Origin of the sequence: Kribbella flavida DSM 17836, assembly GCF_000024345.1 — a bacterium.
Lineage (GTDB): Bacteria > Actinomycetota > Actinomycetes > Propionibacteriales > Kribbellaceae > Kribbella > Kribbella flavida.
Genome location: NC_013729.1, coordinates 2752649 through 2982739, shown reverse-complemented (window position 1 = coordinate 2982739; position 230091 = coordinate 2752649). Strand labels below are relative to the sequence as shown.

The 230091-nt window shown below is 71.1% G+C and carries 199 protein-coding genes and 1 riboswitch (2 of these 200 only partly in view); of the genes, 94 read left to right on the top strand and 105 right to left on the bottom strand.

From position 1 onward, the window contains the following. Both KFLA_RS13925 and KFLA_RS13920 read right to left on the bottom strand, forming a co-directional pair. Positions 1–118, bottom strand: the start of a protein-coding gene (locus KFLA_RS13925) for a DEAD/DEAH box helicase family protein (protein ID WP_012920434.1). It extends 464 nt beyond the left edge of the window; only the first 118 of its 582 coding nucleotides appear in the window; it begins with the start codon at positions 116–118; its stop codon lies beyond the left edge, outside the window. A gap of 25 nt (positions 119–143) precedes the next feature. Then, positions 144–1166, bottom strand: coding sequence for an RNA polymerase subunit sigma-70 (locus tag KFLA_RS13920; protein WP_012920433.1), 1023 nt, complete (start codon positions 1164–1166; stop codon positions 144–146). 153 nt (positions 1167–1319) lie between these two features. Between KFLA_RS13920 and KFLA_RS13915 the strand changes: the two genes are divergently transcribed. From KFLA_RS13915 to KFLA_RS13905, 3 genes are all read left to right on the top strand, one after another. Then, positions 1320–1703, top strand: coding sequence for a nuclear transport factor 2 family protein (locus tag KFLA_RS13915; protein WP_012920432.1), 384 nt, complete (start codon positions 1320–1322; stop codon positions 1701–1703). Between the two features lie 65 nt (positions 1704–1768). Further along, entirely contained in the window at positions 1769–2167 is a 399-nt protein-coding gene (locus KFLA_RS35580; protein WP_012920431.1) for a luciferase domain-containing protein, read from the top strand. Positions 2168–2238: 71 nt separating this feature from the next. Further along, on the top strand, positions 2239–2901 hold the full coding sequence (locus KFLA_RS13905; RefSeq protein WP_012920430.1) for a hypothetical protein: 663 nt from the start codon (positions 2239–2241) through the stop codon (positions 2899–2901). 63 nt (positions 2902–2964) lie between these two features. Here KFLA_RS13905 and KFLA_RS13900 read toward each other — a convergent pair whose 3' ends face one another. Together KFLA_RS13900 and KFLA_RS13895 are read right to left on the bottom strand one after the other, a co-directional pair. Next, entirely contained in the window at positions 2965–3543 is a 579-nt protein-coding gene (locus tag KFLA_RS13900; RefSeq protein ID WP_012920429.1) for an isochorismatase family protein, read from the bottom strand. 77 nt (positions 3544–3620) lie between these two features. After that, entirely contained in the window at positions 3621–4883 is a 1263-nt protein-coding gene (locus KFLA_RS13895; protein WP_237706801.1) for an MFS transporter, read from the bottom strand. Positions 4884–4950: 67 nt separating this feature from the next. Here KFLA_RS13895 and KFLA_RS13890 point away from each other — a divergent pair, with 67 nt between their 5' ends. Continuing rightward, positions 4951–5928, top strand: coding sequence for an ArsR/SmtB family transcription factor (locus KFLA_RS13890; RefSeq protein WP_012920427.1), 978 nt, complete (start codon positions 4951–4953; stop codon positions 5926–5928). 140 nt (positions 5929–6068) lie between these two features. After that, entirely contained in the window at positions 6069–7085 is a 1017-nt protein-coding gene (locus KFLA_RS13885; protein ID WP_012920426.1) for an EamA family transporter, read from the top strand. 174 nt (positions 7086–7259) lie between these two features. Here KFLA_RS13885 and KFLA_RS13880 read toward each other — a convergent pair whose 3' ends face one another. The 7 genes from KFLA_RS13880 to KFLA_RS13850 all read right to left on the bottom strand — a co-directional run bounded on the left by KFLA_RS13880 (position 7260) and on the right by KFLA_RS13850 (position 16414). Further along, complete coding sequence (locus KFLA_RS13880; RefSeq protein ID WP_012920425.1) at positions 7260–8423, bottom strand: alanine--tRNA ligase-related protein; 1164 nt, start codon at positions 8421–8423, stop codon at positions 7260–7262. Between the two features lie 193 nt (positions 8424–8616). Further along, complete coding sequence (locus KFLA_RS13875) at positions 8617–9729, bottom strand: glycosyltransferase family 4 protein (protein WP_012920424.1); 1113 nt, start codon at positions 9727–9729, stop codon at positions 8617–8619. Between the two features lie 25 nt (positions 9730–9754). After that, positions 9755–10999 carry a M48 family metallopeptidase gene (locus tag KFLA_RS13870; protein ID WP_012920423.1) on the bottom strand — a complete coding sequence of 415 codons (1245 nt, stop codon included), beginning with the start codon at positions 10997–10999 and terminating at the stop codon, positions 9755–9757. Then, the gene (locus KFLA_RS38310; protein WP_202797121.1) at positions 10992–13322 is read right to left on the bottom strand and encodes a hypothetical protein; all 2331 of its coding nucleotides are present in this window, start codon (positions 13320–13322) and stop codon (positions 10992–10994) included. Before KFLA_RS38310 ends, KFLA_RS13870 begins: the two co-directional genes overlap by 8 nt. Positions 13323–13466: 144 nt before the next feature. Next, positions 13467–14531 carry a C40 family peptidase gene (locus KFLA_RS13860; protein WP_012920421.1) on the bottom strand — a complete coding sequence of 355 codons (1065 nt, stop codon included), beginning with the start codon at positions 14529–14531 and terminating at the stop codon, positions 13467–13469. A 251-nt stretch (positions 14532–14782) separates the two neighbouring features. Continuing rightward, positions 14783–15025 carry a hypothetical protein gene (locus tag KFLA_RS13855; protein ID WP_012920420.1) on the bottom strand — a complete coding sequence of 81 codons (243 nt, stop codon included), beginning with the start codon at positions 15023–15025 and terminating at the stop codon, positions 14783–14785. Positions 15026–15106: 81 nt separating this feature from the next. Next, complete coding sequence (locus KFLA_RS13850) at positions 15107–16414, bottom strand: NYN domain-containing protein (RefSeq protein ID WP_012920419.1); 1308 nt, start codon at positions 16412–16414, stop codon at positions 15107–15109. A gap of 174 nt (positions 16415–16588) precedes the next feature. On the opposite strand from KFLA_RS13850, the gene KFLA_RS13845 reads away from it, so the two are divergent. The 4 genes from KFLA_RS13845 to KFLA_RS13825 all read left to right on the top strand — a co-directional run bounded on the left by KFLA_RS13845 (position 16589) and on the right by KFLA_RS13825 (position 23447). Beyond that, positions 16589–18397: a DEDD exonuclease domain-containing protein gene (locus KFLA_RS13845; protein WP_012920418.1), complete on the top strand. Its 1809-nt coding sequence runs from the start codon at positions 16589–16591 to the stop codon at positions 18395–18397. A 136-nt stretch (positions 18398–18533) separates the two neighbouring features. Continuing rightward, entirely contained in the window at positions 18534–18821 is a 288-nt protein-coding gene (locus KFLA_RS13840; RefSeq protein ID WP_012920417.1) for an Lrp/AsnC family transcriptional regulator, read from the top strand. Between the two features lie 50 nt (positions 18822–18871). Further along, positions 18872–20875, top strand: a complete 2004-nt coding sequence (locus KFLA_RS13835; protein WP_012920416.1) for a DUF2510 domain-containing protein — start codon at positions 18872–18874, stop codon at positions 20873–20875. Between the two features lie 1828 nt (positions 20876–22703). Then, entirely contained in the window at positions 22704–23447 is a 744-nt protein-coding gene (locus KFLA_RS13825; protein ID WP_237706800.1) for a hypothetical protein, read from the top strand. 106 nt (positions 23448–23553) lie between these two features. Here KFLA_RS13825 and trpD read toward each other — a convergent pair whose 3' ends face one another. From trpD to KFLA_RS13810, 3 genes are read right to left on the bottom strand one after another with little or no spacing between them, the layout of a single operon-like run. Continuing rightward, positions 23554–24606 (bottom strand): anthranilate phosphoribosyltransferase, encoded by a 1053-nt coding sequence (trpD, locus tag KFLA_RS13820; RefSeq protein ID WP_012920413.1) that lies wholly within the window; start codon positions 24604–24606, stop codon positions 23554–23556. A gap of 7 nt (positions 24607–24613) precedes the next feature. Further along, positions 24614–25030 carry an Rv3143 family two-component system response regulator gene (locus tag KFLA_RS13815; RefSeq protein ID WP_012920412.1) on the bottom strand — a complete coding sequence of 139 codons (417 nt, stop codon included), beginning with the start codon at positions 25028–25030 and terminating at the stop codon, positions 24614–24616. Positions 25031–25088: 58 nt separating this feature from the next. Then, positions 25089–26006, bottom strand: a complete 918-nt coding sequence (locus KFLA_RS13810; protein WP_012920411.1) for a cytochrome c oxidase assembly protein — start codon at positions 26004–26006, stop codon at positions 25089–25091. A gap of 31 nt (positions 26007–26037) precedes the next feature. On the opposite strand from KFLA_RS13810, the gene ctaE reads away from it, so the two are divergent. The 6 genes from ctaE to KFLA_RS13780 all read left to right on the top strand — a co-directional run bounded on the left by ctaE (position 26038) and on the right by KFLA_RS13780 (position 32120). After that, complete coding sequence (gene ctaE, locus KFLA_RS13805; RefSeq protein WP_049797334.1) at positions 26038–26751, top strand: aa3-type cytochrome oxidase subunit III; 714 nt, start codon at positions 26038–26040, stop codon at positions 26749–26751. Further along, a complete protein-coding gene (gene qcrC / locus KFLA_RS13800; protein ID WP_012920409.1) occupies positions 26748–27611 on the top strand; it encodes a cytochrome bc1 complex diheme cytochrome c subunit in 864 nt (287 codons plus the stop codon). Before ctaE ends, qcrC begins: the two co-directional genes overlap by 4 nt. Beyond that, on the top strand, positions 27611–28672 hold the full coding sequence (qcrA, locus tag KFLA_RS13795; RefSeq protein WP_012920408.1) for a cytochrome bc1 complex Rieske iron-sulfur subunit: 1062 nt from the start codon (positions 27611–27613) through the stop codon (positions 28670–28672). The genes qcrC and qcrA overlap by 1 nt, the downstream gene beginning before the upstream one ends. Before the next feature lie 5 nt (positions 28673–28677). Continuing rightward, positions 28678–30369, top strand: coding sequence for a cytochrome bc1 complex cytochrome b subunit (gene qcrB, locus KFLA_RS13790; protein ID WP_012920407.1), 1692 nt, complete (start codon positions 28678–28680; stop codon positions 30367–30369). Between the two features lie 198 nt (positions 30370–30567). Then, on the top strand, positions 30568–30891 hold the full coding sequence (locus tag KFLA_RS13785) for a YciI family protein (protein ID WP_012920406.1): 324 nt from the start codon (positions 30568–30570) through the stop codon (positions 30889–30891). 2 nt (positions 30892–30893) lie between these two features. Beyond that, entirely contained in the window at positions 30894–32120 is a 1227-nt protein-coding gene (locus KFLA_RS13780) for an RNA polymerase sigma factor (RefSeq protein ID WP_041289317.1), read from the top strand. Positions 32121–32168: 48 nt separating this feature from the next. Here KFLA_RS13780 and KFLA_RS13775 read toward each other — a convergent pair whose 3' ends face one another. The 4 genes from KFLA_RS13775 to ctaC all read right to left on the bottom strand — a co-directional run bounded on the left by KFLA_RS13775 (position 32169) and on the right by ctaC (position 36666). Further along, positions 32169–33422 carry a L,D-transpeptidase gene (locus KFLA_RS13775; RefSeq protein ID WP_012920404.1) on the bottom strand — a complete coding sequence of 418 codons (1254 nt, stop codon included), beginning with the start codon at positions 33420–33422 and terminating at the stop codon, positions 32169–32171. 165 nt (positions 33423–33587) lie between these two features. After that, on the bottom strand, positions 33588–33983 hold the full coding sequence (locus tag KFLA_RS13770) for a cytochrome c oxidase subunit 4 (RefSeq protein ID WP_012920403.1): 396 nt from the start codon (positions 33981–33983) through the stop codon (positions 33588–33590). Further along, the gene (gene ctaD, locus KFLA_RS13765) at positions 33980–35770 is read right to left on the bottom strand and encodes an aa3-type cytochrome oxidase subunit I (RefSeq protein ID WP_012920402.1); all 1791 of its coding nucleotides are present in this window, start codon (positions 35768–35770) and stop codon (positions 33980–33982) included. Before ctaD ends, KFLA_RS13770 begins: the two co-directional genes overlap by 4 nt. After that, on the bottom strand, positions 35767–36666 hold the full coding sequence (gene ctaC, locus KFLA_RS13760; protein ID WP_012920401.1) for an aa3-type cytochrome oxidase subunit II: 900 nt from the start codon (positions 36664–36666) through the stop codon (positions 35767–35769). The genes ctaD and ctaC overlap by 4 nt, the downstream gene beginning before the upstream one ends. A 94-nt stretch (positions 36667–36760) precedes the next feature. Between ctaC and KFLA_RS13755 the strand changes: the two genes are divergently transcribed. From KFLA_RS13755 to pulA, 5 genes are all read left to right on the top strand, one after another. After that, on the top strand, positions 36761–37888 hold the full coding sequence (locus KFLA_RS13755; RefSeq protein WP_012920400.1) for a cysteine desulfurase family protein: 1128 nt from the start codon (positions 36761–36763) through the stop codon (positions 37886–37888). Next, positions 37888–38094, top strand: coding sequence for a sulfurtransferase TusA family protein (locus KFLA_RS13750; RefSeq protein ID WP_012920399.1), 207 nt, complete (start codon positions 37888–37890; stop codon positions 38092–38094). Before KFLA_RS13755 ends, KFLA_RS13750 begins: the two co-directional genes overlap by 1 nt. Before the next feature lie 43 nt (positions 38095–38137). Beyond that, positions 38138–38695 (top strand): GNAT family N-acetyltransferase, encoded by a 558-nt coding sequence (locus KFLA_RS13745; RefSeq protein ID WP_012920398.1) that lies wholly within the window; start codon positions 38138–38140, stop codon positions 38693–38695. After that, a complete protein-coding gene (locus KFLA_RS13740; protein WP_012920397.1) occupies positions 38692–39399 on the top strand; it encodes an SIR2 family NAD-dependent protein deacylase in 708 nt (235 codons plus the stop codon). The genes KFLA_RS13745 and KFLA_RS13740 overlap by 4 nt, the downstream gene beginning before the upstream one ends. A gap of 84 nt (positions 39400–39483) precedes the next feature. Further along, positions 39484–45204 carry a pullulanase-type alpha-1,6-glucosidase gene (pulA, locus tag KFLA_RS13735; RefSeq protein WP_012920396.1) on the top strand — a complete coding sequence of 1907 codons (5721 nt, stop codon included), beginning with the start codon at positions 39484–39486 and terminating at the stop codon, positions 45202–45204. A 16-nt stretch (positions 45205–45220) separates the two neighbouring features. Here pulA and KFLA_RS13730 read toward each other — a convergent pair whose 3' ends face one another. After that, positions 45221–45592 (bottom strand): DoxX family protein, encoded by a 372-nt coding sequence (locus KFLA_RS13730; protein ID WP_012920395.1) that lies wholly within the window; start codon positions 45590–45592, stop codon positions 45221–45223. A 98-nt stretch (positions 45593–45690) separates the two neighbouring features. Here KFLA_RS13730 and KFLA_RS13725 point away from each other — a divergent pair, with 98 nt between their 5' ends. Further along, positions 45691–46662, top strand: a complete 972-nt coding sequence (locus KFLA_RS13725; RefSeq protein ID WP_012920394.1) for an RNA polymerase sigma-70 factor — start codon at positions 45691–45693, stop codon at positions 46660–46662. Here the strand turns inward: KFLA_RS13725 and KFLA_RS13720 are convergent. Together KFLA_RS13720 and KFLA_RS13715 are read right to left on the bottom strand one after the other, a co-directional pair. Then, positions 46616–47560, bottom strand: coding sequence for a diacylglycerol/lipid kinase family protein (locus KFLA_RS13720; RefSeq protein WP_012920393.1), 945 nt, complete (start codon positions 47558–47560; stop codon positions 46616–46618). The genes KFLA_RS13725 and KFLA_RS13720 overlap by 47 nt on opposite strands. Before the next feature lie 95 nt (positions 47561–47655). Continuing rightward, positions 47656–48198: a dihydrofolate reductase family protein gene (locus tag KFLA_RS13715; protein ID WP_012920392.1), complete on the bottom strand. Its 543-nt coding sequence runs from the start codon at positions 48196–48198 to the stop codon at positions 47656–47658. A gap of 177 nt (positions 48199–48375) precedes the next feature. Here KFLA_RS13715 and KFLA_RS13710 point away from each other — a divergent pair, with 177 nt between their 5' ends. Together KFLA_RS13710 and KFLA_RS13705 are read left to right on the top strand one after the other, a co-directional pair. After that, a complete protein-coding gene (locus KFLA_RS13710) occupies positions 48376–49893 on the top strand; it encodes a serine hydrolase domain-containing protein (protein WP_237706798.1) in 1518 nt (505 codons plus the stop codon). 44 nt (positions 49894–49937) lie between these two features. Further along, positions 49938–51128: a M20 family metallopeptidase gene (locus KFLA_RS13705; RefSeq protein ID WP_012920390.1), complete on the top strand. Its 1191-nt coding sequence runs from the start codon at positions 49938–49940 to the stop codon at positions 51126–51128. 57 nt (positions 51129–51185) lie between these two features. Here the strand turns inward: KFLA_RS13705 and erpA are convergent, their stop codons facing one another. Together erpA and KFLA_RS13695 are read right to left on the bottom strand one after the other, a co-directional pair. Further along, entirely contained in the window at positions 51186–51548 is a 363-nt protein-coding gene (gene erpA / locus KFLA_RS13700) for an iron-sulfur cluster insertion protein ErpA (RefSeq protein ID WP_012920389.1), read from the bottom strand. 199 nt (positions 51549–51747) lie between these two features. Next, positions 51748–52842, bottom strand: coding sequence for a glycerate kinase family protein (locus KFLA_RS13695; RefSeq protein ID WP_012920388.1), 1095 nt, complete (start codon positions 52840–52842; stop codon positions 51748–51750). Positions 52843–53011: 169 nt separating this feature from the next. Here KFLA_RS13695 and KFLA_RS13690 point away from each other — a divergent pair, with 169 nt between their 5' ends. Next, a complete protein-coding gene (locus KFLA_RS13690) occupies positions 53012–53683 on the top strand; it encodes an endonuclease V (protein WP_012920387.1) in 672 nt (223 codons plus the stop codon). Continuing rightward, a complete protein-coding gene (locus tag KFLA_RS13685; protein WP_012920386.1) occupies positions 53680–54204 on the top strand; it encodes an NUDIX domain-containing protein in 525 nt (174 codons plus the stop codon). The genes KFLA_RS13690 and KFLA_RS13685 overlap by 4 nt, the downstream gene beginning before the upstream one ends. A 15-nt stretch (positions 54205–54219) precedes the next feature. Here the strand turns inward: KFLA_RS13685 and KFLA_RS13680 are convergent, their stop codons facing one another. After that, entirely contained in the window at positions 54220–55536 is a 1317-nt protein-coding gene (locus KFLA_RS13680) for an NAD(P)/FAD-dependent oxidoreductase (protein WP_049797333.1), read from the bottom strand. A gap of 113 nt (positions 55537–55649) precedes the next feature. Here KFLA_RS13680 and nadA point away from each other — a divergent pair, with 113 nt between their 5' ends. Next, positions 55650–56831, top strand: coding sequence for a quinolinate synthase NadA (gene nadA, locus KFLA_RS13675; protein WP_012920384.1), 1182 nt, complete (start codon positions 55650–55652; stop codon positions 56829–56831). A 274-nt stretch (positions 56832–57105) separates the two neighbouring features. Here nadA and KFLA_RS13670 read toward each other — a convergent pair whose 3' ends face one another. From KFLA_RS13670 to KFLA_RS38820, 6 genes are all read right to left on the bottom strand, one after another. Then, positions 57106–58302: a glycosyltransferase gene (locus KFLA_RS13670; RefSeq protein WP_012920383.1), complete on the bottom strand. Its 1197-nt coding sequence runs from the start codon at positions 58300–58302 to the stop codon at positions 57106–57108. Continuing rightward, positions 58299–58715 carry an FAD synthase family protein gene (locus tag KFLA_RS13665; RefSeq protein ID WP_012920382.1) on the bottom strand — a complete coding sequence of 139 codons (417 nt, stop codon included), beginning with the start codon at positions 58713–58715 and terminating at the stop codon, positions 58299–58301. Before KFLA_RS13665 ends, KFLA_RS13670 begins: the two co-directional genes overlap by 4 nt. Then, positions 58715–59476, bottom strand: a complete 762-nt coding sequence (locus tag KFLA_RS13660) for a CDP-alcohol phosphatidyltransferase family protein (protein WP_012920381.1) — start codon at positions 59474–59476, stop codon at positions 58715–58717. Before KFLA_RS13660 ends, KFLA_RS13665 begins: the two co-directional genes overlap by 1 nt. Next, positions 59473–59901 (bottom strand): adenylyltransferase/cytidyltransferase family protein, encoded by a 429-nt coding sequence (locus KFLA_RS13655; RefSeq protein WP_012920380.1) that lies wholly within the window; start codon positions 59899–59901, stop codon positions 59473–59475. Before KFLA_RS13655 ends, KFLA_RS13660 begins: the two co-directional genes overlap by 4 nt. 150 nt (positions 59902–60051) lie before the next feature. Continuing rightward, positions 60052–61233 carry a glycosyltransferase gene (locus tag KFLA_RS13650; RefSeq protein ID WP_012920379.1) on the bottom strand — a complete coding sequence of 394 codons (1182 nt, stop codon included), beginning with the start codon at positions 61231–61233 and terminating at the stop codon, positions 60052–60054. 311 nt (positions 61234–61544) lie between these two features. Next, positions 61545–61985: a hypothetical protein gene (locus KFLA_RS38820; protein WP_237706797.1), complete on the bottom strand. Its 441-nt coding sequence runs from the start codon at positions 61983–61985 to the stop codon at positions 61545–61547. Here KFLA_RS38820 and KFLA_RS13645 point away from each other — a divergent pair. Continuing rightward, positions 61975–63540 (top strand): right-handed parallel beta-helix repeat-containing protein, encoded by a 1566-nt coding sequence (locus KFLA_RS13645; RefSeq protein WP_237706796.1) that lies wholly within the window; start codon positions 61975–61977, stop codon positions 63538–63540. The two genes, KFLA_RS38820 and KFLA_RS13645, sit on opposite strands and share 11 nt — an antisense overlap. Here the strand turns inward: KFLA_RS13645 and KFLA_RS13640 are convergent. Next, the gene (locus KFLA_RS13640; protein ID WP_012920377.1) at positions 63530–64912 is read right to left on the bottom strand and encodes a mannitol dehydrogenase family protein; all 1383 of its coding nucleotides are present in this window, start codon (positions 64910–64912) and stop codon (positions 63530–63532) included. The two genes, KFLA_RS13645 and KFLA_RS13640, sit on opposite strands and share 11 nt — an antisense overlap. A 26-nt stretch (positions 64913–64938) precedes the next feature. Next, on the bottom strand, positions 64939–65931 hold the full coding sequence (locus KFLA_RS13635) for a LacI family DNA-binding transcriptional regulator (protein ID WP_012920376.1): 993 nt from the start codon (positions 65929–65931) through the stop codon (positions 64939–64941). 132 nt (positions 65932–66063) lie between these two features. Between KFLA_RS13635 and uxaC the strand changes: the two genes are divergently transcribed. Together uxaC and KFLA_RS13625 are read left to right on the top strand one after the other, a co-directional pair. After that, positions 66064–67470 (top strand): glucuronate isomerase, encoded by a 1407-nt coding sequence (gene uxaC, locus KFLA_RS13630; RefSeq protein WP_012920375.1) that lies wholly within the window; start codon positions 66064–66066, stop codon positions 67468–67470. A 56-nt stretch (positions 67471–67526) separates the two neighbouring features. Then, the gene (locus KFLA_RS13625; protein ID WP_012920374.1) at positions 67527–69077 is read left to right on the top strand and encodes a right-handed parallel beta-helix repeat-containing protein; all 1551 of its coding nucleotides are present in this window, start codon (positions 67527–67529) and stop codon (positions 69075–69077) included. A 13-nt stretch (positions 69078–69090) separates the two neighbouring features. Here KFLA_RS13625 and KFLA_RS13620 read toward each other — a convergent pair whose 3' ends face one another. After that, on the bottom strand, positions 69091–69927 hold the full coding sequence (locus tag KFLA_RS13620; RefSeq protein ID WP_012920373.1) for a helix-turn-helix domain-containing protein: 837 nt from the start codon (positions 69925–69927) through the stop codon (positions 69091–69093). A gap of 131 nt (positions 69928–70058) precedes the next feature. On the opposite strand from KFLA_RS13620, the gene KFLA_RS13615 reads away from it, so the two are divergent. Beyond that, a complete protein-coding gene (locus tag KFLA_RS13615) occupies positions 70059–70796 on the top strand; it encodes an SDR family oxidoreductase (protein WP_012920372.1) in 738 nt (245 codons plus the stop codon). 23 nt (positions 70797–70819) lie between these two features. On the opposite strand, the gene KFLA_RS13610 is transcribed toward KFLA_RS13615, so the two are convergent. Further along, positions 70820–72169, bottom strand: coding sequence for an O-antigen ligase family protein (locus tag KFLA_RS13610; protein WP_202797120.1), 1350 nt, complete (start codon positions 72167–72169; stop codon positions 70820–70822). A 1-nt stretch (position 72170) separates the two neighbouring features. Further along, positions 72171–73793, bottom strand: coding sequence for a Wzz/FepE/Etk N-terminal domain-containing protein (locus KFLA_RS13605; RefSeq protein WP_012920370.1), 1623 nt, complete (start codon positions 73791–73793; stop codon positions 72171–72173). A 319-nt stretch (positions 73794–74112) separates the two neighbouring features. Between KFLA_RS13605 and KFLA_RS13600 the strand changes: the two genes are divergently transcribed. Together KFLA_RS13600 and KFLA_RS13595 are read left to right on the top strand one after the other, a co-directional pair. Further along, positions 74113–76311 (top strand): LamG-like jellyroll fold domain-containing protein, encoded by a 2199-nt coding sequence (locus KFLA_RS13600; protein WP_012920369.1) that lies wholly within the window; start codon positions 74113–74115, stop codon positions 76309–76311. Positions 76312–76437: 126 nt separating this feature from the next. After that, positions 76438–77988, top strand: a complete 1551-nt coding sequence (locus KFLA_RS13595; RefSeq protein WP_012920368.1) for a glycoside hydrolase family protein — start codon at positions 76438–76440, stop codon at positions 77986–77988. A gap of 78 nt (positions 77989–78066) precedes the next feature. Here KFLA_RS13595 and KFLA_RS13590 read toward each other — a convergent pair whose 3' ends face one another. Genes KFLA_RS13590 through KFLA_RS13565 form a run of 6 tightly spaced genes read right to left on the bottom strand, consistent with a single transcriptional unit; the run spans position 78067 to position 84286 of the window. After that, positions 78067–78690, bottom strand: a complete 624-nt coding sequence (locus KFLA_RS13590) for a LysE family translocator (RefSeq protein WP_012920367.1) — start codon at positions 78688–78690, stop codon at positions 78067–78069. Between the two features lie 44 nt (positions 78691–78734). Then, entirely contained in the window at positions 78735–79997 is a 1263-nt protein-coding gene (locus tag KFLA_RS13585) for an MATE family efflux transporter (protein ID WP_012920366.1), read from the bottom strand. Continuing rightward, the gene (locus tag KFLA_RS13580; RefSeq protein WP_012920365.1) at positions 79994–80803 is read right to left on the bottom strand and encodes a WecB/TagA/CpsF family glycosyltransferase; all 810 of its coding nucleotides are present in this window, start codon (positions 80801–80803) and stop codon (positions 79994–79996) included. The genes KFLA_RS13585 and KFLA_RS13580 overlap by 4 nt, the downstream gene beginning before the upstream one ends. A 3-nt stretch (positions 80804–80806) precedes the next feature. Then, the gene (gmd, locus tag KFLA_RS13575; RefSeq protein WP_012920364.1) at positions 80807–81790 is read right to left on the bottom strand and encodes a GDP-mannose 4,6-dehydratase; all 984 of its coding nucleotides are present in this window, start codon (positions 81788–81790) and stop codon (positions 80807–80809) included. After that, positions 81787–82722, bottom strand: coding sequence for a GDP-L-fucose synthase family protein (locus KFLA_RS13570; RefSeq protein WP_012920363.1), 936 nt, complete (start codon positions 82720–82722; stop codon positions 81787–81789). The genes gmd and KFLA_RS13570 overlap by 4 nt, the downstream gene beginning before the upstream one ends. 1 nt (position 82723) lies before the next feature. After that, the gene (locus KFLA_RS13565) at positions 82724–84286 is read right to left on the bottom strand and encodes a sugar transferase (RefSeq protein ID WP_237706795.1); all 1563 of its coding nucleotides are present in this window, start codon (positions 84284–84286) and stop codon (positions 82724–82726) included. A gap of 697 nt (positions 84287–84983) precedes the next feature. Between KFLA_RS13565 and cysC the strand changes: the two genes are divergently transcribed. Genes cysC through KFLA_RS13550 form a run of 3 tightly spaced genes read left to right on the top strand, consistent with a single transcriptional unit; the run spans position 84984 to position 88520 of the window. Then, on the top strand, positions 84984–86444 hold the full coding sequence (gene cysC, locus KFLA_RS38815) for an adenylyl-sulfate kinase (protein WP_237706794.1): 1461 nt from the start codon (positions 84984–84986) through the stop codon (positions 86442–86444). A gap of 1 nt (position 86445) precedes the next feature. Continuing rightward, positions 86446–87420 carry a sulfite exporter TauE/SafE family protein gene (locus KFLA_RS13555; protein ID WP_012920360.1) on the top strand — a complete coding sequence of 325 codons (975 nt, stop codon included), beginning with the start codon at positions 86446–86448 and terminating at the stop codon, positions 87418–87420. Beyond that, positions 87417–88520 carry a CDP-glycerol glycerophosphotransferase family protein gene (locus KFLA_RS13550; protein WP_012920359.1) on the top strand — a complete coding sequence of 368 codons (1104 nt, stop codon included), beginning with the start codon at positions 87417–87419 and terminating at the stop codon, positions 88518–88520. Before KFLA_RS13555 ends, KFLA_RS13550 begins: the two co-directional genes overlap by 4 nt. Here KFLA_RS13550 and KFLA_RS13545 read toward each other — a convergent pair. The 4 genes from KFLA_RS13545 to KFLA_RS13530 form a co-directional block, all read right to left on the bottom strand. After that, positions 88490–89326 carry a LamG domain-containing protein gene (locus KFLA_RS13545; RefSeq protein WP_148256632.1) on the bottom strand — a complete coding sequence of 279 codons (837 nt, stop codon included), beginning with the start codon at positions 89324–89326 and terminating at the stop codon, positions 88490–88492. The genes KFLA_RS13550 and KFLA_RS13545 overlap by 31 nt on opposite strands. A 29-nt stretch (positions 89327–89355) precedes the next feature. Continuing rightward, positions 89356–92169 carry a PKD domain-containing protein gene (locus KFLA_RS13540; protein WP_012920357.1) on the bottom strand — a complete coding sequence of 938 codons (2814 nt, stop codon included), beginning with the start codon at positions 92167–92169 and terminating at the stop codon, positions 89356–89358. Positions 92170–92308: 139 nt separating this feature from the next. Continuing rightward, the gene (locus KFLA_RS13535; protein ID WP_237706793.1) at positions 92309–95143 is read right to left on the bottom strand and encodes a PKD domain-containing protein; all 2835 of its coding nucleotides are present in this window, start codon (positions 95141–95143) and stop codon (positions 92309–92311) included. A gap of 113 nt (positions 95144–95256) precedes the next feature. Next, positions 95257–98361: a PKD domain-containing protein gene (locus tag KFLA_RS13530; protein WP_012920355.1), complete on the bottom strand. Its 3105-nt coding sequence runs from the start codon at positions 98359–98361 to the stop codon at positions 95257–95259. 369 nt (positions 98362–98730) lie between these two features. Here KFLA_RS13530 and KFLA_RS13525 point away from each other — a divergent pair, with 369 nt between their 5' ends. Genes KFLA_RS13525 through KFLA_RS13490 form a run of 8 tightly spaced genes read left to right on the top strand, consistent with a single transcriptional unit; the run spans position 98731 to position 109187 of the window. After that, positions 98731–100137 carry a hypothetical protein gene (locus KFLA_RS13525; RefSeq protein ID WP_202797119.1) on the top strand — a complete coding sequence of 469 codons (1407 nt, stop codon included), beginning with the start codon at positions 98731–98733 and terminating at the stop codon, positions 100135–100137. Further along, positions 100134–101369, top strand: a complete 1236-nt coding sequence (locus KFLA_RS13520; RefSeq protein ID WP_012920353.1) for a hypothetical protein — start codon at positions 100134–100136, stop codon at positions 101367–101369. The genes KFLA_RS13525 and KFLA_RS13520 overlap by 4 nt, the downstream gene beginning before the upstream one ends. After that, complete coding sequence (locus KFLA_RS13515) at positions 101366–102280, top strand: sulfotransferase family protein (protein WP_012920352.1); 915 nt, start codon at positions 101366–101368, stop codon at positions 102278–102280. Before KFLA_RS13520 ends, KFLA_RS13515 begins: the two co-directional genes overlap by 4 nt. Then, positions 102277–103572 (top strand): GumC domain-containing protein, encoded by a 1296-nt coding sequence (locus KFLA_RS13510; RefSeq protein WP_012920351.1) that lies wholly within the window; start codon positions 102277–102279, stop codon positions 103570–103572. The genes KFLA_RS13515 and KFLA_RS13510 overlap by 4 nt, the downstream gene beginning before the upstream one ends. Continuing rightward, the gene (locus KFLA_RS13505; RefSeq protein ID WP_012920350.1) at positions 103572–104525 is read left to right on the top strand and encodes a glycosyltransferase family 2 protein; all 954 of its coding nucleotides are present in this window, start codon (positions 103572–103574) and stop codon (positions 104523–104525) included. Before KFLA_RS13510 ends, KFLA_RS13505 begins: the two co-directional genes overlap by 1 nt. Beyond that, a complete protein-coding gene (locus KFLA_RS13500; protein WP_012920349.1) occupies positions 104522–106252 on the top strand; it encodes an LPS biosynthesis protein in 1731 nt (576 codons plus the stop codon). Before KFLA_RS13505 ends, KFLA_RS13500 begins: the two co-directional genes overlap by 4 nt. Then, on the top strand, positions 106252–107856 hold the full coding sequence (locus KFLA_RS13495) for a lipopolysaccharide biosynthesis protein (RefSeq protein WP_012920348.1): 1605 nt from the start codon (positions 106252–106254) through the stop codon (positions 107854–107856). The genes KFLA_RS13500 and KFLA_RS13495 overlap by 1 nt, the downstream gene beginning before the upstream one ends. Beyond that, positions 107853–109187 (top strand): RCC1 domain-containing protein, encoded by a 1335-nt coding sequence (locus tag KFLA_RS13490; RefSeq protein WP_012920347.1) that lies wholly within the window; start codon positions 107853–107855, stop codon positions 109185–109187. Before KFLA_RS13495 ends, KFLA_RS13490 begins: the two co-directional genes overlap by 4 nt. Positions 109188–109199: 12 nt before the next feature. Here the strand turns inward: KFLA_RS13490 and KFLA_RS13485 are convergent, their stop codons facing one another. Continuing rightward, a complete protein-coding gene (locus KFLA_RS13485) occupies positions 109200–110321 on the bottom strand; it encodes a glycoside hydrolase family 26 protein (RefSeq protein WP_012920346.1) in 1122 nt (373 codons plus the stop codon). Positions 110322–110444: 123 nt separating this feature from the next. Between KFLA_RS13485 and KFLA_RS13480 the strand changes: the two genes are divergently transcribed. Continuing rightward, on the top strand, positions 110445–111170 hold the full coding sequence (locus KFLA_RS13480; RefSeq protein WP_012920345.1) for a class I SAM-dependent methyltransferase: 726 nt from the start codon (positions 110445–110447) through the stop codon (positions 111168–111170). A gap of 109 nt (positions 111171–111279) precedes the next feature. Here the strand turns inward: KFLA_RS13480 and KFLA_RS37935 are convergent, their stop codons facing one another. The 9 genes from KFLA_RS37935 to KFLA_RS13435 form a co-directional block, all read right to left on the bottom strand. Further along, positions 111280–113088 carry a CBM96 family carbohydrate-binding protein gene (locus KFLA_RS37935; RefSeq protein WP_012920344.1) on the bottom strand — a complete coding sequence of 603 codons (1809 nt, stop codon included), beginning with the start codon at positions 113086–113088 and terminating at the stop codon, positions 111280–111282. Between the two features lie 6 nt (positions 113089–113094). Further along, positions 113095–113261: riboswitch (cyclic di-AMP (ydaO/yuaA leader) on the bottom strand. A 345-nt stretch (positions 113262–113606) separates the two neighbouring features. Beyond that, positions 113607–114167: a glycosyltransferase gene (locus tag KFLA_RS13470; RefSeq protein ID WP_012920343.1), complete on the bottom strand. Its 561-nt coding sequence runs from the start codon at positions 114165–114167 to the stop codon at positions 113607–113609. Then, the gene (gene pssD / locus KFLA_RS13465; protein WP_012920342.1) at positions 114164–114661 is read right to left on the bottom strand and encodes a PssD/Cps14F family polysaccharide biosynthesis glycosyltransferase; all 498 of its coding nucleotides are present in this window, start codon (positions 114659–114661) and stop codon (positions 114164–114166) included. Before pssD ends, KFLA_RS13470 begins: the two co-directional genes overlap by 4 nt. Further along, complete coding sequence (gene cysN, locus KFLA_RS13460; RefSeq protein WP_012920341.1) at positions 114658–115902, bottom strand: sulfate adenylyltransferase subunit CysN; 1245 nt, start codon at positions 115900–115902, stop codon at positions 114658–114660. The genes pssD and cysN overlap by 4 nt, the downstream gene beginning before the upstream one ends. Positions 115903–115910: 8 nt before the next feature. After that, entirely contained in the window at positions 115911–116816 is a 906-nt protein-coding gene (gene cysD, locus KFLA_RS13455) for a sulfate adenylyltransferase subunit CysD (protein ID WP_012920340.1), read from the bottom strand. After that, positions 116813–117574, bottom strand: a complete 762-nt coding sequence (locus KFLA_RS13450; RefSeq protein WP_012920339.1) for a 3'(2'),5'-bisphosphate nucleotidase CysQ — start codon at positions 117572–117574, stop codon at positions 116813–116815. Before KFLA_RS13450 ends, cysD begins: the two co-directional genes overlap by 4 nt. A gap of 77 nt (positions 117575–117651) precedes the next feature. After that, complete coding sequence (locus tag KFLA_RS13445) at positions 117652–119181, bottom strand: sugar transferase (RefSeq protein WP_012920338.1); 1530 nt, start codon at positions 119179–119181, stop codon at positions 117652–117654. 258 nt (positions 119182–119439) lie between these two features. Further along, positions 119440–119715, bottom strand: coding sequence for a PspA-associated protein PspAA (gene pspAA / locus KFLA_RS13440; protein ID WP_012920337.1), 276 nt, complete (start codon positions 119713–119715; stop codon positions 119440–119442). After that, a complete protein-coding gene (locus KFLA_RS13435; RefSeq protein WP_012920336.1) occupies positions 119712–120521 on the bottom strand; it encodes a PspA/IM30 family protein in 810 nt (269 codons plus the stop codon). The genes pspAA and KFLA_RS13435 overlap by 4 nt, the downstream gene beginning before the upstream one ends. Positions 120522–120717: 196 nt before the next feature. On the opposite strand from KFLA_RS13435, the gene KFLA_RS13430 reads away from it, so the two are divergent. The 16 genes from KFLA_RS13430 to dnaN all read left to right on the top strand — a co-directional run bounded on the left by KFLA_RS13430 (position 120718) and on the right by dnaN (position 136226). Next, a complete protein-coding gene (locus KFLA_RS13430; RefSeq protein ID WP_012920335.1) occupies positions 120718–121308 on the top strand; it encodes a DUF3043 domain-containing protein in 591 nt (196 codons plus the stop codon). Between the two features lie 79 nt (positions 121309–121387). Beyond that, entirely contained in the window at positions 121388–122401 is a 1014-nt protein-coding gene (locus KFLA_RS13425; RefSeq protein WP_012920334.1) for an aldo/keto reductase family protein, read from the top strand. Then, on the top strand, positions 122398–122607 hold the full coding sequence (locus tag KFLA_RS13420; RefSeq protein WP_012920333.1) for a hypothetical protein: 210 nt from the start codon (positions 122398–122400) through the stop codon (positions 122605–122607). Before KFLA_RS13425 ends, KFLA_RS13420 begins: the two co-directional genes overlap by 4 nt. A 311-nt stretch (positions 122608–122918) precedes the next feature. Further along, positions 122919–123659 carry an SCO2322 family protein gene (locus tag KFLA_RS13415; RefSeq protein ID WP_012920332.1) on the top strand — a complete coding sequence of 247 codons (741 nt, stop codon included), beginning with the start codon at positions 122919–122921 and terminating at the stop codon, positions 123657–123659. 45 nt (positions 123660–123704) lie between these two features. Beyond that, on the top strand, positions 123705–124802 hold the full coding sequence (locus KFLA_RS13410; protein WP_012920331.1) for a CbiQ family ECF transporter T component: 1098 nt from the start codon (positions 123705–123707) through the stop codon (positions 124800–124802). Beyond that, the gene (locus tag KFLA_RS13405; RefSeq protein ID WP_012920330.1) at positions 124799–126409 is read left to right on the top strand and encodes an ABC transporter ATP-binding protein; all 1611 of its coding nucleotides are present in this window, start codon (positions 124799–124801) and stop codon (positions 126407–126409) included. The genes KFLA_RS13410 and KFLA_RS13405 overlap by 4 nt, the downstream gene beginning before the upstream one ends. After that, on the top strand, positions 126406–127293 hold the full coding sequence (locus KFLA_RS13400; protein WP_012920329.1) for an ECF transporter S component: 888 nt from the start codon (positions 126406–126408) through the stop codon (positions 127291–127293). Before KFLA_RS13405 ends, KFLA_RS13400 begins: the two co-directional genes overlap by 4 nt. Next, positions 127286–127984 (top strand): bifunctional adenosylcobinamide kinase/adenosylcobinamide-phosphate guanylyltransferase, encoded by a 699-nt coding sequence (locus KFLA_RS13395; RefSeq protein ID WP_012920328.1) that lies wholly within the window; start codon positions 127286–127288, stop codon positions 127982–127984. The genes KFLA_RS13400 and KFLA_RS13395 overlap by 8 nt, the downstream gene beginning before the upstream one ends. 172 nt (positions 127985–128156) lie before the next feature. Further along, positions 128157–129026 (top strand): adenosylcobinamide-GDP ribazoletransferase, encoded by an 870-nt coding sequence (locus KFLA_RS13390; protein ID WP_012920327.1) that lies wholly within the window; start codon positions 128157–128159, stop codon positions 129024–129026. 223 nt (positions 129027–129249) lie between these two features. Next, on the top strand, positions 129250–130440 hold the full coding sequence (locus tag KFLA_RS13385; protein ID WP_012920326.1) for an ROK family transcriptional regulator: 1191 nt from the start codon (positions 129250–129252) through the stop codon (positions 130438–130440). A gap of 103 nt (positions 130441–130543) precedes the next feature. Further along, on the top strand, positions 130544–131632 hold the full coding sequence (locus KFLA_RS13380; RefSeq protein ID WP_012920325.1) for an ABC transporter substrate-binding protein: 1089 nt from the start codon (positions 130544–130546) through the stop codon (positions 131630–131632). Positions 131633–131724: 92 nt separating this feature from the next. Continuing rightward, positions 131725–132534, top strand: coding sequence for an ATP-binding cassette domain-containing protein (locus KFLA_RS13375; RefSeq protein ID WP_012920324.1), 810 nt, complete (start codon positions 131725–131727; stop codon positions 132532–132534). Next, positions 132531–133829 (top strand): sugar ABC transporter permease, encoded by a 1299-nt coding sequence (locus KFLA_RS13370; protein ID WP_012920323.1) that lies wholly within the window; start codon positions 132531–132533, stop codon positions 133827–133829. Before KFLA_RS13375 ends, KFLA_RS13370 begins: the two co-directional genes overlap by 4 nt. A 144-nt stretch (positions 133830–133973) precedes the next feature. Next, positions 133974–134372, top strand: a complete 399-nt coding sequence (locus tag KFLA_RS38305; RefSeq protein ID WP_049797329.1) for a low temperature requirement protein A — start codon at positions 133974–133976, stop codon at positions 134370–134372. 135 nt (positions 134373–134507) lie between these two features. Beyond that, positions 134508–135035 (top strand): low temperature requirement protein A, encoded by a 528-nt coding sequence (locus tag KFLA_RS38300; RefSeq protein WP_202797206.1) that lies wholly within the window; start codon positions 134508–134510, stop codon positions 135033–135035. 42 nt (positions 135036–135077) lie between these two features. Continuing rightward, positions 135078–136226, top strand: a complete 1149-nt coding sequence (gene dnaN / locus KFLA_RS13360) for a DNA polymerase III subunit beta (RefSeq protein ID WP_012920322.1) — start codon at positions 135078–135080, stop codon at positions 136224–136226. A gap of 170 nt (positions 136227–136396) precedes the next feature. On the opposite strand, the gene KFLA_RS13355 is transcribed toward dnaN, so the two are convergent. The 7 genes from KFLA_RS13355 to gcvT all read right to left on the bottom strand — a co-directional run bounded on the left by KFLA_RS13355 (position 136397) and on the right by gcvT (position 147129). Continuing rightward, the gene (locus tag KFLA_RS13355; protein ID WP_012920321.1) at positions 136397–137452 is read right to left on the bottom strand and encodes an ABC transporter ATP-binding protein; all 1056 of its coding nucleotides are present in this window, start codon (positions 137450–137452) and stop codon (positions 136397–136399) included. Between the two features lie 8 nt (positions 137453–137460). Next, positions 137461–138645, bottom strand: a complete 1185-nt coding sequence (locus KFLA_RS13350; protein ID WP_012920320.1) for an ABC transporter ATP-binding protein — start codon at positions 138643–138645, stop codon at positions 137461–137463. Further along, the gene (locus KFLA_RS13345; protein ID WP_012920319.1) at positions 138642–139634 is read right to left on the bottom strand and encodes an ABC transporter permease; all 993 of its coding nucleotides are present in this window, start codon (positions 139632–139634) and stop codon (positions 138642–138644) included. The genes KFLA_RS13350 and KFLA_RS13345 overlap by 4 nt, the downstream gene beginning before the upstream one ends. 97 nt (positions 139635–139731) lie before the next feature. After that, positions 139732–141492: an ABC transporter substrate-binding protein gene (locus KFLA_RS13340; RefSeq protein WP_012920318.1), complete on the bottom strand. Its 1761-nt coding sequence runs from the start codon at positions 141490–141492 to the stop codon at positions 139732–139734. A 40-nt stretch (positions 141493–141532) separates the two neighbouring features. Further along, entirely contained in the window at positions 141533–142540 is a 1008-nt protein-coding gene (locus KFLA_RS13335; RefSeq protein ID WP_012920317.1) for an ABC transporter permease, read from the bottom strand. A gap of 350 nt (positions 142541–142890) precedes the next feature. Then, on the bottom strand, positions 142891–145764 hold the full coding sequence (locus KFLA_RS35560) for an AfsR/SARP family transcriptional regulator (protein ID WP_158307281.1): 2874 nt from the start codon (positions 145762–145764) through the stop codon (positions 142891–142893). A 273-nt stretch (positions 145765–146037) separates the two neighbouring features. Beyond that, positions 146038–147129 (bottom strand): glycine cleavage system aminomethyltransferase GcvT, encoded by a 1092-nt coding sequence (gene gcvT / locus KFLA_RS13325; RefSeq protein ID WP_012920315.1) that lies wholly within the window; start codon positions 147127–147129, stop codon positions 146038–146040. Positions 147130–147299: 170 nt separating this feature from the next. On the opposite strand from gcvT, the gene KFLA_RS13320 reads away from it, so the two are divergent. Further along, a complete protein-coding gene (locus KFLA_RS13320; protein ID WP_012920314.1) occupies positions 147300–148793 on the top strand; it encodes a leucyl aminopeptidase in 1494 nt (497 codons plus the stop codon). Between the two features lie 104 nt (positions 148794–148897). Here the strand turns inward: KFLA_RS13320 and KFLA_RS13315 are convergent, their stop codons facing one another. Beyond that, positions 148898–149215, bottom strand: a complete 318-nt coding sequence (locus KFLA_RS13315; RefSeq protein WP_041289312.1) for a hypothetical protein — start codon at positions 149213–149215, stop codon at positions 148898–148900. 334 nt (positions 149216–149549) lie between these two features. On the opposite strand from KFLA_RS13315, the gene lpdA reads away from it, so the two are divergent. From lpdA to KFLA_RS13300, 3 genes are all read left to right on the top strand, one after another. Continuing rightward, positions 149550–150935 (top strand): dihydrolipoyl dehydrogenase, encoded by a 1386-nt coding sequence (lpdA, locus tag KFLA_RS13310; protein ID WP_012920312.1) that lies wholly within the window; start codon positions 149550–149552, stop codon positions 150933–150935. A gap of 172 nt (positions 150936–151107) precedes the next feature. Further along, positions 151108–153210: a 2-oxoglutarate dehydrogenase, E2 component, dihydrolipoamide succinyltransferase gene (gene sucB, locus KFLA_RS13305; RefSeq protein ID WP_012920311.1), complete on the top strand. Its 2103-nt coding sequence runs from the start codon at positions 151108–151110 to the stop codon at positions 153208–153210. A 189-nt stretch (positions 153211–153399) separates the two neighbouring features. Then, positions 153400–154302 (top strand): TIGR01777 family oxidoreductase, encoded by a 903-nt coding sequence (locus tag KFLA_RS13300; RefSeq protein WP_012920310.1) that lies wholly within the window; start codon positions 153400–153402, stop codon positions 154300–154302. Positions 154303–155439: 1137 nt separating this feature from the next. Here KFLA_RS13300 and KFLA_RS36640 read toward each other — a convergent pair. Next, on the bottom strand, positions 155440–157254 hold the full coding sequence (locus KFLA_RS36640; protein WP_237706792.1) for a DUF222 domain-containing protein: 1815 nt from the start codon (positions 157252–157254) through the stop codon (positions 155440–155442). A gap of 564 nt (positions 157255–157818) precedes the next feature. Continuing rightward, a complete protein-coding gene (locus KFLA_RS36635; RefSeq protein WP_012920308.1) occupies positions 157819–160236 on the bottom strand; it encodes a protein kinase domain-containing protein in 2418 nt (805 codons plus the stop codon). A 119-nt stretch (positions 160237–160355) separates the two neighbouring features. Between KFLA_RS36635 and lipB the strand changes: the two genes are divergently transcribed. After that, entirely contained in the window at positions 160356–161078 is a 723-nt protein-coding gene (gene lipB, locus KFLA_RS13275) for a lipoyl(octanoyl) transferase LipB (protein ID WP_012920307.1), read from the top strand. Between the two features lie 1116 nt (positions 161079–162194). After that, on the top strand, positions 162195–164159 hold the full coding sequence (locus KFLA_RS13270) for a hypothetical protein (RefSeq protein ID WP_148256628.1): 1965 nt from the start codon (positions 162195–162197) through the stop codon (positions 164157–164159). A gap of 456 nt (positions 164160–164615) precedes the next feature. On the opposite strand, the gene KFLA_RS13265 is transcribed toward KFLA_RS13270, so the two are convergent. The 6 genes from KFLA_RS13265 to KFLA_RS13240 all read right to left on the bottom strand — a co-directional run bounded on the left by KFLA_RS13265 (position 164616) and on the right by KFLA_RS13240 (position 171080). Further along, positions 164616–165581 (bottom strand): LysR family transcriptional regulator, encoded by a 966-nt coding sequence (locus KFLA_RS13265; RefSeq protein WP_012920304.1) that lies wholly within the window; start codon positions 165579–165581, stop codon positions 164616–164618. A 120-nt stretch (positions 165582–165701) separates the two neighbouring features. Continuing rightward, positions 165702–166886, bottom strand: a complete 1185-nt coding sequence (locus KFLA_RS13260) for an ABC transporter permease (RefSeq protein ID WP_012920303.1) — start codon at positions 166884–166886, stop codon at positions 165702–165704. Continuing rightward, complete coding sequence (locus KFLA_RS13255) at positions 166883–167764, bottom strand: ABC transporter ATP-binding protein (RefSeq protein ID WP_041289307.1); 882 nt, start codon at positions 167762–167764, stop codon at positions 166883–166885. Before KFLA_RS13255 ends, KFLA_RS13260 begins: the two co-directional genes overlap by 4 nt. A 166-nt stretch (positions 167765–167930) precedes the next feature. Then, the gene (locus KFLA_RS13250) at positions 167931–168845 is read right to left on the bottom strand and encodes an RNA polymerase sigma-70 factor (protein WP_012920301.1); all 915 of its coding nucleotides are present in this window, start codon (positions 168843–168845) and stop codon (positions 167931–167933) included. Between the two features lie 4 nt (positions 168846–168849). After that, positions 168850–169509, bottom strand: a complete 660-nt coding sequence (locus KFLA_RS13245; protein ID WP_049797568.1) for a response regulator — start codon at positions 169507–169509, stop codon at positions 168850–168852. 20 nt (positions 169510–169529) lie between these two features. Further along, on the bottom strand, positions 169530–171080 hold the full coding sequence (locus KFLA_RS13240) for a sensor histidine kinase (protein WP_012920299.1): 1551 nt from the start codon (positions 171078–171080) through the stop codon (positions 169530–169532). Positions 171081–171194: 114 nt separating this feature from the next. Between KFLA_RS13240 and lipA the strand changes: the two genes are divergently transcribed. The 4 genes from lipA to KFLA_RS13220 all read left to right on the top strand — a co-directional run bounded on the left by lipA (position 171195) and on the right by KFLA_RS13220 (position 174700). Continuing rightward, on the top strand, positions 171195–172160 hold the full coding sequence (gene lipA, locus KFLA_RS13235) for a lipoyl synthase (RefSeq protein WP_012920298.1): 966 nt from the start codon (positions 171195–171197) through the stop codon (positions 172158–172160). Between the two features lie 31 nt (positions 172161–172191). Further along, entirely contained in the window at positions 172192–172887 is a 696-nt protein-coding gene (locus tag KFLA_RS13230) for a DUF4191 domain-containing protein (RefSeq protein WP_012920297.1), read from the top strand. Positions 172888–172961: 74 nt separating this feature from the next. Continuing rightward, on the top strand, positions 172962–173333 hold the full coding sequence (locus KFLA_RS13225; RefSeq protein WP_012920296.1) for a VOC family protein: 372 nt from the start codon (positions 172962–172964) through the stop codon (positions 173331–173333). A gap of 89 nt (positions 173334–173422) precedes the next feature. Continuing rightward, complete coding sequence (locus KFLA_RS13220; protein WP_012920295.1) at positions 173423–174700, top strand: SAM-dependent methyltransferase; 1278 nt, start codon at positions 173423–173425, stop codon at positions 174698–174700. A 146-nt stretch (positions 174701–174846) separates the two neighbouring features. Here the strand turns inward: KFLA_RS13220 and KFLA_RS37435 are convergent, their stop codons facing one another. Continuing rightward, positions 174847–175395, bottom strand: a complete 549-nt coding sequence (locus KFLA_RS37435; protein WP_148256627.1) for a hypothetical protein — start codon at positions 175393–175395, stop codon at positions 174847–174849. A 54-nt stretch (positions 175396–175449) separates the two neighbouring features. Continuing rightward, positions 175450–175914, bottom strand: coding sequence for an RDD family protein (locus KFLA_RS13205; protein ID WP_012920293.1), 465 nt, complete (start codon positions 175912–175914; stop codon positions 175450–175452). 168 nt (positions 175915–176082) lie between these two features. On the opposite strand from KFLA_RS13205, the gene glnA (KFLA_RS13200) reads away from it, so the two are divergent. After that, entirely contained in the window at positions 176083–177507 is a 1425-nt protein-coding gene (gene glnA, locus KFLA_RS13200; protein ID WP_012920292.1) for a type I glutamate--ammonia ligase, read from the top strand. Between the two features lie 143 nt (positions 177508–177650). Here glnA (KFLA_RS13200) and KFLA_RS13195 read toward each other — a convergent pair whose 3' ends face one another. The 4 genes from KFLA_RS13195 to KFLA_RS13180 are packed head-to-tail and all read right to left on the bottom strand — an operon-like array spanning position 177651 to position 179617. Continuing rightward, the gene (locus KFLA_RS13195; RefSeq protein ID WP_012920291.1) at positions 177651–177965 is read right to left on the bottom strand and encodes a hypothetical protein; all 315 of its coding nucleotides are present in this window, start codon (positions 177963–177965) and stop codon (positions 177651–177653) included. Positions 177966–178025: 60 nt separating this feature from the next. Then, on the bottom strand, positions 178026–178880 hold the full coding sequence (locus KFLA_RS13190; protein ID WP_012920290.1) for a helix-turn-helix domain-containing protein: 855 nt from the start codon (positions 178878–178880) through the stop codon (positions 178026–178028). 10 nt (positions 178881–178890) lie between these two features. Beyond that, positions 178891–179403, bottom strand: a complete 513-nt coding sequence (locus KFLA_RS13185; protein WP_012920289.1) for a DUF6879 family protein — start codon at positions 179401–179403, stop codon at positions 178891–178893. After that, positions 179393–179617, bottom strand: coding sequence for a hypothetical protein (locus tag KFLA_RS13180; RefSeq protein ID WP_012920288.1), 225 nt, complete (start codon positions 179615–179617; stop codon positions 179393–179395). The genes KFLA_RS13185 and KFLA_RS13180 overlap by 11 nt, the downstream gene beginning before the upstream one ends. On the opposite strand from KFLA_RS13180, the gene KFLA_RS39660 reads away from it, so the two are divergent. Next, positions 179526–180239, top strand: coding sequence for an NUDIX domain-containing protein (locus tag KFLA_RS39660; RefSeq protein ID WP_083792975.1), 714 nt, complete (start codon positions 179526–179528; stop codon positions 180237–180239). The two genes, KFLA_RS13180 and KFLA_RS39660, sit on opposite strands and share 92 nt — an antisense overlap. 96 nt (positions 180240–180335) lie before the next feature. On the opposite strand, the gene KFLA_RS13170 is transcribed toward KFLA_RS39660, so the two are convergent. Beyond that, on the bottom strand, positions 180336–182243 hold the full coding sequence (locus KFLA_RS13170; protein WP_012920287.1) for a glycoside hydrolase family 76 protein: 1908 nt from the start codon (positions 182241–182243) through the stop codon (positions 180336–180338). Positions 182244–182430: 187 nt separating this feature from the next. On the opposite strand from KFLA_RS13170, the gene KFLA_RS13165 reads away from it, so the two are divergent. The 5 genes from KFLA_RS13165 (at position 182431) to KFLA_RS13145 (ending at position 187875) form a co-directional block, all read left to right on the top strand. Continuing rightward, on the top strand, positions 182431–183525 hold the full coding sequence (locus tag KFLA_RS13165) for an LLM class flavin-dependent oxidoreductase (protein ID WP_012920286.1): 1095 nt from the start codon (positions 182431–182433) through the stop codon (positions 183523–183525). A 90-nt stretch (positions 183526–183615) separates the two neighbouring features. After that, a complete protein-coding gene (locus KFLA_RS35550; RefSeq protein WP_012920285.1) occupies positions 183616–184572 on the top strand; it encodes a peptidoglycan recognition protein family protein in 957 nt (318 codons plus the stop codon). A 125-nt stretch (positions 184573–184697) separates the two neighbouring features. Further along, the gene (locus tag KFLA_RS13155) at positions 184698–186236 is read left to right on the top strand and encodes an alkaline phosphatase D family protein (RefSeq protein ID WP_012920284.1); all 1539 of its coding nucleotides are present in this window, start codon (positions 184698–184700) and stop codon (positions 186234–186236) included. 11 nt (positions 186237–186247) lie between these two features. Beyond that, the gene (locus tag KFLA_RS13150) at positions 186248–187510 is read left to right on the top strand and encodes a hypothetical protein (protein ID WP_012920283.1); all 1263 of its coding nucleotides are present in this window, start codon (positions 186248–186250) and stop codon (positions 187508–187510) included. 32 nt (positions 187511–187542) lie between these two features. Continuing rightward, complete coding sequence (locus KFLA_RS13145) at positions 187543–187875, top strand: nucleoside triphosphate pyrophosphohydrolase family protein (RefSeq protein WP_012920282.1); 333 nt, start codon at positions 187543–187545, stop codon at positions 187873–187875. On the opposite strand, the gene KFLA_RS35545 is transcribed toward KFLA_RS13145, so the two are convergent. From KFLA_RS35545 to KFLA_RS13120, 5 genes are read right to left on the bottom strand one after another with little or no spacing between them, the layout of a single operon-like run. Then, the gene (locus tag KFLA_RS35545; protein ID WP_012920281.1) at positions 187832–188443 is read right to left on the bottom strand and encodes an HAAS signaling domain-containing protein; all 612 of its coding nucleotides are present in this window, start codon (positions 188441–188443) and stop codon (positions 187832–187834) included. The genes KFLA_RS13145 and KFLA_RS35545 overlap by 44 nt on opposite strands. Continuing rightward, positions 188440–188781 (bottom strand): PadR family transcriptional regulator, encoded by a 342-nt coding sequence (locus KFLA_RS13135; RefSeq protein ID WP_012920280.1) that lies wholly within the window; start codon positions 188779–188781, stop codon positions 188440–188442. Before KFLA_RS13135 ends, KFLA_RS35545 begins: the two co-directional genes overlap by 4 nt. 51 nt (positions 188782–188832) lie before the next feature. Then, the gene (locus KFLA_RS13130; RefSeq protein WP_148256626.1) at positions 188833–190389 is read right to left on the bottom strand and encodes a DUF6297 family protein; all 1557 of its coding nucleotides are present in this window, start codon (positions 190387–190389) and stop codon (positions 188833–188835) included. After that, positions 190386–191051, bottom strand: a complete 666-nt coding sequence (locus KFLA_RS13125) for an ABC transporter ATP-binding protein (RefSeq protein ID WP_012920278.1) — start codon at positions 191049–191051, stop codon at positions 190386–190388. The genes KFLA_RS13130 and KFLA_RS13125 overlap by 4 nt, the downstream gene beginning before the upstream one ends. Next, the gene (locus KFLA_RS13120; protein ID WP_012920277.1) at positions 191048–191689 is read right to left on the bottom strand and encodes an O-methyltransferase; all 642 of its coding nucleotides are present in this window, start codon (positions 191687–191689) and stop codon (positions 191048–191050) included. The genes KFLA_RS13125 and KFLA_RS13120 overlap by 4 nt, the downstream gene beginning before the upstream one ends. Positions 191690–191783: 94 nt before the next feature. On the opposite strand from KFLA_RS13120, the gene KFLA_RS13115 reads away from it, so the two are divergent. Genes KFLA_RS13115 through KFLA_RS13105 form a run of 3 tightly spaced genes read left to right on the top strand, consistent with a single transcriptional unit; the run spans position 191784 to position 193521 of the window. After that, the gene (locus KFLA_RS13115) at positions 191784–192764 is read left to right on the top strand and encodes a carbohydrate kinase family protein (protein ID WP_012920276.1); all 981 of its coding nucleotides are present in this window, start codon (positions 191784–191786) and stop codon (positions 192762–192764) included. Positions 192765–192817: 53 nt separating this feature from the next. After that, complete coding sequence (locus KFLA_RS13110) at positions 192818–193225, top strand: MerR family transcriptional regulator (protein WP_012920275.1); 408 nt, start codon at positions 192818–192820, stop codon at positions 193223–193225. Next, the gene (locus tag KFLA_RS13105) at positions 193222–193521 is read left to right on the top strand and encodes a hypothetical protein (RefSeq protein ID WP_012920274.1); all 300 of its coding nucleotides are present in this window, start codon (positions 193222–193224) and stop codon (positions 193519–193521) included. Before KFLA_RS13110 ends, KFLA_RS13105 begins: the two co-directional genes overlap by 4 nt. A 54-nt stretch (positions 193522–193575) precedes the next feature. Here KFLA_RS13105 and KFLA_RS13100 read toward each other — a convergent pair whose 3' ends face one another. Both KFLA_RS13100 and KFLA_RS13095 read right to left on the bottom strand, forming a co-directional pair. Then, positions 193576–196107, bottom strand: coding sequence for a polynucleotide kinase-phosphatase (locus KFLA_RS13100; protein ID WP_012920273.1), 2532 nt, complete (start codon positions 196105–196107; stop codon positions 193576–193578). After that, a complete protein-coding gene (locus tag KFLA_RS13095; protein WP_012920272.1) occupies positions 196104–197540 on the bottom strand; it encodes a 3' terminal RNA ribose 2'-O-methyltransferase Hen1 in 1437 nt (478 codons plus the stop codon). The genes KFLA_RS13100 and KFLA_RS13095 overlap by 4 nt, the downstream gene beginning before the upstream one ends. A gap of 368 nt (positions 197541–197908) precedes the next feature. Here KFLA_RS13095 and KFLA_RS13090 point away from each other — a divergent pair, with 368 nt between their 5' ends. After that, positions 197909–198226, top strand: a complete 318-nt coding sequence (locus KFLA_RS13090; protein WP_012920271.1) for a hypothetical protein — start codon at positions 197909–197911, stop codon at positions 198224–198226. Positions 198227–198247: 21 nt separating this feature from the next. On the opposite strand, the gene folE is transcribed toward KFLA_RS13090, so the two are convergent. Then, positions 198248–198874 (bottom strand): GTP cyclohydrolase I FolE, encoded by a 627-nt coding sequence (gene folE / locus KFLA_RS13085; protein ID WP_012920270.1) that lies wholly within the window; start codon positions 198872–198874, stop codon positions 198248–198250. 71 nt (positions 198875–198945) lie between these two features. Here folE and KFLA_RS13080 point away from each other — a divergent pair, with 71 nt between their 5' ends. The 3 genes from KFLA_RS13080 to KFLA_RS13070 are packed head-to-tail and all read left to right on the top strand — an operon-like array spanning position 198946 to position 200411. Further along, on the top strand, positions 198946–199626 hold the full coding sequence (locus KFLA_RS13080) for a helix-turn-helix transcriptional regulator (protein ID WP_012920269.1): 681 nt from the start codon (positions 198946–198948) through the stop codon (positions 199624–199626). A 10-nt stretch (positions 199627–199636) separates the two neighbouring features. After that, positions 199637–200128 carry a Cys-tRNA(Pro) deacylase gene (gene ybaK, locus KFLA_RS13075; RefSeq protein WP_012920268.1) on the top strand — a complete coding sequence of 164 codons (492 nt, stop codon included), beginning with the start codon at positions 199637–199639 and terminating at the stop codon, positions 200126–200128. 28 nt (positions 200129–200156) lie between these two features. Further along, positions 200157–200411: a hypothetical protein gene (locus tag KFLA_RS13070; protein ID WP_012920267.1), complete on the top strand. Its 255-nt coding sequence runs from the start codon at positions 200157–200159 to the stop codon at positions 200409–200411. Positions 200412–200595: 184 nt separating this feature from the next. On the opposite strand, the gene KFLA_RS13065 is transcribed toward KFLA_RS13070, so the two are convergent. From KFLA_RS13065 to KFLA_RS13055, 3 genes are all read right to left on the bottom strand, one after another. Further along, positions 200596–202671, bottom strand: a complete 2076-nt coding sequence (locus tag KFLA_RS13065; RefSeq protein WP_012920266.1) for a phosphocholine-specific phospholipase C — start codon at positions 202669–202671, stop codon at positions 200596–200598. A gap of 195 nt (positions 202672–202866) precedes the next feature. Continuing rightward, a complete protein-coding gene (locus KFLA_RS13060) occupies positions 202867–203511 on the bottom strand; it encodes a hypothetical protein (protein ID WP_012920265.1) in 645 nt (214 codons plus the stop codon). 225 nt (positions 203512–203736) lie between these two features. Continuing rightward, positions 203737–204831 (bottom strand): 3-deoxy-7-phosphoheptulonate synthase, encoded by a 1095-nt coding sequence (locus tag KFLA_RS13055; protein WP_012920264.1) that lies wholly within the window; start codon positions 204829–204831, stop codon positions 203737–203739. A 308-nt stretch (positions 204832–205139) separates the two neighbouring features. Here KFLA_RS13055 and KFLA_RS37930 point away from each other — a divergent pair, with 308 nt between their 5' ends. From KFLA_RS37930 to crcB (KFLA_RS13030), 5 genes are all read left to right on the top strand, one after another. Continuing rightward, positions 205140–205292 (top strand): hypothetical protein, encoded by a 153-nt coding sequence (locus KFLA_RS37930; protein ID WP_158307279.1) that lies wholly within the window; start codon positions 205140–205142, stop codon positions 205290–205292. A gap of 139 nt (positions 205293–205431) precedes the next feature. Beyond that, positions 205432–205821: a hypothetical protein gene (locus KFLA_RS35540; RefSeq protein WP_237706791.1), complete on the top strand. Its 390-nt coding sequence runs from the start codon at positions 205432–205434 to the stop codon at positions 205819–205821. 96 nt (positions 205822–205917) lie between these two features. Continuing rightward, positions 205918–206466: a histidine phosphatase family protein gene (locus KFLA_RS13040; protein WP_012920262.1), complete on the top strand. Its 549-nt coding sequence runs from the start codon at positions 205918–205920 to the stop codon at positions 206464–206466. A 43-nt stretch (positions 206467–206509) separates the two neighbouring features. Further along, positions 206510–206890 carry a fluoride efflux transporter CrcB gene (crcB, locus tag KFLA_RS13035; RefSeq protein WP_012920261.1) on the top strand — a complete coding sequence of 127 codons (381 nt, stop codon included), beginning with the start codon at positions 206510–206512 and terminating at the stop codon, positions 206888–206890. Then, positions 206887–207240, top strand: coding sequence for a fluoride efflux transporter CrcB (gene crcB, locus KFLA_RS13030; RefSeq protein ID WP_012920260.1), 354 nt, complete (start codon positions 206887–206889; stop codon positions 207238–207240). The genes crcB (KFLA_RS13035) and crcB (KFLA_RS13030) overlap by 4 nt, the downstream gene beginning before the upstream one ends. A gap of 42 nt (positions 207241–207282) precedes the next feature. Here the strand turns inward: crcB (KFLA_RS13030) and KFLA_RS13025 are convergent, their stop codons facing one another. Beyond that, positions 207283–208245 (bottom strand): MerR family transcriptional regulator, encoded by a 963-nt coding sequence (locus KFLA_RS13025; protein ID WP_158307278.1) that lies wholly within the window; start codon positions 208243–208245, stop codon positions 207283–207285. A 198-nt stretch (positions 208246–208443) separates the two neighbouring features. Here KFLA_RS13025 and KFLA_RS13020 point away from each other — a divergent pair, with 198 nt between their 5' ends. After that, positions 208444–208701 (top strand): WhiB family transcriptional regulator, encoded by a 258-nt coding sequence (locus KFLA_RS13020; RefSeq protein WP_112247655.1) that lies wholly within the window; start codon positions 208444–208446, stop codon positions 208699–208701. Positions 208702–208867: 166 nt separating this feature from the next. Here the strand turns inward: KFLA_RS13020 and KFLA_RS13015 are convergent, their stop codons facing one another. From KFLA_RS13015 to KFLA_RS39655, 5 genes are all read right to left on the bottom strand, one after another. Continuing rightward, positions 208868–209305, bottom strand: a complete 438-nt coding sequence (locus tag KFLA_RS13015) for a PLD nuclease N-terminal domain-containing protein (RefSeq protein ID WP_012920257.1) — start codon at positions 209303–209305, stop codon at positions 208868–208870. Positions 209306–209393: 88 nt separating this feature from the next. Then, on the bottom strand, positions 209394–210296 hold the full coding sequence (locus tag KFLA_RS13010; RefSeq protein WP_012920256.1) for an ABC transporter permease: 903 nt from the start codon (positions 210294–210296) through the stop codon (positions 209394–209396). Beyond that, positions 210283–211086 carry an ABC transporter ATP-binding protein gene (locus KFLA_RS13005; protein WP_012920255.1) on the bottom strand — a complete coding sequence of 268 codons (804 nt, stop codon included), beginning with the start codon at positions 211084–211086 and terminating at the stop codon, positions 210283–210285. Before KFLA_RS13005 ends, KFLA_RS13010 begins: the two co-directional genes overlap by 14 nt. 147 nt (positions 211087–211233) lie before the next feature. Continuing rightward, complete coding sequence (locus tag KFLA_RS13000; protein ID WP_012920254.1) at positions 211234–212319, bottom strand: ABC transporter substrate-binding protein; 1086 nt, start codon at positions 212317–212319, stop codon at positions 211234–211236. 93 nt (positions 212320–212412) lie between these two features. Continuing rightward, the gene (locus KFLA_RS39655) at positions 212413–212499 is read right to left on the bottom strand and encodes a putative leader peptide (protein WP_363818422.1); all 87 of its coding nucleotides are present in this window, start codon (positions 212497–212499) and stop codon (positions 212413–212415) included. A 369-nt stretch (positions 212500–212868) separates the two neighbouring features. Here KFLA_RS39655 and KFLA_RS12995 point away from each other — a divergent pair, with 369 nt between their 5' ends. Beyond that, positions 212869–215514 carry a family 78 glycoside hydrolase catalytic domain gene (locus KFLA_RS12995; RefSeq protein ID WP_012920252.1) on the top strand — a complete coding sequence of 882 codons (2646 nt, stop codon included), beginning with the start codon at positions 212869–212871 and terminating at the stop codon, positions 215512–215514. Positions 215515–215517: 3 nt separating this feature from the next. Here KFLA_RS12995 and trmB read toward each other — a convergent pair whose 3' ends face one another. The 3 genes from trmB to KFLA_RS12980 all read right to left on the bottom strand — a co-directional run bounded on the left by trmB (position 215518) and on the right by KFLA_RS12980 (position 219866). Next, a complete protein-coding gene (gene trmB / locus KFLA_RS12990) occupies positions 215518–216213 on the bottom strand; it encodes a tRNA (guanosine(46)-N7)-methyltransferase TrmB (RefSeq protein WP_012920251.1) in 696 nt (231 codons plus the stop codon). Between the two features lie 64 nt (positions 216214–216277). Further along, positions 216278–216796 carry a SigE family RNA polymerase sigma factor gene (locus tag KFLA_RS12985; protein ID WP_012920250.1) on the bottom strand — a complete coding sequence of 173 codons (519 nt, stop codon included), beginning with the start codon at positions 216794–216796 and terminating at the stop codon, positions 216278–216280. An 85-nt stretch (positions 216797–216881) separates the two neighbouring features. Next, positions 216882–219866 carry a bifunctional [glutamine synthetase] adenylyltransferase/[glutamine synthetase]-adenylyl-L-tyrosine phosphorylase gene (locus tag KFLA_RS12980; protein ID WP_041289304.1) on the bottom strand — a complete coding sequence of 995 codons (2985 nt, stop codon included), beginning with the start codon at positions 219864–219866 and terminating at the stop codon, positions 216882–216884. 130 nt (positions 219867–219996) lie between these two features. Between KFLA_RS12980 and KFLA_RS12975 the strand changes: the two genes are divergently transcribed. Continuing rightward, entirely contained in the window at positions 219997–220461 is a 465-nt protein-coding gene (locus tag KFLA_RS12975; RefSeq protein ID WP_012920248.1) for a hypothetical protein, read from the top strand. A 55-nt stretch (positions 220462–220516) separates the two neighbouring features. Here KFLA_RS12975 and KFLA_RS12970 read toward each other — a convergent pair whose 3' ends face one another. From KFLA_RS12970 to glnA (KFLA_RS12960), 3 genes are all read right to left on the bottom strand, one after another. Continuing rightward, positions 220517–224158, bottom strand: coding sequence for an outer membrane protein assembly factor BamB family protein (locus KFLA_RS12970; RefSeq protein ID WP_012920247.1), 3642 nt, complete (start codon positions 224156–224158; stop codon positions 220517–220519). Further along, a complete protein-coding gene (locus KFLA_RS12965) occupies positions 224155–225234 on the bottom strand; it encodes a HupE/UreJ family protein (protein WP_012920246.1) in 1080 nt (359 codons plus the stop codon). The genes KFLA_RS12970 and KFLA_RS12965 overlap by 4 nt, the downstream gene beginning before the upstream one ends. A gap of 124 nt (positions 225235–225358) precedes the next feature. Further along, on the bottom strand, positions 225359–226699 hold the full coding sequence (glnA, locus tag KFLA_RS12960; protein WP_012920245.1) for a type I glutamate--ammonia ligase: 1341 nt from the start codon (positions 226697–226699) through the stop codon (positions 225359–225361). A 124-nt stretch (positions 226700–226823) separates the two neighbouring features. Between glnA (KFLA_RS12960) and KFLA_RS12955 the strand changes: the two genes are divergently transcribed. Beyond that, complete coding sequence (locus tag KFLA_RS12955; RefSeq protein ID WP_012920244.1) at positions 226824–227228, top strand: hypothetical protein; 405 nt, start codon at positions 226824–226826, stop codon at positions 227226–227228. Here the strand turns inward: KFLA_RS12955 and KFLA_RS12950 are convergent. Beyond that, positions 227154–228155 (bottom strand): HTTM domain-containing protein, encoded by a 1002-nt coding sequence (locus tag KFLA_RS12950; RefSeq protein WP_012920243.1) that lies wholly within the window; start codon positions 228153–228155, stop codon positions 227154–227156. The two genes, KFLA_RS12955 and KFLA_RS12950, sit on opposite strands and share 75 nt — an antisense overlap. Continuing rightward, positions 228152–228619: a hypothetical protein gene (locus KFLA_RS12945; protein WP_012920242.1), complete on the bottom strand. Its 468-nt coding sequence runs from the start codon at positions 228617–228619 to the stop codon at positions 228152–228154. The genes KFLA_RS12950 and KFLA_RS12945 overlap by 4 nt, the downstream gene beginning before the upstream one ends. A gap of 56 nt (positions 228620–228675) precedes the next feature. On the opposite strand from KFLA_RS12945, the gene KFLA_RS12940 reads away from it, so the two are divergent. Then, the gene (locus KFLA_RS12940; protein WP_012920241.1) at positions 228676–229038 is read left to right on the top strand and encodes a nuclear transport factor 2 family protein; all 363 of its coding nucleotides are present in this window, start codon (positions 228676–228678) and stop codon (positions 229036–229038) included. 3 nt (positions 229039–229041) lie between these two features. On the opposite strand, the gene KFLA_RS12935 is transcribed toward KFLA_RS12940, so the two are convergent. Next, positions 229042–229419 (bottom strand): hypothetical protein, encoded by a 378-nt coding sequence (locus tag KFLA_RS12935; protein ID WP_012920240.1) that lies wholly within the window; start codon positions 229417–229419, stop codon positions 229042–229044. Positions 229420–229463: 44 nt separating this feature from the next. Next, positions 229464–230091, bottom strand: partial view of a DUF418 domain-containing protein gene (locus KFLA_RS12930; RefSeq protein ID WP_237706790.1) — the 3' portion only. The gene runs 557 nt beyond the window's last position; only the last 628 of its 1185 coding nucleotides appear in the window; the start codon falls outside the window, past its right edge; its stop codon occupies positions 229464–229466.

Sequence of the window (230091 nt, the reverse complement as noted above, 5' to 3'; positions counted from 1 at the left end):
GCACCGGCTCGATCGCCGCGTGGTTGTGGAACAGCTTGAACCCGGTGAGCTTGCACAGCTCGTGCCCGACCGTCATCTTGCCGACGGCGGGCGGTCCGAAGATGAGCACGAGTTCCATCCACCCATGGTGCCAGGGGGCGTTCTCACCTTCGACCGGTTTTCCCTCCGGGCGCTCTGCCGGTCCAGGATGAAGTAGGTGCTAGGAGCACCTTTTCCAGTGTCGGCTCCAAGAAGCGGGTGATGCCGGTGATGCGGTCGCCCTGGATCGTGAGCACCAGCTGGCCGGCGTACCAGCTGTCCTGATGGTCGACGAAGGAGCAGGTGTACGCCGGCTGGCGGTTGCTGCGGGTCGGCTCCAGCCGGAGCGCCATGGTCCGTCGGCCGTCGGCGCTGGCCCGCAGGAACGCGGCGATCGCCTCCGGCCCGTGGTACTCGTGCGGCGCGGGCGGCATCGCCAGCCAGGCGCCGTCGGTCAGCAGGCGCTTGACCGCTTCGATGTCGTCGGCAACAAACGCCTCGGCGAACCGTCTCGCCACCTCCCGCTCCCCCGGGTCGCCCAGCCCGCGACCGGAGTCGGACGGCGTGCCACGCTTGCCGACCGCCGCGCGGGCCCGCTGAAGCGCGCCTTTGACCGCGGTCGGCGTGGTCTCCAGCAGATCGGCAACCTCAGCGACCGCATACCCGAGCACGTCGACCAGCACCAACGTCGCGGTCTGCCGCGGAGGCAGCCGTTGCAACGCCACGACGAACGCGAGCTCGACATCCTCCCGCCGCACCGCGCGCACCTCCGGACTGGCACTCAGCTCGTCCAGCCAGGCATCCGGATACGGCTGCAGCCAGGTCACGTCACCCCGTCGCGAAGGCTCCGGCGGCTCGAACGGCGGCACCGGCTCGATCCGGGGCCGCCGCTTGGTGGCGCGAATGGCGTTCAGGCACCGGTTCGTGGCGATCCGGTACAGCCAGGTCCGCACCGACGCCCGCCCCGCGAACCCCGGCAGCCCGTTCCACGCCGCCAGCAGGATCTCCTGCATCAGGTCGTCCGCGTCGACCACCGATCCCAGCATCCGGTAGCAGTGCAGATGCAACTCCCGGTAGTACGGCGTCGTCAGCTCGCGAAACGCGTCCGCATCCCCGCTCCGCGCCCGCTCCAGCACCCCGGCAGTCATCTGCCCATGGTGTCAGCCCGTCCCGACAACCTCCGCTGGGACGACGAACTCGTACGGCGATCCGCCCGGGTCGGCGGGCAACCGTTCCGATTGAGTCCGGTGTGGTGTCCGTACCAGAACGGAGCGACACCCACCACGGAAGGACCTCGCCTGATGCACCAGCACTCCACCGCCGCACTCGACACCGCTCTCGCCTACCACCGAGCCTGGACCGGTCGGGACTTCGACACGGCGATGCGGCACGTGGCCGGCGGCATCGTCTGCCACGCACCGGCCGGCCGGATCGACGGGGCCGACGCGTTCCGCGCGTTCATGGAGCCGTTCTCGCGCATTCTCGTCGGTTCCGCCGTGCTGTCCGCATTCGGCGACGCGACGACGGCTCTGCTGATGTACGACACCGAGACCGTCCCGGTCCCGCACGCACCCGCCGCCGAGCACCTGACCGTGCACGACGGCCGCATCACCCAGCTGCGAATCATCTTCGACCGCACCCCGTTCGAGCAGGCCCGCACAGCCCGGGACGAAGGCAAGTTGTAGGGCAGCGGTCGGATTGCGAGATTGTTGTTGAGGGACTTCCGACGGCGTGGGCAGGACGGAACGAGGTGGCTGACGTGGACGCGGTGGAGCGGAAGAGGCGGCGGGAGCGGGGCCAGCGCCTGCTGGATGAGCCGGCGGGGGCGTACGACGGCGTGCCGGGGGTGGATCGGTCGAGGATGTTCGGCAGTGAGGCGTTGCGGACCGAGGGGAAGATCTTCGGGTTCGTCGGGAGTGACGGGGAGTTGATCGTGAAGGTGCCGGCGGAGCGTGCGGCTGCTGTGGTCGCCGACGGGGGCGCGGAGCGGGTGCGCATCGGGCGGAACCCGGCGCGGGAGTGGATCGGCCTTGCCTATCCGCGGACTCCGGATGAGCGCGAGCGCTGGCGGGAACTGCTCGGGGTCGCGCACGAGTACGTTGCATCACAGGGCGATGGCGGGAGCAGGCGAAGCTGGGCGGTGGAGTGACTGCTGGCTGACATGGTTCAGAACGGGCGACGGGGGCGCCCGGCGGGAAGGACGCTTGATACGGTCCGGCCATGGTGGATGCTCGTGGGTCTTTGCAGGTGCGGGTGACCGGCGCCGACGTTGAGCTGGCCGTACGTCTGGCGGTGAGCGCGTTGCGGGAGGCGCAGGAGGCCGACTGGGACGTCAAGGCCGGCTCGCTCGAGTGGGATTGCTGGGAGACCGTCGAGCATCTGGCCGACGACCTGTTCTCGTACGCCGTGCAGCTGAGTCCCGCGAGTCCGCCGCTGGAGTCGCATGTGCCGTTCGCGTGGAGCCGGAAGCGGCCGGGCGGTCCGGCGAACGCCGTCTTTGCAGATCGCGAGGCCGGCCCGGCTGGATTGCTGCAGGTGCTGGACGCCAGTGGCGGGCTGCTGGCGGCGATCGTCCGGACCACGCCGGAGACTGTGCGCGCGCATCACATCTTCGGTGCCGCGGATCCTGAAGGGTTCGCTGCGATGGGCGTCGTGGAGACGCTGGTGCACACCCACGATGTTGCCGAAGGCCTCGGTATCACGTGGGCACCGCCGGCCGAGCTCTGCGACCGGGTGCTGAAGCGGCTGTTCCCCGACGCGCCTGCTGACACCGACAGCTGGCTAACGTTGCTCTGGGCAACCGGACGCGCCGAGCTTCCAGGCCGGCCGCGGCTCACCCAGTGGCGTTGGTACGGCGAACCCCGCGCCACAGCCGGCGACTGATGGCAACAAGCACGAGCCCAGCGGATGGTTTCCTGAGTCGCCGCGAGGTACCGCCGGCGCCGACTACCCGCGGTTCGTGAAGGTGACGGCCTTGGCGTGCGGGACGAGCTCGATCTCGTCGCCCAGGGCCCACTCGGCGACGCGGGACACGACTTCGGGCGCGACCGCTTCGGCGATCCCAGGAGTGGCCGGGATGCCGGTGGTGGTGTGCGCGTCGTGCGGCAGAACGACGCGGTAGTCCCGAGCCAAGGCGGTGCGGGCGGTCGCGCTCACACACATCTCGGACATCAACCCGCAGATGGCGAGCGAGGTCACCCCGTGCTCGGCGAGCAGCTCGGCGAGCCCCGTGTCCCGGAAGGCGTCGTCGTACGTCTTGCGGATGACCACCTCGGTGGAGCCGCCGTTGCCGAGCGGCGGGAAATGGAGCTCCCAGCCGGGTGTGCCGGGCGCGTCGACCTGACCGGTTTCGCCGTCGTTCTGGACGTGCACGACGAGAGCGCCGCTGTCCCGGGCCGCGGTGAGCAGCTGTTCGGCCTGGGCGACCAGGTCGTCCGCAGCTGGCACTGCGTGCTCGCCCGCGACATGGCCGGCCTGGATGTCGATGATCAGCAGGGCGTCGACGGGTTCCACGGTGGCCGGCATGCGGCGATCTTCGGCGATGCCGCAGGGCGGGTCAACTGGATATCCACAAGCACCCGTCGTCGACCTGCGAGCGTCGTCTAGCGAAGTGCCTTCCGCGCCAGAACCAGCGTGACGGCCAGACCGAGGAGACCGGCCAAGGCGATGGCGAGGTCGGGCCGAAGGACAGTACCGACGACCCCGGCGAGCGCGATCGCCAGGCCTTGCACCGTCATCAGTCCGCTGGTCTGCACGGTGAACAAGCGCCCCCGGTACGCCGGGGCTGCGGCGTCGAGGATCAAGGGGTCGATACCCTGGTTGAACGCGTGGCCGCTGCCCGCGACAACCAGCAGCACCGCTGCCCACGGGACGGACGGGGTCAGCACGAAGGCGATGGCCGGGAGCTGGGTCGCCAGCAGGAGCGGGACGACCAAGCGACGACGGGTCGCCGGCGACAGGCGGGCGACGACGAGCTCGCCGATGACGGTACCGGCGGCGTACCCGGTGAAGAGGGCTCCGGCGGTGGTCGCGGGCGCACCGGAGCGGACGACGTACGCGACGGCCAGTCCGTCGGGGACGGCGGAGAAGGCGGGCGCGGCCCAGGTCAGCAGGATCAAGCGTCGGAGTCGCTGCGTCCTGAACAGGTGGCGAAGGCCTTCGAGCGACGCTTGCAGGGTGTTCTGGGTGGTTCCGGTTGCCGGGGTCCACGGCGTGCCGAAGCGGATCAGCGCGGCGGAGAGGACGAAGGTCACCACGTCCAGGGCGAGCAGCCAGTGGGCGCCGACTGCGGCGACGGCGACGGCGCCCAGCGCGAAGCCGGTGAGCACCGTCACCTGACTGATTGCCCTCAGCAACGAGCGGCCGGCGGGGAACAGCTCCGCCGGCAGGAGGTGCGCCAGGCTGGCCGAACGGGCTCCGGCGAAGATCGGCGCGACCAGGCCGGCGATCAGCAGCAGACCGAGCAGGGCCGCGACGGGAAGGCCGGGCACGAGCATCGCAGCGATGCAGGCGGCGCTGACGAGGTCGCAGCCGACCAGGACCGAGCGGGCCGGGAACCGGTCGGCGACCGAGGAGAAGACCGTGCCGCCGAGAGCGAACGGGAGGAACGAGCAGACCAGGACGAGGGCCGACAGCAGCGGGGATCCGGTGCGCTCGAAGACGAGGATGGAGAGCGCGACCTGCGCTGCGACGGTGCCGGCCATCGACACCGCGTGCGCGGCGAACACCGCCCGGAGTCCCGGAACCCGCAGCACCGCCCCGTAGCCGGTCGCAGCCGGACCGACGGGCGGAGGCACGGCGGTCGGGGGCGCGGCGGGTCGGCGCGGCGAGCTGTGCGAAGCGTTGGAGTCGGGCGGAGTGGTCACGGGGTGAGGCTGGCCCGCGCAGGGTCGCAGGGACTATACATTCGGGTGTGACCGAAAGTTCGTGGGCATGACCGTGCTGCGCTTCACCCGGGCCGACGCCCTGCGGTGCCGGTTCGGGATGTCGCCGGTGTGGGAGACGATGTCGGCGGTGCGAGTGCTGCACGGGCACCAGCATCGACCGCTGTACGCGCCGTGGGTCGCGGCCAGGACGGAGACGGCCGCGCGCCTCGATCTGAGCCTGCTGCGAGCGGTGCAGCCGCGAACCGGGTTCACGCCGGACTTCCTCACTCCGCCGCCGACCGCGTCCCGGGCCAGGTTCGGCACCGAGATCGCCAGGGTCCGCAGTACGCCGCTGGAGCTGGTCAGGGCCGAGCTGGTCCGGTCCCGGGACGAGTCGAACAACCCGGCCGCGGCCGAGATCGACCGGATGCTGACCGACGTCGCCGGGGCGCGGGAGCGACTCGCCGATCAGCTGGAAACCGCCTGGACCGCGCTGATCGAGCCCGACTGGCCGCTGATCAGCCGGGTCCTCGACGACGACATCGCCCACCGCGGACGGCAGCTCACGACGGGCGGACTGGCCCAGCTGTTCGACGACCTGCATCCCACACTGTCGTGGGAAGGCGACCGGCTGATCGCGTCGCGCTACCGGGAGCCCGACCGCGAGCTCGCCGGCGAGGGCCTGTTGCTGGTGCCCGGCGCCTTCGCCTGGCCGCACCTCGTGGCGGTCGTCGCTCCCACCTACCAGCCGACTCTGGTCTATCCCGCGCGAGGCGCCGCGCGATTGTGGTCCGACGTTCCGCCGCCGCCCGATCCGTTGGCCAAGTTGCTCGGGCGGACCCGAGCGACCCTGCTGGCCGCGCTGGACCCGCCGGCAACCACCAGCGCGCTGGCAGCGCAGTACGGGCTGGCGCTGGCGACGGTGGCCGAGCACCTGGCCGCGCTGTACGGCGCTGGGCTGGTGACGCGTCGCAGAACGGGGCACCAGGTGCACTACTGGCGTACTGATGTCGGACAGGCAGTGCTCGACGCCTCCGTCGGCTGAGGCGCGGCGCTACCGGCCAGAGCGGTCAGGCATCCGAGCGGTGAGAAAGGTCTCGACGTCCTGTAATGAGTGTGGCAGCGTGACACCCATGTACAAGGCCCGGCCGTGACCCGGCCGGACGGAGCAGGTGGGAGTCGAGGATGCCGGCAGTGCACGACGCGGCCAGGACGAAGTCGATCGGGCTGACCTTCGCGGTCTTCTCGGCGATCACTTTCGGCGGGTCCGGCCCGTTCGCGAAGGCACTGATCGGTGCCGGGATCTCCCCGCAGCAGGCCGCCTGGCTGCGGATCCTCGGCGCCGCCGCGCTGCTCGTCCCCCTGGTCCTGATCTTCCGCGGCACCACCGGCCTGCGTGCTGTCCGGACGTCGTGGCGACCGCTCGTGCTGTACGGCGTGACCGGGATCGCCGGCTGCCAGACGCTGTTCTTCGTCGCCGCCAGCCGGCTGCCGGTCGGTGTCGCGATTCTGCTCGAGTTCACCGGTCCGGTGCTGGTGGTCGGCTGGCTCAAGTTCGGCCGCAAGGTGGCGGTGCCGAAGGCGGCCGTGCTCGGGGTGGTGATCGCGCTGGTCGGGCTCGCGACCGTCGTGGAGATCTGGTCCGGGGTCCAGCTCGACCTGATCGGCCTGCTCGCGGGCCTCGGCGCCGCCGCCTGCCAGGCGACGTACTTCATCCTCATCGACCAGCTGGCCGGCGTCGCCGACCCGCTGGTGATGACCGCGGCCGGCAGTGTCGTCGGCGCGGTCGTGCTCACGGCTGTCTCGGCGCCGTGGGGCATCCCGTGGCACGCGTTGACCGATACGATCGCGATCGGTGAGCGGTCGGCGCCGGGCTGGGTGTTCGCCGCCTGGCTGATCGTGGTCAGCACGGTCGTCGCGTACCTGGCCGGCGCGGCCGCGGTGCAACGCCTGTCCGCCGCGATCGGCGGAGCAGTCGCGTACGTCGAGGTGGTCGCCGCGAGCCTGTTCGCCTGGATCCTGCTGAACGAGACGCTGCGCACGAACCAGGTGATCGGCGGCGCGATCGTGCTGCTCGGCGCGTTCGTCGCCCAGTCCTCGGTCGGCAAGGTCGCACCCCCGGAGGTCCCCGACACCGACGACCCCGCCACCTCGATCGCCCCCGACACCCCGCAGCCCGCTCCCCCGCTGACCACCCGCTGACCACCCACTGACCTTGAGCACGCACCAGCCGTGCCCGGGCGATCCGCTTGGCCGGCCGGTGCTCAAAGTGGGGCGAGGTGAGGCCGCAGGGCGAGGTGGCCGCCGGGGCGAGGTGAGGCCGCGGGGCCCGGGCCGGTCGCCGTACGACGCGACTGGCCGGGCCGTCCAGGGGTGCTAGAGCGAGGGCTCCAGCAACGACACGACGAGTTCCTGCGGCAGCCCGTGGGTCTCGTGCAGGTAGTCGAAGTCGTTCTGGTCGAGCGTCTTGCGGAACCGGTCGTGGCTGAGCACCTTGCGGCCCCGCTCCAGCAGGTTGGTGAACCGGATCTCCTCGTCGATCAGGATCCGGCGCACCAAGGTGACCAGCTCGCCCTGGTGGAAGTGGTCGAGCGTCTGCTGGAACAGCTCGATCGGCAGCTCGGACAGGCTGCGGGACTCGTCCTCGCGCCACAGGATGGTCAGCGCCCGGCGGATCAGCCGGCGCAGCACGTAGCCGCGGCCGGTGTTCGACGGGTGCACCCCGTCGCCGACGATCACGATGCTCGACCGGAGGTGGTCGATCACGATCCGCTCGGACTGCTCGTCCAGTGTCCACAGCCGCGGCACGGTCGTCATCCACGGCTCGAACAGACTGGTTTCGTAAACCGACTGCTTGCCTTCCAACACCATCGTCAGCCGCTCCAGCCCGAGCCCGGTGTCGATGTTGCGCTGCCGCAGCGGCTCCAGCGAACCGTCGTCGAGCCGGCGGTAGCGCATCATCACGTGGTTCCAGACCTCGACCCAGCGCTTGTCGGTGGTCGGAGTGCCCTCGGGTGAGCCGCCCCCGGTCCAGACGAAGATCTCCGAGTCCGGACCGCACGGCCCGGTCGGGCCGTTCGACCACCAGTTGTCGTCGGTGGTCAGCTCGATCGGCAGCCCGAGCGACTGCCAGGTCCGCAGCGACTCCTGGTCCAGCTCGACCTGGCCGTCGCCGCCGAACACGGTGACGTAGAGCTGCCCCGGGTCGATACCGAACCGCTCGGTCAGCAGCTGATAGCCCCAGCGCAGCGTCTGCTCGCTGCCGTAGTCGCCGAGCGACCAGGAACCGAGCATCTCGAACACGGTCAGGTGGGTCGGGTCCCCCACCTCGTCGAGATCGGTGGTACGCAGGCATCGCTGCACCCCCACCAGCCGTCTGCCCAGTGGATGCGGTTCGCCCTCCAGGTACGGCGTGAGTGGGTGCATGCCGGAGGTCGTGAAGAGCACCGGATCACCGGGGCGCGGGATGAGCGAGGACCCGGTGGTCGGGACGTGGCCGTGCCGGGTGAAGAAGTCGACGAAGGTTTTGGTCAGGTTCATGGCAGGTGGTCCTTGTCTGTTGCGGACCGGAAACAGAGCACCTGGCCTCGGAAACGAGAAAACCGGCGGACCGTTTCCGGTCGCCGGTTTCTGGAAGCAGATGTCAGGCAGCGGCAGCCGGAGAGCGGAAAGCTCGTACGGCTGCGGCGAGGCGGGACATCTGATGCATGTCCCCAAGAGTACAGGTTTCGGCTCAGACGTCGAGCAGGTTCCGCAGCTCGGCGCCCGACCGGGCCCAGCTCCACTCGGCCGCGACCCACTGCCGGCCGGCCTCGCCCAGCATCTTCGCGCGGACCGGGTCGGTCAGCAGCTCCACCAGCCGGACGGCCGTCGCCACCGGGTTGTACGGGTCGACCAGATAGCCGGTCCGGCCATGGCGGACGGTGTCGCCGGTGCCGCCGGAGTCACCGATCACCACCGGCTTGCCGGTCGCGGCGGCTTCCAGCGTCACGATGCCGAGCGCCTCCGGCTCGAGCCCGAATCGCCTTGTCCTGCAGGGCATTGCGAACACATCGCCCGCATCGACATACGGCGGGATGTCCTGCCACGGCACCGCCCCAGCGAAGCGAACGCTCTCCCCCAACGGCTCGGCGAGCAGCTCCAGCCGCGCGCGTACCGGGCCGTCGCCGACGAGCAGCAGCACCGCATCCGGTACGTCGGCCAAGACCCGCGGCCAGGCCCGGATCAGGGTGTCCTGCCCCTTCCGCGCGATCACTCGGGACACGCAGACGACGACCGGGCGATCGCCGAGGCCGAGACGCCTCCGCACCGCGTCTCCCCCACAGCCTGGGAAGAACCGTGCCGTGTCGACCCCCGGCGTCAACCGCTCGATGCGCGTACCCGGCGACAGAGCCGGGGCGATCCGCTGCTCGCACCACGACGAGACGGTGGTCACCACGTCGGCCGCGGCACCGATTCGCCGCAGCGCCTGCCGCGATCCGGGAAGTCCCGCCCACCAGGTCTCGTGGCCGTGGGTCAAGGCAACGATCCGCCGCGCCCCGGCCCGGCGAAGGGCCGGCCCCATCAGGCCGAGCGGAGCCGCGGCGCCGAAGACCACCCGGTCGGCGCCGTACTCGCGCAGCACCTGGACGGCGTACCGGGTGATGCGGGGTGTCGGCAGCAGCATCGTGCTGCGGTCGCGGACCACGCGGAACGGCAGGCTCGCGTCGTACTGCGTGTCGCCGGGCTCGTGGGAGGTCAGGACGACGAGCTCGTCCGCGGGCAGCTCGTCGCACAGCGAGCGCACGAACGTCTCGATCCCGCCCTGGCGGGGCGGGAAGTCGTTCGTGATGACGAGAACGGTCATCGCCGCACGGTGTCCGCGCTGCCGGTCATCGGCGGACCAGCGGGGGCACCGGGTCGCCCTGCTCGCTGCCCCAGGCGCGGCCCATCGCGATCCGCTCCGGCGGAGTTGGATGACTGGCGAACATCCAGTACCGCCAGCGGCTCGGCTCCAGGCCGGAGATGTTGCGCACCGACAGCGCCCGCTGCATCTCGACGAAGGTCTTCGCGTCGTTCGTCAGCCGCAGCGAGTGGTGGTCGGCGCGGGCCTCGATCCGCCGGCTGACCAGGTTCTGCACCGGGGACGACAGCGTGGTGCCGACCACGACCAGGGCCAGCAGCAACGCCGTCCGGCGCGGATCGGCCATCCGGGCACCGAGCACCAACTTGAGCAGCACCACCGCGAACGCGGCGCCGAGCGTGCCGATCAGGGTGCCGTGCAGCACGTCGTCCTCAGCGGCATGGCCGAGCTCGTGCGCGACGACCAGCCGGACCTGGGCGGGTGACGCGTCCTTCAGCAGCGTGTCGTAGACCACCAGCCGGCGGGTCGAGCCGAACCCCGACACGTAGGCGTTCAGCGCGGTCGTCCGCTTCGACGCGTCGGCGACCAGCACGTCCTTCACCGGTACGCCGTCCTCCCGGGCCAGCTGCAGGAACTCGTCGCGCTGCGGCCCGGGCGCCATCGAAGCGAACTCGTTGAACCGTGGCTCCACCAGCACCGGGTAGGCGAAGGAGACACCCAGCACGAGCACCGCACCGGCGATCGCCGCGGGCGCCCACCACCAGGTCCGCCACTTCCTCGCGAGCGCGATCAGGCCGAGCGCGATCGCGATCAGCGCCGCCGACATCAGCAGCCAGTTCACCGCGCGGTCGCGCAGCCACAACCCCCAGCTCTCGGTGGACAGGCCGTAGTCCCGGGTCACCTGCTCGGCGAACGCGTCGGTCGGCAGCGTCACCAGGCTGGTCAGCAGACCGAGGCCGGCCACCAGCACCGGAACCGCGAGGTACCAGCGACCGATCCGGAGTACGTCGTACAGGCGGCGGCCGAGCGGGCTGAACCCGATCGCGAGCGGGACCAGCACCGACAGCACCCAGGATGTCGTTGACCAAGGCAACAGCTCCTGCCGGAACCGTTGCTGGCGGTCGATCTCGGCACTGGTGAAGTCCGCCGCGGCGTCCGGCTTCGGCACGTCGATCAGGTGCCACGGTGTGGTCGTGACGATCACCACGACCAGCGCGGCGGCGACCAGCGCACCGGCCACCCAGGGCGCCCGGCGGGCGGCCGCCTCAGACACCGGCGAGCCTCTTGATGTAGTTCTGCCAGTCGGCGACGAACTGCTGCTCGGTCGTCCCCAGCACCGTGCGGAAGGCGTCGGCGAGCCCGTTCGGGCTCTTCGACGCGTGCACCGTCCGGTAGAACTTCACCAACTTGCTCTGCCCTTCCCGCTCGGCGATCAGGCGGCAGGCCAGCCAGCCCGACTCGTAGGCCTGCGGAAGCTCCGTCGACGACGCGGCGAACGCCTCGGGACGGGGCAGCTCCTTGGGAACCTTGCCCGCCCGGACCGCCTTGAACAGTTCCTTCGCCGCCGACTCGTCCTGGACGGAGACGGCGTTGAACGCGACGTAGTCGGCGAACCCCTCGGCCAGCCACAACGGTACCGGCGAGGCGGTCGCGGTCGAGGCGACGTGCGTCGTCTCGTGGGTCAGCACGATCCGCCGGCCCTGCTTGCCCAGCTCGTCGAACAGCTTCGGGTTCGCCACGATCCGGACCGGGGCACCCGACTGCGGCGTGTCCAGCTCAGCCATCGTGACCGCGGCGATCTGGGTGTAGGCGCCCTGCTGGGCGCCGAGCACGTTCTCCATCTGCGACTGCTTGGCGGGCAGGTAGATGACCGCCTTCTTCCGCCAGTTGTCGCCCCACACGTCGCTGACCGCGTCGATCGCCCGATCGGTGACGGCGGCGTAGTCGTCGGCGTCGGCCTGCGAGTTCAGGCTGATCACCAGGGTGTTGGCGCTCTTCGCGACGTCGATGCCGCCCAGCGCCCAGATCGGCCGCCGCTGCCCGACGACGAACCGCTCGGAGAACGACGCGGCGTACGTCGTACCGTCGCGGGTGACGAACGTCACCGGCAGGGTCTCCCGGGCCGGCTTCGCGTCGAAGCCGGTCAGCTGCCAGGAGACCTCGACCTGAGCCAGCCAGGACTCGGTGCCGCCGAGCTCGCGCTGGCGGTCCGGCTCGAGCGCGCCGGGGTCGTCGCTGACGTAGCGGAGCTGGAAGGTGGCGAGCGGGAGCTTGCCGAGGTTGGCGTAGATCGTGCGGGCCTGCTGGTCGAAGGACTTCGCCTCCGGGTCGATGGTGCGCAGGAAGTCGCTGCGGCGCTCGGCGCGGATCGCGGTGACCATCTTCTGCAGGACCGCTTCGCCGGCGACAGCGCGGCGTACTCCCTCGGAGGCCTCGTCCTCGGGGGTGGACGAGGTCTGGACCGGGTTCGTGGTACCGGATTGGCCGGCCGAGTTGGTGGGCGCGTCGTCGAGCTGCCGCACTCCGGCGAAGACCGCGACGCCGACGAGCCCGATCGCGGTGCCGAGCGCGATCCGCTGCAGCAACGGACGCGGCAGCGGCCAGCCAACGCTCTTCCAGGCCCTTTCCCCCGGCTTCCCGCCGCCGCTGCCACCCGTACGCCGCGCGTCGTCGCCCGGCGCGGCCTGCTCGGCGCGGCGCCCCGACGCCTGGCCGGCACTGCGGTCCGACGCACGCTCTGCGCGCCGCTCCGATACCTGACCGGCGCTGGACTCCGACACACGCTCTGCGCGCCGCTCCGGTACCTGGCCGGCGCTGGGCTCCGACGCGGATTCTGTGCGGCGCGCTGATGCAGCCTCGGCGGACGGTGCATGGGCGGCACGGTCCGCACGGCTTGGCGGCTCCGACTTCGTCGGGCGGCTCGGCTGGGCGGCGTGCTCCGTGCGGCTGCTGCCGGCCGTCTGCTCCGGGCGGGAGTCTTGGTCCCGAGTCGGTTGCTTCGTCGTCTGCTGTCCGGTTGACGGCTGCTGAGCCGACTGGCGCTCGGCTGACCGCCGCTCAGCCGGCCGCTGTCCTGCTGACTGTTCCTGAGCCGACTGGCGCTCGGCTGACCGCCGCTGGGCCGCCTGCTCGGCGGGTGGCTGCTCGTCCCACCAGCCGCCGGTGGCCGGCGGCTGGGCGGCCGGCTTGGGCCGAGACTCCGCGTCGTGGGAACTGCTGGACCGGCGCGACTCGGCGTCGCGGGAACTACTGGACCGGCGGGACTCGGCGTCGCGGGAACTGCTGGAGCGGCGGGACTCGGCGTCGCGGGAACTGCTGGGGCGACGGGCGGCGTGCTGGGCGGGGATGACGATGGTGGTCTGGTCCGCCGGGGACTTGCCCGAGGAGCCCTTCGGCCGGCGGCTCGACTCGCGGTCGGCGGTCGACCTCGCCGTGGACGACCTCGAGTCGGTGGACGAGCCGGACGTGGCGGGCTTCGGGTCGGCGGGCGCGTCGTCCGGCTGGGACGGCAGGACGACCGTCGGCTGCTCGGCGGCGGACGGCGTACCGGGCGGAACGGCAGGCAGCGGCGTGGTGTCGCGCTGGTCGTCGTTCACCTCGGCCCCTTGCTGCTCACCCTGCCCCAGTCAGGAGGGTCACTCTAGGCGTCTCCCCGGACAGGAAAACACACTGGTGGTGAAACGACACGGCCCCGGGGGGCGTGCCCCGGAGCCGCGATCACACCTCGTTACCGGGCGAACTCAGCCCGGGCGGACCGCACCGCTGTACGGCATGGAATCGATCGAGTCGGTCTTCACCGGCTTGCCCGGACGGCTGGCGTGCACCATCCGGCCGTTGCCGATGTACATGCCGACGTGGCTGATCGGGCTGTAGAAGAAGACCAGGTCACCCGGCTGCAGCTGGCCGCGGCTGACCCGCCGGCCCTCGTTGATCTGCGCCCGGGAGGAGTGCGACAGCGAGACGCCGGCGCGCGCCCAGGCCGCCTTCGTCAGACCGGAGCAGTCGAACGAGCTCGGGCCCTCGGCGCCCCAGACGTAGGAGTCGCCGAGCTGGGCCATCGCGTACTGCACCGCGACGCCCGCACGCCCGCTCGCCGGTACGACGGTCTTGTCCTCGTCGTCCTCGTCGTCCATCCGGCCGCTGCGGGTGGGCCGCTGCTCCCGGGCCTCCTCGGCCTCCTGCTCGTTCTCGGCCTGGATCCGGGCCCGCTCCTCGTCGCTCAGCTTGCTGAGCACCTTCTCGGCGGCGTCGAGGTTGGTCTGGATCTGCTTCTTCAGCGCGTCCTGCTTCGCCTGGACGGCCTGCAGTGCGGCCAGCTCGGCCTGCTCGCTGGCCTGCAGATCGGTCAGCTTGCCCTGGGCCGCCTGGAACCGGCGGAGCGCCGAGTTCTGCTGACCGGCGTACGCCTGAGCGGTGGAGGCCTGGCTCAGGAACTGGTCCGGGTTCGTCGACAGCAGCAACTGGGCCGTGGTCGTCATCCCGGAGGTCTGGTACCCGGCGACCGCGAGCGAGCCGATCTGCCGCTTCACCGCGTCGACCTGGGTCTGCTGCTTCTTGATCCCGGTCTGCAGCGCCTTCACCCGGTCGGTCGACGCCTTGATCTGACCGCGCAGGTCGTTGGCGGACTCACCGGCTTGCTCGGCCTTGTGCTGCAGGGCCGCCACCTGGGCCTTCGCCTGCGTCAGTGTGGGCTTCGGGTCGGCGTCGGCCGCTCCCTGGACGAACAGCACGCTCGCCACGACGGCGGTGCTGGTGATGGCGGCGAGGGCGATACCTCTGGTGCGGTTGATGCGTCCGATGGACACAGCCCGGTCGGTCCCTTCCTCTGCTCGACGCCGTCCCCGTGGACCGCGCACGCGAGGTGCCGAACCTACCGCAGTGGCTCGGACACCATCCGGCGGGTCACCCCTCGGCTGGTGCTGCCCCGCCGGTCGGGTCGACCGGCACGCTCAGGCAACGAGAGGTAACAGTAGTAACCGATTCGTGACCGGTGCAATTCGCCCCTCGGGTTTGATCCAAAATTAACGTCGGGCACAGCCGCCTTGCCGGGCACAGCTCAGACCGCGTCGGCGGCCGGATCGCCTTCTGCAGCAGTGTTCGGCTCGACACTGCTGACGGCGTGCACCAGCCGCAGCGGTGGCACCAGCCCGGACCGGGCCAGCGCGTCCAGCGCCGCTCGCTCCTCGTCGTCGATCCGCAGCTCGCCGGTCCGCTCGGCGGTCAGCCCCAGCACCACGGTGACCACGCAGTCCTGACACCCCGGACCCTTCATCACGCACGCGTCGCAGTCGATCAGCACAACGTCCTCCAAAGTGGGGAAGCACCCGGACTTGCATCCGGCTGAGAAGGACGCTAGAGGCCCCCACCGACAGTTTTCGGATCAGCCGCGGGCGATCCGGGCGATCAGGCTGACCGCGGACAGCGCCCGGGCGCCGAGCTGGATGATGCTGTCGGCAACCTCACGGTCGGACGAGACGACCACGATCGGGCGGCCCGGCGGCTCGGCGCGGACCAGTTGCCGGATCACCTCGTCGGCGATCACCCCGGCCGGGCTGAACCTGACCCGCACCCCGCGGGGCGGCGTCAGCTGCACCGGCCCGGACAGCTCCGCGCCGTCGAAGACCACGGTGATCTCGACCCGGCGCTGCGCCACCAGCGCGCCCAGGGCCGTGACGAGGCGCTGGCGCTGGGAGTGCAGCGGGGAGTTCGGCCAGGCGGTCTTGGTGACGTTGTAGCCGTCGACAACCAGATGAACCTGCGGCAGCGCGAGCAGCTCGTCGAACAGAGCCGGGTCGTCATCCGGTGCGGACCGGCCGACGGGCGCGGCGGACGGCTCCACTCCGGCGACGGTGTCGGCCGGGCGGAGCTCTCCCCCAGGCGGAAGCGCCAGTTCACGCCGAAGCCCCGCAGCGGCCTCGACGAGCGTGTCGAGCAGCAGCCGGGTCCTGGTCGAGGCCATCTCCCGCTCCTGGCCGGCCGTACGCCGTGCAGCGTGCTCGACGGCTTCCAGCTCGGTGATCCGGGCCCGGAGCTTGCGCACTTCCCGCTCGACCTCGGAGCGGGCGGCCGCGACCCGCTCGTCCGCCGACGTCGCCTCCGTCGTACGCAGCTCCAGGTCGCTCTGCAGGCCGCTGATGCGCTGACGTGCCTCGTTGAGCTTGCGGCGCAGGGTGGTGTTCTCGGTCTTGAGCTCGGCGACCTGTTCGCGCAGACGCTCGCGCACCTGACGGGTCTCCGTCCGCGCCTGCTCGAGCTGCTCGCTGAGCCGGTTGAGTGCCTGGTCGTCCACGGCCGGCTGCTCCGGCTTCACCTGCGCCGCCGCGGCGACACGGTCCTCCCAGTCGTCAGGGCGCAGCAGATAGGCCAGCGCCGCCACCTCGACCGGCTCGGCCGCGGGCACCGGAATCCCCTCGGCGACGGCGTCGCCCAGCTCGGGGTGCTCACGGCGTACCTCGAACGCGACCAGGCGGCGGAAGTGCTCGTCGGTGGCCAGGATCGGACCGAGCACGGACGCCGACAGCTTCGCGCGCTTGCCGGGCGCGAAGCTGGCGAACCGCCGCAGCGGCGGTGGGATGTCGGTCGCGGGCAGCTGGCCGAGCGCCTGCGCGGCGAAAGCGAGAACCCGTTGCCGTACCGGTTCGGGCAAGGCGGTGGCAGCAGAGCCGGCGGCGGTGCCTGCCTCAGTCACCGGTCCGCAGTCCGGCCCGGACGGAGGTCTGGCTCAGCCAGTGATGCAGACCACAACGGCCGGGCTCACGGCCCGAGATCGCGGTGATCGCCTGAGTGCGCATACCGCCAGCGTAGTCGGTCCCGCTGCGTGTCAGCGCAGGAATTGTCGGCGGCTGCTTCTAGCGTCGTCGCCATGAGCAGCCCCCTGCCGGACTCCGCCGCCGCCCCGGCGCCCGGACCGGTCGCGCCGATCCGAGGCGTGCAGCCGAGTTTCGACGACCTCGGGACCCCCTTGCGGGACGTCACCTTCTGCGTCGTCGACCTGGAGACCACCGGCGGCGCGCCGGGCGACTCCGGCATCACCGAGATCGGCGCGGTCAAGGTCCGGGCCGGCGAGCTGGTCGGCGAGTTCCAGTCGCTGGTGAACCCGGCCGAGCCGATCCCGCCGTTCATCGCCGTGCTGACCGGGATCACCGACCTGATGGTTGCCTCCTCACCCCGGATCGGGTCGGTGCTGCCGGCCTTCCTGGAGTTCGCCCGGGGCTGCGTGCTGGTCGCGCACAACGCGCCGTTCGACGTCGGTTTCCTCAAGCACGACAGCCAGGTGCACGGCTACGACTGGCCCGACTTCCCGGTCGTCGACACCGCGTTGCTGGCCCGCCGGGTGCTCACCCCGGACGAGGTGCCGAACTGCAAGCTCGGCACGCTGGCGAAGCTGTTCCGCGCCACCACCACGCCGAACCACCGGGCCCTGTCGGACGCGCGGGCGACCGTCGACGTGCTGCACGGGCTGTTCGAGCGGGTCGGGTCGCTCGGCGTGCAGACGCTGGAGGACCTGCAGACGTTCTCGGCCCGGGTCGCCCCCGCGGTCCGCAAGAAGCGGCACCTGGCCGAGTCGTTGCCGCACGCACCGGGCGTCTACCTGTTCACCGACGACCGCGGCGAGGTGCTGTACGTCGGCAAGTCCAAGGACCTGCGGACCCGGGTCCGGTCCTACTTCACCGCCTCGGAGACCCGGACCCGGATCGGCGAGATGATCGGCATCGCGTCCGGGGTGCGCGGGATCGAGTGCGGCACCTCACTCGAGGCCGAGGTGCGCGAGCTGCGGCTGATCGCCGAGCACAAACCGCGGTACAACCGGCGCTCGAAGTTCCCCGAGCGTCAGCACTGGCTGAAGGTCACCGTCGAGCCGTTTCCGCGGTTGTCGCTGGTGAAGCAGGTGCGTGACGACGACGCGGGGTACCTGGGGCCGTTCAGCTCGCGGAAGACGGCCGAGCGGGCGATGGCCGCGCTGCACGAGGCCTTCCCGATCCGCCAGTGCACGGACCGGATGTCCCGTACGCCGCGAATGTCGCCGTGCGTGCTGGCCGAGATGGGCCGCTGCGTCGCACCGTGCGACGGGCGGATCGACATCGACGGGTACGCCGAGTTCGTGGCCGGCCTGCGGACCGCGCTGGTCGCCGATCCGGGTCCGGTGGTCGAGGCGCTGACCCGGCGGATCGACCTCCTGTCGGCGGACGAGCGGTTCGAGGACGCCGCGGTGCACCGGGACCGGCTGGGCGCGTTCGTGCGGAGCAGCGCGCGGATGCAGCGGATGGCGTCGGTCACGGGGTGCGCGGAGATCTGCGCCGCCCGGCGGACCGAGGACGGCGGCTGGGAGTTGCACGTGATTCGTCGCGGACGGCTGGCGGCGGCCGGCATCGCCCAGCGGGGGACGGATCCCCGGCAGTACCTGGAGATGCTGCGTGCGTCGGCCGAGACGGTGCTGCCCGGGATCGGGCCGGTCGCGTCGGCGTCGCCCGAGGAGATCGAGCTGGTGCTGCGGTGGCTCGACCAGCCGGGCGTGCGGCTGGTGGAGATGGACGGGACGTGGACCTGCCCGATCTCCGGCGCCGGGCGGCACCTGCGGCGGCTGGATCCCCCGCGGTCGGAGGAGCACCGCCATCCGTCGGAGCGGCGGCAGCGCCGGATGCGGCCGGTCGGGCCCGCTCGGGTCGGCTGATCCGGGTGGCTCTGTGCGCGACCCCGGCGCCGGTTGTGCGCTGGTGGACGGGCGGCGCGTCGGTCGTACGCCGTACCGAGCGCCGGCGACGCATATGCTTCAGCGCGGTAGGGGACGGTTGCGAGGAGAGGACGACATGGTCACGGCGATCGTGTTCATCAAGGCGGACGTGGCACGGATCCCGGAGGTCGCCGGGCAGGTCGCGGCGATCGACGGAGTCAGCGAGGTGTACTCCGTGACCGGCGGGCTCGACCTGATCGCGATGGTCCGGGTCGCCCACCACGAGGACCTGGCCAGCGTGATCCCGGACCAGGTGAACCGGGTGCCCGGAGTGCAGAGCACCGAGACGCACATCGCGTTCCGGACCTACTCGACGCACGACCTGGAGGCGGCGTTCAGCCTCGGCCAGGAGGACGGTGTCTGAGGGCCGGATCGACCCGCCTGACTGACACGAGCTGAAGTTACGGTGAACCCATGAGCAACCCTCCCGCCGGCTGGTATCCGGACCCCACCGGACAGCCGAACACCATTCGCTGGTGGAACGGGACGCAGTGGACCAACAAGACCGAGCTGGAGACCCCGGCGGACGACGCCACGCAGGTCCAGTCCGCTGTCTCGGAGCAGTCCACGGACACCGCCACCGAGAACGCCGCTGACGACGCCGACGCCGGCGCGGGCTGGGCCCAGGGCGTGGCCGACGCGTCCGGTGCGTGGAACCAGGGCGGCGCCGGTTCGGCCGGCTGGAGCCAGGGCGACGCGGCCGGTGCTGGTCGGGGTCAGGACGATGCGACTGGCGCCGAGGCGGCCGGTGCGGGCTCGGGCGGGTGGAGTCAGGGCGGCGCGGGTGCGGCCGGTACGAGTGGCGCAGACGGTGGCGGGTGGAGCCAGGTCGGCGCGGGTGCGGCCGGATGGGGTGAGGCCGGCGCGGGTGCGGCCGGATGGGGTGAGGCCGGCGCGGGTGCGGCCGGATGGGGTGAGGCCGGCGCCGGAGAGGCGGCCGGCGGCGTACCGCAGACGGCTGCCGAGAAGGCTGCGGCCATCAGTGCTGCGGAGAAGGCGCGCGCGACCTGGACACAGAAGCCGGCCGGCTCGACGAACGCCAGTCACTGGACCCAGCAGGCACCGCCGCAGGCGTCCGAGCAGACCACTGGCCCGGACCCCGAGACGGTCGCGGGTGACGCGGGTGAGCCCGCGCAGGGCAACTGGACGCTGAAGCTGGCGACGGACCCGAGCAGTACTTCGGCTTCCGACGCAGAGGGTGCGGACGACTCGCAGAGTGGCAGCGACCCGCAGGTCCAAGCCACTGAGGAGACGGCCCCGTTCCCGGACCACTGGCGAACGAGCAACGACTCGCAGCCCTCCACCCCGTGGGGCACGGAGCAGCAGACACCCACCGCGTGGGGCCCAACACCTGACCCGCAGGCCTCTCCGCAGTGGGGCGCGGACCAGCAGACGCCGGACCAGTGGGGACCGACAGTTGACCCGCAGGCGTCCGCGCAGTGGGGACAGGACGGCCAGCCGAGCAGTACGACGCCGTGGGCGGGCGCGATCGAGCAGCAGAGCCAGGGGCAGTGGTCCGGCACGATCACCCCGCAGACCGGCGTACAGCAGGGTGCTGGGCAGTGGGGTCCTGCTGTCGGCGGTGCCGGCGGGTGGCAGGCCGCCGGGCCGGCTGGGCCTGTCGGTGGCGGTCAGCGGCAGAAGCCCTCGGACGGCAAGTCCGGTGGGCCGCCGAAGACCCTGCTCGTCATCGCCGGTGTTGTCGGCCTCGTGCTGATCGTCGTGGCCGGCGTCTTCTTCATCGCCAACCGCGACGACAAGACCGCCGACCCAGGGCCGTCGCCGACGGTCCAGCCCACCGGCAGCCCGACGGGCGACCCGACCGGTACGCCGACGTCTTCACCGACCAGCGCGGCGACGAGCCAGCCGTCGCCAACCGGCCCCCAGCCCGGACAGTCGAAAAATCCCAAGCTGCACGAAGGGCGGATCGCGTCCACCGCGATCTCGTTCCCGCGCCAGCGTCCGCCGTGGTCGGACCGCAAACGGCTCGTGCCGCAACTGCTGAACTCCAGCGGCCAGTACGTGCTGCTGCAGGAGAACTTCGACGGCAAGAACGACTGGTACGCCGACGCGTTCGTCGGTGCCCTCGGCACGTCGGTGCTGTTCAACGGCAACGTGCAGGCGACCGCGTCCGACCTCTCCACCCAGCTGCGCACCTCGCTGTACGGCAGCATCCCGGTCAGGTTCACGCCACTGCGCGACGGAGCCGTGAAGCGGTCCGGCAAGAACGGCTGGTACTACCAACAGACCGTCACGGCGAACCACCCGAAGATCGCCGCGCGGGTGCTCACGCTGACGGTCGCCGTCTTCGACCTCGGCGACGGCACCGCGGTCGCCTACATCAGCGACATCCCCACCAACCGGCCGGACCTGAAAGCGGCCGAAGCCCAGGTCTACAAGGGAATCAACGTTGGCTGAGAACGAGACCCCGAACCCGCCCCCGCCCTCTCCGGGTCCGCCTCCCCGCCACAGCGCACCGGCCGCGGACCTGTCCGCCCCCTTGGACGCCGACGGGCGCCCCCACGCGTCTGCGGACGCTTCCCCCAGCGGCTTCCCCTCGGACGCCGAGCGGCGCCCGCACGCGCCTGCCGATGCGGCGGGGTCCTCCGCCGAGAACTGGTTCCCCGCGGACGAGAGCGTCCCGACGGACGAGTCCGGGTCCGGGAGTCGCTTGGCGGACTCCGCGGCGGCGGATTCGCTTGCGGCGACGCCGCCTCCGCCGGTCTCCCCTACGGCCGATCCTTTGCTGGCGACCATGCCTCCGCCCGCGCCGAAGTCGCAGTCCGCACCCTCGGGTCGCGGCCGGCCGGCTCAACCGCCGGCCGCGGCTCAGTCGTCGGGGACGGGCCAGTCGCCGGCGACTGCTCAATCGCCGGGGACGGCCCAGCCGTCGGGGACTGCTCAATCGCCCGGGACGGGCCAATCGTCGGCGGCTGCTCAATCGCCGGGGACGGCCCAGCCGTCGACGGCTGCTCAATCGCCGGGGACGGCCCAGTCGTCGGGGATTGCTCAGTCGGGGATTGTGTCGCCCGCCTCGTCGGTGTCGCCCGCGGGGTCCGCGACCGTGAGCCAGGGATTGCAGCCAGCTTCTTCGGCTCCGCAGTCGCCCGCGGGGTATGCGCCGTCGCCGACCCCGCGTGCGCCGGCGCCGACCCCGCGTGCGCCGGCGCCGAGTCCGTCGCAGTCCGCAGATCCCCCGCCTCCAGGTGGGGGCTCCTCGAGCGGGCCGTTGCCGGCCGGTGGAGATGCGTTGTCGTCGGACCCGTTGCTCGGGCAGTCGCGGGCGCCGGCTCCCCCGCCACCTCCTCGCCCGCGAACTGCTGACTCCTCGACGGAGCAGCCAGGGCCGCAGGCGCACGCCCCACAGGAACAGCAAGCGCAGCAGGCGCAGCAGGCGCAGCAGGCGAGCCAGCACCAAGGCCAGCCTTCGGCGCAACTGTCGCAGGCGCACGCCTCACAGGCGCAGCAGTACCAGGGCCGGCCTTCGGCGCAACCGCCGCAAGCGAGCACTCCGCGAGGCCAGCACTCTGCCGCCCCGCAGCCCGCTGCACCACAAGCCAGTACGCCGCCGGTTGGCGGACCGAAGATTGCACCTCCGACCGGTCGGCCGCAGGCGGGTGGGCCTCAAGCAGGCGCACCTGCAGCGAGTGGCCGACCGATAGGTGAGCCGTACGCCGGTGGACCGCAGGGTGCTCAGGCAGCTCAGCGGCAGGGATCGCCGGGTGCACCGCAAGGGCCTCGGCATGGTGGTCTGCCGCGGGCATACGGACACGACGTCCCCTCGTCACCCGGGCAGGGTCCGGGTGCGGGCGGTCAAGCGCGCCACGGCGGCAGGCCGGGCGCCCAAGGACCAGGCGGGCAGGCTCAAGGTGGGCCAGGACCCGCCGGACAGATGCCGGGCGGCTATGCACAAAGTGCCAGCGCTCAAGGACCAGGCGGGCAAGCTCCAGGCGTGCCAGGACCCGCCGGACAGATGCCGGGCGGCTATGCGCAAGGTGCCAGCGCCCAAGGGCCGGGCCAGCAGGCACCCGGCCTGCGCGGACCGGGCGGCCAGGTGCCGCCGGGTTATGCGCCGGGCATGCAAGGTTCAAGTGGGCAGGGGCCGTATGGACCGGGCTCCGGGGGCCGAGCGCCCCTCGGGCAGGCACCGGGCGGTCAGCCGCCGTACGGCCAGGCGGCGCGGGAGCCGGGTGGGCAGGTAGCCCGGCGGAGTGCAGCAGCCGGTGGCGGGGACGACGGGTACGGCGTGGTCCTGCGGCCTCAAGGGCCGGGGAACGTGCACCGGGCCCGGCTGGTCGGGGCGTTGGGGCTGGTGCTGGCGGCGGTCGCCACGACGGGGCTGACTGCTTCCTGGATCTGGACCAAGGCCGACGCCGTGACGCCGGTGGACCTGCCGGCGGCGCGTGGAACGGTGCCGTCGACGATCACCCCGCCGGTGCGGCCGTCGCCGACGCCGCCGCCGGTGGGCAAGGTGCTCGGGGCCAAGATGTACGCCTCGAACCAGGACGCGATGCCGGTGATGTCCGCGGCCTGGGTGGACAACGGCGACAACACCGGGCTGTACGGCGGGACCGGGATCTGGCTGATGCTGCACGAGAAGTACGACGGCAAGGACAGCTGGGGCAACTACGTCGCGTTCGGCGCGCTGAGCAAGCGGATCCCGTACACGAACACCCCAGCCGGGCTCAAGGAAGCCACCGTCAGGACCGCGACCAACGCGCTGGTCCGGCTGTACACCGACAAGGTGAAGCTGATCGGCGTGGCGACGCATCGGCCGATCACCGTGAAGGGACACCGGGGCCACGAGCTGACCATCAAGGTCGACGTGCGCAAGCCGAAGCTGCCGGAGACGTTCTCGACCGTGATGGTCGCGGTGGTCGACCGCGGCGACGGAACGGCGGTCGTCTCGGTGGCCGACATCGCCGGCTCCACCCCGCAGTGGCTGCCGGTCTGGCGCACCAAGGTGTCGCAGATCGAGTTCAGCAACTGACTCTCAGGACGCCGAAGCCGCCCGCTCCCGTCGCAGGGAGCGGGCGGCTTCGTCAGTTCGAGCGAGCTCCGGACTCGAGCCCGGCCCGGCGGAGACAGGATCCGCGTCAGCCGGCGCCGCGCACCTCGTGGCAGATCGCGATCCATCGCTCGAGCACGTCCTTGGCCGCGCCGGAGTCGATCGCCTCGGCGGCGCGGTCCATCCCGGCCCGGATCCGGTCCGGCACGGTCCCCGGCTCCGCGTCGTACGCCGCCAGCGCCGCGCCCGCGTTGAGCAGGACGACGTCCCGCACCGCCCCGGCCTCGCCGTCCAGCAGGGCCCGGACCACCTTCGCGTTGTACGGCGCGTCGCCGCCGCGCAGCGCACCGGCCGGAACCGGCTCGATCCCGAGCTCGCGCGGATCCAGCGTGACCGGGCCCTCGACCGAGCCGCCGCCGATCGACCAGACCTGCGAGGTGGTCATCGTGGTCAGCTCGTCCAAGCCGTCGTCGCCGTGGAAGACCAGCGCGTCGATCCCGCGGCGGGCCAGCACCCCGGCCATCAGTCCGGCGATCCGGCTGTCCCCGACGCCGACCGCCTGGGCCGACGGGTTGCCCGGGTTGGCCAGCGGCCCGAGGAAGTTGAACGTCGTCGGCACGCCGAGCTCCCGTCGCGGTGCGGCGGCGTGCCGCAGCGCCGGGTGGAACGCGGGCGCGAAGCAGAAGGTGATGCCGGCCCGCTCCCCCACCGCCGCGACCTGGGCCGCGGTCAGGTCCAGCGGGACGCCCAGCTCCTCCAGCACGTCGGCCGCGCCGCACGCCGACGACGCCGCCCGGTTGCCGTGCTTGAGGATCTTCGCGCCGGCGCCCGCGGCAACGATCGCCGACATGGTGGAGATGTTCACAGTGTGCGCTTGGTCACCACCGGTGCCGACGACGTCGAGCGTGCGGCCCGACACCTCCAGCCGGGTGGCGAAGTCGCGCATCGTCGCGACCAGCCCTTCGACCTCCGTGACCGTCTCGCCCTTGGAGCGCAGCGCGACCACGAAACCGGCCAGCTGCGCCGGCGAGGCCGCGCCGGACAGGATCTGCTCCATCGCCCACCCGGTGGCGGCGCTGTCCAGGTCCTCGTGCCTCAGCAGCGGGTTGAGCACCTGCGGCCAGGTCAGTGCACCGGTCATCGCCGGATCAGGTGGTGGCGGGCAGCGACTCGACCCGCTGCCTGAGCAGCCCGGCGGTCGCCTCGGCGAGCCGGATCGGGTCGATCGGGTGCGGCACCGCGGCCTCGGCACGCGACCAGGTCGCCAGCCAGGCGTCCTGCGGGCGGCCGGTCAGCACCAGCACCGGCGGGCAGCGGAAGATCTCGTCCTTGAGCTGCCGGGCGATGCCCATGCCGCCGGCCGGTACCGCCTCGCCGTCCAGGATCGCCAGGTCGACGCCGCCGGCGTCCATGGTCTTGATCACGGCCGGCTCGGTCGCGCACTCGACGTACTCGAGCTCGGGCAGGTCGGCCGCGGGCCGCTTGCCCAGCGCCAGCCGGACCGACTCCCGCGTCGTACGGTCGTCGCTGTAGACCAGCACCTTCAGCGGACGCTGTGAACTCATCGCTTCATCCCAAGCTGTGTGTCTGTGACGAGTGGACATGCAGATAACACGGCGAATGCTACCGGGGCGCCGGCCCGGCTCTGCGCGCCTGTTCCTCCAACCGGTCCAGCCGGCGGTCCTCCCGCTTGGCCTCGCGCTGCGACTGCCGCACCCACTGGACGAACAGCACGGCGAAGAACACCAGTCCGATGATGTCGCCGGAGCCCCACAGCAGCCCGCCGGCGATGTACTGGTCGCGCAGCGGCGAGGGCGGCCAGGTGCGGCCGAAGGCGGTGTACCAGTCCTCGGCGATCAGCGTGTTCGCGCCCATGATCGTGATGCCGAGAAAGGCGTGGAACGGCAGGGTGAGAAAGGTCAGCATCAGCCGGAACGGGTAGATCACCCGGCCCGGTACCGGGTCGAGGCCGAGCAACGGCCAGAAGAACAGCGCGCCGACCGCGATGAAGTGGACGTGCAGAAGATCGTGCAGAAGTGTCGAACGTAACGTCGCGTCGTACCAGCCGCTGAAGTAGAGCGCCCAGGGGCTGAGCACGAACAGCGTGAAGCCGATCATCGGGAAGCAGATGACCTTCGCGAACCGGGAGTGCAACACGGAGAGCAACCATCCGCGCGGCTGCTGCGGCAGCGTGCGCAGGGCCAGCGTGACCGGGGCGCCGAGCGCCATCGCGAGCGGCGTGAGCATCGACAGGATCATGTGCTGACCCATGTGCACGCTGAGCAGCACCGTGTCGTAGGTGCCCAGGCCGGACTGGGTGGCGATCACCGCGCTGCCCAGCCCCATCCCGACGAAGGCGAAGGTCCGGCCCCGCGACCACTTGTCGCCGCGCGCCCGCAGCCGGTGCACGCCGTACAGGTAGAGCGCGGCGACCACCAGGATCACGGTGAGTAGCACCGGTTCGAAGGTCCACGCGGTGATCAGCCGCAGCGGGGTGAACGGCTCGATCGGGTCGCCGGGCTCGGCGTGGAGGGGAAGCACTCTTCCACACTAGAAAGCGTTCGGCGCCGACATGCATGGGGGTGGGCGTGCTCCCGGACGGAGCGACCGACATAATGACCGCGTGGCCACTGCAACCGCGCTCCCAGCGTCCCGTGAACACGGACACCACGACCGTCCCAGCATGGTCAGTGTCGGCACGATCGTCTGGCTCTCGAGCGAACTGATGTTCTTCGCCGCCCTGTTCGCGGCGTACTTCACGATCCGGTCGGTGACGACCGCTGCCGCCGCTCCGGGGACGGAGACGTTGTGGCAGGCGTCGACGGAGATGCTGAACGTGCCGTTCGCCTCGGTGAACACGTTCATCCTCGTCGCGTCCTCGTTCACCTGCCAGGCGGGCGTCTTCGCCGCCGAGCACGGCAAGGTCGGCCGGTCCGGCTCGCTGGCGAACATCCGCGCCTGGGGCATGCGTGAGTGGTTCATCCTCACCTACCTGATGGGCGCGGTCTTCATCGGCGGCCAGGTGACCGAGTACGCCGCGCTGGTCCACGAGGGCATGACGATCGCGTCGTCGCCGTACGGGTCGGTGTTCTACCTGACCACCGGGTTCCACGGTCTGCACGTGACCGGCGGTCTCATCGCTTTCGTGTACGTGCTCGCGAGGACGTACATGGCCCGCAAGTTCACCCACGAACAGGCCGTCTCGGCGATCGTCGTGTCGTACTACTGGCACTTCGTCGACGTGGTCTGGATCGCCCTGTTCGCGACCATCTACCTGCTCAAATGAGTGAGAAGAGACTTTCCTTGTCACCGGCGCGCTTCCTCTCCGCGCGACGACGGCACCGGTCTGCCGGCCTCGTCGTGCTCTTGTTCGGCCTCCTGGCAGTGGGCTCGGCGTACGCCGCCTTCGCCCCTGACAACGCGGTCGCCGACACCTCGGCCCAGTCCCAGCAGATCGAGGAGGGCAAGAAGCTCTTCGCGGTCGGCTGCGCCAGCTGCCACGGCCTGAACGCCGAGGGCGGTGGCAACGGCGAGGGCAAGCTGGCCGGTCCGTCGCTGATCGGCGTCGGCGCCGCCGCGGTCGACTTCCAGGTCGGCACCGGCCGGATGCCGGCCCAGCAGCCCGGCGCCCAGATCCCGCAGAAGCCGGTCACCTACTCCGAGGCCGAGATCGAGGCCATGGCCGCGTACGTCGCGTCACTGTCGCCCGGCCCCGCGGTCCCGGCCGAGGAGTCCTACGACGTCAGCAAGGCCACCGACGAACAGGTCACCCGCGGTGGCGAGCTGTTCCGGACGAACTGCACGGCGTGCCACAACTTCGCCGGCAAGGGTGGCGCGCTGCCGAACGGCCGCTACGCCCCGTCGCTGATGGACAGCAGCGGCAAGCACATCTACGAGGCGATGCTCACCGGTCCGCAGCAGATGCCGGTCTTCTCCGACCAGGTGCTGCAGCCGGAGGACAAGCGCGACATCATCGCCTACATCACGGCCCTGCGTGAGCAGAAGGACCCGGGCGGCTTCGGTCTCGGCCGGCTCGGTCCGTTCTCCGAGGGTCTGTGGGGCTGGCTGGTCGGGATCGGCCTGCTGGTCTGCGCAGCGGTCTGGATCGGCGCCAAGGGCGTCAAGGCCAAGGGAGCGAAGGCCTGATGAGTGACGACAAGCCGAACCTGCCCGCGGTGAGCGCGGACGATGAGCACCGCCACGGCGCGGTGGAGCTGTCCGAGCCGATCGCCGACCCCGGGATCGAGCCGCACGAGCACCGCATCACCGACATCGATCCCCAGGCCGCCGACCGGGCCGAGCGCCAGGTCGCGACCATGTTCACGCTGGCGGGACTGCTCGCCCTGGGCTCCTGCGTCGCGTACTTCGCGATCCCGAAGGACTCGACGCTGGTCTTCGGCCCGCTGAGCGGCAACGCGAACAACATGACCATCGGCCTGTGCCTGGGCCTGGCGCTGTTCCTGATCGGCGCGGGCGCCATCCAGTGGGCCAAGCGGCTGATGGTCGACACCGAGATCGTCGAGCTGCGGCACCCCGCCAGCGCGACGCCGGAGCAGCGTGCCGACATCATCGAGGGCTTCCAGACCGGTGTCGCGGAGTCGGGTTTCACCCGGCGCAAGCTGATCCGCCGGTCGCTGCTCGGCGCGATGGCTCTGCTCGGCCTGCCGGCCATCGTGCTGCTGCGTGACCTCGGCCCCGCGCCGGGCCGCGCGCTGTACAACACGATCTGGGCCAAGGGCATCCGGGTCGTCAACGACGTCACGCTGCGCCCGATCAAGCCGTCCGACCTGGTCGTCGGCCAGCTGGTCAACGCCGCGCCCGCCAACCTGGCTCCGATCCAGGAGGAGAGCGCCGTCGAGTACCTGAACGAGAAGGCCAAGGCCGCGGTCATCGTGGTCCGGATCGAGCCGAGCAAGATCCGGCCGCCCGCCGGCCGGGAGAACTGGGGTGTCGACGGCATCCTGTGCTACTCCAAGATCTGCACCCACGTCGGCTGCCCGATCTCGCTGTACGAGCAGACCACCCACCACGTGCTCTGCCCGTGCCACCAGTCGACCTTCGACCTGGCCGACGGGGCCAAGGTCGTCTTCGGGCCCGCTGCCCGTCCGCTGCCCCAGCTACCCTTGGCAGTGGACGCAGAGGGATACCTTGTCGCGCAGAGCGGCTTCACCGAGCCGGTCGGCCCGAGCTTCTTCGAACGAGGGTGACACCAGTGGCTACCAAAGAACTTCCCCCGCCGGTTGCCTGGGCCGACGACCGGCTCGGCCTGGCGAAGCTCGGCAAGAAGAACCTGCGCAAGGTCTTTCCGGACCACTGGTCGTTCATGCTCGGTGAGATCGCGCTCTACAGCTTCATCATCCTGCTGCTGACCGGCGTCTTCCTCACCTTCTGGTTCAAGCCGTCGATGGCCGAGATCGAGTACCAGGGCTCGTACAGCCTGCTCAAGGGCCTGCACATGTCGGAGGCCTACGCCTCCACGCTGGACATCTCGTTCGATGTCCGCGGCGGTCTGCTGATGCGCCAGATCCACCACTGGGCGGCCGTGCTGTTCGTCGCCTCGATGATGGTCCACCTGCTGCGCATCTTCTTCACCGGCGCGTTCCGCAAGCCGCGTGAGCTGAACTGGGTGATCGGCTTCGGCATGCTGTTCCTCGGCATCGTCGAGGGCTTCATCGGCTACGGCCTTCCGGACGACCTGCTGTCCGGCACCGGTCTGCGCATCACCCAGGGCATGATCCAGGCCTCGCCCGTGGTCGGCACCTGGATGAGCTTCCTGATCTTCGGCGGCGAGTTCCCCGGCGACGACATGGTGCCGCGGTTCTTCACCGTGCACGTGCTGCTGATCCCCGGCCTGATCCTGGCGCTGGTGACGGTGCACCTGATCCTGGTCGTGTACCACAAGCACACCCAGTACCCGGGCCCCGGCCGGACCGAGAAGAACGTCGTCGGTTACCCGCTGATGCCGGTGTACATGGCCAAGGCCGGCGGCTTCTTCTTCGTCGTGTTCGGCATCACCGCCCTGATGGGCGCGCTGCTGCAGATCAACCCGGTGTGGCTGTACGGGCCGTACAACCCGGCCGAGGTGACCGCGGGCTCGCAACCGGACTGGTACATGGGCTGGCTGGAAGGCTCGGTCCGCATCATGCCGGGCTTCGAGTCGGAGTTCTGGGGCATCACGCTCAGCTGGAACCTGATCATTCCGGCGCTGATCGTGCCCCCTGCCTTCGTCACCCTGGTGGCCCTCTACCCGTTCATCGAGCAGTGGATCACCGGCGACAAGCGGGAGCACCACCTGCTGGACCGGCCGCGCAACGTGCCGACCCGGACCGGCATCGGCGTCGCGTTCATGACGTTCTACGGCCTGCTCTGGATCGGTGGCGGCAACGACCTGATCGCGACCCACTTCGGCCTGTCGCTGAACTCGGTGACCTGGTTCCTGCGGTTCGCGGTGTTCCTCGGCCCGATCTTCGCCTTCTGGGTGACCCGGCGGATCGCGATCTCGCTGCAGCGGGCCGACAACGAGCGGCTGCTGCACGGGCTGGAGTCCGGCGTCATCATGCGCTCGCCGGACGGTGAGTACACCGAGAAGCACACCCCGATCTCGACGTACGAGGCCTACGAGCTGACCGCGCGGGACCGGGTGGAGCCGCTCGAGATCGGTCCGGAGACCGACGACAACGGCGTCGCCGCCCCGCGCCGCGGCCTGACCAAGATCCGCGCCGCGCTGTCGCGCTTCTACTTCGCCGACGCGGTGCAGAAGCCGACGCGGGAGGAGATCGAGCAGGCCCACGCGCACGGTCACGACGACCACGCCGAGCTCGGCCAGTCCGGCGACGTGCACAGCGTCACCGGCACGGTCGAGGTGGACGACGAGACCGCACGCGAGCAGATCAGCAAGCGCTGACCCCGCAGCACCCCGAAAGGCCCCGGCTCACCGCGCCGGGGCCTTTCGCTTGTCCCCCGGCGCCGGCTCGGTGCGCCGGGAACCCGACGGCCACACTTGAGGGATATCCGGTCGGTGGTGTCGGATCGGGGCGATGCTGTTCGTAGCAGAGATGAGCACAGGCCCGGACGGGCTCCCCCAGCAGAGGAGAAACCGGCGATGCAGTACTTCGTATCCGTGATCGACGACAGGTCGAACTCCGGCACCCCGGACGAGATGGTCGCCATCGACGCCTTCAACGACCGGCTGCAGGCCGACGGCCACTGGGTCTTCGCTGCCGGCCTCAGCGACCCCAGCACGGCCACTGTCATCGACAACCGGGGCGGAGAGCCCCTGTTCACCGACGGGCCCTTTCTGGAGTCCAAGGAGTTCCTGGCCGGTTTCTGGATCATCGAGGCGCCCGACCTCGACGTCGCGCTGAAACTCGCCGCCGAGGGCTCGTTGCACTGCAACCGCAAGGTCGAGGTGCGGCCGTTCCTGTGAGCGTGAGCGATGTTCCGGAGGCGATCACCCAGGTCCACCACGAGCAGTGGGCCCGGGTGGTCGCCGCGCTGACCAGGCGTTTCGGTGATCTCGACATCGCCGAGGAGGCGGCCGCCGAGGCGTTCGCGACCGCCGTCGAGCGGTGGCCGGCCGACGGCGTACCGCCCAACCCCGGCGCCTGGCTGACCACCACCGCCAACCACAAGGCGATCGACCGGCTCCGGCGCGAGAGCAAGCGCGACGACAAGCACAAGGAGGCTCAGATGCTGTCCGCCGACGAGCCGCCCGAGCCGCTCGGCGTCGTCGACGACCAGCGGCTCCGGCTGATCTTCATCTGCTGCCACCCTGCGCTCGCGATGGAGACGCGGGTGGCGCTCACGCTGCGCATGGTCGGCGGGCTGACCGTGCCCGAGATCGCCCGGGCGTTTTTCGTGCAGGAGACCGCGATGGGACAGCGCATCACCCGGGCGAAGGCCAAGATCAAGGCGGCGCGCATCCCGTACCGGGTACCGTCCGCGGAGGACCTGCCGGCCCGCGTCTCCGGCGTACTGGCCGTCCTGTTCCTGGTGTTCAACGAGGGCTACCTGACGACCGGCTCCGGCTCCGACCCCGTCCGTCAGGACCTCACCGCTGAGGCGATCCGGCTCGCTCGTCTGATCCGGGCCTTGTTGCCGCAGGACGGCGAGGTGGCCGGGCTGCTCGCGTTGATGCTGCTGACCGAAGCCCGTCGTACCGCCCGGATCTCGGCGACCGGCGAACTGGTCTCCCTCGACGAGCAAGACCGGGGTGCCTGGGACGCGGCGCTGATCAGCGAGGGCCATCAGCTGGTGCGGGAGCGGCTGGCCACTGGAGTCGCGCCAGGCCGCTACCAGATCCTCGCGGCGATCAACGCCGTGCACACCTCCGCTCGCGACGTGCGCGACACCGACTGGTCGCAGATCGTCGCGCTGTACGACCAGCTCGTCCGGATCGATCCCTCGCCGATCGTCGCCATGAACCGGGCGATCGCGGTCGCCGAGCTCGACGGCCCTGAGGTCGCCCTGGCGGCGGTTGACCGGCTCGAGGGCAGTCTGGCCGGCTACCACGCCTACCACGCGACTCGGGCCGACCTGCTGCGCCGGGTGGGCCGCAGTGAGCAGTCGCGCGCGGCGTACGACAAGGCCATCGAGCTGACGGGCAACACCGCCGAGACCGCCTACCTGGCCCGCCGCCGCGACCAGCTGGGCTAAGACCTGAGCCACTCCCCCGCGCGTCGTCGCGGGGGACGCCGCTGGTGGTCAGGAGAGCGCGGAACCGGCCTTGTACTTGGCCCAGGACTCGTTCCAGTCGGTCCAGCCGTTGCCGGTCTCCATGCCCCGGCTCGTGCCGGTGACCACGACGGGGTCGCCGCGCAGGGTCTGGGCGAAGTACCAGGCGCCGTCCTTGAGGCTCATGCCGATGCAGCCGTGGCTGACGTTCTCGGTGCCCTGGCTGCCGCTGGACCACGGGGCGCCGTGAATGAACTCGCCGGAGCTGGTGACGCGCTGGGCGTACTGAACGTTGTGGATGTTGTAGTACTCCGGGTCGCCGGGCTGGATGCCGACGGTGCGGGCGTCCATCCGCTTGGTCCGGTACTTCTCCATGATCACCTTCACTCCGCTGCGGGTGGTGAAGCCGGCCTTGCCGGCGGTGATCGGAAAGGTCCGGGCGAGCTTGCCGTCGATCGTGACGGACATCCGGTGCAACTTGACGTCGACGCGACTGATCACCGACTTGCCGATGGTGAAGTCGATCTGGCGGCCGGCCGAGCCCCAGACACCCGCGCCGGCGTTCACGCCCTGGGTGGCGATGTCGACGGTCACCTTGGTGCCGGCCGGCCAGTAGTTCTTCGGGCGGTAGTTGACCTGCTTGCTGTTCATCCAGTGCCAGCTGCCCTCGACCGGGACCGACGTCTTCACCGAGAGCCGCTTCTCGACCGCGGCCCGGTCGGTGACCGCGTTGTTCCAGAAGATCTGGATCGGCATCGCCACGCCGACGGTCTCGCCGTCGAGCGGCGACACCGAGGCCTTGAGGTTGCGGCCGGCGGAGAGCGTGCGGAAGGTGGAGCTGATCTCGACCGTCTTGCCGTCGCTGCCCTGCGCCGTCCCGGAGACCGTGTACCGCGCGGCCGGCTTCAGCTTCGGCTCGGACGTCCAACTGGACTTCGCCTCGTCGAAGCTGCCGCTGACCTTGTTGCCGCTGCTGTCGGTGACGGTCACCTGCTGCAGACTGCCGGAGCTGGTGACGACCTTGACCGGCTGGTCCGGGCGGACCCCGGAGGCGCCCTTGGCGGGCGTGACGGTCACGTTCGCCGCCGACGGGTCCTGCGTCGGGCTGGTGCTCGGGCTGGGACTGGTGCCGGGAGTGGTCGAGGCTCCCGGGGTCGCGCTCGTCGGCGTGCCCGCTGGTGGTGGATCCCCGGCCTCGGAGTTGCTGCACGCCGCCGTGGCCACCAGCATCGCGCAGATCCCCACCGCGGCCAGGCCGCGCTTGCGCACCGTACTTCCCAACACCCTGAGCTCCCCACGAGATACGTCCACCGCCGGGCAGGGCGTAGCTCGCCCCACGGTGGTACCAACACGCCAGATCGTCACCAGCGCCGCGGGCGATCGGCGGGCCCGCAGTACTGGTGACGATCGGCAGGTGCGATTAGTTCGATCGTTCGATCGATGGTCCGGTCAGTGCGCGTGGTCTCCGCGGTAGTACTCGAAGATGAAGCCGGACAGCGCGATGATACCGAGCGCGCTGCCGATGATGAACAGCCACCAGCCGAAGACCAGGCCGAGCACGGCCACCGACAGCGTCGCGGCGCACCACAGCGGCCACCACGAGTGCGGCGGGAAGAAGCCCAGCTCGCCCGCGCCCTCGGCGATCTCGGCTTCCTTGCGGTCCTCCGGGCGGGGGTCCATCCGGCGGGCCGTGATGGCCAGGTAGAACGTCACCAGCAGCGCGAGGAAAAACGTCATCACCAGCGCGGTGGTACCGGTCGGGTCCTCGGACATCAACCAGTAGATCGGCGTGACGATCAGCGCGAACAGCGTCAGGATGCCGAAGATCCAGGCCTCGACCTTCATGCCTTGCCCTCTCCATCCGCGCCGGTCGTGGTGCCGGTGCCCGCGTTCAGGTTGCGCTCCAGGTTCTCCACCCGGCCCTTGTCCTCGCCGGCGTCCAGCAGGTTGTCCTGCGGCGCCCCGCTGTCCGGGTACTCCGCCAGCGCGATGTCCGGGTGGTGCAGGTCGAAGGCCGGGCTCTCGGACCGGATGCGGGGCAGCCGGACGAAGTTGTGCCGCGGCGGCGGCGAGCTGGTCGCCCACTCCAGCGACCGGCCCCAGCCCCACGGGTCGTCGACGCCGACCAGCGGCGCCTTGCGGGACTTGTAGACGTTGTAGAAGAACGGCAGCATCGACATGCCGAGCACGAAGGCGCCGATGCTGGACACCTCGTTCAGCACGGTGAAGCCCTCGTTGGCGCCGTAGTCGGCGTACCGGCGCGGCATACCCTCGACGCCCAGCCAGTGCTGCACCAGGAACGTCGTGTGGAAGCCGATGAACAGCAGCCAGAAGTGCAGCTTGCCGAGCCGCTCGTCGAGCATCCGGCCGGTCATCTTCGGCCACCAGAAGTAGAAGCCGGCGAACATCGCGAACACCACCGTGCCGAAGACGACGTAGTGGAAGTGCGCGACCACGAAGTACGAGTCGGACAGCTGGTAGTCCAGCGCCGGCGAGGCCAGGATGACGCCGGTCAGGCCGCCGAACAGGAACGTGGTGAGGAAGCCGATCGACCACAGCATCGGGGTGTCGAACGACACCGAGCCGCCCCACATCGTGCCGATCCAGTTGAAGAACTTCACCCCGGTCGGGACCGCGATGAGGAACGTCATGAACGAGAAGAACGGCAGGTTCACCGCGCCGGTGACGAACATGTGGTGCGCCCAGACCGCCACCGACAGGACGGCGATCCACAGCGTCGCGGCGACCAGGCCGATGTAGCCGAAGATCGGCTTGCGGCTGAACACCGGCAGGATCTCGGTGATGATGCCGAAGAACGGCAGCGCGATGATGTAGACCTCGGGGTGCCCGAAGAACCAGAACAGGTGCTGCCACAGCAGTGGACCACCGGTGGCCGCGTCGAAGATGTGGGCCCCCAGGGCCCGATCCGCCTCCAGCATCAGCAGCGCGCCGGCCAGGATCGGGAACGCGATCAGCACCAGGATCGAGGTGACCAGGATGTTCCAGGTGAACATCGGCATCCGGAACATCGTCATGCCGGGCGCGCGCATCGTGATGATCGTGGTGACGAAGTTCACCGCACCGAGGATCGTGCCCAGACCGGCCAGGTACAGGCCCATGATCCACAGGTCACCGCCGACGCCCGGCGAGCGGACCGCGTTCGACAGCGGGGCGTAGGCGAACCAGCCGAAGTCGGCCGCGCCGCCCGGGGTGAAGAACCCGCTCACGGTGATCGTGCCGCCGAACAGGAACAGCCAGTAGCTGAACATGTTGAGGCGGGGAAAGGCGACGTCGGGGGCGCCGATCTGGACCGGCATGATCACGTTCGCGAAGCCGACGAACAGCGGCGTCGCGAACAGCAGCAGCATGATCGTGCCGTGCATGGTGAAGAGCTGGTTGTAGACCTCTTCGTTCACGATCTGCAGGCCCGGCTTGGCCAGCTCGGCGCGGATCAGCAGCGCCATCACGCCGCCGATCAGGAAGAACACGAACGAGGTGACCAGGTACATGTGGCCGATCAGCTTGTGATCGGTGGTGGTCAGCATCCTGACCGCGAGCTGGCCCTTGCTACGCCGCCTCGGCAGCGCGTTCGCGGCCCCGATGGCGCCGCTGCGCTCGGCGAAGTCGGTCACTTCTCGCCCTCCTGCTCCCCGTGGCCGGGAATGGTGGTTGCGTCCTCGCCACCGGTGGCGGCGCCGGTCTGGCCCTTGGCCGCGAGCTCACGCAGGTGCGCCTGGTACTCCTCGGCGGTGACCACGCGGACGGTGAACACCATCCGGCTGTGGTACAGACCGCAGAGCTCGGCGCACTTGCCCGCGAAGGTACCGGTCTTGGTCGGCGTCAGCTCGAAGTTGTTCGGCCGGCCCGGGATGACGTCCAGCTTGAAGTAGAAGGCCGGCACCCAGAACGAGTGGATGACGTCCGGCGAGGTCAGCTCGAACTTCACCGACTCGTTCACCGGCAGCACCAGCTCGGCCGGCTCCTCCAGGGTGCCGGTCTCCCAGACACCCTCCTGGCCGTCGACGGTCTCCTTGTAGTTGAACGTCCACTGCCACTGCTGGCCGACCACGTTGATCGTGTGCGCCGGGCTGTCCGACATCGCCGTGACCTTGTTGCCGTTCTCGACGGTGTAGAAGAACAGCACACCGATGACGGCGAACGGGGCCAGCGTGTACAGGACCTCCAGCGGCAGGTTGTAGCGCGTCTGCCGCGGCGCGTCCTCGCTGCGCCGGCGGTACCGTACGACGGCGAACAGGATCAGGCCCCAGACCATCACACCGATGATCAGCGCGGCGATCCAGGCGCCGATCCAGAGGCTGCGGACGGCCTCGGTCCGGTCCGAGGCACCCTCCGGCAGACCAAGTCGTTTCCACTGCGCGTTGGTCTCGGCCGAGCAGCCGGTCAGCACCAACGTGCTCACCACCACTGCCGCCGCGACCAGCAGGCGTCGCTTCGCCGGACGTGCGGCGGCGCGGGTCTGCTGACCCGCCGCTCGCGCGACCACTCCGGACGTGCCGTTCGAACCCACGGGGCGCCTTTCCCTTCCCAGGTGAGACTGACGACAGAACCCTACTGGACACTGTTCTGCTCTTTGCGCACAGGTAGGGCTTAGCGTTTCCCGTGTGAGCAACCGTACGTACCTAGATGCCGCCAGCGCCGAGGACCTACACCCCGCGGCGCGCGAAGTGTTGCTCCAGGCCCTGGATTCGGGGTGGGCCGATCCGGCCCGGCTGCACCATGAGGGACGGACCGCGCGGCTGCTGCTGGACAACGCCCGTGCGGTGCTGGCGGACGCGGTGGGCGTGCGTCCTGAGGAGCTGTTCCTGACCACCTCGGGCACGGCCGCGATCCACGCCGGCCTGCCCGCGCTGGCGGCCGCCCGGCGCCGGATCGGCACAACCGTGGTGCACTCCGCGGTCGAGCACTCCGCCGTCCTGCACGCAGCCGCCACCGCCGGTACGCCGTACGAGGTGGGCGTCGACTCGTCGGGCCGGGTCGACCTGGAGGCCTTCGCCGCCCAGGTCGCCCGGCCGGGGGTGGCGGTCGCGGCGTTGCAGGCGGCCAACCACGAGGTGGGTACGCGGCAACCGATCGCCGAGGCCGCGGAGGCGTCCGGCGCGGCAGGGGTTCCACTCTTCGTTGACGCGGCAGCTTCTCTGGGCCGCGAGGAGGTCCCGGCCGGCTGGTCGGCGCTGGTCGCCAGTGCGCACAAGTGGGGCGGCCCGGCCGGGGTCGGCCTGCTCGCGGTCCGGAAGGGGACCCGGCTCGTGCCCGCCTGGCCGGTCGACGAGCGCGAGGACGGACTCTCCCCCGGCCACCCGAACGTGCCGGCCACGCTCGCCGCGGCCGCCGCACTCCAGGCCCGCCGGCAGGAAGCGGTCGCGCTGGACAAGCAGCACCGCGCCTGGATCGCCGAGCTGCGGACCCGGGTCGCCGCGGACGTCCCGGACGTCGAGGTCGTCGGCGACCCCGAGGACCGGCTGCCGCACGTCCTGACCTTCTCCTGCCTGTACGTCGACGGCGAGGCCCTGGTGACCGCCCTCGATGCGGAAGGCTTCTCGGTGTCCAGCGGTTCCGCCTGTACGGCGAGCACGCTGCGCCCGTCGCACGTCCTGGCGGCGATGGGCGTGCTCACCCACGGCAACGTCCGGGTCTCGCTGGGCCGCAACAGCACCCACGACGACATCGACCGGTTCGCGGCCGTGCTGCCCGGCCTGGTGCAGCGGATCCGCGCGGAGGTGGGGATGTGATGACGCTCGACTGCCGCGGCATGCTCTGCCCGCTCCCGGTGATCAAGCTCGCCCAGGCCTTCCCGGAGCTGGCCGTCGGCGACACGATCACCGTGCTGGCCGACGACCCGGCCGCCGCCACCGACATCCCCGCTTGGTGCCGGATGCGCGCCCAGGAGCTGGTCTCCGCCGACGGCCACGCGTACGTCGTACGCCGGCTCGGCTAAAACTGTTCGCCCCGGATCGGGCCGGTTCGTCAGACTGCGCCCTGTGACCGATTTCTCGTACAAGCCGACGCTGACCGGTGAGCTCGTCGTCCTGCGGCCGCTCGACGAAGGTGATTTCGACGCGATGACGGCCGCGATGGCCGACCCGGAGGTGACCAGGTTCACCGGCAGCCGGGGTGAGGTCGAGGAGGGGCCCTACCGCGAGTGGTTGCGGACCCGCAAGGACCAGACCGACCGGCTCGACCTGGCGATCGTGGACAAGGCGACCGGCGCGTGCGTCGGCGAGGCGGTGCTCAACGACTGGAGCCCCGAGGACGAGTCGTGCGGCTTCCGGATCCTGATCGGGCCCGCCGGGCGTGGCCGCGGGCTGGGCACCGAGGCGACCCGGCTGATCGTCGGCTACGGCATCGAGCAGCTCGGCCTGCACCGCATCGAGCTGACCGTGTTCGCCTTCAACCCGCGCGCGCGGCGGGCCTACGAGAAGGCCGGCTTCGTGCTCGAGGGACGGCTGCGGGACGCGCTGCTGTGGGACGGGGAACGGGTGGACAACCTGTACATGTCGGTCCTGGCGCCGGAGTGGGAGGTACGGTCGACGGCGTGACCGAACGCTGGACCGTACTGACCGGCGCCGGGATCTCGACCGCGTCGGGCATCCCGGACTTCCGTGGGCCGCAGGGGCTGTGGACCAAGGACCCCGCGGCCCAGGCGATGTTCGACATCGACGAGTACGTCGCCTCGGCGGCGGTCCGCGCGGCGGCGTGGCGGCACCGGATGGGGGCGGCCGCCTGGACCGCCGAGCCGAACGCGGGCCACCACGCGCTGGTGGAGCTGGAGAAGCAGGGCCGGCTGACCGGCCTGATCACCCAGAACATCGACGGCTTGCACCAGAAGGCCGGCTCCACCGGGGTGCTGGAGCTGCACGGCACGATGTGGTTCGTGGACTGCCTGAGCTGCGGCCGGCGGATCCCGATGGAAGAGGTCGTCCCCCGTCTCGAGGCCGGGGAGCAGGACCCGGCGTGCCTGGTCTGCGGCGGCATCCTGAAGTCCGCGACCGTCTCCTTCGGCCAGTCGCTGGACCAGGAGGTGCTCGACGCCGCCGTCGCCGCGACCCAGGCCTGCGACATCTTCCTGGCCGTCGGCACGTCCCTGCAGGTCTATCCCGCGGCCGGATTGTGCGATGTGGCGCTGGCCGCGGGCAAGCGCCTCGTCATCGTCAACGCCGAGCCCACGCCGTACGACGAGCAGGCCGACCAGGTGCTCCGGACGCCGATCGAGACCACGTTGCCCGGCCTCGTCGTGACCTGAGCGCGACCTCCGAGGCCTTCCCCCGGTGCGAGTCGCGGGTTAGCGTCCCCGGCAGATTGTTCCGTCTGGGAGGGGACCCCCGCGATGATCAGGTTCGTCATGCGCCGCGCCCGGTGGCTGGCCGGAGTCACCGCCGTCGCCGTGGTCGCCGTCGGTCTCGGTACGCCGTCCGCCGCGCCCGCGGGCCCGTCCGCCGAGCGGGTGATCACGCTGGCCGGGTCGCTGCAGAGCGAGCTCGGCTGCCCGGGCGACTGGGACCCGGGCTGTGCCCGGAGCACGCTCGGCACGGCAGCGCCGTACAGCAAGGTGTTCGACGTGCCGGCCGGCTCGTACGAGTACAAGGTGACCGTCAACGGCGGCTGGGACGAGAACTACGGCGCCGGCGGGGTCCTGAACGGCGCGAACATCCCGCTGCGGATCGAGGGGCCGGCCAAGCTCCGGTTCAGCTACGACGACACCAGCCACGTGGTCAGCGTGCAGCCGGTGGACGTCGCCGGCGGCCTCACCGCGGCGGACAGGGCACTGGCGAGTCCGAGCCTGCGCAAGGACCTGACCAAGGAGCGCTTCTACTTCCTGATGGCGGACCGGTTCGCGAACGGCGACAAGTCCAACGACGCCGGCGGCCTGACCGGCGACCGGCTCAGCACCGGCCTGGACCCGGCCGACAAGGGCTTCTACCACGGCGGTGACCTGGCCGGCGTGATGCAGAAGCTCGACTACATCAAGTCGCTCGGTACGACGAGCATCTGGCTGACCCCGTCGTTCAAGAACCGCCCGGTGCAGGGCGCCGGCGCGGACGTCAGCGCCGGGTACCACGGCTACTGGATCACCGACTTCACCCAGATCGACCCGCACCTGGGCAGCAACGAGGACATGCGCAAGCTGATCCAGCTCGCGCACGGCAAGGGGATGAAGGTCTTCTTCGACATCATCACCAACCACACCGCCGACGTGATCGCCTACCGGTCCGGCCAGTACGGCTACGTGCCGAAGAGCACCTCGCCGTACAAGGACGCCGCCGGGAACGTCTTCGACGACAAGCAGTACGCCGGCGGCGACACCTTCCCGCCGCTGGACCGGAACGTGAGCTTCCCCAACGTCCCGGTCTTCCGGACCCCCGCCGACGAGTCGGTCAAGGTGCCGAACTGGCTGAACGACCCGACGCTCTACCACAACCGCGGCGACTCCACCTTCGCCGGGGAGTCCGCCGAGTACGGCGACTTCGTCGGCCTGGACGACCTGTTCACCGAGCAGCCGAAGGTCCGCGACGGCATGATCGACGTCTACCGGACCTGGGCCGAGATGGGCATCGACGGCTTCCGGATCGACACCGTGAAGCACGTGAACCTGGAGTTCTGGCAGAAGTTCTCGCCGGAGATCCTGAAGGCGGCCCGGGCGAAGGGGTCGAAGGACTTCTTCATGTTCGGCGAGGTCTTCGACGCCGACCCCAAGTTCATGTCGACGTACACGACCGCCGGGGCGCTGCAGGCGACGCTCGACTTCGGCTTCCAGCAGAACGCGGTCGCGTTCGCCAAGGGCGACCCGAGCACCAGGCTGCGCGACTTCTACGCCGCCGACGACTACTACACCGACGCCGACTCCAACGCCTACCAACTGCCGACGTTCCTCGGCAACCACGACATGGGCCGCGTGGGCACGTTCCTCAAGCAGGCCGGCGCGTCCGGCCAGGAGCTGCTGCAGCGGGACAAGCTGGCGCACTCGCTGATGTTCCTGACCCGCGGCCAGCCGGTGGTCTACTACGGCGACGAGCAGGGCTTCACCGGCGCGGGCGGTGACAAGGACGCCCGGCAGGACATGTTCGCCACCAAGACCGCCGAGTACGCCGACGACGAGGTGGTCGACGGCACCGGCACCAGCACGATCGGCAGCAAGGACCGGTTCGACGTCGACGCACCGATGTACCGGCACATCGCCGGGCTGCAGAAGCTGCGAGCGAAGTACCCGGCCCTGTCCGACGGCACCCAGGTGCACCGGTACTCCTCGAACACCGGCGGCCTGTATGCCTTCAGCCGGCTCGGCGCAGACAAGACCGAGTACCTGGTTGTGTCCAACAACGCGACGACGGCCAAGACGGCGACCATCCCGACGTACGGGTCGAAGATCTTCCGGCCTGTCTACGGTGGCACGAAGAGTTTCCTGACGGACCGCGAGGGCCGGGCGCGGCTGACCCAGCCGCCGCTGTCGGTGACGGTGTACCAGGCGCTGTCGAAGGTTCCGCACCGCAGCAAGGCGCCGTCGGTGTTCATGAGCTCCCCGGAGTCCGGTGCGACGGTCGGCGGTCGCGCGGAGATCGCCGCGGCGGTGCCGGAGAACACTCCGGTGACCGTGACCTTCGGCTACCGCCCGGTCGGTACGACGGCCTGGCAGCGGCTCGGGTCGGACGACAACGCGCCGTACCGGGTGTTCCATGACGTCAGCAAGCTGGCCAAGGGAACGCTGCTGGAGTACCGGGCCGTGCTGAAGGACGCCTCCGGCAACTACTCGGTCTCCGGCTCGTACGGCGTGGTCGGCGACGCTCCGGCGCCCGGGGGCGGCGGTGGTGGCGGGACCGCACCGGTCACCCAGCCCGCCAGTGTCAGCGTGCCCGGCGACCACAACAGTGAGATGGGCTGCCCGGCCGACTGGTCGCCGGACTGCGACCAGGCCCAGCTGACGCTGGACCCCAAGGACAAGGTCTGGAAGAAGACCTCCACGCTGCCCGCGGGCGAGCACGCGTACAAGGCGGCGATCAACAAGACGTGGGACGAGAACTACGGGGCCGGCGGCAACGCCAACGGCGCCAACATCTCCTACACGGCGCCGGCCACGCCGGTGACCTTCTACTACGAGCACGGCCGGCACTTCGCCACCTCCGACGCGCAGGGGCCGATCGTCACCGTGCCCGGCTCCTTCCAGTCCGAGCTTGGCTGCCCGGGTGACTGGGCACCGGACTGCATGCGGCCCTGGTTGACCGACCAGGACGGCGACGGCACCTACACGTGGTCGACGAGCGAACTGGGAGCGGGCAGTTATGAGGCGAAGGTCGCGCACGGCCTGTCCTTCGACGAGAGCTACGGGGCGGGCGGCAGCCCGACCGGCGGCAACATCGCCGTCTCCGTGCCGGGTGACGGACTGGTCGTCACCTTCTCCTACGTGCTGGCGACCCACCTGCTGACCGTGACCACCTCCAAGCCCGGCGCGCAGCCGGACCTCGAGCAGGCCAAGGCGCACTGGCTCGGCCGCGACCTGCTCGCCGTACCTCCGGTCCCCCACCCCGAGCGCTCACGCTGGCGGCTGCACTGGTCGCCGACCGGCTCGCTGGCCATCGACGCGGACGACATCGGCGGCTCGTCGGCCGGCCTGCGGGTCGACCCGAACGGCCTCCCGGCCGCGGTGCTGGCCAAGTTCCCGGCGCTCAAGGGTTACACCGCGCTCCGGCTCGGCCGGGTGGACGCGGAAAGCATGCTCACCGGTCAGCTCGGCCTCGCCCAGTACGACGACGCGGGCCGGCTGCTGGACGCTACCGGCGTCCAGATCCCCGGCGTCCTCGACGACCTGTACGGCGCGGCGGCGACCGGCCGGTCGTACGGCGTGACGTGGCACGGCGGCGTTCCCCGGTTCACCCTGTGGGCGCCGACGGCCCAGAAGGTGGCGCTGCTGGTCGGCGCGCAGCGGATCCCGATGCGCCGCACCTCGGACGGCTCCTGGATCGCGCAGGGTCGGCGCAGCTGGCAGAACGCGCCGTACCGCTACGAGGTGACGGTCTTCGCACCGAGCACCGGCAAGGTGGAGACCAACCTGGTGACCGACCCGTACTCGGTCGCGCTCACCACCGACTCGACGCACTCGGTCGCGGTCGATCTCGACGACCCGGCCGGCAAGCCCGCGCTCTGGGCGAGAACTCCGGCGCCGAAGCTGGCGCGGCCGGTGGACTCGACGATCTACGAGTTGCACGTGCGGGACTTCTCGATCGACGACCCGACCGTGCCGGCCGCCCACCGCGGCAGCTACCTGGCGTTCGCGGACGAGGGCGCCGGCACCAAGCACCTGCGCAAGCTGGCGCAGGCCGGGCTGAACACGGTCCACCTGCTGCCGACGTTCGACATCGCCTCGATTCCCGAGGGCACGCAGGAGAAGCCGGCCTGCGACCTGAAGGCGCTGCCGCCGGATTCGGAGCAGCAGCAGGCCTGCGTCACCGCGGTCGCCGCGAAGGACGGCTTCAACTGGGGCTACGACCCGTACCACTGGCTCGCGCCGGAGGGCTCGTACGCCGTGCGCAAGGACGGGCTGAGCCGGGTCGCGGAGTTCCGCACGATGGTCGGCGGCCTGCACAGGTCGGGCCTGCGGGTCGTGCTCGACCAGGTCTTCAACCACACCCCGGCGGCCGGTCAGGCGCCGACTTCGGTGCTCGACAAGGTGGTGCCCGGCTACTACCAGCGGCTGAACGCGACCGGCGGCGTCGAGACCTCGACCTGCTGCAGCAACATCGCCACCGAGCACGCGATGGCCGAGAAGATCATGGTCGACGGCACCGTGTCGTGGGCCCGGAACTACCGGGTCGACGGGTTCCGCTTCGACCTGATGGGCCACCACAGCAAGGCGAACATGCTGAAGGTCCGGGCCGCGCTCGACCGGTTGACGCTCGCCAAGGACGGCGTCGACGGCCGCCAGGTCTTCCTGTACGGCGAGGGCTGGAACTTCGGCGAGGTCGCGAACGACGCGTTGTTCGAGCAGGCGCGGCAGGGCAATCTCGGCGGCACCGGCATCGCCACCTTCTCGGACCGGCTGCGCGACGCGGTCCGTGGCGGCGGGCCGTTCGACGAGGACCCGAGGGTGCAGGGCTTCGGCTCGGGCGCCGCGAGCGACCCGAACGGTGCCCCGGTCAACGGCTCCCCCGCGGACCGGGCCAAGCGGCTGGCGCACGACACCGACCTGACCCAGCTCGGGCTGGCGGGCAACCTACGAGCGTTCACGTTCCGGTCGGCCGAGACCGGGGCCGTCGTTCGGGGCGACGCGGTGGACTACAACGGCGCACCGGCCGGGTACGCCGACCAGCCGGGCGAGGTGATCACCTACGTCGATGCCCACGACAACGAAACCCTGTGGGACGCGCTGACGTACAAGCTGCCGACCGGGCTGCCGATGGCCGACCGGGTCCGGATGAACACGCTGTCGCTGGCGACCACCGCGCTCGCCCAGACGCCGTCGTTCTGGCACGCCGGCGCCGACCTGCTGCGCAGCAAGTCGCTCGACCGGAACTCCTACGACTCCGGCGACTGGTTCAACACGCTGGACTGGACCGGCGCCGACAACGGCTTCGGGCACGGCCTGCCACCGAAGCCGGACAACGAGGCGAAGTGGCCGTTCATGAAGCCGCTGCTCGGCAACCCGGCGCTCAAACCGTCCGCTGCCGACGTCGGCACCGCGTCGGCCGCCGCGGCCGACCTGCTGAAGCTGCGCTTCTCCACTCCGCTGTTCCGGCTCGGTTCGGCCGACCTGGTCAACCAGAAGGTCGGCTTCCCGCTCAGCGGCACGCCGGCCGCCGTCCCGGGCGTGGTCACGATGCGCATCGACGACACGGTCGGTCCGGACGTCGATCCGGCGCTGAAGGGTCTCGTGGTCGTCTTCAACAGCACCGGCTCGACGGTCAGCCAGCAGATCCCCGGCTTGACCGGCGCCACCCTGTCGCTGTCACCGGTCCAGGCCGGCGGCGCGGACCCGGTCGTCAAGCAGAGCACCTGGACGGCGGCGTCCGGCACGGTGTCCGTCCCGGCGCGAACGGTCGCGGTCCTGATCCAGCGGTGACGTCGGTGCGCCGCCCTCAGCCGAGGGCGGCGAACCGCGACGCGGCCACGAAGACGCACCCGGCGAAGAACACCACCGTGGCCGCCACCGGCCCCGGCTCCTTCAGCGAGACGTGCGCCGCGGCGGCCCCGATCATCACCACGCCGAGGCCGACGGCGGCGACCGGGGTCAGGTACCGCGCGGTGTCCGTCAGCCACGGCACGACCAGGCCGACCGCGCCGAGGATCTCGCAGCCGGCCACCACCCGGACCAGCGGCATCGGGAACACCGCGACGCCGGTCTGGCCGGTGGCGATCAGGCGGTCGCGGGACATCGTGGACTTGGCGACGCCCGAGGCGGCGAACAGGACCGCGAGCAGAGCGCTCACGATCCAGGTGGCGATGGACATGCTGTCTCCTCCAGGGATTGGGTTACCGTCGGAGACGAACGAGCCGGCCGTGCTGTGACTGTCACAGGACGAGCAAGTGGATCGTCCTGGAGTGTGTGATGGAACAGACCGGGACCGAGCTGAGGCCGTTGCTGCTGTCGATCGCGTACCGGATGCTCGGCAGCTTCGGTGACGCCGAAGACGTCGTCCAGGAGGCCTACCTGCGGCTGCACCGGGAGCCGGAGCAGGTGAGGTCGGTGAAGGCCTACCTGACCACGGTGACGACGCGGCTGGCGATCGACCAGCTGCGCTCCGCCCGGCGACAGCGCGAGCAGTACGTCGGGCCGTGGCTGCCCGAACCGGCCGTCGACGGGTACGTCGACCTCGCGGAGCGGGCGGCACTGTCGGACTCGCTGGCGACCGCGTTCCTGGTCGTGCTCGAACGGCTGTCGCCCGAGCAACGCGCGGTGTTCCTGCTGCGGGACGTGTTCGGCTACGGCTACCAGGAGGTCGCCGGCATCGTCGGCAAGACGCAGGCGGCGGTGCGGCAGACCGCCGTACGGGCCCGGCGGGAGCTGGCGCGGGAGCGGCCGCGCTTCGACTCGTCGCGGCAGGAGCGGGACGAGTTGGTCCGGCGGTTCGTCGCGGCGTCCGAGCACGGGGAGCTGGACGGGCTGCTGGAGCTGCTGGCTCCGGCTGCGACCTTCACCGGCGACGGCGGCGGCAAGGCGCTCAGCATGCCCGAGCCTGTGCTCGGCGCGGAGCAGGTCGCCCGGCTGGTGGTCATGGCGTTCGAGCGGGTGCGGACACTGGGGTTCGAAGTCCGGTTCGCCCAGGTCGGCGGGCAGCCGGCGTTGCGCATCACCGGGCCCGGCGACGCGACGGCGGCGGTGTGGTCGCTGCAGATCGCCGGCGGCCGGGTCGCGGCGATCCACAGCGTGGTGAACCCGGACAAACTGGGGCACCTGCAGACGGCCCCCACTCCTCCGGCCCAGCCCCTCAGCCCAGTCCGTCAGCCGGGTGCCCGGCCGGGCGGTGCGGCGGTCAGGGGACCCGGACCACCAGGGCTGAGGGGTCGACCTCGGCGCTGAGCGTGTGGCCGTCGGGAATGGTGTCGCCGTCGAGCTGGCGGCCGACCACCTTGCGCGACGTCACCTGGATCCGCTCGGCGGTGAAGCGCTCGATGTGGCTCTCCCGCCAGGACTTGATCAGCAGGCTGAGCGCCAGCCGCGGCCACTGCCTGACCCGGCGCGGCGCCAGCACGACCAGGTCGATCCGGCCGTCGTCGGGCTCGGCGTCCGGCAGCAGCGGGATGTTCGCCTGCAGCGTGCCGACGTTGCCGATCACCACGGTCCGGGCCCGGCGCCGCAGCGGCGGCCGGTCGTCGAGCGTGATCTCCACCCGGACGAACGGGTGGTTCAGGTTCTTCACCGCCGAGATCACGTACGCCGCCCAGCCGACCCGGGCCTTCAGCTCGGGCCGGGCGTCGGCGATGATCGCGGCGTCCAGGCCGAGCCCGGCCATCACCACGAACCGGTCGGTCTCGAACTGGTCGCCGCGGACCAGCACGCTGTCGATCCGCCGCTCGGACCCGTCCAGCAGCTCGGCCAGCGCGGCGTCGAGGTCGAGCGTGATGCCCAGGTTGCGGGCCAGCAGGTTGCCGGTGCCGGCCGGCAGCACCGCGACCGGGATGCCGGTCCGGGCGAGCTCAGCGCAGACCACCCGAACGGTGCCGTCCCCGCCGGCCACGACGACCAGGTCGACGGTCTCCTCGACCGCTCGCTGAGCCATCGTGTAGCCGGCGTCGTCGACGGTGGTCTCCAGCCACAGCGAGTCGTCGTAGCCGCGCTCGCTGAGCGCCGCGTCGACCTTCTTGCGGAACTCGTCGGCGTCCGGCACCTTGATCGGGTTCAGGATCACCGCGGCCCGGCGCAGCGCCGGAGGCTCCGGCTGGTCGTCGCGGGGGTCCGGGTGGCCTGACGAGTTCACTTGGTGTCCGATCCTGAAGGGTGAGGAGGTGCGGAGAGCAGCTTTCCACCGAGTGCCCCAGAAACCCAGTCGGCACTCGCCGCTGCGCCATCCGATCAGGCCGGGCGGTAGACCGTGTGCAGCACGCCGGTCGCGAAGGTGGTCGCGGAGACCAGCTCCAGCGGCACCGTCTCGCCCTCGTCGAACAGCCGGGCACCGTGGCCGACCGCGATCGGGTGCACCAGCAGGTGCAGCTCGTCGAGCACCTTGGCGCGCAGCAGGGACCGCACCAGGGTCGACGAACCAACCACGTTGATGTCCTTGCCGGGACCGTCCTTGAGCGCGGTCAGGGTCTTCAGCGGGTCCCCCTCGACCAGAGTGGAGTTCTGCCACTGGTCGGCGTTCGCGAGCGTGGTGGACACGACCAGCTTCGGGATCTCGTTCATGTGCGTGGCCATCTCGACCTCGTCGCAGGCGGTCGGCCAGAAGCCGGCGAACTCCTCGAACGTCTTCCGGCCGAGCAGCATGGTGTCCGCCTGCTCGCTGAGCGCGCCGACGACGGCGCCCATCTGGTCGTCGAAGTACGGGAAGTGCCAGGTGTCCGGGGCCTCGGTGACGCCGTCGAGGGAGATGAACAGGCCGGCGACGATCTTGCGCATGATGTGCTCCTTGGCAGTGGGTTCGGATGCTTGCTTGCCCCTGCGTCGACCGGGCCGGGCGCGGATCGACATCCCGGCCGGAAAATTCTTCGGCGCCGCCGAACGGCGGTTCCGCGACGTCTCACGGCGGCCCGGCGCCGCCTGCGGGTGTCGGTGGGTGCGGCTACCGTGCTGGAGGTGAGCAGCCTTCCGCGGAGTACCCCGCCAGACCAGGGACTGTCGGCCGTCGCGCTGGAGCGCTTCGTCGCCGCTCTCGACGCCTCGGACCAGGAGATGCACACGGTGATGGTGCTGCGGCACGGCCACGTCGTGCTCGAGCGCGAGTGGGCGCCGTACCGGCTGGCCGACCGGCACCTGCTGTTCTCGGTGTCGAAGAGCTTCACCTCGATGGCGATCGGCCTGGTCGTCGACGCCGGGCTGCTGTCGCTGGACGACCAGGTGATCTCGTTCTTCTCCGGCGACGACCTGCCCGGCAAGATCAGCGACAACCTGGCCGCGCTGCGCGTCGAGCACCTGCTGACGATGACGACCGGGCACGACAAGGACACTGTCGACCGGCTCGGCCGGACCGGCCGGATGGTCCAGGGCTTCTTCGCGCTGGAGGTCGAGCACCCGCCGGGAGCGCCGTTCGTCTACAACAGCGGCGCGACGTACATCCTGTCGGCGATCGTGCAGAAGGTCACCGGCGAGAAGCTGGTCGACTACTTGCGGCCGCGGCTGTTCGAGCCGCTGGGCGCGACGGAGGCCGTCTGGGACAGCTCGGACGAGGGCATCACGCTGGGCGGCTGGGGCTTGAGCCTGAGCACGGAATCGCTGGCGCACTTCGGGCAGTTCCTGCTGCAGCGCGGCGAGTGGCAAGGGCGGCAGTTGGTCCCGGCCGCCTGGATCGACGCGGCGACAGCGGGGCAGGTCGACAACAGCAACCAGGACAACCCGGACTGGCAGCAGGGGTACGGGTACCAGTTCTGGCGGTCCCGGCACAACGCCTACCGCGGCGACGGCGCGTTCGGGCAGTACTGCCTGATCCTGCCGGAGCACGACACCGCCGTGATCCTCACCAGCGCCTCCCCCGACATGCAGGCCACGATGGACATCATCTGGCAGCACCTCCTGCCGGCCCTGCAGTCCACCGACGCCCCCGGTGAGGCGGCGCCGGGCGCGGCTGTGCCTGGGCAGGCGGGGCTCGGCGCGGCTGTGCCTGGGCAGGCGGGGCTCGGCGCGGACCGAACCGCGCGGGACGGCGGGCCGGGACAGCGACTGGGCGAGCTGCGGATTCCGCCGCCCGCGGGTCCGGCGCCGGCCGGCGGCGACGGGCGCAGGTACCGGTTCGCGCGCAACCACGTCGGGCTGACCGAGGTCCGGCTCGACGAGGACGGCACCGGCACCTTCACCTTCGTCCGGCAGACGACCCTGGAGCGATCCGGCGGCGACCCGGGCCCTGCACAGTCCGGCGCGCAGCAGGTCGTCTTCGCGCCCGGCGACTGGCAGGAGCACGCGTACACGCTGGTCGATCCCGCCCAGCGAATGGTCACCTCGGCGTACGGCGACGGCGACGCCTTCGTGGCAACGCTCCGGCTGCTGGAGACCCCGTTCGCGCTGACGTTCCGCTGCCGCCCCAGCGGGGACCGGCTCGTGGTCGACCTCACCGTCAACGTCGCCTTCGGCATCACCAACGACACCTTCGAATCCCTGTAGCCGACCGGCCCGCCGCTGGGCCTGAAGGTTGCCGGAAGGACGCGATGAGCATCTCCGCCGCCGAGCAGGCTGTGCTCGATCAGCTCGACGAAGGGTGGCTCGTCGAGACCACGCAGTCGTTGCTGCGGGCACCCGGGCAGAACCCGCCGGGCGACGAGGCCGCGACGGTCGCCGTGCTCCGGGCGGCGGCGAGCGATCTCGGCCTGGAGGTCGCCGAGGCTGCCGTCGAGCCCGGGCGGAACAACCTCGTGATCACGCTGCCTGCTGCCGCGGCCGGGCCCGCACGGCCCGGGCTGCTGCTGCTCGGGCACACCGATGTCGTGCCGGTCGGCGGCGGCTGGACCAATGATCCGTTCGGTGGCGAACTGGTCGACGGACGGATCTACGGCCGCGGCGCGTCCGACATGAAGGGCGGGCTGGCCGCGTCCCTCGCCGCCATGGCCGTACTACGGGGCGCCGGCCTGACCGGTCCGGTCGAGCTGGCCGCCGTGGTGGACGAGGAAGAGACCGGCAAGGGCATCCGCGCGTACGTCGACGCGGTGGACCGCCTGTTCGCCGGCTGCATCACCACGGAGCCGACGGACCTGCAGACCATCATCGGCGCCCGTGGCGACTCCTATCTGCGGGTCGAGGTGCACGGCCGGGCCTGCCACGCCGGCAATCCCGCCGACGGCGCGAACGCGATCTACGGCGCCGCCGCGGTCGTCGCCGAGATCGAACGCCTGCACGCCGAGCTCGCCGCGGCACCGCACCACCTGCTCGGCCCGGCGACCTGGAGCGTCGGGCAGATCCAGGGCGGCACCGGCGGCTCGATCGTGCCGGCCGAGTGCGTGCTGGTCGCCGACCGGCGGCTGCTGCCCGGCGAGTCCCCGGACGCCGTCCTGGACGAGCTGCGCCGACGGGTCGCCGCGCTGCGCCTGGAGGATCGCGGTCTGACCGTCGACCTCGCGATGCCGATGGAGATGCCCGCGTTCGAGACCGCCGCCGACGACGAACTGGTCCGCACCACCGACGCGGCCCTGACCGACGCCGGCGGCCCGGGTCTGGCGCTGGGCGGCTGGACCGCCGCCTGCGACGGCGGCTACATCGCCCGCGACCTCGGCGTACCGGTCGTGGTGCTCGGTCCCGGGTCGGTCACCACCCAGGCCCACCGCGCCGACGAGTCAGTCGCGGTCGACGAACTGCTGACCGCCGCCCGCGCCTACACCCTGACCGCCCTCCGCCTGCTCGGCTGAGCCCGCCAGGGTATGACGAAGCCCCCGGCACCTGGTGCCGGGGGCTTCGTCGTGAGCTCAGTTGAACGAGTCGCCGCAGGCGCAGGAGCCGGTGGCGTTCGGGTTGTCGATCGTGAAGCCCTGCTTCTCGATGGTGTCGACGAAGTCGATCGAGGCGCCCTTCAGGTACGGCGCGCTCATCCGGTCCGTGACGACGCTCACACCGTCGAAGTCGGCCACCACGTCACCGTCGAGCTGACGCTCGTCGAAGAACAGCTGGTACCGCAGGCCGGAGCAGCCACCCGGCTGCACGGCCACGCGCAGCGCGAGGTCGTCGCGACCTTCCTGGTCCAGCAGCGCCTTCACCTTGGCCGCGGCCCCGTCCGTCAACGCGATCCCCGTGGCGGTGGTTGCAGCCTGCTCGGTCTGCGCTTCAGTCATTCCTGACTCCAGTCATCTCTTGAGCGCCCGGCCGCTGGTGGGCAGGTGGCCGCGCGCGGAAGTTCCGCTGTCAACCGGGCCAACGCTGACCGGTCCGGTTCCATTCCCATGGTCGCACACGAATTTCGGGGATCAACCACGCGCCTCACCCGGTGGACCCGGCCGCGGCGCTGCCCGGGCGGCCCGCCGGACCGCCCGGTCAGCGCGCCCAGGTCCGGGCGACGCGTTCGGCGACCGCCGCCAGCGAGCCGTGCGGGTCGGCGAACGCCCGCTCCTCGCCGACCGCGTCGACCAGCGAGTACGCCGACTCCACGCCCATCGTGCGCATCTCGCGGGCGCCGATCAGCACCTTGCCGGCCAGCACCACGCACGGCCGCATCGCGTCGTTGGCCACCTTCGCGACCCCGGCGATCACCTTGCCGTCGCGGGACTGGAAGTCGAACGCGCCCTCGCCGGACAGCACCAGGTCCACCCGGCCGGCCTTGTCCTTCAGCCCGGTCAGCTCGGCGACCAGGTCGATCCCGGACACCCGCTCGGCGCCGAGCAGCAGCAGCGCGTACCCGAGGCCGCCGGCCGCGCCCGCGCCCTTCTGGTCCGCGGTCTTGCGGCCGGCCAGCTCGGCGAACCGGGTGAGCCAGCCGTCCACCTCCGGCTTGCGCTCGTCGGTCAGGCCCTTCTGGCTGCCGAACACGTTGGTGGCGCCGCGCAGTCCGAGCATCGGGTTCTCCACGTCGCTGGCGGCGACGAACTCGATCCCGGCCATCCGGCTGCGCGCGGGCTCCAGGTCCACGGCAGTCAGCGCGGCCAGGCCGGTCGCGCCCGCGTCCAGCCGGCCGCCCTGCCCTGTCGCGCCGAGCGCCGCGAGCAGGCCCGCGCCGGCGTCGTTCGTGCCGGAGCCACCGAGCCCGAGAATGATCCGCTTCGCCCCCGCGTCCACCGCGGCCGCGATCAGCTGGCCGACGCCGTACGTCGTACCGTCCTCGGGGCGGCGGTCCCCGGGCTCGACCAGGTGCAGCCCGCACGCCTGCGCGGTCTCCACGTACGCCGTCTCGCCGGCCACCAGCACCGTCGCCGGGACCTCCCCGCCGAGCGGTCCGCGCACGGTCACCGACAACAAGGTGCCGTCGACAACGGCCGCGAGCACGTCGATGAAGCCCGGCCCGCCGTCGGCCATCGGCGCCACCAGCACCTCGGCGTCCGGATCCCGCCGCCGCCACCCCTCCTCGATCGCGGCCGCGGCCTCGACCGCCGTCAGCGTTCCAGCGAACTTGTCCGGAGCAATCAGCACGCGCATGCGCCCATCCTCGCAAACCCGGCGCCGCTTCCACCCCATCGCGGCCACCCAGCGGACGCCGTGCCTGAGGGCTCCGGCGACCGAACCCGCTTGCTCGCTCCTGCCATAGCCGGCGGCTATGACCGACCACGCCGGTGGCGCGCGTCGTCGAAGGCGTAGCGTGCGGCCGATGCACACCGGGCCGGAAACAGTCGAGCAAGCGATCGCGGTGCAGGAGAGCCTGCGGAGCCAGGTCGACACCGCGGGCCCTGGACCGCAGCAACCGCGGTACGTCGCGGGGCTGGACGTCGCGTACGCCGGCGACGAGTTCGCCGCGGCGGTGGTCGTGCTGGACGGGCTCGAGGTGGTCGACCGGGCCGTCGTGCTGGGACGGACGGCGTTCCCGTACGTGCCGGGGCTGTTCGCGTTCCGCGAGGTGCCGGGGTTGCTGACCGCGCTGGAGCGGCTGCGGACCACGCCGGAACTGCTGGTGTGTGACGGGCAGGGGCTCGCTCATCCGCGGCGCTTCGGGCTCGCCTGCCATCTGGGCGTGGTGACGGGGCTGCCGAGCGTCGGGGTGGCGAAGACGGCGTTCGTCGGGACGTGGCAGGAGCCCGGGCCCCGGCGTGGTGATGCCAGCGAGCTGCTGCTCGACGGAGAGGTCGTCGGAAAGGCTCTGCGGACCCAGAACAAAACCAAGCCGGTGTTCGTCTCAGTCGGGCATCGGGTCGACCTCGCCACCGCGGTGGCGCGAGTGCTCGACCTGACACCGCGCTACCGCCTGCCGGAGACCACCCGGGCCGCCGACCGCGTCTGCCGGCAGGCGCTCAAGGACAGCCAGGACGAGGAGACGGCCCGATGACCGACACGCCGTCAGCCCTTCGGCACCCGGGAGCTGCCGACGGCGAGAGGCCGCGGGCGAGGCACGAGTACGGCGTACGGATCGGGGCGGGCGCGGTCCTGCGTCCGGGGGCGACGGCGGCGGTGCTGGACGGTGAGCGGCTGCTGCTGACGCGGCGCAGCGACAACGGGGAATGGTGTCTGCCGGGCGGCGGGATCGACCCGGGTGAGCGACCGGCCGAGACCGCGGAGCGCGAGGTCCTGGAGGAGACCGGGCTGACCGTGCGGGCGACCGAGTTGCTCGGCGTCTACTCGGACCCGGACATCGTCGTGGTGTACCCGGACGGCAACCGCGTGCAGATTCTCGGCGTGCTGTTCCGCGCCGAGATCGTCGCCGGGACCGCCGGAGTGTCGGACGAGGTCACGGAGATCGGCTGGTTCACCGCCGCCGAAGCCGCCGAGCTGCCGGTGATCGCGAACCACGTGCCGCTGCTGCCCACGGCGTACGGGCTGGCCGGGCCGTACTTCAACCGACCGGCCTGACCTGCGAACCAGGGGTCAGCGCAGCGACCGGAGCACGGCGTTGGCGGCCCGGCGGCCGGAGACCAGGGCGCCTTGCAGCGACGCCGTGTCGCGGTGGTCGCCCGCGACGAAGACGCCGTCGCCGAGCTCGACCGGCTGCCGGTGGTTCAGCGGCGGGGGCTGGTGCGGGAGCGCGTGCGGGATGTCGTGCCGGACGACGAGCTCCCACGCCCCGGCGGAGCGGCCGTACATCCGGGTGAGCTGGATGCGGACCTCGCTCTCGCTCGCGTCGGTCGGCCACAGCGTGGTCGCCTGGATCAGGTGCCGACCCGCCGGCGCGTACGCCGGTGCCACGGTCGACATCACGGCGGTGTTGACCACCGGCCCGTTGCGGCGGCCGTCCACCACCAGCACCTTGTCGGTGCGCGGCGCCTCGTCGGTCGCGAACCAGTAAGTGCTCAGACCCTTCATCCGGGGCGCCTTCACACCGAGCAGGTCCTCCGCCGTCGACGGGTCTGTCGCCACCACCACGGCTCGGGCCCGCAGTTCGCCTGTGGTAGTGCGTACGACGGCCGGGGAGGTCAGGCCGGTCACCTGGACGTCGAGGTGGACCGGCTCGGTGAGGCGAGCGGCCAACTGCTCGGGCAACGCGCTCATCCCCTGCGCCGGGAGACTGGGCGTGCCGAGCAGGAAGCTCCGCAACAGGAGCCGCACGAAGGCGGCCGAGGTCGTCCCGTCGTCGGAGGCAAGCACGCCGGCGAGGAACGGCTCCAGGACCTCTCTGCGCAAGGGGCCGTCCACGCCGGCCGCATCCAGCGACTCCGCGAGCGAGACGTCCAAGCGGCCGCCGCTCGGGCGAGGATCAACGTTCGACGGCCGGTCGCCGGTGGGGCCGCCGCCCTGACGCCGGGCGTCGCGGTGGTCGTCACCGCACGCCGCCTGAGCCGGGAGGAGGCGGTTGACCGGGCCGAGGGCGGGCGCTGCCCAGGTGGTCAGGCGGGCGAGTTCCTTCGGGTGGAGATAGCCGCTCAGCAGAGTGCGCGGGACCAGGTGCGGCGCGCGGCGGGGATCGCCCAGGACCGTCGTACCGGCGTGGCCCGCGACGGCGACGCCGGCGGCGAACGGTTGCAGGTCGAGCGCGGCGAGGTCGACGTACCGGCGGACGGCGGGATAGGCCGGGTTCAGCAACTGGAAACCACGGTCGCAGCGGTAACCGTCGATGACGTCGGTCCGCACGCGTCCACCGACCGTGTCATGTGCTTCCAGGACGGTGACCGACACGCCCGCCTCCTGCAGCGCGAGCGCGCAGTTGAGTCCAGCCAGCCCTGCACCGACCACAACGACATCACCCATTCGCCGATGCTTGCACAAGCCACCGATCCGCCCCGGGAGCTGCAGAGGTTTCGCATTCTGGGCAGTGACGCGCACCACGCGGTCAGGGCCCGCGGACGTGGCACGATGTTGACGTGACGACAATCGCAGACAGCTCGAAGTCCCTTCCGCTGCTGTTCCTGGGCCGGGACACCGACCCGCACTCCGAGCGCGGGGTGGAGTGCCCCGGCGCCCTGCCGCCGGCGTCCGACCCGGACCTGGTCGAGCGGGCGCTGAAGGCCAAGGCGGCGCTCGGCGACCAGGTGTTCGTGCTCGGCCACCACTACCAGCGCGACGAGGTGATCCAGTTCGCGGACGTCACCGGTGACTCGTTCAAGCTGGCCCGGGACGCGGCGAACCGGCCGGACGCGCCGTACATCGTGTTCTGCGGCGTGCACTTCATGGCCGAGTCGGCCGACATCCTCACCAACGACAACCAGACGGTGATCCTGCCCGACCTGGCGGCCGGCTGCTCGATGGCCGACATGGCCCGGATCCAGCAGGTCGAGGCGGCCTGGGACGCGCTCGCCGACGCCGGCGTCGCGGACGTCACCGTGCCGGTCACCTACATGAACTCCAGCGCGGACATCAAGGCGTTCTGCGGCCGCAACGGCGGCGCGGTCTGTACGTCGAGCAACGCCGACGTCGCGCTCGACTGGGCCTTCCAGCAGGGCCAGAAGGTGCTCTTCCTGCCCGACCAGCACCTCGGCCGCAACACCGCGGTGCTGAAGCTGGGCATCGGCCTGGACGAGTGCGTCGTCTACGACCCGCACAAGCCGGGCGGCGGCCTGACCGCGGAGCAGCTCGCGAACGCGAAGATGATCCTGTGGCGCGGGCACTGCTCGGTGCACGGCCGGTTCACGCCGGAGTCGGTGGACGACGTCCGCGCCCGGGTCCCCGGGGTCAAGGTGCTCGTGCACCCCGAGTGCCGGCACGACGTGGTCACGAAGGCCGACCTGGTCGGCTCGACGGAGTACATCATCACCGTGCTCGACCAGGCCGAGCCCGGCACGTCCTGGGCGATCGGGACCGAGCTGAACCTGGTCCAGCGGCTGGCCAAGCAGCACCCCGACAAGAACATCGTCTTTCTCGACAAGACGGTCTGCTACTGCGCGACGATGAACCGGATCGACCTGCCGCACTTCGTCTGGACGCTGGAGAACCTGGTCGCCGGTCACGTCGTCAACCCGATCAAGGTCGACGCCGACACCGAGCACTACGCCAAGATCGCGCTCGACCGCATGCTCGCCCTCCCCGGCAAAACCGCCCGCGACTGAGCTCAGCTCCCCGGCTTCCCCTCCCCCGCCCACCTCGCACATCCCACCCGCGCCAGCTCCCCGCATCCCCATCCGCGCCGCATCCCATCCGCGCCCCTCGCGTCTGCTGGGTCAACCCCTGAGATGCATGGTTGGCCCACCAAAATCCGATGGGCCAACCATGCGTCCGGTGGGTCAACCCACCGGACGCGGCCAGGACGGACCGGCGGGCGGGGCGAGAGCAGGAGCCCGACCGGGGCGGGTGGAGCTGGGTGGGGTCGGGTGGGTGGCAGGGTTACTGGGGGACGCGGGTGGAGTTGTTGTACCAGGTTGCGAGCAGGGCGGGGAGGCGGTCGGGGCCCCAGCGGTCGACGGGGTGGATGCGGCCGGTGAGGGAGGCCAGGCCGCGGGCCAGTTCGCCGACGACGTCGCCGCGCCACGGTACGGCGACCCCTTCGCCCGGGCCGACGATGACCGACGGGCCGCCGCGGTCGACGCAGACCACCGGGCAGCCGCTGGCCAGCGCCTCGGTGACGGCCCACCCGGCGGCTTCGCGCAGCGAGGGGGCGAGCAACGCATCCGCGCGCAGCAGCGCGGCGAGTACCTCCTCGCGCGGCAGCTGACCGACGAACTCGACCCGGTCCCGGACGCCGAGCTGCTCGGCGTGGCGTTCGGCGCGGCGCCAGTCCGGCCCGTCGCCGATGACCCGCAGCTCCCAGTGCGCGGCTTCCGGCCGGGCCAGCGCGCTGATCGCGAGCAGCAGGCCCTTCCACGGGATCAGCCGGCCGACGAACAGCGCCGTCTTCTCGCCGGGCCCGCCGTACGGCTCGTACGGTCCGGAGGCGCTGGCGAAGCGGCGGATCGCGACGTTCGGCTGCACGACCAGCTCGCGGGCGTGCGGCGCGAACTGCTCGGCGACGTCGTTGTTCTGCGCGACGACCAGGTCCGCGGTCTGGGCCAGGTGCCGGCCGACCACCCTGCGGGCCACCCCGGTCCACGCACGCCGGACCAGCTCGCCGGCCAGCCCGCGCGGCCCCAGCCAGTGCGCCATCGGCAACGGCACCGCGGTCGACCCGCCGACCGGTCCCCAGATCACCTTCGCCGTCGACCGCCGGACCACCCCGGCCGGCATCCAGTCGACCGCGAACGTCAGGTGGTGCACGACGTCGAACCCGTGCTGCTGGTGCAGCCGCTCGGCCGTCCGGCCCGCGAGCCGCTGCCAGAGCGGGTAGTACCAGTAGACGTCCGCGTGCCGGCGCCGCAGCTTCAGCAGCCACTTCGGCAGCTCCAGCGGTACGAGGGTCAGTCCCGGCACCGGCCGGACCGCCAGCTCCTCGGCGATCTCGGGGGCGAACTTGCCCCGGGTCAGCAACCAGACGTCGTGGTCGCGCGCGGCCGCCTTCGCCCACGCCCAGCCGGCGCCCGGCTCGGAACCACCCGTCGGCCGGCACGCGTACGCGCTGATCAGCACCTTCGGGCGCGGCGCGGTCACAGCGTGCCCTCCAGCAGCCGGCGCAGATCCGTGCTCGACGTCGACGCGGTGTAGGGGAAGTAGTGCACGCGGGCACCGACCTCGCCGAGCAGCTTCTCCAGCCGGAGCCCCTTCTCGGTGCCCTTCCAGTCGTCACCCTTGAACAGCACGTCGTACCGCAGCTGCTTCCACATCTCGAACTTGTCGCTGGACCAGTCGCTGACCACCTCGTCGACCAGCCCGATCGCGCGCAGGACCTCCATTCGCTCGTCGTGCGGCACCACCGGCGGCCTGCCCTTGATCCGCTGCACCACGTCGTCCTCGACGACACCGGCGATCAGGTGGTCGCAGTGCTCGCTGGCCCGGCGCAGGATGTTGAGGTGACCGATGTGGAACATGTCGTAGACGCCTGGTGCGTAGCCGACGACACCCATCAGCCGCGCACCTCCGACGAGGCCGTCGCGACCTTGGCCGCCGGGGCCAGCGCGGCCATCTCGCGGTACCACTTCGCGGTCGCGGCCAGCAGGAACAGCAGGTTCGCCGCCAGCAGCAGCCCGTACAGCGCGGTGAACATCTCCGGCCACCCGAAGGCCAGGAAGACCAGGCACAGGACGCCGTAGTCGGTCGGTGCGATCAGCAACGACTTCAGCACCGAGTCGCCGCGCACGTTGACGGTCGAGGCGCCGTGGCGGCGGCGCAGCTGGTCGATCAGGATCAGGCCGAAGAACATCACCGCCGACACGCACAGGTAGGCCAGCGGCACCAGCAGCACAAGGTCATTGCCGAAGGCATCGAAGCGGTAGAGCGAGACCAGCACCGCCGAGTGCAGCAGCACGATCTTGACGCAGTCGATCATGTGGTCGAGCCACTCGCCCAGCGGCGAACCGCCACCGCGCAGCCGCGCCAACTGGCCGTCCGCGGAGTCCAGCGCGTAGCCGAGCACGAGCAGCGCGGTGACGCCCAGCGCCAACGGAAGGCTCGGCTCGACCGTCGCGATCAGCACGATGCCGGCCAGCGAGCAGAAGCCGCTGGTCAGGCTCACCTGGTTCGGTGTCCGGCCGGCCAGGAAGGCGCCGGCGGCCAGGTAGCGGCCGAGCTTGCGGTTCACGAACCGCGAGTACGCCGGGGTGCCGGCCGACGGCTTCTGCGCGCGGACCAGCTCGGCGACCACGTCGGCGTACGAACGGCGCGTCATGCGACCGAGCTGCGCGACTGCCGCTGGTCGATCGCGGCGCGCAGGATCTGGCTGCGGGAAGCACGGCGGGCCGCCAGCGCGCTGATCAGCGGGACGGGAATCCCGTCCAGCTCGTCAGCGCCGAGCACCCCGTCGGTCCCCTCAGCGGCGAACACGGTCCGGACGCCCAGGACGCCGGTCAGCCACCCGGCCTCGACGCCGTCCACCACGACCACCTCGTCCACGCACCGCAGCTGGTCGAGGATCTGCGCCCGTTCGACCAGCGGCACGAACGGCCGCGAACCCCAGGCGTCCACCGCCCACTCGTCGGTGAGCACCCCGACGACGAGCCGGTCGCACTGCTGCCGAGCCTGCTCCAGCAGGTCCAGGTGGCCCACGTGGAACAGGTCGAAGACCCCGGTCAGATACCCGATGCGTTGCGGCACCACGCGCTCCCCCACTGGACCCCGGTCGACGTGACCCCCCACGCCTGCGCGCACTTTACCCCGCGTGATCGTCGCCGGCCCAGCGCGCCGGCGGCCTGCCGGCCGGAGCGATGGCTGCTGCGGCAGGAAGTCCCAGGGCAGGGGGCCGGTTCAGCGTGCGGCCTCGTGCCGGGCGATCGCATCGGCGTAGATCCTCTCCGTGGCCGCCAGGTCGCGCTCCGGGGTGAAGCGGTCCAAGTACACCTGGCGGGCTCGCTCGCCGCAGGCTATCGAAGTTGCCGGCTCGGTGATCAATCGCAACGCCTTGTGCAGGCCGGCGGGATCGCCCGGGGCGGCCAGCGCACCGGTCTCGCCGTCGTCGACGAGCTCCGCGAGCGCGCCGATCCGGGACGCCACCACCGGTACGCCGTGCGCGAACGCCTCCACCACCACGAGCCCGAACGTCTCGTACGACCGGGCGGGTACGACGACGGCTCGGGCGGATCGCAGCACCTGCATGCACTCGGCCCAGGGCAACGCGCCGAGCACGGTGACCGACGGGTCGGTCGCGGCGCGTGCGTCGGCCGCCGGGCGCAACGGGCCGTCGCCGACCACGACCAGCTGACCCAGCGACGAGTCCCACGCCTCGAGCAGATCGGCGAAGCCCTTCTCCTCGGTCAGCCGGCCCAGGAACACCACGGCCTCGCCCGGCCCGGTGCGAACCTGGCCCGAGAACGGCACCGCGTGCGGCTTGACCACGATCTGGCCAGGAGCGAACCCGCCCGCGACGTACCGGGACCGGACGAACTCCGACGGCGCGATCAGCGTGGTGACGTAGCGCTGCCAGGTGTGCAGCTGCTGGTGGACGGTGATTCCGGCGACGAGCGGCAGGCTCTGCACTGTGGAGTCGCGGTAGCAGCCGTGCACAGCGCCCCGCCACGGAACCTTGCCGACGCACGACTCGCACGGACCACCGTCGCGCTGCAGCACGCCGTTCGCGCACATCAGGCGGAAGTTGTGCAGCGTCGCCACGGCCGGGAGCCCGGCGCGACGGACCGCCCGCAGCACCGACGGGCTCCACAACGGGAACGTGTTGTGCACGTGCACGACGTCCGGACGCCGCTCCTGCAAGCGGAGTGTCAGCTCGCGTTCGGCCGAGAACGACCAGACGGAGCGGAACGGCACCAGAGCACGATCACGACGGCCCATCTCGGCGATCGTGTCGCTGTGCTGGGCGTAGAGGTCGACGGTATGTCCGGACCTGCGCAGGAGATCGGCCGTCTGGTCGACGACGGTGTTCTCGCCACTGGGCTGACCCGACCGGTACCGGTTGTGCAACATGGCGACCCGCATGGCACCACCTTAGATTCCGCGGCGGTGACAACTCGCACGTGCGGCCGCACCGGCGATGATCGGCGGGGCGGTCGCTCACCCCGTCGCCTCCGATCAGAACAACGCGCCGACCGCCCAAAGGTCACGGGGCGCCGAGCAGCAGCGAGCGCCGTGGGTCCAGCACCTGCTGCTGGATGTCCGGGTCACCCGCGGCACGCCGGCGGAGTACACGCCTGGGGCAACTGTTTCAGCCAGATGTGATTTCTGTTGCCAGCGGGACCTTTCCGGACAAGTTAGGGGACAAACGCAACCATCCGTGCGTATTCTCCCGACTACGTCAAGTCCTGGCCGTCCGGAAGACCGCAGCAGGGGGTGCAGATGAAACGCCCGTCCCCTCGAGTGAAGAGCTCGGTGACCACTACCGCCGGGGTGGCAGCCGGCGCGCTCGCCGTCGCGTGCATCGCCGCGGCGGCGACGCAGATCGCGTCGGCGCGGGGCTCGGAGTCCGCACCTGGGCGTTCCGGCGACCAGACGGGGCCGCAGTCGCCGATCAGCTCGCCGTCGACCGTGCCGGTCCCGACGGTGACGATTCCGACGATCACGCCGCCGACGCTGCGGGTGCCGACCTGGCCGTCGATCGCCGCCACGCCGAGCCAGACCCCGAGCGCGTCTCCCAGCCCGACCCCCTCGCCGACGCCGACCGGTACGCCGTCGCCGGTCAGGTTCCCGGCCGGGCCTTCGCAGGCCCCGGCGTGCACCGGCGTGACGGTCAAGCCCGGCCAGAACGCGGCCGACGTCGTCGAGCAGAGCCCGTCCGGCAGCACGATCTGCTTCGCGGCCGGTCTGCACCGGATCGACCGGCCGCTGCGTCCGAAGGCCCAGCAGGTCCTCGCCAGCGACCAGGGCGCCGTTCTCACCGGCTCGATCCGGCTGACCGGCTGGACCGCGGCCGGCGACGACTGGGTGGTCAGGGGCGTGCTGCCCCCGGCGTACCGGAAGACCGGGCAGTGCGAGGACGACGTCGCGAACATCTGCTACCTGCGGGAGCAGGTCTTCGTCAACGGCAAGCACCTGAAGCGGGTCGCCGAGCGCGAGCAGGTCGTACCGGGCACCTTCTACGGCGACTACGCCGCCAACGCCGTGTTCGTCGGCGGCAACCCGGCCGGCAAGTCGGTGGAGATGTCGAAGACGGCGACCGCGATCGAGTCCAGCGAGCCCGACGTGGTCGTGCGGGGGCTGACCATCGAGCACTTCGCCTCAGCCCCGCAAGCCGGCGCTGTCGTGCTCAGCACCGGCTGGAAGGTGGTCGCGAACGACATCCGCTGGAACCACGCGGTCGGCGCGATGCTGGTCAACGCCGACGGCGCCACGCTCGAGAAGAACCTGATCCGGAACAACGGCCAGCTCGGCGTCGGCCAGTACAGCTCGGCCAACGGCACGATCACCGGCAACCAGGTGAGCGGCAACAACACCGACGGGTTCTGGATCGCCGACTGGGAGTCCGGCGGCATCAAGACCACCTGGTCGAGCGGCGGCTCGGTGTCCGGCAACCTGATCGAGGCGAACCTCGGCGTCGGCCTGTGGAGCGACGCGTACGACGAGGGGCGCACGTTCAGCGACAACCAGATCGTCGGCAACGCCGCCGACGGGATCCGGTACGAGATCGGCCGCAACGGCGTGATCAAGAACAACACCATCACCGGCAACGGCTTCGGCACCGGCCGCGGCTCCGGTACGTCGCTGTGGGACGGCGGCGGCATCAACGTCAACACTTCGTCGAACGTCGCTGTCCGCAACAACACGCTGGTCGGCAACGTGAACGGCATCTCGATCCAGTCCCGCACCCGCGGCAACGGCCCGTGGGGCCTGAACGTCCTGCGCGACGTCGTCGTCACCGGCAACCAGGTCACGATGAAAACCGGCACCCAGTCGACCGGTCTGGTGCAGAACTCCGGCGCCAGCATTCCCACCGGCGAGGTCGTGCTCAAGTCCAACCAGTACATCCTGGACAGCCTCACCGCCGACCGGTTCCAGAAGTTCGGCCAGTGGTTCACCGCGAAGGAATGGCAAGCGGCCGGCTTCGACACCGACAGCAATTTCACCGCGGACACGGCGCCCGTCATCGCCCGCCCGACCCCACCGGCAACCATCACCCCGACCCCACCGGCAACCGTCACCCCGACCCCGGTCACCCCGAGCCCAGTCACCCCGAGCCCAGTCACCCCGAGCCCAGTCACCCCGACCCCACCGGCTACCCCGAGCCCGACCCCCTCGGCAACCGCCAGCCCGACCCCGCGAGCCACCGGCACCCCCACCCCTAGCGGGTGAGCGCGGTGACGTGGTCGACCAGCAGACTGCGGAAGGTCTTGTTCTCGCGGAGGTTCGGCGCAAAGACCGTGTCGACGGCGAGCAGGGCGTCGACCAGCGCGGCCGGACCGCCCGCCGACGCGGCAGCCGATTGCAGCCGAGCGGCTTGCGGATCGTCGAGGCCGGCGGTGCGGCTGACGTAGACCATCCACGCGGCGACGGCCAGCGCGGCGGCGTACGGTTCGGCGCCGGCGGCGAGACGGTCCTGGACGGTGCCGAGAAGCCGGACGGGAAGCTTGACCGAGCCGTCCATCGCCACCTGCGCCGTGCGGTGCTTCAGCGCGGGATTGGCGAAGCGTTCGAGCACCGACTCGCCGTACGCCGTGAGGTCGAGCCCGTCCGGCGGCGTCAACGTGGGAACGACGTCCACCCTCATCAGCTCGGTGGCCGCCGTGGCGAGATCCTCGTCGCGGACCGCCTCGGCGATCGTCTCGTAGCCGCGCAGCGCCCCCAGGTACGCCAGCATCGAGTGGGTCGCGTTGAGCATCCGCAGTTTCGCCTGCTCCCAGGGCGCGACGTCCGCCGTCAGCACGGCACCGGCGGCGTCCCAGGCCGGCTGCTCCGCGGCGAAGGCGTCCTCGATCACCCACTGGATGAACGGCTCGGCCACCACCACCGCCTCGTCCCGTACGCCGAGCAGCCGCGCCGCCTCGTCCCGGTCGGCGTCGGTGGTGGCCGGCACGATCCTGTCCACCATGCTCGCCGGGAACGCGGCCGCCTCGAACTGCTCCCCCGCCAACCCGGCCGCCTCGGCGTACTCGCGCACCAGTCGCGCCAAGTACGGGCCATTGGCAACGAGGTTGTCGCAGGACAGCACAGTCAACGGCGCGCCCGACCGCCGGGCCAGCCCCGCGGCGAGCTGTCCGACGACGGTCCGCGGCGGCCGGCCGGTCAGATCCGCCTGGATCTCTGGGTCGGTCAGGTCCAGCCCGCCGCCGGATCGCGCCCGGTAACCCTTCTCCGTCACGGTCAGCGTGACCACCCCGACCCGCGGGTCAGCGATCCGTTGCACCACCGCCGCCGGGTCCTCGGACGCCGCGAGCACCTCGCGGACCGAGCCGATCACCTCGATCGACGCCGCGCCGCCGCCCCGGGTGAGCACGGAGTACAGGCCGTCCTGCGGCGCGAGCTGGTCGCGAACGGCGGCCGACCGCTGGGTCACCCCGCTGATCCCCCACCGGCTGTCGCCGGTGAGCTGCGCGGCGCGCTCGGTGAAGACGGCCTGGTGCGCGCGGTGGAAGGCGCCGATGCCGAGGTGGACGATGCCGACCGACAGTCCGCCCGGTTCGACCGCGGGCTTCGTCGGCAGGTTGGTCAGGCTCAAACGATTCATGCGCACACCTCAGCGAGATCGGGCGGTCATCGGGGCGGAACGCCGGTGGAGGCGCGGACCATCAAGTCGCCGCGCAGGACCCGGCGGACGGGCGGCTCGTCGGCGGCCGTCGCGTGGTCGAGCAGCGTGAGCAGCAGCTCGACGGCGAGCCGGCCGGCCCGTTCCTTGGGCAGCCGGATCGTGGTGAGCGCGGGACGGGCCATCGCCGCCATCGCGATGTCGTCGATGCCGACCACGCTGAGCTCGTCAGGCACGGCGATGCCACGGCCGTGCAGCCTGGCCAGCAGACCGATCGCAACGAGGTCGTTGTAGGTGATCACCGCGGTCGCGCCGGTCGCGACGACCTGGTCGGCAGCCGCCATACCGCCGTCGTAGTGCGGCGGGAAGTGACCGACCTCGACCAGCTCGACGCCTTGGTCCGCGGCGGCCTGGGCCAAGCCCTGCCCGCGCTGCTCGCTCGACCAGGACGCGGCCGGACCGCTCACCCAGGCGATCCGCCGGTGCCCGAGGGCGACCAGGTGCGCGACCGCCTGCCGCATGCCGTCCGCGTGGTCGAACACCACGGCCGGCAGGTCGTCGACCAGGCGGTTCAGCAGGACGACCGTCGTGTCCGCCGCGATCTTCGCCAGCTCGTCCGCGCCGGCCCGCGGTGAGCACAGCACCAGCCCGTCGACCTGCTGGGCGAGCGCCCGGACGAGCCCCGTCTCCGCCGCGACGTCCTCGTCGGTGTCGGCGACGAACACCGCCAGGTCGGCTGCCCGGGCCCGGGCCTGCACGCCTTTCACCACGCTGGGGAAGAACGGGTTGGCCAGGTCCGGCAGCACCAGACCCAGGTTCCCGGTGCGTCCGGTGATCAGTCCGCGGGCCGCCTTGTTCGGCGCGTAGTCGAGGCTGTCCGCCGCGGAGCGGACCTTGGCCCGGGTCGCCGGATTCACCAGGTCGGGCACCGAGAGCGCGCGGGACACGGTCGAGGTCGACACCCCGGCCAGGCGCGCGACATCGCGAATGGTCGCCGCCACATCCACCTCCCCACTCGGTGCGCCGAGTCTGCAATCGGTTGCGGCCGGCTGTCAACATCGCCAGCTCTTGTGCTCGCTCATAGTCACTGCAATCCTTTGCAGTGCCGTTGCAGTTCCAGCTCTGGAGGAAGAATGCCGAAGGCCCTGCAGCCCCACCCGGACCGCGCGCTCCCGGCCGGCGAGGCGCGGGATCTCGCGCGCCGGATCCACGCCTCGACCGCCGGGCTGCCGCTGCTGTGCCTGCACGGTCACGTCGACGCCGGCCTGTTCGCGGCCGACGAGGCGTTCGGTGACCCGGCCGAGCTGCTCGTCGTACCGGACCACTACGTCACCCGGATGCTGATCTCCCAGGGCGTCGCGCCGGCCCGGCTCGGCCTGCCCCGCCGCGACGGCACCCGGACCGCCGAGCCGCGGGAGATCTGGCGCGAGTTCTGCTCACACTGGCACCTGTTCGCCGGCACACCGAGCCGCTACTGGCTGGAGCACGAGTTCGCCGAGGTGCTCGGACTGACCGTCGCTCCGTCCGCCGAGACCGCCGACCAGCTGTACGACGAGATCTCGGCGCGGCTGGCCGAGCCGCAGTTCCGCCCGCGCGCGCTGCTCGACGCGTTCAACATCGAGCTGATCTCGACCACCGACGCCGCCACCGACGACCTGGCCCCGCACGCGAAGGTCGCCGCCGACCTGCCCGGCCGGGTGGTTCCGACCCTGCGGCCGGACGCGGTCGTGCACCTCGACCGGCCGGGCTGGCGCGATCTGGTCGAGCTGCTCGGCGAGCGGGCCGGCACCGACACCACGTCGTACGCCGGGTACCTGCGGGCCTTGCGGCAGCGACGGGAGATCTTCAAGGCGGCGGGAGCCCGGGCCACCGACCACGGGCACTTCAGCGCGGCCGCGACGCCGCTGACCGACACCGAGGCCGAGCGGATCTACGCGAGCGCCTTGCGCGGCGAGGTGACGGCCGAGGACGCGGCGGCGTTCGCGGGCAACATGCTGTTCCAGCTGGCGGCGATGTCGGCCGAGGACGGTCTGGTCATGCAGCTGCACCCCGGCGTGCTGCGGGACCACCACCCGGGGATCCACGCGACGTACGGGCCGGACCAGGGCCACGACATCCCGGTGGCGACCGAGTTCACCAAGTCGCTGCGGCCGGTGCTGGAGCGGTTCGGTCACGCCGAGGGCTTCCGGATGGTCCTGTTCACCGTCGACGAGACGACGTACTCGCGGGAGCTCGCGCCGCTGGCCGGCGTCTATCCGAGTGTGCGGCTCGGCGCGCCCTGGTGGTTCCTGGACAGCCCGGACGGGATGCGCCGGTTCCGGGAGCTGGTGACCGAGACGGCCGGGTTCTACAACACGTCGGGCTTCGTGGACGACACCCGCGCGTTCCTGTCGATTCCGGCCCGGCACGACCTGGCTCGCCGGGTTGACGCCGGCTATCTGGCCAACCTGGTCCTCCAGCACCGGCTGGACGAGGACGACGCCTTCCAGATCGCCGAGGACCTCGCCTACAACTTGGCCCGCACCACCTATCTCAACTGACCACCTGTCCCCGTACAGTTGGGCGACTTGCCCGGGGAACTGTGTGTGGGGGATGGATGAGACGCGGGAGTACGCCGGCCGCCCGGCTGCGCTGGATCGGTACCGGCATGGCTGCGCTGATGCTGCTGGCCGGGTGCACCGACGACCAGGCGAAGCCGTCGCCACTGCCGGAGCCGAACCCGTCGCTGTCCGTCCCGACCACTCCCCCACCCGCCGCCACCGCCGAACTCGGCGCCACCGGACCGGCCACTGCGCCGGCCTGCGAAGGCATCCAGATCGCATCGGGCCAGGATCCGCAGCCGGTGATCGACCAGCACCCGGCCGGAACCACCTTCTGTTTCAGCAAGGGCCTGCACCGGATCAGCCGTGCCATCCGGCCGACCGAAGGCTCCACGCTCGCCAGCGACGAGGGCGCCGTGCTGACCGGCTCGGTCACGCTGACCGGCTGGCAGCGGGACGGGCAGCACTGGGTCGTTCGCGGTGTGCTGCCCCCGGCGTACAAGCTGAAGGGCCGGTGCGAGGACGACCGGACCAACCCGTGCCAGCGTGGCGAGCAGCTGTTCGTCGACGGTGAGCACCTCACCCGGGTGATGAGCCGGACCACACTGAAGCCCGGCGCCTTCTACGGCGACTACGCGACCAACGCCGTGTACGTCGCCGACGACCCGGCCGGGCACCAGGTCGAGATGTCCCGCACCGAACGGGCGATCGAGAGCTCGGCGCCGCGCGTCACCGTGCGCGGGCTGACCGTCGAGCACTTCGCCACCCGGCCGCAGGGTGGCGCGGTCGAGGTCGGGGTGGACTGGCGGGTGGAGGCGAACGAGGTCCGCTGGAACCACGCGGTCGGCATCATGGTCAAGGAGGGCGACCGGGCCGTGCTGCGCCGCAACACCGTCGCGGACAACGGGCAGCTCGGTGTCGGCCAGTACAAGTCCGCGGACGCCCGGATCACCGAGAACCTGGTCACCCGCAACAACACCGACGGGTTCTGGATCGCCGACTGGGAGTCGGGTGGCATCAAGTCGACCCGGTCGTCCGGCGAGGTGTCCGGCAACGACCTGGTGGCCAACCGCGGGATCGGCTTCTGGAGCGACATCGCCGAGTACGACCGGCGGATCGTCGGCAACCGGATCCGCGACAACGCCGCCGACGGGATCCGCTACGAGATCAGCTACCAGGGCGTGATCGAGGGCAACGTGGTGGAGAACAACGGCTTCGGCACCGGCCGCGGCTCCGGGCCCAGCCTGTGGGACGGCGGCGGCATCAACGTCAACACCTCCTCCGACGTCCAGGTGCGCGGCAACCTGGTGCGCGGCAACCGCAACGGCATCTCGATCCAGTCCCGCACCCGTGGCGACGGCCCGCGCGGCCGGTACCTGCTGCGGAATGTGGTTGTTGAGGGCAACCAAGTGGTGATGGACCAGCAGACCGCGAGCACCGGGGTGGTGGAGAACAAGAAGTCTCCGGCACCGGACACCGTGCACTTTCGCCGTAACAGCTACCGGATCGGTGACCAGGCCGCGGAGCGGTTCGCGTACAAGGGCAGGACGATGACCTGGCAGCAGTGGCAGGCGGCCGGGTTCGACACCGACAGCATCACCGGGTAGGGCGCCGCCGCCGTCAGCTGGAGGCCTTCTCCTGGGCCTCGGTGGCGGCGAGCGTGCCCAGCAGGCGAACGGCTTCCGCACTGCTCGATCCGGGCTCGGCGTGGTACACGATCAGTTCCTGCCCGGGCGCCGAGCGGACGTCGAACGCCTGCATCCGCAGGGTGAGCTCCCCGACCGCCGGATGCACGAACCGCTTCGTGTCCAGCGTCTTGCCGCGCGCGTCCTGCCGCTGCCAGAGCTGGGCGAACTCCTCGCTCTGCTCGAGCAGCTGCTGCAGCACCGCGCGCACCCGCGGGTCGTCGGGCGCCTCGCCGTGACCAAGCCGGAATCCCGCGACCGAGTTCGCCGCGACGGCCTCCCAGTCGGCGTAGAACTGCCGGGCCCCGGCGTCGAGGAACACCAGCAGCATCAGATTGCCCGTGGTGTAGCCGCCGAAGAGCGCGTCGGCGATCGCATTGCTCGCCAGGACGTCGTACGCGCGGTTGGAGACCAGCGCCGGGTTGTCGGGCCAGGCCGCGAGCAGTTGCAGCAGGTTCGGGTCGACGCGGTCGGTGACGGTGGCTGTCCGGGGGCGCGGCGCCATCCCGGCCAGGCGGAACAGGTGCAGGCGGCCGTCGTCGTCCAGCCGAAGTGCGGCGGACAGCGCATCCAGGACCTGGACGGAGGGATTGCGCTCGCGGCCCTGCTCGAGCCGGACGTAGTAGTCGACGCTCACGCCCGCCAGCATGCTGACCTCCTCGCGCCGCAGTCCGTCCACCCGCCGCCGGCCGGTGGAGGCCAGGCCGACGCTTTTCGGTGAGACCAGCGCGCGCCGGCTGCGCAGGTAGTCGCCGAGCGGTGTCGTAGCCATGGCCAGCAGCTTAGGAGGCCGTGGAGCGTTCCGCCTGGTACCAGCACTCCCAGGAACATCGCGGTCTGCCGCGGCACCACCCGCAGCGCCGAGCATCGCTGGGACAGCACAACGAACTCAGGAGGCACCTGATGAGCACCACCCCGCAACCGAAGGTCGTTCTGGTCACCGGCGCCAGCAGCGGCATCGGCGCCGCCGTCGCCGAGCACCTCGCGGCGGCCGGTCACCACGTCGTCGCCGGCGCCCGGCGGACCGACCGGATCGAGGCTCTGGTGCAAAGGATCCGCGCGGCCGGCGGCAGCATCGAAGGCCTGGCGCTGGACGTGACCGACCGCGCCGAGGTCGAGGCGTTCGTGGCCGCCGCGGTCGCGACGCACGGCCGGGTCGACGTGATCGTGAACAACGCCGGCGTGATGCCGCTGTCCCGGCTGGACCGGTTGCTGGTCGACGAGTGGGACCGGATGATCGACGTGAACGTCCGCGGCCTGCTGCACGGCATCGCCGCCGCCCTGCCGGTCTTCCAGCGCCAGGGCAGCGGCCACTTCGTCACGGTCGCCTCGATCGGTGCCCACCAGGTCAGCGAGACCGCGGCGGTCTACTGCGGCACGAAGTACGCCGCCTGGGCGATCACCGAGGGTCTGCGGCTCGAGCTGGACCCGTCGATCCGGGTCACCACCGTCACCCCTGGCGTCGTGGAGTCGGAACTCGCGAGCACCATCTCCGACCCCGGCGCCCAGGACCTGATGGCGGCGTACCGGGCCGCGTCGATCCCGCCCGGCGCCATCGCCGAGGCCATCGGCTTCGCGATCGGCCAGCCCCCGGAGGTCGACGTCAACGAGCTCGTCATCCGCCCGGCCCGTCAGCGCTGAGGCGACACAGCCCGTACGCCGGTTCAGCGTGGCGGCGGGTTGGGCGGTTGCCTGTCCTGATGAGGGAGCAGGAGCGGCAGCGGGTCTGCGGTGCCCCCGTGGGCGGCCAAGGCTCTGGACCGCGCACGGAGCCGGTCGGCGTCGCAGACCGCCGCGGCGACCAGCAGGTGCAGGGTCATCGAGCTCAGGTCGGACAGACCGCTCTCGTTCAGCGAGGCGGCGCTGACGTAGCCGAGCAGCAGCGCGCCGCACGCCTTCACGTACGGCGTGGGCGCCCGCAGGACCGACACCCAGGCGACAATCATCGCGATGCCGACGATGGTGACCGCGAGCAGACCCGTCTCCCAGTACAGACCGAGCCAGCTGTTGTCGATCGCCATCACGTCGATGTCGCCCTCGCCGCGGCGCAGCAGCACCCGTTTGTTGCCCAGGCCGTGCCCGATGATCGCGGTCTGCAGCGAGACCTCCTCGTCCAGCACGGCCTGCCAACTCGTCGTTCGGCCGCTGAGCGAACTGATCTGCTTGGCTCCCTGACCGCGCAACAGCCAGGCGTGCAGCGACGGCACGGCCAGGAACACCAGACCGACGACCGCCGGCACCCCGAACGTGAGCAGCCGGCCGACCCAGGTCTTGCGGGTCAGCAGCAGGGCGAGAATCAGGCCGAACGCGATCGCCGCGGCCGCGGTGCGGGTGCGGCTCAGGGCGACCAGCATCAGGCCGGCACCGATCAGCGCGGTGGCCGGGATGAGGGCCAGCTTGCGGCAGACCAGGGCGATGATCGCGAGCCCGAGCAGCAGGGCGCCGACCTCACCGACCCGCGGCGGGAGCATCGGGATGATGACGCCCTGCAGCCGAAAGCCCGTCCCGAAGGAGCTCAACGGCCGCCACGCCTGCTCGGGCACGTACCACAAACTCAGCAGGACGGTGGAGGCGAGCAGGAGATGCGCCCACAGGTGGGCCCGGAGCAGCCGTTCGGGCACCTGGATCAGCGGCCGCCACAGCAGGAAGAACAGCACCAGACCTATCAGCAGCCGCGCCAGGCGCAGCAGCGGGCCGACCGGATCGGCGAGCAGGAACCCGGTGGCGGTCGCGAACAGCACGTAGATCACGTACAGGTTGGTGACCGGACTGATCCGGGTCCGGAAGCCGGGCCGGGTCGCCGCCAGCACGATCAGGAAGATCGCGCCGAGCAGCACGCCCTTCATCAGGCTGTTCGTCGAGCCGGTGGTGCCCTGCGGCGCGGCGGCCCGCGACGACCACGGCTGCACCCCGAGCACCAGCAGGCACCACAGCACCAGCCAGAAGACGGCCGGCTTCTGGATCTCCGGCGTGCTGCCCGGCACCGGCGGCGCCGCCCACGTCGTCGGGCGCACGTCAGCGCATCGGCAGGGTCGGCGCGTCGGCCGGCTTGAAGTTCACCGGGATGCCGAGCGTCTCGTCGTGCTGGGACGCGCCGATCAGGACGACGCCCAGCACCGGGGCGCCGGCGAACGCCAGGGCGGCGGTCAGCCGGCTGACGTCGGTGTCCTTGTCGTGGCCGACCTGGACCACCAGGATCGAGGCGTCCACCGCGGCGGCCAGCGGGGTGATGCCGTGCCGGCCGACCGAGGCGGGACCGTGGATGACGACGGAGTAGCCCGGCGGCAGGTCCGCCACGATGCCGGGCACCAGCGACGGGCCGATCGCGAGCGCCGACTCGTCGTCGCTCAGACCGGGCGGCAGCACGTACAGGTCGGCGACCGTGCCGGGACGGAACAGTTTGCGGGCCCGGACCGCGCGGGTCGGGGCCGGCTCGGCGACCAGGTCGGTCAGCCCCTCGTGGTCGGTGACGTGCGACAGCACCGGCGTACCGCCGAGGTCGGCGAGCACGAGCAGCGTCTCGCGGCCGTCCCGGGCACTCGCCTCGGCCATCGCCAGCGCGATGCCGGCCGAGTTGGGCGTCGGCGAGGCCGACACCACCAGCAGGGCGCCGGCGCCGCTCGCCCCGATTCCGCGGGGATTCAGCTCGCGCCGGGCCAGGGCGCCGCTCGCCTCGGCGCCGAGCGCGGTCAGCTCGGACGGCGGCAGGTGCGGGGCTGCCCGGCGCCAGAACCGGCGCCGGCCGATGGACGCGGTGATCACCGGTGCGCCGGCTGCGCGGGCCGCCTGGTCGCGGGTGAGCACGAACGGGCTGAGGTGGGTGCTGAGCAGGGCCAGACCGAAGCCGAGCACCAGCCCGAGAATGCCGCCGACGGTGATGTCGCGCAGCACCAGCGGCGACGAGGTCGCGGTCTCCTTGGTCGCCGGACTGACCAGCTCGCTGCCGGTGCCGATCCCGGACAGCGCCTTGCGCATCGCCGACGCCTCGTCGGCGGCCTGGCGCGCCTCGGTGGCCAGGCCGACCCGCTGGTCGCGCAGGGCGGCCGCCGTCTGGGTGTCGCCCCGGGCGATCGCCTCGGAGATCTGGCTGACCAGCGTGCGGGACTGGGCGGCGGCGGTCCGGGACCGGTCCTGCGCCTGGCCGGCCAGCGTGGTCAGCAACGCCTTGGCCTCGTTGTTGCGCTGGGCCAGGTAGATCCGGCCGATCGCGTTCGCCCGGCGGACCGCCTCGTCCGCGGTCGGGCCGTCGATGGTGATCAGGTACGCGTTGTCGGTGACCGCCTTGACCCGGGTGACCGAGGCCAGCGACTGGGCCGACTCGTCGCTGGTCGGCATCCCCAGCGACTTGGCCACCGAGCGCAGCAGCGCCGGGCTGGACATCACCCGGGCCTGCGTCTCGGCCGGCAGGTCCATCCCGAGCGGGCCGGTCTTGTCCGCCCCGGTCGGCAGCTTGCCGACCAGCGCGGGCGGCACGGCCGGCCCGATCACGACCTGGCTGGACGCCGTCCAGCGCTGGGTCTGCACCAGCGAGAACACGGCGGCGCCGGCGATACCGAGCAGCACGCAGCCCAGGATCAGCCACTTGTGGCGTAGCAGTGCCTGCGCGGTGTCGCGCCAGACCACTGTGCCCGGTTCCATCCGGTTCCCCATCTCCGATCGGCGCCGTCCTGACCGGCCGGGTGACCTCACCCTTGGTGACCGAGCTTGTGCCGGGCACAGGATATCGGCATCACCGGCACGGTGAAACCACCCCGGCAGCGGCCCGGCACCGGCTGCCGGCCACGCTCACGCACCGTCACCGTCGCCAGGAATTGTCCACAGGTTCGCCCGCACCGGCTGGACCGGCGTCACTTTGTGTGGCCTACTCTTCTCTCCGGGGGAACGACCAGTACGGACGAGATTTGGTTCTATCCGCGGCGCCCGGACCGGGCGCCGGTCCGAGGGGGGACACCGCAGCATGAGAAGAAGATGGCTGTTCGCGCGCCTGGGAGTCGTCGGCGTTCTGCTGACCGCGGTGCTCGCGCCGACACCGGCTCAAAGCATCAGCGCGTCGCTGTCGGCCGTCGACAGTCCGGTCTGGCAGACCAACGCGAGCGTGCAGGGCCTGGCCGTCGCGGCCGGCAAGGCCTACGCCGGTGGCCGGTTCACCAGCGTGCGCCCGCCCGGCTCGCCGCTGGGCACCAACGAGGTCGGCCAGGCCTACCTCGCCGCCTTCGACGCCGCCACCGGTGACCTGGTCACCTCGTTCACCCCGGTCCTGAACGGCCAGGTGTACGCCGTCGCGGCGTCGCCGGACGGCTCGCGGATCTTCGTCGGCGGCGACTTCACCACCGTCAACGGCGTCACCCGCAACCGGATCGCCGCCTTCGACACCGCCACCGGCGCGCTGCTGCCGGACTGGAAGCCCTCGGTCTCCTACCGGGTCAAGACCATCGCGGTGGCCGGCGGCACCGTGTACTTCGGCGGCTCGTTCGGCCTGGTCAACGGCCAGGAGCGGCTCCGGCTCGCCGCCGTCAGCGCGACCGCCGGCACGCTGTTGCCGTGGGCACCGGCCACCGACGGCGACGTGTACGCCGTGGAGGCGGCCGACGACGGGTCGAAGGTCTACGCCGGCGGCCAGTTCAGCACGGTCAACGGCACCAGCCAGAACACCGTGTCCAGCCTGGACCCGGCGACCGGCGCGGTGCTGCCGTTCCCGGCCGCCTCGGCGGTCCCGCCGCCGAACGGCACCTGCACCACCCGGGTGAAGACGATCGACGCCAGCGGCGACACGGTGTACTTCGGCAACGGTGGCGACGGCGTCGGTTGCTTCGACGGCACCTGGGCCGCGGACATCGCGACCGGTGTGCTGAAGTGGAAGAACCAGTGCCTGGGCGCCACCGAGGCGGTCAAGGTCGTCAACGGCTGGCTGTACAAGGGTTCGCACGCCCACGACTGCGCCTACAACGGCGCCGGCGGCTTCCCGCAGGGCTTCGGCTACCGCTTCCTGCTCACCGAGTCGCTGACCGACGGCTCGATCGGTCCCTGGTTCCCGAACACCAACGCCGGGGCGCCCACCGAGGTCGGCCCGCTCGCGTTCGCGTCCGGCGGCTCGGACCTGTGGGTCGGCGGCGACTTCACCACCACCAACGGCGTCGGCCAGCAGGGCCTGACCCGCTTCACCAACACCGCGCCCGGTGCGGCTCCGGCCAAGCCGGCCAAGCTGCAGCCCTACAGCGTCAAGCCGGGTGAGGTGAAGATCCACTTCCCGACCGTGGTGGACAACGACGACAGCACGCTGACCTACCGGCTGCTGAAGGGATTCAGCAACACCACGATCGCCACCTGGACCGCGACCTCCACGCCGTGGGAGCGCCCGTGGCTGCACTACACCGACACCGCCGTCACCCCGGGCGAGGTGACCAACTACCGGGTCGAGGTCACCGACGGCACGACGACGGTGCGCGGCAACTACTCCGACCCCATCACGGTCGCGGGCACCACCGCCACGGCGTACGACGAACTGCTGAAGGCCGACGGCCCGCAGGCGTTCTGGCGGCTCGGTGAGGCCTCCGGCACGACCACGTCGGTGGACGCCTCCGGCCAGAGCAACAACGGCACCTATACCGGAGTCACGCTCGGCACCGCCGGAGCGATCGCCGGCAACACCGCGGCGACCACCACCTCGTCGGGCCGGATGGTCGGCGAGAAGGGGTTCTCGATGCCGCAGCAGTTCACCGTCGAGGCGTGGGTGAAGCAGAGCTCGCTGCGCGGCGGCCGGATCATCGGCTTCGGCGGCTCCCGGACGGGCAACTCCTCCGGCGGCGGCGACCGGATGCTCTACCTGCGCAGCAACGGCGCGATCATCTTCGGCGTCAACGACGGCAGCCAGCGCACCCTGACCAGCACCTCCGGCAAGAACGACAGCCAGTGGCACCACGTCGTGGGCACCTACGACAACGGCGCCATGAAGCTGTACGTCGACGGGGTGCTGGCGGGCAGCCAGACGGTCGGAACGGCCGCCCTGTACTACGGCTGGTGGCGCGTCGGCTACGACAACATCAGCAGCTGGGCCGGCGGTGGCGCCACCCAGACCGGGATGGTGATCGACGAGGCGGCGGTCTACCCGTACGCGCTCGACGCAGGGCAGGTCCAGGCCCATTACGACGCCCGCTGAGCGGACAGTCAGCCGGATATAGCACAACGTCATAACGCTGGGGGGAGCTCGCCTTCCTGGAGAACCTCCCCCCGGCTAGATTTCGCGTGCACTGCAGGCCCGCCCGCCCAGTTTCTGAGGACATTGATGAAAAAGCTCGTTCTGGTACTACTCACCGCCGGGGCCGTCGTGGCCGTGGCGCTGATCCCGCCCGGTGCACCGGTGGTGGCCGCCGGGTCCGGCTTCGGCACCGCCGTCTCGGCGGTGCGGCAGAGCTCCTGGCAGACCAACGCGCCGGTGAACGCGATCGCCATCGCGGGCAACACCGTGTTCGTGGGCGGCCGGTTCACCCGGGTTCGGCCGCCGGGCAAGCCGGCCGGGCAGGGCGAGGCGGTCCGGACGTACCTGGCCGCGTTCAGCCGCAGCACCGGCGCCGCGTCGAGCTTCGCGCCGAAGCTGAACGGCACCGTCTGGAGCATCGCGACGTCGCTGGACCAGAAGTGGATCGTGGTCGGTGGGGACTTCACCACGGTCAACGGCCAGCCCCGCAACCGGATCGCGATGTTCAACGCCGCCACCGGCGCGCTGTCCAGCTTCCGCCCGTCGGTGAACTCGCGGGTGAAGGCGGTCGCAATCTACGGCAACAGCGTCTTCATCGGTGGCTCGTTCGGCGGGGTCGGCGGCTCCGGCCGCAAGCTGTACGAGACGCCGCGCAACCGGCTCGCCGCGCTGACGCTCAACGGCGGCCTGGTGATGCCCTGGAACCCCAACGCCAACGACGACGTGTACGCGATCGACGTCGCCGACAACGGCACCAAGGTGTACGCCGGCGGCCCGTTCACCAGCGTCCGCGGCCAGCGCCACAACACGCTGGTGGCGCTGAACAACTCCACCGGCATCCCGTTCGCGATGCCGGCCGCGGCCGCGATCCCGCAGCCGACGGCGCTGTGCACCACCCGGGTGAAGGACATCGACACCTACGGCTCGAAGGTCTTCGTCGCCAACGGCGGTGACGGCCGCGGCTGCTACGACGGCGTGCTGGCCGCGGACATCGCCACCGGCAAGCTGCTGTGGCAGAGCAAGTGCCTGGGCGCGACCGAGGCGGTCAAGGCGATCGGCAGCTGGGTCTACAAGGGCTCGCACGCGCACGACTGCAGCGCCGACGACCCGAACTACTTCACCGACGGGACCGGTACGCACTTCCTGCTGGCGCACAGCAGCGGCAACGGCCGGCTCGGTCCGTGGTTCCCGAACACCGACGCCGACCCGAACAGCACAACCAAGGTCGGACCGCTGGCGATGGCGGGCACGGCCACCGACCTGTGGGTCGGCGGCGACTTCCTCAAGGTCAACGGTTACGGCCAGCAGGGCGTCACCCGGTTCACCAACGCCGCACCCGGCGCGAAGGCCCCGGCCCCGGCCGCCCCCGCGGCGAAGAGCCCGGTGACCGGCAAGGTCGGCCTGTCGTTCCGTACCGTCGTCGACCCCGACAACATCACCCTGACGTACAAGCTGTACCAGGGCAGCCGCCTGGTCGGCATGTGGAACCGCAACACCTACAAGTGGCAGGCCTCGCAGCTGGTCACCTACACCGACACCGGCGCGAAGAGCGGCCAGACGGTCAGCTACCGCGTCGAGGTCCTCGACGGCGCCAGCGTCGTCAAGTCCGCCACCTCGGCCCCCGTCACGGTCAGGTGACCTCGCCGCACCCCCACTGATCCACCCCACGGCCCGGGGCGTCCCAGACGCCCCGGGCCGTGGTCCGTCCGTCCCCAGTCACCGCGCGTCAAGCAACAACCGCACCGCCAGACCGCCGAACACCGCACCCGCCACCCGCTTGAGCCCTCGCTCGAAGCCCGGCCGGCGAACCAGCACCGCGGACAACGCGCCGGCCGCGACCCCGACGCCGCAGTCCATCACCAGCCCGATCAGCACCAGCACCGCGCCCAGCAGCAGGATCTGCACCGGGCCGGGCCACCCGCCGGCGGTCAGGAACTGCGGCAGGAACGCGAGGTAGAACAGCACGACCTTCGGGTTCGCCAGGTTTGTCAGTACGGCGGACAGGTAGGTCCGGCGCAGCGACTTCCTCGGCGGTGCGGTGAGCGCTGCCGCCGCTCGTGCCGAACGGAACGCACTGACGGCCAGGTACAGCAGGAACACCGCTCCCCCGACGCGCACCAGTTCCAAGGCGAACGGCGCGGCCTGGAGCAGCGCACTCAGCCCGAGCGCTGCGACCACGGTGTGCACGACCGTGCCCGAGGCCATGCCGAGCGCGGCCGTCACGCCGGCTCGGCGGCCGCCGCCGAGGCCGTGCGCGACGATGAACATCATGCCGGGGCCCGGCACGAGGTTGAGCAGTACGCAGGCCAGCGCGAATCCCAGAACCGTCGTGGCACTCATGGGGGCAGCCAAGCACGGCACCGCGGTCGGTGGAACCCCGAGCGTCAGCCCGGGGTCGGTGAGTTGGTGCGGCGGTGGGTGGTGAGGGCTTGGTGGGCTTCGTACCACCACAGGAGCAGGGTGCAGAAGGCTGCGGAGGCCAGGCCCCAGGCGGCGCCCAGAGGTCCGCCGAGGGCGGCTCCGGTGATGCCGGCGGTGATCAGCACGACGGAGGAGATCAGCCGGACGCGCAGGCCGCGGCCGGCGGCGGCGAGGGCGCGCAGGATGGCGAAGGCGCCGGAGTTGGAGGCGCCGAGGGCCTGCAGCAGGATGACCGGGATCATCACGGCACTCGCCTCGGCCCAGACGGCGGGGCCGAGCAGTTCCCGGCCGACCGCCTCCGGCAGCAGCAGGAAGATCGCGCCCCAGGCCAGCGCGCCGGCGCCGACGCCGCCGGAGATCACCAGGCCGACCCGCCACAACCGCCGGTACGAGTGCTTGAGCGCCCGGGACGCCTCCGGTACGGCGATCGCGCGGATTCCCTGGTTCAGCACGTTCACCGGGCCGAGCAGGACCTGCGCACCACGGATGCCGGAGACCGCGACGATGCTCGCCACGGCGGTGATGCCGAGCATGTAGACCTGGATCGTGCCGCTCACCGCGAGCATCTCACCGACGTACTTCGGCGTGAGGTCGCGGTGCTCCTTCAGCCAGTCGCGGACCAGCTGCAACCGCGGCAGCAGCCCGGCCTGGAACCGGCCGGCGATCGCCGCGACCACCGCTCCCAGCCCCCAGCACAGCGTCAGCGAGAACGCCGACGCCGTCCCGGTCGCGTACAGCCCGGCGAACAGCACCGCCATCGCGACCAGCCAGACGAGGTCGTTGACGAATGCCCGCCGCCCGTCGCCGACCACGAAAAAGGCGAACCGCCAGGCGTCCTGCAGCAGCAGCCCCGGCATCGTCACCGCGAAGGCCACCAGCACACCGGCCGACGGAATCCCGGGAAAGGCCGCGATCAGCAGTCCGACCAGCATCGCCGCGACGCCCGCCAGGAACGCGGTCGCCGTACTGGCCCGGACCGCCTTGTGCCACTGCGGGGTGCGCTGCCCGGAGTACCGGACGCCGAGGGGTTCGGTCGCGACCGCCCGGGAGACGTTCAACGCGATCGTGTAGCCGCCGAACGCGAGCGCGTAGACACCGAAGTCGGCGACGCTGCTGCTGCGCGCGACCAGTACGCCGACCGCCAGGTTGCTGAGGCTGGACAGCCCCTGGTCCGCCAGGCTCCAGCCGGCCCGGCCGGCCGGCCCCGCGAGCCTGCGCAGCTTCAAGAAACCGGCCGGGGCGGCCGGCGCAGGATGCCGGCACCGAACCGCGGAATGCCCAGCACGTAGCGGCGCCAGAGCCGGCGCGGCTCCTTGTAGAGCCGGTAGCTCCACTCCAGCCCGGACTTCTGCATCCAGACCGGCGCCCGGTCCAGCCGGCCGGTGTGGAAGTCGAAGGCGGCGCCGACACCGATCAGGATCGCGGCGTCCAGCCGGTCCCGGTGCTCGGCCATCCAGCGCTCCTGCTTCGGAGCACCCAGGCCGACCCAGACGATGTCCGGACGGCGTGCGTTGATCTCGTCGACGATCGCCGCGTCCTCGGCGGCCGTCAGCGCCCGGTACGGCGGTGAGAACACGCCCGCCACCCGCAGGCTCGGGTGCCGGCCGACGAAGGTGTCCCGCAAGTTCTCGGCGACGCCGTCCGCACCGCCGTAGAAGTACTGCGACCAGCCGCGCGCGGCGGCCTCGGCCATCACCCGCTCGAACAGGTCGGGCCCGCAGACCCGGGCCATCCGGTCGAACCCTGCCTTGCGGCCGGCCCACACCAGCGGCATCCCGTCGGCCAGCGTCAGGCCGGACGTGTTGTACACCTCGGTCAGCTGCTCGTCGGCCCGTGCGTGCAGCACCGCGTTCATGTCGGCGACACAGACCAGCTGCCGGTCGCCGGCCGCGATCCACTTGCCGAACGTCTCGACCGTGCCGTCCATGTCGGTGACGCTGACGTGGATGCCGAGCACGTCGACGCGCTGGTCCCAGCCGGTGCCGGCGCCGGTGCCGCCGCGCGCGACCTGCCCCGTCGTCTCAGCGGTCACCTGTCAGTCCTCCTCGGTCAGCGCGGCCAGGTCGGCGTCCACCATGATCCGGACCAGGTCGGGCACGTGCACCTCCGCCTTCCAGCCGAGCTCCACCTGCGCCTTCGACGCGTCGCCGACCAGCGAGTCGACCTCGGTCGGCCGCTCGTAGCGCTGGTCGTAGTCGACGTGCTCCTCCCAGTCGAGCCCCGCGTGCTGGAAGGCCAGCGACACGAAGTCGCGCACCGAGTACGACGTCCCGGTGGCCACCACGTAGTCGTCCGGCTGGTGGTGCTGCAGCATCCGCCACATGCCCTCGACGTACTCCGGGGCGTAGCCCCAGTCGCGGCGGGCGTCCAGGTTGCCCAGGTACACCCGCTTCTCCAGGCCCAGCTTGATCCGCGCCACCGCCCGGGTGATCTTGCGGGTCACGAAGGTCTCGCCGCGGCGCGGGCTCTCGTGGTTGAACAGGATCCCGTTCACCGCGAACAGGTCGTACGCCTCGCGGTAGTTGCGGGTCATCCAGTACCCGTACACCTTGGCCGCGCCGTACGGCGAGCGCGGGTAGAACGGGGTCAACTCGTTCTGCGGCGGCGGGCTGGCGCCGAACATCTCCGAGCTGCTCGCCTGGTAGAACCGGCAGTTCAGCCCGATCATCCGGATCGCCTCGAGCAGCCGGGTGGTGCCCATCCCGGTGGTGTCACCGGTGTACTCCGGCTCGTCGAAGCTGACCCGGACGTGGCTCTGCGCGGCCAGGTGGTAGACCTCCTCGGGCTGGATCGCGGCCAGCAGCGTGACCAGGCGCGAGCCGTCGGTGAGGTCGCCGTAGTGCAGGAACAGCCGTTTGTCCGGTTCGTGCGGGTCCGTGTAGAGGTGGTCGATCCGGCGGGTGTTGAAGGTGCTCGCCCGGCGGATCAGGCCGTGCACCTCGTAGCCCTTGGCCAGCAGCAGCTCGGCCAGGTAGGACCCGTCCTGACCGGTGATCCCGGTGACGAACGCCTTCTTCATGCCTGCTGCTCCAGGTACCAGTCGTAGGTGGCGGCCACACCCTCGTCGAGACCGATGGACGGCGACCAGCCCAGCGCCGCCAGCCGGCTCACGTCGAGCAGCTTGCGCGGGGTGCCGTCCGGCTTGGACAGGTCGTTGCTGATGGCACCGGTGTAGCCGACCACCTTCGCGACCAGCTCGGCCAGCTCACGGATCGTCACGTCGGCGCCGACCCCGACGTTGATCGGCTCCGGCTCGTCGTAGTGGTCCAGCAGGTGCACGCACGCGTCGGCCAGGTCGTCGACGTGCAGGAACTCGCGCCGCGGCGTACCGCTGCCCCACAGCACCACCTCGGGCGCACCGGACACCAACGCGTCGTGGAACCGGCGGATCAGCGCGGGCAGCACGTGCGAACTGGTCAGGTCGAAGTTGTCGTTGGGGCCGTACAGGTTGGTCGGCATCGCGGAGATCCAGCGCAGCCCGTACTGGCGGCGGACGGCCTGGACGTGTTTGATGCCGGCGATCTTGGCGATCGCGTACGCGTCGTTGGTCGGCTCCAGCTCACCGGTGAGCAGGCTGGACTCGCGGATCGGCTGCTCGGCGTACTTGGGGTAGATGCACGACGAGCCGAGGAACAGCAGCCGCGGCACCCGGACCGCCAGCGCAGCGTCCATCAGGTTCACCTGGATGCGCAGGTTGTCGCTGAGGAACTCGGTCGGGTGGTCGCGGTTGGCCAGGATGCCGCCGACCCGGGCGGCGGCGTCGATCACCACGGCCGGGCGGTGCTCGGCCAGGAACGCGGTCGTCGCGGCGCGGTCGCGCAGGTCGAGCTCGGCCGACGAGGCGCCGATCAGCCGGCTGAACCCGGCCGCCTCGAGCCGGCGCCAGATGGCCGAACCGACCAGTCCGCGATGGCCCGCGACGTACACCGGCGACCGGGGGTCGATCGTCATGTCAGTAAGCTCCCGAGCCGTAGATCACCGCGCGCAGCGTCTTCCAGAGGATCAGCAGGTCGAGCGTCATCGACCAGTTGTCGACGTAGCGCAGGTCCAGCCGGACCGACTCGTCCCAGGACAGGTCACTGCGACCGCTCACCTGCCACAAGCCTGTCATGCCGGGTTTGACCAGCATCCGCCGGGAGTCGTCCGCGGCGTACAGCGCGACCTCCTCGGCGAGCGGCGGCCGCGGACCGACCAGCGACATCTCGCCGCGCAGCACGTTGAACAGCTGCGGCAGCTCGTCCAGGGAGAACCGCCGGATCCACCGGCCGAGCGGCGTCATCCGCGGGTCGTCGCGCATCTTGAACGCGACCCCGTTGCCGTCGCTCAGCGCGTAGAGGTCGCCGAGGCGCTGCTCGGCGTCGGCGTACATGCTGCGGAACTTCAGCATGGTGAACTCCGCGCCCGCGCGGCCGACGCGTTGCTGGCGGAACAGCACCGGTCCCGGACTGGACAGCTTGACGGCGAGCGTCAGACCGATGAACAGCGGTGACAGGACCATGATCAGGCCGGCGGCGAGGACCCGGTCGAAAACCGCCTTGAGCAGGTGCGGACCGCCACTGACGGCCGGGCGCTCGAGGTGCAGCAGCGACAGGCCGGCCACCGGGCGGACCGAGATCCGCGGCCCGGCCACCTCGATGATGCCCGGCGAAACGATCAGCTCGACGCCACGCTGCTCCAGGGCCCAGGACAACCGGCGCAGCGACTGACCCGCGAGCTCCGGATCGGTCGCCACCGCGACGACGTCCACCGCGTGCCGGTCCACCGCCGCGAGGATGTCCGACGCGTCGAGCTCGTCGGTGACCCCGGACCGCACGTCGCCGCGGGGGCGGCAGGTCGCCACCACGCGGAAGCCGTCCGAGCGGCGGCTCTCCAGGTGCTCACACAGCGTCGCGGCCGGTCCGGCCCGGCCGACCACCAGGACCCGGTGCATGCAGCGGCCGCGCAGCCGGTGCCGGTGCAGGTCCTTGCGCAGCGCGTACCGCAGCACGAGCGCGGCCAGCACAGTGACGGGGATCGCCAGGACGACGAAACCGCGGGCGATCTCGCTGCGGGTCGCGTACGACGCGATCGCGATCGCCGCGGTCAGCCCGACACCGGCTCGCAGCAGCGAGCGCAGTTCCTCCGGGCCGGCGGCGAAGTACCGGGCGTCGTAGCCCTTCGCCAAGGCGACGCCGATCACCCAAGCCAGCGGCAGCAGGCTGCTGATCACCAGGTAGCCGCTGCCGACGTGGTAGCCGAAGCGGGTGAGCAGGGCGACCGAGACGCCGATCACCGCGGCCAGCAGATCGCCGCCGAGCGCGGCGAAGCGGTAGACCGCGACCCAGCGCGGCTCGGTCGAGCGTGACGGCCGGGGCACGATCGCCGGCACCTCGTGCGGGACCACCCAGAGCGGTCCGAGGTCGAGGTCGCCCGCGACGGGATCGGCGGCCGGGAGCCGCAGGGCGGTCGGCGTCCGGGCGGGGGTGCCGACGGCCGGGTCCTCCGGCGGGCTGACGTCGTGGGGCGACGCGGGCACGCGCTTCGCTCCGCTCACACCGGCCCCTCATCTTTAGCTGCTGCATGGCAGCTGTGCAGCCCCACCGTCGGGCAGTTTGCAGGGCGCTCGACGAGGGTGTCAATTCGCCGCGCCCGCACAGCCGGTAATCGGTCGGAAACGGACAGTCGGGAGAAAAATAGCCGGTCGCGGCGCCGGAACGCCAGTTGCTGGCGCGCGGGCGGAGAATGGGTGAGACTGGGGCCGGGTGACCGAGCGTCACCAGGGGGATGTCACGGGGACGGCCGACCGGGCGACGATCGCCAGGGGCCGGTTTCACAGCTGGGGGGCTGTCGTGCTGGAACACCTGAAACCCACACCGCTGCCCGCGGACCGGGTACCACCCGCCGTGCCACCGAAGCCGGCGCAGCCGCTACCGCCGGCCGAGGCGGCGCGGCGAACCGAGGCGGCGCCGGTCCACTCGACCGAGCCGACCCCGGCGGCAACGCCGGTCCACGCGACCCAGCCGACCCCGGGGGCAACACCGGTCCACGCAACCCAGCCGACCCCGGCAGCAACACCGGTCCACGCAACCCAGCCGACCCCGGCGGCAACGCCGGTCCACGCGACCCCGGCGGCAACGCCGATCCGAGGGGCGCAGCCGGTCGAAGCGGCAACGCCGGTGCACGGAAGCGGGGGCGGGTTGGTTGCTGCTCCGGTGGTGTGTCCGGGTGAGCGGGTGGTCGCGGACCTGCGGCTGGTGGGTTGTGGGGTGCGGGTGCCGTTCGCCGTGCTGGGGGACGACGTTGCCGGGGAGCCGCCGGTGGCCGGGCGGGTGCGAATTCCGGCGAGCGCGGACGAGATCGGCCGCGCCGTGACCGCCGGCGCGCTGACGATCGCCGACGCCGAGTCCACCCCGGTCGCGACGCTCGTGGACCTGACCGTCGCCGAGCCGACGGCCGAAGGACCAGGATGGATCGAGGGGCGCCTGCTCATCCTCGGCCGAGCCGACGCCGGCCCTGTCGCACCACAGCGCGCGGCCCGGGTGGTTGTCGTCCCGCGGCGGCCGCTCAGTTCGGCCGACCTGCGGGAGATCGTCGCGCTCGGCATCGACGACGTCGTGCTGGTCCTGCCGAACGCCGCCGCGACCCCTGACGGCGTACCGGCGACGACGCTGCAGGAATGCCTCGATCGCGCAGCCCCCGGCAACTTCACTCGCGTCGCCCTGCCGATCAGCTGGCGCGGGAACACCTCGGACGAGGCCCTCACCACCGCCGTCGCCACCACCCTCGATGCCACCCACCTCCTCCCCCTCCGCCCCGCCTCCTCCCGCCCAACCGGCCAACTTGTGGGTTATCCCCCGGAATACCAGCGGGTGGACCCACAAGTTGGCGGGTTCTCCCCTCAGCTGGGGGTAGGGGTGGGGGTGGGGGACGGGGATGCGCGGTGGGTGGAGGTGTTGGAGAAGGTGCGGGGGGCAACTGATGCGGCTGCGGTGGTTGAGGACCCGGTGCTGGCCGGGGTGCTGCCGGTGTTGACTCGGTGGCGGCCGCCGCGGCGGGAGCGAGGGCTGGTGGTGTTCTTCACCGGGTTGTCCGGGTCGGGCAAGTCGACGCTTGCGAAGGGGCTCGCGGAGCAGCTGGCCGGTGCCGGGCGGAGCGTGACGCTGCTCGACGGGGATGTCGTCCGGCGGATGCTGTCGTCGGGGCTCGGGTTCGACCGGGCCGGCCGCGATCTCAACGTCCGCCGGATCGGCTTCGTCGCGGCCGAGGTGGCGCGGCACGGCGGGGTCGCCGTCTGCGCACCGATCGCGCCGTACGCCGAGAGCCGGGCCGCTGTCCGGGCGATGGTCGAGGCGGTCGGGGATCTGGTGCTCGTGCACGTGGCGACCCCGCTGGCCGAGTGCGAGCGGCGCGACACCAAGGGCCTGTACCGCAAGGCGCGGGCGGGCGTGGTCACCCAGTTCACCGGCATCAGCGACCCGTACGACGAACCGCTGGACGCCGAGCTGCGGGTCGACACCGCCGGCGTCTCCCCGGCCGAGTCCCTGGCCGCGATCACCGAGTACCTCGTCACCGGCGGCTGGATCCCCGCACCACCACCGGCCGATCCCACCACCGGCGCCCGGACTCCCGCATCGGCCGATCCCACCATCGGCGCCCGGACTCCCGCATCGGCCGATCCCGTGACCGGCGGCTGACATGGACTTCGCGCTCGCTGCCGCCGCCTTCGGGGTGGGAGTGGTGGTCGGGCTGACGGGGATGGGCGGCGGTGCGCTGATGACGCCCGTGCTGGTGCTGTTCTTCGGCGTACCGCCGTTGACCGCGGTCTCCAGCGACCTGGTCGCCAGTGCGGTGATGAAGCCGGTCGGCGCGGCCGTTCACCTGCGTCGCGGCACTGTCCACCTCAAGCTGGTCGGCTGGTTGTGCGTCGGCTCGATCCCCGCGGCGTTCGCCGGCGTGCTGATCGCCCGGTCGCTCGGCGACGGCGAGAACGTGCAGCAGTTCATCCAGCGTGCGCTCGGCGTCGCGCTGCTGGTCGCCGCGACCGGACTCACCGTGCGCGCCTACCTCCGGCTGGTCGAGCGCGCCCGCAAACGCGACGGTCTGCTGCCGCCCCTGCCCCAGGGCCGGCCGCGGGTCACCGCCCGCCCGCTGCCGACCGTGCTGGTCGGCGTGATCGGCGGAATCGTCGTCGGCATGACCTCGGTGGGCTCCGGCTCGCTGGTCATCATCGCGCTGATGGCGTTGTACCCCGGGCTGAAGGCGAGCGAGCTGGTCGGCACCGACCTGCTCCAGGCCGTACCGCTGGTGGCGTCGGCCGCGCTCGGGCACCTGCTGTTCGGCGACTTCCAGTTCGACCTGACCGCGGCCATGCTGGTCGGCTGCGTCCCGGGCGTCTGGATCGGCGCGCGGATCTCGTCGCGTGCCCCCGGCGGGCTGATCCGCCGGGCGCTGGCGTTCGTGCTGCTGGCCTCGGCGCTCAAGCTGCTCGGTGTACCGAACCTGGAGACCGGGGTGGCCCTGGTCGCCACGGCCCTGGTCGCTCCCCCGCTGTGGATGCTGATCCGCCGCCGGCACGGCTTTCCCTTGCTGGCCAGGCGGTCGCCGCCCGGCGAACCACCCGACGAAGCAGCGGACGAGGTCCGCGAACAAGCAGGAGGAAATGCCCGATGAGCCGCGACACGGTGGTCTTCGAAAGCTGGCGGGGCAAGTACTCCGACAGCCCGCGTGCGGTGTCCGAACGGCTCGGCGAGCTGCGGCCGGACCTGCGCCGGATCTGGGTCGTGTCCGGCCCGGACGTGCAGCTGCCCGACGACGTCGAGCGGGTGGTCCGCAACACCCCGGCCTACTTCCTGCGGATCGCCTCCGCGCGGTACTTCCTGTCCAACGACATGATGCCGCGGTACCCGCTGAAGACCCGCCGGACGACGTACGTGCAGCTGTGGCACGGTACGCCGCTCAAGCGGATCGGCTTCGACGTGCCCGACGCCAAGTACGCCGGGGCGGACGTCTACTCGCGCCGGCTGGCCAAGGACGTTCGTCGGTGGGACCACCTGGTCTCGCCGAACCACTTCTCCACCGGCAAGCTCCAGCAGGCGTTCCGCTACTCGGGCTCGGTGCTGGAGCTCGGCTATCCCCGCAACGACGTGCTGTCCGGACCGGGCGCGGACGAGCTGCGCGCGAAGGTGCGGGCGGAGCTCGGCCTGGCCCCGTCGGCGCGGGCCGTGCTCTACACGCCGACCTGGCGCGACGACGCGCTGACCGGCTCCGCCAAGCCGAACCCGCTGGCCGCCGAGGCGGAGCAGGTGCTCGGCCGGCTGCCGGACGAGACCGTGCTGCTGTTCCGGTTCCACCACCTGGTCGCGGCGTCCTCGCCGGTGCCGCGGCACCCGCGGGTGCTCGACGTCAGCGACCACCCGGACATCCAGGCGCTGTACCTGGCTGCGGATCTGATGATCACCGACTACTCCTCGACGATGTTCGACTTCGCCGTCACCGGGCGGCCGATGGTCTTCTACACCTACGACCTGGCCGACTACCGCGACCAGCTGCGCGGCTTCTACTTCGACCTGGAGGCGGAGGCGCCCGGTCCGCTGGTGACCACCGCGGAGGAGCTCATCGCCGCGCTGGCCGACGAGGACGGGCTGCGCCGCCGGTACGCGCCGGCGTACGACGCGTTCCGGCAGCGCTACAACCACCTGGACGACGGCCGGGCCACGGACCGGCTGATCGAGCGGGTCTTTCAGCCGGCCGGCCGGTCGGACCGCAGGTAGCTGACGTTGTCGATCCGGCCGTTGAACTGGTCGGTCGAGGAGCGGATGATCTCACCGTCCTCGCCGATCTTGGCGCCGATCGCCAGCGGCTCGGAGCCGATCATGTCGAGCGACCCGATCGGCCCGGTCTTGGTGACCTCGGCGGGCGCCGTGCCGGCGGCGAGGTCGGCGACCGTCAGCGTGACGGTGTTGTCCAGCCGCCGGCAGGCCAGCCGGTACCACCGGGCCGGGTCGAGGGCGAGCTTGGACTTCGCCGTCACCGCGCCGTCGGTACCACGCACCACGCAGGACGCGCGGTGCTTGTCGACCTGGATCTTGAACTGCGCCGAGTCGGCGAACAGGCCGCGCTGCAGCACGTTGTCTCCGTCGTCCACCGTGCTGCCGCCGGAGTGCCCGTCGAGCCGGATGTCGGCGCCGAAGGTGAACTCCGACGCGCCCGGCGACAGCCACTCCTCCGGCTCGACCCGCAGCGCCGCGAACGATCCCTTCTGGGTGCCCGAGTACGCCGGCAGCCGCAGCGCGATCCCCCCGTCGCGGCCGCGCTCGAACGTCGTCGTCGGCTTGTTCACGCTGAGCAGGTCGATCGTGGCCGCGGCCGCGCCGTCGCCGTGCAGTTCCCGTCCGGCCGCCGGCCCCGGCTGCTGGTCGTCGAACGTCAGCAGCAACTGCGGCTGGGGCGGCGTGTCGCTCACGGCCGCGGGGTCGACGCCGGCCTCGCCTCCGGCGCCCGGTCCGCAGGCAGCGGTCAGCAGCAGCGCGACCACCGCCGTACCGGCCACTGTCCAGCCCTTCGTTGTCGTCGGCATCATCCGCCCCTTGACCACAGCTTTCCCTGTCATCGCGGACTCAGCAAGACAGTCCAGGTGTTCGCCGTCGAGTTGGCGCTGTCGGCCGTCGCGGTCAGCCCGCCCTGCGCGCCGGTCGGCACCGCGGCGCCCCGGTCGGTCAGCAGGGTGGAGATGTGGCCGCTCGGCGAGCCGAACGACGTACTGCGGACCTGTTCCCCGGCCGGTGCCGCCCACGTCGTCGTGGCGGACGACTTGTCGGCCCAGTGCGACACCCGCCAGGCGCCCGGCACGGTGGAGTTGACCACCGGAGTGGTGTGCGCTGCCCGGGTCACCGTCTCGTTGGCGGACTCGAAGGCGGCAACCGGCCCGGCCGCGCTGGTCCCCGAGTAGGCCGCGACCGTCAGACCGGCCTTGCTGTACGACGCCAGGTTCACCGAGACCGTCTGGCCGGCGTCGTTGGCCCCGGCAACCTTCTGCCACACCCTGGTCACGTAGCCCGAGCCGGTCACGGTCCGCAGCAACGACCAGCCGGTGACTCCGGTCGGCCCGGTCAGCGCGGCGGTGGTGTTCTGGGTGAAGAACAGCAGCAGCCCGTCGCCGGCCTTGGTCGTCGGCGGCACGGTCACCGCGTGGGTCAGCGCGTTCTGGTTGGTCGCGTTCGCGCCGACGAACTCGATCGGGTTCGCCACGCTCGAGACCGTCAGCGGCCGGCTGTCGGTCCCGGTGGCCGCCTCGTTGTCGGTCACCGTCAGCGTCACCTGGTACGACCCCGGCGTCGCGTAGGTGTGCGCCGGCGACGGCCCGGTCGCGCTGGTGCCGTCGCCGAAGTCCCACGCGTACGACGCGATGCTGCCGTCGGGATCGTTCGAGGTGAGCCCGGAGAACTCGCACCGCAGCAGGTCGCAGGTTCCGGTCCACGCGGCCGAAGGGCGGATGTTCGGCACCGGGCCGCTGCCGGCGAGCAGGAACGTACCCTGCGACCGCCAGTCCTGACCGTCGATTCCCGGCCCGCTGGTCACCACAGCGGTGCCTGCGACCGGGACGTTGTTCGCGAAGTTCACCCGGTGCAGGTTGCCGTCGCCACCGGTGGCCCAGTAGACCTGGTTGCCGGACGAGAACATGCCGGACACCCGGCTCCAGTCGACGCCGGTGATGTTGCCGCTGGCCACGAAGCGGGTCGCGCCGACCACCTGGCTCTCCGGGGTGAAGTACCGGTAGTACAGCGACGGCTGACCGGCCACGGTGTAGAACAGCCGGCCGTTGGTGAAGAACATGCCGGTGACGTTGCGCAGGTCGGTCGCGAACGCAGTCAGCCCGCGCAGGTTCACGGTGGCGGCGGGCCCGAACGTGCTGCCGTTGAAGCTGCGCCGGGTCAAGGTGCCTTCCGCCGTGCCGGAGTACAGGAAGCCGTCGATCATCACCGCCCCGCGGGCCCCGGCGAAGCTGGTCGCGCCGGTGTTCACCGTACTGGCCGGGCCGGCCCACGTGCCGTCGTACGAACGCACGGTGGTGGTGCTGCCGAGCCGGTAGACCGAGCCCGGGAGCTGGCCGGTGTAGCCCGGTGGCGGGACGAGCGGCGAGTTCGGGAACAGCGCGAGCCGGCCGTGGAACTCGTAGTTCTGCCCGGTCCGGTCGGTGTCGCTGCCCATCAGCAGGCCGCCGGGGACCGCCGTCAGGTCGAAGACGCCGACACCGCGGGTCCGGGTCGGGTTCCAGGAGTAGGGCAGGCCGTTCAGCGGGTCGAGCGCGGCCAGACCCTCCCGGGAGACCGCGCCCGCGCCGGCGGTGTTGCTGCCGAACGGGTTGTTCACCCAGCGCTGGTGACCGCCGATGTACACGGCCACGCCGGTGATGCCGACGCTCCACAAGGTGTCGCCACCGGTGTAGTTGACCCACGACGGCTGCAGGTTGCTGCCGACCGCGTCGGTCTCCCAGCGCGAGGCCGAGTCGCAGAGCCGGTTCATCGGCGTACCGCCGGTGGTCACCACGACGAAGTACGCGCCGTCCGGGGACAGGTCGACGTCGTGCACGTAGGTCCAGAACTGGTCGGAGCAGTCGGGCTCGAACCGCGCGGTGTGCCAGTTGCGCACGGCCGCCGCCGGGCCGGACAGGTCGAGCATCGCGATCTGCACCCGGCGCTGCCCGCCCACCAGCGAGAAGTTGCCGATCGCTATCAACTTGCTGCCGTCGGGCGTGATGTCGAACTTGTCCACCTGCAGCTCGGCGCCGCGGACCGGGGCGGCGAAGGTGAGGTTCAGGAACGGGTCGACCGCACCGGTGTCGGGGTGCACCGCGGCCAGCACGGTCCGGGCCTGGCCGCCGACCGTGGTGAACAGGCCACCGAGGTACAGCCGGCCGCCCGAGAGCTTGAGGTCGTAGACCTGCCGGTTGACGCTGGGACGGAAGGTGCTGACCAGGCTGCCGTTCGCCAGGTTGACCCGGGCCAACCGGGGCTGGCTGGTGCCGTTCACGGTGGTGAAGCTGCCGCCGAGGTAGACCGACTGCCCGTCCGCGCTCGCCACCAGGGTGTCCACCGAGCCGTTCAGCACCGGCAGGAAGCTGTTGTCCAGGGCACCGGTGGTTGCGTTGTACGCGAAGACGGCGCGCCGGCTGATCTGGGTCGCGCTGGTCGCCGACCGGATCGTGGTGAAGGTGCCACCGACGATCACCCGGTTCCCGACCTGGATCAGCGCCTGCACCTGCCCGTTCAGGGCGTGCGGCGTCCAGTCGGCCGGGTCGGCGCTGACGATCGTGCTCTGCGGCAGTTGCACCGCGTCCGCAGGCCGGTGGGCCCCGAACGTCAGGAGCGATCCGAGCAGCGCGAGCAGCACAGCGACCAACGGCAACCGACGGACAGCCATCACAACCCCCTGAAGGCGCGGCCCCGGTCGGAGCGCCGGTCGCCCGGCGCTTCCCCCCATCCGGGATCCGCAGTGGGTGGTGGGACGGCTGGCGCTCCGCGGGAGAGCGCCGGCCCACCGATTGCCCCGCTGGAACGCGTCAGGGTGCCGGAGCCACCACGACGCTGAACATCAGTGCCCGTGCCGAGGCCGAGTCGGCCGTCGCGGTCAGACCGCCGAGCGTGCCCGGCCCGAAGGGTCCGCTGTCCCCCGCCAGCGAGGTGATCCGGCCGGAGCCGCTGCCGGTCGTCGCCGAGCGGACGGTCAGCCCGGTCGGCGGCGTCAGGACGGTCGTGGCCGACGACTTCTCACCCCAGTAGCTGACCAGCCGCGCCCCGGTCACGGTCGACGACACCGGCGGCGTGGTGTGCGTGTTCTGGACGAGAGTCTCGCTGGCCGCGGTCGCGGCCGCCACCGGCGTGGTGCCGGAGACACCGGAGTACACGACCAGGGTGGCGTTGGCCTTGGTCAAGCTGGACGTGGCCACGCCCACCGTCGTACCGGCGTCGGCCGCGGTGGCCGTCCGGCGCCAGACCCGTGCGTTCTGATTGGTCGAGCTCGCGGTCTGGACCTGCGTCCAGCCCGCCGGGCCGGTGATCGCCGGCGCCGGGTCGTTGTCGGCGAAGAAGAGCAGCATCAGCGCGCCCGCCGGGGTAGCGGCCGGCACGGTGACGTTGAACGCGTTGCTGTTCAGGTTGACCGCGCTCGCGCCCACGAACGTCACCGGACTGGCGCCACCCGCGGTCACTGTGACGTCCTGCGTCCGCTGCCCGGTGCCACCGCTGTTGTCGGTGACGGTCAGCGTGACCGAGTAGGTCCCGGCGGCGGCGTACTGGTGGGTCGGGTTCGGCGAGACCGAGGTCGCGCCGTCACCGAACGACCAGTGGTACGACTGGATGGTGCCGTCCGGGTCGGTCGAGCCGGCCGACGAGTACGTGCAGTCCAGGTTGCTGCAGCTGATCCCGGCCTGAGCGACCGGCAACTGGTTCGGCGGCGCGGCGACCCCCTGGAACAGGAACAGCGCCCGCGCCCGCCACTCACCGGTGGACACCGTGGTCGAGGACCCGGTCGGTACGCCGGCCGCCGGGGACCAGCCCGCGCGACGCAGGTCGCCGTCGAGCGAGCTCGCCCAGTAGAATCCGGTCGGCGTGACGAACATGCCGTTGACCTGCGCGAAGTTCACCCCGGCGACGTTCCCGGTCGCGGTGTAGCGGGCGGCGCCGACGACGCCGCTCTCCGGAGTGAAGTACCGGTAGTAGAGGTTCGGCTGACCGAGCAGCGTGTAGTAGATCCGGCCGCTGTCGAAGAACATGCCGGTGATGTTCTGCACTTCGCTGTGCCAGGTGGACATGTACACCAGCAGGTCGCCGGTGTTGACCAACGTCGGCGTTCCGAAGGTGCTGCCGTTGTAGGTGCGGCGGTTGAACGAGCCGTCCGACCAGCCGGCGTACAGGACGCCGTTCAGCATGAAAGCGCCACGGTTGGCCGTGCCCCAGCTGATCCCGCCGTTCGGCACCGTGGCCGGCGCGCCGAACGTGCTGCCGTCGTACGCCGTCCGGGTGACCGTGTCGGCGATCGGCAGCAGTGGACCCGCGCGGTACAGGTTGTTCGGCAGCGTGGGCGTGTTGTTCGCCGGTACGACGGTGCCGCCGGCGAGCGGGAAGTACGCGATCCGTGGGTGGTACTCGAAGTTCTGGCCGATGTGCTCGGTGTCCGAGCCGACCCACAACCCGGTCGAGGTCGACAGCAGATCGAAGACGCCGACCCCCCGCTCGCGGGTCGGGTTCCAGGAGAACGGCAGGCCGTTGGCCGGATCGAGCGCGGCGATGCCGGGACGCGAGACCGCGCCCTGACCGGCGCGGTCACCGGCGAACGGGTTGTTCTGCCAGCGCTGGTGCCCACCGATGTAGACCACCGATCCGGTGATCGCGACCGCGTACAAGGTGTCGCCGCCGGTGTTGTTGAGCCAGTGGTAGCTCAACCCGCTGCCCCGGGCGCCGGTGTTGAACCGCGCCGACGAGTCGCACGCGGTTCCGGCGCCGCCGTACGCGCCGGTGGTGGTGATGACGAAGTACGACCCGTCCGGGGAGATGTCGACGTCGCGCATGTAGGTCTGGAAGGAACCGGAGCAGGCGGTGTTGTAGAAGTTGGTCTGCCAGTTCTCCACCGCCGCGGTGGCTCCGGTGAGGTTCAGCATGAACACCTGGTGGTGCCGGACGCCCTGGATCGTGTCGAAGTTGCCGACGGCCACCAAGTGGCTGCCGTTCGGGGTGACGTCCAGCTTCATCACGGTGGTGTTGCCGCCGTTGTGCACCCCGGCGATCGCCAGGCTCATGTGCGGGTCGTAGGCGCCGGTGGTCGCGTTGACCGTGGCGAGCGCCGCCTGGGCGCGGCCCTGCACGTGGGTGAAGGTGCCGGCCAGCCAGAGCCGGTTGCCGACCAGTCGCATGTCCTTGACCCGCCCGGACAGGGTCGGCGGCTGGAACGTCGTCACCCGGGCGCCGGTGGTCGCGTTGATCCGCGCCGTGCTCACCGAGGCGACGCCGCCGACGGTGTTGAAGGAGCCGCCGATGTAGACGGTGGACCCGTCGCCGGACGGGATGATCGTGGTCACCTCGCCGTCCGGGTTCGGCGCGAAGCCGGTGCTGATCGCGCCGGTGGTCGCGTCGAACGCGGCCAGGTTGCGGCGGGCCAGCACCGGTCCCCCGGCGGCCGCCTGGATCTGGGTGAACAGGCCACCGATCAGGATCGTGTTGCCGACCTGCACGATGGACTTCACCGACCCGTCCAGCACGTTCGGGGTGAAGTTGGCCGGATCCTCGCTCACCACCCGGTCCTGCGGGACCTGGACGGCCTGCCCGGCCTGCGCCGGGACCAGCCAGACGGTGATCGCGGTGACGATCGCCAGCACGACAGCACAGACACGCCTGGACACGAGTTCCCCCCAACCCCCGGCGCGGTTCCGCGCCGGGCACGACCGGCCGCGGCCATCGGTGCCGCGACTCCCCTCTGCGGCGCGGCGGACCCGGCCCGCGCCTCGTGCCGCCGTCATGAGTTCGGCGCCAGGACGACGGTGAACATCAGTGCCCGGGCGCTCGCCGTGTCGGCCGTCGCGGTCAGGCCGCCCACCTGACCCGGCACCACCGGGTCGTTGCTGTCCACGGCCAAGGCGGTGATCCGGCCGGAGCCGGCCCCGGTACCGCTCGCGCGGGTCGTGGTGCCGGCCGGCGGCGTCAGCGCGGTGGTCGCCGAGGACTTCTCCGCCCAGTAGCTGACCAGCTTGCCGCCCACGGTCGCCGTGGTCAGGGTGGGCGTGGTGTGCCCCGCCTGGCTGACCGTCTCCGACCCGGTCGCCGAGCCGGAGACCGGGTCGGCGGCGGTACCGCGGTACGCCAGCAGGGTGGCATCGGCCTTCGTCAGCGACGAGGTCGTCACCTGCACGGTGCTGCCGGCGTCCGCCGCGGTCGCCGTACGGCGCCACAACCGGCCCACCTGGTTGCTCGATGCAACAGACTCGACCAGCGTCCAGCCGGCCGGGCCGGTGATCGCCGGCGCCGGGTCGTTGTCGGCGAAGAACAGCAGCAGCGCGTCGCCCGCGACCACCCCGCTCGGTACCGTCACCGCGAAGCTCGCGGCGTTGCCGTTCACCCGGCTGGAGCCGACGAAGTCGATCGGCGCACTGGCCTCGACGGTCACGGGCCGGCTGGTCGACGCGGTTGCGCCTTCGTTGTCGGTCACCGTGAGGGTGACCGAGTAGGTCCCGCTCGCCGCGTACGTGTGCGACGGGGTGACGCCGCTGCCGGTCGCGCCGTCGCCGAAGGTCCAGGCGTACGCCGCGATCGTGCCGTCCGGATCGCTCGCGCCGGATCCGTCGAACGCGCAGGTCGAGCCGGAGCAGGACGCCCCGAACGCCGCCGTCGGGCCTGCGTTCACGTGGGTGACGGTCACGCTCTGGGTCTTGCTGTTCGTGCCGCCCCGGTTGTCGGTGACGGTCAGGCCGACCTGGTAGGTGCCGGCCGCGGCGTACCGGTGCGACGGGTTGGCGGCCGTGCTGGTGGAGCCGTCGCCGAAGGTCCAGGCGTACGACGCGATCGTGCCGTCGGGATCGGTGGAACCGGCCGACGAGTACGTGCAGTTCAGGTCCGTGCAACTGACGGCCGCCTGCGCGGTCGGCACCTGGTTCGGGCCCAGTCCCGACGGGTCCTGGTAGAGGAAGAGCGTGCGGGCCCGCCAGTCGGTGCCGCCGGTCGACAGGGTCTGCGCGGTACCGGCTACCGGTGCGCCGGTCGCGGAGTTCCAGGTCGCCTTGCGCAGCGTGCCGTCGGTGGACTGCGCCCAGTACAGCGTGTTTCCGGCGAGGAACATGCCGTTCACCTGGGAGAAGCTGAGGCCGGTCAGGCTCGGGCTCGCGGTGAAGACGTTCGCGCCGACCACGCCGCTCTCCGGCGTGAAGTACCGGTAGAACAACGACGACTGACCCGAGCGGGTGTAGTAGATCCGGCCGGAGTCGAAGAACATGCCGGTGATGTTCTGCACCTCGCCGTGCCAGGTGGACATGGTCGTCAGCAGGTCTCCGGTGTTCACCGGGGTCGCGGCGCCGAAGGTGCTGCCGTCGAAGCTGCGCCGGTCGAAAGCGCCGTTGGACCAGCCGGCGTACAGCTGGCCGTTGAGCATGAAGGCGCCGCGGTTGTTGCCCCAGGTGAGGCCCCCGTTCGGGACCGAGCCGACAGCGGTCGCGGTGGTCCCGTTGAACGACGACCGGCCCAGCGTGTTGTCCCAGGTGACCGACAGCAGCTGCTGCTTGCGGCGGCCCGCGATGTACAGGTCGTTCGGCAGCGTCGGGGTGTTGTTCGGCGCGATGACCGCACCGGTGAGCGGGAAGAACGCGATCTTGGCGTGGTACTCGAAGTTGCCGATCCGGTCGGTGTCCGAGCCGACCCACAGCCCGGCCGGGGTGGCGAGCAGGTCGAAGACCCCGACCCCGCGCTCCCGGGTCGGGTTCCACGACAGCGGCAGGCCGTTGACCGGGTCGAGCGCGGCGATGCCCGGACGCGCCACCGCGCCCTGGCCGGCCGAGTCGCCGCTGAACGGGTTGTTCTGCCAGCGGGCGTGCCCGCCGGTGTAGACGACCGAACCGGTGATCGCGACCGCGTAGGTGGTGTCACCGCCGGTGTTGTTGATCCACTTCGCCTTCAGGTCCGAGCCGCGGGCGCCGGTGTTCCAGCGGGCGGTCGAGTCGCAGGCGGACAGTGATCCGCCGTACGCGCCGGTGGTGGAGATGACGAAGTAGGAACCGTCCGGCGCGATGTCGAGATCGCGCATGTAGGTCTGGAAGGAGCTCGAGCAGGCGGAGTTGTAGAAGTTCGTCTGCCAGTTCTCCACCGTTGCGCTCGTGCCGGTGAGGTTCAGCATGAAGACCTGGTGGTGCTTGACGCCCTGGATCGTGTCGAAGTTGCCGATGGCCACCAACTGGCTGCCGTCCGGCGTGACGTCGATCTTCAGCACGCTGGTGACGCCGCCGTTGTGCAGGCCGGCGATCTGCAGTGCCATGAACGGGTCGTAGGCGCCGGTGGCCGGATTGACCGTGGCCAGCCCGGCCTGCGGACGTCCTTCCACCGTGCTGAACAGACCGGCGATCCACAGCCGGCCGTTCGACAGCCGCAGGTCCCGGACCCGGCCGTCGATCCGCGGGAAGTGGAAGCCGGCCACCCGGGCGCCGGTGGTGACGTCGATCCGGGCGACGCTCGGCGACCCGCCGCCGCTGATGTTGTTGAAGTAGCCGGCCACGAACGCGCTGCTGCCGTCGCCGGCCGGGATGATCGTGGTCACCTCGCCGTCCGGGTTCGGCGCGAAGGTGGCGTCGATCTCGCCGGTGGTGGCGTTGAAGGCGGCCAGGTTCGTCCGGGCGTACGTCGTCGCGCCGTCGCGGGACTGGACCTGGGTGAACTCGCCGCCGATCAGGATCCGGTTGCCGAACTGCTGGATCGTCTTGACCGACCCGTCCAGCACGTTCGGCGTCCAGTTCGCCGGGTCGTCGGTGACCAGCCGGTCCTGGCTCACCTGGACGGCGTTGGCCGCCGGGGCCAGCACCACCAGACAGCCGGTCAACGCCGTCAGCAACGCCATGAGCACACAGAAATAGGGCTTGCGCACGCTTTCCTCCCCCGCCCGGCCCGCGCACACGCGGTTGCCGGGCACACCCTTGCCTGGCACACCCCCCGGCGCTCCAGGTCCCCTTGAACGCACAGTTAACACCCTCGCGCCGGTTGCCGCAGTACCTCGGCCGCAAATGGCCCGGCGCGCGGCCGGAAGTCGACATCAGGCCACCGGCCGCCACTGTGCGTGACCGATCCGCGGGCGTGGTGGCCGATCGCGGACCCCCGGTTCGTCACGGACAGGTGCCGAAAACGTCACCGGTCATTGGCGATCCGTTCTCCTGCGCCTATCCTCAGCTGGGGAGAGCACCAGCTTGGCCGGGGGGCCGGGGTCGCTGGGCTCGGGACCACGGGTGGGGGAATCCAGTTGTCGTCACGTCATGTCGCCGCGGGTGGGGCCGTCGGCGCTGTCGGCGTGCCCCGGCAGCGCCGCCGCTGGTCGGCCGGCTGGCCGCTGTCGGTGCTGTTCCTCGGCTTCCCGCTCTGGTGGGTGCTCGGGATCACCGAGTTCGTCTTCTTCCTGGCCGCCGTGCCGATGGCGTGGGCGCTGATCAGCCGCCGCACCGTGGTCGCGCCGCGCGGCTTCGGCTGGTGGATCGGCTTCCTGGCGGTCGTGCTGGTGAGCGCCACGATGCTGACCACCGATGCGCCGTTCAGCAACACCGGGCCGCTCGGTGGCACGCTGCTCACCTACGGCTACCGGCTCTGCTGGTACGCCGCGGTCACGATCGTTCTGCTCTACGTCGGCAACACCGACAGGTCCGAGCTGCCGACCGGCAAGGTCGTCCGGCTGCTCGGCTACATGTTCGTGGTGACGGCCTTCGGCGGGCTGCTCGGCGTGCTCGCACCGAACCTCGAGTTCACCTCGGCGCTCGAGCTGCTGCTGCCGGATCCGATCGCGACGAACCGCTTCCTGCAGGCACTGATCCACCCGGCCACGGCCGACATCCAGAACGTGCTCGGTTTCGACCAGCCGCGGCCGCGGGCGCCGTTCGCCTACGCGAACTCGTGGGGCGCGAACCTGTCCTTCTACCTGCCGTTCTTCCTGTACGGCTGGTTCGGGCGGGACGCGGGCTGGCGGCGGATCGCCGGCTGGCCGGTGCTGGTGGTCGCCGCGGTGCCGGTCGTGTACTCGCTGAACCGCGGGCTGTGGGCCGTGCTCGTCGTCGGCGCCCTGTACGCCGTCGTCCAGGTGATCCGGCTGCGCGGCTTCAACGCCGTCGCCTGGCTGGCGCCGGTCGCGGTGGTGGCGGTGGTGGCCGCACTGCTCTCGCCGCTGCCGACGATGATCGGCGAGCGGCTCGCCAACCAGCACAGCAACGACCGCCGCAGCGAGCTCGCCCTCAAGACGATCGAGTCGACCGTGAAGGGCTCGCCGCTGGTCGGCTTCGGCAACACCCGCGACGTCGAGGGCAGCTTCGGCTCGATCGCGGGCGGGGCGACGCTGGGCTGCCCGGCCTGCGCCGTGCCGCCGTTCGGGACCCAGGGGCACCTGTGGCTGGTCGTGTTCACCCAGGGCCTGCTCGGGACCGCGCTGTTCCTGGCGTTCTTCCTGGTCCGGTTCGCGCGGCACGTGCGCAGCCGGGAACCGGTCACCATGATCGGCCTCGCGGTGCTGATCTTCTTCCTGATCGAGATCCTGGTGTACGACACGCTCGGCGCGCCGCTGTTCACGCTGATGATCGCGCTGGGCCTGATGTGGCGCACCGACCGCGACGCCCAGGACGACCGCCAGGACGACCGCCGGAGCGCACCGGCGGTGAGCTCGCCATGACCGGCACCGCGGGTCTGACCACGGATCGCCTGCTCGGCGCGGTGGGGCGGCTCTGGCCCGGCCACGACGTCGAGCTGCTGCGGGCCCGGCGGCAGGCCGGGACCGGCCAGGACCTGATTTTCGTGCCGTCCGGTTCGGCCCCTCGGCTGCTGGTGCCGGCCGGTCGTCCGGCCGCCGCCGCGAGCGGGCTGCGCCGGTTCAGCCGGGCGCTGTCGGGCAAGGAGCGCGTCGTCCGGTCGATCGGTTCGGTCGCGCTCCGGGCCGGGGCGGAGGGTCTGCTGGCCGACCGCATCCGGATCACGCCGCGCGCCGGTGCCGGCGACTCGATCGAGCAGCACCTGTCCGGCGTGCTCGGGACCGAGGTCGTGGTCGGCCTCGGCGTCGGGTCCCTGCGAGCCAACCAGAAGCCGATCCTGCAGGTCTTCGACGAGCGGGGACGCTGCATCGCGTACGTGAAGGTGGGCGACTGCGCCCTGACCGCCCGCCTGGTCCGGCAGGAAGGTGCTGCCCTCGCCGAGCTGGCCAAGGCGGAGTGGCGGCTGCTGGAGATTCCGGCCCTGCTCCACCTGGGCAGTTGGCACGACCTCGAACTGCTGGTGATCTCCGCGCTGGACACCAGGTTCCGGCCCGGTGCCGGGTCGCTGCTGCAACCACCGTTGGCGCCGCTGGACGAGTTGTACGACCGGTACGACGAAGGCTCAGCCGCACTCGGCGTCACGACGTACTGGCGGGAGCTGCGGGGCACCACGGAGCTGATCGAGGACGACGGCCAGCGTGCGGACTACACCGACGCGCTGGACCGGATCGAGCAGAGTCGCGGTGACGAGCTCGTTCGGCTGACCGCCTGGCACGGGGACTTCGCACCGTGGAACCTCAGCCTGCGCGGGACCCGGCTGCAGTTGTGGGACTGGGAGCGGTTCGCGACCGGCGTACCGGCCGGGCTGGACCGGGTGCACTACGTGCTGCACACCAGCGCCCGGGCCGCAGGGTTCTCCGGCCAGGTGATCGACACCGCGTTGGCCGGTCCGTACCCGCGCCATCCTGCCTGGCCGCCCGCAGCGCAGGAACTGCTCGGCGTGCTCTACCTCGCCTCGCTCTCCGCCCGGTACCTGATCGGAAGTCAGGACCCGCAGGGTGCGGTTCTGCGCCCGACGACTCAGACCGTGCTCGACGCACTGACCCGGCACAGCCGACGGCTCACCGCCGCGGCGCCGAAGGGAGCCACCCGATGACGACCGTCAAAGCCGGCCTGACCGCACGGCGTACCGCCGTGCTGCGGTCCACCCGGGACATCGTGCCGGACGGCGCGCAGCACGCGGTCCGCAGCGCGACCCGCGCCGTCGGCCGGGCGACCGCGGGCGTGCGGCTGCTGCCGGACCTGATCGTCGCGGGCGCGCAGCGGTGCGGGACGACGACGCTCTACCGGCTGCTGGTGGACCACCCGGCGATCGTGCGGCCCCTGTTCCACAAGGGCATCGGCTACTTCGACGTCGGCTACCACCACCCGTGGTCCTGGTACCGCGGGCACTTTCCGGTCGCCCCGGTGGCGGCAGCCCGGACCCGGCGGACCGGCCGGCCGATGACGTTCGACAGCAGCGGCTACTACATGTTCCACCCGCTGGCGGCCGAGCGGATCGCCCGGCACCTGCCGGACGTCAAGGTGGTGACGCTGGTCCGGGACCCGGTCGAGCGCGCGTTCTCGGCGTACAAGCACGAGCGTGCCCGCGGCTTCGAGACCGAGGACTTCGCGACCGCCCTGGCGCTGGAGGACCAGCGGCTCGCCGGTGAGGTCGAGCGGATGCGCGCCGACCCGTCGTACGAGAGCTTCCACCACCGCCACCACGCGTACGTCGGCCGCGGCCGGTACGCCGAGCAGATCGTCCGGCTGCAGCAGGCGCTGTCGACCGAGCAGGTTTTCGTGATCGACGCGAACCGGTTCTTCGCCGAGCCGGTCGAGCAGTTCGCCCGGCTGCAGCAGTGGCTGGGACTGCCGGTGCACGACCCGGTCAAGGTCGAGCAGGCCAACGCGCGTCCCAGCGCACCGATGGACGACGCGCTGCGGACGGCGCTGCTGCGGCGTTTCGAGGACTCCGATGCCGAGCTGACCCCGATGCTCGGGGTTACACCGAGCTGGCGGCTGTGAAGCCCGGCCGGCCGGCGCGCGACGACGCCATCGAGCTGTCCGCCTACCTGCGCGCGATGCGCCGGGGCACGGTGGCGGTGGCCGTCTGCGCGCTGGTCGGCGCGATTGCCGGCGTGCTGTGGACGGTTCGCACCCCGCGGGTCTACTCCTCCACCTCGGCCGTACTGGTGGCCGACGCGCCGCTGTACCTGGCCCGCGAGGGCGAGGAAGGGGCCAAGTGGTTCACCATCGACACCGAGGCCGCCCGGCTGGTGTCGGCCCCCGTGCTCGAAGCGGCCCGGCAGGCGACCGGCGAGCGGAACATCCGGACCAAGCTGCACATCGCGGCGGTGCCGACCACGAAGGTCCTCAAGATCACCTACCGGTCCACCGACCGGCGGGCGGCGGAGAAGGGCGCGACGGCGATGACCGCGACGTACCTGCAGCTGCGCCGCGACGAGTTCGAGGCCCGCCGCGACGACCGGGTGGAGCTGATCGGCCAGCAGATCGCGACGCTGAACGCGCGGCTCGACGAGACGCTCATCACCGGCCGGAGCACCGCCGCGAAGGTGGCCGAGCAACGCGCCACCCGGCAGGCGATCGCGGCCCAGATCGCCGCCCGGCAGACCGAGTCCCGGCAGGTCCGGGTGACCAGCGCCTACCCCGGACAGGTGCTCCGGGTCGGTGGCACCACCGCCGCCGAGCGGATCAACCCGCTGGTGCCGCCGGTGACCGGGTTGCTGATCGGCGGCCTGGCCGGTCTGCTGCTGGCAGCGATCCGGTCGTCCCGGCTGGGCACCGCCTCCGACCTGACCCGGCTGGTGCCCGGCGGCACAGTGGTCAAGCTCCGGCTGCACGATCCGGACGGGAACCGTACGAGGAGCTGGGACCCGATCACCACCGGCGTGCTCGGCATGGGCGCCGGCACTGTGCTGATCACCCCACCGGACCGGCCGCCGGGCGAGCTCGAACGGGCCGCGGCCGACGAACTGTCCGCCGCGCTGCGGCACCACGGACGGCGGGCCTGGGTGATCGACCAGAGCGTGCTGCCCGCCGACACCGTGCCGGCCGCGAACCGGCGCTCCCGCACGAGCACCGTGCTGGTGACCGGCGGCGGCATCACCAGCGAGCCCGGCTCGGTGCTCGCCGCCCTGGCCGGCCACGTCGTCCTGGTCGTCACCCCGCGGACCCGGCAGCGAGCGCTGGCCGAAGCAGTGCACCGCGCCGGCCAGGTCGGCGCGACCGTTCAAGGCGTCGTCCTGCTGACCAGGCCCGGCCGCCTCGTGCCCGCAGTGCTGAGAAGGAGCATCTGATGAGCCCAGACCCCGTAGCGTCCGGGGCCGCGACCCCCACCGTGAGCGTCGTGGTCGCCACCCGGAACCGGCCGGAGCTGCTCCGCAAGGCGCTCGGGTCGATCGCCGCCCAGGACTATCCTGGGCCGGTCGAGCTGGTCATCGTGTACGACCAGAGCGAACCCGAGACCGGGCTGGCCGCCGACCTGCCGCTGACCGGCCGGGCCGGTGGGCGGCGGGTCCTGGTCGTGACCAACTCCCGGACACCCGGCCTGGCCGGCGCCCGCAACAGCGGCGTGACCGCTTCGAACGGCGAACTGCTGGCGTTCTGCGACGACGACGACAGCTGGCGGCCGGACAAGCTCAGCACGCAGGTGGCGATGATGACCACCGCCGGGGCCGGGCTGTCGGTCTGCGGCATCCAGATCACCATCGGCGACCAGACCCACGTGCGGGTGCCGACGCCGGCCGACGTCACGGTGGCCGAGCTGGCCCGCCGCCGGGTGATGGAGGCCCATCCGTCCACGGTCGTGGTGAGCCGGGCGGCGTTCGACCGGATCGGCTGGGTCGACGAGGACCTGCCCGGCGGGTACGCCGAGGACTACGACTGGATGCTGCGCGCGCTGGCCGCCGAGAAGGTGGCCGTGGTGAGCAAGCCGCTGGTCGAGGTGCTGTGGCACCCGGGCTCCTTCTTCACCACCCGCTGGGCGGTGATCATCGACGCGCTGGACTACATGGTCGACAAGCACGCGGTGATCCGGGACAGTCCGCGCGGGCTGGCCCGGATCTACGGCCAGAAGGCCGTGGCGTACGCCGCGCTGCAGCGGCGGTCGGACTCCTCCCGGTGGGCCCTGCGGGCGCTCCGGCTGGCACCTGGTGAGAAGCGCGGGTACCTCGCGCTGGCGATCGCATCTGGGGTCGTCCCGGCGGACAGAGCGTTGTCATGGGCGAATGCGAGAGGGCGGGGAATATGAGTGGCACGACGGAGACGACAGGCGCCGTACAGGGCAGCAGGTTCACCTGGTCGGGGCTCGCACGCCGGCTGCCGGTGATCGCGCTGCTGCTGGCCGTCGGCACGGGGCTGGGCTTTCTCGGCGCCCGCCAGCAACCGGCCACCTACACCGCGACGGCGACCGTCCTGGTCGAGCCGGCCGACGGCAACCCGTACGCGCCGGGGACCCGTGGACAGAACCTGGCCAACCTGGGCACCGAGGCGCAGCTGGTCAGCTCCGACGCGGTCGCGCAGATCGCCAAGTCGTCCCTGCGCAGCAGCGCGTCGGTCGCGGCGCTGGTCGAGCAGCTGGCGGTGACCACCCCGCCGAACTCGCAGGTGCTCGAGGTGGCCTACACCGACATCACGCCGGCCGCCGCGCGCAACGGGGCGAACGCGTTCGCGAACGCGTACCTCATCGCCCGCGAGCGCCGGGCGGCGCAGTCGGTCCAGGCCCAGATCAACAACCTCACCAAGGCCCGGACCGCCAACCAGTCGGCGCTGCAGCGCAACCTGGCCGCGCTGGCCAAGACCTCCGCCGGCTCGCCGGCCCGGGTGCTCGCCGAGCAGCGGGTGACGACGGCGACCGCGGAAGCGTCGAAGCTGGAGGCCCAGATCAGCGACCTGCGGCTGTTCCAGGGCGATCCCGGCCAGGTGCTGTCGCCGGCCGCGCTGCCGACCGGAACAGCCGGCTTGCCGAGCTGGATCCTGCCGGTCGCGGGCGCTGCGATCGGCCTCCTGCTCGGGTTGGTGCTGGCGATCGTGCGGTCGCTCAACGACCGCACGCTGCGGACCGTCGACGACGTCAAGGCCGTCGGCTACCCGGTGCTCAGCACGGTCGAGTCGACCTCCGGCGAACGAGCGGAAGCGCTGCTCAGCGACGCGGCCGCGGACCTGCCCGACGGTGCCCGGCTGCTGCGCAGCATGCTCGGCGTCGCCAGTCCGGACGGCGGAGCGGTCCTGCTCGTACCGGCCGGTGCGGCCGGTCCGCACACCACCACTCCCCTGGCGCTCGCGGCCGCCCTCGCCCGGGCCGACCAGACCGTCACGCTCGTCGACACCGACGGTGATCTGACCCGGGCGACCGGACTGGCCGACGCGGACGGCGTCGCGGAGGTGCTGAACGAGGACGCGGACCCGGACGAGGTGGCGACGCAGTACCAGGAAAATCTGCGGTTCGTGCCGGTCGGCCCGCGGTACTCCAGCTCCGTCGACAAGCTGGCGTCCCCGCAGATGCGGTCGTTCCTCGAGGGCCTGGCGCCGGACTCCCACTGGGTCCTGGTGGCCGGCCCGATCGCATCGGCACCCGAGGCGCTCACGCTGGCGGACCTGTGCACCGACGTGATCATCCTGGTCAGCCTCCGGCAGACCACCGCGGCCGATCTCCAGCACGCGGCCGAGGCCGTCACCCGCGGCGGCGCGCGCCTGGTCGGCGTCGTGGTCGACCAGCCGGTCCGGTCCGGTCTGCTGCATCGCGGCCGCACCGGGGACGAGCCTGCGCACGACCAGGTCGACCCGGTCCCGGCCGTCGCGGACGCCGTACCGCAACCGGTGGCGGCGCCGGTGGTAGCGGCGCCCGCGGTGGCGGCGGCGGACGAGCGGACGGAGGAGATGCCCGTGCTGGAGGACCGGAGGGTGGTCGAGGATCAGCCGGCCGGTGAGAAGACCGGCGAGAAGGCCGGGTACGCCAGCACACGGAGAACGGTGTAGTGGCCCTTCCGCTCACCGGCACGACGGGTCCCCACCCGGCCAGCCTGGCGAAGATCGCCCGCGGCGGCTCCGCCAACCTGGTCGGAGCCGCCGGCGGCGCGGTGCTCACCCTGCTGCTCACCTGGGTGGTGACCCGCGGCACCGACGCCACCGTGGCCGGCGGCCTGTTCGCGCTGACCGCGGTGTTCCTGATCGTCGCGGCGATCGCCGAACTCGGCTCGGACGTGTCGCTGTCGAAGTTCCTTCCGCACTTCCTGGTCGAGGACCGGCTGGCCGACGCCCGCACCACCGTCCGGATGGCCGCGCTGGTGTCCCTGCTCGGCGGCGGCCTGCTCGGCGTGGTCCTGCTGGTCCTGCGCGGTCAGGCGGCGGACGTCGTTCTGGGTGACGGCAGCGCGGCCGGAGGCAGCCGGGCGGTCGCCGTCCTGGCCGTCTGCATCCCGCTCGCGGCGGTGACGAACACCGTGCTGTCCGCCACCCGCGGGCTCACCGCGATCCGGCCGACCGTGCTGGTGGACAAGATCGGCCGGGCGCTGCTGCAGGTCGGCTGCGTCGGCGTCGCGGTCGCGGCCGGCGCCGGGCTCGGTGGCCTGACGCTGGCCTGGGCCCTCCCGTACGTCGTAGCCACGCTTGCCGCGATCGGCTGGTTCCTGCTGATCGAGCGGCGTCTGGTCGCCCGCAGCGGGCCGGGCCGGCCGCCGTCGGCGCGTACGGCGCTCTGGCGCGAGTACGCCGCCTACACCTGGCCGCGGGTGATCTCACGGATCAGCCAGAGCATCTTGCAACGAGCCGACATCGTGCTCGTCGCCGCACTGCGCTCACCGGCCGAGGCGGCGGTCTACACCGTCGCCACCCGGCTGTTCGTGATCGGCCAGCTCGGTGCCCAAGCGATCCAGCAGGTCGCGGCTCCGCACACCAGTGCGTTGCTGTCCGCCGGGGACGGCCGGGAGACCAAGCGGGTGTTCCAGACCGTCACCGCGTGGACGATGGCGCTGACGTGGCCGTTCTTCCTGGCCTGCCTGGCGCTGGCGCCGTTCCTGCTGCACGTGTTCGGCGGTACGGCGTACCGGGCCGGCGACGACGTGGTCGTCGTGCTGGCCGTGGCCGCGCTGCTGGCTGCCGCGGGCGGTCCGGTGGACCTGATCCTGCTGATGGCCGGCCGGAGCGGGCTGAGCCTGGTCAACGCGCTGGTCGCGCTCGGCGTCAACCTGGTCCTGAACCTGCTCCTGATCCCGCGCATCGGCATGGTCGGTGCGGCGGTCGCGTGGGCGGCGGCGATCGTGGTGCGCAACGTGCTCGGCATGATCCAGGTCTCGGCCACCCTGCACTGGCTGCCGTTCAGCCGCCTGTCGGTATCGGTCGGCGGCTTGGCGCTGGCCTGCTTCGCCGTACCGCCACTGCTCCTGAACCTGGTCGCGGACCCCTCCGACGGGATGCTCGTGGCCGTGCTGGCGGCGGGGGCCGTCGGCTACCTGACCGCGCTGTGGAAGCTGCGCGACCACCTCGCCCTGACGGCGTTCACCGCGATGCTGCGGCGCCGTCGTCACCCCGACCCGGCCGGTGTGCTGCCTGCCGGAGACGACACGAAGCCGGTACCCCTGTGAAGACGTTCCGCCCCGTCCTGCGGGCGCTCGGTCCCCGAGCGCTGCACCGTCCCGTCCTGCTCGTCGTCGCGCTGACGGCGGCCGCCGGGATCGGCGCCTGCGCGAAAGCCCAGCCCTTGGCCGCACCGACCGCCGCCGGGCCGTCGAACACCGGTGGCCTGGTGCTGTCGACCGGGTTCTCCGACGCCGGCCAGCTGGGCCGGTCCGCACCGACCGGGATCCGGACCAGCTTCGGCCCGGTGGTGGACCGCACCGGGGCGAACCTGGTCGGCGTGGTGGCCTTGGCCGCGGGCGAGCAGCACTCGCTGGCCCTGCTGAACGACGGCCGGGTGCTGGCGTGGGGAGCCAACGACGACGGCCAGCTCGGCACCGGCACCCGCGCGGCCTCGGTGGTCCCGCTGCCGGTCCGCGCACCGGACAACACGCCGGGCGCGCTGACCGGCGTCGTCGACATCGCGGCCGACTCCAACACGTCGGTTGCCCTGCGCAAGGACGGCACGGTGGTGGTCTGGGGCCGGGCGAACTCGGGTCAGCGCGGCAACGCCGACACCACCGCGAACCCGACCACGCCGAGCGTCGTGCTGAATCCGAGCGGCACCGGTCCGCTGACCGGCGTCCGGGCGATCTCGGTCGACGGCGGCAGCGAGCTGGCGCTGACCGATCGCGGCACCGTGCTGGGCTGGGGCGACAACACCTTCGGTCAGCTCGGCACGTCGGCTCCGCCGGTCGCGAAGTTGCCGGTCGCGATCACCGGCCAGGGCAAGGTCCCGCTCGGCAACGTGCGCGCGATCGCCATCGGCGGGCAGCACTCGGTCGCGCTGCTCGGCGACGGCCGGGTGATGACCTGGGGCCGCAACGACGTCAACCAGCTCGGCGACGGCACCGGGGTCAAGCGCAACTTTCCCGCTCCGGTCCTGATCGGGCCGGGTCAACCGCTCACCGGCGCCACCGAGATCTCGTCGGCGGAGAAGTACACGCTGGCGTTGCTCAAGGACGGCTCGGTGGTCGGCTGGGGCCACAACAACGCCGGGCAGCTCGGCAACGGCACGGTCAAGGTGCAGCCGTTCGCGAGCCCCGTGCGGGGCCGCGGCGACGAGCCGAAGCTGCTGGCCGTCAAGCATGTCTTCGCCGGTGAGAGCTACAGCGTGGCGGTCCTGCAGAACGGCACCATCCTCACCTGGGGCGCGAACGGGCGCGGCCAGCTCGCCAGCGGTGACCGTGCCGACCGCAGCAAGCCCGGACCGGTGTCGGTCGAGAACGGCGTCCCGGCACCGAACTGGGTGACGGCCGTCGCCGTCGGCCGCCGGCACCTGCTGATCACCCTGCGCTAGCCGCCGCGCCGCTCAGTTGGGGACAGCGGGCGGCTTGAGCCGCGGGGACTGCAGCGCGGTCCGCAGGGCACTAACGGAAGGGTCGCCGGCCTTGAGCCGAGTGGCCCCGATGTCGCCGAAGTCGGTCTCGTGCCAGTACACCAGCGCCTTCACCTGCGGATAGGCGGCGAGCTGGTCCGGCATCGTCGCGAACACCGCACTGCGGGTCACCTCGCCGAGATTGCGGCTGACGCCCCACTCGGCCAGCATGATCGGTTTGCCCGGGTGCTTGGTGGTCGCCCAGGTGTAGAAGCCGGGCCACTGCGGGTACTTGCGCTGGGTGCGGTTCACCGCCTGCCCGATCCCGCCGGAGTACTCCGGGTCGGGCCCGAAGATGTAGGGGTCCTCGGCGATCCAGTCCACCACGTCGTCGCCGGGATAGAGATCCTCGAACCACGGCTGGGCACCCCAGTGCGGCGCGCCGCGGTACGTCATCACGAGCACCGCGTTCGTCACGCCCTTGGCCTTCAGCCGCAGCGCCACCCGCCGGTACATCGCCGCGTAGTCCTTGGCGGTGAAGCCCGACCCGGCGGCCGGCTCGACCTCCTCCTCCGGCTCGTGGTGGATGGTCAGGAAGAACCGCTCCGGGAACGTCGTCCGCAGGTACTGCGCCTGCGCGTCGATCGCGGCGTCCACCTCCGGGTCACCGGCAGCGACCTCGGCCCAGGTCCGGCCCATCTCGGGCTTCCAGTTCAGCAGCAGCAGGCGCTTCTTGCCCGGCTCCCTGGCCCGCCGGACCATGTCCTCGGCCGGGAACAGCTTCGGGCTCGAGTTGTAGTAGTGGGCGATGTCGACCGGGCGGCCGAGCACCTTCTCGAACGCCGGCAACGCCTCGTCCCACGACTCGTCACCCAGCGGGTTCGCCGCGACACCGAACCAGGCGCCGCACGACGGCACCAGCAGCGCGGACACGGTGCAAGCGGTGGTCGGAACCGCCCGCGGTGTCGTCGTCACCCGCGGTACGGGAGGCGGGTCCTCGGCGTCGGACACCAGGCCGCAACTCACCAGGGCGACCGCCGTCATCACCGCACAGCCCACCACGACAGTCCGCCAGCGGGCCCGGCCCCACGCCCCGTTGGGGCGTTGCGCGCTCATCACCTGATGCTACTGCCCACGCCGCCCGGTGGGGGGTCGGGACCGTTGTCAGCGCAGGACTGGATCGCTAGGGTGAAGCACCAGCCTGTGGGGGGCTGTGGTATCGGGGTGGGGGAAACTGTCATGACACGTGCGCTGGGCCTGGGTGCCCACCGGAGCAACAAGGGCGACCGCGGCGTCGAGAAGCGCATCACCGCGCTCGCCGGCCTGACCGAACTGTCGGGCGGCCGGCTGCTGGACGTCGGCTGCGGCGACGGCACCTACACCCGTCGGCTCGCCGCCGGGTTCGACCACGTCACCGCGGTCGACGTCGAGCCGGAACGGCTGGCCGTCTTCCGGTCGGAGGTGGCGGGAACCGAGCTGGCGGGCAAGCTGGTGATCCGGCAGATGCCGGCCGAGCAGCTCGACCTGCCGGACGCGTCGTTCGACGTGGTCACCACGATCGAGGTGCTCGAGCACGTCCGGGACCTGGACGCCTCGCTGGCGGAGATCCACCGGGTACTGGTGCCCGGCGGCCGGTTCCTGATCACCTCGCCGAACCGGTGGTTCCCGTTCGAGACGCACGGCTTCTTCGTGCTCGGCAAGCGCCGGCCGCCGCGGTACGGGCCGTTCCTGCCGTGGATCGTGCCGTTGCACCGGCGGCTGGCCGACGCCCGGTCGTTCACCGTGCGTGGGCTGTCCCGGCAGATCGAGGCCCAGGGGTTCCGGCTGGTCGGCGTGGACTACATCATGCCGCCGTTCGACCGGTCCGGTCTGGGCGGCCGGATCCGCCCGCTCACCGACGGCATCGAGCGCTCCCGGCTCAGCTTCTTCGGGATGGCGCTGATCCTGGTGCTCGAAAAGGTCTGAGCCACCACCGACGAAGCCCTCGCCGGGTGGTGCGATCGCGCACTACCCGGACGAGGGCCTCGATGTCTCTGCGTGGGCACAGCCGGCGCCGGCCGTGCCCTCGGGCCTGCTACTTCAGCTGACGGGCGAGCAGCCCGGTGTTCGCGATCTCCCGCGCGGCGGCCAGGCTGGCCGGCGACGAGTCGAGCCTGGTCGTGCCGACGGTGTGGAAGGTCGACTCGTTCCAGTACACCAGCGCCTTGACCTGCGGCATCTTGCGCAGGCCGTCCTGCACCGTGCGCAGCACGTCGGCCTTGCTCATGCCGAGCATGGTCTGCTCGTCGACGCCCCACTCGCCCAGCATGATCGGCTTGCCCGGGTGCTTGGTGGTCGCCCAGGTGTAGAAGCCCGGCCAGCCGGGATTGGTGTAGGTGTCCTTGCGGTTGACGCCGGTGGTGAACGGACCCCACCAGTTCGCGTCGTCGCCGAAGATGTACGGGTCCTCCGCGATCCAGTCGACCACGTCGTCACCGGGGTAGAGGTCCTCGAACCAGGGCTGCGAACCCCAGTGCGGAGTGCCCATGTAGTTCATCACGAAGACGGCGTTGGTGACGCCGTTCGCACGCAGCCGCTGGACCACGTGCCGGTACATCGCCCGGTAGTCCTTGGCCGTGTAGCCCGAGCCGGCGGCCGGCCTGACCTCTTCCTCCGGCTCGTGGTGGATGCCGAGGAAGAACTTCTCCGGGAACGTCGACTTCAGGTACCGCGCCTCGGCGTCGATCGCCTTGTCGACCTCCGGGTCACCGGCGGCGACCTGGGCCCAGGTCCGGCCCATCTCCGGCTTCCAGTTCAGCAGCAGCATGCGCTTCTTGCCGGGTTCGCGGGCCCGCTTGATCATCTCGGCCGTCGGAAACAGCTTCGGGCTCGAGTTGTAGTAGTGCGCGATGTCGACCGTACGGCCGGTGGTCGCCTCGAACGTCGACAGCGCCTGGTCCCAGCTCTCCGAACCCAGCGGGTTCGCCGCCGCACCCCACCAGGCGCCGCAGGACGGCACCAACAGCGCGGAGACCGTGCAGCCGGGGCCGCTGGTGGGCGGCGCGGTCGGCGTCGGCGTGGTCGGCGTGGGCGTCGGCTTTGTCGTCGTGGGCGTCGTCGTGGGCGTCGCCGTCGGCTTGCTGGCGGTGGGCCGTGGCGTCGTCGTGGTCGGCCGGGTGGCCGTCACCGTCGGACTGACCGTCGGCGCGGTCGTGGTCGGCGCCGAGGTGGGCGTCGACGGTACGGGCGGGGTCGAGCCACCCGGCAGGTAGCTGATCTCCAGCTTCGTCTGGGCGGTGCCGGACTCCCGGGAACCGAAGACCGTGCCACCGCGGCCGGCCGCCTGGGTCAGGGCCAGGTCCAGCGACCCGCTCCGGGTCACGCCCGCGGACACGTCGATGCGCAACTCGCGGGACCGGCCGTCGTCGGCGGCCGCAGCGATCGGGGCGCCCGGCGCGGGAGCAGTGGCGGCGGTGACCGCCTCGGTCCAGCCGCCGGGGGCGGCGGAGACCTTGATCGTGCTCGGGTTGCCGGTGGTCAGCCGGGTGAGGACCAGGGTGGCCTTGCGGTCGTAGCCGTCGGCAACAGCCGGTGCGGCGTACCGGAGGTAGCTGGTGGACTCGTTCAGCTTGACGACGAGCCGGGTGGACCAGCCGTGCCGCTGGGTCGCGGACTTGGTGGACACGTAGGCGTCCGCGGCGGCGGTGACCGTCACCGGGGCGGGTGCCGGCTCGTCGGAGTCGAGCGCCGCGACGCCGACTCCGGCGGTGGTCAGCACGAGCGCGCCGGCCGCCAGGATCGGAATCAGGGCCCTGCGGCCGGCCTTGGCGACCGGTTCGTTCAGTGCGTCGGAGGGAACGGCAGACCGGTGCCGGCCATGCCTACGGGAGGGGTTGTCCCGCATGAGGGGGGATCCTTCCTGCACGCCTGTGAGGTTAGCTGTCGGGCTCGGGTCGGAAGAAGTACCCGGCCGCCGTGCGCGGCTTCGCCCCAGGATCACCGGCGAGGGGCGCCCGGCGATCCGAGGAACCTGTGGTTCCCCCACTTCCGCCCTCTGGTGCTGGGTGGTAGGTAGGTCACCGGCCCGGAGGGCGGAACTCGGCGTTGCTGGCCGGCGACAGGTGGTCTGCTTGGCCGTCCCCAGGCCGGTCCAGGCGCGGTGAGCTTACGCAGGTTCGCGCGAGGACCTCAAGGCGGCGCACCGCGGTCTTAACATCACCGACGGTAGCCGCCTCACCCAGGGTTACATCACAGCTCGATAACGACCCGATCGGTGACCCTGTGTGGAGCTCGACCGGTTATCGGGGCCCCGAAGCAGCCATTCAGTCTGGCTCTCGTCGGACAGCAAACGCGTTCTTTACATCACACCCCAGCCCTGGCCGCTGTGCGCAAACGCTTGTTTTCACAGGGTTTCCGGCGTTCTCAGGACTTGGCCAGCCGACGACGGGCCCGGCGCAGGCCGAGCCCGTCGATGATCCGCCCGGTCCGGTCGACCGCCGCCGCCAGCCGCAGACCGTCACGATGGTTCTCCTCGGCCGACACCGTGTGGGCCTCGGGATCGGCCAGCACGGCGGCCAGCGCCGCGGCGAAGGACGCCCGGTCCTCGCACAGGGTGACCAGCCCCATCCTGCCCACCCGGCGGGAGAACTCCTGCTGGTGCTGGTCGACGTGCTCCCCCAGCGCCGGGTCCCGCGGGACCACCACCGGCTTGCGGCCCTGCTTGCGGACCTCGAGCATGGTGGCCGGGCCGCCGTGCGTGACGACGGCCGTCGAATGCCGGATCAGCCGCTGCAGTTCGTCGTACGCGACGATGCCGACGCCCTTGGCCCGGCGCGGCGGCGGCGTCGAGCCCAGTTGAACCAGGGCGGTCAGCGCCGCGTGGTCCGGATGCTCGAGGAAGTCGTCCAGCCAGCCGACCAGCCGGTCGAACCGGTGGTGGTCGGTGCCCAGGATGACCAGGATGTCCAACCGGTCCTCGCTCACAACAGCCTCCCCACGACCGCGGACCCGGAGTACAGGCGCTGCTGCTCCTCCCACTGGACCAGCATCCTGCTGGTGAACGGCCGGCAGAGCCGGGCCGTCAAGGTGGGATGGTCGATACGGTCGAACACCTCGATGTACACGGTCGGAATCCGGGCCAGCTTGCCGAGCACGAAGAAGGGCAGCGCGACCCCGGCTCCGGTGGTGACGATCACGTCCGGCCGCTCGCGCCGCAGGACCCGGACGGCGAGCAGCGAGTTGCGCAGCAGGTTCTTCAGGTTGCGGGTGGTCGGGTGGTACGCGTACACCGCCCGCTGGCCGGCCAGCAGCGACTTGCCGTCCTCGGTCGGGAAGGTCACCCAGCAGACGTCTCGCTGCGACCACCAGGGCTTCAACGTCATCAGCTGGGCCAGGTGACCGCCGCTGGAACACACCATCAGGACCCGGATCGAGGACGCCACCGCGTCGTCGGCCGGCCGGTGCTCGGTGGTCGTCATCGTGCCTCGTTGACCATGCCGGCGCCGACGGTGCGGTGGGTCGCCTCGTCGATCAGGACGAAGCCCCCGGTGTACCGGTTGCGTTTGTACTCGTCGCACAGCAGCGGCTGGGTGGTGCGCAGCCGGACCCGGCCGATGTCGTTCAGCCCCAGGTACTCCGCGCCGAGATCGCGGTGCAGCGAGTTGACGTCCAGCCGGTACTGCAGGTCCTTGACCATCGCCCGCGCCGTCCGGGTGGTGTGCTTGATTGCGAACTTCTGCCCCGGCCGCAGCGGCGCGTCGTCCATCCAGCAGACCATCGCGTCGACGTCCTGGGTGACGGCCGGGGCGTTGTTGACCCGGCAGATCATGTCGCCGCGGGAGATGTCGAGCTCGTCGGTCAGCCGGATCGTCACCGACATCGACGGGAACGCCTCCGCCACCTCGCCGTCCGCGGTCTCGATCGAGCGGATCGTCGAGGTGAAGCCCGACGGCAGCACCATCACCTCGTCACCGGCCTTCAGCACGCCCGCGGCCACCTGCCCGGCGTAACCGCGGTAGTCGCGGTACTGCTCGGACTGCGGCCGGATCACGTACTGCACCGGGAACCGGACGTCGATCAGGTTCCGGTCGCTGGCCACGTGCACGTTCTCCAGGTGGTGCAGCAGGCTCGGGCCCTCGTACCACGGCATCGCCGCAGAACGGCTGACCAGGTTGTCGCCGAGCAGGGCCGACACCGGGATCACGGTGAGGTCGCCGATGTCCAGCTTCGCGGCGAACTCGGTGAACTCGGCCCGGATCCGCTCGAACACCTGCTCGGAGTAGCCGACCAGGTCCATCTTGTTGACGCACAGGACCAGGTGCGGCACGTGCAGCAGGGTCGACAGGAACGCGTGCCGGCGGCTCTGCTCCAGCAGCCCCTTGCGGGCGTCGACCAGGATCAGCGCCAGGTCGGCGGTCGAGGCCCCGGTCACCATGTTGCGGGTGTACTGCACGTGTCCCGGGGTGTCGGCGACGATGAACTTGCGCCGCGGCGTCGCGAAGTACCGGTACGCCACGTCGATGGTGATGCCCTGCTCCCGCTCGGCCCGCAGGCCGTCGGTCAGCAGTGCCAGGTTGACGTAGTCGTCACCGCGGTCGCGGCTGGCCCGCTCGACCGACTCGAGCTGGTCGGTGAACACCGACTTGGTGTCGTAGAGCAGCCGGCCGATCAGCGTGCTCTTGCCGTCGTCGACGGATCCGGCCGTCGCCAGTCTCAGCATGTCCACGATCAGAAGTACCCTTCGCGTTTGCGATCTTCCATCGCGGCCTCACTGAACTTGTCGTCGCCCCGGGTGGCGCCCCGCTCGGTGATCCGGGTCGTGGCGACCTCGTCGATCACCTTCCGCACGGTGTCCGCGTCCGAGCGGACGGCCGCCGTCAGCGAGGCGTCGCCGACGGTGCGGTAGCGCACCGTCGCGGTGAACGTGGGCTCGCTCGGCCGCGGCACGCAGTACTCGTTGGCCGCGAAGAGCATGCCGTTGCGGTCGAAGACCTCACGCTCGTGCGCGTAGTAGATCGCCGGCAGCTCCAGCCGCTCCTGGGCGATGTACAACCAGACGTCCAGCTCGGTCCAGTTCGACAACGGGAACACCCGGATGCTCTCGCCGAGGTGGATCCGGCTGTTGTAGAGGTTCCACAGCTCGGGCCGCTGGTTCTTCGGGTCCCACTGGCCGAACTCGTCGCGGAACGAGAACACCCGCTCCTTGGCCCGCGCCTTGTCCTCGTCGCGCCGCGCGCCGCCGAACACGGCGGTGAACTGGTGCTTGTCCAGCGCCTCCAGCAGCACCGGCGTCTGGATCCGGTTGCGCGTCCCGTCCGGCGGCGCCTGCACGACGCCACGGTCCAGCGCCTCCTGAACGCTTGCCACCAGCAACTGAACGCCCAGCTCACCGGCCCGCCGGTCCCGGAACGCCAGCACCTCGGGGAAGTTGTGCCCGGTGTCGACGTGCAGCACCGGGAACGGGATGCGCGCCGGGTGGAACGCCTTCTGGGCCAGCCGCAGCATCACGATCGAGTCCTTGCCGCCGGAGAACAGCAGCACCGGCCGCTCGAACTCGGCCGCCACCTCGCGGAAGATGTGGATCGCCTCGGACTCGAGCGTCTCCAGTTGCGTCAGCTGGTACCGGGGGCTCATCGGTCGCCCTCCGCCGACTCGTACACCGCGATCGCGGCCAGCAGCTCCTGCGCGAGCTCGGGCCGGCAGACCACCAGGTCCGGCAGGCTCGGGTCCGGCTGGTTGTAGCGCAACGGCGAGCCGTCGATCCGACTGCAGAACAACCCGGCCGCCCGGGCCACCGCGACCGGCGCGGCCGAGTCCCACTCGTACTGCCCACCCGCGTGCACGTAGGCGTCCACCTCACCGCGCAGCACCGCCGTCGCCTTCACCCCGGCCGAGCCCATCGGCACCAGCTCGGCGTCGAGCTCGACCGCCAGCTTCTCGACCAGGACCGGCGGCCGGCTCCGGCTGACCGCGATCCGCAACCGCCCCTCGGTCCGTGGTGGTGGCGGTTCCGGCTCGTCGGTGCCGTGCACGACGTTCAGCGCGGGCAGCGCGACGGCCCCGGCGACGAGTTCACCGCGTTGCCAGAGTGCGACGTGCACCGCCCAGTCCGCCCGCGGCGGCTCGCCGTACTCGCGGGTGCCGTCGAGCGGGTCGATGATCCAGACCCGATCGGCGGACAACCGGGCCGCGGTGTCGGCCGACTCCTCACTCAGCACGGCGTCGCCGGGCCTACGGTCCCGCAGGCCGCGGATCAGCAGCTCGTTCGCCGACCGGTCCCCCCGGTCCCCCAGCGTGCGTCCCGAACCTCCGGCCGCGCGCAGGTCGAGCAGCAGCCCGCCGGCTGCGGCCGCGAGCTCCGCGGCCAGCCGGCCGTCTTCACTGGTCGCCATCCAGTCCCCTCCATCGAATGTCCCCCTTGGCGACGGATGTCGCCGCCGTGCGCCCGTCCCCCCGACGGCCGCCCGGCTCAGTACGCGCCGGAGCCCTTCAGCACCGCGCGTGCGGTCTTCCACAAGATCAGCAGGTCCAGCGTCATCGACCAGTTGTCGACGTAGCGCAGGTCGAGCAGGACCGACTCCTCCCAGGACAGGTCGCTGCGGCCGCTCACCTGCCACAGCCCGGTCAGGCCCGGTTTCACCAGCATCCGGCGGGTGTCGTCGGCGGCGTACCTGGCCACCTCCCGCTCCAGCGGCGGCCGTGGGCCGACCAGCGACATCTCACCGCGCAGCACGTTGAGCAACTGCGGCAGCTCGTCGAGCGAGTAGCGCCTCAGCACCTTGCCCACCCGGGTCACCCGCGGATCGGCGCGCAGCTTGAACAGCACCTTGTTGCCGTCGCTGCTCTCGGTCAGCTCGATCAGCCGGTCCTCGGCGTCGATCACCATGGTGCGGAACTTGATCATGGTGAACGTGACGTTGCCCCGGCCCACGCGACGCTGCTTGAACAGGACCGGCCCCGAGCTGGTCAGCCGGACGGCCAGCGCGATGCCGACCAGCAGCGGCAGGGCCACCACCAGCAGGACCAGCGCCATCACCCGGTCGAAGATGCTCTTCAGCAGGTGCGGTCCGGCGCTGGAGGACGGACGCTCCAGGTGCAGCAGCGACAGGCCGGCGACCGGGCGGACCGAGATCCGCGGGCCGGCCACCTCGATGATGCCCGGCGACACGATCAACTCGACGCCGCGCTGCTCCAGCGCCCAGGACAACCGGCGCAGCGACTGTCCGGACAGCTCCGGATCGGAGGCGATCGCGACCACGTCGACCGCGTGCCGGTCCACCGCGGCCATGATGTCGGCCTCGTCCATGCCGTCGGGCGGCACCGGGGCGCCGGGCCGGCGGTCGCTGCGCGGCCGGCAGACCGCCACCACGCGGTACCCGTCCGCGGGCCGCTCCTCCAGACGCTCGCGCAGCGTCGCGGCCTCGCCGTTGCGGCCGACCACGAGCACGCGGCGCATGCACCGGCCGCGGTATCGGTGCCGGCTGAGGTCGCGGCGCAGCAGGTAGCGCAGCAGCAGCGCCAGCATCATGGTCACCGGGATCGCCAGGACGACGAAGCCGCGGGCGATCTCGCTCTTGGTCGCGTACGAGACCACCGCCACCACCGCGGTCAGCCCGACGCCGGAGCGCAGGATCGAGCGGAACTCGTCCGCACCCGCGCCGAACGACCGCGACTCGTACCCGCGCGACAACCCGACCGCGGCCACCCAGGCGACCGGCAGCAGACTGCCGAAGACCAGGTAGCCGCCGCCGATCTGGTACCCGAACCGGGTCAGCAACGCGACCGACGCGCCGATCACGGCCGCCAGCAGGTCACCACCGATCGCAGCCCAGTGGTACACCGCGACCCAGGGCGGCTGCGTGGCCCAGGTCGAGCGTGGCACGATCGCCGGTACCGCGTCCGGCACGACCCACACCGGCCGCCGCCGGTCGGGCACGTCCGCCGGCAACGGCGTCGGGCCTTCCGTTACGTCTTCCCCCGCGACGGCACTGTCCGTCACCCTCTGTCACCCCCCGGTGAACACCGCCCCGTGTCCCCCCGGGTGCGGTTTGCCGCATGTTCGCCGCCTGGTCGGCGGCGGTTCAGCTGAGAGTACTACGCGTGACGGGCGGGGGATAGCACAACGCACGCCTCAGGGCGAACCAGTCCCGGCAAGTGCCTACGGACAGCAGAAGGGCCGATCCGTGCGGATCGGCCCTCGCCACTCGACGTCACACACCGCGACGGCCCGTCAGCAGGGTCCCGGGCCGTCGTACGGTCAGCCGGCGATCAGGCCGTCGCCGCTGATCAGCTCGCGCATCTCGGCGAGCGTGCTGTCGCCCGGCGGCAGGATCGCGTCGGAGTCGTGCAGCTCGGTGTCCGGCACCCGCTCGCCGCCGCGGACGAACTCCAGCAGCGCACCGAAGGCCGCCTTGAAGCCCTCCTCGTCGCCGGCCGAGACCGCCTTCTCCAGATCGGTGTCGACCGCGTTCAGCTGCTCGAGCTTGTCGTCGGCCAGTCTCCACTGACCCTCACCCATGATGCGAACGATCATCGAACGTCTCCGTCCTGCGGCCGGACCGGCTCCGCCTGCTGCACCGGCTGCTGGGCCGGCTGGGCGCCGCCCGGGGCGTCCTGGGACAGCTGCTTGGGCGCCTCGCTGCCGCCGATCTGGGCCTTCATCTTGGCCAGCTCGCTCTCCACGTCGGAGTTGGACGACATCCGCTCCAGCTCCAGCGTGATGCTGTCCTTGCTGCTGCCGCTGGCGTCGTCGAGCGCGCCGGAGGCCAGCAGTTCGTCGATCGCACCGGCCCGGGCCTGCATCTGCTGGGTCTTGTCCTCGGCCCGCTGAACCGCCAGGCCGACGTCGCTCATCTCCTCGGAGATGCCGGAGAAGGCCTCGTTGATCCGGGTCTGCGCCTCGGCCGCGGTGTAGGTGGCCTTGATGGTCTCCTTGCGGGTCCGGAACGACTCGACCTTGGCCTGCAGCCGCTGCGAGGCGAGGGTGAGCTTCTCCTCCTCACCCTGGAGCTGGGCGTGCTGGGCGGTCAGGTCGTCGATCTGGCCCTGCAGGCCGGACTTGCGGGTCAGCGCCTCGCGGGCGAGATCCTCGCGGCCCATCGAGAGCGCCTTCTGCGCCTGGTCCTGCAGCTTCTGCGACTGGGCCTGCAGCTGCGACGCCTGCAGTTCCACCCGCTTCCGGCTGGTGGCGACGTCGGCCACACCACGGCGTACCTTCTGCAGCAGCTCGAGCTGCTTCTGGTACGAGTAGTCAAGGGTTTCGCGAGGATCCTCGGCCTTGTCCAAGGCGGTGTTCGCCTTGGCCTTGAAGATCGTCGACATCCGCTTGAAGATGCTCATCGATATCCGTACCCCTTCTGTGCCGGAGAGTGGACCCGGCGTGCGTGCCATCCACCCTATGTCCCCACAGGTCACGACACCATCAGGACCGGCCCCGATAAAGTGGGGCGAAGGTCCGGGGACCACCCCGAGTGCCGGCGTACGGTCCCCCGATGAGCAGCCCCAGGCAGCACAGCCCGAATGAGGTCCAGTCCCCGTGTTCCGTCGTACCAAGTCCGAGACAGCCGTCGAGACCCCCAGCGCCGAGCCGCAGGGCAAGCCGGGCGGCAAGGGCCGGCCGACCCCCACCCGGCGGGAGGCCGAGCAGGCCCGCAAGGCCGCGCTGAAGAAGCCGCGCAACCGCAAGGAGGCGGCCGCCTACCGGCGGGAGAAGATGCGCGCCGAGCGGGCCAAGATGCAGGAGGCGATGCGCACCGGCGACGACCGGTACCTGCCGGCCGCCGACAAGGGCCCGGTCCGCCGGTTCGCCCGCGACTACGTCGACGCGCGCTGGTCGGTGATGGAGTTCGCGCTGCCGGTGCTGCTGGTGATCTCGCTGCTCGGCGTGGTCTTCGCCGGCGTGTTCACCTGGCTGCCGGCCGTGGTGAACCTGCTGTTCCTGGTGATGATCGCCGCGATCGCCGCCGACTGGTTCTTCCTGTCCAGCGGCCTGCGCCGCGCGGTGGCCAAGAAGTTCCCAGGCGAGCCGACCCGCGGCATCGGCTTCTACGCCGTCCGCCGGACCATGCAGATGCGCCGCTGGCGGCTGCCGAAGCCGATGGTCAACCGCGGCGAGAAGCCGGCCTGACCCGCCGCCGCGGACGGCACGCACCGGCTTCGGCACGCTGCGGCGGGTGCACCGTCCGGGGTGGACGTAGGGTCGGGGTATGGACTTTCGGTATCTCGGAAACAGTGGACTGAAGGTCAGCGAGATCTCCTACGGGAACTGGCTGACGCACGGGTCGCAGGTGGAGAACGAGCAGGCCAAGGCGTGCGTGCGAGCGGCGCTCGAGGCCGGCATCACCACGTTCGACACCGCGGACGTGTACGCGAACACCGCCGCTGAGACGGTGCTCGGCGAGGCGCTGGAGGGTCAGCGGCGGGAGTCGCTGGAGATCCTCACCAAGGTGTACTGGCCGACCGGGCCGGGCGGACCGAACGACGTCGGCCTGTCCCGCAAGCACATCCTCGAGTCGATCAACGGCTCGCTGCAGCGGCTCAAGACCGACTACGTCGACGTCTACCAGGCGCACCGGTTCGACACCGAGACGCCGCTGGAGGAGACGATGGAGGCCTTCGCCGACGTCGTCCGCCAGGGCAAGGCGCTCTACATCGGCGTCTCGGAGTGGACCGCCGACCAGCTCCGCGAGGGCCACCGGCTGGCCCGCGAGCTGCGTATCCCGTTCGTCTCGAACCAGCCGCAGTACAGCATGCTCTGGCGGGTGATCGAGGACGAGGTGGTGCCGGCCTCGGAGGAGCTCGGCATCGGCCAGGTGGTGTTCTCACCGATCGCGCAGGGCGTGCTGACCGGCAAGTACAAGCCGGGCGAGCAACCGCCGCAGGGGTCGCGGGCCACCGACGAGAAGGGTGGCGCGAACTTCATCAAGCGGTTCCTCACCGACGACGTGCTGACCCGGGTGCAGGAGCTGCGGCCGGTCGCGGACGAGGCCGGCCTGAGCCTGTCGCAGCTCGCGATCGCCTGGGTGCTGCAGAACCGCAACGTCTCCTCGGCGATCATCGGCGCCTCCCGGCCCGAGCAGGTCACCGAGAACGTCAAGGCGGCCGGCGTGACGCTGGAGGACGCCCTGCTGAAGCGGATCGACGAGACGCTGGGCGGCGTCGTCGAGCGCGACCCGGCCAAGACCGCGCAGAACGCGCCGCAGACCCGGCCCGGCTCATGAGCTGGACCTGGCGGTTCGAGACCGCCGCGGGCGAGCCGGCCGACCCGGGTGACCTGGGCGGCGCGGACTTCTCCGCCCAGGGCGACGCGGAGAGCTGGCTGGGCGAGACCTGGCGGCAGCTGGCCGACCAGGGCGTCGGGCAGGTCTACCTGCTCGAGGACGGCCGTGAGGTCTACGGCCCGATGAGCCTGGCCGCGCAGGAGTAGCACCGACCACTGGGCCCGTACTGCGAACGTGTGGTCTGCCGCACGTTCGCAGTACGGGCTCGCGCACGTCCGGGCGGGCTGGCGGTAAGCTGCGCGCGAAACTACTCCTGTGCCGCAGGGAAGCCGGTCCGAAGCCGGCGCTGACCCGCAACCGTAGGCCGCGCCCATGTCCCACCCAGCCGCGGCGAGCCGGAACACTGCGTCCAGGCAGCAGGCTCACCGACCCGCCGAGGACCGCGGGAGGAGCCGGCCCCGTGCTGTCGGCGGCGGCGCGTCCCCTCCGTCGGGCCCGGCCCGATCGAGGACACGAGATGACAACACACCGGACCGCCCGACTGGTCCTCAGCCTGCTGGCGGGTTTCCTGCTGGCGGGGACCGTCAGCGTCGGCACCGCCCAGGCCGAGGACGGCTACCGCTTCTGGGGCTACTACCAGTGGACCGGCGGCCAGTGGGCCTTCGCGCAGAAGGGCGCGGACGCGGTCAAGCCGGCCGACGGCTCGGTCGAGGGCTGGCGGTACGCCGTCGGCGGCACGAAGCCGCGCGTCCCGCGGGCGGCCGGCGACTTCGCCGCGATCTGCGGCGCGACCCCGGCCGAGCCGGGCAAGAAGCGGGTCGCGGTCGTGGTGGACCCCGGCACGCCGGCCGACTCGCCGACCGGCGCGACACCGCCGGCGGCCACCGGCACCTGCGTGGTCACCGACCAGGCGGCGACCGGCGTCAAGGTACTCGCCGCGCTGGGTCCGGTCCGGATCGAGAAGGGCCTGACCTGCGGCATCGACGGGTACCCGGCCACCGGCTGCGGCGACCCGGTGAAGAACATCAAGGTGCCCGCCACCGACGCGCCCGTGCAGCTGGAGATCGCGCCCGCCGTGGGTTCGACGGCCACTCCGTCGCCGAGCGCGTCACCGACCGACGCGGCCGGCACGCCGGCTGCCGGCCAGCAGGACGACGGCGCGCCCTGGACCGGCATCGTGATCGCCGCGGTCGTGGTCCTGCTGCTCGCGGGTGGCGGCGTCCTGATCGCCCGTCGGCGTGCGGGTCAGCGAGGCTGACCGTGCCGCTTCGATCCCGCGCAGTCGATCCCGCGCGGAGCTGACGTGCGCGCCGTCCATCACCTGACGCTCCCCCGGGCTCTGCACCCGGGGGCCTGGTGGTTGTGGGCGCTCGGGCTCGCGGTCGCGGCGAGCCGCACCCGCAACCCGGTGCTGCTGGTGCTGATCCTCGTCGTGGCCGGCTTCGTGGTCGCGGCCCGGCGCGGCGACGCGCCCTGGGCGAACAGCTACGTCGCCTTCCTCAAGCTCGGACTGGTCGTGATCGGCGTCCGGATCGTGCTGCAGGCACTGCTCTCGACCCGGTCCCAAGGCACCACAGTGCTCTTCACGCTGCCGCAGGTTCCGCTGCCCGACTGGGCGAACGGGGTCAAGCTCGGCGGCGAGGTGACCGCCGAGGCACTGGTCACCGCTCTGTACGACGGCGGCCAGCTCGCCGTGATGCTGTGCTGCATCGGCGCCGCCAACGCGCTGGCCAGCCCGCGCCGCCTGCTGAAGTCGTTGCCCGGAGCCCTTTACGAGATGGGCGTCGCCTGCGTCGTCGCGCTGACCTTCGCGCCGCAACTGGTCACCGACGCGCGCCGGATCCGGGCGGCGCGTCGGCTGCGCGGCCGGACCCGGGGCTCGTTCCGTACGACGGCGATGCCGGTGCTGGAGGGAGCGCTGGACCGGTCGGTCGAGCTGGCCGCGGCGATGGACTCGCGCGGCTACGGCCGGACCGCGCACGTCCCGCGCCGTCAGCGCCGGATCACCGGGGCGACGGTGCTGCTCGGGCTGCTCGGGATCCTGCTCGGGGTCTACTCGCTGCTGACCGAGGCGATGGCGGTCCCGGTCGCGGGCGCCGCCCTGGCGTTCGGCGTACTGCTGGCGACCGGGGCGATGGCGATCGGGCGCCAGCGGGTGACCCGGTCGCGGTACCGGCCGGATCCGTGGGCGTTGCCGGAGTGGCTGGTGATCGGTTCGGGCGCGGTCGCCGCCGCGACGATGATCGCGGCCGCCGCGCGGGGCGTCGAAGGCCTGGTGCTGCCCGGCCCGCTGGTGGTTCCGGTCGTGCCGCTGCTGCCCGTGCTCGGCATCCTGGCCGGCCTCGCCCCGGCGGTGGCCGCGCCTCCGCTGACCCGACGACGTGAGCTGGTGCCCGCATGATCGAGTTCGACCAGGTCACGGTGACCTACGCCGGTGCCGAGCAGCCGGCCCTGTACGACGTCAGCTTCACCGTGCCCGAGGGGGAACTGGCGCTGGTGATCGGCCGGACCGGCTCCGGCAAGTCGACGCTGCTCCGGGCGATCAACGGGCTGGTCCCGCACTTCACCGGCGGCACGCTCGCCGGCCGGGTGCTGGTGAACGGCCGCGACACCAGGGACCACCGGCCGCGCGATCTGGCGGACGTGGTCGGCATCGTCGGGCAGGACCCGATGGCCGGCTTCGTCACGGACACGGTCGAGGACGAACTGGCGTACAGCATGGAGTCGCTCGGCGTACCGCCCGACGTGATGCGCCGCCGGGTCGAGGAGACGCTCGACCTGCTCGGGCTGGCCGACGTCCGGGATCGGCCGCTGACCGCACTGTCCGGTGGGCAGCGCCAGCGCACCGCCATCGGGGCAGCGCTGACGTCGCACCCGGCAGTGCTCGTGCTGGATGAACCGACCTCCGCGCTGGACCCGCAGGCGGCCGAGGAGGTGCTGGCCGCGCTGCAGCGGCTTGTGCACGACCTGGGCGTCACGGTGGTGATGGCCGAGCACAGACTGGAGCGGGTCATCCAGTACGCCGACCGGGTGATCGAGGTGCCCGGTGGAACGGCCGCCGTCTCCACAGGTCTGCCGGCCGAGCTGATGGTGACCGCACCGGTCGCGCCGCCGGTGGTCGAGCTCGGACGGCTCGCCGGGTGGTCGCCGCTGCCCCTGTCCGTGCGCGACGCGCGCCGGGCGGCCGGCGTACTGCGGGAGCGGCTGGGTGACCGGCGGCCGATCCCCAAGGTCGCGGTGATCGGCGCGGAGCTTGCCCGCTGCAACGACCTCGTCGTGAACTACGGCACCGTCCCGGCCCTGCGCGGGGTGTCGCTGAGCCTTCGAGCCGGCGAGGTGGTCGCCCTGATGGGCCGCAACGGCGCCGGGAAGTCCACGCTGCTCAACGCGCTGGTCGGTCTCGTCGAGCCGCGCTCGGGAACCGTCACGGCGGCCGGCATCGACCCACGGCGTACGAAGCCCAAGCAGTTGGTCAAAGCAGTCGGCCTCGTCCCGCAGGAACCCGCCGACCTCCTGTACGCCGCGACGGTCGCCGACGAGTGCGCCGGAGCGGACAGCGACTTCCGGGTGGCGCCCGGACGCTGCCGCGCGCTGCTCGAACGGCTCGCACCCGGCATCGACGACCAGCTGCATCCGCGCGACCTGTCCGAGGGCCAGCGGCTCTGTCTGGCGCTCGCGGTCGTGCTGTGCGGTGCTCCCCCGCTGCTGCTGCTCGACGAGCCGACCCGCGGGCTGGACTACGGGGCGAAGCGGCGGCTGGTCGAGATTCTGCGGGAGCTCGCCGCGGACGGGCACGCGGTCGTGCTGTCGACCCACGACGTGGAGATGGTCGCGGAGGTCGCCACCCGGGTGCTGGTGCTCGCCGACGGCGAACTGGTCAGCGACGGCGAGACCGCCACCGTGATCGCCGGCTCCCCCGCCTTCGCGCCGCAGGTCGCCAAGATCCTGGCGCCGCTGCCGTTCCTGACCGTCGGCGAAGTCGCCACCGCGCTGGACCGGGCCTCATGACCACGCACTCCCCGCCTCCATCGCCCACCCGGCCACCTCCGTCCGACGTCCGCACCCGGCGACCGACGGGCCGGACGAGGCTCGTCCGGCTGAAGCCCCGCAGTACGGCGACGTTGCTGCTCGCGTCGGCGGTCGGGCTGCTGGCCTTCGGCTGGCCACTGATCTGGCAGACCGAGCAGGGCGGCGAGTCCGCGATCGGGCACACCACGGACGCGCCCTGGCTGTTCGTCCTGCTGCTGCCGTTGCTGGTCGCGGTGGTGCTCGCCGAGCTGTCCGAGGCCGGCATCGACGCGAAGGTGATCTCGCTGCTCGGCATGCTCGCCGCCGTCGGCGCCGCCCTGCGCGCGCTCGGCCCGGGCACCGCCGGACTGGAACCAGGCTTCTTCCTGCTCATCCTGGCCGGCCGGGCCTTCGGTGCGGGCTTCGGTTTCGTGCTCGGCGCCGTGTCGCTGCTCGCCGGCGCGATGATCAGCGGGAGTGTCGGGCCGTGGATGCCGTTCCAGATGCTCGCCTGCGCCTGGGTCGGCTGCCTGGCCGGTCTGTTGCCCCGGGCCCGCGGGCGGCTGGAGATCCTGCTGCTGGCCGCCTACTCCCTGGCCGCTGGCGTGCTCTACGGGCTGGTGATGAACCTGTGGTTCTGGCCGTACGCGACGTTCGGCAGCGACTTCTCCTTCGTCCCGGGCGACGCGCTCGGCGAGAACCTGCACCGTTACTTCCTCTTCGTCGTCGCAACCTCCCTCGGCTGGGACATCCCGCGCGGAGTGCTGTGCGCCGGGCTGGTGCTGGCTTTGGGGCACCCGGTGCTGAAGGCCTTCCGCCGGACGGCCCGCAAGGCGGCGTTCGACGTACCGGTGGTTTTCGTGGAGGGAGAGCGGCGTGGCTGAGCTCGTGACCGGCCCGGACGGCGCGGTCGTCGACGGCGTACTCCGGCTCGACGGCTCCGGTGTCGAGGTGGAGGGTTACCGCGTCACCACGACACGCACTGCTCGCGGCCTCCGGTACGACGTACGCACGCCCGACGGGTCCGAGCTGTCCTGGACCGCGCAGGGGACCGGTCGCCGGACCCTCGTGCTCGGTGGCGCCCGGTCCGGCAAGTCCACCGAGGCCGAACGACTGCTGGCGTCCTCGCCGGACACCCTCTACGTCGCGACGGGTGGCGACGGTTCGGCGGACCCGGAGTGGGCCGCTCGGATCGCCCTGCACCGGTCCCGGCGGCCGGCCTCCTGGGGTCTGGCCGAGACCATCGACCTGGTGCCGCTGCTCGAGGCCGACGGTCCGCCGCTGCTGATCGACTGCCTCACGCTGTGGCTGGCCCGCACGATGGATGCCTGCGACATCTGGGCACATCCGGAGCGTACCGGCGAGGTCGAGCAACGGATCGAGCAGCTCGCCGCCGCCTGGTCCGGCACGTCGCGGGTGGTGGTTGCGGTCAGCAATGAAGTCGGCTCGGGGCTGGTGCCCGCCGACCCCGGCAGCCGGCTCTTCCGCGACCTGATGGGCCGGCTGAACACCGTGATCGCCCACCGCGCCGACACCGTGCTGTGGTGCGTCGCAGGCCGCGCGGTGCCGCTGTGACGCGGCCGTCCGACGCGGCGTCTTCACGGCGCGATGCCGCCGTGACGCAGCTGTCCGACGCGGCGTCGTGCCCGTGTCCCGCAGCGCGAAGTGCTCGATCCGGCGGCAGCCGCCGGGTGCGAGGACGCGCCCGGCCGTTGCCGCCCGCACTGGCCCGGAGTGGGGGCCTGGTGTGACGAGCTGGGACGGGCTGCGACTCGCGTTCGGGACGTTGACGGTGTTGCCGACGCCGGCGCCTGGCACGGTGGATCGCCGGGTCGCGGGGCAGGCCATGCTGCTGGCGCCGGCTGTCGGCGTGGTGATCGGTGGTTCGGCAGCCGCGGTGGTGGCCGGCGTTCATGCCGTGAAGCCGGAGACGCCGCTGCTGGCGGCGGTGCTGGGAGTTGTGGTCCTGACCGTGCTCTCCGGGGCACTGCACCTCGACGGGCTCGCCGACACCGCTGACGCGTTCGGCAGCCGACGGGACCGGGAGACCAAGCTCCGGATCATGAAGCAGAGCGACATCGGGCCGTTCGGCGTGGTTGCGATCATGGTTGTGCTGCTGGTCGACGTCGCCGCGTTGAGCGCCTGCGTCCAGGCCGGGTTCGGCTGGCAAGCAGTGCTGGTCGCCGCGGTGGTTGGGCGACTGACGCTGCCGTGGTCGTGCCGGACGGGCGTTCCGTCGGCCCGGCCCGACGGTCTGGGCGCGATGGTCGCCGCCACCGTGCGCCTGGCCGCGGCGGTGCTGGTCACGCTGGTGGCCCTGGCACTGCTTGTCGCCCTGGTCTGGCTCGTGCCGCCCGCGCCGGCACCGTCGTCCTGGGTGGCGGTCAGCGAAGCCGCCGACCCCATGGTGATGACCGTGCCCGCAGCGCACGCTGGCTCCGAGCTGTGGCGTGCGCTCGTCGGCACCGGAACGGCCGTGCTCCTGGCCGTCGCCTTCGCCCTCATCAGCACTCGCCGCGCCCGTCGCAGCCTCGGCGGCATCACCGGCGACACCCTTGGCGCCACCGTTGAGTTCGCCGTACCGGTGGCGCTGCTGGCTCTCGCGCTCGCCGTCTGATCCCGCGACTTCGCCACGGTCATCGCTCACCGGAGCTGTCCGGATACCGTTCGTGGTTCTGTTCCAGCCGACGGCCTCGGCTGATGCCGGTGGGACGGATGGTGCATTAGTGTCACGCCGGACGGCCCTGCGGACAGGGCTACGCGTAACGACGAGGACACATGGCGATCACGGCGAGCAGATTTCCGGCGGCAATCGGCCCACGATCCGTTATCTTTACGTAATGAACGCAACCCGCCCGGCACCAGGCTCACAGGCTTCGCTGCGCGAAGCCAACCGTGAGCGTGTCCTGGGGGTTGTCCGGCAGCACGGTCCGCTCACCCAGGTCGAGATCGCCGCCGCCTCGGGACTGTCGGCCGCCACCGTGTCCAACATGGTGAAAGAGCTCGACCAGGCCGGCCTGGTCGGCCTGTCCCCCAGCATCCGCAACGGCCGCCGTGCAGTGCTGGTCTCGCTCGCCTCCGGCGGCGGCCTGCTCGCCGGCGTCGCCTTCGGCGAGCGGGACGTCCGGGTGGCGATCGCCTCGGAGAGCCGCGAGATCCTGGCCGAGCAACTGATGCCGCTGCAGGCCGACCACGTCGCCGACGACGGCATGGAGCGCGCCGCCCGGCTGCTCGCCGACCTGACCGAGAGCGTCGGCCAGCGGGTCGAGGACATCGGCGCGATCGGCTTCGGCCTGCCCACCCCGGTCGACTCGGTCAGCGGTGAGGCCGGATCGGACGCCGTACTGCCCGGCTGGCGGGGCGTACACGTGGCGGAGGCGATGTCGGGCTACCTGCGCGCCCCGGTCGTGCTCGACAACACCGCCAACCTGGCCGCCCTCGGCGAGCTCCGGGCCGGCGCGCTGCGCGACGTGCAGCACGGCTGCTACATCAAGTTCTCGTACGGCGTGGGCGCGGGCATCGTGCTCGGCGGCGAGGTGTTCCGCGGCTCGGCCGGCACGGCCGGTGAGATCGGCCACCTGACCATCGACGAGAACGGCCCGATCTGCCGCTGCGGCAACCGCGGCTGCCTCGACACGTTCGTCGGCTCGCGGGCGCTGCTCAACTCGCTGGCCGCCTCGCACGGCCCGTTGCGGCTGCGCGACGTGATCACCCGGGCGCTGGCCGGCGATCTGGGCTGCCGCCGGGTGATCGAGGACGCCGGCCGCCGGGTCGGCGTCGCCGTGGCGGGGCTGGTGAACCTGTTCAACCCCGAGGTGATCGTGGTCGGCGGCAAGCTGGCCGAAGCCGGTGAGCTGGTGATGCTGCCGCTGCGGGAGGCCCTGGACCGGTGCGCGATCCCCAGCGCCGCGGCGACTGTCGAGTTACGGCCAGCTGAACTCGGTGACACAGCGGATGTGCTCGGTGCCATCGAGTTGGCCTCCGTGCTGAGCCACACGCGAGCGGCCCGGACGGCGACGACCACCGTGTAACAACGATATGTCTATTTCTTGAATTCAAGTCTTGACGTCAAGGGTCAACAGGGTTTGACTCTGCTCAGGCCTACTCGGGCCCTCACGTCAAGGAGTCACACCCATGCCCGTCTTCTCGTCCGTAGCACCAACCCGTCTCGTCGGCCTCGGCCTCGCGGTGTCCGCCCTCGCCCTGTCCCTGGTGGCCTGCGGGTCGGACGAGCCCGACTCCGCCGGCGGCAGCACCAGCGGCGGCAAGAAGATCGCCCTGCTGCTGCCCGAGTCGAAGACCACCCGGTACGAGTCGCTGGACCGGCCGCTGTTCACCGAGGCGCTGAAGGCCGCCTGCGCGGACTGTGAGCTGATCTACAGCAACGCCGACCAGGACGCCGCCAAGCAGCAGACCCAGGCTGAGGCCGCGCTCACCCAGGGCGCCAACGTGCTCGTGCTCGACCCGGTCGACGGCAAGGCCGCCGCGGCCGTCGTCGCCTCCGCCAAGGGCCAGAACGTCCCGGTGATCGCCTACGACCGGTTCATCGAGGGTGCCAACTACTACGTCTCGTTCGACAACGAGACCGTCGGCAAGCTGCAGGCGCAGACCCTGGTCGACACGCTCAAGGCGGCCGGCAAGACGACCGGCAACCTGGCCGTGATCAACGGCTCGCCGACCGACCCGAACGCGGCCGACTTCAAGAAGGGCGCGCACAGCGTGCTCGACTCCAGCGGCTACAAGATCGCTGCCGAGTTCGACACCCCGGACTGGAGCCCGGACAAGGCGCAGGCCTGGATGGAGGGCCAGCTCAGCGCGATCAAGAACGGCCTGGTCGGTGTGTACGCCGCCAACGACGGCACCGCGGGCGGTGCGATCGCGGCCCTCAAGGGTGGTGGCGTGAAGCCGCTGCCGCCGGTCACCGGTCAGGACTCCGAGCTGGCCGCGATCCAGCGCATCGTCGCCGGCGACCAGGCGATGACGATCTACAAGGCCGTCAAGCCGCAGGCCGAGGCCGCCGCGAAGGCAGCCGTCGCGCTGTCCGGTGGTGGCAAGCCCGAGACGACCGGTGACTTCAAGGGCGTGCCGTCCACGATCCTGGACCCGATCGCCGTCACCAAGGCCAACATCAACGACACTGTGGTGAAGGACGGGATCTACAAGGTGACCGACATCTGCACCGCGTCTTTCGCGGCCGCCTGCGCAGCCGCCGGCCTCAAGTAAGGCCCCAGCCCTGGTGGCACCCCCGGCGCTGAGGAGGCCGGGGGTGCCGCCGGGAGCACGGCCGTGAACGTACGCCTCAGGAGGCTGAATCGATGACTGTCACACCCACCCCGGTCGGCACCGGCACCGTGCTGGCGCTGCGGGGCATCTCCAAGCGCTTCGGCGCGGTCCAGGCGCTGAAGAACATCGAGCTGGACGTCCGGGCCGGCGAGGTGCTCGCCCTGGTCGGCGACAACGGCGCCGGCAAGTCGACGCTGGTGAAGACCATCGCCGGCGTGTACACCGCCGACGACGGCACGATGGTGTTCGACGGGCGGGAGGTGCGGGTCGGCAGTCCGGCCGAGGCGCAGCAGCTCGGCATCGCCACCGTCTTCCAGGACCTGGCCCTGTGCGACAACCTCGACGTGGTCGCGAACCTGTACCTCGGGCGCGAGCTGCGCCGCGGCCGGGTGCTCGACGAGGTCGAGATGGAGCGTTCCTCCTGGGAGCTGCTCCGCCAGCTGTCGGCCAAGATCCCCTCGGTCCGGATTCCGGTCGCCAGCCTGTCCGGCGGCCAGCGGCAGACCGTGGCGATCGCCCGCAGCCTGCTCGGCGACCCCAAGGTCGTGATGCTCGACGAGCCGACCGCGGCCCTCGGCGTCGCCCAGACCGCCGAGGTGCTGAACCTGGTCGAGCGGCTGCGCGAGCGCGGCCTGGCCGTCATCCTGATCAGCCACAACATGGCCGACGTGATGGCGGTCGCCGACCGGGTCGCCGTCCTGCGGCTCGGCCGCAACAACGGAGTCTTCACGGTCAGCGAGACCAAGACCCAGGACATCATCGCCGCCATCACCGGCGCGACCGACAACGCAGTCTCCGAGCGCGCGGCGCGCCGGACACGGGAGGAAGGTTCCGTTTCATGACCACGCCCGTCGACGGCTCGAAAGCCCGCGTGCAGGACACCGCCGGAGAGGTCGCGGCGAACGCCGCCGCCCTGCCGGCCGATCTGCAGGACGAGCGCCTGATCGCCAGTCATGGCATCGGTGGCGCCGTCTCCGCCTTCACCGCCCGGCTCCGCTCCGGCGACCTGGGCTCGGTCCCGGTCGTGGTCGGCCTGGTGATCATCTGGGCGGTCTTCCAGATCGCCAACAGCTCGTTCCTGTCCAGCCGCAACCTGGTCAACCTGACCCTGCAGACCACCTCGGTCGGCGTGATCGCGATCGGCATCGTGCTGGTCCTGCTGCTCGGCGAGATCGACCTGTCGGTCGGCTCGGTCAGCGGTCTGGCCGCCGCGGTCCTCGGCGTCACCTTCGTCAACGAGGGCTGGCCGCTGGCGCTGTCGCTGCTGGCCGGCGCCGCGCTCGGCCTGGTGATCGGATTGTTCTACGGCGCGCTCTACAACAGGTTCGGGGTACCCAGCTTCGTCATCACGCTGGCCGGTCTGCTCGGATTCCTCGGTCTGCAGCTGCTGGTCCTGGGCAAAGAGGGTTCGCTCAACCTGCCCTTCGACTCCGCACTCGTCGGCTTTGCCACCCGCAGCTTCCTCTCCCCCGCTCTGGCCTACGGGCTGATCGCGGTTGTCGTCGCGGTGTACGTGCTGACCCGGCTGCGGGGACGCGCTGCGCGGACGGCGGCCGGTCTGTCGGCCGCGCCGAACTCGATGATCGTCATCAAGGCCGCGGCCCTGGCCCTGGTGCTGCTCGTCCCGGTGCTGGTGCTGAACGGCGACCGCGGCGTGCCGTGGATGTTCGTGCTGTTCCTCGCGCTGGTGGTGGCGACCGACTTCGCGATCCGCAAGACCCGCTGGGGCCGGTCGGTGATGGCGGTCGGCGGCAACGTCGAGGCAGCCCGTCGTGCCGGCATCAACGTGCGGTTCATCTACCTGTCGGTGTTCGCCGCCTGCTCCACCTTCGCCGCCGTCGGCGGTCTGCTCGCCGCCGCCCGACTGGTCGCGGTGAACCAGAGCAGCGGTGGTGGCGACACCAACCTGAACGCGATCGCCGCCGCCGTCATCGGTGGGACCAGCCTGTTCGGCGGCCGCGGTTCGGCGTACTCCGCACTGCTCGGTGCGCTGGTGATCATGTCGATCTCCAACGGCCTGGCGCTGCTCAGCCTGGACTCCAGCGTGCGCTACATGGTCACCGCCGGCGTCCTGCTGGTGGCGGTGACCATCGACTCGCTCAGCCGCCGCAGCCGTCAGGCGCACGGCCGGGCGTAGCCCAGACCCGGTGGGCTGCTGCCTGACCCCTGCATCGGCAGCAGCCCGCCGTTCCACCGCGGATCGCCACTCCCCGCCCGGAGTGGCGATCCGCTTCTGTGCCGGCGACGCCGGAAAGTTGCTTCGGCAAGGCAGAAGGCGGCTATGAGCCCCCGCAAGGCGCCGATTCGGGCGCAGGCCACCACGGAGACCCAGCCGGTCACCACGCTCGAGCTGTTCTGCGATCTCGTCTTCGTCTTCGCGCTGACCCAGATCACCGCATTGATGGCGCACGAGCTGAGCTGGCACGGCGCGGTCCGCGGTCTGCTGCTGATCGGTCTGCTGTGGTGGAGCTGGATCGGCTTCTCGTGGCTGTGCAACCTGGTGAAGGCCGACGAGGGTTCGGTCCGGACGGTGCTGCTGCTCGCGATGGCGGCGATGTTCGTGATCGCGCTGGCCATTCCCGAGGCGTTCGACGACATGCCCGGCGGTCTGCCGGTCCGGTCGTCATCGCACTCGCGTACTTCGCCTTCCGCGCATTGCACCTGGTGCTGTTCTGGCTGATCGCCGACGGCGACGTGGTGCTGCGCCGGACGCTGCTCAGGTACGCACCGTCGATGCTGGCCGGAACCGCGCTGCTGCTGGTCGCCTCGCAGTTCGACGGCACCACCCAGACGCTGCTGTGGGCCGCCGCGCTGGATCCTGGTCGCGTCGCTGCTCGGTCTGGCCTGCGCGGCAGCGCTGTGGTGGATCTACTTCGACGCCGCCGCCCACTACGGCGAGCAGGCGCTGGCCGCCGAACCGGCCGAAACCCGGCCGAAGCTCGCGCGCGACGCGTACACGTTCCTGCACTTCCCGATGGTGGCCGGGATCGTCCTGCTCGCGCTGGGACTGAAGAAGGTGCTGGAGTACGTCGGTGACACCGAGCACCACGATCTCGGCGACCCACTGAAGGGCGTCGCGCTGTACGCCTTGTTCTTCGGCGTCGCCCTGTACCTGCTCGGTCATGTCGGCTTCAGGTGGCGCACCACGCATGCGGTCGGCGCCAGCCGCCTGGTCACCGCCGGATTCTGTGTCGTCGCCGCGTTCGCGCTGGCCAAGGCTCCGGCGTTGGTACAGCTCGGCGTACTGACTGTGCTGCTGGCAGCGCTGGTGGGCTTCGAGTCGATCTGGTACGCGCAGGAGCGGGATGAACTCCGGCACCGGCACACCTCACCTTCGAGCTAGCTGAAGGTTCGTCAGGTTGCCGGCGGCTCTACGCTGCCCGGCGTGGAGATCGTTGCAGAGCAGCAAGAACTGGCCGAGACGATTGCCTGGGTCGCCAGGAGCCTCCCGCACCGACCGGGTGCGCCGGTACTGCGGGGTGTCCTGCTGACGGCGACCGGCGACGGTACGACGATCGCTGGCACCGACCAGGCCATCGCGAACCGGGCTGGGCTGGCGTGCAGCGTGGACGAGCCGGGGACGTGTCTGGCGCCGGGCCGGATGCTTGCGGAGATCGTGAAGCTGTTGCCGCCCGGGTCGTTGCGCCTGGAGACCGTCGACAACGCTTTGGTGCTGACCTCCGGTACGGCGACCTACGCGCTGCCGCTGATGCCGGTCGAGGAGTTCGCTCCGCTGCCGGCCCTGCCGGACGAGCACTCGGCCGAGGTCGAGCCGGAGGAGTTCGGCACCGCCGTCGCCCAGGTCGCGGTTTCCGCCGGCCGGGACGACGTCGTACCGGCGCTGTCCGGGATCAACCTGGCATTCGCGGCTGATCAGGTCGAACTGGTGAGCACCGACCGGTACCGCCTCGGTATCGCCCGGGTTCCGCTCGCCGCGCCCGTCGTCGGGCCCTTCGACGTACTGGTTCCGGCGAAGCCGCTGCAGGACCTGATCCGTGCCTATAGCAACGATCCCGGTCCGCTTCGGCTGTCGGCAGGCGCGGGTACCGGCTCGGGTGCGGGTGCGGGCGACGCCACCTTCGGGTTGCGCAACGCCGTCCGGTCCACCTGTCTGCGTGTGCTGTCCGGGCCGTACCTGCCCTACCGGCGGATCATCCCCGACGGCTCGACGACCCAACTCCGGACCGATCGGGCCGCGCTGCGCGAGGTCGTGAAGCGCCTGGCCGTCGTCGCCGCCGGCATGACGCCGATCTGGTTCGACCTCACCGGCGACGACCTGCGGGTCCACGCCGGCTCCCCGGGCGACCCCACCGGCGCGGAGACGCTGCCCGCCAAGCGGACCGGTCCCCCGCTGACGATCGCATTCACCGCCACCTTGCTCGCCGACGCGATCAGTTCCTTCGGGACGTCACAGCTGTGCGTCGCGTTCGCCGGCGCCCGCAAACCGGTCCTGATCACCGGCGCCACCGCCGACGGCGCACCGGCCGGCGACTACCGGCACGTGCTCACCGCCCGGCTGCCGCCCCGGACCTGAACGCCGCCGCACGAAGGCCGCGGCGCGCCTGGAAGCCGCCGCAGGAACGCCTGCCCCGCGCCTGAACGCCGGTGCACGGAACGCCCGCGGCGTGCCTGAACGCAAACCTGGAACGCACCGCGGCCCGCCTGCTGGTCAGCAGGCGGGCCGGGCGTCGTACGGGGTGGTGCTCAGGCCGTGACGGCGACGAGGTCTTCCTTCGGCTCCGCGAAGTGGCAGGCCGCGGTGTGGCCGGCCACCGAGCGGGGCTTGATCTCGAGCAGCGGCTCCTGGGTGGCGCAGATCTCCTCCGCCTTCCAGCAGCGGGTCCGGAACCGGCAGCCGCTCGGCGGGTCGATCGGCGACGGCACGTCACCGACCAGCCGGATCCGCTCCTTCGGCGGTACGCCGCGGATCGTGCCGAGGTCCGGGGCGGCCGACAGCAGCGCCTGGGTGTACGGGTGCTGCGGGGCGCCGTAGATCTGGTCCCGCGGGCCCTGCTCGACGATCTTGCCCAGGTACATCACGGCCACGGTGTCGCAGAAGTGCCGGACCACGCCGAGGTCGTGCGCGATGAAGACGAAGGCGATGTTCAGGTCGCGGCGCAGGTCCTCCATCAGGTTCATCACCTGGGCCTGGATGGACACGTCGAGCGCCGACACCGGCTCGTCGGCGATGATCACCTCGGGCTCGACCGCGAGCGCCCGGGCGATGCCGATCCGCTGCCGCTGACCGCCGGAGAACTCGTTCGGGTAGCGGTTGTGGTGCTCGGGGTTCAGGCCGACCCGCTCCAGCAGTTCCTGGACCCGGTCGAGCTCCTTGCCCTTCTTCACCAGGTTGTGCACCCGCAGCGGCGTACTGATGATGTTGCTGACCGTCTGCCGCGGGTTCAGCGAGCTGTACGGGTCCTGGAAGACGATCTGCAGCTCGCGGCGGAACGGCCGCAGGTCCTTCTCCTTCAGCCGGGCGATGTCGGTGCCCTTGAAGAGGATCTGGCCCGCGGTCGGGGTCAGCAGCCGGGTGATCATCCGGCCGGTGGTCGACTTGCCGCAGCCGGACTCGCCGACCAGGCCGAGGCTGGCGCCGGGCTTGAGGTCGAAGCTGACCCCGTCGACGGCCTGCACGACCTTCTTGGTCCGGCCCAGGCCGGCGGCCTCCTTGATCGGGAAGTGCATCTTGAGGTCGCGGACCTGCAGCAGCGGGGTCTCGCCCGACGCCGGGGTGATGTCCTGCACAGTCTTGCTCATCTCTCTCCTCAGCCCAGTCTCGGTGCGACCTCGGCCTCGTAGATGGAGGCCTTGTCGTGCAGGTGGCAACGGGACGTGTGGGCGCCGGCGCCGTCGACCGGCAGCAGCTCGGGCAGGTCGGTGACGCAGCGTTCGCCCTTCACCCGGTCCTTGTAGGGACAGCGGGGGTTGAAGGAGCAGCCGCTGGGCAGGTTCAGCAGGCTCGGCGGCAGGCCCTTGATCGGGCGCAGCCGCTCGGTCGCCGCCGACACCGTCGGGATCGACTCGAGCAGACCCCAGGTGTAGGGCATCCGCGGCTGGGCCAGCACGTCCGCCGCGGTGCCGTACTCGACACAGCGGCCGGCGTACATCACCAGCACGTCGTCGGCCATCTCGGCCACCACGCCCAGGTCGTGCGTGATCAGCACGATCGCCGAGCCGAACTCCTTCTGCAGGTTGTTCAGCAGGTCGAGGATCTGCGCCTGCACGGTGACGTCCAGCGCGGTGGTCGGCTCGTCGGCGATCACCAGCTTCGGGTCGTTCACCAGGCCCATCGCGATCATCGCGCGCTGCCGCATCCCGCCGGAGAACTCGTGCGGGTACTGCTTGAACCGGCGGATCGGGTTCGGGATGCCGACCAGGTCGAGCATCTCCAGCGCCCGCTTCTTGGCGACGTCCTTCGACACGTCGTTGTGCACCCGGTACGCCTCGGCGATCTGGTTGCCGACCGTGTAGAGCGGGTGCAGCGACGACTGCGGGTCCTGGAACACCATCGCGACCGCGTCGCCGCGGACCTTCATCAGCTCGTTCTCCGGCAGGCCGACGATCTCGTCGCCGCCGAGCCGGATCGAGCCGGTGATCTGGGTCCGCTTGCGGTCGTGCAGGCCCATCACGGCCATGCTCGACACGGACTTGCCGGAACCGGACTCGCCGACGATGGCCAGCGTGCGGCCCAGCGGTACGGCGTAGCTCAGTCCGTTCACCGCGCTGACCACGCCGTCCGCGGTCGGGAACTTCACCGTCAGGTCCTCGACCACCAGGTACGGCGTCTCGCCGCTCGGGTTCAGCGTCGCGTCGCGTCGCTCGCGGGTCGCGATCGACGGGCCCCGCTTCGCCTCCGGCGCGACCTCGGATCCGCTCATCGTCTGCTTGCCGTCCTTCTCCGGGATCTTGCCCTGCGGGGGTGTGCCGGGCTCGTTGGGAGGTGTGGTCACGCCAGCCTCACCCTCGGGTCGACGACGCTGTAGGCGATGTCGACGAGGAAGTTCATCGTGACCAGGACCCCCGAGGCGATCAGCACGGTGCCCATGATGACCGGCAGATCGTAGTTCTGCAGGCTGGACAGCACCAGGTTACCGATGCCGGGAAGGTCGAAGATGCGCTCGGTGAAGATGGCGCCGGCCAGGCTGCCGGCGACGTCCAGACCGAAGATCGTGATCACCGGGATCAGGCCGGAGCGCAACGCGTGCTTGTAGGTCACCTTGCGGTCCGACAGGCCTTTGGCGCGCGCGGTGCGGATGTAGTCCTCGCTGAGCGTCTCCACCATCGAACCGCGGGAGTAGCGCGCGTACGACGTGCAGAAGTACAGGCCCAGCACCAGCCATGGCGTGAGGAAGCCCATGAACCACTTGGCCGGGTTGTCCGTCAGCGGTGTGTAGCCGCCGCGGGGCAGGATCGGGTACAGGATCGTGAAGTACAGCGAGATCATCAGCGCGACGATGTAGTACGGCACCGAGCTGAGGATCAGGGTGCTGCTCATCAGTGCCCGGTCGCCCAGGCTGCCCCGTCGCTTCGCGGCCATCGAGCCCACGAAGACACCGATGGTGAGGACCAGCACCGCGTAGCCGGCGACCAGCGACACCGTCACCGGCAGCCGGGTCTTCAGCATCTCGGTGACGGGCTGGTCGTTCTTGAAGGAGTATCCCAGGCACGGCGCGGCGCATTCCCGAGTCGAGCCGGACGCCTCGAAGGTCCGTCCGACGAAGATGCCCGCGGTGTACTCCGCGAACTGCTGCACCTTGGGGCGGTCCAGGTGCAGGCTCTCCTTGATCTCGTTGTAGCGCTCCGCGGTGCAGTTGCGCTCACCGCAGATCGCCGCCGCCGGATCTGTCGGGGCGACGAAGAACAGGGTGAAGGTCGCGATCAGCGTGACCAGCACGACACTGAGCGCGCTGACCAGGCGGCGCGCCACGAAGTAGAGCACGGGGTTTCTCCTCACCGATCGGGGTGGTGACCGGACCGAGGTCCAGTCACCACCCCACCATCAGATGATCAGACTGCTAGTTGCTGCGCAGCCAGGATCAGGGCTGCTTGAGGTACAACGAGGTGAACTCGGGCATGCCCTGGGTCACGTCGTTGATGGCGTGACCGATGTTCTTGCCGACCGGGAACGCACTGGCGGCGTAGTACAGCGGGACCAGCGGCAGGTGCTTCTCCAGGACCGTCCGGTCGACCTTCGACCATTCCTTGAGCTGCTGGTTCGGGTCCATCGCCGCGATCCGGTCGATCTCGGCGTCCAGGGCCTTGTCCTGCAGCTGACCGATGCTGTTGCCCAGGGCGATCGCGTCGGACTTGAACAGGACCGGGAACCAGCTGGTACCGGACGGCCAGTCGGAGCACCAGCCGGCCGGGGTCTTGCCGACGTTCACCGGCGCGTTCTGGTCACCGGTGAGGGTGCGGATCTTGGCCTTCGGGACACCGATGGCCTTGACCTTGAAGCCGGCCTTCTGGAAGACCTGGGTGCGCAGCTGGTTGACCTGCGTGGCGATCTTGTCGTCGTTGGAGTAGTACCAGCTGAGCTCGAAGTTCTCCTTGCCGAGCTCCTTCAGCTTGGCCTTCACCTCAGCGGCGACGGCCTCGTCCTCGGCGCCCTTGCCCTTACCGACCAGGCCCGGCAGCTCGTACTTCTCGTGGCCCGGGACGGCCGGCGGCAGGATGGTCGAGGCGGGGATGGCCGACTGCGGGTCCAGACCGGCGACCTTGCGCCACGAGTCGAACGGGTACGCCTTGGCGATCAGCTGACGGATCTCGAACGGGATCTTGCGGGTGTCCAGCGGCCAGGTGATGGTGCAGGGCGAGCCGCCCTTGATGATCTGGCTCTGGTCCTTGACCTCGGGGTAGAGGCTGACGTCCAGGTTGCTGTAGTTCAGCGCGTTCGCGTCCGGGCCGGAGCTGGCCAGCACCTGACGCTGCACCTTGATGGTGTCCTGGGCGAACTTGAAGTCGAACTTGTCCGGGTACTGGTAACGCACCGGGTCGGTGTTCGGGTCCCAGTTCGGGTTCTTGCTCAGCACCAGCTGCGAGCCCGGCGTCAGCGACTCGACCTGGTACGGGCCGGTCGTCATCGGCTTCTGCTCGTAGTTCTTCTTGGTGTCCTTGGCCTTCGGGATCGGCGTGAACATCGGGAACGCCGCGTAGAACGGAAGGTCGTCGAACTTCTTCGCCAGCTTGATGACCAGCGTGCTGTTGTCCGGGGTCTCGACGCCGGCGTAGTTGTCGCCGCCGGCAGCGTACGGGCCCTTGTACTTGTCGCCGTCCTTGAAGAACTGCAGCTGGTACGTCGGTCCGGCGTCGTACAGGTCGTGCGCGAAGGACCGCTTGATCGCGTAGGCGTAGTCCTCGGCCTTGACCTCGGTGCCGTCCATGTACTTGATGCCCTGCTTGAGCTTGAACGTCCAGGTCAGGCCGTCGGCCGACTTGGTGCCCAGGTCCTCGGCAAGGTCGGGAACCAGGATCGGCTTACCGGTCTTCTCGTCCAGCTTGTACTGGGTGAGCGCCCGGTAGATCAGCTTCCCGATCTGGTTACCGTCGGTGTAGTAGATGTTGGTCGGGTCGAAGGTGTCCGGCGTGACGTCGGACAGCACCGTGATGGTGCCGCCCTTCTTCGCGCCCTCGATCTCCGGCGCCGGGCCCTTGACGCTCGGGTCGGTGGCCTTCTCCTGCGCCGTGCCGGCGTCGCCTGTGTTCGACCCGCCGGTGTTGTTGTTCGACGACGGGCTGCCACACGCAGCTACGGTCAGCATGACCGTTGCCGCGACAGCGGTGATCCGCTTCCACTGCATTGTCGTGTTTCTCCTTTTCTGCCGCTGGGGCAACGCCGGGCTACCGGCGAGTCTTGGGGTCGAAGGCATCGCGCACCGCGTCGCCCAGCAGGGCGAGCGCGAGCACCAGCGCGGTGATGCCGATGACGGGGAGCCAGAGGTAGACAGGGTCCGCCTTGAACCAGTTGGTCGCGGTCGCGATCGTCTGACCCCACGAGGGGATCGGCTCGATCAGACCCACGCCGAGGAAGGACAGTCCGGCCTCGGCGGTGACGTACGCCGGCAGGGCCAGCGACGCCGAGATGACGATCGGGGCGACCAGGTTCGGCAGCAGTTCCTTGAACAGCACCTGGCGGGTCGGCACGCCGATCGCCTTCGCGGCCAGCACGAACTCGCGCTCCCGCAGGGACAGCACCTCGCCGCGGATGATCCGGGCCAGGCCCGCCCAGCCGAAGAACGACAGCACGAAGATCAGCACGAAGAACCGGGTCGAGGCCTGCTCCTCCGGGCTCAGGTTGAACGAACCGCCGCGCAGCGACTCGACGATCGGCACCATCGCGATCGCGAAGAGCAGGTACGGCAGGCTCAGCACGAAGTCGATGAACCAGGAGATGATCCGGTCGACCCAGCCGCCGAGGAAGCCGGCCAGCAGGCCCATCACGACCCCGACGACGGTGCCGACCAAGGTTGCGACGAACGCGACGATCAGCGACGGCCGGGCGCCGTACACCCAGCGGGCGAAGTTGTCCCGGCCGGTCTTGGGCTCGACGCCGAACCAGTGCTCCGAGTTCATGCCGATGACCGGGAAGCCGTACTCGTCGACCAGGTCGGGCTGGAAGGTGCTGACGTCGCCGCCTTCCAGCTTGGCCAGCACCGGCGCGAAGATCGCGATCAGGATGAAGAACAGCACGACGCCCAGGCAGGTCATCGCGACGCGGTCCTTGCGCAGCCGGTCCATCGCGATCCGGGTCGGGGACTTCCCGTGCGCCACCGTGGCGTCGCGCACCGGCTCCGCCGATGCCGGGTGGTCCTCGACACCTACGGTCGAGTCGGGTGAACCGATGCTCATTCGCGCTCCGTCAGCTCTGTCAGCTCTGTCAGCCAGATTCCGTGATGGGTCCGGCCACGGTCTGTAGATCGTGCCGAGCCTTTGCCGTGCGGGGCACGAGCGCCGAATTCCCTTGACACTGCGGCCCCACAACCGCGCGCTAGCCTGCCCGACCCACGAAGAGCAGACCAGCGGTGTGCGGCAGCAGTGTACAAATCGTTACCGGAACGAGTACCGGGCCGGTATATTTGGCGCCGACATTCACGCTGCGCGATCAATTGTCCACAAAAAGCGGCGGCACAGCACCGACATTGGCGCTTTAGTGCCAGATTGTCACGGACAGTGCGGAAACTGGCCGGTACCGTTGATCGTCACGCAGAGTGACTCGTTTCCCGTCGCGCCACTTCCAGCTGCTCCCGGAGCACCGAGGCAGCCGCCGGGTAGTCGACCGGGGAGACGGCCTCCATGCCATCGGCCAGCATGCGCAGCCCCTCGTTGCGACGCCCGCCGCGGATCGCGACCCAGGCGCGGGTGATGCGAAGGTTGACGTCTCCCCAGGCATCCGGCCGTTCAGCGAACATCGCCGCCACCGCGTCCAGTCGTTCGTTCGCACCGGCGAGGTCTCCGCGCACCATGCTCAACCGTGCTTCGACCAGGCCCACATGAGCCTGTCCTAGTTCGTCACCGATCCGGTCGACGATCTGGCGCGCCTCCACCGCGATCTCGGCGAGCTCGTCGAGATGCTCGGCCCCTTGGTGCTCGCCCCGGGTCAGCGTGAGGGCGAGCAGCACGAGTCGAATGGCATGCACACGCGTGCCCGGCGTACTGAGCTGGCGGATCCGCCGCTTGGCCGCGATAGCCTCGGGCAAACGGCCGAGGCCCGCCAGACCCGCCGAGAGCCAGTCCAGTGCACGCAGCTTCACCGCTGCCGGGTCCGTGCAGCGGTCTGCCAGCGCCAGTATCTGCTCAGCCACCTCAACCACAGCTTCGTAGTTCGTGTCGGACGACGTCACGTAGGCAACCTGGCCCAGCGCGAGCGCTTGCATGTCCGGATGCCCACTCCGTGCTGCAACGTCGCGCGCGCGACCAGCGAGGGCTGTCAGCTCGTCCATCCCAGCGGCTCCCTGAGCTTTGGCCGCGAACAGCCGGCGCAGCACCTCGGCTTCCAGCATCGGATCGCCGCCGGCCGTCGCGGACTCCGCCAGTGCGAGTGCCGTCTCCCGCATCTCGCGCTGGTCACGTACCAGGAGATAGTCGTCGAGGCGCATGGCCAGCATCGCGGCGAGCCGCGGCCGCCCGGCGGCCAGCCGGACGGCGGCGAGTACTACCGGGGCTTCGACGTCGAGCCACGCCGGTCCGGCGGCCGCGGCCGCGTCCGCTTCGGGCAACGGCCTGCCCTCGCCTTGGTCGTACTCCAGACCCCGGTAGGCGTTCTGGCCGACCTGGTCCTCGGCGATCGTGAGCAGCCGGAGAACCGCCTGGAGATAGCGCAGCTCGATCATCTCGCGATCGTCGGCACTGAACCCGGCGAGCTCCTCGACGGCGCGGGCCCGGACGAGGGCGTGCAGGCCGTAGGTGGCCGGGGCGGTACGGCGGAGCTGGACGAGGCCGAGGGAGAGCAGTTCGTCGAGCACGGTCCCGGCGAGCGACTCGTCGAGGTCGAGCAGCGGGGCGGCGACCCAGGCGGAGAACTCGTCGGCGGTGACGAGGGCCAGGCAGCCGAAGAGACGGCGCGCTGTCGGGCTCGCGGTGCGCAGGGTGAGGTCGAGGCTGGCGCGGACGGCGCGGTCGCCGGCGACCAGGTAGTCGAGCCGCCGGGTCTCGTCGGCGAGTGTCCGCACGACGTCGGCGATGTCCTCGCGGATCAGCGACAGGCGCGCACCGACGATGCGGAGCGCCAGTGGCAGGCCGACGCAGTACTCGACGAGCGGCTGCAGCTCGCCGGCCGGGCGACCGGACAGTTCGGCGAGCAGTTGCGCGCTGGTCGCGCTGCCCAGCGGGAGGAGTTCGCGGTGAGTCGCGTCCTCCAGTCCCAGGAGCGGCCGGCGTGAGGTGACCACGACAGCGCATCGACCGTCCGCGGGGAGGAGCGGGCGTAGCTGGCCCACGTCAGCGGCGTCGTCGAACACCGTCAGGACCGACTTGCCGGCCAGCGTGCTCCGCAGCAGCGCAGCTCGCTCCTCGACTGCGTCCGGCACACTGTCCACTCCCAGGGAGCGGAGGAGGCGCCCGAGCAGAACAGCTGGCGGCACCGGTTCGCCGTCGACGTCCTGGAGCCTGGCGAAGAGCTGACCGTCCGGGTACTCCCCCGCCAGCTCGTGGCCGAGCCGGATCGCCGCCGCCGACTTGCCGGTCCCAGCGGCACCATAGAGACAGACAACAGCCGGGAGGCCGCTGGGGCGGCGCTGGGGTCGAAGTACTGCTGCGAGCTCGTGCAATAGAGCGTCACGTCCGACCAGTACGGCGATGTCCGCCGGAAGCTCCCGAGGACCCCGCGTAGGCGCTGTGTAGTCCAGCGACTCGTCCTGCCGCAGGATCGCCACCTGCAGGTCACGCACCTCGCTACCGGGTTGCACGCCGAGCTCGTCCGACAGGTGCCGCACCAGGTCGGCGTACACGGCCAACGCGTCGGTCTGGCGTCCGGATCGGTAGAGCGCGAGCATCCGGGCGGCCGTCAAAGACTCCCGAGTGGGCTGAGCTTCGGTCAGCTCGGCCAGTTCGGGGAGCAGGTCCTGATGGCGGCCGAGAGCCAGCTCGGTGGTCAGGCGAAGCTCCTGCGCCGCCCAGCGCGACTCGTCGAGGCCCGCACACAGGCGTCGGCGTACGTCCTCGGAGGCCACATCGGCCAGCGCAGGCCCCCGCCACAGTGCGAGGGCGTCGATCAGGAGCTTGCGGCGCTGCTCCAGGTCGTCGAGCGGTTTGGCTTGCTCAACCAGTGCGGCGAACAGCTCGACATCGGTGCGACCGCGTGGAGTTTCGACGGCGTAGCCGTGCGGTCCGCTCAGCAGTCTGCTGTCGCCGGCGGCCAGGACGTTCCTCAGGCGCGACATGTAGACCTGAAGAGCGCGCTTCGGGCTGCCAGGAAGTTCCTCCGGCCAGAGCAGCTCGATCAGACGCTCCGCGGGCACCGCTTTGCCCGGCTCCAGCAGCAGTACGGCGAGCAGCAGCCGCTCCTGCCGCCGCTTCAGCTCCACCTGCTGCCCGGCGGACCAGATCTGTACCGGACCGAGCAGGCGAAATTCCACGGACCGCAGCGTAGTCGCGTGGTAGGCGCTGGGTAACAGGGCGCCCACACCCTGGGCTGCGATGAACATGAACAAGCAGTGGACGGCGTTGGCCGCCGGGATGGTGCTGATCGCGAGCGTGCTCTCGCTGCCCGCGCGGGGACCCGGACGGGACTGGTGCGGCAACGCGCAGGCGCCGCAGGCCCACTGTCGCGGGACTGCGGCGCCCAGGGTGCGGGACGAACCACAGGTCAGGCAGCTGAACCCGGCCGGGACTCGCCGACGGCGTCAGCTCTACCGGACGTTGACCGTCACGAACGGGGGCTTGACCACCTCGAACGGCTCCTGCCGGCCGCGGATGTCGACAGTCACCTGGTCGCCTTCCTTGACCCGGGCGTCGAGCAGGGCCAGCGCGACGCCCTTCTTCAGCGTCGGCGAGAAGGTGCCGGACGTGACCTCGCCCAGCGCCGTACCGTCGGCGTCCGCGACCGTCATGTGAGGACGCGGGATACCGCGGCCGACCGCACGCAGCCCGCGCAGGATCTTGGCCGGACCGGCCTCCTTCTCCGCGCGCAGGGCCTGGTCGCCCCAGAAGCGCTGCTTCTTCCAGCCGACCGCCCAGCCGGACCGCGCCTGAACCGGCGTGATCTGCGGCGAGATGTCCTGGCCGTGCAGGGGATAGCCCATCTCGGTCCGCAGGGTGTCGCGGGCACCGAGACCGGCCGGCACGATGCCGTACGCCTCCCCCGCCGCGAGCAGCGCGTCGAACACCGCGACCGCCGCGTCGTTCGGAATCACCAGCTCGTAGCCCCGCTCGCCGGTGTAACCGGTCCGGCACACGACGACCGGCGTCCCGGCGTACTCGGCGACGGCGAAGGCCATGTAGTCGTGGCCGGTCGGCAGGCCGATCGCGCCGACCACCTCGTCGCTGTTGCGGCCCTGGACCGCAAGGATCGCGTAGTCGTCGTGGGTGTTGGTCACCTCGACGCCGGCCGGGGCGTCGGCCTGCAGCCGGCGGACCACCTCGGCGGTGTTCGCGGCGTTCGGGATCAGGAACACGTCGTTGTCGGCGTGCAGGTAGGCGATCAGGTCGTCCACCACGCCGCCGTCCTCGGCGCAGCACAGCGTGTACTGCGCCTGGCCCGGACCGATCTTGCCCAGGTCGTTGGTCAGGCAGGAGTTCACGTACGCCGCGGCGCCGGGACCCACCACCCTGGCCTTGCCCAGGTGGCTGACGTCGAAGACGCCGACCGAGGTCCGGACCGCGGTGTGCTCGGCGACCACTCCGCTGTACTCCAACGGCATCTCCCAGCCGCCGAACTCGGCGAACTTGGCTCCCAGGGCGACGTGCCGCTCGTGCAGCGGGGACTTCTTCAAGCTGGTCATGCAGCGGAACCTACCCGACGCCACGCCCGCGCGGTGGACCGCCCGAACCGGCCGTCCGGCCGGTGTGGCAAGCGTCTCGCGGGGAACCGGCGCGTAGCATGCGGAGGCAGCATTCACGTACCGTCACGACCGGCGCACCTGCCACCCGGTCAAGGAGGACTGAGGATTTCGTGAGCACCATCACCCTGAGCAAGTCCGATGCGGCCGGCGTCAAGACCGACGTCGTGGTCATCGGCGTGGTCAAGCTCGACGGCGGCGTCGCCCTGCCCGCCGGCACCGAGTCGCTGAACGCCGCCTACGACGGCCGGCTGGTGGAGGTGCTGTCCGGGCTGGGTGCCACCGGGAAGGCCGGTGAGGTCACCAAGGTGCCAGGGCCGAAGCCGGGCCGCTCCGCCACGCTCATCGCGGTCGGCCTGGGTGCCGCTCCCGACGGCGCGCTGAAGACCGAGGACCTGCGGATCGCGGCCGGCGTCGGCGTCCGGGCCGCCAAGACCGCGCAGTCCGTCGCGTTCGCGCTGCCCACGCCCGACACGGACTGCCTGCGGGCCGTCGCCGAGGGCGCGTTGATCGGCCGGTACACCTACAACACCTACAAGTCCGAGGCGCCGACCGACGCGCCCGGCAACCTGACGGTGCTGACCGACCTGGCCCGCAGCAAGGAAACCAAGGCCGCGCTGGAGCGCGCGCAGGTGGTCGCCGACGCGGTCCACCAGACCCGCGACTGGGTGAACATGCCTCCGTCGGACCTGCACCCGGCCGAGTTCGCCGCGCAGGTGCAGAAGCTGGCCAAGGAGTACGGCGTCAAGGTCGAGGTGCTCGACGAGAAGGCGCTGGCGCGGGGCGGGTACGGCGGCATCCTCGGTGTCGGTCAGGGCTCGGACAACCCGCCGCGGCTGGTCCGGCTCAGCTACACCCCGAAGAAGCCGGTCACCCACCTCGCGTACGTCGGCAAGGGCATCACCTTCGACTCCGGCGGCCTGTCGCTGAAGACCGCCAGCGGGATGATCAGCATGAAGGCCGACATGGCCGGCGCCGCAGCCGTCGTCGCGGCGACGCTCGCCATCGCCCGGCTCGGGCTCCCGGTCCAGGTCACCACCTACGCGGCGATGGCGGAGAACATGCCGTCGGGGTCGGCGGCCCGGCCGTCCGACGTGCTCACCATGTACGGCGGCAAGACGGTCGAGGTGCTGAACACCGACGCCGAGGGCCGGCTGGTTCTCGGTGACGCGCTGGTCCGGGCGTCGGAGGACCAGCCCGACCTGATCGTCGACGTGGCCACCCTGACCGGGGCCTGCGTGGTCGCGCTCGGCGCCAAGGTCGCCGGCGCGTTCGGCAACACCGACACCGCCCGGGACCGGGTCGTCGACGCGGCCGTCGCCGCGGGCGAGGCGATGTGGCCGCTGCCGATCCCGTCGGAGATGCTGGACAAGCTGCGCTCGCACTCGAAGGTCGCCGACCTGGCCAACATCACCGGCGAACCCTGGGGCGGCGCGCTCGCCGCGGCCGCGTTCCTCGGCGACTTCGTTGCTGACGGCATCGACTGGGTGCACCTGGACGTGGCCGGGCCTGCGTTCAACGACGGCGGCGCCTCGGGCTACACCCCGACCGGCGGCACCGGCTACGCGGTCCGCACCCTGGTCGAACTGGCCGCCGCGGCGAGCTGATCCCGGCCCGGCGCGTTCGCGAGGACGCGCCGGGGCCGCTCATCCGCCGGAGCGCGCCGGCTGTTGTTTGCCTGAGGCAAGCAGCAGCCGGTCCGGCCCAGGGCTCAGGCGAGACCGTTCTTCTTCTGCCGGGCGTTGTACTCCCGCATCCGCGGCGGGTAGCCGACGACCGCCGCGTCGTACGACGGGATGCCCAGCTTGTTCGCGAAGTTGTGCGCCCACTCCACCGACGGCACCCGGCGACGGGTCCACTCACCGTCGACCGCGACCAGCAGCATCGTGTACTCGGTCACCGCCGTGCGAGGCTCGACGAAGCCCTCGACGCCCTGACGCGTCTGGACGAACTCCCGCAGGTGCGCCTGGTCAGGAGTGTCCGACTTGCGCATCGTCCCCGGCTTCTGCCGCCGCCCGAACCACTTCATGGCTCCAGTGTCCCCTATCACCGCAAGTCCCTCCACGAACCACCGACCCCACCGGCCCCCGCCGCACCACGTGCTGCCGCGACCACCCCTCGCAGCGGTCCCGCCGGCCCCGGCAGCACGTGGTCCGCGGACCGCCTGCTCCCCCGAGGAGACCCCGCCAGGCGGCCCGTCGTACGGGCTGCTGGGTACGACGCGGCGCGACCGGCCGAAGTTCGGAACCACCGCTCGTCCGGCCCGGGCACGACGGATCGGCCGCGCGGTGACAAGATGACGCCCGGGCCGGAACTCCGCAACCCGGGGCCCGCCCGCCGACCTTTGACCCACGGAGGAACCTGTGACGAACCCGGCAGACAGCACGACCTTCGACCTGGTGATTCTCGGCGGTGGCAGTGGCGGGTACGCCGCCGCGCTGCGGGCCGCCGTGCTCGGCTTGTCCGTCGCACTGGTCGAGAAGGACAAGCTGGGCGGGACCTGTCTGCACCGCGGCTGCATCCCCACCAAGGCGCTGCTGCACGCCGCCGAGGTGGCCGACTCCGCGCGCGAGGGTGAGCAGTTCGGCGTCCGGACCACGCTCGAGGGCGTCGACATGGGCGGCGTGAACAAGTACAAGGACGGCGTCGTCGACCGGCTGTTCAAGGGCCTGCAGGGGCAGATCAAGGCCCGCGGCATCACCGTGGTCGAGGGCGAGGGGCGGCTGACCTCCCCGACCACCGTCGAGGTCGCCGGTACGACGTACACCGGCCGCAACGTCGTGATCGCCTCCGGTTCGTACTCCCGCTCGCTGCCCGGCCTGGAGCTGGACGGCCAACGGGTGATCGCCAGCGAGCACGCGCTCACCCTGGACCGGGTGCCGGAGTCCGCGGTGATCCTCGGCGGCGGCGTGATCGGCGTCGAGTTCGCCAGCGCGTGGACGTCGTTCGGGACCAAGGTGACGATCGTCGAGGCGCTGCCGCGGCTGGTGCCGGCCGAGGACGCCGACTGCAGCAAGACCCTGGAGCGGGCGTTCCGCAAGCGCAAGATCGCCTTCAAGACCGGTACGCCGTTCGAGTCGGTCGAGGTGGTCGACAACGGCGTGCGGGTCACCGTCGCCGGTGGCGAGGTGATCGAGGCCGAGGTGCTGCTGGTCGCCGTCGGCCGCGGCCCGAACACCGCCGGGCTCGGCTACGAGGAGGTCGGTGTGACACTCGACCGCGGCTTCGTGACCGTCGACGAGCACCTGCAGACCAGCGTGCCGGGCGTCTACGCCGTCGGCGACATCGTGCCCGGCCTGCAGCTGGCGCACCGCGGCTTCCAGCAGGGCATCTTCGTCGCCGAGCACATCGCCGGGCTGAACCCGGCCCCGATCGACGAGGCCGGCATCCCGCGCGTCACCTACTCCGAGCCCGAGGTCGCCTCGGTCGGGCTGACCGAGGAGCAGGCCCGCGCGAAGTACGGCGAGGTGGAGATCCTCAACTACAACCTGGGCGGCAACGGCAAGAGCCAGATCCTGAAGACCCAGGGCTTCGTGAAGCTGGTCCGGGCCAAAGACGGCGCGGTGGTGGGCCTGCACATGGTCGGCTCCCGGGTCGGCGAGCTGATCGGCGAGGCGCAGCTGATCTACAACTGGGAGGCGTTCCCGGCCGACGTCGCGCCGCTGGTGCACGCCCACCCGACCCAGAACGAGGCCCTCGGCGAGGCGCACCTGGCGCTGGCCGGCAAGCCGCTGCACTTCCACGAGTGACGCGCGGACCCGGCCTGAGCCCGGCTCGGCTCGGCCTGGCTTGGGCTGGACGCCGCCGCGAGTAAGTTTGACCGTGCCGCACCGGGCGGACCGGGTGTGACCCGCGTCCCGCCCGTCGCGGCGGCACCGTAGGCTGACCCGAGACCGATCAGACGAAGGAGCAACGACCGTCATGCCGACCTCTGTATCCCTGCCGGCCCTCGGGGAGAGCGTCACCGAAGGAACCGTCACCCGCTGGCTCAAGCAGGTCGGCGACACCGTTGCCGTCGACGAGCCCCTGCTGGAGGTCTCGACCGACAAGGTCGACACCGAGATCCCCTCGCCGGTCGCCGGCACCCTGCTGGAGATCAAGGCCGCCGAGGACGAGACCGTCGAGGTCGGCGCCGAACTGGCCGTGATCGGCGACGCCGGCGAGAGCTCGGGCTCCTCGTCCGACGCCGGCTCGTCCGACGCCGCCGCCGACGCCTCCTCGGGCGACGCCGCTCAGGCCCAGCAGGCCCCGGCCGCCGAGCCGCAGGCCGCTTCCACCGAGTCCCAGGCTCCGGCTGCCGAGGCGCAGGACTCCGGCGCCGAGGCGTCGTACTCCGGCTCCGGCTCGGGCGCGCAGGACACCGACGCGGCACCTGCTGCCCAGGACCCCGCTCAGCAGGCGGCAACCGATCAGGCTTCTTCTTCGGCCGACGCATCCTCGGGATCCGCGACCTCCTCGGCGCCGGCGGACACTCAGTCGTCCGGCGGGGGCGGCACCTCCGTCACCCTTCCGGCCCTGGGCGAGAGCGTCACCGAGGGCACCGTCACCCGCTGGCTCAAGCAGGTCGGCGACGACGTGGCCGTCGATGAGCCGCTGCTCGAGGTCTCCACCGACAAGGTCGACACCGAGATCCCGTCGCCGGTCGCCGGGAAGCTGCTCGAGATCAAGGTCGCCGAGGACGAGACCGTCGAGGTCGGCGCCGAGCTCGCCGTCGTCGGTTCCGCCGACGCCGCTCCCGCGCAGGCGGCTCCGCAGCAGCAGGCACCGCAGGCCGAGGCACCGCAGGCAGCCCCGGCTCAGCAGTCGGCCCCTGCCCAGCAGGCTCCGGCCCAGCAGGCTCCGGCCGCCCAGGCTGCTCCGGCTCAGCAGGCCCCCGCGGCCCAGCCCGCTTCTCAGGCCCCCGCCGCACAGCCGGCTGCCCAGGCCCCTGCCGCACAGCCCGCCGCCCAGGCCCCTGCCGCACAGCCCGCCGCCCAGGCCCCTGCTCCGCAGGCCGCCTCCGCCCAGACCTCTTCTCCGGCCGCATCCGCAGCACCCCAGGCCTCCGCTCCGGCCGCATCGGCACCGGCCTCGGCCACCGCCTCCTCCAACGGCTCCTCCACCGACGCCCCGAACTACGTCACCCCCTTGGTGCGCAAGCTCGCCGCCGAGCACGGCGTCGACCTCAACGCCGTCCAAGGCACCGGCGTAGGCGGCCGCATCCGCAAGCAGGACGTGCTCGCCGCCGCCGAAGCCAAGAAGGCCGCCCCCGCCGCAGCCGCCCCGGCCGCCGCATCGAGCGGCGCCCCGCAGGCCGCCACCCCGGTCAGCCCGCTGCGCGGCACCACCGAGAAGATGAGCCGCATCCGCAAGGCGATCGCCAGCCACATGGTGAACTCGCTGAAGGTCTCGGCCCAGCTGACCACGGTCGTCGAGGTCGACGTCACCGAGATCGCCAAGCTGCGGAACGCGAAGAAGGCCGAGTTCGAGGCCCGCGAGGGCGTCAAGCTGTCCTTCCTGCCGTTCTTCGCGCTCGCCGCGGTGGACGCCCTGAAGCAGTACCCGAAGCTGAACGCCTCGATCGACGACGAGAAGGGCGAGGTGACGTACCACGCCGCCGAGCACCTGGGCATCGCCGTGGACGCCGAGAAGGGCCTGATGGTCCCGGTCGTGCACAACGCAGGAGACCTGAACATCGCCGGCCTGGCCAAGAAGATCGCCGACCTGGCCGCGCGCACCCGCACCAACAAGGTGCTGCCGGACGAGATGGCGGGCGGCACGTTCACCATCACCAACACCGGCAGCCGCGGCGCCCTGTTCGACACGCCGATCCTGAACCAGCCGCAGGTCGGCATGCTCGGCACCGGCGCGGTCGTCAAGCGCCCGGTCGTCATCACCCACCCGGAGCTCGGCGAGACGATCGCCATCCGGCAGATGGTCTACCTGGCCCTGACCTACGACCACCGCCTGGTCGACGGCGCCGACGCCGCTCGTTACCTGACCGCCGTCAAGCAGCGCCTGGAAGAAGCCCAGTTCGACGTCTGATGCTCCGGCCGGCGTGCCACCCACGCCGGCCCGCACCACCCGCAGTCTCGGCACCACCGGAAACTCAGCAGGACCTGCGGTTCCGAGCGGACTGCAGCACGGCTGACCCGCACAACCGACCCGCCCGGGCCTCACGCCCGCGGCGGGTCGGCTCTTTTTCTCTCCCGATCACCGGTCCCAGGAGGATCCATGAAGTACGTGCTCGCCGGCTCCTCCGGCTTCCTCGGCCAGGCCCTCACCCAGGACCTGCGAGCCAACGGCCACGAAGTCACCCGCCTGGTACGCCGTACTCCCTCGGCCCCCGACGAACTCCAGTGGGATCCGTTCACCGGCCGCATCGACCACACCGCCCTCGAAGACGCCGACGTCCTGATCAACCTCGCCGGCGCGAACATCGGCCGCCCGTGGACTCCGACGTACCGCGCCACCATCCGCGAAAGCCGCGTCCGCACCACCGCCACCCTTGCCGAGGCAGCCGCCCGCCTGGACAACCGCCCGGTCTTCATCACCCAGAGCGGCATCGGCGGCTACGGCACCGACTGCGGCGGCCGCATCCTCACCGAGGACTCCCCCCTCGGCGACGGCTTCCTCGCCGACGTCGTCCGCGTCTGGGAAGGCGCCGCAGACCCCGCCCGAACCGCCGGCTGCCGAGTCGTCTCCTTCCGCACCGGCATCGTCCTCGCCCGCCAGGCCCCGGCCTTCCAACTGCTCTCCCTCCCGTTCCGGCTGGGCCTAGGCGGCCGCCTCGGATCCGGCACCCAGTACTTCCCCGTCATCTCCCTCATCGACTGGCTCCGAGCCATCCGCCACACCGCCACGACCAGCACCATCACGGGCCCCGTCAACGTCACTCTCCCCACCCCCACGACCAACGCCGCCTTCACCAAAGCCCTGGCCGCCGCCCTCCACCGCCCCGCCATCCTCCCCATCCCCGCCCCCGCCCTCACCACGGCCTTGGGCGAGTTCGCCTGGGAACTCCTAGGCAGCAAACGAGCCCTCCCCCAAGCCCTCCAGTCCACCGGCTTCACCTTCACTCACCCGACCACCCCCGAAGCCCTAGCTGCCACGCTCACTCATCAACACCAGCATTAGCGGACCACCCCGCGCCGATTGGTCCGACGGGCGAACCGTTCTCGAGCGCGCGGCCGGTCTGGTCCAGGCGTTCATGCCCGGCCAGGAAGGCGGTGCGGCGATCGCTGGAGTGCTCAGTGGCCGGGTGGTGCCGGGCGGTCCGCGCGAAGTCCCGCGCCAGCCAGCTCGCGGTTACCGCCGGAGCACGTGTGCGATGTGTTCGCGACAGCGGCGACTTCAGCTCCATCCCTCACCGGCGTCACACTCCACCGATCAGCCGCGCCACGCGCGGCCCAACATCAGGACCCTCACCGCAGACTTCAGCCTGACCGCTGGATCACCCACCCACCACCTGCCTCTACGCCGAGCCCTCTAGTGGCCCCCCGACGCCCAAACTGGAGGTGCACGACACGCGCTACGGAGCTCGATGCGGCCGAAGCTACGCGAGCTCGATGAGGCCGAGACTGGTGACCTCCCGGACGCCGAAACCGGAGGTGCACGACACGCGCTACGCGAGCTCGATGAGGCAGAGGCTGGTGGCTTCCCTTCACCCACCGCCAGCCTCACGCCCTACCCGCCAGGCGCTCTCCTCACCGCCGACCTCACCCGCCCCACCCGCGGACATGCCTCAGCTACCGCCGCCCTCAGCCAGACCTGCCATGGACTGCACCCGGCAGACGTCTGGCTCACCCGCCTCGCACTGCCCCACGTGCGTAATTGCCCGCAGCCACCGCCAGCTGCACCAGGCCCGCCAGGCCACCATGGCCGAACCCGGGAGACGCCGGCCCACCACCGGCCTTTGCGCCTACCCCGCCTGCGGGCACACGGCTCCCTAGTCGCCGCCCTCACACCAGACCGACCACCGGCCGCACCCACCAGCGGCTTCGCGCCTCTCCCGACCGTCCAGCTCACCGCCAACCGCGGTTCTATGCCTCACTCCACTACTGGCCTTATATCGCCTATCGCCCAGGGCCGCAGCAGAGCCGTATCGCAGCCTATTGGTCTGGCTCGCCTCTCGTGGTGCACGGTCGCAGGAGGCTAAGTTCACGTGGAGGGCGAACGAGACACGAAAACCAGGAACCAGGAACCAGGCGGATAGACCACGCCGCGCCGGCCCAATCCATTGCCACCTAACCGCTGACCTGTTGCAGCGCCCATTCACGCTTGAGCGCTGCCGTGCGTCAGTCGGTCGCCTGCGAGCGTTGGCGGCGGGCGGGATGTCGGTGAAGCTTGTGCGCGTGATCCCTGTGCGGTTGCCGCCTGCGCGGGGGCGACGGGTGCGACTGATGCCGGTCCGCCCGGCAAACATGCCTTCGCAACCAGTCCGCCCAACCCTCCCGCGGACGCAACCTCTCCGCCCGATGAACGTGCCGGCGCGACTAGTCCGCCCGACCGACCTCCCAATACGACTTGATCGGCCGACGCGACCTGCCCTACTGACGCACGAGTGAACACAACGTGCCCGCTCGACGAACCGACCGGCGCGGTCCGCCCGCCCGACCGACCTCCCGGCGCGACCTCCTCGACCGACGCACCTGCCGACGTGGCCAGTCCACTCGACGCACCTGCAGACGTCGCCAGTGCACTCGACGCACGTGCCGGCGCTACCACTCCGTTCGGCGCGCCTGCCAACGGGATTTGCCCGCCCGATGGACGCCCCAACACGACCTGCCCGGTCGACGGACGTGCCGGCGCGACCTGCCTGCTCGCGCGTGATGGCGAGGGGTGGGTGAGCGACGCGCTTGTAGGTAGTGAGTCATCGGAAGACGGCCGCGGGTGGGCTGGTGGAGGGTCGGCCCATCCCGGGCGGGTGTAGTGGGGGCGGCCGTTGTGGGTGGTGAGGGTGTAGTGGCCTTGGTGCACGTCGGTGTGGTGCGGTCGGCACAGAAGGGCGAGGTTGGTGAGGGCGGTTGGGCCGCCATTGGCCCAGTGCACGATGTGGTGGGCTTCGCACATGGCGGGCGGTGCGGTGCAGATGATGCAACCTTTGTCGCGGGCGTTGAGGGCGTGCCGGATGGGGCGGGTGACGAAGCGGTGGTGGGTGCCGACGTCGAGGGGCTCGGAGTCGGTTCCCAGCACGATGGGGATCAGGCCTGCGTCACACGCCAGTCGCCGGATGGCGCCTGCTGACAGGGTGGTGCCCGAGGCGAGTGTGCCGGTGCCGGTGGCGGTGGCGAGGTCGTTCAGCGCGATGGTGACGGTGACGTGGGGTTTGATGTCGCCGTGGGATGGCGCTGCGGTGCCGGTGGCTGCGGCGGTGGTCAGGATGGTGGTGAGAGCGTCAGCTTGGCGCTTGCCGCGGCTGCGGGGGTCGCGGTGGCCGTCGACCGTCTTGTGGGGTTTCGCGCCAGCGAGGATGAGGGTGTGGAGAAGTTCGGCGTTGGCACCGGCAAGGTAGCCGCCGAACTCGGTGCCGAGGTCACCGCGTTTGAGCCATAGAGTTTCTGCAGCCAAGGCGCGGGCTTCTGCGGGTTCGGGGCCGTCGGTGTCGAGGGTGTCGCGGACGCGTTTGCCGAGTCTGCGGAGATCTGCGGGGCTCAGCACGTGGGCGGCCTTGACCAGTTCTTGCTCGGCGACCTTCAGGTTTTCGACCGGGACTCGCGCAGTGGTGGGGATCCTTTCCAGTGCGGTGACGATTGCTTCAGCTTGTCCTGGATGTAGTGGTGCTGTGCTGCCCGGATCCGAAGGGGTGAATGGGCTGAGGCTTGCGCGAACGGTGTCGTACTTGGGGAGTGCTGTGGCCAGGCGCAAGTCGCGGCGTACGTCGGTGGGGTCGAGGCGGTGGCGGGTCGAGATCAGGTGGGCGGTGTCCCGGGCGCCGAACTCGGCGGCGTGGCCGTTGGCGTCGAGGGCCGCGAGGAGCTCCAGGCGGTATGTCTGGAGGCGGGAGATGTCGGCGTGGACGGTGTCGAGAGCAGTCAGCATCTCGCTGCCGCTCATCGACCAGACAGGCCGCTGCTCCCAGTGCTCCATGTCCACCATGCTGCCGCAGGGCACCGACAATTTTCGTCGAGGAGCCGTTATTTATAAGGCGGTTCAAAGAATGGCCGATTGTGGCCACGTTGTCCACAGCTAGTCGGAGCGACAGCTCGGCAAGCAGCTGCCGTGATAGCGCTACGGCGGCCACAAAGGCGTGGCCAGAGGCAACCATTTCGTCGCGCGCGAGGAATGATCGCCAGGGTTGGGATGCACTCATGCAGGGCGTGCATTCTTCGCCGTGACGGTGGTGCGCGTCGGGTCGACGCACACGCTTGCTGCATGGCTGCTCAGGTTGACGACACAGCCCCGGGAAACGTTGGCGCAGGACCTCGCGAGCGAAGACGTGCAGTGGTGCGCGACACGGTGATGGCGGTGGGCGACCGGCGGCTACGTCGCAGGGAGCGTCGCATGCGCTGGATCAGGTTTCCGATGACCAGTCGATCGCCCGCTTGGTGGTCGGCAGCACGCTGCTCGATTCAAGATGGCGGGCGCTGGGAACGCGGCGATTGCGCTGGAGGCAGTTTGTGTTGGCGGGGTTCTTGAGTGAGGGGTGGTGCATCAGGCGGGGGCGATGGTGGTGATTCGCCAGGTTTTGCCGTGCGGAGTCAGGGTGATTCGGCGGGTGGTTGGGGGCCCGGGTGCGAGCTGGGTACGTTGGCCGGTTCGGGTGTGAGCGGTGGCGGAGATCAGGCGGTCGGTCACCTTGAGGGTGATGGTGGGGCCGGGGCCGGGTTCTTGTTGCAGGTGCTGGATTTGCAGGCGGAGGTTGGAGATTCGGACGTTTTGGGACTTGTACGAGGCGAGGAGGGCGCGGTCTGCGGTCCAGGGGCGGCTGCCTGGTGAGTAGACGGCGTCGAGTTCGGTGGGGTTGAGGGTCCAGAAGGCGTGGGCTCGGCGATTGTCGAGCGACTGGAGGGTTTGCAGCCAGGTTCGATCGCCGGGAGCGGATGGCATCGCCGGGGTGGTGGTGGGCGTAGAGACGGGGGTGGCGGGCGGTGGCGCGGCCGAAGATGACGTGGTGGATGCGGACGGCGCCGGCGGTGGCGTGGGTGAGGGCGGGGAGGCTGCGGCGGGGTTGGTGGTAGGGGTTTTGAAGACGCCGAGGGTGGTCAGGGCGACGGCTAGGACGATGACAGCGGCGAGGGCTGCCATAGCGAGGATTCCGTAGGCGTTGCGGCGCGAGGGTGGGACTCGACGAGAGGCGGCGAGGATCTGGCTGAGGCGGTTGGTGGTGTCTCGGTGGGCTCGGCGGTTGGTGTCGCGACGTGGGGTACGGGATGGCGTGCGGTGGCTAGTGCGTGTTGAGCGTTTGCGATGGCGGGTGGAGCGGCTGGGACGGCCAGTGGGGCTTGGGCGCGTTGGCGCGTCAGCGGGTGGGGCGAGGAAGGTGACGGCGTCCGTGGGTGGGAGGGCATTCGGATGCAGGGCTGGACTGAACTGTGGCAAGAAGCTGGCCGGCTCGCGCGCCCTCTCGGCGTTGGGGGAATCGGACGCTGGCGTAGATCTGTGGTTCGTTGGGTCCGCGTGACCGAAACCGGGTGTCGGCGTAGGCCTTGGGTCCGCCGGGACATCACCGAGACCGGATGCCGGCGTGGGCGTCTCGCTCGCCGGGTCGGCGCCACCGAAACCGAACGCCGGCGTGGGCCCGTGGATCGCTGGATGCACACGACTCAGATCGGATGCCGGCGTGGGCGTCTCGCTCGCCAGGTGGGCGTCGGCGAAGTCGAAGGGCGGTGTGTGCCGTTGGCTCAGGCGATCGGGCGGGAAGGACGGTGTTGGCGCGGACCGTTGGTCTGCGGTCGTGGTGGATGAGGAGTCTGGTGCCGGTGTGGGCCGCTGGCCCGTGGAGGCGGCCGGTGTGGAGTGCGGCGCAGGTGTGGGTCGTTGGCTTTCGGTGGCGAAGGCCGACGCTGTCGCGGGAGGCTCGGCTGGGGTCAGGCCGGGCGGGGTGGGGCGGTATTCGGCGGGGGTGGGGCGTACCGGGTCGTTCGTCGGGGGTTGGGCGGCAAGGGCCGGTCGGGGGTGGGCGAAAGGGCGCGGGGTGGAGGGGTGAGCCGAGGCGGATTGTGGACGGCTGCTGTTGATGGGGAAACGGCGGACGGTGAGAGCTCGGAGGGGGTCAAGGGTTGAGCCGGTGGTGAGGGGTTCGTCGGCTGGGTGGGGATTGATGGCGGCGCTCTCGACGGACGGGTTCGTGGCGTTGCCGGCTGCGGTGGGAGCTGCGGTCGAGAAGGTTGTCGGCGTGGCCCGGGTGGTTGTTGGCGTGGCGTTAAGGGGCGTTGGGGCGGGGGCGGTGTCGGTTGCGGCGGTTGATGAGGAGTCGACGGCGGTGGCAATGGAGGTGCGTTCGAAGGCGAGGTTGAGAGCTCGGGGCGGGGCGAGGGCTAGGACCTGGCGGGCGAGGGTGGGAGCCGGCTGGGTGAAGAGCTCGGCCGGGAACGTGGTCGGATCGCCGCCGGCTTGGTAGGTGAGGGTGGCCAGGGCGGTGAGGTCGTCAGCCGGGGTGGCGGCCGGGGCCAAGTGGTGGAGGGCGGCGTCGGTGATGACGGGGCGGCCGTCGGCGTCGAACATGATGTTGTCGGCGGTCAGGCGGCCGTGGTGGAGGCCGGCTTGGTGCAAGGTGGCGAGGGCGTCGGCCAGCGGGTTAACGAGGGTGACCAACTCGCCCAGTGAGAGGTCGCCTCGGCGTTCTAGCAGGGCCGTCAAGGTGCCGGCGGGGACGTACTGGGTGAAGAGGAGGCGGTCGGGGCCGGAATGGCGAACCTCGATGAGGCGGGCGATGTGCGGGTGCTGGATGGCTTTGAGGACGGACAAGTCACGGTCGAGGGTGGCTGGTGAGTCGGCGGCGGTGGCGGGGATGCGTTTGAGTACGGCGTGGCGGCCGGAGGCCAGGTCGCGGACCAGCCAGACGGTGCCGGCCGATCCGGACCCGAGCCTCCGGCGCAGGCTGTAGCCGGAGATGTCTTCGAGTGCCATGCAAGGAGGGTGCACGAATGTCGAGCGGCGGCTGCGGAGTTATCCACAGTCGGTGAGGGTTGCCGGGGGCTGTGGATAGGGAGGTTGGCCGGGCGAGCGGGAGGCATAGACTCGAAGGCGTGAGGGTTATCAAGTACGTGGAGGCCGGGTTCGGCGCCGAGGCGGTTGACTACGAGCAGGCGTGGGCGGAGCAGCGCAAGCTGCACACTGCGGTTGTCGAAGGCAGCGGCGAGGACACGGTCATCCTGCTCGAGCACCCGCCGGTTTACACCGCCGGCAAGCGCACCGAGGCGCACGAGCGACCGATGGACGGTACGCCCGTGGTGGACGTCGACCGCGGGGGCAAGATCACCTGGCACGGTCCGGGACAGTTGGTGGGCTACCCGATCGTGAAGCTGGCCTCGCACGTGTACGTCGTCGACTACGTTCGGCGGTTGGAGGAGGCGTTGATCGCGGTCTGCGCTGAGCTGGGAGTGCGGACGGGCCGGGTCAAGGGGCGCAGTGGGGTCTGGGTGCCGGCTGACGAACGTGGGCGGGAGCGGAAGATCGCGGCGATCGGGATCCGGGTGGCGCAGGGCGTGACGATGCATGGGTTCGCGCTGAACTGTGACAACGATCTGGCCTGGTTCGACCGGATCGTGCCGTGCGGGATCTCGGACGCCGACGTGACGACGTTGTCGAAGGAGCTCGGGCGGGATGTGAGCGTCGGCGAGGTGCTGCCGACGGTGCGGCGGGAGCTGGACCGGATGCTCGCTTGGGAAGAGTACGAGCGGACGCCCGATCTGGATCATGTGGATGCAGCGCCGGCTGGGATCACGTACGGGCTGGCGGTCACGCCGTAAGCCTGGAGGCGGCAGGTAGGCGTTAGCAGTGCCGCGGTTGGTCTGGCGGTGACTGCGTAGGACCTCAGTTGGCGCTGCCTGGCGGAGTTGGGCGCCATTACGTCCGGGAGCACGCCGTAGCAGCTGAGTGGCGGCGCCTGCACAGCAGCCGGTTCGCGGAGAGGGGCGGCGTTACGTCCCGGAGCACGCCGTAGCAGCCGGGCGGCGGCGCCTGCACAGCAGCCGGTTCGCGGAGAGGGGCGGCGTTACGTCCCGGAGCACGCCGTAGCAGCCGGGCGGCGGCGCCTGCACAGCAGCCGGTTCGCGGAGAGGGGCGGCGTTACGTCCCGGAGCACGCCGTAGCAGCCGGGCGGCGGCGCCTGCACAGCAGCCGGTTCGCGGAGAGGGGCGGCGTTACGTCCCGGAGCACGCCGTAGCAGCCGGGCGGCGGCGCCTGCACAGCAGCCGGTTCGCGGAGAGGGGCGGCGTTACGTCCCGGAGCACGCCGTAGCAGCCGGGCGGCGGCGCCTGCACAGCAGCCGGTTCGCGGGATGGGCGGCGGTATGTCTGGGGGCATGAAGGTTGGGGACGTCCTGGCGGCTGAGCGGCGGAAACTGCATAGCGGCCGGTTGGCGGGATGGGGCAGCGATACGTCCGTCGCGGTGGAGGGCGGGAACACGCGGCCGTAGCAGTTGAGCAGGGCATAGCAGCACCGCAGCTGGTTGACGGGTCGCGCTGCACAGCAGCTGGTTGACGGGTCGGGCTGCGATGCATCGGTCGGTGGGGCTGAGGACACGCTGCGGCAGCTGGGCGGGACAGTGCCGGATGACGCCGGGGTTGGAGGTGCCGGGGTTGGACTGCAGTACGTGCGTCGTTGTGGGACTGAGGGGCTTGCTGAGAAGGCCGGGCCGGCGGCGATTGGGGGGCAGTGAGGTGGGCGGCACGTCGATGTTCTGGCTGCGGCGTCGCCTGCTGGGAGGTCGGGCGGGCTGGTGTTGCTGGTTGCGATCGCCGGCGGGGTCGTGGGTAGGCGGGCCGTGGGGTTCGTGCGGGTGGGGCTGTCGTTGTCTGGTTGTTGCGGGGTCGTGACCGGGTGTAGGTCAACGTTGGGCTCGGCGCGCGAAGTGTCGTCGCTGTGTGTGGGGAAAACGTCGCTACGGTGGGGATGTGTCCAAATTCCTTGGTTTCCTTCTCGGGATCGTCGTGGCGGTGGCGGGGCCGGCGGCGTTCGGAGTGCTGACGGCGGACGGCGGGATCGAGCTGAACGCGAAGGAGATGGCGCTTGCCTATGGCATCGGAGCGCTGTTCTTCTGGTTGGTCGTCTCGTACTTCTCCGGGGCGGCCGCGCTCGGCGCCGCGTTGACGTTCGGCGCGATGATCTACGCCGTGCACTGGATCCCCAACCGGACGACGAACTTCCTGAACGACGTCCCGGGCGTGACCACCGGCATGATCGACGGCATCAAGCAGTACACGCTGAACGGGCTGGTGCCGGTTCTCGCGGTGATCTCGCTGGTGTACGCCATTCAGCTGATCACTCGGGCGGTACGGCGGCGCCGGGCGGCGCGGGCCGAGGCTGCTCGGCGGCAGCGGGAGCAGGAGCTCGCGCAGGCGCAGCAGGAGGCCGAGGTCGCGGCGGTGTACCCGGCTGCTGCTGGGAACGACTACCCGGCGGCTGGCGAGAACCGGTTCGCCAACTTCGGGAACAGCGGCTACGACGATCCGTTCGAAGCGGAGCCGGCGGCGATTCAGCCGCGCAGTCAAGCGGATGAGCAGACGATGCAGTTCCCGAACTCCGGTGTGCGGGCCGAGCGGGACGACACGGCTGTTGTTGGTGCCGCGGGCAACGAGCGCGCTGAGCGGGCGACGCAGGTGCCCGCCGGGGCGGACGAGACGCAGATGATGCCGGTCGATCGGGATGAGACGGTTGTCTCGCCGGTGACTTCGGCTGATGGTGCGGACAAGGGCGGGAAGGACGGCGGGGGTTCGGCTGCTGCGGCGCCGGTGGTTGCTGGGGCGACTGCTGCTGGAGTTGCTGGGGCGGCTGCTGCTGGAGTTGCTGGGGCGGGCGTAGCGGGGGCTGCTGTGGCGAAGGAGTCCGCGGCGGCTGGGGTGTCTTCGCGTGCCGAGACGCAGGTTGGCGCCGAGCGGGCCGAGGCTGCGACGACCGAACCGAAAGATGCGCCGGAGAGTGTGGCGCCGTTGGCAGAGTCGACGGTCGCGCCGGAGAACGTGAAGGCTTCCGAAGAGATGACGGTCTCGCCGGAGGCTGCTAAGCCGGCCGGAGAGACGACTGTCGCGCCGGAGCCTGTGAAGGCGTCCGAAGAGACGAAGGTTGCGGAGGCATCGGAGACCGTAGCGACGCCGCGGGCCGTTGAGAGGCCGGAGTTGGCCGGGACGGCGCAGTCGGCCGGGACGCCGCAGTCGGCCGGGACGCCGCAGTCGGCCGGGACGCCGCAGTCGGTCGGGACGGCGACTGTCGCCGGCGAGCCGACGGTTGTGGAAGCTCGCCACGCTGCTCCGGTTCCGCCCACGGCTGAGGTGCCGCCGGCGTCTCAGGCGGGCGTTGTGGCGGACAGCGCAGAGCCTGCCGCGGGCAGCGGAGTGCCGGCTCGAGCGGCAGATCACGAGACCGTCGTGGACGACAAGCCGCAGGCGACTGCGGAGGCCACGAAGCCTTCGGAGCAGACTGTGGGCGCGGAGACGCGGCCCATGGAGTCGGTGCAGCCCACGGAGGCCACCGAACAGAGCGCGGGCACGGAGACGCAGCCTCTGGAGTCAGTGCAGCCCATGGAGTCAGCGCAGCCGATCGAGTCATCGGAGCCGACCGAGTCGGTGCGGCCGAGTGAGACCGGGCAGGCGTCGGAGGGAGCGAAGCCCGACGGGGCTGCCGGGCCGACGGCGAGCCTGGGGGTCGCTGGGTTCGGGCAGAGCAACGAAGAGGTTGGGCAGCAGTACCGGGAGCGGATGGACGGGCCTGATCCGGAGGACACCGGGGAGTTCTTCGTCGATGCGTTCGAGACGCCGCAGCACGGTGGGCAACCGGTCGCGGCGCCGGGGATGATGGAGTTTCCGGGGCAGTTCCGGCCCGCGGGAGCCTGAGGACACTGAGCAGTAGGCCCGGCGGCCGACTCCACGAGGAGTCGGCCGCCGGGCCTTTTTCGGCACAGGACAACGCGTCAGCCCAGGCCAAGGGGACGCCCGGCGCCGGTGCGGGCACACAGCTTTCCTGGGCACCGCACCCCTCGGCCGAGGAGCTGACCTGCCTTTGCCGGTACAACACGGCGCCGCCGGGCCTTCAGTACAGCAAGACGCCGCCCGGGCCAGCTCGACCGCGATGCCTACGCCGGCGATGCGTTCGCGATCGCCGCCGAGGACACAGCCGACCGGTCCAGTACGGCAAAACGCCGCCCGGGCCAGCTCAATTCCGATGCCTCCACCGGCGATGCGTTCCCGACTGCCGCCGAGGACGCCGCCGACCGGTCCAGTACGGCAAGAACGCCGGACGCCCCCGGTACAACCAACTTCCCCCGAAAGACCGAAGAACCCCGCGCAACGTCAGGCGACGTGCATCCGCTGGCGCTGGCCCCAACGCGCATGCTCGGCGAAAGCCTCGTCGTACGCCTGGACGGCCATCTGGCAGACCTCCGGCGCCATCGGCGCGCGAGGCGACTCGGTGCTCCACGCAAGCAGCAGCCGCCGGTGGAACGGATCACCCACCAGCCGTCTGGTGGTGACCTCGCTCGACAGCATCCGGTACGACGTGGGCGAGATCAGCGCGACGCCCTGACCACTGGTGACGAACCCCATCACCACCGACGTGTCCACCGAGTGGTGCTCGACCCGGGGTGTGAAGCCGGCCTGCTCGCAGGCCGATCGGAACAGCACGTGGAAGCCGCTGTCGTCCGGCGGTTCGCCGATCCACTCCTCCCCCGCCAGGTCGGCCAGGTCGATCTCGCCGCGGTGCCGGCTGGCCACCGCGAGCGGGTGGTCGGCGGCCATCACCACGTACGCCGACTCGGAGTCGACGATCGTGCGGGCGTTCACCCCGGTCGGCAGCCGCAGCTCGAAGCCGGGGAACTCGCGCAGCAGGGCGAAGTCCAGCCGCCCGCTCTCCAGCTGCTGCAGCAGCACGCTGGTCGCCCACTCCACCTCGATGCTGACCTGCTCGATCTCACCGTGGTCCCGCAGCCGACTCGCGATGCCCGACATCGGCGCGGTCGGGAACCCGCCGAGCCGGACCGCGCTGGACTGGACCGCGGTCATCGCCGACACGGTCGCCGACAGGTGGTCGACGTCGACGAGGATCGCGCGGGCCCGCTCCACGGCGTACCGGCCGAGCGGGGTCGGGGTGACGCCGGTGCGGGAGCGTTCGAACAGCTCGCCACCGAACGCCGACTCGATGCGCTTGAGCTGAGCGGTCAGGCTCGGCTGGCTGACCTTCAGCCAGCGGGCGGCCCGTCCGACGGACCCCGCCTCTGCCACCAGGACCACCACCCGCAGGTGGCGCAGCTCGACGTTCATGCGTTGTGACCGTAGCCGAGGTGCGGCACGGCAGACAGCCAGGTCGCATTGCGGTTTCGTCACAGCCGGGCGAAGTCTGTAACGCTCGCCCGGCTGTGCCGATGAACCAGGTCCGATGAATCAGGACGGCTTGAGCGCCATCGCCTCCCGGTAGCCGAGCTTGCGCCCGGTCTGCAGCAGCGTCCGCTCGTACAGCCGGGCCCCGAGCCGCACGATCAGCACGGTCGCGACCAGCAGCAGCACGATCGCCACCAGCGGCTGCCAGACCGGCACGTCCTCGGTCAGCATCCGGCCCGGCATCGCCATCGACGAAGCGATCGGCACGAACGAGGCGACCGCCTTGGCCGACGGCCCGGCGAAGACCGAGAAGAAGAACGGCAGCATCAGGATCATCTGCCCCGGCAGCGTGGTCGAGCCGAGGTCCTCCTGCCGGGTGGCCAGCGACCCGGCCACCGCCCACAGCCCGGCCAGCGCGAGGAACCCGAGCACGAAGAACACCACGAACCAGCCGGCCACCGGCGCGACGACCTCGAGGATGTCGGCCTGGTCGGTGAGCACCAGCCCGATCAGCGAGGCGGCCGCGATCACCACGATCTGCCCCAGCGCCAGCACCGTGTTGCCGATCACCTTGCCCCACAGCAGGGCGCGGATCGGCACCGCAGCGGCCAGGATCTCGACCACCCGGCTCTCCTTCTCCTGCACCACGCTCTGCGCGATCATCATGCCGAAGCCGAGCGCGGTCATGTAGAACGCCAGCGCCAGACCGATGTTCACGAAGCCGGCCACCACCTCGGGCAGCGGCCCGGGATTCAGCAACTGCTCCTCGACGGTGGTGTTGGCCCGCAGTTGCTCCGGGGTGAGCCCGGCCTTCGCCGCGTTCTGCTCCATTCCGAGGTTCACCACCGCCTCACGCAGGCTGTTCTGCGTGTCGGAGTCGACCTTGTCGTCCCCCAGTACGACGAACCCGGTGTCGGCCGGCAGCAGGGCGGCCTCGGCGTCGCCGTCGGTCACGGCCTTCTCGGCCGCGGCCCGGTCGGCCACCCGGGTCACCTCGAAGGCGCCGCCCCCGTTGATCGCGTCGGCCACCTGGACGACCTTCGCGCCGCTGTCGTCCAGCACCGCGATCTTGTCCGGGTCGTTGTTGCCGGCCAGCAGCGCGGGGATCACCACCGCCGCCAGCACCAGGATCAGCATGAACAGGGTCGAGCCGATGAACGTCTTGTCCCGCAGCTTGGTGCTGATCTCGCGGTGCGCCACCAGCTGCCACGGGTGCCTCAAGGTGGTGCTGCGCTGCTGGGTGCTCATCGAGTCGCCTCCCGGAAGACGTCGCTCAACGCCACGCGCTCGGGCCCGAACTCGAGCACCTGCCCGCGACTCATTGCCTGCTGCAGTACTTGTTGCTCCTGGCCCGCTTCGGTGACGTCGAAGAGCGCGGTCGCGCCCGCCACGTCGCGGACGGTGATGCCGCCGACGTCGCGCAGCCAGCCCGCGTCCCCGTCGGTCACCAGCCGGTACGTCGCACTCGGGCCGGCCGCCAGTTCGGCCACCGGGCCGGCGGCGACGACCTTGCCGCGGGACAGCACGACCAGGTCGTCGCACAGCCGCTCGACCAGTTCGAGCTGGTGGCTGGAGAACAGCACCGGCACCTCCGGCGTCACTTCCTCGCGCAACAGGTCCACCATCGCGTCGACGGCCAGCGGGTCGAGGCCGCTGAACGGCTCGTCCAGCACCAGCGCGATCGGCTCGTGCACGAGCGCGGCGGCGATCTGGACCCGCTGCTGGTTGCCCAGGGACAGCGTCTCCAGCATGTCGCCGGCCCGCTCGGTCAGCCCCAGCCGGTCGAGGATCTTGTCGGTCCGCTCGGCCGCCCGGTTCGGGTCCTGCCCGTGCAACCGGCCGAAGAACACCAGCTGGTCGCGGATCTTCATCTTCGGGTAGAGCCCGCGCTCCTCGGGCATGTAGCCGAAGTCGCGGCGGATCTCGTGGGTCAGCGGCGCGCCGTTCCAGTGCACCTCGCCGGCCGTGGCGGCCAGCACCCCCAGCATGATCCGCATCGTCGTCGTCTTGCCGGCCCCGTTGGCACCGACGAAGCCGGTCATCCGGCCCGGCACGACGTCGAACGTCACGTCGTCGAGCGCAAGGTGATCACCGAACCGCCGGGTCAGCCCAGCCACGCTCAGCATCCCGTTCACCGTTCCTTCTACTGCTCCGGCCCCCTGACCGGGCGCACGCCCGGCCGCTCCCTGTGCGGGAGTGTTGCCAACGCTAGTCAGCCGGACTCGTTCGCACGTCGGTCCGTAGTGTGATCACCGGGGTCATCCGCACGAGGGACGGCGTCCTGCCGCGGGGTCAGCCGGTTCCGGCGAGGGCCTCGAGCTTGTCCGGGTTCATCAGCCACATGATCTGCTCGATGCCGTCGGCCGACGCGTCCACGGAGACGACGGCGGCGAGCACGCCGTCCCGCCGCAGCAGCGCCGCCTGCCGGCCGTTGAGCGTGCGCCATTCCACCTCGATGCCGCCCCAGAAGTGGCCGGCGAAGGCTCGCACGAACTTCGCGACGCGGTCCGCGCCGTGCACCGGGATCCGGGCCGCCCGGACGACACCGCCGCCGTCGGAGTAGCTGGACACGCCCGCCGCGAACAGGTTCTCCAGTGCGGCCAGATCACCCGACCGGGCGGCGCTGATGAAGGCGCTGAGCAGTTGGCGCTGCTCGGGCTCGCTGACCGGCGTACGGCGATCGCTGGTCACCCGCTTGCGGGCGCGGCTGACGAGCTGGCGTACGGCGGGTTCGTGCAGCTGGAGGATCTCCGCGATCTGCGGGTACGGGTAGTCGAACGCCTCCCGCAGCACGTACGCCGCTCGCTCGTTCGGCTTGAGCCGCTCCAGCAGGACCAGTACGGCGAGCTCCAGCGCGTCGCCGCGTTCCGCACCCAGGTACGGGTCGGCACTGGTGTCGACCGGCTCGGGCAACCAGGGCCCGACGTATGTCTCCCGGCGGACCCGGGCGGACTGGATCGCGTTGATCGCCAGCCGGGTCGTCGTGGTCGCCAGGTACGCCGCCGGGTTGGTCACGGCGCTGCGGTCGCAGGTCTGCCAGCGCAGCCACACCTCCTGGACCAGGTCCTCGGCCTCGGCGGCGCTGGACAGCATCCGGTAGGCGATGCCGAACAGCCGCGGCCGGACCTCGGCGAAGACCCGAGCGGCCTGCTCGAGGTCGCTGTCCGGAGGGTGCGGCTCGGCCGACGGGTCCGCGATGCTCGGCATGAGCTCAGCTGGTGGCGTCGTCGCCGGGCACGACCAGGCCGCACTCGTAGGCGAACACGACAGCTTGAACCCGGTCGCGCAGACCGAGCTTGAGCAGGACGCGGGAGACGTGCGTCTTGACGGTGGCCTCCCCGACGAACAGCTGGCCGGCGATCTCGGTGTTGGTCAGGCCGCGCGCGATCAGGCCGAGCACCTCGCGCTCGCGGTCGGTGAGTTCGGCGACCAGATCCGGGCGGTAGACCCGCTCTCCGCCGCCGGCGAACCGCTTGATCACGCGGCGGGTCACCTCGGGGGCGAGCAGCGCGTGGCCGGAGTGCACGACCTGGATCGCCTCGACCAGGTCCTCGGGGGCGGTGTTCTTCAGCAGGAACCCGCTCGCGCCCGCGCCGAGCGACTCGAACAGGTAGTCGTCGCGGTCGAACGTGGTCAGGATCACCACCTTGCCGGCGTCGGCGGCGACGATCCGCTGGGTCGCGGCGATGCCGTCGAGGCCGGGCATCTGGACGTCCATCAGGACGACGTCCGGGCGCAGGTCCAGCGCCAGCTCGACCGCCTTCTCACCGTCGGCGGCCTCGCCGACCACCTCGATGTCCTGCTCGACCGACAGGATCATCCGGAACCCGGCCCGCACCAGGTCCTGGTCGTCGACCAGCAGGACCCGCATCGGGCTGGTCAGGGTGTCACTCACTGCGTTGCTCCTTCGGACTGCTGCACAGGTCGGTCAGTCTCCCCATCCACCGGCTCACCGCCGTCGGCGGGTGGGGCGAGGCGCGGCGCCGCCCCTTCGGCAGGCGCCGGTACGCCGTCCGCCGAAGGCGTGGGAGGCGAGTCGCCACCACCGGCCTCGACCGGGACGGGCGTGGTGAGCGGGATCCGGGCCCGGACGCGGAAGCCGCCCACCGGTCGCGGGCCGATCTCGCTCTCGCCGCCGAGCAGGGCAACGCGCTCGCGGATGCCGACGTGACCCAGCCGGCTGCCGACCGGGGCGTGCTTGGGGCGGCCGTCGTCGATCACCTCGACCTCGACGGCCGTCTCGTCCAGGTACCGCAGTGTGACGTGCGCGGTACGGGCGGTCGAGTGCCGGCGCACGTTCGTCAGCGCCTCCTGCGCGATCCGGTAGACCGACACCGACACCGTCTCCGGCAGCTTCACCGGCCGGCCGATCTGGTGGAACCCGATCTCCAGCCCCTCACCGCCCGCCTCCACCACGAGTGCCGGCAGCCGGTCCGCTCCTGCCTGCGGCGCCTTGTGCGCCGCTACCCCGAGTTCCTCGTCGTCCAGGTCCGGGTCGGCGGCGCGCAGCATGCCCAGCAGCTGGCGCATCTCGTTCACGGCGGTCCGGCTCGAGTTCTCGATCACGCTCAGCGCGTTCTTGGCCGCCGCCGGGTCCGACTCCATCACCCGGCGCGCGCCACCGGCCTGGATGCCGATGCTGCTGATGTGGTGCGCGACCACGTCGTGCAGCTCCCGGGAGATGCGCAGCCGCTCGTCGATGACCGCGCGGCGGGCGTTCGTCTGCTGCTGCCGGGCCAGCTCGGCAGCCTGTGCCTCCAGTTCGTGACGCTGCCGGGCGACACCCCACGCGGTCCGGCCCCAGAAGTACGCGCCGAAGAAGTAGGCCACGTTGACGCCGAAGTTCAGCACGACGTACGACACGTACGGCGACAGCAGTCCGTCGTTCGCGCCCTTGATCGCGTCGTTGCGCAGCGCCTGCACGAACCCGTAGAACAGCCAGCAGAACATCGCGACGAACACCACGACCACGGCCAGCTTCATCCGCCGCCGGTCCTTCGCCCAGGCCGCTGCCGCGTAGATCGCCATGAACTGGGTCGCCTGGGTGACCAGGTTGCCGGCGAAGGCGAACAGGGTCCGCTCCCCCGCGACGACGAACAGCACCGACACCACCAGCAGCACCGTCAGCGGAAACCGCCGCCGGAAACACAGCGGCAGGGTCACCAGCACGCTCAGCACGTACGGCTCGACACCGCCGATGCCCAGGTCGACCGGGGTCGGGTAGCTGCCGCGGGCCAGTTCGGTGCCGATCACCGAGACCATCGCCAGCCCGAGCCCCAGGACGACGTCGTCGCGCCGCTGCTGCGGGGTCGGCCCCGGCCGTTCCCAACCGGCCGCCCGGACGCCGGTGGTCGGGGGCGTGCCCGGCTCGGACACCGTCGTTCCGGAAGCGGCGGGCGCCTCGGCGTCGGGCGCGGCGCCGGAGCGGCGAAGGCTGACCATGGTCCACCACCCTAAGGGCCGCGCGCGCCGCCTGATCGCCTGCACGCAGCGTGCCGGGCGGTCAGCAGGCACTCCCGCGCTTGCCCCTGACCGGCGCCGCGTACTCTGGAGGGCGTGACGATCGCCCCAGAAGGACGGAAGCTGCTCAGGCTCGAGGTGCGCAACGCGGAGACCCCGATCGAGCGCAAACCCGAGTGGATCAAGACGCGCGCGAAGATGGGCCCGGAGTACCAGAAGCTGCAGGCGCTGGTGAAGTCCGAAGAACTGCACACGGTGTGCCAGGAAGCCGGCTGTCCGAACATCTTCGAGTGCTGGGAGGACCGCGAGGCCACCTTCCTCATCGGCGGTGACCAGTGCACCCGGCGCTGCGACTTCTGCCAGATCGACACCGGCAAGCCGCAGGCGCTGGACCGTGACGAGCCGCGCCGGGTGGCCGAGTCGGTCACCAAGATGGGTCTGCGCTACGCGACCGTGACCGGTGTCGCGCGCGACGACCTCGAGGACGGCGGCGCCTGGCTGTACGCCGAGACGATCCGCCAGATCCACGCGCTGAACCCGGGCACCGGCGTCGAGATGCTCGCGCCCGACTTCAACGCGGTGCCCGAGCAGCTGGCCGAGGTGTTCTCCTCGCGGCCCGAGGTGTTCGCGCACAACGTCGAGACGGTGCCCCGGATCTTCCGCCGGATCCGTCCCGGCTTCCGCTACGAGCGCTCGCTGGACGTGATCACCCAGGCCCGCGACTACGGCCTGGTCACCAAGAGCAACCTGATCCTCGGCATGGGCGAGACCCGCGAGGAGGTCAGCCAGGCGCTGGCCGACCTGCACGCCGCCGGCTGCGAGATCATCACCATCACCCAGTACCTGCGTCCCTCGGTGCGGCACCACCCGGTCGAGCGCTGGGTCCGGCCGGAGGAGTTCGTCGAACTGCAGGCCGAGGCCGAGCAGATCGGCTTCGCCGGAGTGATGTCCGGACCGCTCGTCCGTTCGTCCTACCGGGCCGGTCGGCTGTACCGTCAGGCTGTGGAGTCGCGGACGACCGCCGCCCAGGTGGCGGCCGAGCCCGCGACCCAGGACGCCTGACCCGACACGACGGACACGGACAAAGGTAGAGATGGCCAAGAACGACGCCCCCGCCGAGAAGACCAGCCGGCTGAAGCAGATCAGGTCGGCGTACCAGCTGACCAAGAAGTCCGACCCCCGGATCGGGCTGCTGCTCGCCGCGATCTTCCTCGGCGTGGTCGCCGTGTTCGTCGCGCTCGGTTTCCTGGTCGGCCCGCTGCTGATCTGGATCCCGCTCGGCGTCGCGCTCGGCTTCCTGGCCACCACGATCGTGTTCGGCCGCCGGGTGGAGAAGGCGGCGTACAGCCAGATCGAGGGCCAGGCCGGCGCGGCCGCCTCGGCGCTGCAGACGCTGCGCCGCGGCTGGAACGTGACGCCCGCGGTCGCGGTCACCAAGAACGCCGACATCGTGCACCGCGTCGTCGGCCGGCCGGGCATCGTCCTGGTCGGCGAGGGCCAGCCGACCCGGGTGAAGAACCTGCTGGCCGCCGAGGGCAAGAAGCACACCCGGGTGGCCGGCGGCGCGCCGGTGATCCAGCTCGTGGCCGGCAAGGGTGAGGGCGAGATCGACATCCGCAAGCTCACCAAGCACGTGATGAAGCTGCCCCAGGCGCTGCAGCCGTCCGAGATCACCGACCTGCTGCAGAGGCTGAAGGCGCTGGACGCGGTCCGCCCGCAGGTGCCGATGCCGAAGGGCCCGGTGCCGACCAGCCTCAAGGGCGCCCGGCAGGCGATGAAGGGCCGCTGAGCCGGGCGGCTGTCGATCCCGGGGCTTCCCGTTCGTCAGGTTGTCGTCCATCCTGCGGAACGAGGAGGTAACTCATGGCCGTCGACGACGTTTTCCCTATCGTGACGACTGCTGACCTGGACCGGCTGCTGCCGTTCTACACCGACGTGCTCGGTGGTGAGCAGGTGTACCAGTTCCCACCCGAGGGCGCACCGGCGTACGTGAGTGTGCAGTTCGGCAAGGCCTCGCTGGGGCTCGGCCACGACCCGGACTTCCGGGTCACGCCGGGCCGGCCGCCGATCGCGCTCTGGCTCTACACCGACGACCTCGACGGCCTCGTCGACCGGATCCGGGCCGCCGGTGGGCGGATCACCCAGGAACCGGCCGACCAGCCGTGGGGTGAGCGGGAAGCCCGTGCCGAGGACCCCGACGGCAATCACCTGTACCTGGGTCAGCGCACCGGCTGACACCACCGTGCCTTCCTGGTCACACCCGACGGCCGCCTTCCGGCCTTAGGGTGCGACCAGGACGGACGAAACCCGAGGTAGACACAGACATGACGGATCTCTTGCCAGCGGTGCACCAGCCGGTGCCTCAGACGTGGCCCTCCCTGGTCGCGCCCCGCTCCAACCCGGTCCGCCGGGCCGGCGCGCTGGCCGCGATCCGGATGGTCGCCAAGGACCTGCCGGTCTCGATCGTGCTGGACAACCGGCGCTACGGCAACGGCGGTCCGACCATGCTCGTGCACCGCAGCGGACCGTTCCTGGACCGGCTGGGGCAGGACGCGGGCTCCGGGTTCGGCGAGGCCTACCTGGCCGGCGACTGGGACCCCGAGCCGGGCACCGACCTGGCCGACCTGCTGGTGCCGTTCGCCGAGCGGTTCAGCAACGAGGAGACCCGGCACCTGCTGCCGCGGTGGGCGCAGTCGCTGCGCTGGCTGGTGACCAAGTCCCAGCCGGCCGACCAGGAGAACGACCGGGCCGGCGCGCGGGAGAACGTCAGCCGGCACTACGACCTGAGCAACGCGATGTTCTCCGAGTTCCTCGACCCGACCCTGACGTACTCGGCCGCGTACTTCGGCGGCGATCCGCTCGCGGACCTCGGCAGCGCGTCGTACGACGAGCTCACGCCGGCCCAGCTGCGCAAGCTGGACGCGATCCTGGACGCCGCCGGTGTGCGGTCCGGGTCCCGGGTGCTCGACATCGGCTGCGGCTGGGCCAGCCTGGCGATCCGCGCGGCGCAGCGCGGTGCGTGGGTGACCGCAATCACGATCGCGTCCCAGCAGGCGCTGCTCGCCCAGCGCCGGATCGCCGACGCCGGGGTGAGCGACCGGGTCCAGGTCGCGCTGCGCGACTACCGCGACCAGATCGGCGAGTTCGACGCGGTGCTCAGCGTGGAGATGATCGAGGCGGTCGGCGAGAAGTACTGGCCGGTCTACTTCGACGCGATCGAGCGGCGGCTGGCGCCGGACGGCGTCGCGGTGGTGCAGGCGATCGTGATGCCGCACGAGCGCATGCTCGCCACCCGGAACACGTTCACCTGGGTGCAGAAGTACATCTTTCCCGGCGGCCTGATCCCGTCGGTCAAGGTGATCAAGCAGGTCACCAACCAGCACACCGGCCTGCACACACAGGTCCTGCGCAGCCTCGGCCCCGACTACGCCCGGACGCTGCGAATCTGGCGCAACCGGTTCATCGAGCAGTGGCCGAACATCGCCACCCTCGGCTTCGACGACACGTTCTGCCGGATGTGGGAGTTCTACCTCGCGTACTCCGAGGCCGGCTTCCGCGCCGGCTACCTGGACGACGTCCAACTCCTCCTCACCCGCCGCTGACTCCACCCCCAGCCGCCCCCGGCCGAACTCCGACGGGTTGACCACGCACACGAAGGGTTGGCCCGCCAGAATTTGGTAGGCCAACCCTGCCTCTCGCGGGCCAACCCGTGAGAAACGCAGGAGCCGGGCTGATTGGGCGCGCGGCCTCAGCGCGCGTGCAGGTCGATGATCGCGCGGCGGCCGGCGACGTACGGCGCACGCAGGGTGAGACCGGGCGGGTCCTCGGTCCGCGGCGCCGGCTTGGTCCCGCCGCAGCGGGTGCTCAGGCCGCCGTACCCGAAGGTGACCGCGCAGTTCGGGCCGAGCTGCCCGTTCCCGCCGCCGTACCGGCCGGTGAGCGTGAAGGTGGCGAACTTCGGGCCGACCTGGGTCACCACGATCCGGCCGCCGCTGAACCGGATCGTGGTCCTGCCGGTGACCAGGATCTGGCAGTTGCCGTCACGGCACGCGGCGACGTTCGTCCCGTCCTTGGCCTTCGGCGGCGCCACCGGCTTGGGCGTCGTCGGCCGCGGCGTTGGACTCGGCGTCGGCGTTCGCGTGGGGGTGGGTGCGGGCGACGGGGTGGCGCTCGGCGTGATCGCGGGCGACGGCGTCGACGGCGACGGCGACGGGCCCGGTGTACTGGATCCTGCCGGGTCGGCGCCGCAGCTGACCAGCAGCACGGTGGCGGCCAGGGTGGCGGTGATCACCTTCATGCCGACCATGCTGCCGCCGATCGCGGATCTTCGGCGGCGGGTGGCCGGTAGGGGTCAGCGGCGTACGACGATGGTGCTGGCGGCGCGGTCGTGCAGGCCGCGGCGGTCGCGGTCGTACACGACTGCGGGCAGCACCAGGCAGATCAGGAACGCGCGGATCACGCCGGCCAGCAGGCCGACCTGTGCGGTGTAACCCGGGCCCTGGGCGCCGACCCGGAGGACCCGCAGGCCGCAGATCCGGTGACCGACGGTGAAGCCGACGAGCCCGGCCAGGATCGCCGACATCGCGAAGAACGTGACCAACTGGGCCGTGTTGTAGTCGTTGCCACCGGCCCACATCGGCTTGCTGGTGATCGCCGAGGCGATCAGTCCGGCGATCAGCCAGTCGACGACCAGCGCGAGCAGCCGGCGCCCCCAGCCGGTCACCGACCCCGGCCCGTCCTCGGGCAGCCCGAGCCGGCTGCCCGGATAACGGAACTCTTCGGCGGGCCCTGTGCCGGGATGCGCGGAGGATGCCATAGTGACTAGCCTACGGACGGGCCGCAGTTCTCACTGCACTCCCCCGCCCTCGCCAGTGGGTCAGCGCGGACACGCTGGGCGTAACATCCGCGAAACACTGGGGTCACGGCCGAGTAATCGGCAGGGCCTACGTTCAGAACAATCTCTGAGCCACCCCGAGGAGTACGTATGTTTTCCAGCGCTGAGGAGCTGCTCGCCTACGTCAAGGACGAGGGCGTCGAGATCATCGACGTCCGGTTCTGCGACCTGCCGGGCATCATGCAGCACTTCACCGTCCCGGTGTCGTCGTTCGGACCTGAGGTCTTCGAAGAGGGCCTGGCGTTCGACGGTTCGTCGGTGCGCGGGTTCCAGCAGATCCACGAGTCCGACATGATGCTGCTGCCCGACCCGACCACCGCCTTCATCGACACGTTCCGTGGGGCGAAGACGCTGGTCATCAACTTCTTCGTGCACGACCCGCTGACCGGTGAGGCCTACAGCCGCGACCCCCGCAACATCGCCCGCAAGGCCCAGGCGTACCTGGCCTCGACCGGCATCGCGGACACCGCGTTCTTCGCGCCGGAGGCGGAGTTCTACGTCTTCGACGACGTCCGGTTCGAGACCAAGGCCAACACCGGGTACTACGCGATCGACTCGATCGCCGGCGCCTGGAACACCGGCCGGGTCGAGGACGGCGGCAACCGCGGGTACAAGGTCCGCTACAAGGGCGGCTACTTCCCGGTCGCGCCGACCGACCACTTCGGCGAGCTGCGCGACGACATCACGCTGGCGCTGGAGAAGTCCGGCCTGGTCGTCGAGCGCGCCCACCACGAGGTCGGCACCGCCGGTCAGGCGGAGATCAACTTCCGCTTCGACGAGCTGCTGACCAGCGCCGACAACGTGATGAAGTTCAAGTACATCGTCAAGAACACCGCCTGGGCGGCCGGCAAGACCGCGACCTTCATGCCGAAGCCGATCTTCGGCGACAACGGCTCGGGCATGCACTGCCACCAGTCGCTGTGGAGCAACGGCGACCCGCTGTTCTACGACGAGTCCGGCTACGGCGGCCTGTCGGACATGGCCCGCTGGTACATCGGCGGCCTGCTCAAGCACGCCCCGTCGCTGCTGGCCTTCACCAACCCGACGGTGAACTCCTACCACCGGCTGGTCCCCGGCTTCGAGGCCCCGGTCAACCTGGTCTACTCCCAGCGCAACCGCTCGGCCTGCATCCGGATCCCGATCACCGGCTCGAACCCGAAGGCCAAGCGCATCGAGTTCCGCTGCCCCGACCCGTCGGCCAACCCGTACCTGGCCTTCTCGGCCCAGCTGCTGGCCGGCATCGACGGCATCCGCAACAAGATCGAGCCGGCCGACCCGGTCGACAAGGACCTGTACGAGCTCCCGCCGGAGGAGCACAAGCAGCTCAACCAGGTCCCCACCTCGCTGCCGGCCGTGATCGACGCCCTCGAGGCCGACCACGACTTCCTGCTCGAGGGCGACGTCTTCACCTCCGACCTGATCGAGACCTGGATCGACCTCAAGCGCGAGACCGAGATCGCCCCGATCCAGCTCCGCCCCCACCCGCACGAGTTCGAGCTGTACTACGACGTCTGATCCTCCAGCCGTCACAACGAGCCCCACCCGCCACCTGCGGGTGGGGCTCGTTCGTTCTCTGAGGGGCCTCGCGGGAGCAGCGCGTGGCGGGTGGCTGGCGGGGCGAACGCGGTCTCGGTAGTCACACGCCGCACCCCGCCGTTCTATGAGGCAGAGAACTCCCGACCGTCGGCATCGACGATCAAGGGTGTCAGTTGCCGTACGAACGAGGCGTCATGCGACATCAGCCGTGACGACGTTCCTTCAAGGAGCGGCCTGTCCCAGAGCACCTGCAGCAGATCGCCATGGAACAGCACCACAGTGCCGCGGCCGTACTCGCAGTGGTTGACGCGCTGGTCGACGTTGACCTTCGGCTGCTGTGGTTCGCCAGGTCCCGACTCCGTTGACTGACCGTCGTTCGGGTGTCCCACCCACTCGACGCCGCCTCTTTGCTCGACCCCGTGGCGTGCCTCCTTCATGATGTGACGGTACGGCGCCTCAAGATCTCCGCGCGACGAACTTGCACAGACTTGCAGGCATCACTCCAGGGCTTCGATCGCGGCCGCGACCAGACGTCGAGCACCTGCGCCGACGACCGCGAGGTCAGCCAGCCGGCGAAAGGCATCGGCGTACATCGCGAGCTCGCCCGGCTGGGTGATGGTGAGGTATCCCGAGATCAGCTCGACGTTGACCTGACTGTCGTCGAAGATCCAGAAGTCCTCGACGGGCGGCATCCCCGTCCGATCGAGCCCCATCGGCAGGATCCCCAGGGACACGGACGGCAATTCGCCCACGGTCAGCAGGTGACCGAGCTGACCGGCCATCACGTCGGCGCCGCCGATCACGTTGCGCAGCACCGACTCCTCGATCAGTACGGCGAACGTCCGGTTCCCCTCGTACAAGAGCCGCAGGCGGTCCTTTCGGACTGTCACAGCGGCGTCCACGTCGTCCGGTAGGCCGCGACGTGCAGAGGTTCCACGCAGGACCGCACGCGTATAACTCTCGGTCTGCACCGCCCCGGGGATCAGCCACGGGGAGTAGGTGCGGAACCGGCGGGTGCGCTCCCACAGCGGGAGCACCGCCTGCTGAGCTCGCTTGAGGCCGGTGCGTTCCATCCGGCGCCACTCGACGAACATACCTTCGATGGCCTCGAGCGATGCGATGAGGTCGGGCAGTTGGTCGAGGGCCGCACAGGTCTCCGCCCAGGCCTGGACGTCGGTGGCGGACGGCGAGGTCCGGCCGTTCTCGATGCGAGACACCTTCGACTCGTGCCACCCGCACGAGCTGGCGAGTGCCCGTCCGGTGAAGCCGGCGGCTTTCCGGATCTCACCGAGACGGACACCGAAGTCGCGCTTGGCCTTCTGCGCGTTGGAGAAGGCGGGAGGGGTCGGCAACGGACGTCTTTCAGCTCGGGTGGTACTCCTGGTGCGGGATCGCCCGATCCCAGACAGCGTCGAACGATGCTACGCACAGCCTCGCCAACTCCGGGTCGTCGACCCGCTCCTCGCCAACCCAAGATCCGTCACCGTCAAAGAAGTTCCACAGCACGACCTGGGCGTCGAACACCCAGAAGTCGTTGGCCGGTACCAGCAGTTCAGCACTGTGCTGGCGTGGCAGCCACCGCACCTGCTCGCCCGCGGCGAGGTTGTGCGGCTCGGTCACGTCGTACTCGAAGCGGACGTACTCGCTGATGGGCTCCGAGACGATGCGGGCACGCCGTACTTCGACTCCGCGACTCGTCGTATCCCGTACGAGGTCGTGGAAGACGTGCCACCGTCGCGCAGGGTCGAACCGTCCGCCCGACCTCCACTCGTTCCAGTCCGGATCGCGTGGCTCGTACAAGTCCCTGGTCTCGAGATGGAGCGCGCTGCGCTCAGCGGCCCTGAACAACTGGAACGCGGCCGGCTCAGACGTCACCCATCGCCTCCTTCAGAAACGGTGCCATGCGAGCGGGGATTCGCAGCACGGTCTCGTGCTCCGGGACCGGAGCCGTGGCGTTCACCGCCGCAGTGGCCTCCTCGTCGAGCTTCCAGCCCTGGATGACCAGACTGCCGTCGGCCTCGTCGACCCATACGGTGGGCGAGTTGGTATTGGGTGAATTGGGGTCCCTGCCGATGAACCGTAGCGCCACGATCCTTCCCCTGTCGGCTCGAGTTGCATGGACTTGCAGCGTAGGTCTGCAGGGCGGTACGTCGTCGGCGAGCGGCGTGTCGATGCCGCCTGAAGCACCGAGGCATCTGGTTGAACGCGGCACGTCATCAGCCGACACCTTTGCCCGAGACGCTCACCTGAAGACCAGTGATGCCGCTGCCCCTACCGTTGCTGTCGTGGTGAGACTTGCGGTGAAGTTGTTGCTGCTGGATGGGGAGGGCTGTGTGCTGCTCATCCATGGCAAAGACCCTCGGACAGGAGCCGAGTGCTGGTACCCCGTGGGTGGTGGGGTCGAGCCGGGCGAAACGCTGCAGGAGGCCGCGGCGCGCGAGGCGTACGAGGAGACCGGGCTGGCGGAGCTCGCGGTCGGGAGTCCGGTGTGGTGGCGGGATCACACGTACGAGTTCGACGGCCGGGCTGTCGAGGTGCACGAGGAGTGGCTGATGCACAGGGTTGACGGTTCGCCCCGGTGCCGGCGCAGCTCAGTGAGTACGAAACGCGCAGCATCTTGGGGTTCCGGTGGTGGCGGGCGCAGGAGCTGGTGGAGACCTCGGAGACGGTCTTCCCACCTCGCCTCGGCCAGTTGCTGCTGGGCTTGCTGAGAGACGGTGCGCCGGTGGAGGCGGTTGATATCGGCGAGCCGGAGGCGGCCGGCCCGGAACGTCTGGTTCCGGGCCGGCCGCCGTCAGCTGTTGGGCCTAGCTGGTGAACGCCGCGCTCACGTGGGTGACGCGGCCGCCCCAGCCCTCTTCGGGGAACGAGTCCGAGACGCGGACGTAGGCTGCCTTGTCCGGGCCGAGGTGGGGAGTCAGGTCGAAGGTGCGGACGGCCTTGTTCTCGCCGCCGTGGATGTGGCGGGTCTCCCGGGCGACGGTGGTCCACCGGCGGCCGTCGCCACTGACCTCGACGTGGTACTCGTTGTCGATCGTCAGGGTCGTGGACGCGGCGGTGGTGCCGGACGGGAACGGGAAGCGGTAGACGAAGTACGCGTTGCCGTCGGCGAAGCGGTTCTGCGGGCCGTGGCTCTGCGATCCGCCGGCGTCCCACAGCCAGGGCAGCTCGGCCGCGGTGCCGGTGTCGAAGTTCACGGTGCGCGCCACCAGGATCTCCGCCTGCGTGGTGAAGCTGAGCAGCGGGCCGGACGTCGCCGACACGGTGATCGGGTAGCGGCCGTCCGCCGTACCGCCGGGGATGGTCACGTCGAGCTCGACCTCGGCCTGTGCCGGTACGGCGTTGCCCTTCGGGTACAGCGTCACCGTCGCCTGACGCGGGCTCACGGTCCAGCCGGACGGCCCTGAGGCCCGTACCTCAGCCTTGATCCGCTGACCGGCGGGCGCGGTCGCCTGGAGCCGAGCGACCAGCTTGACGTGGGTAGCGCTCCCGCTCGCGGACAGCACCACGGGCTGGGCCGGGGACATGCTCGCCGACAGAGACCTCACCGGCGGCTGCGCCGGTACGTCGGCGATCAGCGCGCTGAGCGCACTGGCCTGGGTCCGCCAGTCGAAAACGTTCGGGTCGGTCGGACTGGCCGCACCGGACCAGCGCAGGCCGAGTCGTCCGGCCGCGTCCCGGTCGTTGTCCCAGACCGTGGCGGCCTGCCGGGTCTGGAAGGCGGTGTAGCGGCGGTTGTGCGTCGTGTCGGTCAGGTCCATCCAGTACCGCATGAAGATGCCCTTGAACTGCTTCTGGTTGTCGTCGCAGACCTTGCCCAGCACGTCGCAGGACTCGGTCAGGATTCCGTTCGAGACCAGACCGCGCGCACCGATCGCGGAGTCCGCCAGCCGCCGGACCGTGGTCAGCAGCTCGGGGTTGCGGGTGGCCCGCCACAGCTCGAGGCCGGCGCCGATCGCCAGGCCCTGGTTGTAGGTCCACACCGTCTCGTTGTTGCTCTGGCACGTGCCTGTCTTCAAGCCGTCGTTCACCAGGCCGTCGGCGTTGATCATGCCGCTGCCGACGAACCAGTTCCACCCTTGCTGCGCGCGGCCCAGCCAGTGCCGGTCGCCGGGGATCCGGTTGTGCAGCTCGGCGGTGAGGCGGATCCAGAGGCCGTTGGTGACGGCGTTCTTGTACGTCCGCTCGGCGTCCCACCAGACACCGCCGCCGCAGGTGTTGTCCCAGTAGTCCTCGACGTACTCGGCGATCGTGACCGCCATCGCGAGGTACTTCGGGTTCTTGGTCAGGTCGTAGGTCTGGATCCAGGTCAGCGCCCACCACTCGGAGTCGTCGATGGCGCGGCTGGTGAAGTTGCCGAGCAGCGGATCGCCCGACAGGTAGCCGGCCGGGAAGACGCCCTTGGCCTTCTCGAAGGTGTTGTCCAGCTGCGGCAGGTAGCGCCGGTCGCCGGTGCGTTCCATGTAGTCGCCGATGGTCTGCAGCGCGACGGCCGAGTTCCACCAGCTGGACGGGAACCACGCCTTCACCGGCTCGTACGAGCTCATCAGCACGTCGGCGGCCACCCGGGCCCGGGCCGTCGCCGTTGGTCCGGCGGCACCTCCCGGACCGGCTCCTGGTTCGGCCTCGGCAGGCGGCACCGACACCAGCCCGACGGCCAGTGTGGCCACGCCGGCCACCAGTGCGCGCAGAACGCGCGATCGACTCACGATCATTCGGATCTCCTCGGGGGCTTCAGGGCGGCTCTGCACAGCGAGGTTGGAAACGTTTCATTCGCTGTCGCGTTGTATCGTCGCCGCCGCCGACAACGCTGTCAATGCCGAACGATGAGATGATCAATGTGCAGTAGATCAGGTGGATTACAGTCTTTTCCGTCCTGCTCTCCGCCCGGAAGGTTCTGCCATGAGCGCCGAGTTCCTCTGGTACATCCCCAATCAGGTCGAGCCCGGACACCGGGGCGACGACGCCACCGCCGGGCACAACAGCCTCGAACGGTTGACCGAGCTCGCCCGGCTGACCGAGCGGCACGGATGGGGTGGCGCCCTGCTCGGGACGGGGTGGGGACGGCCGGACACGTTCACGGTGGCCACGGCGCTGGCGGCCCGGACCACGACGTTCCAGCCGCTGGTCGCGATCCGGCCGGGGTACTGGCAGCCGGCGCACTTCGCGTCCGCGGCGAGCACGCTCGACCAGTTGAGCGAAGGCCGGCTGCTGATCAACATCGTGTCCGGACAGGACAACCTCGCGGCGTACGGCGACAGCGAGGGCGATCAGGCGCAGCGGTACGCGCGGACGAAGGAGTTCCTGCAGGTGGTCCGGCGGCTGTGGACCGAGGAGGAGGTCACGTTCAGCGGCGAGTACTTCGCCGTCGCGAACTCCACCGTCGCCAGCCGGCCGATCGTTCGCGAAGGCCGGCCGCACCCACGTCTGTACTTCGGCGGCGCCTCCCCCGCGGCGGAGCGGGTCGCCGCGACCGAGGCCGACGTGCAGCTCTTCTGGGGCGAACCGCGCGACGGCATCGCCGAGCGCATCGACCGGCTCGAGGCGCTGCAGGCGGAGCTCGGCCGCGAGCACGCGCCGCTGGAGTTCGGGCTGCGGATCACCACGCTGGTGCGGGACACCACCGAGCAGGCCTGGGCCGACGCCGAGGCCAAGGTGGCGAAGATGGCCGAGGGCAACCAACTTCCCGACACCCACGGCGCGGGGCAGCCGGCCGCGCACCGGTCCAAGGCGGTCGGCCAGCAACGCCTGCTCGACCTGGCGCAGCGCGGCGAGGTGCTCGACGACAACCTGTACACCGCGCCCGGCAAGTACGGCGGTGGCGGCGCCGGCACAACCTGGCTGGTCGGGTCCGCGCAGGACGTCGCCAAGTCCCTGACCAAGTACCGGGATCTCGGCGTCACCCACCTCATCCTCTCGGACACGCCCTACCGCGAGGAGATCGTCCGGGTCGGCGACCAGCTGCTGCCCCTGGTCCGCGAGGACGGCGCCGGCTGAGCCGTCGCCAGCCATCGTCACGCACGGTAGAGTGAGCGACACCGGGCGTCATCGGCGCCGGGTGCGGTGAGGCGATGTGAGGAGCTTGTCTTGGCCAGACCGATGACGGCCGACCAGACCGTGGCGGCGCTGCGGAAGTGGGGAGTGAGGTTCCGGGAGTACCCGGGCTGGCGCTCGCGCGGGCGGCCGGGCGGGTTCGGGGACGTGCGCGGGGTCATGGTGCACCACACCGGCAGCAACTCGCAGAGCAACGACTACCTGAACTTCCTGTTCGTCCGCGGCCGGCCCGAGGACGGGATTCCGGGGCCCTTGTGCCACGTCGCGACCGACCTCGACGGCGACCTGCACCTCGGCGCCACGGGGCGGGCGAACCACGCCGGCCGCGGCTCGTCGACCACGCTCAACCGGGTGACCGCGCAGAACCATGCCGGCTACACCGCCGAACTGCGACCCGGCGACGACACCGTCGACGGCAACGCCCACTACTACGGCAACGAGATCCGGTACGACGGCCGGCGAGCGATGTCCGCGGCGGCGTACCGGACGGCATTGCGGCACGCGGCCGCGATCTGCGACTTCCACGGCTGGTCCGCGCTGTCGGTGATCGCGCACCGCGAGCACACCCGCCGCAAGGCCGACCCGGGCTTCTGCCCGATGAACCGATTCCGCACCGACCTGGCCGCCGTCCTGCGGGCCGGACCCGATGGAGACGACATGGCAAACGCCGACGAGGTACTCGCCGAGCTGAGGAAGTTCCAGACCGCCGAGGCGCAGCGCTACGCCGACCTGGCGAACCGCGTGCAGGGCTTGATCGACCAGGAGGAGGGCCGGTACGCCGATCTGCAGCGCCGGGTGCAGGGGCTGGTCAACCAGGAGGCCGGCCGGTACCAGGACTACGTCCGCCGCTTCAACGCCATTCTCGCCGCGCTGCCCGACGCCGCCAACATCCCGCCGCTCGAGCCAGACCCGAGCTCCCCGGCGGAACCAGCAGACCCCGACCACGACCACACCGACCCGGAGCACACCGACGCCGGCACCTCCCGCTAGGGTCCCGACCCCAAGCCGGCAAGGCACTCCACCCTTGCCGGCAGTTCACTCGGCGTAGTAGATAAGTTACAGAAATAGGGCCACCATGGGAACGAACTTCCGCCCCGTTCACGAAGGTGAGACCCATGACCCCGATCAGCCGACGCACCCTGGTGCTCGGCGGACTCGCAGCGGCCGGTGCCGCCGCTGTCCCCGCCCACTCCAGCATCATCTCCGCCACCGCCGCCGTGCCCTACCCGTTCCAGCTGGGGGTCGCCTCCGGTGAACCCGATGCCAGCAGCGTCGTGCTCTGGACCAGGCTCGCCCCCTCGCCGCTGAACGCCGACGGCCAAGGTGGCATGGCCAACACCAACGTCACCGTCGACTGGCAGGTCTCCACCGACGACCGGTTCGCCACCGTGGTCGCGTCCGGCTCGGTCACCGCCACGTACGCCGCGGCGCACTCGGTGCACGTGGTCGCCGGCGGTCTCGCGGCCGACGCGGACTACTACTACCGGTTCCGCGCCCAGGGCCACCTCTCCCCCGTCGGCCGCACCCGGACGGCTCCCGCGGCCGGCACCGCCGGACGTGACCTGGTGATGGCGTTCACCTCGTGCTCGCACTACGAGGAGGGGTACTTCACCGTCTACCGCCGGATGGCCGAGGACAACCCGGGCGTCATCCTGCACCTCGGCGACTACATCTACGAGTACGGCACGGCCTCCGGCCGGCCCCGGGCGCACGCCGGGTCGACCGAGATCGTGTCGCTGGCCGACTACCGGCGCCGGTACGCGCAGTACAAGTCGGACCCGGACCTGCAGGCGGCGCACGCGGCCGCGCCGTGGATCGTCGTCCCGGACGACCACGAGGTGGAGAACAACCGGGCCGGCAACATCCGGGCCGACAGCACGCCGACGCTGACCGCCGCCCAGTGGACGGCGCGGCAGAGCGCGGCGTACAAGGCGTACTACGAGAACATGCCGCTGCGTCCGGCGCAGGCTCCCAGCGGCGCGAGCATCCCGCTGTACCGCCGGTTGCAGTGGGGCAATCTCGCCAGCTTCCACATGCTCGACACCCGGCAGTACCGCAACGACCAGGCCTGCGGCGACGGCTGGAAGACGTGCTCGGACGCCGACCTGGCCACTCGCAGCCTACCCGGCAACGCGCAGGAGACCTGGCTGCTCAACAACCTCGCGCAGCGCACCGGAACCTGGGACATCATCGGCCAGCAGGTGTTCTTCGCCCGCCGGTTCAACGCGTCCGGTGCGAGCATGGACGCCTGGGACGGCTACCGGGCCTCGCGGGCCCGGATCCAGCAGGGCTGGGTCAACCGCGGCGTGCGGAACCCGGTGGTGCTCACCGGTGACGTGCACCGCGCCTGGGCCAGCAATCTCGTTGCCGACTACAACAACCCGTCCTCGGCGGTGATCGGCTCGGAGCTGGTCACCAGTTCGGTGAGCTCGGGTGGCGACGGGGACGGAGCCACCACCATTCCCGACGTCGGCACGAACCCGTGGCTGAAGTTCTACAACAACCGGCGTGGCTACATCCGGACGACGCTCAGCCCGACCCAGCTGCGCGCGGACTTCCGCGCGGTGGCCAAGGTGACGGAGCACGGCGCCGCGGCGTCCACGGTCAAGTCGTTCGTCGTCCAAGAGGGCCGGCCCGGCCTGCAGACGGTCTGAGGGGATCAGCCATGAAGAAGCTCCTCGCCATCACCCTCGCCGCCGCCTCGTCGATCGCCTTCACCGCGACCACCGCGACGACTGCCGGCGCTGCCCTGGCGACGCCGACCTGGCAGACCGCCAACAGCGCTTCCACCGGCGACCAGGACGCTCCGGCGATCGCGACCAACCGCACCGGCTACGTCGCCGTCGTCTGGGAGGACGACCGGGACGCCACCGGGGCCGACGACAACGCGCACAGTGAGATCTACCTGCGGCTGTTCCGCCACGGCGCGGCCGTGTACGAGACGAAGCTGTCGGCGGCCGGCGGCAGCGGCGTCACCACCTGGCGTCATCTGCAGCCGGACGTCGGTCTGGACGACAAGGGCAACGCCGTCGTGGTGTGGGCCGACGACCCCGACGGCAACGGCTACTACAACATCCCGTACCGGGTGGTGAACACCGCCGGCACGGTCACCGCCTCGGGCACCGCCAACAGCAGTTCCACCGGCCAGCAGACCGAACCGCGCGTCGCCGTCGACCCGGACGGCGCTCCGTCCGGTGCAGCGGTGGCCTTCAGCGTCGTCTGGGAGGACCTGCAGACCGGCGCACAGCCGACGATCAAGGCGGCCGGGTACACCGGTCCGACCACCCGCGCGTGGGAGGTGACGGCGTCCCAGACCACCGGTCAGCACCACAACCCGGACGTCGCGGTGTCGGCCTTTGGGGACGCGGTGGTCGTGTGGGACGAGGACGGGGACGCCAACGGCGTCTACAACGTCGGCCTGATCCGGCTGGGCCGGACCAACGGCGCGGCCACCCTGTCCCGCCGGACGGCGAACGCCGAGACCGGGGGGCAGCAGACGACGGCGTCGGTGGCCGCCAACTTCAACGGCGACTTCGCGATCGCGTGGCAGTCCGACCACACCGGTACGGCGGGCACCTGGACCCGCACCTTCACCGCGACGGGCGGTCCCCGGTTCGCCGACGTACAGGTCGGCACCGGGGCGAAACTGCCGTCGGTGGGCATCGACGACCAGGCCGGCACCGTCGTCGGCTGGACCGTGCAGGCGACCGACCTCGACGTCTGGGTCCGCGGCTTCGGCCCGGACGGCAGCAGCACCGGCCGGCTGTCCGCCCAGCGCCTCAGCCAGCTCACCGCCGGCCGGCAGGAACAGCTCGCGGTCGCGGTGTCGCCGTGGTCCGAGGTCGCCGTCGCCTACACCGACGACAACGACGGCAACACCTTCGACCAGGTGATACTCGGCCACGACATCTCCAACACCGAGTGGTGAGCACTGTCCGACCGGTCTGATTGGCTGGCTGCGTGGACATCACGGAGCTGACCGAGCGGGCCGAGAAGATCTCGGTGAAGTACGGCGAGTCTCTGGGGATCGAGCGCGACGGTGACTGGTTCCTGCTCAAGCTGCAGGAGGAGGTGGGCGAGCTGACGCAGGCCTACCTCCAGGTCACCGGCCGCGCCCGGCCCAAGAACCGCACGGAGCACGAGCTGCGCGACGGCTTCGAGCTCGAGTTCGCCGACGTGCTGTGCCAGCTGCTGCTGCTCGCCCGCCACCACGGCGTCGACGTACCGGCCGCCGTCGAGCGCAAGTGGCTCATCCGCGAGGCCCAGCTGACCGACCCGGGCGCGCGTTCTTGACCAGGATGAACAGCATGACCAGCTGCGCCGCGGACAGCACGATCACGATCGGCGCCTGGAACCACTCCGGGTAGGTGTAGCCGCCGCACCCCAGGATCACGCCGTTCACGTCGGTTCGGCACGCGGCCGTGGACAGGCTGCCCAGCATGAGCACCGGCAGGTAGCCGAACGGCACCACGAGCGTGCCCAGCAGCTTCTCCTCGCGGGTCCAGCGGTCCGAGGTCCACAGCAACGCCACACCAACGACCCAACCGGCCAGGTAGAGGAAGCCGCCGAACGGAAGCAGCAGCAGGGTCGCCACGTCCCGGCTGCGGTACCGCGGTTGGCGCTTCACCAGCACCAGGCCGTCGGTAGCAGCCGCGACGATCTCGTCCGGGTCGCCAAGCCGGGCCAGCATCGCTCTGATCTCGGCCGGCGACTCCACCCCCGCCGCCCGCTCCTCGGCGATGTGCGCGGTCACCTCGGCGACCAGGTCGGTCCGCCGTTCCTCCGGCAACGGTTCGGCCGCCTTCGTCAGGTACGTCAGGTACGCGTCGACCAGCTGGTCGGCCTCGTGCTGCACGGTCATCGATCCCTCCCAAGCCCCAGAACGGAGTCGACCGAGGTCCGGAACCGCTCCCAGTCGACGATGAAGGCGGCCAGAGCGGCGGTGCCCGCGGCCGTGGAGCGGTAGTACCGGCGAGGCGGGCCGGCCTCGGACTCCCGCCACACGGTGTCGACCAGCCCCTCACGCCGCAGGCGAGCCAGCAACGGGTAGAGCGTGCCCTCGGTCGTCACCAGTCCGTCGACGCGCCCGAGCGCCTTCACCAGCTCGAAGCCGTAGCGCTCGTCGTCCTGCAGCAGCGCCAGGACGCAGTACTCGAGCGTGCCGCGCCGGAGCTGGCTGAAGGCCTTCTCGGCTACCATGCGAGACAAGGTACCTCGGTACGCACAGTTGCACCAGCGGCGGTTCGGCGGTCAGGTGGTCCGGGGCTTGAGGGAGAAGAGGATGGCGAGTACGCAGCCGGGAATGGCGTAGCGCCAGAGTGGATCCAGGCCGAGCAGGACCGGGAACAGGCAGATCAGCAGCAGGTCGAAGCCGCGCAGCGGCTGGGAGAAGATGCCGGGCGGGATGGCGCCCATCGGGGAGGCGATCAGTGGCCCGCTGTACGACGGTGGTGGCGCGGACGCCTGACGGACGACTCCGGTCAGGACCCCCGCACCGACCGCGAAGGTCGTGGGCAGGTCGCCCAGCGCGGGAAACGCGACCGCGCTCCACAGCAGCACGAACCCCGCAGGCACGACGCCCATCGCGACCCGGAGCTCGCGCAGTTCCATGCCCAGGGCACGGACCAGGCCGGTCGAGCGGCAGACCGAGCGCAGGCCGTCCATCAACGGCCGGGTGGCGATGAAACCGGCGATCCCGGCCGCGATCGGGACCAGTACGTCGTACCCTGTGCCGGCAACGGCGTACGGGACGACCAGCAGGCCGAAGCCGACGACGAGCCGGCGTGGCCACCGCAGGACGCGGAGGAACTCCCGGTGGATCAACGCCTGCACCCGCGCACCGCGCCCGCGCCGCGACCTGAGCCGCCCGACCATCCGCCAGTGGCGTCCGGCAACCACATCGGCGAGCAGACTGATATCCATCGTGATCGCCGCCCCGGCCATGCCGGCCAGCAACTCACCGCCCGCCACCACGCTTTGCCGCGGCAGCCGATCCAGTGAGCGCGCGGTGAAGGACACCAGCACGCCGGCAATCAGCACGACGAGCGCAGCCGTCACCAGCAGGCGCAGCTGGTCGCCAGTCGGTCCACCGGCTTGATCGCCGTTGGTGTACATGATCAGGGTCTCTGTGCCGACCAGTTCGCTCGAGGAAACGCCCGCACCGGCTCGGGAGGCGAGGATCAGCGCCGGGATGGCGGCGACCACCAGCAGCAGGTCGGCGATGCGCAGCGCCCAGCGGGTGCGCGGCGCAGCCTGCTGGGCCCACACCGTGGCGCACGCCGTACAGATCAACAGCAGCAGCGTGAGCAGTGCGGCCTCGCCCACCGTCGACCACGCCGCGCCGAACAGAGCGAACCCGAGCACAGCGCTCAGTGCGCCGACGATCGCCGCCGCGACGATCACCAGCCGGTACGTCGGGCGCAGCAGCGCGCCGCGATCCACGGGAGTGGCCAGCAGCCAGAACCCGGTCGCGCGGGACGCCGAGACCGGCCCGACGCTGAGCAGGATGCGCAGCATGCCGGACACCAGCAGCGGGATCAGGATCCACGGCACCGTGTCGAGCAGCCAGCCGCAGGACGCCGACGTACAGGCGGCCGACTTGTCGTTGAGGTGCAGTACGACGTTGCCGCCGCTCGCCGCGAGCATGGCGAGGGCGAAGACGATCAGGTACACGTCCTCGAACTGCTGCGAGAACGTCCGGTCCGCCTTGCCGCGCCGGACCTTGCGCATCCAGCGGCGCAACTCCTTCGCTCGCGGGATCGCTCCGAAGTCGGCCGGGTCGAAGACCACCGGTCCCTCGGCGCTCACGGCAGCGGGGTGAGCTCGACGGTGTCGTCCGCGACCGCCTCCACCAGGGCCGGGTCGTGACTCGCGAACACCACCGAGGTGCCCGCTTCCTTCTCCTCCTGCAACCGCTCGGCCAGCCAGGCGACGCCGGAGGTGTCCAGCCGCTGCTCCGGCTCGTCCAGCACGAGCAGCGTGCGCGGCCGGACCAGCGCGGTCGCCAGCGCGAGCCGCCGGCGTTGGCCCGACGACAACGATCCCGGCAGCTGGTCGGCGGCCGCGAGCAGGCCGACGTCGTCCAGCAGCGTGTCGACCAGGTCCTCCGGCGTCGCGTTGCCGTGCGCCCGGGCGAGCAGGTCGAGGTGCTCGGCGGCCGTCAGGTCCGGGAAGAAGTCCAGGTCGTCGAGCAGCGCCGCGACGTCCCGACGGACCAGCTCGGCGCGTTCGTCGATCGGGACGCCGTCGAGCAGGATCCGGCCGGCCGCCGGCTCGGCCGATCCGACGATGCAGCGCAGCACGGTGGTCTTGCCGGCGCCGTTCGGGCCGACCAGGGCAACCGCCCGGCCGGCCGGGACCGTGAAGGTGAGGTCCTCGATCACCGGGCGGTCGGCGTACCGGTGCCGCAGGCCGGTGACGGTCAACCGCGGCTCGGGCGCGGGCTCGGGCCCGGGTCCGGCCTGGGTCATCGCTTGCGGACCAGCGTCAGCCCGTCGCCGATGCCGAGCATCACCACGTCGACGCGGTCGTCCCGGGCGATGTGGGCGTTGAACTCCTTGCGGTCGACCGGGTCCTCGTCGTGCAGCCCGACCACCCGGCCGCCGGCCAGCGTGTTGTCGAACAGCAGCAGCCCGTTCGGCCGGATCCGCGGCAGCAGGCGCTCGAAGTAGTCGATGTAGCCGGGCTTGTCGGCGTCCACGAACGCCAGGTCGAACTCGCCGTCCAGCTCGGCCGCCGACTGGTGCGCGTCGCCGATCCGCAGCTCGATCCGGTCCGCGACCCCGGCCCGCTGCCAGTACGGGCGGCCGATCGAGGTCCACTCGTCGCTGACGTCCAGGCAGATCAGCTGTCCGTCGGCGGGCAGGCCCCGGGCGATCGCGAGCGCGGAGAACCCGGTGAAGGTGCCGATCTCGACCGCGCGCCGGGCCGAGATCAGCCGGGTCAGCGTGGTCAGCAGTGCGGCCTGGTCGGCGGTGGTGAGCATCCGGGCGACACCGCCGAGTTGCTGGGTCCGCTCGACGAGCTCGGTCGCGATCTCGTCCAGCGGCATGCCGTGCGCCACCATGTAGTCGTGCAGCTGGTCGGTCACCTGGACCTGGTTGCCCATCTGATCGCCGTCCTCTTCGTCGTGAATCGGTCGCCTGTAGTCTCTACGGGTTGCCTTACCGCTCGACACCCCACCCCTCGTAGGAGAAGCCAGCATGCAGATCGCCGTCGCCGGATCGATCGCGACCGACATCCTGATGACGTTCCCGGGACGCTTCAAGGACCAGTTCCTCGAGGAGCAGATGCACAAGGTGTCGCTGTCGTTCCTGGTGGACGAGCTGGTCGTGCACCGTGGTGGGGTCGGCGCCAACATCTGCTACGGCATGGCCCAGCTCGGCCGGCCGTCGCTGCTGATCGGCTCGGTCGGGGCCGACTTCGCCGAGTACGGCGCCGCGCTGAGCGCCGCCGGTGTCGACATCTCCCACGTCCGGGTCTGCGAGAACGTGCACACCGCCCGCTTCACCTGTACGACCGACCTGGACGCCAACCAGATCGCCTCGTTCTACACCGGTGCGATGGCCGAGTCCCGCGAGATCGACCTGGCCGCGATCCATGCCCAGACCGGCGGCATCGACCTGGTGCTGGTCGGCGCCGACGACCCGGACGGCATGCTCAAGCACACCCGGCTCGCCAAGGCGAACGGCATCGCCATCGCCGCGGACCCGTCGCAGCAGCTGGCCCGGATGGAGGGTGAGCAGATCCGCGAGCTGATCGACGGCGCGGAGTACCTGTTCAGCAACGAGTACGAGTCCGGCCTGATGGTGCAGAAGACCGGCTGGAGCCACGCCGAGATCCTGCAGCGGGTCGGGGTCCGGGTCACCACGCACGGCGGCGACGGCGTCGTGATCGAGAACTCCGACGGCATCCTGGCCAAGATCCCGGCCGTGCCGACGCCCGGCCTGGTGGACCCGACCGGTGGCGGCGACGCCTTCCGGGCCGGCTACCTGACCGGCCGCGCCGCCGGCCTCGACCACGAGGCCGCCGCGCAGGTCGGCTGCACCCTGGCGACCACGGTCCTGGAGACCGTCGGCACCCAGGAGTACACGCTGGACCGCGCCGCGTTCCTGCAGCGCCTCGCCTCGGCGTACGGCGACCAGGCCGCCGCCACCGCGGCCTCCACCCTCAACCTCGGCTGACCGTCGGCCCCGGGCTTGACTTCGTATCCAGGTCCAGGGTTGAGGATCGGGCTGTGCGAACCAGTGAAGTGGCCGACCAGGCCGGGGTGAACCCCGAGACGCTGCGCTACTACGAGCGCCGAGGGCTGCTGATCGAACCACCCCGAACACCGGGCGGCTACCGGGCCTACCCACCGGCGACGGTAGACGTGCTGCGGTTCATCAAACGTGGTCAGCAACTCGGGTTCACGCTCGACGAGATCGAGGAACTGCTCGACCTGAACGCCGGTGGCCCGGACGGCTGCGACGCGGCCCGGGCCTTGGCCGAGCGCCGCCGCGCCGGCATCGAGCAGCGCATCCTGGACCTGCAGCGCATGGTTGCCTCGCTCGCCGAGCTCGTCGCGACCTGTGAACTGCCCCGCGCCGACCGCCGCTGCACGCTGCTGGAAGCGATCGATGACCACCGGCAGGCGACCCGGTGAAGCTCGAGGTTCTGCACGTGCCGGACTGCCCGAACCTGCCGCCGCTGCTGGAACGGCTGGCGGAGGTGACCGACCGGCCGGTCACCACTCGTCCGATCGCGTCAGCGGAGGACGCCGCCAGGTTCGGCATGGCCGGCTCGCCGACGCTGCTGATCGACGGCATCGACCCGTTCGCCATCGCCGACGACCGTGACCGCGGGCTGTCGTGCCGCCTCTACCGGGACGCCGAGGGCCGACTGGTGCCGGCCCCTTCGGTCGACCAATTGCAGCACGCGATCGCTGCCGCGAAGGGTTGAGTCCAGTTCGCCCGAAGGAGCCGAAGCCGTGGCGCCAGTTCCTTCGGACGTCGGCTACAGGCGGGGGTCGACGGGCTCGGACTCCAGGGCGAGCACGGCGAACACGCACTCGTGCACGCGCCAGAGTGGTTCGCCGCGGGCGGCGCGCTCGAGCGACTCCAGGCCGAGGGCGTACTCGCGCAGGGCGAGCGAGCGTTTGTGGCCGAGGTTGCGGTGGCGCAGCCGGTCGAAGTTCTCCGGGTCGGTGTAGTCGGGGCCGTAGATGATCCGCAGGTACTCCTGGCCCCGGACCTTGAGCCCGGGTTGGGCCAGGCCCTTCGCCGTGCGGACCAGGTTCGCCGCCGGCTTGACCACCATGCCTTCACCGCCCGCGCCGGTCAGCTCCTCCCACCAGCTGATCCCCTGCTGCCACGAGTCCGCGTCGACGAACAGCCGGCGGGTCTGCGTGATCAGCGACGGTCCGGCGGCGACCAGCCGGTCGGCGATGCCGAGGTGCCAGGCGTGCGGCCGGTCGTGGTACGTCGCGCCCTCCGACGCCAGCACCTGGAACGGAGCCACCCGTACGCCGTCCAGCCCGTCCGTCGGCCAGCAGTACCGGCGATAGGCGTCGCTGAACCGCGCCGCGTTCGCCGTCCGCCGCTTGGTCCGGTCCAGCAGATCGCCGACGTCCAGTCCGGCCGCCAGCGCCGAATCCAGCGCGGACGTTGCCACTGGCAACGAAGAACGCGCGGCGGCGCCGACGGCGGCGTACTGGTTGCGCAGCAGGTCGCCGGCCTTCGCGCTCCACGGCAGCAGCTCGGCGTCCAGCAGCAGCCAGGAGGTGTCCAGCTCGTCGAACAGTCCCGCGGCGGCGGCGACCTCGCGCAGCCGGAGCAGCAGCTCGTCGGTCAGGTCCGGGCCGAAGAACGACCGGCCGGTCCGGGTGTGGACCGCGCCCCGGCCGGCCAGACCGAAGCGCAACTCCCCGACGTCGTCGTCCCGGGTGAGCAGCACGACCGCGCGGGAGCCCATGTGCTTCTCCTCGCACACCAGCTCGGTCACGCCCTGCGCCTGGTACGCCTCGAACGCCTGCCGCGGGTGCTCCAGCAGTCCCGGCTCGGGCGACGTCGCGACCGGGCTCATCGTCGGCGGCAGGTAGAGCAGGAAGCGCGGGTCGATCGCGAAGCGGCTCATCACCTCCAGCGCGGCCCCGGCCTGCTCGGCGCGCACGCTCAGCCGGCCGTGGGTCGCGGTCTCGATCACCCGGCGACCGGTGACGTCGGTGATGTCGAGAACGTCGGGCTCGCGGGCCGGGGCACTCGCGACGTGCAGCGGTTTGGCGGGCGCGTAGTACTGCTCGGCGGCCTGGACGGAGACCAGCTCGCGCTCGGGGTAGCGCAGCGCGGTGAGCGAGCCGCCGAAGACGCAGCCGGTGTCGAGACAGATCGTGTTGTTGATCCACTCCGGCTCCGGCGTCGGGGTGTGGCCGTAGACGACCATCGCGCGACCGCGGTAGTCCTGCGCCCAGGGATACCGCACCGGCAGGCCGAACTCGTCGGTCTCGCCGGTCGTCTCGCCGTACAGGCAGAACGAGCGCACCCGGCCGGACGCCCGCCCGTGCATCCGCTCGACCAGCCCCGCGTGCGAGACGACCAGCTTGCCGCCGTCGAACACGTAGTGCGAGATCAGCCCGTCGATGAAGCTCTCCACCTGCGCACGGAACTCAGCCGGCTCGGCGGCGAGCTGCTCCAGCGACTCCTCCAGCCCGTGACTCAGCTTCACGTTCTTGCCCCGCAGCGCCCGCAGCAGCTTGTCCTCGTGGTTGCCCGGCACGCAAAAGGCATTGCCTGAGGCAACCATTCCCATGGCCAGCCGCAGCACCCCGGGAGTGTCCGGGCCGCGATCGACCAGGTCACCCACGAAGACCACCCGCCGCGCGCCCTCGTCGTACCGGGCGTCGACGGCGCGGCCCTGGGCGTCGCGCACGAGGGTGTAGCCGAGATCGGTGAGCAGCTGCTCGAGTTCGGCGCGGCACCCGTGGATGTCGCCGATGACGTCGAACGGGCCGGTCTGGTCGGTCAGGTCGTTGAACAGCTTGGTCCGCTCGATCCGGACCGCGTCGATCTGCTCGACCGTCGACAGCACGTGCACACCGCGGAAGCCCTCGCGCTTGAGGCTCTTCAGCCCCCGGCGCAGCTGCGAACGCTGCCGCACGACCACTTTGGCACCGAACTGCCGGTCCGCCCGCTGCTCGTTGCGCTCGACGCAGACCCGCTCCGGCGGATCCAGCACGATCGCGACCGGCAGCACGTCGTGCTCGCGAGCCAGCGCGATCAGCTCGCGGCGCGCCTCGGGCTGCACGTTGGTCGCGTCGATCACGGTCAGCCGGCCGGCCGCGAGGCGTGTGGCGGCGATGAAGTGCAGCACCGCGAAGGCGTCCTTGGTGGCCGCCTGGTCGTTCTCGTCGTCGGCGACCAGGCCACGGCAGAAGTCGCTGGAGATCACCTCGGTCCCGCGGAAGTGCGTGCGCGCGAACGTCGACTTGCCCGACCCGCTGGCGCCGACCAGCACGACGAGGCTGAGCGCGGGGATCTCGATCGTGCTCATCGGACGGCCTCCTGGCGGCGGAACAGGGCGAGCTGGGTCGGCGGCCCGACCTCAGGATCCTCCGGGCCGACCGGGCGGAACGTCACGGCGTACCTGTAGGTGGCGGCGACCTTCTCGGCCCAGGCGCGGAACTCCGCGCGGGTCCACTCGAACCGGTGGTCGGGGTGCCGGAACTGCCCGGCCGGCAGGCTCTCGAAGCGCACGTTGTACTCCGCGTTCGGCGTCGTCACCACCACGGCACCCGGCCGGGCCGCGCCGAAGACCGCCTGGGCCAGCGCCGGCAGCCGCGGCGGGTCGACGTGCTCGACCACCTCCATCAGCACCGCCGCGTCCACCCCGGCCAGCCGCTCGTCGGCGTACGTCACCGACGACTGGAACAGCCGCAGCCGCTCGCGCTGCCGGTCGGACATCTCCCGCACGTGCAAACGCCGCTCCAGCTGATCCAGCGCCCGCGCCGACACGTCGGTCGCCAGCACCTGGTCGATCCCGCCGTCCTTCAGCAGCTCCGCGACCAGAGCGCCTTCCCCGCAGCCCACGTCGGCGACCCGCCGAGCGCCGACCTCCCGCACCACGTCCAGGACGACCCGCCGCCGCTCGACCGCCAGCGAAACGCCGCCCGGTGCCGGCGTCACGGGGACGTCGTCGCCGGCTTCGCCGGCCGGATCCTCCGGCAGCTCTTGCCCGTCGACCTCGGTGAGACGGTCGAGGGCGGCGTCGGTCAGCGAGCGGCTGTGAGCCAGGTAGCGGCGGGTGATGAGGTCCTTGGCCGGGTGGGCACCCAGCCAGCCGTCGCCGGCCCGCACGAGCTTGTCGACCTCGTCGGGGCCGACCCAGTAGTGCTTCGCGTCGTCCAGCACGGGGAGCAGCACGTAGAGGTGGTTCAGCGCGTCCGCCAGCCGCAGCTCGCCGTGCAGGTGAAGGTCGACGTAGCGGGAGTCACCCCACTCCGGGATCTCCGGGTCGAGCGGAATCGGCCGGGCGTCGACCGACCAGCCGAGCGGTGCGAAGAAGCGTTCCGCCAGCTCCGGTCCCCCGCGGCACGGCAGCGCGGGCACGTGGACGTCGAGCGCGATCCGGCGCGCCGCCAGTTCGGGACGCGCGTCGCACCGCCCGTTCATCGCGGTCCGGAACAGCTTGCCGAGCGCGACCGCCAGCAGGCTGGACGCGGCGTACGGGCGGTCGTTGACGTACTGCCCGAGCGTGAATCCCTCCGCCGCCCGGCCCTTGCCGGAGCGGACCAGCGCGATCGGGTCCACCTCCAGGAGCACCGCGGCCGTGCACCGCGCCTCGGTCGCCTCCGGGTACAGCACGTACGCCGTACCGCCGGTGACGCTCAGCGACTGCGGCCGGGCCGGGTTCTTGTGCAGCAGGAAGCCGAACTCGGACGCCGGGGCGCCGAGACCGGCCGAGGTGGTGCCGAGGCTCAGGAACACCCCGGTATTCGACCACGCGGACCGGCTCGCCGCCCGCTATTTGTCCTCAGCAACGACCGCGCGAGTTTGTCAGGAGCAGGCCGGGTGTCCCGCCGCCGGCCGGACAAACCCGCCGGGCCGGACTTTTCAGCTGCCGGGCAGGCCCTGATCGATTGCTGAGACACGCGCGGGCACCTCTGGCGCTTCCGGCGGGTTTGGTTCTAGCTTGTTGAACAGAAGATGTGTCGCTACGGACCGTTCTTCCCCGCTGACAGTCGGTACTTGTCCCCGGTTTGTGGCGAGTCGCTCATCCGTGCCGAGTTCCGGGAAAGGACCATGGCAACAGCTCCCTCAGGCTCACCGGCCACCGCGACCGCGGAGGTTCGCCGGTGAAGCCGCAGACCTTCGACCTCGTTCGCTTCACCGACGTCAGCGGCGTCTCCGGCACCGGGGTGGTGGCCGAGGGCTGCGTGTTCACCGACGGCTCCGTGGCGCTGCGCTGGCACGGCAGCAACCCCTCGACCGCCGTCTGGCCGGACCTCGACTCGATCCTCGCCGTGCACGGCCACTGCGGCGCGACCGTGGTCCGCTGGCACGACGTGTCCGAGATGGAACCGGTGCCCGGCACCGACCTGCTGCCCGGCGAGGTGAGCCACATCCTCGCCACCGGTCGGCACACCCACGCTCCGGTGGTCGCGACCGCCTAGCGCCTGTCTCGTCAGCGCCACCTAGGCGGCGATCCCGGTCAGGGCGAAAAACTCCTGGCGGGACGCCGGGTTCTCGCGCAGTGCGCCGTGCACGGCCGAGGTGACCGTCGTCGAGCCGGTCGCCCGGACGCCGCGCAACGACATGCACTGGTGCTCGGCCTCGATCACCACGCCGACGCCCTTCGGCGCCAGCTGGAGCTGCAGCCAGTCGGCGACCTGCTTGGTCAGCCGCTCCTGGACCTGCAGGTCGCGGGCGAACAGCTCGACCACACGAGCCAGTTTGGACAGCCCGAGGATCCGCGCACCCGGCAGGTAGCCGACGTGCGCGACGCCCTGGAACGGCAGCATGTGGTGCTCGCACAGCGACTGGACCGGGATGTCGCGGGCCAGCACCAGCTCGTCGTACCCCTCGTCGTTCGGGAAGGTGGTCAGGTCGAACTCCCGCGGCGTCAGCATCTCGGCGTACGCGTTCGCGACCCGGCGGGGGGTCTCGGCGAGGTGCGCGGAGTGCGGGTCCCGGCCGAGCGCGACCAGCAGGTCCGCGACGGCCCGTTCGGCCGCGGCCAGGTCGATCGCCGGACGCCCTCCCACCACGTGCAGGGTCGCCGGCGTGGCGGTCTCAACGAGCTCGGTCCGGATCGTGGTCATACGCCCCTCCTGGTGATCGACGACGCTCAGCTTACTGTTTCGTCAACGAAAGTTGGAGATAGAATCATCCCGTGGACCGCCCGTCGAACCTGCAGGCGAAGCTCCAGGCGGTCGCCGCCCTGGACGAACCGACCCGGCGCCGGCTGTACGAGCACGTCGGGGCGGCGGACGTGCCGGTCAGCCGCGACGATGCGGCCGCGGCGCTGGCGATCCCCCGGACGACCGCCGCGTTCCACCTGGACAAGCTGGCGACCGAAGGCCTGCTCACGGTCGTGCACGAACGCCGTACCGGTCGGCAGGGCCCGGGCGCGGGGCGCCCGGCCAAGCTCTACCGCCGCTCCGACGCCGAGATCGAGCTCTCGCTGCCCGAGCGCCGGTACGCCGTCGCGGGGCAACTGCTGGCGGCGGCCGTCGAAGACGCCGAGCAGTCGGGCGGTTCGCCCGGGCAGGCGCTGGAACGGCGCGCCCACGCGTACGGCGCCTCGCTGGCGCGGCCGGACGAGCCGTTGACCGAGATCCTCGACCGTCAGGGGTTCGAGCCGCGCAGCGACGGACCGGCGGTCACCTTCGCGAACTGCCCGTTCCACGCGCTCGTCCAGCGGCACACCAAGCTGATCTGCACGATGAACCTGCGCCTGGTCGAAGGCCTGCTCGAAGCGCGCGGCGAACCCGCCCTGCAGGCCACGCTGCGACCGACACCCGGCCACTGCTGCGTCCGGCTGGAACCACGCGAAACCGCCGAAAAGCTCTAAGCTCGGAAGCGTGGCCAAGACGAAGCAAGCCGGGCAGGGCACGCCTGCGACCGTCACCCTGACCAAGGCCGGGGTGCCGTTCACCACGCACGCCTACGAGCACGACCCGGCGGCGAAGTCCTACGGGCTGGAGGCGGCCGACGCGCTCGGGCTCGCCCCGGAGCAGGTGTTCAAGACGCTGCTGGTGGAGGTCGACGGCAAGCTCGCGGTCGGCGTCGTGCCGGTGGACCGGCAGCTCGACCTGAAGGCCGTGGCCGCGGCGCTCGACGGCAAGAAGGCGGTGATGGCCGACCCGGCCGCGGCCGAGCGCACCACCGGGTACGTCGTCGGCGGGATCAGCCCGATCGGCCAGAAGCGCGCGCTGCCGACCGTCGTCGACGCCGGCGCCACCGAGCACGCCATCGTCTACGTCTCCGGCGGCCGCCGCGGCCTCGACCTCGGCCTGGCGCCCACCGACCTGATCGCCGTCACCTCCGCCCGCACCGCGCCGATCGCCCGCTGACGAGCTGAGGAGCTGAGGAGCTGCCGGTATGGATGACGACCCGAACATCGAGACCAGGCCGTCTCTGCGCGGCTTCCTCGAACTGTACGCCGCCGGCTTCGTCGAGCGCGAGGAGATGCTGTCCGCGGTCGCCTCCTGGCCGTTCGAGGACGAGCAGTCCGACCCGGAACCGGAGGACCAGGACAACACGCTCGCCGTCGTGTCCGCCGCCCGCATCCTCGGCCAGCTCACCCGCGAGGACATCGAAGAAATCCAGCGCCGCCTCGAAGGCCCCATCGCCTGATCACGCCGCTGGGTGCCCCCGCGAGCGGGCGTGCCGGCTGACAGCTCCGCGAGGGCTGAGCACGCGAGCAAGCTCGCCGAAAGAGCATGGGCCGCACGCTCCCCGCCAGTTCAGCGCCCGCTACGCCTCCCCCAGCACCCGCGCTGTTTCCCGCAGGCCGTTGGGCCTGCGGGAAACGGTGGGCTCAGCCGGTGACGCTCGGGCGGCCGGTTTCGGCGTGGCCGGTGTGGCGGCGGCGGTAGGTGGGGTCTTCGGCGACGGTGGCTTCGACGTCGTACCAGCCCTGGTCGGTGGGCCAGGTGAGCGTGCGGGTCTGCCGGCCGCGCACGTCCTGGGTGATGGTCCGGCTGCCGTAGCCCTTCGAGCGGAGCTTGACCGTCAGCGGCTTGCTGCCGTGGTTCTCCAGCTCGATTCGCAGCACCCCACCCAGACCGTCCACCCGGACGTCGAGCCCGGCCGCGGCCCCGTCGGTCGAGCCGGCCAGCTCGACCCAGAACCGGTTCGGCCCCTGCACCGCCAGCTCGTACGGCCCGTCCACCTCCACCGGGACCACCTCGGCGTCCCGGACGTCGAAGTGCCCCGGCGCCGGCAGCTCCCCGCCGTACGGGTAGACCGCGAAGTGCGCGGCTTCCTTGCCCTCGTTGGCCAGCCGCAGCCGAAGGATGCCGTCAGCAACAGCCCCGGAAGCGACCGGCTGGTACGGCAGCCCGCGGGCCGGGCGGCGCCCCGGCTCCTGCACCGGCAGCGCCTGCTCGGCCGGCGGGGTCGGCTTCCACCGGTCGACCGGCGCCGGCACCGTGCCCGGCCGATCCACCGACGGCTGCCGGTACGCCCGGTGGAAGTCGAACGCCGAGGTCAGGTCGCCACAGGCGGTCCGCCGCCACTTGCTGATGTTCGGCTCGCGCACTCCGCTCCAGGTCTCCAGGAACCGCAGCACCGAGGTGTGGTCGAAGACCTGCGAGTTGACGTGCCCGCCGATCGTCCACGGCGACACCACCGTCATCGGCACCCGCGGCCCGAGTCCGATCGGCCGGCCGTCGTACCAGTCGTCGCCGTTGCCGGCGGCCGGCCGCGGCGCGACCGGCGGCGGCACGTGGTCGAAGTACCCGTCGTTCTCGTCGAAGTTGATCAGCAGCACGGTCTTCGACCAGACCTCGGGGTCCTCGGCGATCGCGTCGAGCAGGTCGTAGACCAGGTTCGCGCTGCCGACCGGCGTGGACGTGCTCGGGTGCTCGGAGTCGATCGCCGACGGCACCAGCCAGCTCACCTGCGGCAGCCGCCCGGCCTTGATGTCCGCGCGCAGCCGCGGCACCAGCGTCTCCGGCTCGGACCGGTACATCGCCTGCCGGAACAGCTTCTGGTCCCACTTCGGCAGCTTCGCGACCGCCGCGTCGAGCTGCCTCAGCGCCAGCGCCCGCTGCTCCGGCGTCTTGGCGAACAGCTTGTCGTAGAACTCCTCGGTGGTCCGGTAACCACCCGGCACGTTCGCCAGGATCCGCTGCCCGATGTCCTTGAACGTGCGGAAGTACTCGACCGCGTTGTCGGTGAAGTTGTCCCACTCCTGATAGATCTGCCAGGACACCCCGGCCTGCTCCAGCCGCTCCGGGTACGCCGTCCAGTCGTAGCCGGCGTGGTCGTAGGAGTACGCCGCGTTGGTGACCGCGCGCTGCGTCGTCCCCGGCTCGTAGCCGGTGGTGCCGGACCACAGGTAGTTGCGGTTCGGGTTGGTCGAGCCGTTGACCGAGCAGTGGTAGGCGTCGCAGATCGTGAAGGTCTCGGCCAGCTCGTACTGCAGCGGGATGTCGCGGCGCTCGTAGTGCGTCATCGCCGCGGCGGTCTTGGCCGCCACCCAGTCGTCGTTCCAGCCGTTGCCCCAGGCCTGGGTGGCGTCGGTGAAGCCGTGCGCCAGCGCGGCCAGGTACTGGATGTCGCCGGGGTCGCGGCCCTCGGCGGCGGCCGCCTTCCGGATCGAGAACGGCAGCACCTCCCCGCCCCCGGGCTTCGGCTGCTGGAACACCGACCGGCCGTCACGCAGCCGCAGCGGCCGGCGGTCGCCGAACCCCCGGACCCCGCGCAGGGTGCCGAAGTAGTGATCGAAGGAACGATTCTCCTGCATCAGCACGATCACGTGCTCGACGGCCTTCAGGCCACCCTTGCGGGGCGGCCGTGCCATGGCGGTGTGCAGCGACGGCGGCAGCAGCGAGAGCGCTGCGCCACCGGCCGCGGAACCCAGGACGAGACGGCGGGAGATCTCAGTCATGCTCGCAGGCTAGAGCAAGCAGATCTCCCCGGGTGAACACCTCGGAACAGCTCGGTGAAGAAAAGCCGGCCGCCGTACGCCGAAATCGCCGGCGACCGCGTGCACCACGACGACGGACGACAGGAAAACGCTCGACCGCAACACCCGGCCGAGCGTTTGCCCGAAATGCCGGCCGCGATCGGCCGGAATTGCTGGTCAGCCGATGTTCGCGCAGACCACGGTCGGCCGGACGATCAGGTCGACCGTGCCGTTGTTGAAGCCTTCGACCAGCCAGGCGTTCGGCTTGAGCGAGCCGGCCTTGTCACCGGCGATCGGCTCGTACACCTCCTTGCCGTCCTTGATCTGGGTGGCGGCGGAGCTGACGATCTGGAGGTTCTTGATCGAGGCGACCGCCTCGTCGCCGCGCTGGTACCCGCCGCCGAGCGCGGTCTTGCCGTCGGCGCACCGGACCCAGGCGCGCTGCAGCTTGGCGCCGTTGTCACCCTCGAACTTCACGGTCGAGTTGGCCCCCTGGCCGGGGTTGTCCGCCAGTTGCGTCGCGCCCGGGTACGGGCTGTCCGACTCCAGGCCCGTGATGCCCGGCTTGCTGATCTTCGCCTTGAGGTCGGCGTCCAGGCCCTTCATGTGCACGCTGCCGTCGTAGACGGTGGTGAACCACTGAACCATGCCCGGGCCGAGGTTGTCGCCGTAGACGCTGCCCTTGCCGAGGTGCCAGTTGGTCACCGAGCCCTGGGAGTTCGGGATCGACGTGGTCGCGTCCCGCGCGCCCGGCGACTCCGCCGCACCGGCCGACGCCGCCATCGCAATTGCGCCGCCCCCGACGAGTGCCAGTGCCGCCATGCCCGCTACTGCTTTTCTGGTGATACGCAAGATCTTTCCCCTCCGGAATCGCCCGACGTCGTTGCCGGGCAACTCCCGCAGTACACCACATTCTCCAGGCGATAGTTAATGCTGACAAATTCGTTGATCATTCGGGAAACACCGATGGTGCGTTCGGGCAATATCCGTCTTTTGCTCGATGCCCGAAACGGCGGAAAAGTTGCGACGTTACGGCGGGCAGCCCGGTCAGCCCGCCTGACGCCTCGCCAGGGCGGCGGCGCGCAGGTCCTCGAGAACCCGCACGGTGGTGTCCCAGCCGAGGCAGGCGTCCGTCACCGACTGGCCGTAGGTGAGCTCCCGGGTCGGGTCGAGGTCCTGGCGGCCCTCGACCAGGAACGACTCCAGCATCACGCCGACGATCGCCTGGTTGCCGGCCGCCACCTGGGCGCCGATCTCGGCCGCGACCTGCGGCTGGCGGCGGTGGTCCTTGCGGGAGTTGCCGTGGCTCGCGTCGACGACCACCCGCTCGGCCAGGCCGGCGTTGCGCAGCAGTTCCTGCGCGCCGGCGACGGACTGCGCGTCGTAGTTCGGCCCGGCGTCGGAGCCGCGCAGGACCAGGTGGCAGTCCGGGTTGCCGCGGGTGTGCAGGATCGCCGGGGTGCCGTCGTGCGCGATGCCGGTGAACACGTGCGGCACGGCGGCCGCCTTGATCGCGTCGACCGCCGTGGCGATGCTGCCGTCGGGCCGGTTCTTCATCCCGATCGGCATCGACAGGCCGGACGACAACTGGCGGTGCACCTGCGACTCGACCGTGCGGGCGCCGATCGCGCCCCAGCCGACGGTGTCCGAGATGTACTGCGGGGTGATCGGGTCGAGGAACTCGCACCCCACCGGCAGGCCCTCGCCAAGCACTTCGAGCAGCAGCTTGCGGGCGATCCGCAGGCCGGAGTTCACGTCGCCGGAACCGTCCAGGCCCGGGTCGTTGATCAGGCCCTTCCAGCCGAGGGTGGAACGCGGCTTCTCGAAGTACACCCGCATCACCACGAGCAGCCCGTCGGACAGCCGCTCGGCGACCGGGCGCAGCCGTTCGGCGTACTCCAGCGCGGCGTCGGCGTCGTGCACCGAGCACGGGCCGACGACGACCAGCAGCCGGTCGTCGGCACCGTTCAGCACGTCGGCGACGGCGTCCCGGCCGGTCACCACGACCTCGGCCAGGTCGTCGGTCAGCGGCAGCTCGTCGTGCAGCGCCTGCGGGGTGAGCAGCGGGACGGTCTTCTCGATCCGCCGGTCGACGACCGGACCTGTCTGCTGGGCCGGTGCGTGCGGGAGGGTGTTCGTCACGGGGAACCTTTCCGCCGGCACAGAACCCGAGGACAGCGCCGGCTGACATGAGAAAAGGCAAGGACGGATGTCCTTGCCTCGAGCCGGCTCTGGGTACTACGTCGGGGCGTCAGCGATCGGCTGAGTCACCCGGCACCAGGGCCGGCCACTCAAAAATCGCCAATAGCTGCGCTTCACACCACGCAGCGTAGCACCCTCGCCCCACCCCACCCGAAATCCGTGCCGCCGGACCGGGTCACATCGACGCCGCCGATCACTGGGCGGGCGGGCAGCGGCTGCCCGCACTCACGCTCAGCACCTTCCGGGCAGTGCCGTGGAACGGCCCGTACTACGCCAGGCTCGGCTTCCGCGACCTGTCCGAGCAGGAGTTCACGCCCGGCCTGCTGGCGATCCGGGCAGGCGAGACGAAGCTGGGGCTGGATCCGGCCGCGCGGGTGTTCCTGCGGCGCGGTCGCCAGTAACCGCGACGGGTCGTGCGTCGTTGAGGGTCGCAACTACTGGTCGAGGTCTTCAAAGGGGTCGAAGCACGGTGGCAGGTCCGCTCGGGGGTCAGGTTCCACTTCGTCACCATCCGGCCGGGTCGCGGCGGTGAGGCCGCGGATGTTCGAGCTGGTGCGCCACCGGGACCTGAGCGGCGTCTCGGGCACCGGCGTGGTCGCCGAGGGCTGCGTGTTCACCGACGGGTCGGTCGCGTTGCGGTGGCGAGGCAACAACCCGGCGACGGCGGTCTGGCCGGACATCGACTCGGTGCTCGCGGTGCACGGCCACCAGGGCGCCACAGAGGTCCACTGGCTCGAGGCGGACTCCAGCACCCCGGACGAGCCGGGGGACGGCAGGCCGGAGACCGAGCAGGAGACGCGGTCGGCGCTGGACGAGCTCGACCACCTGTTCGGCGTCCAGCACGCGGTCCGGCCGCCGGGCGCGATCGCGGACCCGGGCTTTCCCGGCGCGCACACCCGCGGCTGGGCCGGCGCACGCCATCTCCGCTGACCGCGGGACCAGGGACCGACAACGGATGGGAGCACGGGCCATGACGACACCGCGGACGGACCGGCGGGATGCTGCCTGGTCAGGCAGAACAGGCTCGTGATCCAGATCTACCTGGTGCGGCACGGCGCACCGGACTACGCACCGGTGGACAGCCGCGGCTGGCCCGGCACAGCCGCCGACTCGGCTCCGCTGAGCCCCGACGGCGTCAAGCAGGCCGAGGAACTGGCCGACCTGCTCGGCGGGATCGGCGCGACGTACCTGGTCAGTTCGCCGTACACGCGGGCGCTGCACAGTGCGGCGATCATCGGCCACCGGCTGGCGCTCGGCGTGAAGGTGGATTACGACCTGCGCGACTGGCTCCCGGACAGCACCGGGCTGTGGCGCGGCGTCGCCGCCGTCCGGGCCGCGCAGGCCGAGCTGGACGAGTACGGCGGCGAGTGGCCGGAGGGCATTCCCCGGTCCTGGGAGCCGCTGTCCCGGGTCCGGGAGCGGGCCCGCGCGGCACTGGCCCGGCACACCGCGAGCACGGACGGCCCGGTGCTCGCGATCACCCACGCGATGGTCGTCCGGGCGCTGACCGGCGAGCAGAACGTGCCGCACGGCGCCCACGAGTACTACCGCTACGACCCCGCCGACGACGACTGACCGTCGACGCACCGTGCCGCGGCCCGGAGTTACGATCGCGGCGATGACGGGTGACGTGGGACTGAGCAGAATTCTGCTGGTGATCTCGGCCGGTGGCATCGCCGGTTCGCTGGCACGGTACGGGCTGGCGGAGGCGGTTCCGCACGGCACGGGAGGTTTCCCGTGGGCGACCTTCGCGACCAACATGCTCGGGTGCTGCGCGATCGGGGTCCTGCTCGCGCGGCTGCGGCCGAACTCGCACCCGTTGCTGCGGCCCTTTCTCGGCACCGGCGTGCTGGGCGGTTTCACCACGTTCTCGACCTTCGCGGTCGAGACCGAGAGGCTGCTGCCGGACCACGCGACGACCGCCCTGGTGTACTTCTTCGGCACTCTGGCGGCCGCCCTGGTCGCGACGTGGATCGGCGACCGGGTGGCGAGCCGGTGAACCTGCTGCTGGTCGCCGCGGGCGCCGCCGTCGGAGCACCGCTGCGCTACCTGACCGACCGCTACGTCGTCACCCGCGTCTTGCGCGGCGCGAAGCCGTTGCCCTGGGGCACGTTGACCGTGAACGTGGTCGGCAGCTTCGTGCTCGGTCTGCTCACCGGCGTCACCGACCACGCCGTCGTACTGCTGGTCGGCGTCGGGTTCTGCGGCGCCTTCACGACGTACAGCACCTTCGCCGCCGAGACCGTCCAACTGGCCCGCTCCGGCGATCACCGGATCGCGGCCCTGAACGCCGCGCTCAACCTCGGACTCGGCCTGACCGCCGCCCTGCTCGGCGCGGCCCTGACCTAGCCGCCCTCGTCGCCGCAGCCGTCGCCCGGTCCGGCGCCGTGCTCAGCCCGCCGGCCGAACCGCCCGGATCAGCGCCTCCACCGCGTCCGCGAGCGAGTTGACCCAGCCGTCCGGCTTGCCGCCTCCCTGCCAGCCCGGTCCCCCGACCACCAGCGAGTACGCCGGCCGGGTGCGGGCCAACGTCCGCAGGCCGGCCCGGTCCGCCGTCTCGGGCGCGCTCGACCAGACGAACACCGCGGCCGGCCGGATCAGCCGCACGGCGTTCGACAGCGAGGTGACCGGGGTCGCGGCACCCAGCGTCCGGATCCGTACGCCGCGCTCGGCCAGCGCCGCCGCCAGGGCCAGCAGCGGCAGGGCGTGGTTCTCCCGCTCCAGGCAGGCCAGGACGACGGGCCGCTCCGTCTCGTTCGGCCGGTTCCGCTGGATCGTGCGCCGGGTGTGGTAACGCAGCCCGCCGGCGACCGCCTCCGACGCGAGGTGCTCGATCTCGACGCAGGCGCCGGTGCGCTCCCACTGGTCGCCGACGTCGACCAGCAGCGGCACCAGCCGGCTGGTCCAGGCCTCGACGGCGCCGTACCGGTCGAGGGAGCGCGCGACCTCGTGGGTGAGCCGCTCGGCGTCCATCGCGTTCGCTAGCGCGAACAGGTCGACCTGCGTGCTCGGCGGCGTCCGGCGGGCTCGCGAGGGCGGCGCGGCTCCTGACGCGGCAGCTTTCGCCGGCCCGTGAGCGGCGGACGTGGCCGATGTCACAAGCTGTGACGATCCGGCGTAGCTCCGGTCGCGCACCTCCGACGCCGCCTCGGCCGTCGGCACGCCCTGGTCGACCAGCCGCATCATCGCGCGCAGGCGGGCCAGATCCTCGCCGTTGTAGCGCCGGTGACCGCCTGCGCTGCGGGCGCTCGGGCTCAGTCCGTACCGGCGTTCCCAGCTGCGCAGGGTCGGTGCCGCGATGCCCAGACGGCGGGCAGCGGCTCCGACGGTGAGGGTCTCGGACTCGGGCGGCACGGCCTTCATCATGCCCGTTTCAGGCCCTGGAACGCCGGAAATCGCCACGAGCCGATAACGAATGGACCGAACTTCGAGACGGCAAGGGTTGAACTACGCATGAGTTGAGCATAGTTTTCACCGAGCGCCCGTCCGCGCTCACGGTGAGTCAAGGAGGTTGCCATGTCGAGAGGGATGCCTCGCCTACCCCGCCCGCTCATGGATCTGTGGGACTGGCAGTCGCAAGCCGCTTGCCGCGACGTCAACCCGGAGCTGTTCTTCTCCCCCGAATCGGAGCGTGGCGTTCGCAAACGCGCTCGCGAGATGGTGGCCAAGTCGCTCTGCGGAACCTGCCCGGTCCAGCCCGAGTGCCGCCAGCACGCGCTGTCGGTCGGAGAGCCGTACGGCGTCTGGGGTGGGACCACGGAATCCGAGCGGGACAACGTCGTACTCGCCGAGCACAGGAAGTCCGCCTGACGGCCGCCGGGTGAGGTACCACCCCGACCCTTCCGGGTCCGGCTCCGGCCGGGCCCGGACCCGACCCCGGCACCCGTCCGGAGGTTGACCCCACACCCCGCCCGACCGGCCGGTGAGCACGCCTGCGAACCGGCCGGCGAGCAGCCCGCCGGACCGGCCGGTGAGCTCAGGCCTTGCCCTCGTCGGGCTCGGTCGGCGTCTGCTTGCCGGAGTCCTTGGGCTCGTCCGGCGCGGGCTCCGAATCGCCGGCCGGCGGCTCCGAGGTCTTGTCCTCGGGCTTGCCGGGCGGTGGATTCTCCGGCGCGGCCGGGCCACCCACCCGCGGATCACGGAAGCGCTCGAGCGAGGCCAGGAAGTCCGGGTCGTCGTCGGGCGCGACCGGGCGCGCCGGGGACGACGCCTGGCGGACCGGGCGTTGCGGGCGGCCGGCGTTCCGCGCCATCAGCAGCCAGGTGATCGGCCCGGCGAAGGGCACGAACACGATCAGGACGAGCCACACCAGCTTGGGCAGGTACGGCACGTCCTCGTTCCGCGTCTGGATGCAGGAGAAGAGCGCGTAGACGGTCAGCACCAGGCTGATCAGAAACGGCAGGTATCGGACCACGCTCCAACAGTACGGCGCGGTTCACAACGCGTGCGCCGGACGGCGCGGCCCGAATGCTTTCGGCTCGGTGACGTCCGCGCCTCCACCGTCAGGTCGCGCGGGTGAGACCGCGGGCGCGCAGGACCGAGTTCTCCAGTGGGCGGAAGACCAGCAGTTCGATGCCGACGCCGACCACGAAGATCAGCAGGATGCCGGCGAACACCATCGAGATGTCCGACAGCGACATGCCGTTGTGCAGGAACTGACCGAGCCCTTCACCCAGGTCCGGTGAGGTCGCGATCAGCTCCGCCGCCATCAGCGACCGCCAGGAGAACGCCCAGCCCTGCTTGAGTCCGCCGAGAAAGCCCGGCAGCGCGGCCGGCAGCAGGATGTAGCGGATCCCGCCCCAGCGCCCGGCACCGAGCGCCTTGCCGACCCGCGGCAGGATCGGCGGCACCTGGTCCAGACCGGAGACCAGGCCGTTGGCGATCGACGGCACGGCTCCGAGCAGCACGACCCAGTAGATGGCCCGGTCGTTCAGCCCGAACCACAGGATCGCGGCCGGCACCCACGCCACCGAAGGCAGGCTCTGCAGGCCGGACACCAGCGGACCGATGCCCCGGCGTACGACGGTGATGTTCGCGATCGCCAGCCCCAGCGGCACCGCGATGAGCAGCGAGATCGCGAACCCGATCACCGCGCGGTGCACTGAGACCCAGAACAGCGACAGGATCTCGCCGGTGCTGACCAGCTGCCAGATCTGCGCCCACACGTCGGCGGGCGCCGGCAGCTTGAACTCGGGCCAGAACGCGGCCGCCCACAGCGCCTGCCAGACGGCGATCAGCAGCACGATCGCACCGACCGGCGGCAGCACCCGCCCGGCGATCCGGCGGCCCAGGCCGTTCTGGTGGTCGGTGACCGGGGTGTCCAGCGCGTCCAGCCCGGCCTCCACCGAGCCGGCGTACTGCTGCTCGGGCCGGTCCTGCAGACCGGTGCGTTCAGGCTGCGGCATGACGACTGATCACCTCGCGCAGCGCACCGTTGATCTCGTCGACCGCCGTCGCCTCCGGCGTACCGGTGAGGCCGTCGACGTCCCACTCCCGCACCACCCGGCCCGGCCGGGACGACAGCAGGACGACGCGCTGCCCGAGCCGGACCGCCTCGCGGACGTCGTGGGTGACGAACAGGATCGCGGTGCCGGTGGCCCGCCAGATCCGCAGCAGCTCACCCTGCAGCACGTCCCGCGTGATCGCGTCGAGCGCGGAGAACGGCTCGTCCATCAGCAGCAGCGACGGCTTGCCCGCGCCCGTCCCGGTGTGGTCGGTGGTGGACGCGAGCGCACGGGCGAGCGCGACCCGCTGGCGCATCCCGCCCGACAGCTCGTGCGGCCGCTTGTCGCCCAGCCCCTTCAGTCGCACCAGCTCCAGCAGCTCGGCCGCCTTGGCCCGGCGCTGCGCCTTCGGTACGCCGGCCATCCGCAGCGGCAGCTCGACGTTGCCGGCGGCCGTCAGCCACGGCATCAGCGCGGCCTCCTGGAACACCACCGCCGGACGGGACGAGTTGACCTCGATCCGCCCGCTGCTGGGCCGGTCCAGCCCAGCGACCAGGTTGAGCAGCGTGGTCTTGCCGCAGCCGGACGCGCCGAGCAGGCAGACGAACTCACCGGCCGCCACCTCGAGGTCCACCTGGTCCAGCGCGACCACGGCCTTCGGGCCCTGGCCGAACGCCTTGCCCACCTGGTGGAACCGCACCGGCTGCACGCCGGTACTCATGGTCTGCCGGTCCTCGATCGTCGCGGTCATCATCTGCCTCCTGGGTGCGGAACCTGTGGCCTGCCTGCGACTCCCTGGGCGGGGAGCGAACTGCGCGGTGCGGGTGCGGTGCGGTGCGGAGCGGGTGCGGGGCCTGGGCGCGATGCGGCGCGCCGGGCCTGCGGAGCGGGGTGCGGGTTACTTCTTGTCCAGGCCGGCGGCGTCGACGGCCGGCTTGCCTGCCTTGCTCAGGACGTCGTTGAGCGGGCCGAGGTCGGCGAAGCCGGAGACGTCCGGCGCCTCCTTGGCGATCGCCGCGGTGACCTGGTCCTTGGCCAGCTGCGGGAACTGCGCGGCCACCGGGTCGGCGGTGATCTCGATCTTGCCGAAGGCCCGGTCGATCACCGCCGGCTTCAGCGCCTTGCCGGTGAGCTCCTTGAGCTGGTCGTTCACCACGGTCTTGGCCGCGGCCTTGTCGGCGTTGCTGAAGTCGATCGCCGCGACCAGGCCGGCCAGCAGCTGCCGGACGCTCTCCGGGTGCTCCTGCAGGAACTGGGTGCGGACGATCAGCACCGTGGTCGGGAACTTGCCGTCCGGCCACAGCTCGGCCTCGTCCAGCAGGACCTTGGCGCCGGCGTCCAGGACCAGCCGGGACGACCAGGGCTCGGGCAGCCAGGCGGCGTCCACGTCGCCCTTCTGGAACGCGTCCAGGGTGGCCGCGTTCTCCAGGTTGGTCACTTTGACCTTGCCGGTCAGGTTCTTCTCGGCCAGCCACTTCTTCAGCGACACGTCCTGGGTGTTGCCGAGCTGCGGGGTGACGACGGTCTTGCCGGCCAGGTCCTCAGGCTTGCTGATGGTCGGCCGGACCACCAGCTGGGCGCCGCCGGAGGTCGCTCCGGCGACCAGGCGGACCGCTTCGCCGTTGGACTTGGCGTAGGCGTTGATGGCCGGGCCGGACCCGATGAACGACGCGTCGAGCGAGCCGCCGAGCAGCGCGCCGACCGCCTCGGGTCCGGCGTTGAACTTGGTCGGCACCAGCTTGGTAGTGCCGAGCTCCTTGCCGAACAGACCGTTGCCGAGCCCGACCAGGGCGGCCGCGTGGGTGACGTTGGGGAAGTAGCCGAGCCGCAGCTCGGTGGCCGGGCCCTTGTCGGTTGCCGCCACCGAGGACTCGTCCCGGTCGGCGCGCGAGCAGCCGGCCGTGACGGCGACCAGGGACAGCACGGCGGCCGAGGCGGCCAGCAGGCGGGTGGGACGGGCGAAGCGGAAACGGCTGATGCTCACAGGAGACCTTCGTCGGTGCAGGCGACGGGCGTCGCGGGCGGACTTGCGGGCTGAGGCTGCAGGGCGACAGCGGGCGAGGAAGTGCGCCGAAGGTCAACAGGTCGCGGAGGCGACGCGGAGCAGGTCGACGTGCCGACGGCGGGTGAGCGCGTCGGCTGGCCGGTTGGCGGTGACCTGCATCCCCCTATGAAAGCGGACAAAGTCCATCAACGGGCTCTGGTTTCAGCATACGAGACGACTAATCGTCATCCGAGACACTTCCGGCGCCTTTCCCTGCCGCACACCGGGAACTTGTTCAAAAGTTGTGCATCCGGAAGACTTCAGAGCTGAGTGGCCGGCACCCTCGCGGTTGTCGGGTCGATGTCGCCGGGGCGGCCGCTGCGTGCCTGCCCGGGTCGGAGGTGATCGGGTCATCGCCGGTGAGGCGAGCCTCCGGGCCGGCAGGCACGCGTACAGCTGTCCGAATGCGGTCAGCGGTGTTGCCCGCGGCAGCCGCGGTTACGTACGGTCCTGCGGGATGTGCCGTCGTCCGTGAGGAGCCCCGCCCGTATGGCCGAACCCGTTGCCCCGGACGGCTGGACCTCCGGCGGACCGCTCGCCGTGGCGAAGCTCACGGCCGAGTACGCCGAGGAACCGCACGGCACCGACGAGGTGCGGCCGCGGCTGGCCTGGATCGCGACCGCGCCCGGGTACGGCGCCACCCAGTCGGCGTACCAGGTGCTCGTCGCCAGCCAGCCGGAGCTGCTGTCGCCCGAGCAGGCCGACGTCTGGGACTCCGGCCAGGTCGGGTCGGACGCCGTTCAGGTCGCGTACGACGGGCCTGCGCTCGCGGCCCGGACGCGCTACCACTGGGCCGTGCGGTTGTGGGACGGGCAAGGCCGGGCCGGCCGGTGGAGCCGGCCGAGCTGGTTCGAGACCGCGCTGCTGGACGAGGGCTTCGGCGCCGCGCGGTGGATCGGCGCGTCGACCGAGGCCGCTCCCCTGCTGCGGCGACCTTTCGAGCTCACCGGTCCGGTCAGGCGGGCGCGGCTCTACGCGAGCGGCCTCGCGTACGCCGTACTGCGGGTCAACGGGCAGCAGGTCGGCGACGCCGTGCTCGATCCGGGCTTCACCAACTACGACCGGACCGTGCTCTACGTGACGCACGACGTGACGGAGCTGCTGCAGGCCGGGGAGAACGTGCTGGGCGCGGAGCTCGGCCGCGGATTCTTCGGCATGACCACGCCGAACGTCTGGCGTTGGCACCAGGCGCCGTGGACGGGTGATCCCCGGCTGCTGGCGCGGCTCGTGATCGACCACGAGGACGGCACGACGACCGAGCTGGTCTCGGACGGGTCGTGGCGGGTGACGAGCGGCCCGACCGTCTCGGACTCCCTGTACGCCGGCGAGAGGTACGACGCCCGGCTCGCGCAGCCCGGGTGGGACGCGCCCGGCTTCGACGACGCCGCGTGGTCGCCGGCCGTCGAGCTGACGGCGCCGCAGGGCACGCTGCGGGCCCAGGCGCACGAGCCGATCCGCGTGGTCGAGGAGGTCGCGCCCGTCGCGATCAGCAGTCCGCGGGCCGGCGTCCAGGTGATCGACTTCGGCCGCACCACGGCCGGCTGGGCGAAGCTGCGCGTCGAAGCCCCGGCCGGGAGCCGCTTCACCCTGGTCTACGGCGAGACCCTGACGGCCGACGGTCAGGTCGAGGCGACCAACCGGCACGTCGATGGAGACCGCTTCCAGCAGGACGAGTACGTTGCCGCCGGCCACGAGATCGAGCAGTGGGAGCCGCGCTTCTCGTACAAGGGTTTCCGCTACCTGCAGGTCACCGGGGACGCCGAGGCCGAGGTGGTGCTGAAGGTCGTGCACTCCGACGTGCGCGCCGCTTCGCGGTTCGATTCCGACGTCGAGGTCTACAGCTGGCTGGAGCAGGCGATGCGCCGGACGGTGCTCAACAACCTGCACGGCATTCCCACCGACACCCCGATCTTCGAGAAGAACGGGTGGACGGGTGACGCCCAGGTCGGCGCACCGACGATGGCCTCGCTGGTCGACCTGGCCCGCTTCTTCACCAAGTGGCTGGACGACCTGCGCGACAGCCAGCTTCCCGACGGCCGGCTGCCGGTGATCGTGCCGTCCGCCGGCTGGGGGTACGCCGAGCTCGCGCCGGCCACCGAGTGGTCGACGGTCTACCCGTTCCTGCTTCGCGAGATGCACCGCTGGTACGGCGACACCCGCGTGCTCGCAGACCACTGGGACGCCGTGCTGCGCTACCTGGACTGGGAGCTGGAGCGGGTCGAGGACGGCCTGTCGATCAGTGTGCTCGGTGACTGGCTGCCACCGGGCTACCCGGACGGCCCGCCGCCGGAGGACTCGCGGCTCACCGCCACGGCGTACCTGCACCGGGCGGTGACGGCCGTGGTCGAGATCGGCGAACTGATCGGCGAGACCAGTGAGCTGGAGCGGCTGCGGAAGGCTGCGGCCGAGCTGGCCGACGGGCTGAACCGCGAGTTCCTCGACCGCGAGGCGGGGCTCTACCGGACCGCCGCCGACCCCGACTACCGGCAGACCTCGAACGCCGTCCCGCTCGCGTTCGGTCTGGTGCCCGAGGACCAGGTCCCCCGCGTCGTCGCCAACTTGGTCGCCGACGTGCAGGCCCGCGACTTCCACCTGAACACCGGTTGCCTGGGCGTCGGTGTCTTGCTGCCGGTGCTGACGCAGTACGGGCACGCGGACGTCGCGGCGAAGCTCGCCCAGCAGCGGACGTACCCGAGCTGGGGCTACTGGCTCGAGGAGGGCGCGGACACGTTGTGGGAGATGTGGGAGGCCGACACCAGGTCGCGCAACCACTACTTCCACGGCACGGTCGTGCAGTGGCTGCTGGAGAGCGTCGCCGGCCTGCGCAACGTCGGCAACGGCTGGCAGCGGATCGTCGTCCGGCCGGACGCCCGCACCGGCAGCACGTCGGCCGCGCTGCGGACCGACACCGTCCGCGGGCGGGTCGCGGCGTCCTGGCGACTGGTCGGACGGGTGCTGCAGCTCGAGGTCCAGGTTCCGGTCGGCTGCGTCGCGGAGGTGCACGTGCCGTCGGAGGCCGCGGCCGACGTCACCGCCGTCCCCAGCCCGTACGCCGGGGAGCCGACCCGGTCCGACGGCTACACCGTCTACACCGTGCCGTCGGGCCAGTGGCACTTCACCAGCCGGACGGCGTGACGCTCAGGCCCTGGTGAACAGCAGGTCGCGGCAGTCGCGGCCCTCGGCGTGTGCCCGCGACTCGAACTTCGTCAGCGGTCGCCACGAAGGCCGCGGCGCCCATCGCTCGTACTGGTTGGTGAGCAGCGGCTCGGCCGAGCAGACGGCGAGCATCTGGTCGGCGTAGTCGGCCCAGTCGGTGGCCAGGTGCAACGTCCCGCCCGGGCGCAGGCGCGAGGCGACCAGACCGACGAACGGGCCGGTCACCAGACGCCGCTTGTGGTGCCGCTTCTTCTGCCACGGGTCCGGGAAGAAGATCCGGACGCCGTCCAGCGAACCCGGCGTGACGTGGTCGCGCAGGAAGTCGAGCGCGTCGCCGTGCAGCAGCCGCACGTTGGTCAGCTCGTGCTTCTCGACCGCGAGCATCAGCTGCCCGAGCCCGGCCGGGTAGACCTCCGCGGCCAGGTGGTTGACCTCCGGCGCAGCCTGCGCGAGCTGCGCGGTCGCCTCTCCCATGCCCGAGCCGATCTCCAGCACCACCGGCGCCGATCGGCCGAACCAGGCGGCCAGGTCGAGCTCACCGGGCGGCAGCTCCGCCAGCTTGCGGCCGAGCTCGGGCCAGCGTGTCTCCCAGACCCGCTGCTGCCCGACCGTCATCCGCACGCTGCGGCGGACGTGGCTGAACACGCCCGGCTGCCGCACCTGATCCACCGTTTCCACCGGTACAACTTACAGGCCACCGAACCGGCCCCAGCCGCCCGGCGGACACCAGCATCGGCGCCGGTCAGGCACTGCAGCGGTACTCGTGCAAGGTCGGGTCGACGCGTAGCCGCGCGAGTGCCCGGCTGGTCTGGCTCTTGATCGTGCCGACTGCGCAGCCGACGGCCTCGGCGGTCTCGGCCTCGCTCAGCTCCCCCAAATACCGCAGCACGACGACCATCCGCATCCGGCCGGGCAATCGACCGAGCGCCGCGACCAGGACCTCGTCGCGCTCGATCCTGGCGTAGTGGTCGACGAGCGCCGGCCGGATCGGCAGGTGCTCGGTCGGGTACTCCTGCTTGCCCTTCTTGACCCGCCACCAGGCCCGGTAGGTGTTCACCATCACCTTCCGGACGTAGGCGAGCGGGTCCTCGGCGCGGATGGCGTCCCAGTTCCCCCAGCACTTGGCCAGAGAGGTCTGGACCAGGTCCTCGGCCTGGCCACGGTCCCGCGTCAGTCCGTAGGCGGTGCCCAGCAACGCGCCGTACCGCCGCACCACGAACTCGGTGAAGTCCGCGGCGCTGTCCCCCGGCAGCTCCGTCATCTCCGATCGCCCCCAGCGTCGCCCTCAGAGCTCCAGGGTCGCCCACGGACCTTTCACGACGCTTTCACCGGCCTCGCGGTCGGCCCTAGTCGCCCCAGAAGAGGTGGTCCACGACATTGCGGGCGCGGCGGGTCCGGCGCAGGTACTCGTCGGAGAAGCGGCTCGTCTCCCCCGCCGGGAAGCCGCAGATCTGCGCCACCGCGGCCAGGTCCCGGGGGTTGCGCGGCAGCGAGTCGCCCGGCCGGGCCCTCACCAACATGATCGCGTTCCGAATCCGGGTCGCCAGTTGCCACGCGTCCCGCAGGACGTCGGCCTCTCGGCGCTCGACCAGTCCGGCATCGACGGCCGCCCGCAGCGCCCCGAGGGTACGGGTGGTCCGCAGTCCCTCCACCCGGTGCGCCTCCCGCAGCTGCAGCAGCTGCACGGTCCACTCGATGTCGGCCAGGCCGCCGCGGCCGAGCTTGGTGTGCGTCGCCGGGTCGGCCCCGCGCGGCAGTCGCTCGGCGTCGACCCGCGCCTTGATCCGGCGGATCTCCGTCACGTCCCGCTCGGCGACGCCGCCGGCCGGGTAGCGCAGTGGGTCGATCAGGTCCCGGAACGCGCCGCACAGCTCGGCATCACCGCACAGCGGATCGGCGCGGAGCAACGCCTGCGCCTCCCACACCGCCGACCAGCGCGCGTAGTACGCGGCGTACGACGAGAGCGTGCGGACCAGCGGCCCCTGCCGGCCCTCGGGCCGCAGATCGGCGTCGACGGCAACGGCCGGGTCCGCGCCGGGCAGGGCGAGCAGCCGCCGCAGCTCGGTCGCGGCCTGGGTGGCGAAGTCGGTGGCGGCCTTCTCCGACGCGCCCGGCACCGGGTCGTGCACGAACATCACGTCCGCGTCGCTGCCGTAGCTCAGCTCGTGGCCGCCGAACCGGCCCATCGCCACGATCGCCATCCGGGTCGGCTGCTCGCCGCCCTTCGCGACCGTGCGCCGGGCCACCTCGAGCGCACTGGTCAGCGTCGCGACCGAGATCGTGGTCAGCGCCTCGCCGACCGCCTCGACGTCGAGCAGCGACGACAGGTCCGCGGCCGCGACCCGGAACAGCTCACGCCGGCGGGCCGCCCGGATCGCCGCGACCGCGGCTTCGGGCTGCTCCTGCCGGCGGGCCGCCGCGGACATCTCCGCCTGCAGCGCCTCCAGGCCGCGCGGCACGAGCTCGCGCTCGTCGGCCAGCATCGCCGTCGCCTCGGGTGCGCGCTGCAGCAGGTCGACGGCGTACCGGCCGCTGGCGAGCAGGTGGGCGAGCCGCTCGGCGGAGGCGCCTTCGTCGCGGAGCTGGCGCAGGTACCACGGGGTGGAGCCGAGCGAGTCGGAGATGGTCCGGAAGGCGAGCAGTCCCGCGTCCGGGTCGGGCGACTCGGCGAACCAGCCGAGCATCGCCGGCAGCAGCGCGCGCTGGATCGACGACCGCCGCGACACTCCCTCGGACAGGGCCTCGATGTGCCGCAGCGCCGACGCCGGATCGGCGTACCCGAGCGCGGTGAGCCGTTGCTTCGCCGCCTCCGGGGTGAGCCGCACCTCCTCGCCCGGGATCCGGGCGACCGCGGCCAGCAGCGGCCGGTAGAACAGCTTCTCGTGCAGCCGCCGGACCTCGAGCGCGTGCTTCTTCCACGCCGCGGTCAGGTCGGCCACCGGGTTCTTGGTGAAGCCGAGCGACCGGCCGAGCCGGCGCAGGTCGTCCTCCTGCTCGGGCACCTGGTGCGTACGCCGGAGCCGGTACAGCTGGATCCGGTGCTCCATCGATCGGAGGAACCGGTACGCGTCCGCCAGGGTCGCCCCGTCGGTCCGGCCCACGTAGCCCGAGGTGGTCAGCTGCTCCAGCGCGACCAGCGTCGTCCCGCTGCGCACCTTGTCGTCGCTGCGGCCGTGCACGAGCTGCAGCAGCTGGACGGCGAACTCCACGTCCCGCAAGCCGCCTGGCCCGAGCTTCAGCTGGCGGTCCGCGTCGGCCGCCGGAATGTGGTCGACCACCCGGCGGCGCATCGCCTGGACGTCGTCGACGAAGCCTTCGCGGTCGGCGGCCGACCAGACCAGCCGGCCGGTCTGCTCGACGTACGCCTGACCGAGCTGGGCATCGCCCGCGACCGGCCGGGCCTTGAGCAGCGCCTGGAACTCCCAGGTCTTCGCCCAGCGCTGGTAGTACGCCAGATGACTGTCGAGGGTGCGGACGAGCGGGCCGGACTTGCCCTCCGGACGCAGCGCGGCGTCGACCGGCCAGAGCGTGCCCTCGGGGGTGTGGGCCGAGCAGATCCTCATCACCGCGGCTGCCAGCTGGGTGGCGGTCTTCAGCGCGGGCGCTTCGGGCTCGTTCTCCAGCGGCTCGGCGACGAACAGCACGTCGACGTCACTGACGTAGTTCAGTTCGCGGCCGCCGCACTTGCCCATGGCAATCACCGCGAGCCGGCAGTCGGCGGCCTCCGGGTGCTGACCGAAGTAGTCGTCGCGGGCGATCCGCAGCGCCGTCTCCAGCGCGCCACCGGCCAGGTCGGCCAGCACGGTCGCCACCTCGTCCACCGGCAGGCCTTCGGCCAGGTCCCGGGCGGCGAGCCGGAGCAGGAGCCGGCGGTACTCGACCCGCAGCGCGTCGACCGGGTTCTCCGCGTCGAAAGCGGTGGCCAGCCTGGCTGCCACGTCGTCCGGGCCCGGGTTGGTCCCGGCCAGCGCGGGGTCGGCCAGGTCGTACCAGTGCCGCGGGTGCACGCTCAGGTGCCGCCCCAATGCCTCACTGGCCCCCAGTACGCCGCACAACCGGCGGCGGAAGTCGCCGTCCATGTCCAGCGTCCGGGCGAACGCCGGCAGGTCGAACTCGTGCTGGTCCAGCGCCTCGACCAGCCCGAGCAGGCCGAGCAGGGCGAGGTCCGGGTCGGCGGACTCGGACAGCGAGGTGATCAGCTGGTCGGTCGCCATCGGCGTGTGCGCGTCCAGGGCGTCCAGCTGGTCGAGCATCTTCGCCGCCCGCCGCGGGTCCGCGAATCCCCGCCGGACCAGCTGCCCCTCGCTCGACACCTTCCGCGACTCCGCCACCCCCGCAGGCTACCGAGTACGCCGGGCACGGTCGCGCGGCAGGCACGTCGCGGCGGCGTCACGGGCCGATTGCGGTCAACACACGCGGTGGCCTGGCAAAAGCGGTCCGTGACCGGCATGATGGCTGGTCATGGTCATGATGACGGGGTCGCTCGCTGTTCGGGGCACGGTGGTCTGGTTGACGCCCCAGCAGGGCGGGCGAGTGTCCGGGCCGCCCGAGCCGGACTACGACTACGACTACACAGCCACCGCCTACCTGCCACCACGCACGGCCGAGGACGGCCAGGTCGGCATCGCGCTGCGCGGGTTCGCGCCCGGCGCCTGGCGAGCGGTTGCCGAAGGCATCCTCGTGCCCGGGCAGGGCCACCGCGCCCAGCAGGTGGTGCCCGGCTGCATCGTGGTGGTCACCGAAGGCGTCCGCCCGGTGGCCCTCTTCACGGTCGAAGAGGTCAGCGCGCTGGCCGCGGACGGCACGGCCGTGGCCGAGCCGCGGGCCGCCGACACCTCGATCACCGGCCTCACCGCCGACGCGCCCTACCGCCACTCCACGGCGGCCGCCCGCTGGACCACCCCGGAAACCGCCGCCGTCAGCTGAGCGTTACCCGACGACCCGGCGACCGATGAAGGCCGCCGGGTCGTCCGGTCGTTGCTCAGTACGCGTACTGGTCGAGCACGGCGAACTTGTCCGCGGCGCCGCCGTTCGAGACGGCGACGATGCGCCGGCTGATCGTGTGGCCGGCGCCGGCCGCCAGGTCGAGCTTGAACTTGCTCATCGTGAAGTTGCTCTGCGAGTAGCCGGTGAACGGTCCGCTCGCCGCGCTGTAGACCAGGCCGTAGGTCTGGTTGTCCGGGCTGGTTCCGGCTTGCCCGATCCAGCGCTTCGCCGTCGGCACCTGGCTGAACGGGCCGCCGCTGGTGATCGCCGGGAAGCCGGCGACCGCCGACCGCGAGCCCGGGCCGTCGTGGTCCATCGCGTCGCCGGCCCAGACCGAGAGCCCGGCCGCCGACTCGTTGCTGAACGTCGTGTCGGCGGTCACGAACTGCTCGTCGGCGGTCGCCGTGTAGGTGGTGACGATCTTCAGTCCGGGGTGTTCCGCCGAGATGCCGGTCACCCGGACCACCGCCCTGGAGCCGGTGTTCTCGACAATCCGTACGTCGGTCGAGCGGGTCTGCAGTTGCTGCCACGCGTTGCCGCCGACGGGCTCGGCCGTGCTCACGTAGGGCAGGTTGATCCAGTCGAGCTGGTCCGGCTGGCCGGTGATCGCCAGGTCCAGCACCTTGCCGGTGGTCGACTGGTTCAGCTGGGGATCGTTGTAGGCCTTGGCGACGGCCAGCGCCAGCTTGCGGTTCTCGATCACCACGTCCGCCGGTCCGCCTTCGACCAGGCCGCTGGGCAGCCGCTTGCCGATGCTCGCGTCGACGGCGACCGGTGACACCTCGAGGTCCACACCGCTGGCTCCGCCCGGCCCGACCTCGACCTCCCGCGCCGCGGTGGCGTACCCGAGCTGTGCGACCTGCAGGGTGTACGTGCCGGGCCCTTGCGGCAGCGCGACCCGGTAGTTGCCAGCAGCATCCGTCGTGGTGCGGCCGATCGCGGCCCCGTCGCGGACCACGCTGACCGTCGTCGCGGCGGCCGGTGCGCCGTCGGCCTTGCGGGTGACCCGGCCGGAGACCACCGGCCACGGCGTCGCCGACGGGCCACCCGGGGTGAAGGCGTACAGGTTGCCGTCGAAGGCGCCCGCGACCACGGTGTTGCCGCTCACTGCCGGGCCGGCCGACACCCAGGTCCCGATGTTCTGCGACCACAGGGGCTGGCCGGTCAGGGCGTCCAGGGCGTAGAAGCCGCCGCTGTTCGCGCCGACGAAGAGCGTGTCGCCCGCCAGCGCCGGCGAGGTGAAGGAACCACCCCGGTACAGCGAACCCGGCAGCAACTGGTCCCAGATCACGGCGCCGGTGGTGGCGTCGAGCGCGGTGACCGCCCCACTGGGGAAGGACATGTAGACGGTGTTGTCCTTGATCGCCGCCGCCGACGGAGTCGCACCACCGTTCACCAGCGACGGGTGCGTGCTGGTGTAGCTCCAGCGCACCGCGCCGGTCGCGCCGTCCCGGGCGACGATGCCGTTGTTCGACCCGATGTACACCTTGCCGCCGCCGGCCGACGGTACGCCGTCCTGCCAGCCGCCGAGCGTGTCGGTCCCGGTCCACAACTTCCGGCCGGTCGCGAGGTCGTAGGCGATCACGATGCTGCCGTCCTGGTTGCCGACGTAGACCCGCCCGTCGGCCACCGCCGGAGTGCCGTCGCTCATCGTGTTGCCTGCCATCGGGGTGCCCCAGATCCGCCGGCCGGTCTTCGCGTCCAGCGCCAGCAGGATGCCGGCCGCCGCCTCACCGAAGCGGGTCTGGTACGGGAACAGCACCTTGCCGTCGGCAACCGTCACGCCGTAGTACCCGTAGGTGCGCTGGTTGGTGCCCGCCGGCGCGGCCTGCGGGTCGTTGCGCCACTTCAGCTGTCCGGTCTTCGCGTCGACCGCGAACAGGGTGCCCCGCAGGGTCGGCACGTAGACCAACCCGCCCGAAACCGCGACGCTGCCGTGCACCGACGACGGGACCGGGTAGGTCCACAGCTTCCTGCCGGTGGCCAGTTCAACCGCGTGCAGGGCGCTGTTGCCGTCGCCGTTCTCGTCCCGGGTGCCGACGTAGACGACACCGTCGACGATCGCGGGCGAGCCGGTCAGGAACGTGCCCTCGGTCCGGTACGACCAGGCCAGCCGCTGGCCGGCCGGCACCTTGGCCGCCGCGACCCCGCTGTGCGCGGCGTCGCCGTGGTGCTGATTCCAGTCGGCACCGGCGGCCGGCCGGATCGCCCTGTCCGTGGTCAGGGTGAAGTTCGAGGTCCCCCGCCAGGTGGCGCCGGTCTTGTCGGCCGCCTCCACCTCCAGGGTGTGGCTGCCGGTCCTGGTGCCGCCCGGCAGGTCGGCGTACCAGGTGAACTCGCCGGTCGAGCGCAGCTGTTTCCAGCCGCGGTTGTCCAGCCGGTACCGCACCTTCACCGGCGCGTCGGTGGTGTCGTAGGCGTTCACCTGAATGCCCGGGAACCGGTCCAGCGGCACCGAGGTGCCAGGCGCCGGGGACACGATCGTGAGGGCCTTCTCGGCGCCGTAGAGGCGGAACGGGTTGTCGAACGACTTGTTGTCCATGTGCACGAACCGGAACCCGCGCGGCGAGTTGTCGATGGTGTACGAGCTGGACGCGGTCTGGATGTGCTTCGCGGTGCCGGCGAACGCGCTGTTCGGCTCGACGTCGTTGGAGTGCTCGTGACCGACCAGGATCAGCTCGGCCCGGTACTGCTCCAGCACCTTGCCGTACTCGTCGTAGACCGACGGCGAGCCGAACGGCACGTTCATCGGCTGGTGGGTCAGCACGACCAGGCGCTTGCCCCGGCCGGCGTTGCGGGCCAGGTCGGCCTTGACCCACTCCAGCTGCTCGGCGAACGGCGCCGCGCCGTTGTTCTCCAGCACCAGGAAGTGCCGGTCGGCGTAGTCGAAGGAGTACCACTCCGGGCCGACGTGGCGGCGGTAGTTGTCGATCCGCGCCGCGTACGTCGCGCCGGCGGCGTACTCGTGGTTGCCGACGGCCGGCCAGACCGGGACCTTGGAGTTCGCCGTACTGGCCTTGTAGAACTCGAATTCCGCGTCGGTCGCGTTGTTCGTCAGGTCGCCGCTGACCTGGATGAAGGCCAGGTCCTGCCGGGTCGCGTTGATCTCGGTGATCTGCTCCGGCAGCTGCGCGTTCACGTGCGGGTCGGCGACGTTGCCGAAGGTGAAGCCGCCGCCGGCCGACACCTTGTCCCTGCGGAGGCCGAAGTTCACCTTCCGGGTGTCACCCGCGGCGAGTTGGCCGAGGTTGCGCCAGAACCTCGGCGTCATCGCGTCGTCGGTGCCGACCGAGTAGCCGGCCGGCTGGGTGACGAAGACCAGGTCGGCGTTGCGGCGTTCGACGTCGATGGTGAGGCCGTACCGGCCCTGGGCGTCGGTGACGACGATCTGCTGGCCGTCGGAGACACTCACCCCGGCCAGCGGCTTCTCGCCGGCGTCCTGCCGGTGGTCGGCGTCCTCGTCCACGAAGACGGTGCCGGTGACGGTCGCGCTCGGCGCGTCGACGGCGTCGGCGATCACCCCGGTCAGCGGGACGCCGATCACCAGCGCGGCCAGGCCGCCGGTGACGCCGTACAGGAGTTTGTGCCAGCGGGTGGTGGGCGGCCGGTCGGCCGGGGTGCGCGTCGGGCGGATCATGCCAGGAAGAACCTTTCTACGAACCAGAAGAGGCCGGAGGCGGCGACGACCCCGGTCGCCGAACGAACCGCCGGAACCGAGAACCGGCTCCGGCGGACCAGCAGGACCAGCGGGAACACGGCGAGCAGCAGCAACGCCTGGCCCGCCTCGATGCCGAGGTTGAAGCTGAGCAGCGACACCAGCAGGTCGGGGCTGAGCTCGTCGGTGATGCGCAGCGACCCGGCGAAGCCGAGGCCGTGCAGCAGACCGAAGCCGAAGACCACCGGCAGCCGGTGCCGGGTGGAGCCGAGCAGGTTCTCGACCGCGACGAAAGCGATCGAGAGCGCGATCAGCGGCTCGACGACCACGGCCGGCACGCTCACCCCGCCCAGCAGGGTGGACACCAGCGTGACGCTGTGCGCCAGGGTGAACATCGAGATCACCTGGAGCAGCGACCGCAGACTGGTCGCGCCGAGGATGAGGGCCACCACGAACAGCACGTGGTCGGTGCCGAGCAGGATGTGCTCCACACCCAACTTGCCGTACTGCAGACCGGCCGACGCGGTGCTGCTGTCGCCCACGGTGAAGTCGTCGTGCGAGCGGTCCAGCACGGTCCGGCCGGACTGGTCGCCGAAGCGGAACTCGACCAGGTTGGTGTGGTCGTCGGCCACGGCCTCCGCCTCGGCGAACACCGAGTACTGGAGGCGGAAGACGCCCTGCTCCCCCGGGCACGCGTAGGTCAGCCCGAGGTCCGCGTACGGCGTACCGGCTCGGGCTCCGACCGAGGTGCTCGCCAGGTGGGGTTCGCAGGCTGCGCCGTCGACGGAGACGACCACCCGCTCGTCGAGGTAGGTCTCCAGTGCGGGCTTCGCGGCGTCGAGGGCGCGGGCTCGCTGGCCGTCGTCGGAGGCGGGCGCGCCGAGATCGACAGCCCGCGCCAGGACGGCGTACTCGAGGCTGAGCCGGTAGCTCACCTGGCGGCCGTCCTGGTGAACGGTCGAGTAGCCGGTGGACGCGATGACGTGGGCGGAGGCGGTCGGAACCGCCGCGAGAATCAGGAACAGCAGCAGTCCGGCACAAGCCAGCAAGCGGCGCATGGGACCCCATCCCACGCGCTCCCGGTGGCCGATGAGTGACGGCTCAGGAAACTGTCCGACGCCATCACACGGCCACCGGTCACTATCTGCGACCGGGTCGCGCCGACCAGGGGCGGCGCGGGGCTCAGAGCACCGGCAGCAGCTTGTTCAGCTCGAACGGCGTGACCTGCTTGCGGTAGTCCTGCCACTCGACCCGCTTGTTGCGCAGGAAGAAGTCGAAGACGTGCTCGCCGAGCGTCTCGGCGACCAGCTCGCTGTCCTCCATCGCGTGAATGGCCTCGGCGAGGCTGCTCGGCAGCGGCTTGATGCCGAGCGCGCGGCGTTCGCGGTCGGTCAGCGACCAGACGTCGTCCTCGACCTCGCGCGGCAGCTCGTAGCCCTCCTCGATGCCCTTCAGCCCGGCGGCCAGCATCAGCGCGAACGCGAGGTACGGGTTCGCGGCGCTGTCCAGCGAGCGGAACTCGACCCGGCTGGACTGGCCCTTGTGCGGCTTGTACATCGGCACCCGGACCAGCGCGGACCGATTGTTGTGGCCCCAGGAGACGAACGACGGCGCCTCGTCACCGACCGCGAGCCGCTTGTACGAGTTCACCCACTGGTTGGTCACCGCGGTGATCTCGGCCGCGTGCTGCAGCAGCCCGGCGATGAACGCCCGCCCGGTCTTGGACAGCTGGTACTGCGCGCCGCCCTCGAAGAACGCATTCCGGTCGCCCTCGAACAGCGACATGTGGGTGTGCATGCCCGAGCCCGGCTGGTCGCTCAGCGGCTTGGGCATGAACGAGGCGTAGATGCCCTGGCTGAGCGCGACCTCCTTGACCACCACCCGGAAGGTCATGATGTTGTCCGCGGTGCTCAGCGCGTCGGCGTAGCGCAGGTCGATCTCCTGCTGGCCCGGCCCGCCCTCGTGGTGGCTGAACTCGACCGAGATGCCCATCGACTCCAGCATCGTGATCGCCTCGCGGCGGAAGTCGTTGCCGATGCCCTGCGGGGTGTGGTCGAAGTAGCCCGAGGAGTCGACCGGCTCGGGATAGGTGCCCGGCGCGCCGGTGAGCGACTTGAACAGGTAGAACTCGATCTCGGGGTGGGTGTAGAAGGTGAAGCCCAGGTCGGCCGCCTTCGACAGCGTCCGCTTCAGCACGTGCCGCGGGTCGGCGAACGAGGCCGAGCCGTCCGGCATGTTGATGTCGCAGAACATCCGCGCGGTGCCCATCGTCTCGCCCCGCCAGGGCAGGATCTGGAACGTCGACGGGTCCGGCTTGGCCAGCATGTCGGCCTCGGTCACCCGGGCGAAACCCTCGATCGCGGAGCCGTCGAAGCCGATGCCCTCGGCGAACGCGCCCTCGAGCTCGGCCGGCGCCACCGCCACCGACTTGAGGAACCCGAGCACGTCGGTGAACCAGAGCCGGACGAACCGCACGTCGCGCTCCTCGAGCGCGCGCAGCACGAACTCCTGCTGCTTGTCCATCGGCGAATCCACCTCTCCTCGATGCCAACCCGTGCCGGGCCTCACACAGTGTGCCCCGACTCTGTTAAGCAGACGTTACGTGCCGGCCGGGACATCGCGCGCCGGAGGGCCTAACGTTCTCCCGGTGCAGACGATTTTCCACGCCGCCCTGATCGTGGCCGCCCTGCTCTGCACGAGCGACCTGCTGCTCAGCACCGCGCGGTTCGTCCGCTCGGTGCAGCGCCGGCGCCCGGCCGAGCTCGACGTGCTGGGCCGCCGCTGGCTGCCGATCCCCGAGCTCGGTTTCGGCATGTTCGCGTTCTGCTGCCCCGGTCTGGTCACCCTCGGGCTGACCCATGAGGACGGCACCCTGCCGACCCAGCAGATCCTGCTCGCGGCGCTCGTTTTCGGGTACGCCGGGGCGGTGCTGTCCCGGGTGGTCCGGACGCCGGGCCCGGGTGGCCGGCGGTTCCGGCTACGCGCCGGCCTGCTGCTGGGACTGCCGGCGATCTTCGGCCTGGTCTTCGGGCTCTCCGGCGTCGCGGGCTGAGCCGGGCTCACCCTCGGTCGCGGCCGGGTCGGCGGTGCCGCGGCGGTGGCGGAACCACGGCACGATCCGCTCCAGCGGCGCGAACGCCAGCCAGCAGACCACCGTCGGCAGGAAGTGGATCAGCAGGATCGCGGTGTTCGCGACGTGGAAGCCGATGAAGAACAGCGCGCCGACGAGTTGCCAGCGGCCCTTCAGCCAGAGCACGACCGGTGACAGCAACTCACCGATGAAGCCAACCCACTGCATGACCTGCAGCAGTGCCGGGTGATGCAGCAGCCACTCGCCGACCGGGTGCGGCCGTCGGACGATCGCCCAGGTCAAGATCGCGCTGCCCGGCCAGCTCAGGACCCAGCCCGCGCTGCGCAGCTTGGCGACCGCGGAGAGGAAGTAGGTGGAGATGACGCTGATCTGCACGCAGCGGATCGCCCAGCCGGCCGCCTCGGACCTGGTCTGGTCGCCGTACGCCTTGAAGCCCTTCTGCACCGGCTTCACCGTCGGCAGCACCCAGAGCGCGACGACCAGCGCGAGGTGGTCGTGGTCGACCTTGCCGTCGCTCATCCCGATCAGCACCCACCAGGTGAACGCCGGGGCGACGACCCAGCCCGCCAGCCGCGGCAACCGGTTGCTGGCACCGAGCAGGCAGAACACGATCAGGACGACGTACAGGGTGGTGGTGTTCGCCACGGACGGCTTCGGCAGGTCGAACAGCCGGGCCAGGAACAACGGCTGGTAGAGCCCCGGGTGCTCGCCCTTGAGCCGGGTGTCGCGGACGAACGCGTGCATGTCGAGAATGACGAACAGGTAGAGAATCGTCCGCAGCCACGCGATCCGCCCCAGCGCGATCGCCGGCGTGAACCAGTTCGTGACCCGGCCGAGTCGCGACGGCGTGCCCGCGGGTGCCGTCTCCACCACGCTCGCGGCGCTCATCGGCGCACCTGCCAGGTCGCCAGCACCTCGGCCGTCGGCGGCCCTTCAACGCGTCCTTCCACCAGCTGCGTGGTGTCGCGGATCAGCTCGAGCTTCACGTACTTCGGCTGGTCCGGATGCTTGCGCGCCCACCCGTCCGCCACCTGCTGCAGCAACGACGGGTCCTTGACGATCTCCCCGGTCCGCGCCTCGATCTCAGCCCGCGCGACGCCGGCGCCCTCGATGTTCAGCGGCACGTCCACGCTGGTTCCCGCGTCGGTCAGCGCCGTGATCCGGGTGAACGTGATCGACGCGTCGTCGGGCACCGTCATCGCGTACTGCGACATCGGCCCGAACGGCCACACGTCGTCGGTCATCCGCACGGACCCGTTCACCAGCAGCCCGACCCCGACCACGGCCACCACCACCCGCAGCCCTTTGCCACCCCGCCCGAGCCGCACGTCACCCTTCGTCACGCCCGCCATTACACACCACCCACCAGCCCGCTTCCGCGCTGACCGGGACCTGAGAGGATCCCGGTATGGCGACGATTCTGCAGGTGGCGGAGGCGTTCTCGGCGCACCGCTTCTCCGAGGTGTATCCGTTTCTGCACCCCGAGGTGACCTGGACCCTGGTCGGGGCGGCTCGGCTGGAGGGGCGGGAGCAGGTGGTGCAGGCGTGTGAGACGGCGCTGGGGCAGCTCGCGCAGACGACCAGTCAGGTGCTGCGGTTCAAGACCGTGGCGAACGCCGACGCGGTTGTGATCGACACGGTCACCCGGTACGTGGACAAGAAGTGGCAGTCGTCGTTCGTGTCGGCCTGCGACATCTTCGAGTTCACCCAGGGCCACCTGACCGCGATCACGTCGTACACCCAGGAAGTGGACTCCAGCATCCTGGGCTGAAGCTCAGCCGTCGAGGCGGGTGAGGTGCAGCGCGACCGGGGTGGTTCCGCCGAGCCAGACCAGCTGTGCGTGGGTGTCGGTGGTCGTCACCGCGCGCAGGCCGGGCACACCTTCCACGGTGTCCTCGACCAGCCGGGCGGCGAGGTGCTCGACGACCTCGGCGACCTCGGGCCCGTCCTGCCACTCGAGCCGGGCGGTCGACGGGTTCGTCTGCCATCCGTCGACCCAGGTCACCGGGTCGTCGCCGAACAGCCGGGTCCGCAGGGCGTCGGCGACCAGGCCGAGCAGGGTCGCGGCCGGCGTCGCCACCAGGTTCAGCAGGTGACGTTCCTGGTCGGACAGGTCCGGCAGGGTCGCCTGGTCGGCAAGGCTGAGGTTCACTGCGTACTCCGTGCTGTGGTTGCGGCTGACTGCCGGATCGTCCGTCAGCGCCCGGCTTCCGGCCGAGCCGACACGCCGTCGGACCGGCGATCGGCCGTCGCTGCCGAGCCGTACGTGATGCGGCGGACCAGCACCTCGAACGGTCCCCGGTGGCCCGCCCGGCGCATCCGGTCAGCAACCCACACGGTGGTCAGCCAGGTCGCCGTGGCCAGCAACGCGGTCGTGGTGATCGTCAACTCGTCGGACAGGTCGAGCAGGTACGGCGTGAACACCACAGCCCACACCACGGACTGCGCGAGGTAGAAGGTCAGCGAGCGTTGGCCGGTCGCGGCGACGGCGGCGACCACCCGTCCTCGCCGCAGACGCCTGGCGGCGAGGACGATCAGCGCGGCATACCCGAGACCGCCGAGCATCCCGCTGACGTCGTGCAGCGGACCGATCAGGCTGAGCGTGTCTCCGGTGGGCTTGGCGATCGTCCGGGCCAGCATGAGGGCGACCGGCTGGGCGCCCACGACGGCGAACGCGACTCCCGCGACAGCGGTGATCCGCAACAGGCGAAGGTGTTCGGCGGGCCGTTCCAGGATGCGCCGGCGGCCGGCCCACAGCCCGATCAGGAACGGCGCCGCGAAGCCGATCGGCCCGAGCAGCGCGATGAACGGGTGGACCACGATC

Bases quoted from the DNA above. Each gene is read 5' to 3' on its own strand.
- KFLA_RS13920 (WP_012920433.1), bottom strand. From the start codon at position 1,166: ATGACTGCCGGGGTGCTGGAGCGGGCGCGGAGCGGGGATGCGGACGCG.
- KFLA_RS13915 (WP_012920432.1), top strand. From the start codon at position 1,320: ATGCACCAGCACTCCACCGCCGCACTCGACACCGCTCTCGCCTACCAC.
- KFLA_RS13905 (WP_012920430.1), top strand. From the start codon at position 2,239: ATGGTGGATGCTCGTGGGTCTTTGCAGGTGCGGGTGACCGGCGCCGAC.
- KFLA_RS13900 (WP_012920429.1), bottom strand. From the start codon at position 3,543: ATGCCGGCCACCGTGGAACCCGTCGACGCCCTGCTGATCATCGACATC.
- KFLA_RS13890 (WP_012920427.1), top strand. From the start codon at position 4,951: ATGACCGTGCTGCGCTTCACCCGGGCCGACGCCCTGCGGTGCCGGTTC.
- KFLA_RS13885 (WP_012920426.1), top strand. From the start codon at position 6,069: ATGCCGGCAGTGCACGACGCGGCCAGGACGAAGTCGATCGGGCTGACC.
- KFLA_RS13880 (WP_012920425.1), bottom strand. From the start codon at position 8,423: ATGAACCTGACCAAAACCTTCGTCGACTTCTTCACCCGGCACGGCCAC.
- KFLA_RS13875 (WP_012920424.1), bottom strand. From the start codon at position 9,729: ATGACCGTTCTCGTCATCACGAACGACTTCCCGCCCCGCCAGGGCGGG.
- KFLA_RS13845 (WP_012920418.1), top strand. From the start codon at position 16,589: ATGAGCAGCCCCCTGCCGGACTCCGCCGCCGCCCCGGCGCCCGGACCG.
- KFLA_RS13840 (WP_012920417.1), top strand. From the start codon at position 18,534: ATGGTCACGGCGATCGTGTTCATCAAGGCGGACGTGGCACGGATCCCG.
- KFLA_RS13835 (WP_012920416.1), top strand. From the start codon at position 18,872: ATGAGCAACCCTCCCGCCGGCTGGTATCCGGACCCCACCGGACAGCCG.
- trpD (WP_012920413.1), bottom strand. From the start codon at position 24,606: ATGACCGGTGCACTGACCTGGCCGCAGGTGCTCAACCCGCTGCTGAGG.
- KFLA_RS13815 (WP_012920412.1), bottom strand. From the start codon at position 25,030: ATGAGTTCACAGCGTCCGCTGAAGGTGCTGGTCTACAGCGACGACCGT.
- ctaE (WP_049797334.1), top strand. From the start codon at position 26,038: ATGCATGGGGGTGGGCGTGCTCCCGGACGGAGCGACCGACATAATGAC.
- qcrC (WP_012920409.1), top strand. From the start codon at position 26,748: ATGAGTGAGAAGAGACTTTCCTTGTCACCGGCGCGCTTCCTCTCCGCG.
- qcrA (WP_012920408.1), top strand. From the start codon at position 27,611: ATGAGTGACGACAAGCCGAACCTGCCCGCGGTGAGCGCGGACGATGAG.
- KFLA_RS13785 (WP_012920406.1), top strand. From the start codon at position 30,568: ATGCAGTACTTCGTATCCGTGATCGACGACAGGTCGAACTCCGGCACC.
- KFLA_RS13770 (WP_012920403.1), bottom strand. From the start codon at position 33,983: ATGAAGGTCGAGGCCTGGATCTTCGGCATCCTGACGCTGTTCGCGCTG.
- KFLA_RS13750 (WP_012920399.1), top strand. From the start codon at position 37,888: ATGACGCTCGACTGCCGCGGCATGCTCTGCCCGCTCCCGGTGATCAAG.
- pulA (WP_012920396.1), top strand. From the start codon at position 39,484: ATGATCAGGTTCGTCATGCGCCGCGCCCGGTGGCTGGCCGGAGTCACC.
- KFLA_RS13730 (WP_012920395.1), bottom strand. From the start codon at position 45,592: ATGTCCATCGCCACCTGGATCGTGAGCGCTCTGCTCGCGGTCCTGTTC.
- KFLA_RS13725 (WP_012920394.1), top strand. From the start codon at position 45,691: ATGGAACAGACCGGGACCGAGCTGAGGCCGTTGCTGCTGTCGATCGCG.
- KFLA_RS13715 (WP_012920392.1), bottom strand. From the start codon at position 48,198: ATGCGCAAGATCGTCGCCGGCCTGTTCATCTCCCTCGACGGCGTCACC.
- KFLA_RS13705 (WP_012920390.1), top strand. From the start codon at position 49,938: ATGAGCATCTCCGCCGCCGAGCAGGCTGTGCTCGATCAGCTCGACGAA.
- erpA (WP_012920389.1), bottom strand. From the start codon at position 51,548: ATGACTGAAGCGCAGACCGAGCAGGCTGCAACCACCGCCACGGGGATC.
- KFLA_RS13695 (WP_012920388.1), bottom strand. From the start codon at position 52,842: ATGCGCGTGCTGATTGCTCCGGACAAGTTCGCTGGAACGCTGACGGCG.
- KFLA_RS13690 (WP_012920387.1), top strand. From the start codon at position 53,012: ATGCACACCGGGCCGGAAACAGTCGAGCAAGCGATCGCGGTGCAGGAG.
- KFLA_RS13685 (WP_012920386.1), top strand. From the start codon at position 53,680: ATGACCGACACGCCGTCAGCCCTTCGGCACCCGGGAGCTGCCGACGGC.
- KFLA_RS13680 (WP_049797333.1), bottom strand. From the start codon at position 55,536: ATGGGTGATGTCGTTGTGGTCGGTGCAGGGCTGGCTGGACTCAACTGC.
- KFLA_RS13665 (WP_012920382.1), bottom strand. From the start codon at position 58,715: ATGGGTGTCGTCGGCTACGCACCAGGCGTCTACGACATGTTCCACATC.
- KFLA_RS13660 (WP_012920381.1), bottom strand. From the start codon at position 59,476: ATGACGCGCCGTTCGTACGCCGACGTGGTCGCCGAGCTGGTCCGCGCG.
- KFLA_RS13650 (WP_012920379.1), bottom strand. From the start codon at position 61,233: ATGCGGGTCGCCATGTTGCACAACCGGTACCGGTCGGGTCAGCCCAGT.
- KFLA_RS13640 (WP_012920377.1), bottom strand. From the start codon at position 64,912: ATGAATCGTTTGAGCCTGACCAACCTGCCGACGAAGCCCGCGGTCGAA.
- uxaC (WP_012920375.1), top strand. From the start codon at position 66,064: ATGCCGAAGGCCCTGCAGCCCCACCCGGACCGCGCGCTCCCGGCCGGC.
- KFLA_RS13625 (WP_012920374.1), top strand. From the start codon at position 67,527: ATGAGACGCGGGAGTACGCCGGCCGCCCGGCTGCGCTGGATCGGTACC.
- KFLA_RS13620 (WP_012920373.1), bottom strand. From the start codon at position 69,927: ATGGCTACGACACCGCTCGGCGACTACCTGCGCAGCCGGCGCGCGCTG.
- KFLA_RS13615 (WP_012920372.1), top strand. From the start codon at position 70,059: ATGAGCACCACCCCGCAACCGAAGGTCGTTCTGGTCACCGGCGCCAGC.
- KFLA_RS13605 (WP_012920370.1), bottom strand. From the start codon at position 73,793: ATGGAACCGGGCACAGTGGTCTGGCGCGACACCGCGCAGGCACTGCTA.
- KFLA_RS13600 (WP_012920369.1), top strand. From the start codon at position 74,113: ATGAGAAGAAGATGGCTGTTCGCGCGCCTGGGAGTCGTCGGCGTTCTG.
- KFLA_RS13595 (WP_012920368.1), top strand. From the start codon at position 76,438: ATGAAAAAGCTCGTTCTGGTACTACTCACCGCCGGGGCCGTCGTGGCC.
- KFLA_RS13590 (WP_012920367.1), bottom strand. From the start codon at position 78,690: ATGAGTGCCACGACGGTTCTGGGATTCGCGCTGGCCTGCGTACTGCTC.
- gmd (WP_012920364.1), bottom strand. From the start codon at position 81,790: ATGAAGAAGGCGTTCGTCACCGGGATCACCGGTCAGGACGGGTCCTAC.
- KFLA_RS13570 (WP_012920363.1), bottom strand. From the start codon at position 82,722: ATGACGATCGACCCCCGGTCGCCGGTGTACGTCGCGGGCCATCGCGGA.
- KFLA_RS13555 (WP_012920360.1), top strand. From the start codon at position 86,446: ATGGACTTCGCGCTCGCTGCCGCCGCCTTCGGGGTGGGAGTGGTGGTC.
- KFLA_RS13550 (WP_012920359.1), top strand. From the start codon at position 87,417: ATGAGCCGCGACACGGTGGTCTTCGAAAGCTGGCGGGGCAAGTACTCC.
- KFLA_RS13545 (WP_148256632.1), bottom strand. From the start codon at position 89,326: ATGCCGACGACAACGAAGGGCTGGACAGTGGCCGGTACGGCGGTGGTC.
- KFLA_RS13540 (WP_012920357.1), bottom strand. From the start codon at position 92,169: ATGGCTGTCCGTCGGTTGCCGTTGGTCGCTGTGCTGCTCGCGCTGCTC.
- KFLA_RS13520 (WP_012920353.1), top strand. From the start codon at position 100,134: ATGACCGGCACCGCGGGTCTGACCACGGATCGCCTGCTCGGCGCGGTG.
- KFLA_RS13515 (WP_012920352.1), top strand. From the start codon at position 101,366: ATGACGACCGTCAAAGCCGGCCTGACCGCACGGCGTACCGCCGTGCTG.
- KFLA_RS13505 (WP_012920350.1), top strand. From the start codon at position 103,572: ATGAGCCCAGACCCCGTAGCGTCCGGGGCCGCGACCCCCACCGTGAGC.
- KFLA_RS13500 (WP_012920349.1), top strand. From the start codon at position 104,522: ATGAGTGGCACGACGGAGACGACAGGCGCCGTACAGGGCAGCAGGTTC.
- KFLA_RS13485 (WP_012920346.1), bottom strand. From the start codon at position 110,321: ATGAGCGCGCAACGCCCCAACGGGGCGTGGGGCCGGGCCCGCTGGCGG.
- KFLA_RS13480 (WP_012920345.1), top strand. From the start codon at position 110,445: ATGACACGTGCGCTGGGCCTGGGTGCCCACCGGAGCAACAAGGGCGAC.
- KFLA_RS37935 (WP_012920344.1), bottom strand. From the start codon at position 113,088: ATGCGGGACAACCCCTCCCGTAGGCATGGCCGGCACCGGTCTGCCGTT.
- pssD (WP_012920342.1), bottom strand. From the start codon at position 114,661: ATGACGACCACCGAGCACCGGCCGGCCGACGACGCGGTGGCGTCCTCG.
- cysN (WP_012920341.1), bottom strand. From the start codon at position 115,902: ATGCTGAGACTGGCGACGGCCGGATCCGTCGACGACGGCAAGAGCACG.
- cysD (WP_012920340.1), bottom strand. From the start codon at position 116,816: ATGAGCCCCCGGTACCAGCTGACGCAACTGGAGACGCTCGAGTCCGAG.
- KFLA_RS13450 (WP_012920339.1), bottom strand. From the start codon at position 117,574: ATGGCGACCAGTGAAGACGGCCGGCTGGCCGCGGAGCTCGCGGCCGCA.
- pspAA (WP_012920337.1), bottom strand. From the start codon at position 119,715: ATGATCGTTCGCATCATGGGTGAGGGTCAGTGGAGACTGGCCGACGAC.
- KFLA_RS13435 (WP_012920336.1), bottom strand. From the start codon at position 120,521: ATGAGCATCTTCAAGCGGATGTCGACGATCTTCAAGGCCAAGGCGAAC.
- KFLA_RS13425 (WP_012920334.1), top strand. From the start codon at position 121,388: ATGGACTTTCGGTATCTCGGAAACAGTGGACTGAAGGTCAGCGAGATC.
- KFLA_RS13420 (WP_012920333.1), top strand. From the start codon at position 122,398: ATGAGCTGGACCTGGCGGTTCGAGACCGCCGCGGGCGAGCCGGCCGAC.
- KFLA_RS13415 (WP_012920332.1), top strand. From the start codon at position 122,919: ATGACAACACACCGGACCGCCCGACTGGTCCTCAGCCTGCTGGCGGGT.
- KFLA_RS13405 (WP_012920330.1), top strand. From the start codon at position 124,799: ATGATCGAGTTCGACCAGGTCACGGTGACCTACGCCGGTGCCGAGCAG.
- KFLA_RS13400 (WP_012920329.1), top strand. From the start codon at position 126,406: ATGACCACGCACTCCCCGCCTCCATCGCCCACCCGGCCACCTCCGTCC.
- KFLA_RS13385 (WP_012920326.1), top strand. From the start codon at position 129,250: ATGAACGCAACCCGCCCGGCACCAGGCTCACAGGCTTCGCTGCGCGAA.
- KFLA_RS13380 (WP_012920325.1), top strand. From the start codon at position 130,544: ATGCCCGTCTTCTCGTCCGTAGCACCAACCCGTCTCGTCGGCCTCGGC.
- KFLA_RS13375 (WP_012920324.1), top strand. From the start codon at position 131,725: ATGACTGTCACACCCACCCCGGTCGGCACCGGCACCGTGCTGGCGCTG.
- KFLA_RS13370 (WP_012920323.1), top strand. From the start codon at position 132,531: ATGACCACGCCCGTCGACGGCTCGAAAGCCCGCGTGCAGGACACCGCC.
- KFLA_RS38305 (WP_049797329.1), top strand. From the start codon at position 133,974: ATGAGCCCCCGCAAGGCGCCGATTCGGGCGCAGGCCACCACGGAGACC.
- KFLA_RS13355 (WP_012920321.1), bottom strand. From the start codon at position 137,452: ATGAGCAAGACTGTGCAGGACATCACCCCGGCGTCGGGCGAGACCCCG.
- KFLA_RS13340 (WP_012920318.1), bottom strand. From the start codon at position 141,492: ATGCAGTGGAAGCGGATCACCGCTGTCGCGGCAACGGTCATGCTGACC.
- KFLA_RS13335 (WP_012920317.1), bottom strand. From the start codon at position 142,540: ATGAGCATCGGTTCACCCGACTCGACCGTAGGTGTCGAGGACCACCCG.
- gcvT (WP_012920315.1), bottom strand. From the start codon at position 147,129: ATGACCAGCTTGAAGAAGTCCCCGCTGCACGAGCGGCACGTCGCCCTG.
- KFLA_RS13315 (WP_041289312.1), bottom strand. From the start codon at position 149,215: ATGAAGTGGTTCGGGCGGCGGCAGAAGCCGGGGACGATGCGCAAGTCG.
- sucB (WP_012920311.1), top strand. From the start codon at position 151,108: ATGCCGACCTCTGTATCCCTGCCGGCCCTCGGGGAGAGCGTCACCGAA.
- KFLA_RS13300 (WP_012920310.1), top strand. From the start codon at position 153,400: ATGAAGTACGTGCTCGCCGGCTCCTCCGGCTTCCTCGGCCAGGCCCTC.
- KFLA_RS36640 (WP_237706792.1), bottom strand. From the start codon at position 157,254: ATGGAGCACTGGGAGCAGCGGCCTGTCTGGTCGATGAGCGGCAGCGAG.
- KFLA_RS36635 (WP_012920308.1), bottom strand. From the start codon at position 160,236: ATGGCACTCGAAGACATCTCCGGCTACAGCCTGCGCCGGAGGCTCGGG.
- KFLA_RS13265 (WP_012920304.1), bottom strand. From the start codon at position 165,581: ATGAACGTCGAGCTGCGCCACCTGCGGGTGGTGGTCCTGGTGGCAGAG.
- KFLA_RS13260 (WP_012920303.1), bottom strand. From the start codon at position 166,886: ATGAGCACCCAGCAGCGCAGCACCACCTTGAGGCACCCGTGGCAGCTG.
- KFLA_RS13255 (WP_041289307.1), bottom strand. From the start codon at position 167,764: ATGCTGAGCGTGGCTGGGCTGACCCGGCGGTTCGGTGATCACCTTGCG.
- KFLA_RS13250 (WP_012920301.1), bottom strand. From the start codon at position 168,845: ATGCCGAGCATCGCGGACCCGTCGGCCGAGCCGCACCCTCCGGACAGC.
- KFLA_RS13245 (WP_049797568.1), bottom strand. From the start codon at position 169,509: ATGCGGGTCCTGCTGGTCGACGACCAGGACCTGGTGCGGGCCGGGTTC.
- KFLA_RS13240 (WP_012920299.1), bottom strand. From the start codon at position 171,080: ATGGTCAGCCTTCGCCGCTCCGGCGCCGCGCCCGACGCCGAGGCGCCC.
- KFLA_RS13230 (WP_012920297.1), top strand. From the start codon at position 172,192: ATGGCCAAGAACGACGCCCCCGCCGAGAAGACCAGCCGGCTGAAGCAG.
- KFLA_RS13225 (WP_012920296.1), top strand. From the start codon at position 172,962: ATGGCCGTCGACGACGTTTTCCCTATCGTGACGACTGCTGACCTGGAC.
- KFLA_RS13220 (WP_012920295.1), top strand. From the start codon at position 173,423: ATGACGGATCTCTTGCCAGCGGTGCACCAGCCGGTGCCTCAGACGTGG.
- KFLA_RS37435 (WP_148256627.1), bottom strand. From the start codon at position 175,395: ATGAAGGTGATCACCGCCACCCTGGCCGCCACCGTGCTGCTGGTCAGC.
- KFLA_RS13205 (WP_012920293.1), bottom strand. From the start codon at position 175,914: ATGGCATCCTCCGCGCATCCCGGCACAGGGCCCGCCGAAGAGTTCCGT.
- glnA (WP_012920292.1), top strand. From the start codon at position 176,083: ATGTTTTCCAGCGCTGAGGAGCTGCTCGCCTACGTCAAGGACGAGGGC.
- KFLA_RS13195 (WP_012920291.1), bottom strand. From the start codon at position 177,965: ATGAAGGAGGCACGCCACGGGGTCGAGCAAAGAGGCGGCGTCGAGTGG.
- KFLA_RS39660 (WP_083792975.1), top strand. From the start codon at position 179,526: ATGACCAGACTGCCGTCGGCCTCGTCGACCCATACGGTGGGCGAGTTG.
- KFLA_RS13170 (WP_012920287.1), bottom strand. From the start codon at position 182,243: ATGATCGTGAGTCGATCGCGCGTTCTGCGCGCACTGGTGGCCGGCGTG.
- KFLA_RS13165 (WP_012920286.1), top strand. From the start codon at position 182,431: ATGAGCGCCGAGTTCCTCTGGTACATCCCCAATCAGGTCGAGCCCGGA.
- KFLA_RS13155 (WP_012920284.1), top strand. From the start codon at position 184,698: ATGACCCCGATCAGCCGACGCACCCTGGTGCTCGGCGGACTCGCAGCG.
- KFLA_RS13150 (WP_012920283.1), top strand. From the start codon at position 186,248: ATGAAGAAGCTCCTCGCCATCACCCTCGCCGCCGCCTCGTCGATCGCC.
- KFLA_RS35545 (WP_012920281.1), bottom strand. From the start codon at position 188,443: ATGACCGTGCAGCACGAGGCCGACCAGCTGGTCGACGCGTACCTGACG.
- KFLA_RS13135 (WP_012920280.1), bottom strand. From the start codon at position 188,781: ATGGTAGCCGAGAAGGCCTTCAGCCAGCTCCGGCGCGGCACGCTCGAG.
- KFLA_RS13125 (WP_012920278.1), bottom strand. From the start codon at position 191,051: ATGACCCAGGCCGGACCCGGGCCCGAGCCCGCGCCCGAGCCGCGGTTG.
- KFLA_RS13120 (WP_012920277.1), bottom strand. From the start codon at position 191,689: ATGGGCAACCAGGTCCAGGTGACCGACCAGCTGCACGACTACATGGTG.
- KFLA_RS13115 (WP_012920276.1), top strand. From the start codon at position 191,784: ATGCAGATCGCCGTCGCCGGATCGATCGCGACCGACATCCTGATGACG.
- KFLA_RS13100 (WP_012920273.1), bottom strand. From the start codon at position 196,107: ATGAGCACGATCGAGATCCCCGCGCTCAGCCTCGTCGTGCTGGTCGGC.
- folE (WP_012920270.1), bottom strand. From the start codon at position 198,874: ATGACCACGATCCGGACCGAGCTCGTTGAGACCGCCACGCCGGCGACC.
- KFLA_RS13070 (WP_012920267.1), top strand. From the start codon at position 200,157: ATGGATGACGACCCGAACATCGAGACCAGGCCGTCTCTGCGCGGCTTC.
- KFLA_RS13065 (WP_012920266.1), bottom strand. From the start codon at position 202,671: ATGACTGAGATCTCCCGCCGTCTCGTCCTGGGTTCCGCGGCCGGTGGC.
- KFLA_RS13060 (WP_012920265.1), bottom strand. From the start codon at position 203,511: ATGGCGGCACTGGCACTCGTCGGGGGCGGCGCAATTGCGATGGCGGCG.
- KFLA_RS35540 (WP_237706791.1), top strand. From the start codon at position 205,432: ATGTTCGAGCTGGTGCGCCACCGGGACCTGAGCGGCGTCTCGGGCACC.
- crcB (WP_012920261.1), top strand. From the start codon at position 206,510: ATGACGGGTGACGTGGGACTGAGCAGAATTCTGCTGGTGATCTCGGCC.
- KFLA_RS13020 (WP_112247655.1), top strand. From the start codon at position 208,444: ATGGATCTGTGGGACTGGCAGTCGCAAGCCGCTTGCCGCGACGTCAAC.
- KFLA_RS13010 (WP_012920256.1), bottom strand. From the start codon at position 210,296: ATGCCGCAGCCTGAACGCACCGGTCTGCAGGACCGGCCCGAGCAGCAG.
- KFLA_RS13005 (WP_012920255.1), bottom strand. From the start codon at position 211,086: ATGACCGCGACGATCGAGGACCGGCAGACCATGAGTACCGGCGTGCAG.
- KFLA_RS39655 (WP_363818422.1), bottom strand. From the start codon at position 212,499: ATGCAGGTCACCGCCAACCGGCCAGCCGACGCGCTCACCCGCCGTCGG.
- KFLA_RS12995 (WP_012920252.1), top strand. From the start codon at position 212,869: ATGGCCGAACCCGTTGCCCCGGACGGCTGGACCTCCGGCGGACCGCTC.
- KFLA_RS12985 (WP_012920250.1), bottom strand. From the start codon at position 216,796: ATGACGGAGCTGCCGGGGGACAGCGCCGCGGACTTCACCGAGTTCGTG.
- KFLA_RS12975 (WP_012920248.1), top strand. From the start codon at position 219,997: ATGGTCATGATGACGGGGTCGCTCGCTGTTCGGGGCACGGTGGTCTGG.
- KFLA_RS12970 (WP_012920247.1), bottom strand. From the start codon at position 224,158: ATGATCCGCCCGACGCGCACCCCGGCCGACCGGCCGCCCACCACCCGC.
- KFLA_RS12965 (WP_012920246.1), bottom strand. From the start codon at position 225,234: ATGCGCCGCTTGCTGGCTTGTGCCGGACTGCTGCTGTTCCTGATTCTC.
- glnA (WP_012920245.1), bottom strand. From the start codon at position 226,699: ATGGACAAGCAGCAGGAGTTCGTGCTGCGCGCGCTCGAGGAGCGCGAC.
- KFLA_RS12950 (WP_012920243.1), bottom strand. From the start codon at position 228,155: ATGAGCGCCGCGAGCGTGGTGGAGACGGCACCCGCGGGCACGCCGTCG.
- KFLA_RS12945 (WP_012920242.1), bottom strand. From the start codon at position 228,619: ATGGCGGGCGTGACGAAGGGTGACGTGCGGCTCGGGCGGGGTGGCAAA.
- KFLA_RS12940 (WP_012920241.1), top strand. From the start codon at position 228,676: ATGGCGACGATTCTGCAGGTGGCGGAGGCGTTCTCGGCGCACCGCTTC.